Origin of the sequence: Caldimonas mangrovi (assembly GCF_023721835.1) — a bacterium.
In the GTDB taxonomy this organism is placed as follows: domain Bacteria; phylum Pseudomonadota; class Gammaproteobacteria; order Burkholderiales; family Burkholderiaceae_C; genus Caldimonas; species Caldimonas mangrovi.
Genome location: NZ_JAMKFE010000001.1, coordinates 55516 through 277164 on the forward strand (window position 1 = coordinate 55516; position 221649 = coordinate 277164).

Here is a 221649-nt window from a genome sequence, read left to right on the forward strand (position 1 = left end):
GCGCGTCGCACCGCTGGTGCCCTGCACGACCCGCACCCAGAATCGAGCAACGGCTGTACCTGCCGGCAGGGGAACACCCGGGCTGCTGGACATCCGCATGCGTGCACAATGCGAGGCCGTCGAAGATTCGCCTCACCCACACCGCTTGCAATCCATGGACACGATGAACGCCGCCATCGCCGTGCTGGCCGCCTACCTGATCGGCTCGCTGTCGTTCGCCGTGATCGTCAGCCGCCTGATGGGCCTGAACGATCCGCGCACCTATGGTTCGAAGAACCCCGGCGCGACCAACGTGCTGCGCTCGGGCAACAAGAAGGCCGCAGTGCTGACACTGCTGTTCGACGCGCTGAAGGGTTACCTGCCGGTGCTGCTTGCGGTGCTGTATGGCGAGCGCCTGGGGCTCGGCGAGGGCGTTGCGGCGGTCGTCGGGCTGGCGGCCTTCGTGGGCCATCTGTTCCCGGTCTTTTTCCGCTTCCAGGGTGGCAAGGGTGTTGCGACGGCGGCCGGCGTGCTGCTCGGCATCAACCTGTGGCTCGGGATGGCGACGCTCGCGACCTGGCTGATCATTGCCTTCTTCTTTCGCTATTCGTCGCTTGCATCGCTTGCCGCGGCAGTGTTCGCGCCGTTCTACCAGCTGCTGATCTGGGGCGCGGGCCCGGTGCTCGGGGCGATCCTCGCGATGAGCCTGCTGCTGATCTGGCGGCATGCGCCCAACATACGCAAACTGATCGAAGGCAAGGAGAGCAAGATCGGCCAGAAGGCCGGATCTGCCGCCCCGCCTTCGAACCCCACCCCCCGAACGAAAGGACATTGACCATGGTCCAACGCTTCCACGTCGGGCCGCGCCTGTCCGAAATGGCGGTGCACAACGGCACCGTCTATCTCGCCGGCCAGGTCCCCGAGGACGGCACCAAGGACATCCGCGGCCAGACGGCCGAGGTGCTCGGCATGATCGACCGGCTGCTGGCGGAGGCCGGCACCGACAAGCGCAAGATCCTGATGGCGCAGATCTTTCTTGCTGACCTGGCGGACTTCCCGGGCATGAACGAAGTGTGGGACGCATGGGTGCCCCAGGGCCACACGCCGCCGCGTGCCACGGTACAGGCGCAACTGGCGCGGCCTCAGTGGCGCATCGAGGTTGTCGTCACGGCTGGCCTTTAGGGCAGGGCCGGATCAAGGTGTCGAGCAGGGGCGCCTGACATGCGCACATCGCTGCGGGGGTTGTCGGGTCTGGTGGTGCTGGCTGCCGGGCTGCTCGGTCTGTCGCAGCTGGCCGGCCTGTGGCACGCGAAGGCGCTGGGCCAGCGCGTGGCGCAGGCCGAGCCGGGCGACATCGTGATGTACACCACCACCGACTGCCCGTACTGCGCGCAGGCGCGTCAGTGGTTCGGCGAGTACGACGTCCTCTACACCGAGTGCAACACGTCGGTGGACGCCGACTGCCGCGCGGCGTTCGACAGACTGGCGGCGCCGGGGGTGCCGACGCTGGTGGTCAAGGGGCAGCGGCAGGTCGGCTTCCAGCCCGACCGTGTGGCGCAGGCGCTGGAACGCTGAAATCCGTGGTCCGGCTCAGGCCAGCCCGAGCGCGTCGAGCGGGCCTCGACCCAGCCGCACCACGCGCGGCTCTTCATCGGTCAGGTCGAGCACGGTGGTTGGCTCCATCGCGCAGGCGCCGGCGTCCACCACGGCCTGGATCTGCTTCTGGAAACGCTCGCGAATTTCTTGCGGGTCGTTCAAGGGCTCGGTTTCATCCGGCGGGATCAAGGTGGTGGCCAGCAGCGGCTGGCCGAATGCGGCCAGCAGCTCCTGCGTCACGACGTGGCGCGGCACCCGCAACCCGACCGTGCGGCGCGATGGATGCGAGACGCGGCGCGGCACCTCCTTGGTGGCCTCCAGCAAGAACGTGTAGGGGCCGGGGGTCGCAAGCTTGAGCAGCCGGTATTGCCGGTTGTCGACGCGTGCATAGCTGGCCAGTTCGGACAGATCGCGGCACAGCAGCGTCAGGTGGTGCCGCTCGTCGACGCCGCGCAGCCGGCGCAGGTTCTCGGCCGCGTTCTTGTCTTCGAGCCGGCACACGAAGGCATAGCTGGAATCGGTCGGGATCGCCGCCACGCCGCCGGCCTGCAGGATCTGCGCGGCCTGCTTGAGCAGCCGCGGCTGGGGGTTCTCGGGGTGGACTTCGAAGTACTGGGCCATCGCCCGATTGTGCGCCGGTGCGACGAAACCGTTCAGTCGCCCACCGTGTCGGCCGCCACCGGCGACACCGGCCGGTGCTGGAGATGCTCACGCATGTTCAGCCAGACCGATGCCGCGCCGCTGGCGCCGATGACCGCCATGCCGGCCATCGCCCAGCCGTCCGGCACATGGCGGAACACCAGCGCGCCGCCCAGCGTTGCGAACACCAGTGCGCTGTAGCTGAAGGGCATCAGGGTGGAGGCGGGTGCCATGCCGAGCGCGAGGATCAGGCACAGGTGCCCGAGCGTGCCCATGGCGCCGACCAGCAGCAGCAGGCCGAGGTCCGGGGCCCGTGCATGCAACAGCGTGCCCCAGCCGTCGAGCGGGCTCACCCACAACGCCGCAGAGGCGGCAACCGCGCCGACCAGGCCGGTGTAGAAGTGCGTCGTGTAGGGATCTTCCACCGACGCGAACCGGCTGGTCAACACCTGGAATGCGGCATAGGCGACCGTGAGACCGAGCGGGAACGCGGCGGCCCAACCGAACAGCCCGCTGCCTGGCCGCACCACCATCAGCGCACCGGCCAGCGCGGTGCCGACCAGCACCCAGCGCAGCCGTGACACCTTCTCGTGCAGCACCGTCGCGGCCAGCAAGGTCACCATCACCGGCGTCAGCATCGCGATCGCGGTGAACTCGGCCACCGGCAGGTATTGCAGTCCGAAGAAGGACAGGCAACTGGTCGACAACAGCAGGGTGCCGCGCAGCAACTGGAAGCCGGGGCGGGCCGCACGAAAGCCGGCCCATCCGCGCCGCCCCTGCCACACCAGCATCACGACGGCCTGGAACAGGTAGCGCGACCACAGGATCACCAGCACCGGCAACGCGGCGCCCAGGTATTTGACGCTGGTGTCCAGCGTGGCGAAGCACGCTGCCATCGTCAGGATCAGCGTGATGCCGAGCGCAGGGTGGCGGCCGCTCACGACGGCCGATGTATGCGTTCGGCCAACGCTTCCCAGACCGGCGACAGGCCGCTTGCCAGCAGGGGCAGGGTGCCGAGATCGGTGTGGCTTTCGTCCGGGGAGTGGAAGTCGGAGCCGCGTGACGCCAGCAGCCCGAACTCGCGCGCGGTATCGGCGTATTTCACGAAATCGTGGCTGCTGTGGCTGCCCGTGACGACCTCGACGCCCCGCCCGCCGTGTTCCTTGAACTCGGAGAACAGCGCGTACTCCTCGTTGGCCGTGAACTTGTAGCGCCCCGGGTGGGCGATCACCGCGATGCCGCCGGCGTCGTGGATCCAGCGCACCGCCTCGCCGAGGGCCGCCCATCGATGGGCGACGTAGCCGGGCTTGCCTTCGGTCAGGTACTTGCGGAACACCTCCTGCGTGTCGCGGCAGGCGCCCACCTCGACGAGGTAGCGCGCGAAGTGCGTGCGCGAGATCAGGTCCGGGTTGCCGACGTACTTCAACGCACCTTCGTAGGCGCCGGCGATACCCACGCGTGCCAGGCCTTCGGCCATCTCGCGTGCGCGCGACTCGCGCCCACCGCGCGTGCGACGCAGCCCTTCGACGAGTGCAGCGTTGTCGGCGTCGAAGCCGAGGCCGACGATATGCACCGTCTCGCCGGCGAAGGTGACAGAGATTTCGGTGCCGGTCAGGTAGGGCAGGCCCAGCGCCAGCGCCGCCTCGCGGGCGCGTTGCTGGCCGCCGAGCTCGTCATGGTCGGTCAAGGCCCACAGCTCGACGCCGTTGGCCTGAGCGCGCGCCGCGAGTTCCTCGGGCGCGAGCGTGCCGTCGGAGACGCGGGAATGGCAGTGCAGGTCGGCATTGAGAATGTTCACAGGTGAGATTGTAGGGAGCCGGCCCCGGCCGCCCCCCGGGCAAGGTCAAAGGCGGGTGCGCCAGGCGTGCAGAATCGCCGCTTGGCGGGCCTCTCACCGTTCCAGCCGCAGCAACTTGCCATCTTCGTTGTCGGTCAGGATGTAGAGCCAGCCGTCCGGGCCCTGGCGCACATCGCGGATGCGCTCGCTCAGGTTCGGCAGCAGGCGCTCCTGCCGCACGATCCTGCGTCCCTCCAGCTGCAGCCGCACCAGCGTCTGCGCGCGCAGCGCGCCGACGAACAGGTTGCCCTTCCAGCCGGGGTAGCGGTCGCTGTTCAGGAACGCCATGCCGCTCGGCGCGATCGAAGGCACCCAGTGGACCAGCGGGGGCTCCATGCCGGCCTGCTCGGGGCCTTCGCCGATCTTGAAGCCGGTGCCGTACTCGCGGCCGTAGGTGGCCACCGGCCAGCCGTAGTTCTTGCCGGCCTCGGCCACGTTGACCTCGTCGCCGCCTTGCGGGCCGTGTTCGTGCGTCCACAGCTCGCCGGTCGACGGGTGCAGCGCGGCGCCTTGCACGTTGCGGTGGCCGTAGCTCCAGATCTCCGCTCGCGCCCCGTCTCGGCCGACGAACGGGTTGTCCGGCGGGACGCTGCCGTCCGGCGCGATGCGGACGATCTTGCCGAGGTGGTTCTGCAGCGACTGTGCGTCGTCGCGCCGGCTGAAGCGGTCGCCCAGCGTGACGAAGAGCTTGCCGCCGCGGTCGAACACCAGCCGGGAGCCGAAGTGGGCGGTGCTGCCGTACTTCGGCTGCTGGCGGAAGATCACCGCCGCGTCGTCGAGCCGGGTGCCTTGCAGTCGCCCGCGTGCCACGGCGGTGCCGTTGCCTGGGCCCCCGGCCTCGGCATAGCTCAGGTAGACCCAGCCGTTGTCGGGGAAGCCCGGGTCCAGCGCCACGTCGAGCAGGCCGCCCTGACCGCGGGCATCGACGGCGGGGACCCCCTGCACTGCCGGGCCGACGGCCCCCTGCGCCGACACGATGCGCAATCGGCCCGGCCGCTCGGTCACCAGCATGCGGCCGTCGGGCAGGAAGGCCAGGCCCCAGGGGTGCTGCAGGCCCTTGGCGACGACAACCGGTTTGAGGGCCTGTGCCCGGGCGGCGCCGGCAAACGGCAGCATCAGCAGCGCGGACGACAACTGGCGACGGTTCAGCATGAAGCCTCCTGAAGCGAAGGCTTGCAGTCTACGGTCCGCGGTGCCGCACGAGCGCTTGCAGGGTCGATGACCGCGCCGCCGTTGTGCGGGATCAGGCTTCGAGCCGGAGGATGCTCGCGGGGGCGCCGTCGGTCAGCAGGTAGATGCGGCCGTCCGGGCCCTGCCGGGCGTCGCGGATGCGGTGCCCCAGTTCCTGGTACAGCGGTTCGCGTCGCGCGACGATCGGCTCGGTCGCCGGGCCGCGCAGTTCGAGCCGCCACAGCGCCAGGCCGGCCAGGCTGCCGAGGAACAGGTCTCCGCGCCAGGCCGGGTAGCGTTCGCCGGTGTAGATGAAGCAGTTGCTGGGCGCGATCGCGTTCGGCACCCAGTGGGTCAGGGGCTGCTCCATGCCGTCCCTTGCGTGGCCCTCGCCGATGCGTGCACAGGAATCGTACTCGCAGCCGTGGCTGATCACCGGCCAACCGTAGTTGCGCCCGGGGCGGGTGATGTTGACTTCGTCGCCGCCGAAGGGGCCGTGCTCGCAGGTCCACACTTCGCCCGACTCGGGGTGCAGGAAGATGCCTTGCGGGTTGCGATGGCCATAGCTCCAGATCTCGGGACGCGCCCCGGGCGTGTTGACGAAGGGGTTGCCGACCGGCACGGTGCCATCGGTGCGGATGCGGATCACCTTGCCGTGATGGGTCGACAGGTCCTGGGCCTTGACGCGCTCGGCGTCTTCACGGCGCTCGCCCAGCGTCAGGAACAGCGTACCGTCCACGGCCTGCGCCATGCGGCCGCCCAGGTTCTCGCCGCTGCGCGCCTTGGGCGTCTGGCGGAAGATCACCTGCACGTCGTCCAGCGCGCGAGCGTCGATGCTCAGGCGCCCGCGCGCGACCGCCATGCCGTTGTGGTCGGCTTCCGCTGCGGTGCCGGCCTCGGTGTAGCTGAGATAGACGTGACGGTTGTGCACGAACTCGCGATCGACGAGCACGTCCATCAATCCCCCGTGCTCGCGGTGATCGACCGCAGGCACGCCGGCGACTGCGGGTTCGACCAGTTGCCCCTGCGGCGAGATCACGCGCAAGCGGCCCGGTCGTTCGGTTGCCAGCAGCCGACCGTCAGGCAGAAAGCCGATGCCCCACGGCAGTTCGAGGCCGGTGGCGAAGTTCACCGGTCGGGGCGGGCCCCCAGGCCTCAGGCTTGCGCAGCCCGTCAGGGCTGGGACGGCCAGTGCGCAGGCGAAGCCTGAAAGGCTGCGCAGCGCGTGTCGGCGCGGCGACGAGAACGGGATGAAAGCAAAGCGGCTGCGATGCATGCGGGGCGGGCGGACAGGGCCGCCTTGGCTGTAGGCAAGCCCCGCAGGCTACCGGCGGATGCACGGGGTGCCCGCTACCGAATGCAAGTGTTGCGGCGATGTTCTTTCACGGCCCGCCTCGATCCGCAGCCGCCCCTTCCACCACCATCTGCACGCGCTGTGCGCCGTTGAACTCGTCGAGCGACAGGCGGTAGGCCAGCACCGTGCGCGCCGGCAGCGGCTCGCTGCGACCGAACCAGATCGCTTCGCGCAGGGTGCCGGAGTGGCGTACCGTGAGTTTCAGGTGCCGCTCGCCGACGATACGTTGCGAGACGATTTCGACCTCGTCGCTGAACACCGGCGCCTCGAAGGACTGGCCCCAGACTTCGCGCTCGATCACCTGCACCACCTCGGGCGCGAACCACTGCGGGTCGAGCGGGCCGTCGGTGGCCAGCGTGCGCGCGAGCAACTCGGGCCCGAGCCATTCGCTCGCCACCTGCTGGAAGCCGCGCTCGAAGGTCTGCAAGTGCTCGTGGGCCAGCGTGCAGCCGGCCGCCATGGCATGGCCGCCGAACTTTTTCAGCACGCCGGGGTGGCGCTTGCTGACCAGGTCGAGCGCGTCGCGCAAGTGAAAGCCGGGGATGGAGCGGCCCGAGCCCTTCAGCAGCCCGTCCTGGCCCCGCGCGAAGACGAACGTCGGCCGGTGCAGCTTGTCCTTCAGGCGCGACGCGACGATGCCGACCACCCCCTCGTGGAACTCGGGGTCGAAGATTGCCAGGGCTGACGGCGCGTCGCCCGCGGGTATCAGCATCTCGAGCATTGCTTCGGCCTGTTCGCGCATGCCGGCCTCGACATCACGCCGCTCGCGATTGATGGTGTCCAGCGTCTGCGCGAGCTCGGCGGCACGTTTCGGGTCGTCGGTGAGCAGGCATTCGATGCCGAGCGTCATGTCGGCCAGGCGGCCGGCGGCGTTGATGCGCGGCCCCAGTGCGAAGCCGAAGTCGAACGCGCTGGCGCGCGACGGCTCGCGGCGTGCGGCGGCGAACAGCGCGGCGACACCCGCGTGCATCTTGCCGCTGCGGATGCGCTTCAGGCCCTGGGCGACCAGGCGGCGGTTGTTCGCGTCGAGCTTGACCACGTCGGCCACGGTGCCGAGCGCGACCAGGTCGAGCAGCGTGTCGAGCCGCGGCTGCTGCAGCGGCGTGAAGACGCCGCGCGCGCGCAGCTCGGCGCGTACCGCCAGCAACACGTAGAACATCACGCCGACGCCCGCCAGGCACTTGCTGCCGAAGCCGCAGCCCGGCTGGCTCGGGTTGACGATCACCGTGGCGTCGGGGAGCACGACACGCTCGTTCACCATGGCGGGCAGGTGGTGGTCGGTGATCACGACGTCGAGGCCGTGGGCGCGTGCTGCGGCCACGCCGTCGAGGCTGGCGATGCCGTTGTCAACGGTCACCAGCACGTCGGGCCGCTGCTGCATCGCCAGCTCGACGACGGCCGGCGACAGGCCGTAACCGTGTACCGCGCGGTCGGGCACCACGTAGTTCAGCGTGCCGGGGCGTGCGCCGAGCAGCGCCAGCCCGCGCAGCGCCACCGCGCAGGCGGTGGCACCGTCGCAGTCGTAGTCGGCGACGATGCACAGCCGCCGGCCTTGCTGGATCGCGTCGGCGAGAAAGCGGGCCGCCTGGTCGGCGCCGAGCAGCTGCTCTGGCGGCAGCAGGCGGGCCAGCGAGTCGTCGAGCTCGTCGGTGCTCGCGATGCCGCGGGCTGCGTACAGGCGCGCCAGCAGCGGGTGAACGCCGGCCTGTTCCAGCGTCCAGGCGGCGCGTGGCGGGCAGTCGCGCAAGACGATCTTCATCGGAGGGGTCCGTTCAAAGGGCCAGCAGCCAACCGGCCGTATCCGCCGGCTGGAAGCGCTGCCTGAAGCGCTGCAGCCAGCCCTGCGGCACCGGCTCGAAACGCTGTGCACTGCGCTCGCCGCACAGGGTCAGCCGCGCCGGTTCGCCGCGTCGGTGCGCTGCGAGCAGCTCGCGCAAGGGGCCGGCATCGAGCGCCTGCCAGGCGTCGGCCCAGGCCGCCCAGTCTTCGCCGAGCAGCGGGGTGCGCAGTCGTTCGTCGACGATCAGGTCGGGCGGCACCGTGGCGGGCTGGCGCGGCCCGCAGCCGCTGAGCCAGAAGGTATTGACCGGCAGCAGGCCCTGCTCGACGCGGCGATCGGTGCTGGGGTGGGTGTACAGCAGCATCTGCACCTCGTTCTGCAGCCGACGCACCATACGTGCCTGGGTGTGGTCTGGCATCCACAGGTCGACGTTGCGGCCGATGACGCGGTCGGGCGATGCGGTCGGCAACCCGGCGAGGCTCTCGTGCGCACCGTACCAGCGGGTCGGCGCACCGTACGCCAGCGTCCAGCCCTCGGATTCGAACAGCGGACGCACGGCTTCGAGCAGTTCGCGCGACTCGTCCTCGGTCAGCTGCAGGGCCCCCGGGTCGAGCATCGAGACATGGTCGGCGCCGACGTGCCAGTGCATCGGCGTCAGCATCCCCCAGCAGAGGTCGCCGGTGTCGATGCCGTCCTGCGCGGCGTCGTGCGCAGCCCACGGCAGCGCGCCGTCGAGCCCGGCAAAGCCGATCGCCCGCGCCAGCGCCCGCTCATGCGGCGGCGACAGGCTGTATTCGTCGGCTTCATCGCGGTGGATGGGGCTCAGGCGGGTCAGCAACTGCGTCAGGTGGGGCAGCTGCAGGTCCTGCAGCGTGTGGGAGCAGGCTTCGGACAGCGCCGAGGCATGAGGGATCAGCAGGTGCATGGCCCGCCATTATCGGCGGGCGGCGCTTGCGGCTCGGGTAGCATCGAACGCTTTGCTGCTGCGGTGCTCCAACGATCCATGAACTGGCCCTACGAATTGCAGATCGGCTGGCGCTATACGCGCGCCGGCCGCGCCACGCGGCGCAACGGTTTCATCTCCTTCATCTCGGGCGTGTCGATGCTCGGCATCGCGCTCGGCGTCGCGGCGTTGATCATCGTGTTGTCGGTGATGAACGGCTTCCAGAAGGAAGTGCGGGACCGCATGCTGTCGGTGATCTCGCATGTGGACGTGTTCGCACCCGGAGGGCAGGCGGTCGACGACTGGCAGCGCATCGCCCGAGACGCGTCGCAGCACCCGCAGGTGGTCGGCGCTGCGCCGTATGTCGCAGCGCAGGCGCTGATCGCGCGCGGCGACGAGATGAAGGGGGCGATGATCCGCGGCATCTCGCCGGCCGAAGAGCCCAAGGTCACGCCGCTTGCTGCGGCGCTGAAGGACGGGCCGCTGGCGCGGCTGGTGCCCGGTGAATGGGGCATCGTGCTGGGCGGAGAACTCGCCCGTATGCTCGGTGTGCACGAAGGCGACAAGGTCACGGTGGTGTCGCCGAGCGGCCAGATGACACCGGCCGGCATCGTGCCGCGGCTGAAGCAGATGACGGTGGTGGGCGTGTTCAATGCGGGTCACTACGAGTACGACAGCGCCTTGGCGCTGATGCACATCGACGACGCAGCCAAGCTGTTCCGCGTCACAGGGCCCACCGGCGTGCAGCTGCGCCTGCAGGACGTCCACCAGGCGCGGCAGGTGGCCTCCGAGTTGAGCCGCAGCCTGACCGGCGAGCTCTACATCAGCGACTGGACCCATACCAACGCGAACTGGTATGCGGCCGTGCAGCTCGAAAAACGCATGATGTTCATCATCCTCACGCTGATCGTCGCCGTCGCCGCGTTCAACCTCGTGTCGATGCTGGTGATGACGGTGACCGACAAGCATGCCGACATCGCGATCCTGCGCACACTCGGCGCCAGCCCCGGCTCGATCATGGGGGTCTTCATGGTGCAAGGCGCACTGGCCGGGCTGATCGGCACACTCAGCGGGCTGGCGCTCGGGCTGCTCGTCGCCCTCAACATCGACGTGATCGTGCCGGCGCTCGAGCAGCTGTTCAACACCAGCTTCCTGCCCGGCAGCATCTATGTGATCAGCCGCATGCCGAGCGACCCGCAGGCGGCCGACATCGTGCCGATCGCCGTGATCTCGCTGGTGCTCGCATTTCTCGCGACCCTGTATCCGAGCTGGCGTGCCAGCCGTGTCAAGCCTGCGGAGGCGCTGCGCTATGAGTGAAGCTGTATTGCAGGCAACCGGGCTGCACAAGCGGTTCCACGAGGGGCCGCTGGACGTACACGTGCTGCGCGGCGTCGATATCTCCGTGCATGCTGGCGAGACGCTGGCCATCGTCGGCGCGTCGGGCTCTGGCAAGAGTACCTTGCTGCACTTGCTCGGTGGTCTCGATGCGCCGACATCGGGCCGTGTCCTGCTGCGAGATCGCAGCTTCACCGAAATGAGTGCGGCGCAGCAGGGCGGTTGGCGCAACGCCCATCTGGGTTTCGTGTACCAGTTCCATCACCTGCTGCCCGAGTTCACGGCACAGGACAATGTGGCCATGCCACTGCGCATCCGGCGCGTGGCAGAGGGCGACGCACGTGACCAGGCATTGGCGATGCTGAAGCAGGTCGGACTGGGAGAGCGGGCACTGCACCGACCGGCTGAACTCTCCGGTGGGGAGCGACAGCGTGTTGCGATCGCACGGGCTTTGGTCGCCCATCCGGCGTGCGTGCTGGCCGACGAGCCGACGGGCAATCTCGATCGCGCCACGGCCGACGGCGTGTTTCGCCTGATGCTGTCGCTTGCTCGCGAGCGGAGTACGGCGTTCGTCGTCGTCACGCACGACGAAGCCATTGCGCAACGCTGCGACCGGGTGCTGCACCTGGTGTCGGGCATGCTCGCCTGAATCGCTGGGGATCGCCCCGTGGCGCTTCCGGTGCCGACAGCCCCAGGGAGCGCCCAGGGGCGGGGCCTGCTCAGCCGCTTTGTACGCTGATCTTTTCCGTCGTTGCCGATTCAGCCATTCGGTTGAGCACCACGGCCAGATCCTCATCGTCGTCGGCGTAACGCTCCGCGATGGCGCGGAAGTCGTCCTCCTGCCGCGTGAAAGCGGCGACGACGTCCGGATCGAAGTGACTTCCGCTGCTCGCCAGAATGAGTGCGACCGCTTCGTCGTGTGACATCGGCGGTTTATAGACACGACGGCTGATCAGTGCGTCATAGACGTCTGCGAGCGCCATCAGCCGCGCCGACAGGGGGATCTCGTCGCCCTTGAGGCCTTGCGGGTAACCCGAACCGTCCCACTTCTCGTGGTGGCCGTAGGCGATCTCCTTGGCGAAATGCAGGAATTCCACCTCGACGCCGAGTTGCTCCTCGGCGCGTTGCAGCGCGTCCCGCCCGATCACGGGATGACGCTTCATGATGTCGAACTCTTCGGCCGTCAGCTTGCCTGGCTTGAGCAGAATGTGGTCGGGCACGCCGACCTTCCCGATGTCGTGCAACGGCGCGGACTTGAACAGCGCCTCGATGGTCTTGTCCGTCAGCGCGCGCTCGAACTTGGCGTGTGTGCGCAGCGCCTGGCAGAGCGAGCGCACGTAGAACTGGGTGCGGCGGACGTGGTTGCCGGTCTCGTTGTCGCGGGTTTCGGCCAGCGACGCGAGCGCCACCACGGTGACGTCCTGGATCGCTTGCAGTTCCCTGGTACGGCGGCCCACCTCGGCTTCGAGGAAGGCGTTCTTGTCGCGCAGGAAGTCAGCGACCGTCTTGAGATGAAGGTGCGTCGCGACGCGAGCCAGCACCAGCGGCGGGCTGATCGGCTTGGTGATGTAGTCCACCGCGCCCAGGTTCAATCCTTTCTCTTCATCCTCTTCCTGCGACATGGCGGTGAGGAAGATCACCGGTATCGTTTGTGTGCGAGGGTCGCCCTTGAGGTGTGATAGCACCTCATAGCCGTCCATTCCCGGCATCATGATGTCCAGCAGGATGAGATCCGGCGGCGTTTCGCCGAGCGCGATGCGCAGGCCGCGCTCGCCGCTGTTGGCAACCAGCACACGGTAGCTCTCCTTGAGCAACCTGCTCATGAGGGACAGATTTTCCGGCGTATCGTCGACCACGAGCACGGTCGGCTTGGTGATCGTCAATTGATCGGCTTGCGCGGCCATCGCACGTCCTTTTTCTCCGCCTGGGATGCGGATCACCGCGGCATTGCAGCGCTTTCACGAGCGGCATGCAATATGGTCAAGGCTTGATCGAAGTCAAAATCCCGGACGGCCTGCTCGATTCGTGAGAAATGTCCGGGCATCGCGGCGCGCAGCAGAGGAGCCTCGCCTTCGAGCAAGTCCGCTGCATCGGCGTCCGATGCGCTCAGAAGCTTCTCGAGCCGGGCGCACACAAGCTGCAGGCGGTCCGGATCCACCGCCGCGGCCACCTCCGACGAGGCATGTTCAGGCGGCAGCGCGCGTTGCAGCGCCGACACCAGCGCGGACAGTTGCGGCTCCAGCGCCGCGAGCGCGGAATCGACGGCCGCCGCGTCGCCTTGCGCATGCAGGGCTGCCTCGAGGGTTTGCGCGCGTTGCTGCAGCCCGGTGGCGCCGACGTTGCCGGCAAGCCCCTTGAGCGTGTGCGCGGCACGTTGGGCGGCATCGAGGTCGCCTGCGGCCCACAGGCGGCGTATCTGCTGCGGCAGGTCTGCCTGGCCGGCGGCAAAGCGGCGCAGCATCTGCAGGTAGAGCGGTACGCGACCCATCACGCGGCGCAGGCCGACCATTGCGTCCAATCCGTCGATGTGCCGGAGGTCCGCCGGCAACGAGGGTGCCGGCGCTGCATCGCTCGCTTCGTGCCTGGCTTCGGCCCCCCCGTTTCCCAGGCGCGGCGGCACCCAGCGCTCGAGTACGCGCCACAGTTCGTCGGGCTCGATCGGCTTGGCGACATGGTCGTCCATTCCTGACTCCAGGCAGCGGTCGCGGTCGCTCGACATCGCATTGGCCGTCATGGCAATGACGGGCAGCGGCTGCCCGGTAGCGCTTTGCACGCCGATGCGGCGGATCTCGCGCGTTGCGCGCAGTCCGTCCATCACCGGCATCTGCATGTCCATCAACACCGCGTCGTAGGCGCGGTGCTTCAGCTTCTCCAGAGCCTGGACACCGTTGTCCGCGATGTCCACCTCGAACCCTGCGTCGCCAAGCAGTTCCTGCGCGACCTCCTGGTTGAGGTCGTTGTCCTCCACGAGCAGCAAATGGGCTCCACGAAGGCCCGCGACGGAGTCGGGGATGGCACTGGCCCGCGTCTCGGGCGCTCGCCGCATATGCTCGCCCTCGGCCCCCGGTTCCCTTGCAAGCACTCGAATGATTTCGTCAAACAGCACGGAGGCGTTCACCGGCTTGATCAGGATGCCCTGAAGCCCCATCTGCCCGGCTCCGTGCAACACCTCCTCGCGTCCGTGCGCGGTCACCATCACCAGCGCTGGGTGATGTGCCAACACTGCGGCCCGAAGTCGTCGGGCTGTCTCAAGACCGTCGATTCCCGGCATCTGCCAATCGAGAAGCACGATGTCGTAGGGGGCGCCTGCGTCGGCGGCCGCCACCTTGCGCAGTGCCGCGTGTCCCGATTCGGCCTCATCCACCTGCAGCCCCATCGCTTCGAGCAGGCCTCGCAGGACGTGTCGTGCACTCGCGTTGTCGTCCACCACCAGCGTCCGCCGGCACTGCATGTCGTGTCCCAGTACCGGTCTGCGTTGCGGGCCGGCGGTCTTGCCGCAGCGGGCAGTGAACCAGAAGGTCGAACCCTGGTGGGGCTGGCTTTGCACGCCGACCTCTCCGCCCATCAACTCGGCCAGGCTTTTCGAGATTGCCAGGCCGAGGCCGGTGCCGCCGTACTGCCGGGTGGTGGAACTGTCCGCCTGCTCGAAACTGCGGAACAGCCGCTCCTGCTGTTCTTCGCTCAGTCCGATGCCGGTATCGCGGACTTCGAAGCGCAGCAGCACGTCGGTCGCGCTCTCGTCGAGCTTGCGCACCACGATATCGATCTCGCCCTGCTCCGTGAACTTGACGGCGTTGTTCGCATAGTTGATCAGCACCTGGCCGAGGCGCAGCGGGTCGCCCAGAAGGCCCCGCGGTACATCGACGTCGATGTCGAACACCAGTTCAAGACCCTTGGCCGCGGCCTTTTCGCCGATGAGATCGGCCAGCGTCTCGAGCACCTTCTCGAGCTCGAATTCGACATGCTCGATGGCGAGCTTGCCGGCCTCGATCTTGGAGAAATCGAGGATGTCGTTGATGACGCCGAGAAGGTGCTGGCCCGAGCGCTGGATCTTCAGAAGATAGTCCTGCTGGCGCGGCGTGAGCTCGGTCTTCAAGGCCAGATGGGACATGCCGATGATGGCATTCATCGGGGTGCGGATCTCGTGGCTCATGTTGGCGAGGAAGTCCGACTTGCTGCGCGTGGCGTCCTCTGCCAACTCCTTGGCCTGACGCAATTGTTCTTCTGCCGCATGGCGCTCGGAGATGTCGTGCACCCAGGCGCAGTAGCGCGGACGGCCGGTCGCCTCCAGCGGCAGCACGGACAGCAATACCCATCGCTCGTCGCCCGAAGGCATCAGCAGGCGCAGCTCCCGGTCCACCACCGTCCGTCCCGCTCGCAATTCGGCCGCCACCTGCCGTGCTTCTTCCCGGTTCGCGTGCAACGTTTCGAGCCGGACGCCTTCGATGGTGTCTTCGGTCAGTCCGAACAATGCGCGAAAGCGCGGGTTGGCGAACCTCACCGTGCCGGACTCGTCGGCAATGAAAACCGCGATCGGGCTGGAGGCAAGCAGCGAACGCAACTCGTGCTCGCGCTCTGCGATCTCTCGCGTCCGCAGTGCCACCTTGTCCTCGAGGTTGCGCGTGGCAGACAGCAGCATGGCCCGCATGTGCTCCTGCGCGTTCACTAACTGCGCCAATTCGCGCGCCGGTGCCTGCGCGCTGACGGGGCGATCGAGTTCGAGGCGCGCGATGCGGTTGCTTTCGTCCACCAGTCGAGCGAGGCTGCCGCTGATGCTGCCGGCGACCACCCTTCCGACGAGCGCGCCGATGCCGAGTACTGTCAACAACACCAGAGCCGCGGCCACGACGATGGGAGGGTGCACGAGTGCGAACTCTTCCAGCGGCGCCGCGGCCACCACGAGCAGGTCCTGTGCTCCCAGGCCCAACGGCAGCACAGTGCCCGTCCATTGCTGGCCGTACGCCTCGAAGCTGCCATGGACCGTCGCCCCGAGGCGCGGCGTTCGCGTCCATTCCTGGAATGCCGACGCCAGCGCTTGCATGCCCAGCTCCTGCGGTGGCTTCAGCATCAGGCTGTCGACGTCGGTGCCGGCGGTCTGCGCAATCGGGTGCTGAGCCGGGAGATAGGGGGCGCTGACGAGCCGCCCCTGTGTATCCACGATGCCGACGCGACCGGAGTCCCGGATCCGGATGCCCTGCGTGATCTCCGACAGGTCCGCCAACGCAATATCGAAGGCCAGGACATAGCGGGGTCCGCCTCCCTCGCGGGTCCACCGCGTGGCGGCCGTGATCCCGACCTTGCGGGTGGTGAAGAAGACGTATGGCTGTGTCCAGAAGACGCCGAGCTCGCCCGGCATGGCCAGTGCACCCCTGTGCCACGGCCGCGTGCGCGGGTCGTAGTCGCTGGGCCGGAACTCTTGGCCGAGCAGCTCGCCGGCGGGGCTCCACCTGGACCATTGATGCCGCTGACGGCCTGCCTCCACGCTGGTCACGCGGGTATGCCACAGCCCGTCGGGCAAGGGCAACAGCATGATCTCGCGTCCCGTGTCGTCCGCGAAGATGACGCCCGCCACCTGCTTTCTGGCCTTCAGAAGGGGCATGAACACCCGGGTGAAGCGACGCACGTCATCCAGGTCGTAGAGTCCACCGCGACCCCACTCGGCGCCTGTCAGCAGTTGCTGCTCGGTCACCGAGACGATGTCCGACAAGGAGTTGCCCGCTTCTTGGGCCTTGAGTGCGACCTCGGCCCTGGCAAGATCCTGCCGCAGAGGTTGCAGGACGCTCCAATAGCACAGCAGGCCGAAGACCAGAAAGCACAGCACGACGATGGCCACGATGCGCGTGACGAGCATGCGGTCGAGCCCCGGACGAACACACGCGGCCTCGGTCATGGCAGATTCCGGAAGGTGGGAGAGAACCCCTTGCGGTCCTCGCGTGCGAAGCGGGCGCCGGAGGGGACAGGGCGGTTGCGGCACTCGCGATGTCCGCGCAGAGCGTCAGCCCGGCCGGGCTGGATGCCGCAAGGGGGAAGCGAGTCGAGGGCGGTGCCCGGGCAAGTGAAGAGACGCACAGTTGCAGCAGGACTCGTCGACGAATTCAAGAACCCTCCGGTGGCAAGGCGCGTCGGTATCCTAGTCGAGCTGCCCGACACCAGGACCGGCCGTGCGCGCTGCTCGCACGGCGTCCGGTACATTGCCACTGAGTGCCCGACAATCTCCGCTGGACAGCATGCGCGGTTGCGCGTTCGATACTGGCGAAAGACCCGCAACTGCGTGCCGGCCATACTGTGACGAGCGATATGTGGATCGACACCCATGCCCACCTCGATGCGGGCGAGTTTTCAGCAGACCTTGACGATGTGGTGCTCCGTTCGCGCGCAGCGGGCGTCGAGCACGTTGTCGTGCCCGCCGTCGGCGTCGAAAACCTCGAAAGGGTACGTGCCCTGGCTCACGCCCACGAGCTGGCCTATTCGCTGGGGGTGCATCCGCTGTTTGCAGGTACGCAACCGGTCGACGCCGTCGACAGATTGCAGCAGTCCATCGAACGCAATCTGGAGGACTGCCGGCTGGTCGCCCTCGGCGAAATCGGCCTCGACCTGTTCACGCCCGATCTTGATCGCCAACGCCAGGAGTACCTCTATGCAGAACAACTCAAGCTGGCTCGTCGCTATGCGTTGCCGGTTCTCCTGCACAGCCGCCGCGCGGTCGATGCCGTGCTGAAGCAACTGCGCCGCATCGAGGTTCCCGGTGGCATCGCTCACGCCTTCAACGGCAGCGAGCAACAAGCGCGATTTTTCATCGAGCGCGGCTTCAAGCTCGGCTTCGGCGGCGCTCTGACCTTCGAGCGTGCACTGCATATCCGACGGCTCGCGCAGCGCCTGCCGCTCGACAGCCTCGTGATGGAAACCGACGCGCCCGACATTCCCCCGCACTGGCTCTACAAGACCGCCGAGCAGCGGGCGGCCGGGGAGACCCGTCGCAATGAGCCGGCTGAGCTGCCGCGCATCGCACAGGAACTTGCCACGCTGCGCGGCATGCCGCTGGAGGAACTGGCACGACACACGAGCGAGAACGCGCGCGCTGTATTGCCGCGATTGCGCGCCCTGCACTGAACTGCATGAGCCGACCGAACGACCGACTCCTGGGCCTCGCACCGGTGATCGCCCCGAACACCCGGCTGATGGTGCTCGGCAGCTTTCCGGGCGTGGCGTCGCTGCAGGCGCAGCAGTACTACGCGCACCCGCGCAACCACTTCTGGCCGATCCTTTCTGCGATCTGGGACATCGACCTGCGTCCGCTGCCCTACGAGCAGCGCCTGGACGTCGTGAGGAAGCGCGGCCTCGGCATCTGGGACGTGTACGGCGGCTGCCGGCGTGAAGGCAGCCTGGACAGCGCGATCGAGGACGCCGAACCCAACGACCTTGCCGGATTGAAGGCGTCGCTGCCGCAACTGCAAGCCTTCGCGCACAACGGCGGCGAGTCTGCGCGATCGATGCGCATCACCCGGGCGTTGGGGCTGGCGGTCTACCGGCTGCCGTCGACCAGCCCTGCCAATGCCTCGTGGAGCTTCGAACGCAAGCTCGCCGCGTGGCGCGAGGTGTTCGAAAGGCACGGCCTCGCATGAGCCGGCGCAGCATGCCCGAAATGGCGCCGGTGACGGTCTCCGAGGCCGATGGCGTGCGTTACCTGCACCTGGGCACGCCCTGGGTGCAGGGCGCGATGCGCATCCGCAAGCCGTACGAGATCGAACTCGAATACGTGCAGCGCATGATGGCCTGGATGCTGCTGCGGCCCGACGACGAAGTGGCAGAAGGACATGCCGTACAGCTGGGGCTCGGCGCCGCTGCGATCACCAAGTTCTGCCACAGGAAGCTGAAGATGCGCACGACCGCGGTGGAGCTGAACCCGGAAGTCATTGCGGTGTGCCGCGGCTGGTTCCGCCTGCCGGAGGACGACGAGCGGCTCGCCGTGGTGCGCCAGGATGCGGCGCTCTACGCTGCCGACCCCGCGCATGAAGGCAGCGCCGACGCACTGTGCGTGGACCTGTACGACCACGATGCCGCGAGCCCGGTGCTCGACGACGCCAATTTCTACGCCGCCTGTCACCGGATGCTGGCGCCGGGCGGCGTGATGAGCGTCAACCTGTTCGGGCGCGATGCCAGCTTCGAGCGCAGCGTCAAGCGCATCGCCCGATCCTTCGGGGCCGATGCACTGTGGGCGCTGAAGCCCACCAAGGAGGGCAATACCGTGGTGCTTGGCACGAAAGGCGTCGCACCGGTCGTCCGGGCGGCCCTTGCCGCCCGTGCCGAAAACATCGAAACTCGCTTCGGCCTGCCCGCCCGCAAATGGCTGCGCATGATCAAGCGCCTGGCGGATTGAAACGAAAGCACACACCCACTACGCGACCCGCCGATGAACGCCAAGACGGCCACTGCGCACGCCAAGCCCGCGCCCAACGCCCCCTTCAAAGGCCGCCTGGAATGGCGTGCGCTGGTGGACTGGCTGCGCGAAGACGGTGTCATGACGCCCGGCGATGCACAGCGCACCAGCCAGCGGCTGGCGGCAGGCGACAGCGCGCAGCACCCGCTGGTGCGGCTGGCCAACGTCGGCATCCATCACGCGGCGACCGGCAAGCCGCTCGACGTCGAGGCCCTGACGGAGTGGCTGGCGCGCCGCGCCGGCAAGGAATACCTGCGCATCGACCCGTTGAAGGTCAACGTCGGCCGGGTGGCCGACATCATGTCGATCAGCTATGCCGAGCGCCGGCGCGCGCTGCCAGTGCAGATCGGCACCCATGAAGTGACGGTGGCGACGTGCGAGCCCTTCGATACCGACTGGGTGGCCGAGATCGAAAGCCACACCCGCAAGACGCTGAAGATCGTCGTCGTCAGTCCGAACGAGTTGCAGCGCTACACGACCGAGTTCTACACGCTGGCGAAGTCGGTGCGCGCAGCGCAGAAGAGCGGCGAGATGGCCGGGCCGGCCAACTTCGAGCAACTTGTGGAGCTGGGCAAGAGCAAGCAGCTCGACGCCAACGATGCGGGCGTCGTGCAGGTGGTCGACTGGCTGTGGCAGTACGCGTTCGACCAGCGGGCCTCGGACATCCACCTCGAGCCGCGTCGCGAGATGGGCGCGATCCGCTTCCGCATCGACGGCGTCATGCATACCGTCTACCAGCTGCCGTTGTCGGTGATGGCCGCGATGGTCAGCCGCGTCAAGCTGCTCGGCCGCATGGACGTGGTCGAGAAGCGTCGCCCGCTCGACGGCCGCATCAAGACGCGCAACCCGACCGGCGAGGAGGTCGAGATGCGCCTGTCGACGCTGCCGACCGCTTTCGGCGAGAAGCTGGTGATGCGCATCTTCGACCCCGAGTCGACCGTCAAGTCGCTCGACGCGCTCGGCTTCGGTGCACATGACGCGCAACGCTGGGAGCAACTGGTGACGCAGCCGCACGGCGTGATCCTCGTCACCGGCCCCACCGGCTCGGGCAAGACGACCACGCTGTACTCGACGCTGAAGCGCCTGGCCACTGACGAGGTCAACGTCTGCACCATCGAAGACCCGATCGAGATGATCGAGCCGGCCTTCAACCAGACGCAGGTGCAGCCGCAGCTCGAGCTCGGCTTCGCCAACGGCCTGCGCGCGCTGATGCGGCAGGACCCGGACATCATCATGGTCGGGGAGGTGCGCGACCTTGAAACCGCCGAAATGGCCATCCAGGCCGCGCTGACCGGCCACCTCGTGTTCACGACGCTGCACACCAACGACGCCACGTCGGCGATCACGCGGCTGCAGGACCTGGGGGTGCCGTCCTACCTGATCAACGCCACCGTGCTGGGGGTGCTGGCGCAACGGTTGGTGCGCACGCTGTGCCCGCACTGCAAGCAACCCGACGAGCACTTCCCCCGCGAGACGGTGGCCGAGGCCATCCGGCCCTGGCGCATGACCGGTGGCTTCCGGCCCTATCGGCCGGTCGGCTGCATCGAATGCCGCATGACGGGCTTCCGCGGGCGCGCCGGCCTGTACGAACTGCTGACCGTCACCGAGGCGCAAAAGGCGCTGATCACGCAGGCGCCCAACCTGTCGCAGATGCGACACCAGGCCACGCAGGACGGCATGCGACCCTTGCGCCTGGCCGGCGCGATGAAGGTGGCCGAAGGGCTGACGACGCTGGACGAAATACTGCGCGCGACGCCCGCCTGGGAGGCGTGAGCGGGCGAGAACGACCCGCCTGGCGGGACGCCGGGCCGCCGCTACGTGAAATCCACAGCCGGCGGCATCGGGTCTCGTCCCTAGAATCCCCCGGGAACCTGAGGAGACTCTCATGAAGATCAAAAGTCAACGCGACTTCGTCGCCGGACTGGCGTTTGTCGTCGTCGGGCTTGCCTTCGCGTGGGGCGCGACCAGCTACACCTTCGGCTCGTCGGCCCGCCCCGGTCCGGGCTACTTCCCGTTCGGCCTGGGCATCATCCTGGCGATACTCGGCGCGATCATCCTGTTCGAAGCGCTCACCATCGAGACCGAAGACGGCGAGCCGATCGGCAAGATCGCCTGGCGTCCGCTGCTGGTGATCCTGGGCGCAGTGGGCGTGTACGGTTTTGCGCTGCCCCGCCTGGGCATCGTGCTCACCATCCCTGTGCTCATCGGGATCTCGAACTTCGCGGCCGGCAAGTTCCATGCGCTGGAGGTCGCCATTCTGAGCGTCGTGCTGGCGCTCGGCTCCTACCTGGTGTTCATCACCGGCCTGGGCCTCGTGATCCCCGTGTGGCCCAGCTTCGTCGGCTGAAGCTCCGTCAAGAACCAACATATCGAGCAGTCAGATGGAACTCCTGCAGAACCTCGCGCTGGGCTTCGACACCACGCTCACGCTTTCCAACCTTGCGTACGCCTTCTTCGGCTGTGTGCTCGGCACCTTGATCGGCGTGCTGCCCGGCCTGGGCCCGACGGCGACGATCGCAATGCTGCTGCCGTCGATCTACGCGCTGGACGCGACGCCGGCGCTGATCATGCTGGCCGGCATCTACTACGGCTCGCAATACGGCGGCTCCACCACGGCGATCCTGATCAACGTGCCTGGCGAGGCCGCGTCGGTCGTCACGGCGCTCGACGGCTACCAGATGGCGCGCCAGGGTCGCGCGGGCCCGGCGCTCGCGGTAGCCGGCCTCGGTTCCTTCTTCGCCGGCTCGGTCGCCACGCTGGTGCTGGCCGCCTTCGCGCCGCCGCTGACCGAAATGGCCTTCCTGTTCGGCCCGGCTGAATATTTCTCGCTGATGGTGCTGGGCCTGATCGGTGCCGTGGTGTTGGCCTCCGGTTCGCTGCTGAAGGCCGTGGCGATGATCATCCTGGGCCTGCTGCTCGGGCAGATCAATACCGACGTCATCTCCGGCGTGCCGCGTTTCTCCTTCGACATCCCCGAGCTGAGCGATGGCATCAACTTCGTCGTGCTGGCGATGGGCCTGTTCGGCTTCGGCGAGATCATCGCCAACCTGGGCCAGCCCGCCGAGCACCGCGAGGTCTTCACCAAGGACGTGAAGGGCCTGTGGCCGACCAAGGACGACTTCCGCCAGGCCGCTCCCGCGGTGCTGCGCGGCACGCTGCTCGGCTCCGTGCTGGGCGTGCTGCCCGGCGGCGGCTCGCTGCTGTCGTCCTTCGCCGCCTACACGCTGGAGAAGAAGCTGTCCGACACGCCCGAGAAGTTCGGCAAGGGGGCCATCCAGGGCGTCGCAGGCCCCGAATCGGCCAACAACGCCGGTGCCCAGACGTCGTTCATCCCGATGCTGACGCTGGGCATTCCGCCCAATTCGGTGATGGCGCTGATGGTCGGTGCGATGACGATCAAGGGCATCCAGCCCGGCCCGCAGGTGATGTCGAGCAACCCTGAGCTGTTCTGGGGCCTGATCACCTCGATGTGGATCGGCAACCTGATGCTGGTGATCCTGAACCTGCCGCTGATCGGCATCTGGATCCGCCTGCTGACCGTGCCCTACCGCTTCCTGTTCCCGGCCATCCTGACCTTCTGCTGCATTGGCCTGTACACGCTGAACAACAACAACTTCGACGTCTACATGTCGGTGCTGTTCGGCCTGCTCGGCTACGTGTTCTACAAGCTCAAGTGCGAACCGGCACCGCTGCTGCTGGGTTTCATCCTGGGCCCGATGATGGAAGAGAACCTGCGCCGGGCGCTGCTGCTGTCGCGTGGCGAGTGGGGCGCTTTCGTGACCCGGCCGCTGTCGGCCGGTCTGCTGGCCGCCGCGGTGCTGCTGCTGTTGATCATGACCATGCCCAACCTGCGCCGCAAGCGTCAAGAGGCCTTCCAGGAAGGCGACTGAGCGCCCCAGTCCCGCGCAGCGCGAAGGGCCGCCATGTGCGGCCCTTTTTCATGTTGTGAACTGGCGCGCGCGGCACGTGCCGCGCGCGAGCCGTCCGATCGCCTGCGCGCCCTGGCGTGGCGCGGAATCTGCGTGTGCGATCTGCAGCCCATAATCGCCGCCAGGAGGAAACCCATGTCGATGCTCAAACCGCATCCCCTGCGCGAATCGCTGCACAACGAAGTCCACGCACGGCCTTACGAACGCATGTCCGCCCCACTGGCGCTGTCGCATCTGGCGCTGCTGACCCCCCCGGGCGAGACCGCGAGCCGGGTGCACCTGCACGCGCTGCTGAAGTCGCGCCACCTGCCGCTGCCGTCGGAGGAGGCCGGCCACCTGAGCATCGACCTGGGCGGTGTGCGCCTGCGTTGGGAGCAACACACCGAATTCCAGACCTACACCTTCTGGCGCCAGCTTCCGGACAATCCCTCGTCGTTCGAGCCGACGGCCGTCGCGTCCGTCCCGCAGGACTGGCTGCGCGACGTGCCGGGGCAATGGCTGGTGGGCTTGCACGTGCTTGTCACGTCGACGCGCGAGGACGGCCACGACGCGCTGGTGCGCGGCTCGCTCGACGAGGAAAGCCTGATCGGCTCGACCGTGATGGACGGGCAGGCCGAGGTCTATACCGACTTCCGCTTGCACGGCGACGGCTTTGGCCGCGTCGTGCTGGTCGCGGCGAGCATGCACCCGCGGCGCTTGGGCCGCACGGTCCAACGGCTGCTCGAGGTCGAGACCTACCGCATGACGGCGTTGATGGGACTGCCGGCAGCACGCGAGGTGTCGGCGACGCTGGCCGACGCGGAACGCGACTTGGCGCAGATCGCCGGGCAGATCCGCAGTGCCGAGCAGGACCGCGAGCCCGAGCTGCTGCGTCAGCTGACGCAGCTGGCCGGGCGTGTCGAGAGCCTGTACGCGAGCACCCATGCGCGGTTTTCGGCCAGTGCCGCCTACTTCGAGCTGGTGCAGCGTCGCATCGATGAACTGCACGAGCACCGCCTGGCCGGTTTGCAGACCATCGGGGAATTCATGGACCGCCGGCTCGGCCCGGCGATGCAGACTTGTGCATGGGCCGCGCGGCGGCAGCAGCAGCTGTCCGAACGCATCTCGCGTACCAGCAATCTGTTGCGCACCCGTGTCGAGATCGAGCAGCAGCAAAGCAGCAAGGAGCTGCTCGACGCGATGAACAAGCGCCAGGAAGTGCAACTGCGTCTGCAGAGCGCCGTCGAAGGGCTGTCGGTGGCGGCCATCACCTACTACGGCGCCGGGCTGGTCGGCTATCTGGCCAAGGGCGGCAAGGAGGCGGGGCTGCTGCCGCTGTCGCCCGAGGTGCTGGTGGCCGGCTCGATTCCCCTCATCGCCCTCATGGTCTGGTCAGGATTGCGCAGACTGCACCAGATGGCGCACCGTGTCGCCGGGCGCGAAGTGCTGAATCCACACTGAACACCTGCACGCCCGCGGGCATGACCGGATAATCTTTCGCTCCTCCTACCCCGCGGCGGTTTTCGCCGCGGGCGCCCCGCGAAAGGCCGGTCATGAAGCCCTTCCTGTACGACTTTCCCTATGCGTCCAAGCGCCTGCCGCTGTTCGCACGCAACGTGGTGTCGACTTCGCACCCCGCGGCCGCCACTGCCGGCCTGCGCATGCTGCTCAAGGGCGGCAATGCGGTCGATGCGGCGATCGCTGCGGCAGCGGCGATGACGATCTACGAACCTGTCAGCAACGGCCTCGGCAGCGACGCCTTCTGCATCCTGTGGGATGGCCGGCAACTGCACGGGTTGAACGCTTCCGGCCGGGCGCCGCAGGCATGGACGCTCGACCACTTCCGGCGCAAGTACGGCGACGATGCGAAAACTCCGCCGAAGCGGGGCTGGGACGCGGTCACGGTGCCCGGCGCCGTCGGCGGCTGGGTCGCCTTGAGCGAGCGTTTCGGCAAGCTGCCTTTCGCCGATCTGATCGAGCCGGCGATCGAGGCAGCCGAACGCGGCTACGCGGTGCCATCGGTGGTGGCGCAGAAGTGGGCCGCGCCGGTCGATGAACTGCGCGACCTGCCCGGGTTTGCGCAGGCCTTCCTGCCTCACGGGCGTGCGCCGGAAGTCGGTGAGCTGTGGCAGTTCAAGGAGGCCGCGCGGACGTTGAAGCTGATTGCGCAGACGCGCGGCGAGGCGTATTACCGCGGAGAAGTCGCGGCCGCCGCCGAGCGATTTGCCAAGGAGCACGGCGGTGCGATGACAGCAGCCGACTTCGCGGCCTACACGCCCGAGTGGGTCGAGCCGATCGGCAAGACGTATCGCGGCTACACGCTGCACGAGATCCCGCCGAACGGGCAGGGCATCGCCGCACTGATCGCCCTGGGCATCCTCGACCAGTTCGACGTCTCGTCCATGCCGGTCGACAGTGCCGATTCGCAGCATCTGCAGATCGAGGCGATGAAGCTCGCCTTCGCCGATGCGTACCGCTACGTCGCCGATCCGGACGCGATGGATGTGACGCCCGGGCAGATGCTCGACGACGCGTATCTCGCCCGCCGAGCCCGGTTGATCGATCCGAAGCGCGCGCAGGACTTCCAGGCCGGCAACCCCGTCAAGGGCGGCACCATCTATCTCACCGCTGCCGACGAGAACGGCATGATGGTCAGTTTCATCCAGAGCAACTACACCGGCTTCGGTTCCGGCGTGGTCGTGCCGAGCTACGGCCTGTCGCTGCAGAACCGCGGCCACGCCTTCTCGCTGGATGCGAGCAGCCCCAACGTCGTCGCGCCGGGCAAGCGGCCGTTCCACACCATCATCCCGGCCTTCCTGACGAAAGACGGCCAACCGGTGATGAGCTTCGGCGTGATGGGCGCCAACATGCAGCCGCAAGGTCATGTGCAGACGCTGGTGCGCATGCTCGACTACGGGCAGAACCCGCAGACCGCCTGCGATGCACCGCGCTGGCGCTACAACTCGGGGCTGGAACTCAACGTCGAGGCCCACATGGACGAGGCCGTCGTGCGCGAGCTCGCCGAACGCGGCCACCGCCTGGAGGTGATCCAGGATTCGTACCAGGATTTCGGTGCGGGCCAGTTCATCTGGCGCCTCGGCGACCCGGCCGTGGAGGGCTACGTGGCCGCCAGCGATCCGCGGCGCGACGGCCAGGCGGTCGGCTTTTGAGCGCCGTTGCCACGCCCACGGTCGGCGACGGCGGCAAACCGCTCGCCAGCGGGCTGATGCTTGCACTGCTCGGCTCGATCGCGTTCTCGGGCAAGGCGATCATCGTCAAGCTCGCCTATCGCTACGGCGTCGACGCGGTCACGCTGATCATGTACCGCATGCTGTTCGCGCTGCCGATGTTCGCGCTCATCGCGTGGTGGGCCGGGCGCGGCAAGGCCCGCATGAGCGGGCGCGACTGGCTGGGCATCGTCGGCCTCGGCGTCAGTGGCTACTACCTCGCGAGCTTTCTCGACTTCATGGGGCTGCAGTACATCAGCGCCAGCCTCGAGCGGCTGATCCTGTATCTCAACCCGACGCTCGTGCTGGGCCTGAGCCTGCTGATGTTCAAGAAGAAGGTCGGCTGGCGGCAACTGGTCGCGATCGGCGTCAGCTACAGCGGCGTGCTGCTGGTGTTCGGCCAGGAGGTCGATTTCCAGGGCGCCAATGTGCTGCTGGGGGGCGTCCTGGTGTTCGCCAGCGCCGCGTCGTATGCGGTCTACCTGGTCTACAGCGGCGAACTGGTGCAGCGGCTCGGCTCGCTGCGCCTGGTCGGCTGGGCCAGCCTGGTGGCCTGCGCGCTGTGCATCGCCCAGTTCGCGTTGCTGCGCCCGCTGTCCGCGGCTGCCGTGGCGCCTGAAGTGATCTGGCTGTCGGTGTTGAACGCGACCGTGTGTACGGTGGCGCCGGTGTTGATGGTGATGCTCGCGATCGAGCGCATCGGCGCGACGATGGCTGCGCAGACCGGCATGGTCGGCCCGCTGTCGACGCTGATCATGGGCGTGCTCATCCTCGGCGAACCTTTCACGCCGTGGATCGCGGCCGGAACGCTGCTGGTGCTTGTCGGCATCTGGCTGCTGGCGAAATGGAAGCAATAGGAGACATCGAATGGACCTCGGGATCAAGGGCAAGTGGGCGCTGGTGTGTGCGTCGAGCAAGGGCCTCGGCAAGGGGTGTGCGCAGGCGCTGGTGCAAGAGGGCGTCAACGTGGTGATGACCGCACGCGGCACCGAGGCGCTGGAGGCCGCGGCCGCCGAACTGCGCGCGCTGGGGTTGGCAGAGGTGCGCAGCGTCGCCGGTGACATCACCACCGAAGCCGGCCGTGCTGCCGCGCTCGCCGCATGCCCGCAAGTCGACATCCTCATCAACAACGCCGGCGGCCCGCCGCCGGGCGACTTCCATCAGTGGACCCGCGAGGACTGGATCAAGGCGGTGGACGCCAACATGCTGACACCGATCGAGCTGATCAAGGCGACCGTCGACGGCATGATCGCGCGGCGCTTCGGCCGTATCGTCAACATCACGTCGAGTTCGGTGAAGGCCCCGATCGACGTGCTGGGTCTGTCCAACGGAGCGCGTTCGGGCTTGACCGGGTTCGTGGCCGGGGTGGCGCGCAAGACCGTCGTGCACAACGTGACGATCAACAACCTGCTGCCCGGGGCGTTCGACACCGATCGCATCCGCAAGACGCTCGAAGCCTCTGCGAAAGATCGCGGCGTGTCGATCGATGCGGCGCTGGAGGCGCGGGTGAAGGCGATTCCCGCCGGGCGGTTGGGGACGCCGGACGAGTTCGGGGCGGCGTGTGCGTTCCTGTGCAGCGCGCGGGCGAGCTATATCACGGGGCAGAACTGGTTGTTGGACGGGGGGGCGTATCCAGGGACGTTCTGAGCAGTACTTGCTTGCTGCTTGCTGCTTGAGGCGCCTTGTTCAATGGCGCTGCCGAGCCGGGAGTCCGCCCCGGCGGGCGGGTAACTTTGGTGCCCACTAACTTTGCTGCGCAAAGTAAGTGGACCCCCCTTCGGAACATCTGCTGGCTCAGAAGAAAGTCACCCAAGAAGAGAGCCTGAATGCAACACCATGCACTCTCACCGTTGAGCTTCTTCCCGTCGGCCCAGCGGGCGGTCGATCCTTGCCGAATGAGCTAGAACCACCTGCTCGTCCAACGCTACGGCTCCGCTGCGCGTGACCCTCGAGAATGTCAGGAACAGCCAGGGCGATGCGTAGCGAGCCCGAGCACGCTGGCGCCGTTCGTCTTGTCTTCGGTCCCGGTATTCGGTCCGCTTCGGACCGAAACAACAGGTGTGCGGCTCATCGAGCCGGCACAGCATTCACAGGCCGCCCGCCGGACCGCCTTCAAGAAGCTCAACGGTCAGAGTGCATGGTGTTCTTCTTCAGGCGCTTTGCTTTGGTGACTTTCATTTGGGCCAGCCAAATGAAAGTTACCCGCCTGCCGGGGCGGACTCCCGGCGCGGCAGCGCAATGTGCGACATCTTGACAAGAAGCAAGACAGGCAACCGCCCGCCGGGTGGCGGACTCGCGGCGCGGCAGCGCAATGCCCCGCGCCGGATCAGGCGCGCCCGCCCCAAGCTACCGCCTCGAAGAGACCACAATCCCCGCCACGATCAACCCGAACGCCACCGCATGAAACCAGGCCGGCGCTTCACCCAGCAGCGCCGCCGACAGCACCGCCGCGAACACCGGCGTCAGGTTGCTGAAGAACGCAGCGATCGCCGGCCCGACCGAGGCGACTCCGATGCCCCAGCACCGGTAAGCCACGAGCGACGCGCCGATCGCGATGTACACCAAGGCCCCCAGGACTGGCCAGCTCAGCGGCACAGCCACTTCCCGCACCGACGATTCCGCCCCGGCGGCGAGACTGGACCACAGGAGCCCGAAGGTGATCTGCGCCAGCAGGAACTCCGCCCAGTGCCATTCCCGGGCCGACGCGTCGCCCGGCCTCGCCAGCATCCAGCTGTACCCGGCCCACAGCAACACCGCGACCAGCATGTACAGGTCACCGGTCACCAGACGCACCTGCATCAAGGTGTCCCAGCTGCCGCGCGAGATGACGAACAGCACGCCGACCAGCGACAGTGCCGCGCCGAGGATCTGCGATGCACGGGGCCGCTCGCCGTACACGAACGCGCCCACGCCCAGCATCCACACGGGCATGCTGGCGGCGATCAAGGTCACGTTGATCGGCGTGGACGTCTGCAGCGCCAGATACTGCAGCGAGTTGTAGCTGCCCACGCCCAGCAGTCCCAACAAGGCGAAGCGCCGCCAGCGCTGCCACAACGGGCTGCCACGGCGCAGCACGCGCCAGCCGAGCGGCAGCAGGATCAAGGCAGCCAGCAGCCAGCGCAGCAAGTTCAGTGTCAGTGGCGCAACGGTGCCCACCATCAGGCGGCCGACGACCGCATTGCCGGCCCAGAGCAGCGGCGGCAGGGTCAGGAGCAGGGCGGTCTTGGGAGTGATGCGGGTCATGCACGGGGACGTCAGGGGCCCGGCATGTTAGCTCCGCAATTCCAGCATTGCTCGAACGGCCCCTCTATCAGCTCCTTGCAAGCTTGGCAGACCCAGCGCCGCTCGAGCGGGTGCTGCAATTCGTGCAGCATGCGCCGCGCGTCGTGCAGCCTGTGCTCGTCCGTGATCCATACCTCGGGCAGGCTCTGGTCGGGAGGGATTTCACCGGCGATGCCGCTCGCGTACATGCGCTGCACGCAGGCTTCGATGCCGACGCTGGTGAGCCAGTCGGCCCACAATGTCGCGATCGCGATATTGGGCGCTTGCGTCAGTTTCAGCATGGAGCGATGCTACTGCGGCGGCGCTATCGCGGCACGATACGCGTGCCAGGACGCATGCCGCAGCACCGGCCCGATCACCCGCAAACCGAGGCAGCCCGGCAGCAGCGCGAGCCCCGCGAGCAACGTACTCAGTGCGCCCCAGCACAGCATCACCAGCGGTTGCATCAGCACCAGCCGCAGGCTGGCGAGTGCAGCGGTGATGGCGTCGACCTGCCGGTCGAGGATCATCGGGGAGGCACGGCCCCACAGCATCTCGACGATGAGCAACACGCAGCCCAAGACGGCCATCGTGCCCAAACTTTTCTCCCACGCCAACAGCGAGCTGTCCAGGTCGGGGCCGTCGGCGGCAGCGTCTGCAGCGGAAGGCCGAGCAGGGAGACGGATGGCGTTTCCCGGCCTCGGTCGGTGGGCGGATGCTCTGCGTCCAGGGTGAGCCAGCCTGGGAGAAAACCGCGCCGCAGCGAAGACCGGAGAACACCCACCGCTTCCTTGCCCCATATCAAGTCGCCTTGCCCAGCAGGCTTTCCCAGGGCGGCGTATGGTATTGCCTGTTTTCATCCTCGTGAGGAGCCGTTCGATGTCCATTGCCATCCAGATCCGCCGCACCGGCGGACCCGAAGTGATCGAGGTGGCCGAGGTCCGGGTCGGTGACCCGGGCGCCGGCGAGATTCGCATCCGCCACCAGGCCTGCGGCATCAATTTCATCGACGTCTACCATCGCAATGGCCTGTACGCGCTGCCCCTGCCCCTGACTTTGGGCATGGAAGGCGCGGGCGTCGTCGAGGCCGTGGGCGAGGGCGTCACGCACCTGAAGCCAGGCGACCGCGCCGCGTATGCCAGCCAGCCGCCCGGTGCGTACAGCGAGGTGCGCGTGATGCCGGCCAAATGTGTCGTGAAGCTGCCCGATGCGATCAGCTTCGAGGAAGGCGCCGCGATGATGCTCAAGGGCCTGACCGTGCAATATTTGCTGCGCAAGACCCAGCCACAAGGGGGGCTGCAGCCCGGCGACTTCATCCTTTTCCATGCGGCCGCCGGCGGCGTGGGCCTGATCGCCTGCCAGTGGGCCCGCGCGATGGGCGTGCAGTTGATCGGCACCGCAGGTTCGGACGAGAAATGCGCGCTGGCGTTGGAGCATGGGGCATCCCATGTCATCAACTACCAGCGCGAGAACTTCGTCGAGCGGGTCAAGCAGATCACCGGCGGGCGTGGCGTGAAGGCGGTGTACGACGCGGTCGGCAAGGACACCTGGGACGGGTCGCTCGACTGCCTGCAGCCGTTCGGCTTGATGGCGAGCTACGGCAACGCGTCGGGGCCGGTGGCGCCCGTTGCGCTGGCGACCCTGGGAGCGAAGGGATCCCTGTACGTGACGCGGCCGACCATCTTCACGCACATTGCCACTAGGGAGGCGACCCAGGCCATGGCGGACGACCTGTTCGGGATGGTGACCAGCGGAAAGGTGAAGATACGCGTGGACCAGCGGTACGCCCTGAAGGATGCGGCCCAGGCGCATGTCGACCTGGAGAGTCGGCGCACCACCGGATCGAGCGTGCTGGTGCCCTGAGCGGCGCGGCCTCGGTTTGCTTCTCGCAGACGCAAGCCTTCCGCGGCGGTGAGAAGCCCTCACCTTTCTTCGCCGAGTACCCCCGCCAATGCCTGCGCCAGCGTCTCCACCTGCACCGGCTTCGCCACATAGCCGTCCATGCCCGCTGCCAGGCACCGCTCGCGATCCCCCTCCATCGCATAGGCGGTCATCGCCACGATGGGGGTGCGGGGCAACGCGCTCTCGCGCTCGTGGCGACGAATCTCTCCCGTCGCCTCGAATCCCCCCATGATGGGCATCTGCACATCCATCAACACTGCATCGAAGCGCTCGGCCCGCAGCCGCTCGACCGCATCGGCCCCATGGGCAACCACTTCGCAGTGCATCCCCAGCGTGCCGAGCATCGCCACCGCCAGCGTCTGGTTGATCGGGTTGTCTTCGGCCAGCAGCACGCGCCTGCCCTGCAACCGAGGCCAGATGCGCGGCCGCGCTGCGGGCGACCCGGGCGTGCCTTCAGACGCCGCCACGACCTGGCAGCGCACGGTGCAGCGGAAGGTGGTGCCATAGCCGGGAGCGCTGTGCACCGACACCTCCCCGCCCATCAGGTCGACGAGACGCCGCACGATCGCCAGACCCAGCCCCGTGCCGCCATGGCGTCGCGTCAGACTGTTGTCGGCTTGCATGAAGGGCTCGAAGACTGTGGCCTGTTCCTGAGGCGTCATGCCGATGCCGGTATCGCTGATCACGAACTCCAGCATCACGTCGCCGTCGGGCAAGGGGCGCGCGCCGGTGGCGACGCGCACTTCGCCGACGGTCGTGAACTTCAGGCCGTTGCTGAGCAGGTTGGTCAGCACCTGCCGGATACGACCCGGGTCGCCCACGGCAGCGGTCGGCACGTCGGCCCCGAACTCGGCACACAGCGACAGGTTCTTCTGGCGTGCCTGCGCCTGGAAGAAATGCAGCACCTCGTCGACCAGCGCACGCACGCGGAAAGGAGTGCGCTCGAGCACCAGCTTGTCCGCCTCGATCTTCGAGAAGTCGAGCACGTCGTTGATGATCGCGAGCAGCGAGCGCGCCGAGCTGTGCGCCAGCTCGAGGAACTCTCGCTGGCGACCCGTCAGCGGTGTGTTGAGCACCAGCTCGGTCATGCCCAGCACACCATTCATCGGCGTGCGGATCTCGTGGCTCATGTTGGCCAGGAAGCTGCTTTTCGCCCGGTTCGCGGCCTCGGCGGCATTGCGGGCCTGTTCCAATGCACGCTGCACGTCCTTCAGGTCGGAGATGTCGCGGGCGTTGACCTGTACCGCGCGCTCGCCGCTGACCGGGTCCCAGACCGGCCGAACGTCGAAGCCGTGCCAGCGGCGGCCCTGCCGCGTCTGCAGCTCTGCTTCGCCGGCGTACGCCTGTCCTGATCGCACGTGACGCAGCACCTCGTCGGCCACCCCAGGATCTGCGAACAGGGCGCGCAACTCATCGTGCGGGCTGCTGCCGCTCAGGGGGCCGAACGATTGCAGCGCCGCGGGGTTGCGCATCAGCACTTCGCCGTCCGGAAGCCGGTGCAACGCCACCTTGACGGCCATGTGTTTCATGGCCTCGACGCCGCGCAGCACGACCGGGTCGACGTCGGTGTGCACATGAACCGCGGCGAAAAGGATGGCTGGCCGGCCGTCGTCCAGCGCGATGCCGCGGCTTTGCAAGTCCACCGTCACCGGTTGACCCTTCGGATACAGCGTCCACTGCTCGTGCGTCGTGCGGCCCTCTTGGTGCGCCTGCGTCACGAGGTGCAGACGCATGGCGGTGGACTCGCTCATGTCGGAGAAGTCCCGGGCGCTCAGTTCAACGCTGGAAGGGGCCTGCCAGAAAGCGACGCCCGCCGGGTTGGCCCAGGGGACGCGGCAGTGCTCGAGGTCGAAGACCCACAGCGGCACCTCCAGCCACGCGAGGTGGTCGAGTGCCGAAAAAGGCAGCAGCGCGGTCATGAGTTCCTCTGGGCGCTGTGCGCCTGTCCCTCCAGGAGGGACGTCGCGCCTTCGGGCGGCCGGGCGGCGCAGATGGGAACACCCTGGGCGCTGCGCGCCTGTCCCTCCAGGAGGGACGTCGCGCCTTCGGGCGGCCGGGCGGCGCTCATGCCGGCACCGACCGATCGCACCTGCATCTCTGCGCCGCTTGCCGGGGCGCCCGTCGAAGCGCAAAGCGCTCCCGTCTGCTGTCTCGCACGATGCTCCCCTCTCTGTGGGTCGGCGCATTGTCGTTGCATTGCGCCGAGGCGGTCAACGCCGGGGAACAATGCCCATGTCAGCGCCCGCGCCGCACCCTGAGCAGCTCGTCGAGGATCATCAGTGCGGCGCCTGCGGTAATGGCGCTGTCGGCGATGTTGAAGGCCGGGAAGTGCCGGCCGCTGAGATGGAAATCCAGGAAGTCCACCACATAGCCGTGCAGCGCCCGGTCGATCACGTTGCCGAGTGCGCCGCCGAGGATCAGCGACAGCGCCCAGGCGAACAGCCGCTGCCCGCCATGGCGCTTGAGCATGACGACGATGAAGATCGCCGCCGCCAGGCCCAGGCCAATGAAGAACCAGCGCTGCCAGCCCGACGCCCCAGCCAGGAAGGAGAACGCGGCGCCGGTGTTGTGGACCCGCACGATATTGAAGAAAGGCGTGACCGGCGTGCCCTGCCCCAGCTGGTAATAGCCGAGGATCAGCGTCTTCGTGAACTGGTCGAGCAGGATCACCGCCAGCGCGATGCCGAGCCAGGGCCACAGGCTGGCCGAGCCTTTTGCGTCTGCCATCAGGCCGCCTTCCGGTTTTCACCGGTGCCGTACAGGTTGCTGGTGCAGCGGCTGCAGATGGTCGGGTGCGCAGCGTCATGGCCGACGTCGTCGCGGTAGTGCCAGCAGCGCTCGCACTTCGGCGCGGTGGCCGGCGTCACGGTGACCTTCAATTCGTCACCGGGCACCACCTCGACGGCGGACGTGATGAACACGAATTTCAGGTCTTCGCCCAGGCTTTGCATCACCCGCCGGTCGTCTTCGTTCGCGGCAATCGTCACGTTGGCCTGCAGCGATGCACCCACCTTGCCTTCGGCCCGCAGGGCCTCGATCTCCTTGTTCACGACGGCCCGGATGTCCAGCAGCCGCGACCACTTCAATTGCACTGCCTCGTCGTTGCCGGCGAAGCTCCAGTAGGTCTCGACGAAGATCGACGGAGACTGCCCCGGGGCGAACACCTTCCACGCTTCCTCGGCGGTGAAGCTGAGGAACGGAGCCATCCAGCGCAGCATCGCGTGCGTCAGCTGCCACAGCGCGGTTTGCGCCGAGCGGCGCGCGAGCGACTTCGGCGCGGTGGTGTACAGGCGGTCCTTCAGCACGTCGAGGTAGAACGCACCCAGGTCCTCCGAGCAATACACCTGCAGCTTGGCGACCACCGGGTGAAACTCGTAGACCTCGTAGTGCGCCAGGATCTCGGTTTGCAGTGCCGAGGCACGGGCCAGCGCGTAGCGGTCGATCTCCAGCAATTGGTCGAACGGCACCATGTCGGCGGCCGGGTCGAAGTCGCTGGTGTTCGCCAGCAGGAAGCGCAGCGTGTTGCGGATGCGGCGGTACGCGTCCACCACGCGGGCCAGGATCTTGTCGTCGATGCCCAGGTCGCCCGAGTAATCGGTGCTGGCCACCCACAGGCGGATGATCTCGGCGCCCAGCTTGTCGCTCACCTCTTGCGGCACGACGGTGTTGCCGAGCGACTTGCTCTGTTTGCGGCCCTGGCCGTCGACCGTGAAGCCGTGCGTCAGCAGGCCCTTGTAGGGCGCCCGGTCGTACATCGCGCAGGCCGTCAGCAGTGACGAGTGGAACCAGCCGCGGTGCTGGTCATGCCCTTCGAGGTACAGGTCGGCCGGCCATGCGGACTGCTCGGCATGGCTGCGCTTCAACACGTGGAAATGCGTCGTGCCCGAGTCGAACCAGACGTCGAGGATGTCAGTGCTCTTGGCGTAGTGCTCGGCCTCGTCGCCTAGCCACTCGCGCGGATCGAGCTTGGACCAGGCCTCGACACCGCCTTGCTCGACGAGCTGCGCGGCCCGCTCGATCAGGTTCATCGTGTCCGGGTGCAGCTCGCCGGTGGCCTTGTGCAGGAAGAAGGGCAACGGTACGCCCCAGTTGCGCTGGCGCGAGATGCACCAGTCGGGCCGGCCGGCGATCATGTCGCGCAGGCGGGCCTTGCCGTTCTCCGGGTAGAAGCTGGTCTGCTCGATCGCGTCCAGCGCGAGCTGGCGCAGCGTCTTCGAGGCCTTGTCGGCGGTGAACACGCCGTCGCCCTCGTCCATGCGCACGAACCACTGCGCGGCGGCGCGGTAGACCACCGGCGTCTTGTGGCGCCAGCAGTGGGGGTAGCTGTGCACCAGGTTGGAGGTGGCGAACAGCCGGCCGGCCTCGCGCATCGTCTCGATGATCTGCGGCCCGGCCTTCCAGATGTTCAGCCCACCGAACAGCGGCAGGCTGTCGACGTAGGCGCCGTGGCCCTGCACCGGGTTCAGGATGTCGTCGTACTTCAGCCCGTGCGCGACGCAGGAGTTGAAGTCGTCGACGCCGTAGGCCGGCGCCGAGTGCACGATACCGGTGCCGTCTTCCGCCGTGGCGTAGTCGGCCAGGTAGACCGGTGCCAGGCGGTCGTAGCCTGGGTGCACGTGCGCCAGCGGGTGGTGGAAATGGATGCGGTCGAGCGAGGCCCCCTTTGTCGTCGCGACGACCCGCCCTTGCAGGCCGTAGCGCTCCAGGCACTTTTCGACCAGCGCCGAGGCCAGCAGCAGCAGGCCGCGCTCGGTGTCGACCAGTGCGTATTCCAGCTCGGGGTTCAGGTTGAGCGCCTGGTTGGCGGGCAGCGTCCACGGGGTGGTGGTCCAGATGACGACGAAGGCGTCCTTGCCCAGCTTGGGCAAATCGAAGGCGGCGGCCAGCTTGCCCGGTTCGGCGCACAGGAAGCCGACGTCCAGCGTCTGCGACTTCTTGTCGGCGTACTCGATCTCGAACTCGGCCAACGAAGAACCGCAGTCGAAGCACCAGTACACCGGCTTCAGACCGCGATAGACGAAGCCACGCTCGATGATGCGTTTCAGCGCGCGGATCTCGTCGGCCTCGTTGCCGAAGTCCATCGTGCGGTAGGGCCGGTCCCAGTCGCCCAGCACGCCCAGGCGCTTGAAATCGGCGCGCTGCTGGTCGATCTGCTCGGTGGCGTAGGCACGGCTCTTGGCCTGCACCTCGTCGCGGCTCAATTTGCGGCCGTAGGTCTTCTCGATCTGATTCTCGATCGGCAGGCCGTGGCAGTCCCAGCCGGGCACGTAGACCGCGTCGAAGCCGGCCAGCTGCCGCGCCTTGACGATCATGTCCTTCAGCACCTTGTTGACGGCGTGGCCGATGTGGATCTTGCCGTTGGCATACGGCGGGCCGTCGTGCAGCACGAACTTCGGTGCGCCGCAACGGGCGTCGCGCAACTGCTTGTAGACACCTTGCTCGTCCCATTCCTTGACCCAGCCCGGTTCGCGCTTGGGCAGGTCGCCGCGCATCGGAAAGGGCGTGTCGGGCAGATTCAGCGTCGATCGGTAGTCGGGGGTGTCGCTCATGGTCTTGGGGCACGCAGCGCGTGCCATGTCGGGTGGGAACGGGCCATGAAGGGGGGTGTGCGCAGGCCCGGGCTCGCAGCAGAGGGGCGAGCTTTAAATTCGGTCGCGGGTGGTCTGGCGGCGCGTTTGCTGGTGCAGCGACGCGAAGTAGCTGCGCGCGTCGGCCGCGTCCTGGCGGATCGCGTCCGTCAGAGCATCGAGCCCGTCGTAGCGGGCTTCGTCGCGCAGTTTATGAAGCAGTTCCACGCGGGCGATTTTACCGTAGCCCCCCTCGAGGCCCAGTCCGGCCGGCCAATCGAGGCAGTTGACCTCCAGCAGCACGCGCCCGGTGTCTTCCACCGTGGGGCGCAGGCCCAGGCTGGCGACGCCCTGCAGCGGCTCGGTCGTCAGCCCGTGCACCTGCACCACGAAGATGCCCATCGCGGCCGCGCGGCGGTGATGGAAACGCAGGTTCAGCGTGCGAAAACCCAGCTCGCGGCCCAGCTTGCGACCATGGATCACGTGCCCGCTGATGCTGTAGGGCCGCCCGAGCAGGCCGGCGGCGCGCTCCATGTCGCCCAAGGCCAGCGCTTCGCGCACGGCCGAGCTGGACACGCGCAGCCCGTGCACCTCGTAGCTGTTCATGCGGGCGACATCGAAGCCGAGCCGGTCGCCGGCCGCGTCGAGCATCGAATAGTCGCCGGCGCGACGGGCTCCGAAGCGGAAGTCGTCCCCGACCAGCACGTACTTCGCGCCGAGGCCGTCGACCAGCACCTGCTGGATGAATTCGTCCGGCGACAGCCGCGACAGCCGCTGGTCGAAACGCAGCACCACCACCTGGTCGATGCCGCAGCGCTCCAGCTCGGTCAGCTTGTCGCGCAAGGTGGCGATGCGCGCCGGAGCGAGGTCCGGCTTGCCGGCCTGCAGCGCGAAGAAGTCGCGCGGGTGCGGCTCGAAGGTCAGCACGCAGCTCGGCAGGCCGCGGTGCTCGGACTCGCTCTTGAGCAGCGCCAGCATCGCCTGGTGACCACGGTGGACGCCGTCGAAATTGCCGATGGTCAGGGCGCAGGCGGGCGCAAGCGCCGCATGGTGGAAGCCGCGGAAGACGTGCATGGCGGGATTATCCCGGCGTTGCCCCGAGGATGTCTTGCGGCCCCTGCAGCCAGCGCCACTGGCCCGGGCCCATGTTGGCGGGCAGCTCCAGCGCGCCGAAGCGGCTGCGGTGCAGGCGTTCGACCTGGTTGCCGACCGCGGCCACCATGCGCTTGACCTGGTGGTACTTGCCTTCGGTCAGGGTCAGGTGCAGTGCACGTTCGCCGGCCGCTTCGCACGCAGCGGCGCGCACCGGCTTGGGGTCGTCGCGCAGCGTCACGCCGGCCAGCAGCGCATCGATCTGTTTCGGCGTCACCGGCTCGGCCGTGGTCACCTCGTAGACTTTGGGCACGTGCTTCTTCGGCGAGGTGAGCCGGTGGATCAATGCGCCGTCGTCGGTCAGGATCAGCAGGCCGGTGGTGTCCTGATCGAGCCGGCCGACGGCCTGCACGTCGCGCCGGCGCAGCGGCGGCGGCAGCAGCGTGTAGATGCTCGGCCAGGCCGAGGGCTTCTGCGAGCATTCGTAGCCGGCCGGCTTGTGCAGCAGCAGGTAGACGCGCTCATGGTACGGCCACTCGCGACCCTCGACGGTGTAGACCAGGCCGTGCGGGTCGATCTCGGCATCGGGGTCGTCGATCACCCGGCCGGCGATGGCGACGAACCCGGCGAGGATCAGCCCCTCGCACTCGCGGCGGGTACCGAAACCTTGGGAGAACAGCAGTTGGGCGAGGCGCATCGGGTGGGGCGGAAAAACACGAAAGCCGCCCTCGGGCGGCTCGGGGTGGGGCGAGTCTACTGCGGCCCGGTCAGGCAAACACGCCGGCCGTGTCCTGCATGCGCGCCGACACCTCCGCCAGGTGGTGCATCGTGTCGCCGAAGCTCATTTCCAGGCAGCTCAGGCGCTTGAAGTAGTGCCCGGCAATGTACTCGTCGGTCACGCCGATGCCGCCGTGCAGCTGGATGGACTGCTGGCCGACGAAGCGCATCGACTGGCCCAATTGCACTTTGGCCTGCGACAGGGCACGGCGGCGCTGCGCGGGGTCGTCGCGCAGCTTCAGCGTCGCGAAGTAGCTCATCGAGCGCGCCAGCTCCAACTGCATCTTCATGTCGGCGACGCGGTGGCGCAGCGCCTGGAAGGTGCCGATCGGCACGCCGAACTGCTTGCGGGTGTTGAGGTAGTCGACGGTGACGGCGAACAGCGCGTCCATCGCGCCGACGGCTTCGGCGCAGCCGGCGGCGATGGCGATGTCGGCAGCTTCCTCGAGCACGAAGTGGCCGTCCTCGGGGCCGACGAGCAGGGTGGCGGGCGCGTTGTCGAAGTCGACCTCGGCCGCTCGCGCGCCGTCCTGCGTCGGGTAGCCGCGGGTCGACACGCCGCTGGCCGAGCGTTCGACCAGCAGCAGCGCGATGCCGCGGGTGTCGTCGACCTTGCCGGATACGCGTGCCGGCACGATGTAGGCGTCGGCCCGGTCCCCGACCGGCACCACGCTCTTCGAGCCGCTGACGCGCCACTGCCCGCCTTGTTCCTTGGCGCTGGCGGTCACGTGGCGCAGCACGTAGCGTGCGTCGCGTTCCTGGTGGGCCAGCACGACCAGCGCTTCGCCGGCAGCCAGCTTCGGCAGCCACGCCTGCTGCACGGCCTGCGGCGCGTGCTGCGACAGCACGCCGGCGGCCACGAGCGCCACCGCCGCATACGGCTCGACGACGATGCCGCGGCCCAGCTCCTCCATCACCACCATCGCCTCGACAGGGCCGAAGCCCATGCCGCCCTGCGCTTCCGGCACGGCCAGGCCCATCAGCCCCAGCTCCGCCATCTCGGCCCAGGCCTCGCGCGAGTACCCGCCGGACTTCACGGTGCGGCGACGGCGCTCGAAGTCGTAGCCCTTGGCGACCCACTTCCTGACGGCGTCGCGCAGTTGTTCCTGTTCGTCGGTGAAATCGAAATCCATGCTCAGACTCCCAGCGTCATCTGCGCGACGATGTTGCGCTGCACTTCGTTGCTGCCGCCGTAGATGGTGGTCTTGCGGACGTTGAAATACGTGCCGGCCAGCGGCGCACAGTGCATCGCCCCGACGTAGTCGCCCTGCCAGCCGGCTTCCATCGCTTCATGGATGAAGGGCAGCGAGTAGGGACCGCAGGCCAGCATCATCAGCTCGGTGTAGCGCTGCTGGATCTCCGAGCCGCGGATCTTCAGCAAAGCGGCGACATCCAGCGCCTGCTTGCCGCCGCGCTCGGCGCTCAGCACGCGCAGCACCATCATCTCGAGCGCCACGATGTCGACTTCCAGCTGCGCGATCTGGTCGCGAAAGCGCACGTCGTCCATCAAGGAGCGCCCGCCCGACTTCTCGGCCTTGGTGATGCGCTTGAGGCGCTCCAGTTCGCGCTTCGCACGGTTCACGTCGGCGATGTTGGTGCGCTCGTGCGCAAGCAGGTACTTGGCGTAGGTCCAGCCCTTGTTCTCTTCACCGACCAGGTTCTCGGCCGGCACCTCGACGTTGTCGAAGAACACCTCGTTGACCTCGTGTTCGCCGTCCAGTGTGATGATGGGCCGCACTGTGATGCCGGGCGATTTCATGTCGATCAGGAGGAAGGAGATGCCGGTCTGGGGCTTGCCTTCGTTCGAGGTGCGCACCAGGCAGAAAATCCAGTCGCCGTACTGGCCCAGCGTGGTCCAGGTCTTCTGGCCGTTGACGACGTATTTGTCGCCGCGGCGTTCGGCGCGGGTCTTGACCGAAGCGAGGTCCGAGCCCGAGCCGGGTTCGCTGTAACCCTGGCTCCACCAGACGTCGCCGCTCATGATCCCGGGCAGGAAGCGCTTTTGCTGCTCGGGCGAGCCGAAGGCCATGATCACCGGCGCCACCATCACCGGGCCGAAGGGTATGACCCGTGGCGCGCCGGCGAGGGCGCATTCTTCCTCGAACAGGTGCCGCTGCACGGCGTTCCAGCCGGGCCCACCGAATTCCTTCGGCCAGGCCCAACCGTGCCAGCCCTGTCTGCCGAGTGTCCGGGCCCAGCGCTGCATGTCCTCTTTGCTCAGACGCAGCGCGTTGTGCACCTTGTGACTGATGTCCTGCGGCAGGTTCGCGCGTACCCAGGCCCGGATCTCGGCCCGGAACGCCTGTTCCTCGGGCGTGAAATTCAAATCCATCAACGGTCTCCTTGCGCGATGCGGGCTGCAGCCGCACCACCATGTGAGACCAGTTTACGCACGATCGTTCGAAAACGAGTGTCTCAGCGGCGACATCAGGGTTGTCACCGGGAGCCTTGGACGCGCGTTTTTTGAAGGAAGCCAGTGGGCGCAGCCCGGCCGGGGGCCGCTCAGAACCGCTTGTCGAGCGTGAGCTGGTCGTTCTCGCGCTTCATCTGGAAGCGGTTGAGAAAGCTGTTGCCGAGCAGGATGAAGGGCATCTCGCGTGCGGCGACGACACCCTGGACGTTGTAGATTTCGACGTTGCCGACCCGCACCGAATTCAGCATCACCGCATAGCCCTGGACCACGCCGTTGGCGGTGTTCAGCTGCACCGGGCGGCCAGCCTTGTAATTCAGGCCGATGCGTTCGGCGTCGGCCACGGCCATAGAGACCGAGGTGGCGCCGGTGTCGACCAGGAAGCGCACCGTGCGGCCGTTGATCTGCCCATCGGTGACGAAGTGGCCGCCCGAGCCGGCCGAGAGCACGATCTGCGAGCCGGCGGAACTGCCGCCAGAGCCGCCGACGCGCACCTGCGAGCCGCCGAGCACCAGCGTCTGGCGCTGCCCGCCCACTTCGACGACCGCTTGACCACCCGACATGCTGACCAGCCGCACCCCCTCGACGGTGGCACCGACGCCGACCGTGCGTGGCGTGCCGTTGATCATCAGCAAAGCCTTGTTGCCCAGGCTGCCGGTGAAGGAGACGTCGCCGGCCATCGCAGACACGCCGGCAAGGGCCATCAGGACGACGATCGCCGTTCGCAACGCTTTCATGACATCCCCCTCCGGCCCGCGCGGGCGCTGGTCAGCGTCAATCGCGGAAATTGTTGAACGACAGCGGCACGTCCGTCACGTCCTTGCGCAACAGTGCGATCGCGGCCTGCAGGTCGTCCCGCTTGGCGCCGCTGATGCGTACCGCGTCGCCCTGTATGGCGGCCTGGACCTTCATCTTGCTGTCCTTGATGAGCTTCTGGATCTTCTTGGCCAGCTCGGTCTCGATGCCGGCCTTGACCGTGACGACCTGCTTGACCTTGTCGCCGCCGATCTTTTCGATCTTGGCGGTCAGGTCGAGAAAACGCACGTCGACCTGACGCTTGGTCATCTTGGCGGTCAGGATATCGCGCACCTGGCCGAGCTGGAAATCGCTGTCGGCGTAAAGCGTGAGTTCCTTGTCCTTTTGCTCGATGCGTGAGCCCGAGCCCTTGAAGTCGAAGCGCGTGCCGATTTCCTTGTTGCTCTGGTCGACGGCGTTGCGGACCTCGACGAGGTTGGGTTCGAGTACGGTATCGAAGCTGGGCATAAGGCGGGGGAAGGTTCGTCCAAGGGGAATCGGCGAAAATTCTGCCATGCAAATCGAGACGGGCGTGAGCCTGAAACCCTACAACACCTTCGGCCTGCCAGCGATGGCGCAGACGCTGGTGCGTATCACCAGCGATGCCGACGTGCGCCGGGTGCTCGACCACCCCGAACTCGGCCGCACGCCGAAGTTCGTGCTGGGGGGCGGCAGCAACATCGTGCTGACGCGCGACGTGGCGCAGGTGGTGCTGAAGGTTGAGGTGCAGGGGCGGCGGCTGGTCGAGGCGCGTGACGACGCGTGGATCGTCGAGGCGGGCGCTGGCGAGACCTGGCCCGACTTCGTCGCCTGGACCATCGAGCAGGGGCTGCCGGGGCTGGAAAATCTGGCGCTGATCCCCGGAACGGTGGGCGCCGCGCCGGTGCAGAACATCGGCGCTTATGGCGTCGAGCTGAAGGACCGCTGTCATGCCGTCGACGTGGTCGACCTGGTCACCGGCCGCAGCGTGACGCTGGACGCGTCGCTGTGCCGCTTCGGCTACCGCGACAGCATCTTCAAGCAGGGGCTGGCCGGCAAGAGCCTGATCACCCGCGTGCGTTTTCGGCTGCCCAAGCCGTGGCAGCCCGTGCTCGGCTACCTCGACCTCGAGCGGAAGATTGCCGAGACCGGCATCGCCGCGCCGACCGCGGCCCAAGTCCACGACTGGGTCTGCTCGATCCGCCGCGCGAAGCTGCCCGACCCGTTGGTGATCGGCAACGCCGGCAGCTTCTTCAAGAACCCGGTGGTCACCGAAGACCAGTGCCGCGACATCATCGGCCGCGACCCCGAGATCGTGCACTACCCGATGCCGGACGGCAGTTTCAAGCTGGCGGCCGGCTGGCTGATCGACGCCTGCGGCTGGAAGGGCAAGAGCATCGGCCGCGCAGGGGTCTACGAGAAGCAGGCATTGGTGCTGGTCAATCGAGGCGGTGCGATCGGCGCCGAGGTCGTCACGCTGGCGCGCGCGATCCAGGAGAGCGTCTACGGGCGCTTCGGCATCCGGCTGGAACCCGAACCGGTCGTCGTCTGAACAGGCCCTAGTTCAAACTAGGGAACGTACCCTGTTCTAGGGACAGTCAACAGGCCGCTGCGCCTCTACGATGCGCCCCCTAAGGAGTACCGGTCATCCCGGCAGCATGGTCGGCCCGCGAACGGCAGGCCGCCGGGGACGCCGATCAGCAGGAGCGTGGAATGAAAGCAGCATCGACCTTGATGGCGCCCGTGGCGGCGCTGGCCCTCGCCGGGTGCATGGCGACCAACCCGACGATGGGGCACAGCGGCGCCAAGACGGCGGCGACCGGCGCAACAGCCGGCTCGACGGCCGAGAACGCCAACCCGGCCATGGAGCGATGCACCGAAAGCCTCGGCACCGTCGCGCTGGTCGAGGACCAGGGCTCGTCCTGGTACCAGGAGGCGCGCACCCACCGCCTGCAATCGACCATCCCGGTGCTGCGCATGCTGGTGCAGCAGTCGAACTGCTTTGTCGTCGTCGAGCGCGGCACGGCGATGCGCAACATGCGCCAGGAGCGCAACCTGCAGGACAGCGGCGAGCTGCGCCAGGGCAGCAATTTCGGCAAGGGCCAGATGGTCGGCGCCGACTACACGATGAGCCCCAGCATCACCTTCAGCCAGAAGGACACCGGCGGGCTGGGCGCACTGATCGGCGGCAAGGTCGGCAGCGTGACGGCCGCGCTCGGCGGGCAGATGAAGTTCAACGATGCGTCGACCGTGCTGACGCTGATCGACAACCGCTCGGGCGTGCAGCTCGCCGCTGCCGAGGGCAGCGCGCGCAACACCGACTTCGGCTTGCTGGCCGGCGTGCTGAACGGTGGTGCAGGGGGTGTCGGCGGTTACGGCAACACGCCGCAGGGCAAGGTCGTGATCGCGGCGTTCGCGGATTCGTACAACCAGATGGTGCGGGCCGTGCGCAACTACCGCGCCCAGGAAGTCAAGGGCGGTCTGGGCACCGGCGGGCGCCTGGGCGTGCAGGGTGCGACGCACGGGCGCTGAGGAGCCTCCCGGACGTCAAGCCAAGGGCCGCGCATCGCGGCCCTTTTTTGTGTCCCCCCTACCGGCTTCGCCGGCCCCCCGAGGGGGCGGTGCCAGCGGCCCGGCGGAGCCGGTTCCGCGGCACCACTCGATCAGGTCCGCTACTCCCACCCGCTTTCGCGCCTGTGTGGCGCTCGAATGACAGCGGTGCACTGAAGCCGCTCGCGGCAGCCACTGTTCGCGCACGGCTCGTGCCGGCCCAGCGAACACCGCGGATCCGGCTCCGCCGGTCCGCTGGTGTTGCCCCCTCGAAGGGGGCGGCCGCAGGCCGTAGGGGGTGGTCACCCAAAATGACAGATGTAGTGGTAGGGCGCGCCTTCGACCTTGATCTCGAAGCTGGAATTGCCGGGCACGTCGAACGACTGGCCGGTGCCGTAGCGTGTCCACTCGCTGTGGCCTGAGAGCTTGATCTGGCACTCGCCGGCGACGGTCTCCATCACTTCCGGGGTGCCAGTGTTGAAGGTCAGCGTGGCGGGCAGGATCACGCCCACGCTCTTGCGGCTGCCGTCCGGCAGCGTGACGGTGTGCGAGACACACTTGCCGTCGAAGTAGACGTTGGCCTGGGGGTGGACGGTAACGTTCGCGAGTTCGGTGGTCATGCGGTTTGGATCAATGGGTCATGCAGGCCGCGATGGTACCCGTGCGTGACCGCTCACCCGCGCCCCCCCCGAGTTCGGGGGCTGGTTCCCCTCCCCCGGGGGATACCCGCAGGCGTCTCATGCTGAAACACTCTCGCTTGCGCTGTCATCGCGGCCGAGGCACACCGGGTACCGGGGCCCGGCCGCCACACCGGGCAGCACGCCGACGTTCGGGGGCACCCGAGCCGGCGCCCCGGTTCCCCGGAAGCGGTCGAAGTTAGGGGCAGGTCCTGCTTGCAGGGCCTGCCAGGGAGGCGACCGTCTTCCGGGGGCCCCGCCATTGCAGGGCCCGAGCCATCCGGCCGGCGCGGCGGCGAAGAAACCGCCGCGCCGGCGCCTTCAGGCCGGCAGTGGACCCGTTCGGGGCAAAATACACGGTTTCGCGAACCGCCCGCCGGGTGCCTCGCTTCCCTTTCCGACCGTTCCCTCCCAGACATGGCAACCATCCTGCAGAACCTCCCCGTCGGCCAGAAGGTCGGCATTGCGTTTTCCGGCGGCCTGGACACCAGCGCCGCGCTCCACTGGATGCGCAAGAAGGGTGCGATTCCCTACGCCTACACGGCCAACCTGGGCCAGCCGGACGAACCCGACTACGAAGACATCCCGCGTCGGGCACTGCAGTACGGCGCCGAGCAGGCGCGGCTGATCGACTGCCGCGCGCAGCTCGCGGCGGAAGGCATTGCCGCCCTGCAGTGCGGCGCCTTCCACATCTCGACCGCCGGCGTCACCTACTTCAACACCACGCCGCTGGGCCGCGCCGTCACCGGCACGATGCTGGTGGCCGCAATGAAGGAAGACGACGTCAGCATCTGGGGCGACGGCAGCACCTTCAAGGGCAACGACATCGAGCGCTTCTACCGCTACGGCCTGCTGACCAACCCGTCGCTGCGCATCTACAAGCCCTGGCTCGACCAGCTGTTCATCGACGAACTGGGTGGCCGCGCCGAGATGTCCGCCTTCATGCAGGCCGCGGGCTTCGCCTACAAGATGTCGGCCGAGAAGGCGTATTCGACCGACTCCAACATGCTGGGTGCCACGCACGAGGCGAAAGACCTGGAGCACCTGGACAGCGGCATCAAGATCGTGCAGCCCATCATGGGTGTGGCCTTCTGGCGCGACGACGTGCACGTGCAGCCCGAGGAAGTGACGGTGCGCTTCGAAGAAGGCGTGCCGGTGGCGTTGAACGGCGTCGAGTACCGCAACCCGGTCGACCTGCTGCTCGAAGCCAACCGCATCGGCGGTCGTCATGGCCTGGGCATGAGCGACCAGATCGAGAACCGCATCATCGAAGCCAAGAGCCGCGGCATCTACGAAGCGCCCGGCATGGCGCTGCTGTTCATCGCGTACGAGCGCCTCGTCACCGGCATCCACAACGAAGACACCATCGAGCAGTACCGCATCAACGGCCTGCGACTCGGCCGCCTGCTGTACCAGGGCCGCTGGTTCGACCCCCAGGCCATCATGCTGCGCGAGACCGCCCAGCGCTGGGTGGCCCGGGCGGTCACCGGCGAGGTGCGTGTCGAACTGCGCCGTGGCAACGACTATTCCATCCTCGACACCGTGTCGACGAACCTGACCTACAAGCCCGAACGGCTGACGATGGAGAAGGGCGAGCTGAGCTTCACGCCGGCCGACCGCATCGGACAGTTGACGATGCGCAACCTCGACATCGAAGACACGCGCGGCAAGCTGCAGGTCTACACCCAGGTCGGCCTGCTGACACCGGGCGAAGGCAGCAACCTGCCGCAGCTGAAGAACGACGACGGGCAGTGAGCCCCGGCCGTGCGGTGCGCCGTCTCGACGGCGGTGTGCCGCGGCCTCAGAGATCGGTGCGCAGCTTCCAGATCTCCGGGAACAGCACCACGTCGAGCATCTTGCGAAGGTAGCCCACGCCCGAGGTGCCGCCGGTGCCGCGCTTGAAACCGATCACGCGCTCGACCGTCGTGACGTGCCGGAAGCGCCACAAACGAAACGCGTCTTCCAGGTCGGTCAGTTCTTCGCCGAGCTGATAGAGGTCCCAGTGGTGCTCGGGGTCGCGATACACCTGCAGCCAGGCCTGTTCGACCTCGGCGCTTTCTGCGTAGGGTTGCGTCCAGTCGCGATCGACGTAGGTCGGCGGCACCGGCAGGCCGCGCCGCGCCAGCAATCGCAGCGACTCGTCGTACAGCGACGGCGCTCGGTGAGCCTGCTCCACTTCGGCCAGGCGCTCCGGCCGGTGCGTGTGCGGCTTCAGCATCGCGGCGTTCTTGTTGCCGAGCGAGAACTCGATGCAGCGGTACTGCCAGCTCTGGAAACCGCTCGAATTCGACAGGTACGGACGGATCGCCGAGTATTCCGGTGGCGTCATCGTCGCCAGCACGTCCCAGGCGTGCACCAGCTGCTCCATGATCTTGCTGACGCGTGCCAGCATCTTGAACGCCGGCGCCAGCTCGTCGCGCGCGACGCTGCCGATGGCCGCGCGCAGCTCGTGCAGCATCAGCTTCATCCACAGCTCGCTGGTCTGGTGCTGCACGATGAACAGCATCTCGTTGTGCTCGGGCGAGCGCGGGTGCTGCGCGCTCAGCACCTGGTCGAGGTGCAGGTAGTCGCCATAGCTCATGTCCTTCGAGAAGTCGAGCTGCGCCTTCTCGCTGTGGACGATGTCTTCTGGAGTGGGGTTGCTCATCTCGGGCCTGCTCAGGTCACCGCGCGGCGGCGGTTGAATTCGGGGCGCTGCCATTCGTCGCTGACCATCACCTCGCGCAAGTGTTCGACGGCATCCCACACGTCGACGTAGCGGGTGTACAGCGGCGTGAAGCCGAAGCGCAGGATGTCGGGCGTGCGCTCGTCGCCGGCACGAAAATCGCCGATCACGCCGCGGGCGATCAACGCCTGCACGATGGCGTAGCCTCCTTCGGTGCGCGTCAGGCAGACCTGGCTGCCGCGTTGCGACGCGTCGCCCGGCGAGACGACCGCCAACCCGTGGCCGGCGCAGCGTTGCTCGACCAACTGCGCGAACAGCTCGGTCAACTCGATCGATTTCGCACGCAACGCTGCCATGCCGCCGTAAGGCTCGGCGGCCAGCACGGTGTCGACGCCGCATTCCAGCGCCGCCATGGCGAGGATCGGCGGCGTGCCGCACAGGTAGCGTGCGACGCCTTCAGCGGGGCGGTAGTGCGGGCTGAACTCGAACGGCGCGATGTGTCCCATCCAGCCCGACAGCGGCTGCGAGAACTCGCCGGCATGGCGCGGGTGCACCCAGACGAAGGCCGGCGCACCCGGGCCGCCATTGAGGTACTTGTAGCCGCAGCCGATCGCGAAGTCGGCGTCCGAGCCGGTCAGGTCGACCGGGACGGCGCCGGCCGAATGCGCCAGGTCCCACACGGTCAACACGCCCGCGCCATGTGCGGTGGCCGTCATTGCGGCCATGTCGAACATGCGGCCGGTGCGGTAGTTCACCTGTGTGAGCATCAGCACCGCGACCTCGGGCCCCAGGTTGGCTTCGATCTCTTCGGCCTCCAGCAGGCGCAGCGTCCAGCCGAGTTCCTCGCACAGGCCTTCGGCGATGTAGAGGTCGGTGGGGAAGTTGCTGCGTTCAGAGACGATCACCCGGCGCTGCGGCGAGCGGGCGCGTTGGATCCTGGCGGCGGCGGTGAGCACCTTGTACAGGTTCACCGAGGTGGAGTCGGCGACGACCAGGTCGTTGTCGCGGGCCCCGACGAGACGGGCGATCTTGTTGCCGATGCGGTGGGGCAGATGGATCCAGCCGGCGGTGTTCCAGCTCTGGATCAGGTCGTGGCCCCATTCCTGTTCCAGCAGGTGCTGCAGCCGCTCGCTGGTGGCTTTCGGGCGGGCGCCGAGGGAGTTGCCGTCGAGGTAGATCGTTGCCTCGGGAAGGGCGAATTGATCGCGCAGGGGCGCGAGGGGGTCGGCTTGGTCGCGGAATTCGCAGTCGCTGCGGGTGGTCATGGTTGGTACTTCCTTCGGGTGCTTTGCAGGTGCGGCTGTTTCGTGCCTGAAGAGGTGCCGGGGCTCGAACTTACAGCTCGCGCAGAACGGCGCGAACCGGACTCGCATCCGCTTGCACCAGCCTCAGCGGCAAGGCAATCAGCTCGTAGTCGCCTTCGGGCACCTCGTCCAGCACCAGGTTCTCCAGCACCCGCAGGTCATGCTTCAACAGCACCTGGTGTGCATCGAGCGTCTTGCTCGCTGCCGGGTCGACAGAGGCCGTATCGATGCCCACGAGCCGGACGCCGCGCTGCGCGAGCCACGCCAGCGTCTGCGGCGCAAACGCAGAGAAGTCGTCGACCCATCGATCGACAACGGAGCGTTGATTGGTGCGCACCAGCACGCGTGCCGGCAGCCCGCTCTCGACCCGGGCGAGGTGTTCCGGCTGCACCAGCGGCCCGACGCCGATGCAATGCACCACCCGGCACGGCCCAAGAAACGCATCGAGCGGCACGTCTCCTATGGTCGCGGCGCCGTCCGCGTAATGGAGCGGTGCATCGGCATGCGCGCCGGCATGCGGCGACAGGGTGATTTCGCTGACGTTGACCGGGCAGCCCGGGCCTATGCTCGCCGCCCAGCGTTGCCGGTAGGGCGTGTCACCGGGGAAGACCGGGCTGCCGTTGAAAAGGGGCGGGGAGATGTCCCACAGGCGTTTCATGCTGTTCAGTGTGAACGTCAAGGAGCGCCGTTTCTAGCATCGCAAAAAAAGCCATGGTGTCGGTTATTTCCAACGGACCGTGCTTTCCCCGATGTCGCGGCCACCTCAGCGGCTGATGGCGACCGGCGCAGCGTCGCTGGCTTGGTGAGCCCGCCGGGCGGCGCGTCGTGCCAGCTCGATGAACTCGTGCCGCTCGCCGTCGGGTCTCGGCCCCAGGCTGTCGGCTGCGAGCTGCAGCGTCTCGTCCCATCCGAAATCGCGCAGGTGCGGTGAGCCTTGCAGCAATTGTCCATAGGCCGCCACGGCCATCGCAAAGCGAAAGTCCGGACTGGCCTCCGGCAGCGGCGTCACGGTGCCCGTCAACGCCTGCTCGATCAGCCGGCTGTGCTTCTCCTCCGGGGTCTTGTAGCGGATCTTCAGATAGCCGAGTTCGTCACCGTGCCCCTTCGCTGTGTCGACTCGCGGGCGGTTCGCCGGGTAGCGCTCGTCGTCGTGCAGGCCGCGCTGACCGTGCAGCGTCAGTTCGTACAACGCCGTCACGCGATGGCCGGCGCCGACGTCGCCGGCATCGACCTGGTCGTTGTTGAAGTCTTCCCGCGCCAACTGACGGTTGTCGTAGCCGATCAGCCGGTACTCCTTCACCACCGCCGGGTTGAACTCGACCTGCAGCTTGACGTCGCGCGCCACGGTAGCGAGGGTCGACGTGAATTCGTCGACCAGCACCTTGCGGCCCTCGGCGGCGGAATCGAGGAAGGAATACTTGCCGTCGCCGACATCGGCGATCTGCTCCATCAGCGCATCGTTGTAGCTGGCGTGGCCGACACCGAGTGTCGACAAGCCGACGCCCGCCTTGCGCTCGGCGGCAACGATCTCCTTCAGTTGGTCGATGTCGGTCACGCCGACGTTGAAGTCGCCGTCGGTGGCCAGCAGGATGCGGTTGATGCCGCCGGCGACGAAGCCACGGCGCGCCTGTTCGTACGCCAACCGGAGGCCGGAGGCCCCGGCAGTGCTGCCGCCGGCTTGCAGCGACGAGATTGCCCGACGGATCAAGTCCTTGCGATCGCCGGGCACCGATGCCAGCAGCACCTGCGTGGCCCCCGAGTACGTGACGACGGAGACGCGGTCGGATTCGCGCAGCAGGTCGACGAAGCCCAGCAACGCCTCCTTGACCAGCGGCAGGCTCTGCGCAATGCCCATCGAGCCCGAGACGTCGACGAGGAACACCAGGTTGGCCGGCGGCAGCGTGTCCTTGGCCGGGTCGGCCGCCTGGATGCCGATCTTCAGCACGTGGTTCGACCGGTTCCAGGGGCTGACCGACAGTTCGGTGTGCACGGCGAACGGCAGGCCGCGGACGGCGTCGGGCCGTGGGTAGTCATAGCCGAAGTAGTTCAGCATCTCCTCGACCCGCACCGCGTCATGCGGCACCGCCTGGTCACGGCGCAGCAGCCCGCGCACGCTGCTGTAGGAGCCGGTGTCGACGTCGATAGAGAAGGTCGAGACCGGCTCGGCGGCCACCCGCTTGACCGGGTGCGGCGTGGTGCTGCGGGTCGTGATGCCGGTGTAGGCCGCGTCCTGCGGTAGATAGCCCTGCAGCGGCGCGGGCTCGGGCGCAGCCTGCACGGCAGGGGCGGCGCCAGCGAGGGAAGCGCGCTTGGAGGGCGCCTCCCGAAGCGATTCCGCCGGCTCGCTGCGCCGCACCATCGATGCGTCTGCAGCGCGCGCTTCGACGCGCGGTGCAGGCGCAGAGTCGGAGGAGTCAGGCTCGGGACGGGGGGCCGAGCAGGCGGTCAGTGCCGCAGCGAGCGCGGCGCACAGCCACCGGGTGTGCGGGGGCAGGGCAGTGGGAGCGGGCTGAAGATCCATGGGAGCAACCTCTTGCGTTGTCGAAGGCGGCTCCGCACAGGCAAACGACGGAAGCCGTTGTGCCCTTGAACGCGGCTGGTACTCAAACGGGGTTGAGCGGCGGCAGACCGTGCCGCGCCCTGGCGCGTTTGCAGGCGTCGTCGCCCACGCCCACCGCAGCCCAGGTGCCGAACTCGCGGCATGGCGAGGGGCGCCACTCGTAGATGCCGCAGTGCGCGAGCACGCCGACAGTGCCGACCAGCGCCGCGCAGCGCGGGCGGGTGTGGTCGGTGCCGCGCATGCGGCAGGTGTGCTCGGTCACGTCGACCGTCAGGCCGGCGGGCACCCGGCCGCCCGCCTCGTCCAGTTCGTCGCGTGAGAAATCGACGCGCAGGCTCGCGCAGCATGCGCCGCAGGCGAGGCAAGGGTTGGCGCCGGGGCTCATCCCTGCTGGCTCTGCAGCGAGGCCAGGGCCAGCTCGAGGTTGGCGCGTGCCGGCGCTTCCAGCCGCTCGTGGAACCAGTCGGTGGCATACAGCCGGGGACGCTCCAGGAAGCTGCGCAGCACCTTGCCGCGCCCGGCCACGTAGGCGGCCTGCGGCACCCAGCGGTACTCGCGGCGCACACCCTGCTCGAACGCGTCGTAGACGTCGGGCGGCTGGCCCAGGATCGCCAGGTCGATGTCGACCACCCAGCGCTCGTCGCCGTGCAGTTCGCCGTCGTGGTGCTGCGTGGCCATGACGTATCGGTCAACCCGGGCGGCGAGGTCCTGTGCGCGTTCTGGCGGCAGGCCGCTGCCCAGGATGAAGCGGCGGGCCCAGTCGGCGCTGCGCCTTTCGTTGGTCTTGGACCAGGGCCAGTAAACGGCATCATGAAACCACAGCGCCAGTGCAACGGCGTGAGGATCGCCGCACTGCGCAACGATGCCACGCCAGTGCCGGATGCAGGCGAGCAGGTGGGTCGCATCGTGATAGCGGCGCGGCCAGCGGCTCCAGGCATGGATCAGCGCGTCTCCGACACCGGTGGCCGCGGTGCCGGCCAGGCCGAGTTGCGCGCACAGTGCGTGCCATTCGGCGGTCAGTTCCTGGTGCTGTTCGGTGGTCAGGGGCATGGTGCGAGGCTACCGCAAGCAGGTAGGCTTGCGGGCATGGTCTATCGCGTCCTTGCCGATGTCCTGGTGCTCGCGCACGCCGGCTTCGTGCTGTTCGTCGTGCTCGGCGGCTTGCTGGTGTTGCGCTGGCCCCGATGGGCCTGGGTACATCTACCAGCCGCGGCGTGGGGCGTGTGGATCGAATGGAGCGCCGGCATCTGCCCGCTGACGCCGCTGGAGAACCGCTTGCGTGCTGCCGGCGGCGAAGTCGGCTATGCCGGCTCCTTCGTCGAGCAGTACGTGATGCCGGTGTTGTACCCGGTCGGCCTCACGCCAGCCGTGCAGGCGTGGCTCGCGGCGATCCTCCTCGCGGTGAACCTTGCACTCTATGGCACGGCATGGTGGCGGTGGAGCAAACTCAACCGATCCGGCCCAGCAGCAAGAACTCCATGAGTGCCTTCTGCACGTGCATCCGGTTCTCGGCCTCGTCCCAGACGACCGACTGCGGGCCGTCGATCACGTCGGCCGCGACTTCCTCGCCCCGGTGGGCCGGCAGGCAGTGCATGAACAGTGCATCGGCCTTGGCTGCCGCCATCATGTCGGTGTCAACGCACCAGTCGGCGAAGGCCCGGCGGCGGGCCTCGTTCTCGGCCTCGAAGCCCATGCTGGTCCACACGTCGGTGGTGACCAGATCGGCGCCCTGACAGGCGTCCATCGGGTTCTTGAAGGTCTTGTAGCAGCTGGTGTCGCGGATGCCGGCCAGTCGCGGGTCGACCTCGTAACCGGTCGGCGTGCTGACATGCACCTTGAAACCCAGGATCTCCGCGGCTTGCAGCCACGTGTTGGCCATGTTGTTGCCGTCGCCGACCCAGGCCACCGTCTTGCCCTGGATGGAGCCTCGGTGCTCGATGTAGGTGAAGATGTCGGCCAGGATCTGGCAGGGATGGAACTCATTCGTCAGGCCGTTGATGATCGGCACGCGCGAATGCGCGGCGAATGCCTCCAGCTTGGTCTGCTCGTAGGTGCGGATCATCACGATGTCCACCATGCGTGAGATCACCCGGGCACTGTCTTCGACCGGCTCGGCACGGCCGAGCTGGCTGTCGCCGGTGGTCAGATGCACCACCGAGCCGCCCATCTGGTACATGCCCGCCTCGAAGCTGACGCGCGTGCGGGTCGAGGCCTTCTCGAAAATCATGGCCAGCGTGCGGTCGACCAGCGGCGTGTACTTCTCGTAGTTCTTGAAGCGCTTCTTGATGATGGCAGCGCGTTCGAAGAGGTAGGTGTATTCCTCGGCGCGCAGGTCCTTGAACTGCAGGTAGTGCTTGATCAGCGTATGTCCGGGTTTCATCGGGTCGACCCTCATGCGGCGGGTTCCGACAGGAACTGCTGGATCAGCGGGCAGAGGATGGAGACGATCTGTGTTGCCTCGTCTTCCGTCAGGATCAGCGGCGGCACCAGGCGAATCACCTTGTCGGCCGTCACGCTGAGCAGCAGGCCGGCCTCCATCGCACGGTTCAGCAGCACGCCGCAGGGGCGGTCGAGTTCGATGCCGATCATCAAGCCCTGGCCACGGATGTCGGTCACGCCACGGACGCCGGCCAACTCGCGCGCCAAGCCGTTTTTCAAGGCTTCGCCGACGCGGGCGGCGTTTTCCAGCAGCGCTTCTTCTTCCATGATGCGCAAGGTCTCGACGCCGGCGCGCATGGCCAGCGGGTTGCCGCCGAAGGTGGTGCCATGGTTGCCGGGCTGCAGCACGTTGGCGGCCTTCGGGCCGGCGACCACCGCGCCGATCGGCACGCCGGAGCCGAGGCCCTTCGCCAGCGGCATCACGTCCGGCTTGATGCCGGCCCACTGGTGCGCGAACCACTTGCCGGTGCGGCCGATGCCGCACTGCACCTCGTCGATCATCAGCAGCCAGCCGCGTTCGTCGCAGATGCGACGCACGGCCTGCAGGTACTCGCTGCGAGTGGGGTTGATGCCGCCTTCGCCCTGGATCGTCTCGAGGAATACCGCGACGACGTTCGGCCGCGTACGAGCCACCGCTTCGATCGCCGCGACGTCGTTGAGCGGCACGCGCACGAAGCCGGGCACCAGCGGTTCAAAGCCCTTTTGCACCTTGGGGTTGCCGGTGGCGGACAGCGTCGCGATCGAGCGGCCATGGAAGGCCTTCTCGTAGACGACGATCTCGGGCAGGTCGATGCCCTTGTCGTGGCCGTACTTACGGGCGATCTTCAGCGCGGCCTCGTTGGCCTCGAGGCCCGAGTTGCAGAAGAAGGCGTTGGCCAGGCCCGACAGCTGTACCAGCTTCGCGGCCAGCTGCTCCTGCAGCGGCACCTGATAATAGTTGGAGCTGTGGATCATCTTGGCCACCTGGTCCTGCAGCGCAGGCACCAGTTTCGGATGGGCATGGCCGAGCGTGTTGACGGCAATGCCACCCAGGCCGTCGAGGTATTTTCGGCCCTCGGTGTCCCAGACCCAGCTGGCTCGGCCATGCGACAACGCGATCGGCAGGCGGCCGTAGGTGTTCATCACGTGGGGCATGGGCACGGGCGCTTTCTCCGGGGCGTTCATGACGGGCTGGCTCCAAAAAACAAAATCGCGCAGGAAGCCTGGCTGCCGGCAGCCGGGCCCAACTCCGCGCGTTGGGGCTCCATTCTATCGGCCGTGCGCCGAAAGCCAGATGACAGCGGGAGCTGTCATGATGCGCCGGCGCAGCGTACCGGGCATGAGCGCTGCTCCCTCGGAGCAGGGGGAAAGCGCAGGTTTTTCCCACCCGCAGGACGGAACTCAAGTCTTATATAAGATATCATTTCGAAGACCAATGTTGCGCTGCAGCGAACTACACTGCGCGTCGCGCTTGCCGCCACCAGCGGCTGCACTATCGGTCACCACCGCATGACGACAGCCAAACCCCGCGAGATCTTCATACAGGGGATCACCAGAGACGGCCGCACCTTTCGCCCCAGCGACTGGGCAGAACGGCTGGCCGGGGTCATGTCGTGTTTCCGCCCGGGCGGGCAACTGGCACGCGACGGTCACATCGGCTATTCGCCCTACTGCGTGCCGACCGTGATCAACGGCGTCAAGTGCGTCGTCGTCAATGAGGCCGTTCGCGACGTCGAGCCGATGGCGTGGGACTTCGTGATGAACTTTGCGCGTGACAACGACTTGCAGGTGGCCGAAGCCTGTCTGATCCCCGACGCGCGGGCGAAAGGCTGAGCGCCGTTTTCGGACCCGCAATGAAAAAGGGCTCGCATTGCGAGCCCTCTACGCACCAACCCGGTGGTGTTCTTCAGGCAGACAGCGACTTGACCGCGGCGGACAGGCGGCTCTTGTGGCGAGCGGCCTTGTTCTTGTGGAACAGACCCTTGTCGGCCACGGAGTCGATGACCTGCTGGGCGTTCTTGAACAGTTCGGCGGCCTTGGCCTTGTCGCCGGTCACGACGGCCTTTTGCACGTTCTTGATGACCGTGCGGAATTTGGAGCGCAGGGCGGTGTTCGCTGCGTTGAGCTTGACGTCCTGGCGGGCGCGCTTGCGGCCCGAGGCGATGCGAACGGTCTTCTTGGCTTTGGAAGAGGTGGCCATGGGTGAGGGTGTTTCCGGGTTGGGAAAAGCTGGCAAGTATAGCATTCCTGCGCTACCCACGCCAAGCACCGGCCGGAGGGTGAGCAGGTGCTTCCTATAATCGCGCGTCTTTTCCGAACCGCCGGCCTGCACATTCTTCGGGCGGCCGCCCGCCCATGAACCTGCTACGCGCCGCCTCGATCGTCTCGCTGTTCACGCTTGCTTCGCGCATCACCGGGCTGGTGCGCGAGCAGCTGGTGGCCGCCAGCTTCGGCTCCAGCGCCTGGACCGACGCGTTCAACGTCGCCTTTCGCATCCCCAACCTGCTGCGCCGGCTGTTCGCGGAAGGGGCGTTTTCTCAGGCCTTCGTGCCTGTGCTGGCCGCCAGCCGGGCACGCCACGGCGACGAGTCGACCCGGGCGCTGGTCGACGCGGTTGCCACCGTGCTGTTCTGGGCCCTGCTGGCGACGTGCATGCTCGGCGTCGTCGGCGCCCCGGTGCTGGTCTACGCGATGGCTGCGGGCCTGCGGGAGACCCCGGGCAGCTTCGATGCGGCGGTCGTGATGACGCGCTACATGTTTCCCTACATCGGCTTCATGTCGCTGGTGGCGCTGTCGGCCGGGGTGCTGAACACGTGGAAGCGCTTCGCGGTGCCGGCCGCGACCCCCGTGCTGCTCAACGTCGCGATGATTGCCGCGGCATGGTGGCTGGCGCCGCAGTTCGAGCGCTGGGGCTTGCCGCCGATCTACGCGATGGCCGGTGGCGTGCTGCTCGGCGGAGCGCTGCAGTTTGCGCTCCAGGTTCCCGCATTGGCGCGCATCGGCATGCTGCCGCGGTTGCGGTCGATCCGGGCGGCGCTGGCGCACGACGGTGTCGGGCGGATCTTGAAGCTGATGGCGCCGGCGCTGCTGGGCGTGTCGGTGGCGCAGTTGTCGCTGCTGATCAACACCCAGATCGCCTCTCACCTGGGGCCCGGCAGCGTCTCATGGCTGACGTACGCCGACCGGCTGATGGAATTCCCCACCGGCCTCCTGGGGGTCGCTCTCGGCGTGGTGCTGCTGCCGCAGTTGTCGGCCGCGCAGGCGCAGGACGACGGCAAGCGCTACTCGGAACTGCTCGACTGGGGGCTGCGGCTGGTCGTGTTGCTGGCGCTGCCGTCGGCGGTGGCGCTGCTGCTGTTCGCACGTCCGCTGGTGGCCGGGGTGTTCCACTACGGCGCCTTCAACGACCGCGACGTGCAGCAGACCATGGTGGCGCTGATGGGCTACGGCGTCGGCTTGCTGGGCCTGATCGCGATCAAGGTGCTGGCCCCCGGCTTCTACGCCAAGCAGGACGTGCGCACGCCGGTACGCATCGCGATCACCGTGCTATGCCTGACGCAGCTGATGAACCTCGTCTTCGTGCCGCTGCTCGGCCATGCCGGTCTGGCGCTGTCGATCGGCGTCGGCGCGCTCGTCAACGCCAGCTGGTTGCTGTGGGGCTTGCGTCGGCGCGGCTCGTACCAACCGGGGGCCGGGTGGACCGGTTTTCTGTGGCGCGTCACCGTCGCTGCGGTGGTGCTGGGCGCCGGGCTGGCCTATGTCAGCCACGTCCTGGACTGGACGGCTTTGCGCGCAACCCCATGGATGCGTGCAGGATGGCTGGCGCTGGCCATCGCGGGCGGCGCCGGCGTGTATTTCGCCGTCCTGCTCGTGCTGGGGGTGCGGCCTCGGCAGTTCGTCAAGCGCGGCTGAGCGAACTACACTGGCTTCATGCAGTTCGAGGCTCCCTCCGCGCTGGAGTACTTTTCCTCGCTCGTGGCCGACGACGACAGTTTTCCGCTGACGGAAGTGGCGGTGTCGCTCGCGCAGGACGAATTCCCCGACCTGGACCTGCAGGCGGTACTGGCCGAAATCGACGCGCTGAGCGACCGGCTCAAGCGGCGCCTCGCAGCCGACGCATCGCCGATGCAGCGGCTGCGCCTGCTGAACCGCTACTTCTTCCAGGAACTCGGCTTCGGCGGCAACGTCAACGATTACTACGACCCGCACAACAGCTGCCTGAATGCCGTGTTGCGGACACGCCGCGGCATCCCGATCTCGCTGGCGGTGCTGTACATGGAACTGGCCCACCAGGTGGGGCTGACGGCGCGCGGCGTGTCCTTCCCGGGACACTTCCTGGTCAAGCTGCGCTTGTCGCAGGGTGAAGTGGTGATGGACCCGTTCTCCGGCCAGTCGCTGTCGCGCGAGGAACTCGACGAACGGCTCGACCCGTACAAGCGCCAACAGGGCCTGGTCGGCGACTTCGATGTGCCGCTCGGGCTGTTCCTGCAATCGGCGACGCCGCGCGAGGTGATCGCGCGCATGCTGCGCAACCTGAAGGAGATCTACCGGGCGCGCGGCGACTGGGTTTTGCTGCTGGCGGTCTCCGAGCGGCTCGTGATCCTGCTGCCGAAGGCCATGGAGGAGCGGCGCGACCGCGGCCTCGTGGAAGCCGAGCTGGGCCACTACGACGAGGCGATTGCCGACCTGGCCGCGTACGTGCACCAGGCCGAGGGCGCCGACGATCGCCTCGCGATTGCCGAGCGCCTGGAGGAACTGCGCCGCAGCGAGCCGCCGCGGCTGCATTGAAGCCGGGCCTGTCGGCCCTCAGCGGACCTGGGTCTGGTGCTCGTCGCCCTGGCGGGCCTCGATGCGGCCGATGCGGTGCACCGTCTGGCCCTGCGCTTGCAGCACTTCGGCGGCGCGCTGAGCGTCGGCCTCGGCGACGATCAGCACGAAGCCGATGCCGCAGTTGAAGGTGCGGTGCATCTCCGATTCGGCCACGCCGCCTTCGCTTTGCAGCCAGCTGAAGATCTCCGGGCGCGGCCAGGCGGCGTTGTCGAGCACTGCCTTCGTGGTGTCTGGCAGGCAGCGTGGAATGTTCTCGACCAGGCCGCCGCCGGTGATATGGGCCATGCCCTTGACGTCCACCTGCTGCATGGCGGCCAGCACGGGCTTCACGTACAGGCGCGTCGGCGCCATCACGCGGGCGCGGAATGCCTGGCCGTCGAGCGTGGCGGGCAAGCGTTCGCCGGCGCGTTCGACGATCTTGCGCACCAGCGAGTAACCGTTGGAATGCACGCCGCTGGACGTCAGCCCCAGCACCACGTCGCCCGGCGCGATGCGGCGGCCGTCGACGATGCCGCTCTTCTCGACCGCTCCGACGCAAAAGCCCGCCAGGTCGTATTCGCCGGCCGGGTACATCCCGGGCATCTCGGCGGTTTCGCCGCCGATCAGCGCGCAGCCCGATTCCTCGCAGCCGCGCGCAATGCCGCCGACGACACGGGCCGCGGTGTCGACGTCGAGCTTGCCGCAGGCGAAGTAGTCGAGGAAGAACAGCGGCTCGGCACCCTGCACCAGCACGTCGTTGACGCTCATCGCGACCAGGTCCACGCCCACGGTGTCGTGCATGCCCCACTCGAAAGCCAGCTTCAGCTTGGTGCCGACACCGTCGGTGCCGCTGACCAGGACGGGCTCCTTGTAGCGCTTGGGCACCTCGAACAAGGCACCGAAACCGCCGATGCCGCCGAGCACGCCATCGCGCAGCGTGCGCTTGGCCAGCGGTTTGATGCGGTCGACGAGAGCGTCGCCGGCGTCGATGTCGACGCCGGCATCACGGTAGGACAAAGGGGTGTTGGACATGATGAGGCTGCCGGGCCGGCAGTGCCGGCCTATAGAATTTGCGCGATTTTACCGACCGGCTCGCCCGGCCCCGCCTCCGGCGCCTTTCCTCCCGCCTTTCATGACACTCAACACTGCGCAAAGACAAGCCCTCGCCTGGCTCGGCATCGGGGCGGCCGCGCTCGCGCTGTTGTGGCTGCTGGCGCCGGTGCTGGTGCCATTTCTGCTTGCAGCGGTGCTGGCCTATGCGTTGCATCCGGCGGTCGAGAAGCTGGTGGCGCGCAAGGTGCCGCGGCTGCTGGCGGTGCTGCTGATCGAGACCATGGTGATCCTGCTGCTGCTCGGTCTGCTGCTGCTGATGGTGCCGATCCTGTCGAAAGAGCTGCCGCTGCTGCGCGAGCAGATTCCGGTGCTGGCGGCCAGGTTGAACGAGCACGTCGTGCCCTGGCTGGCGCAGCACGGCGTTCATCTGTCGCTGGACATCGAGAGCATCAAGGCCTTCGTCGTCAAGTACCTCAATGCCAACTTCGAGGACTGGCTGTCGGCGGCTCTCAGCTCGGCGCGCATCGGCGGCAGCTTCGTGCTGGCGATCGCGGGCAACGCGGTGCTGGTGCCGGTGGTGCTGTTTTACCTGCTGATGGACTGGCCGCGGGTCGTGGAGCGCACGCAGCAGTTCGTGCCACCGCGCTTCCGACCGGCGGTGCTCGGTTTTCTGGCCGAATGCGACGAAGTGCTCGGGCAGTACCTGCGCGGGCAACTGCTGGTGATGGTGATCCTGGCGGCCTTCTACAGCATCGGGCTGGCGCTGTTCGGCTTCGACCTTGCGGTGCCGGTCGGTGTCTTCACCGGGCTGGCGATCTTCATTCCCTACCTCGGCTTCGGCCTGGGCCTCGTGCTGGCGCTGCTGGCGGGCGTGCTGGAGTTCGCCAGCTGGTACGGCGTGGTAGCCGTGGCGGTGGTCTATGGCATCGGCCAGGTGGTCGAAAGCCTGTACCTCACACCGAGGCTGGTCGGCGAGCGCATCGGCATGCACCCGATCACGGTCATCTTCGCATTGCTGGCCTTCGGCCACCTGCTCGGCTTCGTCGGCGTGCTGGTGGCGCTGCCGGTGAGTGCGTTGCTGGTGGTCGCGGTACGTCGCGTGCGGCTGGCCTATCTCGGGAGCCGGTTGTACCTGGGGTGACCCTTTTGAGCATGAGACAGCTTCCGCTGGGCCTCGGGCCGGACGAACCGCCGGGGTTCGACAACTTCTTCGCCGGCCCCAACGCGGCCGTCATCGACCACTTGCGCGGACTGGAACGCCAGGCGCGGCCGGCGCCCGTCTACCTGTGGGGCGAGCGCGGTGCCGGCAAGACGCACCTGCTGCGCGCGCTGGTTCACGAAATGCAGGCGCCCGGCGGCCGCGTGGGCTGGTTCGACGCTGCCGCCCCACGCAACCTGGAATTCGACGACACTTGGCGTCTGCTGGTGCTGGACGACTGCCAAGGCTACGACGCCGACCAGCAGCAACGCGCCTTTGCGCTGTTCGTGCAAGCGACGACGCAAGGGCTGCCGATCGCGGCTGCCGGCAACGCGCCGCCGGTGGACCTGCCGCTGCGCGACGACTTGCGCACCCGGCTCGGCTGGGGCCATGTCTTCCATCTGCTGCCGCTGTCGGAAAGCGACTGCCGCGCCGTGCTGCGGCGCGAAGCCGACCGGCGTGGCATCTTTCTTTCGGACGAGGTGATGAGTTATCTCCTGACGCGCTTCTCGCGCGATCTCGGCAGCCTGATGGGCCTGTTGAACCGGCTCGACCGTTTCGCACTCGCGACGCACCGGGCCGTGACGGTGCCGCTGCTCAAGCAGATGCTGGCGGAGGAGGGCACATGAGGGGTTCCGCCACACGCAACCTGTGCCTGTTCGACCTCGACCACACGCTGCTGCCGATTGACTCCGATCACGCTTTCGGCGAGTTTCTGGTGCGCATCGGCTGGGCCGATGCACAGGAGTTCCGGCGCGGCAACGACCACTACTACGCGCAGTACCAGGCCGGCCGGCTGGATCTCGACGAGTACATCGACTTCTCGACCCGCCCGTGGCGCGGCCGTCCGGCCGAGGAGCGGGCCTGGGTGCAGCAGCGGTTCGTCGCCGAGGTGGTGCGGCCGAACCTGAAGGCTGCCGCGCTCGATCTCGTGCGTACACACCAGGCACGGGGCGATCTGGTCGCGATCGTCACCGCCACCAACGAATTCGTCACGACACCGATCGCCGAGGTGTTCGGCGTCGAGCACCTGCTGGCCGTGCAACTGGAGCATGACGAGGCCGGTACCATCACGGGGCGGATCCGCGGCGTGCCGTCCTACCAGGCGGGCAAGGTGACCCGGGTGGACCAGTGGCTGGCTTCCCTCGGCGCGCGCTGGGAAGACTTCGGGCGCACCAGCTTCTACAGCGATTCCCCCAACGACCTGCCGCTGCTGGAGCGCGCCAGCGAACCGGTCGCCACCAACCCGTCGCCTGCACTGCAAGAAACGGCCGAGGCGCGCGGCTGGCGCATCCTGAAACTGTTCCATGATCAAGAAATTCATCCATAAGCTGCTGGGCAAATCGACGTCGTCCGAGGGCAAGCTGGCGTCCAGGCCGAGCCAGATGGGCAAGCGCGCCGAAGTGCCTCAGAGCGAACACGGCATCGACCGCTCGCTCGTCGACGACCGGGCGCTCAAGGTCGTGCAGACACTGGCGGACGCCGGCTACGAGGCCTACATCGTCGGCGGTGCGGTGCGCGACCTGATCCTCGGCCTGCGGCCGAAGGACTTCGACGTCGCCACCAACGCGACGCCCGAGCAGGTCAAGGCGCTGTTCAAGCGGGCCTTCATCATCGGCCGGCGCTTTCGCATCGTGCATGTCGTGTTCGGCCGTGGCCGAGAGCACGAGGTGATCGAGGTGTCGACCTTCCGCGCCAATCTCGACGTGGCAGACGCCGAGCAGGTGGCCGGCAACGAGAAGACTTCAAAATCCGACCTCGCCGGCAAGTCGCATGTCGTCGACGCCAGCGGCCGCGTGCTGCGCGACAACGTCTGGGGCCCGCAGATCGAGGACGCCGCTCGGCGCGACTTCACGATCAACGCGATGTACTACGACCCGCAGCGTGAGATCGTCGTCGACTACCACCACGGCATTCGCGACGCGAAGAAGCGCCTGCTGCGCATGATCGGCGACCCTGACGCACGCTACCGCGAAGACCCGGTGCGCATCATCCGGGTCGTGCGCTTTGCGGCCAAGCTGGGCTTCGAGATCGAGCCGAAGACGCGCGAGCCGATCCGCCGTATGGCGGAGCTGCTCGACAACGTGCCGGCCTCGCGCATGTTCGACGAGATGATCAAGCTGCTGCAGACCGGCCATGCGCTCGCGTCGCTGGAGCAGCTGCGCAAGGAAGGCCTGCATCGCGGCGTGTTCCCCATCCTCGACGTGGTGCTCGACGAGAGCCAGCGCCACGACGGGCGCGAGAAGTTCGTGCGGCTCGCACTGGCGGACACCGATCGGCGCGTCTCCGAGAGCAAGCCGGTCGCCCCCAGCTTCATGCTGGCGTCGATGTTGTGGCACGACGTGCTGGACCGCTGGGAGCGCCGGCGCCAGCAGGGCGAGCACCCGTTCCCGTCGCTGCAGGCTGCGATCGACGAGGTGTTCGACGCCCGTATCGGCGACATCTCGGGGCGTGGCAAGCTGGCGGCCGACATGCGCGAGATCTGGATGATGCAGCCGCGCTTCGAGAAGCGCGCCGGCAATGGTCCGATCGTGCTCGTCGAGCAGCCACGCTTTCGCGCCGGCTTCGACTTCCTGCGTCTGCGCGCCGAGGCCGGCGAGGTGGACGCGGAACTGGCCCGCTGGTGGGAGGACTTCTCCCTGGCCGACGCACCGCGTCAGCGCGAGCTGCTCGATCTGGCGCGTGAGCAGGAGCAGGCGCGCCGCGCCGGCGGCAAGGGGCCGGCGGCCGACGCCGCCCCGGCCAAGAAGCGCCGCCGCCGCCGTCGCAAGCCGACCGAGGACGGCGCAGCACCGGCCGCAGGGGCCGACGCCGAAGGACCGGGCGACGACTGACGCACCGGGAGCGGGACGGCAAACGTGGTACCGGCATATGTGGGCCTTGGCGCCAATCTCGGCGACGCCCTGGCGACGCTTCGGGCCGCTGTTGCCGCACTGCAATCGCTGCCGGGGGTTGCGGCTGCCCGTGCATCGGCGGTGTACCGGACCGCCCCGTTCGACGCGGCGGGCCCCGACTTCCTGAACGCCGTCGTGCGGCTGGAATGTCGCCATACCGCTCATGAACTGTTCGAACAGCTGCGCGCGATCGAGCATGCGCATGGCCGGCAACGCCCGTATCGCCATGCGCCCCGCACCCTCGACCTCGACCTGCTGCTGTGGGGCGATGCGCAGATTTCGACCGCCGATCTCATCGTGCCGCACCCGCGCATGCATCAGCGGGCCTTCGTGCTGGTGCCGCTGGCCGAACTCGCCCCCTGCGTGAAGATCCCCGGCCAGGGCGAACTGGCGCCCCTGCTGGCCACCGCGGCCGGGCAGCCGATCGAGCGCACCGGCGAGCGCCTGTACTGAAACACTCGAGAGCTGCGTCCATGAGCGTTGTTTCCGTTCCGCTGCAGACCGTCGGTCTGCTGATCGCATCGAACGTCTTCATGACCTTCGCCTGGTATGGGCACCTGAAAGGCCTGGCTGCGCAACCCTGGTACGTCGCTGCGCTGGTCAGCTGGGGCATCGCGCTGTTCGAATACCTGCTGCAGGTGCCGGCCAACCGTATCGGCTATTCGAGCGGCATGTTCTCGCTCGCACAGCTGAAGATCCTGCAGGAAGTCATCACGTTGGCGGTGTTCGTGCCGTTCGCGGTCTACTACATGAAGGTGCCGTTCAAGCTCGACTTCCTCTGGGCCGGCTTGTGCCTGGTCGGTGCCGTGTATTTCATCTTCCGCACCCCATGAGCGCGTTCTCGTTCAGCGCGTGCCGACATATCGTGATCGAGGGGCCGATCGGCGTCGGCAAGAGCTCGCTCGCACGACGGCTGGCGGCTCACCTGAAGGGCGAGCTGATGATGGAGAAACCGCAGGAGAACCCCTTTCTGGCGCGTTTCTATGCCGACGGGTCGCGCTATGCGTTCCAGACGCAGATGTTCTTCCTGTTCCAGCGGGTCGAGCAGTACCGCGAACTGGTGCAGCCCGGCATGTTCTCCGGCCCGGTGATCAGCGATTTCCTGTTCGCCAAGGACGCGCTGTTCGCGCGGCTGACACTCAGCGACGACGAGTACACGCTGTACACGCAGATGTACCAGCACCTTGCGCCGCAGATCCCCGAGCCGGACCTTGTCATCTGGCTGCAGGCCGAACCGCCGACCTTGCTGCAGCGCATTGCACGGCGCGGCATCGAGATGGAACGCAGCATCGACACCGCTTACCTGCAACGGCTGTGCGACGCATATGCCGAGCATTTCCAGCACCACGAAGGCGCACCGGTGCTTTCGGTCGACACCACGCACTTCAATCCGGTCGACCGGCCGGCCGACTTCGACCTTCTGCTCGGCGAGCTGGCCCGGTTTGCCGGCCCGCGCGGCCTGCTCACCCCGCCCGCCCATCGGGTGGCGTGAGCGCGCGCTCTCGCGTCTGACGGCCACCGGGCGGGCATGGCGGCTGCTGTCACAATAGCGCCACTTTTTGGCCGGCCCCGGGCACGCGGCGCCGGCCCCCGAGACAACCTCGAACGTCCAAGGCGCTTCCCATGATCTTCGGCAAACTGCTGCCTCGCGAGGGCAATTTCTTCGAGCTTTTCAACCAGCACGGCGCGAAGATCGTCGAAGGTTCCCGGGCCTTCATGGCCATGGTCGAGAACTATGCCGATGTCGAGGAGCGCCAGCGGCATGCGGCCGAGGTGGACCGGGCCGAGCGGCAGGCCGACAAGATCACCGCCGAGGTCAACCGGTTGCTGCACAAGACCTTCATCACCCCCATCGATCGCGAGCAGATTCACTCGCTCATCAACGCGATGGACGACATCCTCGACCTGCTGCAGGACTCCAGCGAGACGATGTCGCTGTACGACGTGCGTGCGATGACCGACGAGGTCGTGCGCCTGGCCGACCTCAGCGTCCGGTGCTGCGAACGCGTGGCGCATGCCGTCACGCTGCTGCCGCGACTCAGCAAGCACGATGCCGCCGAAGCGGCGATCAAGGCCTGCGAGGAGATCGACCAACTCGAGTCCGATGCCGACCGCGTGATGCGCGCTGCCATGTCCAAGCTGTTCCGCGAGCAGGCTGACGTGCGCGAGTTGATCAAGCTGAAGGCGATCTACGAGCAGCTCGAATCCATCTCCGATCGCTGCGAAGACGTCGCCAATCTGATCGAGGGCATCGTCCTCGAGAACTCCTGAAGCCCCCGCTTCCTTTTGAAAGAGCTTTTCCATGGAAGCCGTGCAAGCAGGGTTCTGGATCGTCGTGCTGCTGGTCGTGCTGGCCGTGCTGTTCGACTTCATGAACGGGTTCCACGACGCCGCCAACTCGATCGCTACCGTCGTGTCCACCGGTGTGCTCAAGCCGCACCATGCAGTGGCGTTCGCGGCGTGCTTCAATTTCGTTGCAATCTTCGTGTTCCACCTCAGCGTGGCCGCGACGGTCGGCAAGGGCATCGTGCTGCCGGGCGTGGTCGACCATCACGTGGTATTCGGGGCGCTGATCGGTGCGATCTCGTGGAATGTGATCACGTGGTACTACGGCATTCCCTCGAGCTCGTCGCATGCGCTGATCGGGGGCATTGTCGGCTCGACGATCGCGAAGGCGGGTGCCGGCGCATTGATCGCCCAGGGCATCTGGAAGACGGTGGTCTTCATCCTCGTGTCGCCGATGCTGGGTTTCCTGTTCGGCTCGCTGCTGATGGTGGTCGTGGCCTGGGTGTGTCGCGGCGCCTCGCCCATCCGTATCGACAACTGGTTCCGGCGCCTGCAACTGGTGTCGGCAGGGTTGTACTCGCTGGGCCATGGCGGCAACGACGCGCAGAAGACGATCGGCATCATCTGGATGCTGCTGATCGGCTCCGGCTATGCCGCTGCCACCGACGCCCTGCCGCCGGCGTGGACGATCTGGGCCTGCTATATCGCGATCGCACTGGGCACGATGTTCGGCGGCTGGCGCATCGTCAAGACGATGGGACAGAAGATCACCAAGCTCAAGCCGGTGGGCGGCTTTTGCGCCGAGACCGGTGGCGCGATGACGCTGTTCCTGGCGACGACATTGGGGATTCCGGTGTCGACGACACACACCATCACCGGCGCGATCGTCGGCGTGGGGTCCGTGCAGAGGGCGTCGGCGGTGCGTTGGGGGGTGGCGGGGAATATCGTCTGGGCGTGGGTGTTCACGATTCCGGCGTCGGCGTTTATCGGGGCGGTGTTCTATTTGATCGGGCGGGCGGTGTTGTAGCCTCGCTGGCTTGCTGCTCGTGGCCCCTTCTTGGGCCTTCCTGGCCGCGTTGTACCGCTTTTGATGCGGTCTGCTCCATTGTGTTACCGCGCCGGCAGTCCCGGGGGGCGGGTAGCGGGTTGCCCATCCTGCTTTCTGACGCGGTGTCGCCCCTTGCACCGCCGAGCCGGGAGTCCGCCCCGGCGGGCGGCCTGTGGGCGCTGTGCTGGCTAGAGAAGCCGCACACCTGTTGTTTCGGTCCGAAGCGGACCGAATACCGGGACCGAAGACAAGACTGAAGCAAGACAAGAGGAACGGCGCAGCGTGCTCGGGCTCGCTACGCATCGCCATGGCCTCTTCTGATTTTCTCCCGGGTCTCGCGCAGCGGACCCGTAGTGTTGGACGAGCAGGTGGTTTGAGCCCTCTTGGCAGGGATCGACCGCCCGCTGGGCCGAGGGGAAGAAGCACAACGGTCAGAGTGCATGGTGTTGCATTCAGGCCCTTTGCTTTGGTGACTTTCATTTGGGCCAACAAATGAAAGTTACCCGCCCGCCGGGGCGGACTCCCGGCGCGGCAGCGCAATGGAACACGCGGCCCCAGGCAGCAAGCCAAGCAGCCAAGCGGCCAAGCGCTCAGCCCTACTGACTGATCTTCCTCGCCTCTTCGATCTGCACCTCGAAATACCGCTGCATCCCGAATGCGATGGTCGCCATCAGCACCCCGGCGCCAACCATCAGCGCGGCAATCACACCGATCACCGCCGCCCACCCCGTCCGGTGCTGCCTCCCCGAAGACGCGTTGAACCGGGCATTCCACTGCTCGTCGGGCGTGAGCCCGTAAAGAATGGCGAACAGCATGGCCTGCGCGAGCATCAGCCCGAGCAAAGGGACCAGCACCCATGACAGGCGGTCGTCCTGGCCATACGCCAGCATGCGCAGCACGCCATGCAGGCCGAGTAGCGTCGGCCAAGGGTGCAACCAGCCGAGCAGGTCCTTGAAGCCGTGAAGATAGAACCGGTGGAGCCCCAGGCTGCCCGTCAGCAGGGCGATCCAGGTGGCAAGGGTCTTGGACTTGTAGCCGGAGGAGGGGGGCGTCATGGGGTGGCTACTGTAGCGGTTTCCGCCACCCCGCCAAGCCAAGCTATAATTTCGGGTTCTCAACGCCGGCCGGTCGGGTGATCGGCGTATCTACGGTGTTGGTACCTACCCCCGGATGCTTTGCGCCTGAGTGTCTCCTGGTGCGGCGACCCAAGAAGCAATTCAAAGGAAACATCATGGTCGTGATTCGACTCGCACGCGGCGGCTCCAAGAAGCGCCCGTTCTACAACATCGTTGCCGCCGACTCGCGCAACCGTCGCGACGGGCGCTTCCTCGAGCGCGTGGGCTTTTACAACCCGGTGGCTGCCGGTGCCGCCGAAGGTCTGCGTGTGGCGCACGACCGCATCGAACATTGGGTCAGCCATGGCGCCCAGATGTCGCCGACCGTCGCTCGCCTGGTCCAGCAAGCCAAGAAGGCCACTGCCTAAGAGGCGGTGCCTGCCGGCCATACACCGTGAACATGCCCGCCTCGTCCACTGACGACGTGGTGTGGCCTGAAGACGCGGTCGAGGTCGGGCGTATCCTCGACGCCTGGGGCATCAAGGGCTGGATCAAGGTCCAGCCTTATTCTTCCGACCCCCAGGCGCTCTTTTCCTCTCGGCGCTGGTTCCTCCAGCCGCCCGAAGCTCCCCGCGCCGTCAAGCCCGGCACCGTGTTGCCGCGGCTGCTGAAGATCACCGACGCCAAGGACCATGGCGACGTGGTGGTGGCCACGGCCCAGGACGTACCGGACCGCGCAGCCGCTGAGGCGTTGAAGGGCGCTCGCGTGTTCGTTTCGCGCGCCAGTTTCCCGAGCGCCGAAGCTGACGAGTTCTACTGGGTCGACCTGATCGGGCTCGAGGTGGTCAACCGGCAGGGCGAGCGGCTGGGGACGGTGGCCGACCTGATGGACACCGGGGCTCACTCGGTACTGCGGGTGCTCGACGACAGCGGCAGCAGCGAGCCGGTCGAGCGGCTGATTCCTTTCGTCGGCGCCTACGTCGACCAGGTCGACCAGAGCGCCAGGCGCATCACGGTCGATTGGGGTCTGGACTACTGAGGCCATGCGCTTCGACGTCGTCACGTTGTTTCCCGACCTGTTCCAGCCGTTCCTGACGCAAGGTGTGACGCGCCGGGCGTTCGAAAGCGGGCAGGTCGATGTGCGGCTGTGGCAGTTGCGCGACTTTGCCGACGACAACTACCGCCGTGTCGACGACCGCCCGTACGGCGGTGGGCCCGGCATGGTGATGCTGGTCGAGCCGCTGGAGCGGGCGCTGGCAGCCGTGCGGCAGCAGCGCCAGGAGGATGGTCCCGTGGTGCTGTTCACGCCGACCGGGCGCCGCATCGACCAGGCGCTGCTGCAGGAATGGGCGGCGGGGCCGGGCGCGACCCTGGTGTGCGGCCGCTACGAAGGCATCGATCAGCGTTTCGTCGACAGCCACGTCGACCTGGAGCTGAGCCTGGGCGATTTCGTGCTGTCCGGTGGGGAGTTGCCGGCGTTGGCGCTGCTGGACGGCGTCGCCCGCCTGCAGCCCGGTGTACTCAACGATGCGCAGTCACATGCACAGGACAGCTTCAGCGATGGCCTGCTCGACTGCCCGCACTACAGCCGCCCGGAAGTGCTGCAGACCGAGCAGGGGCCGCGGGCTGTGCCGCCCGTGCTGCTGTCGGGCCATCATGCCGACATCGCACGCTGGCGCCGGGAGCAATCGTTGCGACTGACGGCCGGGCGCCGGCCCGACCTGATCGCCGCTGCTCGGGCAGCCGGAAGCCTGTCGCCGGATGACGAGAAGTTCCTGGCCGCACTTCAGCTATAATCATCGGCTTTTCGATCCTCTGCCAAGCAGGCGGCGCCGTTGCGTTCGCCACTTTCGCAAGCGTTGGCACGATCATTTGGAGAAATCATGGATCTGATCCAGCAACTCGAGCAGGAAGAAATTGCTCGCCTGAACAAGACCGTGCCGGCCTTTGCACCCGGCGACACGGTCATCGTCAACGTGAACGTCGTCGAAGGTACCCGCAAGCGCGTGCAGGCCTACGAAGGCGTCGTGATTGCCAAGCGCAATCGCGGGCTGAACTCCAGCTTCATCGTGCGCAAGATTTCCAGCGGCGAAGGCGTCGAGCGGACCTTCCAGCTCTACAGCCCGCTGATCGCGTCGATCGAAGTCAAGCGTCGCGGCGACGTCCGCCGCGCGAAGCTGTACTACCTGCGCCAGCGCAGCGGCAAGTCGGCACGCATCAAAGAGAAGCTGGCGTAAAAGAAGCCCGCGCAAGCAGGCTTCCTGCCTTGCGCAAGCCGGTCGTTCTGCACATTTGCAGACAGCCGGCACGAGCCGCCTGGCGCATGATGCGCGGGCGGCTTTTTCGTTTCCGCCTGTCTCCATGTCGTTGATCCTGAATCCCGAGGAACTGCCGGTTGTCGGCGTCGATGCGCACCTGCCCCCGGTGGCTGCGGAGCGGTTGCAGCCTGCGGCGCTGCGCGAGCGCTTTCTGGCGCCACCGCCATGGGAGCCCGAGGTCGCGGCCGAACGCCGCATCGGGGCGCGCGAGCCGGCCCATGCCTCGGTGCTGATTCCGCTGGTGGTGCGCAACGAACTGTCGGTGCTGCTGACCCGGCGTACCGAGCATTTGCGCGACCACGCCGGGCAGATCAGTTTTCCCGGTGGGCGTGCCGAGCCTCACGATGCCGATGCGGCCGCCACGGCTCTGCGCGAGGCGGAAGAAGAGGTCGGCCTGCCGCACGAGCATGTCGAGGTGATCGGCTCGCTGCCGATCTACAAGACCGTCACGGCGTTCATGGTGACACCCGTCGTTGCACTGGTGCGGCCCGGGTTCGAACTGCGGCCCGACCCGTTCGAGGTGGCCGACGTGTTCGAGGTGCCGCTGAGCTTTCTGATGCAGCCGGCGAACCATCAGCGCCACGTCTTCGAATTTGCCGGCGAGCGCCGCGAATTCTTCTCCATGCCGTGGCAACACGCCGAGCAGCGATACTTCATCTGGGGCGCTACGGCGGCCATGCTGCGCAACCTGTACCGCTTTCTCTCGGCTTGACCGGCCCACCCGGCGGCTATCATGCCGACTCATGAGTTTCTTCTCGGTTCTCTTCGCACTGCTGATCGAGCAACTCAAGCCCTTGCGCGGTGGCAACGTGATCCACGAGTCGCTGATGGCGTGGGTGCGCTGGACGGGGCGCAACTTCGACGCTGGCAAGGACGTGCATGCCTGGGTGGTGTGGGGCATCACGGTGATCGTGCCCGCGCTGTTGACCTGGGGCGTGTTCTACGTGATCGCCCAGTTCAGCCTGCTGGCGGCGTTGGCGTGGAATATCGCAGTGCTGTACATGACGCTCGGGTTCCGGCAGTTCAGCCACTACTTCACGGACATTCGTGATGCGCTCGAGCGTGGCGACGAGAACACCGCCCGTCGCCTGCTGGCCGAGTGGCGCCACCTCGACGCGAGCGAGCTGCCGCGCAGGGAGTTGCTGCGCCACGTGATCGAGCATTCCCTGCTGGCGGCGCATCGCCACGTCTTCGGCGTGTTTTTCTGGTTCGTGCTCCTGGCCACCGTGGGACTCGGGCCGGCGGGCGCGGTGCTGTACCGCATGGCCGAGTTTTCGAGCCGCTACTGGGCGTACAAGAGCCGCACCATCGGCGTACCGAGCAACCAGCGGCTGATGGAGCTGGCGCAACAGCTCTTCGGCATGCTCGACCACGTGCCGGCGCGGCTCACGGCCTTCGGCTTCGCGGTGGTCGGCAACTTCGAGGAAGCGATCGACAGTTGGCGCCGACACAGCGAGCTGTGGCGGTATGCGAATGACGGCATCATTCTCGCCGCTGCAGCTGGCGCTGTCGGTGTGCGTCTGGGCGGCAGCAGTGCGCCGAGCGTGACCCCCGACCGCTCGAAGACCTTCGAGATCGGCGCGGCCACCGAAGCGGGCGAGGCTGAAGGCTCGACCCATGGTCTTCCGCCCGAACTCGGCCATCTGCGCAGTATCGTCGGACTGGTGTGGCGCTCGGTGGTGCTGTGGATGCTGCTGCTGGCGCTGCTGTCGCTGGCCAACCTCGTCGGCTGAGCCGCCAGGACCGTGCCGGGCAAACGCGCCGTCCCACGGTCGCCGGAGCCGCGGGCGGGGCTCAGTACACCTGCCGCCCCAACTCTTCGAGGATCTCCCCGTAGATGCGGTAGCGCGCCGGGCTGATCTCGCCGCGCTCGACTGCAGCGCGTACGCCGCAGCCCGGCTCCTGCCGATGCGTGCAGTTGTAGAAGCGGCACTGGCCGGCATGCTCGCGCAGGTCTGGCATGTAGGCTGGCAACTGCTGCGCCTCGACCTGCCGCAAACCGAACTCCTGGAAGCCCGGCGAATCGATCAGACCGGTGCTGCGCTCGGCATCGAGCCAGTACCACTGAGTGCTGGTGGTCGTGTGCCGGCCGGAGTTGAGCGCCTGCGAGATCTCGCCTACCTGTGCCTGGGCCTCCGGCACCATCAGGTTGATCAGCGTGCTCTTGCCGGTGCCCGAGGGGCCCAGCACCAGCGTGCTGCGGCCCTGCAGCCGCGGCGCCAGAATCTCCCGCGATTCGTCGCGCCGGGCCTTCAGCGCGACCTCGACCAGCTCGTAGCCCATCGCCCGGTAGGGCGCGAGGCGTTCACGCGCCGCCGCGGCCTGGGGCAGGTCGACCTTGTTGAGCAGGATGCACACGGGGATGCCGGCGTACTCGGCCGCGATCAGCGAGCGACTCAACTGCGACTCGCTGAACACCGGCTCGGCGGCCACCATCACGAGCAGCAGGTCGAGGTTGGCGGCGAAGGACTTGGTGCGCCATTCGTCCTGCCGGAACAGCAGATTGCGGCGCGGCTCGATCTGCTCGATCACGCCTTCGTCGCCGACGTTGGAGACGGTCGGCTGCCAGCGAACACGATCGCCGACGACACAGTCGCTCTTCTTGCCGCGCGGGTGGCAGATCAGTCGCTGACCCTCAGGCGTTTCCACGATGTAGTGACGGCCGTACCCGGCCACGACCAGCCCGATGTCCAGTTCGACGGTCTTCACCAAGGCGCGTCAGCCCAGCAAGGCGTCCGCTTTGGCGGCGCAGATGAAGTCGTTGATCGAGATGCCGCCGACCGAATGGGTGTTGAAGCGCACCTGGCAGCTGCCGTACTTGACGAGCAGGTCGGGGTGGTGGTCTTCGGCATGGGCAATCCACGCCAGCGCGTTCACGAAGGCCAGGGTCCGGTGGTAGTTGTCGAAGGTGTACGTCTTCTCGATCGCGCCTTCTTTCAGCGCCCAGCCGCTGAGCTGGCGCAAGCCGGTTTCGATCGCGTCGGCAGACATCGGCGAGCCGCCCTCGAGCGGGCGGCACTTCTGGTTCAAAAGAGTGTTCATGGCATCGCACTCGTGTGGGCTTGCATGGCCGCCAGGCGCTGCGACGCCGGCGGGTGGGAATAGTAGAAGCGCACGTAGACCGGGTCGGGTGTCAGCGTCGAGGCGTTGTCTTCGTAAAGCTTGAGCAGCGCGGCGGCGAGATCGCGTCCGTCGGCCTGCTCGCAGGCATACGCATCGGCTTCGAACTCGTGCCGCCTCGACAGGCTCGCGGCCCACGGCGAGACGAAGAACATGAACACCGGCCCCGCGAGCAGGAACAGCAGCAGCGCCACGGCGTCGTTCGGCGCGGCCAGGTTGGGCGACACCCCCAGCCCGGCATAGAACCACGTCTGGTTCGACAGCCAGCCCAGCAGTGCAAAGCCGAGCAGGCTGATGCCGAAGATCGCGAACATGCGCTTGAGCACATGGCGACGTCTGAAGTGACCGAGCTCGTGCGCAAGCACCGCCTCGACCTCGCCGGGCGAGAGTTTGTTGATCAGCGTGTCGAAGAACACCACGCGCTTGGCCGCACCGAACCCGGTGAAGTAGGCATTGGCGTGGGCCGAGCGCCTGGAGCCGTCCATCACGAACAGCCCCTTGGCCCGGAAGCCGCAGCGCGCCATCAGCGCCTGCACGCGCTCGCGCAGCGTGTCGTCGGCCAGCGGCTCGAACTTGTTGAACAGCGGCGCGATCACGGTCGGGACGATCACCAGCATCAGCAGGCTGAACGCGACCCAGGCGCCCCAGGCCCACAGCCACCATGTGTCGCCCGCGGCGCCCATCAGCCACAGGATCAGCGCGGCGATCGGCAGGCCCAGCAAAGCGCCGACGATCAGGCTCTTGACGAGGTCGCCGAGGTAAAGCCTCCATGTCATGCGATTGAAGCCGAAACGCTGCTCGATGCGGAAGGTGCTCCAGAGCTCGAACGGCAGGTCGAGTACCCCACCGATGACACTGAAGGCGACCAGCAGCGCCAGCTGGTAGGCCATGTCGCCCCATGCCGGCTGCACCGCGTCGCGCACCGCGGCATTCAGCGCGTCGAGCCCGCCCAGCAGCGTCCAGCCGAGCAGCACGGCCGCGCCGAAGGTGGTCGTCAGCAGCCCGAAACGCAGCTTCGCGACGGTGTAGTCGGCGGCGCGCTGGTGCGCTTCGAGCGAGACCCGGCCGGCGAAGGCGACCGGGACGGCGCCGCGGTGTTGCGCAACGTGCCGGATTTGCCGGCTCGCGAGCCAGAACTTGGTCCCCAGGGTGGCCAGCAGCGCGGCCGCAAAGGCCAGGGTCAGAACGGAGGCAGCTTGCATAGGCTGCAAGTGTAGGCGCCGGCAGGGTCGGGGCCCGGATGGCGGAAAATGCCCCGATCACAGGAGAGCGCATGACCGAAGACACCACCGCCATCCCACCCGCTTTGGCCTTCAACGACCAGAACCTGATCTGGATCGACATGGAGATGACCGGCCTGTACCCCGAGCGCGACCGCGTCATCGAGATTGCCGTGGTCGTGACCGACCCGCAACTGACCGTGCGCGTCGAGGGCCCCGTGTTCGCGGTGCACCAGGCCGACGAGGTGCTCAACGCGATGGACGCCTGGAACAAGGGCACGCATGGGCGCTCGGGCCTGATCGACCGCGTCAAGGCGTCGACCATCACCGAAGTCCAGGCCGAGGAACAGACGATCGAGTTCCTGAAGCGTTTCGTCTCGAAGAGCGCGTCGCCGATGTGCGGCAACTCGATCTGCCAGGACCGCCGGTTCCTTGCCAACTACATGCCGCGGCTCGAAGGTTTCTTCCACTACCGCAACCTCGACGTCAGCACACTGAAGGAGTTGGCGCGGCGCTGGAAGCCCGACCTGCTCAACGGCTTCAAGAAGGCGCAGAAGCACACCGCGCTGGCGGACATCCACGAGTCGATCGACGAACTGGCCTATTACCGTCAGCACTTCCTGCAGGCCTGATGCTCACGGCGGCGGGGGCGCGTTCATCTCGCGCATCAACCGCCGTGCCAGCCAGGCAAGCAAGCCGACCGCGACGGCCAGTACCGCCCACAGGGCCCAGCGCCGGCGTTCGGCCGGCGTGCTGCGGGAAAGGCGCTCGGTGAGCGACAGCGAGGGGGGCGTGACGGCCTGGACCTCGCCGAGCGTCGCTGCGGGGAGCGTGAATTCCTCGCCTGTCCGGTAGCCGGGAATCAACTGCGCCAGGCTCACGTCCTGAGGCCCCGCATGCGCCTTGCCGACCTGCAGAGAGAAGGGCGGCTCGCCACGCGCGGCGAATACCAGCTGTGGCGCTTGCCAATGCACCGTGGACGGTAGCGCCTGCGCTCCGACGTCGGGACTGCGCGCCGAAAGGCGCAGTCGCCAATATCGAGAGGGCGGGACCGACAGATCGACACCCGGCGCACGCAACTCGCGGCCATCGCGCAACAACCAATAACTGGTGAAGCTGGCGACCGGCTGCCAGGAGTCGCGTGTCTCGGCGCGCCGGTCGAGCTGGAAGCTCGCTACCGTGTTGCGCTGCGGCAGTTCGAGCTGCAGTCGACGCAGCGCGACGCTGCCTTGCAGGTCGAGCACCCATTCACGCACCGCCCCCCCCTCGGCTGGGACCGGTTCGAAGCGGACCTGGGCGCTGTCCAGGGCGGCGCTGTCGCTTCGGCCTTGCAACTCGGCATCCACCCGCTGCAGCGGCACGGCCGGGTCCAGACGCAGTCGCAGGTACTTGGGGACGGACGTGTCCGACGGCATGAGGATGCGGCGCACCGACAGTCGCTCGCCGGCAGCACCGCCGACGCCGGGGGCGTCGAGCAGCAAGGCATCCCCGGCAGGCCGCCATTGCTGCAGATCGTCGCTCGCTTCCAGCACGGCGTGGACGGTCGAGCCCTCGGCGGGCGTCTGCCAGTCGACACGCAAGGCGAGCAGGCGTTCGCCGGCGCCGAGCTCGCGGCGAACCCGGTTCAGGTCCAGCAGCCATTGCGCGGCAACGGTGGGCGGGGCCGGCGCGACGGAGGATGCAGTTTCGACCTGCACCACGGCGCCCTGCGCATCGACCCGCACTTTCACCGGCGCGTGGCGACCGGCCGTCGCTGCCACCGCGGGCCAGGCAAAGCGGGGGACGGCCACCAGGCGCGTCGAGGTCTGCGTGGGCGGTGGTTCGGCCCAGGCCATCGGCACCGGCGCGCCGTTGGCGCTGAGCACACGCACGTCGGCCAGGTCCTGGCGCTGCGAGCGTTGCAACACGGCGAGCGGTAGCACCAGCCGGTGCAAGCCGTCATCGGAATGAAGCTGGACGGAGGCCTGCGCCGCGAACTCCGGCACAGCGGGCGCTGCAACGGCGGTGACGCACAAGACCAGCACGGCCCCACCGGCCAAGGACGCAAGACGTTTCATGCACGCGACTCCGATGTGGGCGCCGCCGGCGGAAGCGGCGAGACATAGCCGATCACCAGCATCAGCAGGCCGACACCGAGGAAGGACACGATGCGCTGCAGCGTGCCCAGGTGGGACAGGTCGACGAAAAAGAGCTTCAGCACTACGGCGCCGAGCAGCACCGCACCGGCGAGCCAGACGGTGCGAGCACTGGCCCGCCCCGCTCGGCGGGTGGCCCACAGCATCGTCAGCAGGGCGGTGACCGTCCACAGGATCGTCAGGCTCATCTGCACGAGGTCGCTGTCGAGTGCGCCCGCGTCCCACATCGGTGTGCCGGCCCAATGGTGCAGGATGCGCACCAATGCCGAATTGAGCCACCAGAAGGCTGCAGCGAGTGTCAGCACCGCCAGCGGCCGGCCCCAGCGCGCGGAGCTGCCGCCCAGCACCCGCCACAGCCGGATGCCGAACAGCAGGCCCAATGCGTGGCCCAGATCGATGGGGTTGATCAGCGGCAAGTAGGGCAGGGGTGCCATCCCGGCGTCGCTGTAACCGTTGACGAATGCGCTCCACGTCAACAGCAGCAGCGCCCAGGGCAGCAGCACGGCATGCCGGTAAGCGCCCGGGTGGGGTGCCGCCGGCCACGCTCCGCGCGCCGCCGCCGCCAGCAGCCACCACGCGACCGCCGTCGGCAACAACACCGGCGCCAGTGCGGTCCATGCTTCGTGCCGCCCGATCGCGGTGCCGGCCACGGCATACAGCAGCACCGCACCGTGCGCCATCGCATACCAGGCGAGCGCCGCGTGCTCGAAACCGGTGGCGTGGTGCAGCCAGCCGGCGGCCTGCAGGCGTCGCAGCAACCACACGCCGACGGCCAGCACGGCGACCAGTTCCAGCCAGCCGTAGCCGTCGAAGTAGCGTTCCCATGGCTGCGATGGGTTGAACAGCGTGCCGAGCATGCCGGTGATCGATGCGGCGGCCGCAAGCAGCCACAGCACACGCGCCGGCAAACGCAGTTCGGGCCACATGACACGGCGGTGCAAGGCCTCCAGCATCAGGCCCGCCACCGCGAACAGCATCGCCGTGCGCCAGGAGGTATCGAGCGAGGGCCAGGCAACCGCGTCCAGTTCCTCGCCGACGCCGCCCAGCACCTGCAACAAGCCGAGGCCCAGCATGAACCAGTGTGCCGCAGCCCACGCCTGCGACGGCAGCCGGTTCCACAGTGGCTGCACCGCGCCTGCCGGCAGGGCAGGATGCGCTTGCAGCAACTTGGCCGAGACCAGTGCGGAGCCGCCGAGCAGCAATGCCGACAGCAAGGCCGCGTTGACGATCAGCGCTTGCTCGGCAAGCCGCGCAGGATGGTCCCAGAACATCGCGGCCGCGACGCATTGCAGCAGCAGGCCCATGCCGGTAGCCCACAGCCGGCCCTGGCGCAGGCCGATCCAGACGATGCCTGCTCCTTGCACGGCCCATGCGGCACCGGTCCAGCGCGCGTCGAGCGCGAGCGGCGTGACCAGCACGAGAAAGATCACGCCCAGCGCCAGCAAGCCCTCGATCAGCAGGCGCAGCTGCTGCCCGCTGTGCCGCCACAGCCAGCGCCCGAGCACCAGGTAGACGCCCGACAGCACCGCGCTGGAAAGCGCGAGCGCATAGGGCATCTCCTTCACCAGCGCCGCCTGCAGGCCGAACGCCACGATGGGCAGTCCGAACAGCAGCCCGCCGTCGACGTAGGGCAAGCCCTGGGGGGTTCGTTCACCGACCAGTTGGCGGCTGTACTGCACCGAGATGAACAGGTACAGCACGAAGTGCGCGATCAGGAAGGGCTCGGTGGTCGCGAAGTACTCGGGCTGCCACGAGCGTGCGCCCCACAAGCTCGCGATCGTGAAGGTGAAGAAGAAGCCGACCAGGTTCAGCAGCTTCCAGGTCTGCCGCGATGCGATCCAGGCGATCGCGAGGTTCAGCACCAGGTAGTAGCTGAACAGCGCGACGTGGCTGCCCTGGCCGGTGGACGCGAACACCGGCGCGAGAAAATCGCCCGAGAAGCCCAGCACCGCCAGCGGCAGCGCGTTCTGCACCACGGCCAGCACGGCCGCTGCGGCCGACAGCGCGGCCAGCAGTGCAAAGGCCAGCCCGGCGGGCACCAGCCCGTAGAGCCGGAAGGCAGCGAAGATCGTCAGGTAGAGGACGCCGACACCGGCGCCCTGCAGCGTGAGGCCGTAGCCGCGCCGCTTGTCGCGCAGGCGCCACCCGATCACCGCGAGAACGCCCCCCCCGAGCGCGACGCCCGCCAGCCGCAGCTCGATGGGCAGCAAGGCATGCTCGGCGGCATAGCGCAGCAGGAAGGCGACGCCGAGGAACAGGATCAGCACGCCGATGCGCACGATGGTGTTGCCGCCGCGGAACCAGGCGAGTGCGCTGCGGCCGAGCGAGGTGGTGACCGCGGGGGAGTACTCGTCCGGTTCGAGCGCCGGCGTGACGGTTCGCGGCGGCGGTGCAGCGACCGGCGCAGGCAGCGGGGTTGCAGCCGGTTCATTCCAGTCTTCGAACCCGGGCTCGGCCGGCGCCTGCGGCGGCTCGACGGCGACCGGCGCCCCGGGCGATGCCGGGAGCGCGGCAGCGGGTGCGTCTGGAGCGGCCGCGGGTGCCCCCACCTGCTCAGGTGCACGCTTCAGTTGTGCCAGCTCCGCTTCGAGGATGCCGACCCGGTGGAACAGCCGTGCGATCAGCACGCCCATCAGGCCGCCGAGGGCGACCAGCCCGCCACCGGCGCCAAACCAGTCAGCCAGGACCCAGGCAAGCGCCAGGCCGACGATCAATCCGATCCAAGACATCGAGGCCCTCCCTCTGTGAGGTTGTTCTACGCGGTGTGCGGCGGATTGTAGGCAGCCGCAGCGCCGGGCAAACGCGGGCAAGCGCGGGGTATCGCCTGACGATGCCGGCCGGATCAGGCGTCAGGGTAGCGATCAGGCCACAGGCTGGCGGCCTGCGCCAGCGCCTCGCCCAGCGTGGGCGCATCGACGGTGAGCCCGAGCGCACGAGCGGCTTCACGGACCGCGTGGACCGGGCGGCTCACATCGAGCGCCGGTGCGCCGTTCTGTTTCGACAGCTTTTCGCCGTTGGGCCCGAGCACCAGCGGCGTGTGCAGGTAACGCGGTGTCGGCAGGCCGAGCAGACGCTGCAAGTGGATCTGGCGCGCCGTGTTGTCGGCCAGGTCTTCGCCGCGCACGATGTCGGTGACACCCTGGGCGCCGTCGTCGACCACCACCGCCAACTGGTAGGCCCATGGCCCGTCGGCGCGCTTGAGGACGAAGTCACCGACCGCTTCCGCCAGGTTCTGCGCCTGGGCGCCGAAGCGCCGGTCGGTCCAGGAGACGCTTACCGGTTGCCACGTGCCGTCGGCCACGCGCTGCGCCGTCAGCACCCGCATCGCGCGCGCGGCCTTGCCGTGCAGGCCGCTGCGGCAGGTGCCGGGGTAGACCAGTTCGCCGTGGCGCGGCTTCGCGCGGTGCGCGGCCGCCAGCGCGTCGGCGATGTCCTTGCGAGAGCAGGCGCAAGGATAGGCATGACCCTCGGCGACCAGCCGCTGCAAGGCCTGCTCGTACAGCGCCGAGCGGTGCGATTGCCAGGTCGGTGGCTCGTGCGGATGCAGGCCGCAAGCCGACAGTTGCTGCAGGATCATCTGGTCTGCGCCTGGCACGCAGCGCGGGCTGTCGACGTCCTCGATGCGCACCAGCCAGCGGCCACCATGGGCGCGCGCATCGAGCCAGCTCGCAAGGGCCGCCACCAGCGAACCGGCATGCAGCGGCCCGGTGGGCGAAGGCGCGAAGCGGCCGATGTAGCCCGGCATGACCCGGTCAGCCGAGCAGGCCGGGTTGCCAACCGCTGTGGCGCTGCAGCAGTGCAGCGCGGGTGGCGGGCCGCTCCAGTTGTTCCAGCCACCATTGCAGCGCCAGGCCCAGCCGCGCGCGCGAGCGTCCGGCGCTGCCGTCGGGACTGGCGCGCCAGGCGTAGTACAGCCGTCCGGCCTGGTTCATGCGCAGCACCTCCTTGCGCACCAACCGGCCCACCTGCACGTGCTCGCGCACCAGGCTTTCGGGCAGGAAACCGCCGCCGAGCCCCCGAAGCACGGCTTCGAGCTTGGAGCCCACGCTCGGCACCGTCAGCACGTCCTGGCCGGGCAGCAGGTTGACGGTGATCGGCGTCAGGCGCTGTGCCGAGTCGGCCACCGCCACGGCGCGGTGATGCACGAGGGCCGCATCGGTCAGCGGCTCCGGTGCGGAAGCCAGCGGGTGGTGCGGGGCGACGACATAGACCATGTGCAGTTCACCGAGCAGCTCCATCTTGATGCCGGCCGGCGGCGTGTGCTCGCCCGAGACGCCGAGTGCGAGGTCGGCAACGCCGCTGACCAAGGTTTCCCAGGTACCGGCCAGCACTTCGGAGCGCAGCCGCAGCCGGGTGCCCGGTCCGTGCGGCGGGTTCAGCGCGTAGAAGGCTTCGCACAGCTCGAAGACCGTCAGGCTCGACAAGATGCTGTCGACCGCGATGCTGATCTGCGTCTCCCAGCCCGAGGCCACCCGCTTGACGCGGTTGGCAACGGCGTCCATCTCCTGCAGCAGCCGGCGACCCTCGTGCAGCAGCTCCTCGCCGGCAGCGGTGAGCCGGGCCTGGCGCGAGCGCCGGTCGAACAGCAGCACGTCGAGGGCGTCCTCGAGCTGGCGCACGCTGTACGTCAGCGCCGACGGCACCTTGCCGAGCTCGCGAGCCGCGGCAGCGAAGCTGCCCGTACGCGCGATGGCATCCATCATCGCGAGAGCTTCGGGGGTGAGGACGTTGCGGCGCTCGGACATGTTCAAAGGCTTTGAATGATGCCATCAAGGCCCGAGGGTCGTCGGGCGCCGCTCCGGACCCTAGATTGGAGGCAGGACACCACGGAAGGACACCACCCATGATCACCCCACGCCGATCGCTCGAACGCGGCCACGCCGACCACGGCTGGCTCGACAGCTATCACAGCTTCTCGTTCGCCGACTACCACGACCCGGCCCACATGGGTTGGGGCAACCTGCGTGTCGTCAATGAAGACCGCATCGCCCCGGGCACCGGCTTCGGCACGCATGGACACCGCGACATGGAGATCATCTCGTACGTGCTGGAAGGCGAACTCGCCCACAAGGATTCGATCGGCAACGGCGCTGCGATCCGGCCAGGCGAGGTGCAGCGCATGAGCGCCGGTCGCGGCATCCTGCACAGTGAATACAACCCTGCGCCGCAGCAGAGCACGCACTTCCTGCAGATCTGGATCCTGCCGAACGTGCAAGGCGTGGCGCCGGGCTACGAGCAAAAGGACTTCTCCGCCGAGGAGAAACGCGGCCGCTTGCGCCTGGTGGCGTCGCCCGACGGCCGTGACGGCTCGGTGATGCTGCATGCCGACGCGGCGATGTACGTCGGCTTGTTCGACGGTAGCGAAACGGCCGAGCTGGCGCTCGACCCGCAGCGCAAGGCTTATGTGCACGTCGCGCGCGGCGAAGTGTCGGTCAACGGCCTGACGCTGTCGGCCGGTGACGGCGCCAAGTTGCAGGGCGAGTCGTCGCTGAAGATCGACGGCGGGCGGCAGGCGGAGGTGATCGTCTTCGATCTCGAGCCTTGAACGGCCACCCGGAGCAGCGAACCGGCCGTCCCTTGCTACAGTGCCGGCCATGGACGCCAACGAACTCCGCATCCTGAGCCTGCTGCCGTGGACCGACTGGCTGGCGCTCGCCTGGTTTTTCGTCGCCTGGGTGGGCTACGCGCTGTTCGCACGCAAACGCTCGGCGTCGTCGATGTCGCTGCTGGCGGTGACCAATCAGTACCGGCGTCTGTGGATGCTGCAGACGACCGGTCGCGACGTGCGGGTCGTCGACGGCATCGTGATCCAGAACCTGTCGACCAGCCCGTCGTTCTTCGCGTCCACCACCATCCTGATCATCGGCGGCCTGCTCGCGTTGCTGGGCACCACCGACAAGGCGACCGAGCTGGTCCGGGAGATTCCGTTCGCCGCGCGCACCTCGGCGTTGGTGTTCGACCTGAAACTGCTGCTGCTGCTCGGCGTCTTCGTCTATGCCTTCTTCCGCTTCACCTGGTCGCTGCGGCAATACACCTTCGGCGCATTGATGGTGGCGTCGGCACCGGACTATCGCGTGTTCGACCGCGGGGAAGCGTCACGCGACGAGTTCGCCGACCGCGCAGGGCGCATCGTCGGCATGGCGGCAGAAACCTTCAACGACGGATTGCGAGGCTACTACATGGCCTTCGCGGTGATCGCGTGGTTCTTCTCGCCGCTGTGGTTCGCAGTGGGCACTGCCGGCGTGGTCTACGTGCTCTACCAGCGCGAGTTCCACTCCGAGGTGCTGGCCATCCTGAAATCTTGAATCCCGGGGCCGCTCCTTGCAAGGGGCGATGCGGGCGGGCCGACAAGGACGGATTCGAGGCGTCCCCCGGTTTTGGCTGTACATCGCGCGTGCAAGGAAGCTATCGGGGCAGTGCCGGGCTGCCTTCGCTCGCTTGCAGGCCCGCATCGAGAGCCTCGCGTTCATCGAACACGAAGCAGGTGCCACGGTAGTGCGGCCCGCCGGTTTCCTCGAAGTACTTGAGGATGCCGCCTTCGAGCTGATAGACATGCTCGAGCCCCGCTTCCCGCATGAAGATCGCCGCCTTCTCGCAGCGGATGCCGCCGGTGCAGAAGCTGACCACTGTCTTGTCCTTCAGTTCCTGTCGATGCCGCAGCACGGCGTCGGGAAACTCGCTGAACTTCGAGAGCCGCCAGTCGATCGCGCCCTCGAAACTGCCATAGTCGACCTCGAAGGCGTTGCGCGTGTCGAGCGTGACGACCGGGCGGCCGTCGTCGTCGTGTCCTTGATCCAGCCAGCGGGCCAGCGTGGCTGCGTCCACCGCCGGCGCTCGCCCCATCTGCGGGCGTATGGCGGGGTGGTTCATGCGGATGATCTCGCGCTTGACCTTCACGAGCAGCTTGCGAAAAGGCACCTCGTCGGACCAGCTCTCCTTGGGGGCCAGGTCCGCAAAACGCGTGTCGGCGCGCAGCCATGCCACGAAGCTTTGCACCGCGTCGGCGGCGCCGGCAAGAAACAGGTTGATGCCTTCCTCGGCGAGCAGGACGGTGCCCTTCAAGGCACCCCCGGCGGCTTGTGAGTGAATGCTCTCGCGCAGCGCTGCGCAATCGGTCAGCGAGACGAACTTGTAGGCGGAAATGTTGAGAACCGTGTGCACCGCGGGATTTTAGGCCGGCGCCCCTGCCTACAATTCCGGCCATGCCCTTCGTACACCTGCGCACCCACACCGAGTTTTCCGTCGTCGATGGCACCTTGCGCATCGATGAGCTGGTCGCCGCGGCGGCCGAAGACGGCCAGGTCGCGCTCGCGATCACCGACCTGAGCAACCTGTTCGGTGCCATCAAGTTCTACAAGGAAGCGCGCGGCTCCGGCGTCAAGCCGCTGGTCGGCGCCGACGTCTGGCTGGAGCCCGAGGACCCGTCCGGCGACCGCCAGCCGAGCCGCCTGCTGCTGCTGATCCAGAACCAGGAGGGCTACCTCAACCTCTGCGAACTGCTTGCGCGCGGCTGGACCCAGAACGTCAACCGCGCACAGGCCTGGCTGAAGTGGGAGTGGCTGGAAGCGCTGAACGAAGGGCTGATTGCGCTGTCGGGCGCCGAGCAGGGTATCGTCGGCCAGGCGTTGATGAACCGTGACGGCAAGCGCGCCGAAGCGGTGGCGCAACGGCTCGCCGGCATCTTCGCGGGGCGCTTCTATCTCGAGGTGCAGCGCGCCGGCCTGCCGAGCAACGAGGCGCACGTGCGCGCCGTCGTGCCGCTGGCCGCGAAGCTGCAATTGCCGGTGGTGGCCACACACCCGGTGCAGTTCCAGACGCCGGACGACTTCGAGGCGCACGAAGCGCGTGTGTGCATCGCCGAGGGCGAGACGCTGACCAACCCGCGGCGCATCAAGCGCTTCACGCGCGAGCAGTACTTCAAGTCGCAGGCTGACATGGAAGCGCTGTTCACCGACATTCCTTCCGCGGTGGCCAACACCGTCGAGGTGGCCCGGCGCTGCAGCTTGACGCTGGTGCTCGGCAAACCGCAGCTGCCTGACTTCCCGACGCCCAACGGCATGCCGATGGAAGAGTATTTCCGCTTCGCATCGCACGAGGGGCTGGAGGAGCGGCTGGCGCACCTGTATCCCGACGCGGCCGAGCGCGACCGGCAACGGGCACGCTACGTCGAACGGCTCGATTTCGAGATCGGCACCATTCTGAAGATGGGCTTCCCGGGCTACTTCCTGATCGTGGCCGACTTCATCAACTGGGCCAAGGACAACGGCTGCCCGGTGGGGCCGGGCCGCGGCTCGGGTGCCGGCTCGCTGGTGGCCTACGCGCTGAAGATCACCGACCTCGACCCGCTGCGCTACAACCTGCTGTTCGAGCGCTTCCTGAATCCCGAACGCGTGTCGATGCCTGACTTCGACATCGACTTCTGCCAGGCCAACCGCGACCGCGTGATCGACTATGTCAAGGAGAAGTACGGCCGCGAGGCCGTCTCGCAGATCGCGACCTTCGGCACCATGGCGGCGAAGGCCGCGCTGCGCGACGTCGGCCGCGTGCTGGGCATGGGCTACGGCCATGTCGACGGCATCGCGAAGCTGATCCCCGCACCGCCGGGCAAGACCGTGACCCTCAAGCGCCCCGGTGACAAACCCGACAGCGGCGTGATCTATGCGCGCAAGGAAGCGCCCGAGATCGAAGAGCGCGAGAAGAACGAGGAAGAAGTCGCCGAGCTGCTGGCGCTGGCCGAACGCGTGGAAGGCATGGTGCGCAACATCGGCATGCACGCCGGCGGCGTGCTGATCGCGCCGGGCAAGATCACCGACTTCTGCCCGTTGTACATGCAACCCGGCAGCGATTCGGCGGTGTCGCAGTACGACAAGGACGACGTCGAGGCGATCGGTCTCGTGAAGTTCGACTTCCTGGGCCTGGCCACCCTGACCATCCTGGAGATGGCCAAGGATTTCATCGTCCAGCGGCATCCGCAACAAAAGGATTTCGACTTCGCGAAGATCCCGCTCGACGACCGGGCGTCGTACCAGCTGCTCTCCGAAGGCAAGACGGTCGCCGTATTCCAGCTGGAAAGCCGCGGCATGCAGGGCATGCTGCGCGATGCCAAGCCCAGCGTCTTCGAGGACATCATCGCGCTGGTGGCCTTGTACCGCCCTGGCCCGATGGACCTGATTCCCAGCTTCTGCGCACGCAAGCACGGGCGCGAAGAGGTCGAGTACCCGCACCCGCTGATGAAGGAGGTGCTGGAGGAGACCTACGGCATCATGGTCTACCAGGAGCAGGTGATGCAGGTGGCGCAGCGCCTGGGCGGCTACTCGCTCGGCGGCGCCGACCTGCTGCGCCGCGCGATGGGCAAGAAGAAGGCCGAAGAGATGGCCAAGCATCGCGTGCTGTTCGCCGAAGGCGCGGCCAAGAACGGCATCGATGCGAACCTCGCCAACGAGATCTTCGACTTGATGGAAAAGTTCGCCGGCTACGGCTTCAACAAGTCGCACGCCGCGGCCTACGCGTTGCTGGCCTATCACACGGCCTGGCTGAAGGTGCACTACCTGGCCGAATTCACCGCGGCCAACATGAGCGTCGCGCTCGACGACACCGACAAGCTCAAGATCTTCTACGACGATGCGGTGCAGCTCGGCATCCGCTTCGAGCCCCCGAACGTCAACACCGGCACCTACCGGTTCGAGCCGGTGGCCGACAAGGTGGTGCGCTATGGGCTGGGCGCCATCAAGGGCACGGGGCAGAGCGCGATCGAGGCCATCGTGCAGGCACGCGAGGAGAGCGGGCCGTTCAAGAGTCTGTTCGACTTCTGCGCGCGTGTCGACCGCAGCCGCATCAACAAGCGCACTGTCGAGGCCTTGATCAAGGCCGGCGCATTCGATGCGCTGGAGCCGAACCGTGCGACGCTGATCGCCAGCATTTCGCTGGCCTTCGACTACGCCGACACGCAGGCCGCCAACGTCGATCAGGGCGGGCTGTTCGACTTCGGGTCGGACGACGGGGAGGCGCATGGCTCGTCGACGCAAGAACCCGAGCTCGTCGTGACGCCGGAATGGAGCATCAAGGAGCGGCTCGGTTTCGAGAAGCTGGCGATCGGCTTCTATCTCTCGGGCCACCTGTTCGACGAGTCGCAGGCCGAGGTGCGCCAGTTCGCCAAGCGCAAGATCGCCGACCTGATCGACAGCCGCGAGCCGCAACTGCTGGCCGGCATCGTCAGCGACCTGCGTGTCGTCAACGGCCAGCGCGGCCGCGTTGCGATCTTCCGGCTCGACGACAAGAGCGACGTGATCGAAGCCGTGGCGAATGAAGAACTGCTCGATGCGCACCGTGAACTGTTCAAGGACGACGAACTGCTGATCGTGCAGGGCAAGGTGCAGCCGGACCGCTTTTCCGGCGGGCTGCGATTGAACGTGCAGCAGGTCTGGGACCTGGCCAGCGCGCGGTGCCGCTTCGGCAAATACCTGCGGGTCGCGGTCAACGGTTCGGCGCCGCCGGTGAGCGAGCTGGTCCAGCAGTTCCCGCCCAAGCGCATCACCACCGAACACGGTGCTCTGCTGCAGGGCCTGGTGGTGCGCCTGCAACTGCACCGTGCAGCAGCCTACGGCGAACTGGACCTGGGGGAGGCTGCCCGCTTCTACCCCACCGATGAAGCGCTGCTGCGCTGGAAGCGTGACGCCCACAGCGGGCAGGCGCAGGTGGTGTACGAGTAGTCACAATTTCGGGCGTGACGGAGTTGGGTTTTCACGCCGCCATGCGACAGACTATGGGCGTATTTCCCTTGTTTGATCCGCCGCGACGGCTACGATACGAGCCTCGCCGTTGTGGCGCCCTGGATCTCCGTATGCACCCGAAAGCCCTTTTCTCTCTGATCGCGCTGACGATCGCTGCAGCTTCGGCTCATGCGACCGACGTCGGCGTCTCGGTGTCCGTCAGCCAGCCCGGCGTGTACGGGCGCATCGACATCGGCCATGCCCCGCCGCCGGCCCTGATCTACCCGCAACCGGTGATCATCGTGCAACCGGTGCATGTGGCGCCCCGGCCCGTGTACATGCGCGTGCCCCCCGGCCATGCGAAGAACTGGCGCAAGCACTGCCACAAGTACGACGCCTGCGGCACGCCGGTCTACTTCGTGAAGGACGATGACGGACACCGCGGTGGCCGCCACGAGCACAAAGGCCGCGGTCGCGGGCACAAGCACGACTGAGGCCGTCAGCGGATCACGTTGAGCGCCTCGTAGCAGGCGCCCATCGTGTGATAGTCGGTCTTGCCGGCCGGGCTCTTCTCATTGCTGTACTTGCGGTTGCGGCGGTCGAGGATGCGGTACCACGCACCGTGCTGGTGGTCGATCATGTGCTGCCAGGAATAGGCCCAGAGGCGTTCGTACCAGCCCCAGTACGCCGCGTCGCCGCTGGCGTCGGCCAACAGCGCAGCGGCCGCGAAGCTCTCTGCCTGCACCCAGAAGTACTTGTCGTCGTCGCAGACCCGGCCTTCCGGATCGAAGCCATAGCACAGTCCTCCGTGCTCAGCGTCCCAGGCACGCGCCATGGCCGTTTCGAACAGATGACGCGCCGTCGGCAGCATCCAGGCCTCGTCGCGGTGTCGCCGCAGAATCAGCAGCAGCTTGGCCCATTCGGTCTGGTGCCCCGGCTGGAAGCCCCATGGCCGAAACAGGTGCTTCGGGTCCTGCCGGTTGTAGTTCCAGTCGGGCCGCCAATGGGTGTCGTAGTGCTCCCAGACCAGCCCGCCGGTGCCCGGTGCGAGTTGCTGGGTCAGCCGGGAGGCGAGCGTGCGCGCGCGGTCCAGGTAGCGGTCGTCGCCGGTCGCCTCGAAGGCGGCGATCAATGCTTCGCAGCTGTGCATGTTGGCGTTCTGCCCGCGATAGGCCGACAAGCTGCCGTCGGGCAGGATTTCGTCGGCATAGAGCAGGTCGCCCGGCAGCCAGAAGTGCTGCTCCATCCATGAGAAACAGGCCTCCAGGCCTGCTCGCGCCTCGGCAATGCCGGCCTGCAGCGCGACAGCGTGCGCCAGCAGCACGAAAGCGTGGCCGTAACAATGCAGCGTGCTGTCGAGCACCTCGGGCCGGCCCTGGGCGTCGAGCCGCAACAACCAGGTGTAGCCGCCGTCGAAGCGGCGGTGCACGTTGTGCAGGAAGCGCAGCCCATGCCGTGCGCGCTCTCGACAGGCTTCATCGCCGAAGAAGCGGGCGGCCATCGCGTGATTGAAAACGAACCGACAACTGCTGACCAGGTGCCGGGTGTCTTGGTTATAGACGGTGCCGTCGTCCAGAAAGAAGTGGAAGAAGCCGCCGCGACGGTCATCGACGCAGACCGGGTCGTAGAACGCGAGCGTGCGACGGATGTGGTCGATCAGGAAGGCACGCGAGCGGAAATCGGGAGTCATCTCGGACGGGTCGGTTGGTTCGGACGTCGATCATAAGCGCGCATCCGGGCGTTGTCGCCAAATGCGAGAACAAGGCGGCAGTCCGGGCTCATCCGCAGTGTTTGGCCCTGCAATGGGTGACTACACTCAGCGCATGAGGCAGGGTATCCAGACAGGGTTGGTGTTGATGGGAGGCGGGGCACGCGCGGCCTACCAGGTCGGCGTGCTGCAGGCGATCGCCGACATCTACGAGCAGGCGGGCGGCCCAGGCGGCAATCCATTCCCGATCGTGGCAGGCACCTCGGCGGGCGCCATCAACGGTGCCGCGCTGGCGTGCGGGGCCGACGACTTCGTGGGCGCGGTGCGCATGCTTGCGGGCGTGTGGACCAACCTGCATGCGGAAGACATCTACCGCGCCGACTCGCTCGGCGTGATGCGGACCGGCGCCCGCTGGCTGTCGATGCTGTCGATCGGCTGGGTGATCGCCAGGTGGCGGCGTGCACGCCCGAAGTCGCTGCTCGACAACCAACCGCTGGCGGAGTTGCTGTCGCACCTGCTCGACACGCGGCGCATCGACTACATGATGCGGCAGGGGCATCTGAGAGCGCTCGCCGTCACCGCTTCGAGCTACTCGTCGGGGCATCACGTCACCTTCTATCAAAGCCGGGAAAATATCCTGCCGTGGACGCGCTCGCAGCGGCAGGCCGTGCGAGCGCGCATTGCACGAGAACATCTGCTCGCGTCGGCAGCGATCCCGTTCGTGTTCCCGGCGGTGCCGCTGAAGCTGAGCGGCGAAGTGGAGTATTTCGGCGACGGCTCGATGCGGCAGGCTGCGCCGATCTCGCCGGCGGTGCACCTCGGCGCCGAGCGCATCCTGATCGTCGGCGCCGGCCGCATGCAGGAGCCACCCGGGCGCCGGCTGGTGTCCCAGGAGTACCCCACGCTCGCGCAGATCGCCGGGCACGCGCTGTCGAATATCTTTCTCGACGCGATGGCCGTCGATGTCGAGCGGTTGCAGCGGATCAACAACACCTTGTCGCTGATGAGCCCGGAAGTGCGCGAGAAGACCAAGCTGCGGCCCATCGATCTGCTTGTCATCGCGCCGAGCCAGCGTCTCGATGACATTGCCGGCAAGCATGTCGGTGCGCTGCCCGTGCCGGTGCGGGCGATGCTGCGAGCGCTCGGGGTCACCAGCGATCCGAACGACGCCCGGGGTGCCGCCTTGGCGAGCTACTTGCTGTTCGAGCCCGACTACACGCGTGAGCTGATGGCACTCGGCCGCGACGACACGATGGCGCGGCGCGACGAAGTCTGCCGCTTCTTCGGCTGGGGGACCGAGGAGACGGCAGGTGCTGCGTTGAGCGTCGCTGCTGCCTGAAGGCCGGCTACTGCCTGAGCCGCGCGGCCGGCGCCGGTGGCCGAGTGTCCCGGGGCACCCCGGGTGTCACGACCGCCTCGGAGTAGGCCCGGCCGTTCACCGTGAGCCCGGCCTGCGACAGCCGTTCGGCAGCGGCCGGACCGACGCCCCGCACGCGGTCGATCAAGTCTTCCCAGTCGGCAAAGCGTTCCTTGCCCCGCTCCGCCAGGATGCGGGCCGACAGCTTCGGGCCGACGCCGCGCACGGCTTCGAGTTGCGCCTGGGTGGCCGTGTTGACCTCGATGGCCGCGAAGACTCCCGTGCTGAACAGCGCGAGAATCGTGAACACCAGTTTTCCGAGCATGCTTCCTCCCTGAGTGATTCGTGCAGACGCTGCCCCCGCCCGTCGAGGGCACCGGCGGCTGCCGGTCCAGTCTAGGAACATCGGCGCCGCAGGGCTTCCCTCATGCGAGGGGAGGGTCGGACCCAGTGTGCGAGGAGATGTGTCAGGGGCTCGGGGTGAGGCGCTCAGTAGTCCTCGACGCGCCGTGGCGGGTAGCTGTCCCAACTGTGGCAGCCGGGGCACTGCCAGAAGTAGTGCGAGGCCTCGAAGCCACAGGCAGCGCAGCGATAGCGTTGCAGCGGCTTCGCCGATTGCGCCAGCACTTGCTGCAGGCGCTGCGTTTCCTGCGTCGTCAGGCTCTGACCCTGCGCAGTGGTCTCGTCGAGGAGGTCGAGCGCTGCCGAGATCGACGGCTGTTTGGCGAGGTGCTGCGCGACCCATTCGCGGCGCACTGCCGGCTCGGCTTCCAGTCGTCGCAACGCAGCCAGCAGGTCGACCGACGGGGCGCGCTCATACAGCGCCCGCAGCTTCTCGACGGCGGCCCCCTGACGCGATGCAGCGGCCGCGCTGGACGCGTATTCGAGCGCCACCAGCGCGAAGGCGGCGGGGTTGGCTGTCATCAGCTCGTTCCACAGCTCGAGCGCCGCCTCGTGGCGTTCCTGTCGCGCCATGCGCTGCCCTGCGATCACCAGCGGGCGCGCCGCCTGCGGCATCGCCTCGCGGGCCTTGTGCAGCGCCTCGTCGGCGGCTGCCGTGTCGCCGCGCGCATCCGCGTCCAGTGCGATCTCGCACCAGCAGTGTGCAATGCGGTTCGCGAACGAGCCGGCGCCGGCCGCTTCCAGCTTGCGGGCGACGTCGATCGCCTTGCCCCAGTCCCGGGAGCGCTCGTACAGCGTCAACAGCGCGAGCCACGCATCGGTGCGGAAGCTGGTGCCCTCGAGCGCCTGATAGGCCGCCTCGGCACGATCGAACAGCCCGGCTTTCAGGAAGTCCTGGGCCAGCGCGAACTGGGCGCGCTCGCGCTCGGCACGCGGCAGGTCGCCGCGGCTGAGCAGATGTTCGTGGACACGCACCGCGCGTTCGTATTCGCCACGGCGCCGGAACAGGTTGCCGAGCGCGAAATGCAGATCCGAGGTGTCCGGATCGTGCTGGACCGCCTCGATGAAGGCGTCGATGGCTTTGTCCTGCTGTTCGTTGAGCAGCAGATTCAATCCCTTGAAATACGCCTTCGGCGATTCGCGCTGCGCCGAGCGCCATTGCCGCAGATCGATGCGCGAGCCGAGCCAGCCCAGCGCGAAGGCCACCGGCAGGCCCAGCAGCAACCACTGGAAATCAAAGTCCATCGCGCGGCGGATGCATCAGGGGCGGCAGTTCGTCGCTCGAACTGGCCGGTGGAGCCGGTGCAGCCGGGGTGGGAGCGGGCACCGTGGCCTGCCTGCGTGCGGCGCGCCGATGCCGCCACCAGCTGGGCACCATCGCCAGCACGCCGAAGGCGCAGCCGAGCGCAAAGGCGGCCAGCACGATGAACACCATGGGCGCCAGTGTCTGGTAGCCGAAAAACCAGTGCAGCGTTGCCTCGTGCTGGTTGTTCAGCGCGAACGCAAACAGAAGGAAGAAGATGGCGGCCCGGAAGAGCCAGATCAGACCTTGCATCGCGGCGATTCTAGCCTCGCGTCCGCGCGCCTTTGCCGGCTTCGCAGCAGGGCCTCGACAGCGGCGCAGGAAAGAAAAAAGCCGCTGCTTCAGGCAGCGGCTTTGTCGGCGGGTGCCGCGGCCTTGTCGGCCGCGTCGGGCTCAGGCGCCGTGCGGGCATCAACGGCCTCGCGCAGCGCCTTGCCGGGCTTGAAGTGCGGCACCAGCTTCTCAGGGATGATCACCTGCTCGCCGGACCGGGGGTTACGCCCCACCCGTGGCGGACGACGGTTGATCGAGAAGCTGCCGAAGCCCCGGATCTCAATGCGGTGCCCGCGCGCGAGGGCGTCGGACATCGCGTCCAGGATGGTCTTGACCGCGAACTCGGTGTCGCGGTGCGTCAACTGGCCGAAGCGCTCGGCCAGCTGGTTCACGAGATCGGAACGGGTCATTGAATCCTGGACGTCGATGCGGAGCGTCGATCAGCTCGGAACGCGGACTGAGCGATCAGCCGTTGTTCTGCTGGTCGTTCAGCTTGGCCTTGAGCAGCGCGCCGAGGCTGGTGGTGCCGGCGTTCTCGCGGTTCTCGGCCGACAGGCGCTGCAGCGCTTCTTGCTGTTCGGCGTTGTCCTTCGCCTTGATCGACAACTGCAGGCCGCGGGTCTTGCGGTCGATGTTGATGATCAGTGCGGTGACTTCATCGCCTTCCTTCAGCACGTTGCGGGCGTCCTCGACGCGCTCGCGAGAGATCTCGGAAGCACGCAGGTAGCCCACCACGTCGTCGGCCAGCAGGATCTCGGCGCCACGGGCGTCGACGGTCTTCACCGTGCCGGTCACCGTGGTGCCACGGTCGTTGACGGCGGTGAAGTTGCTGAACGGGTCGGCGTCGAGCTGCTTGATGCCCAGGGAGATGCGCTCACGCTCCACGTCGATGGCCAGCACGATGGCTTCGACTTCCTGGCCCTTCTTGTAGTTGCGCACGGCGGCTTCGCCCGGCTCGTTCCAGGACAGGTCCGACAGGTGCACCAGGCCGTCGATGCCCGCTGCCAGGCCGACGAACACGCCGAAGTCGGTGATCGACTTGACGGGGCCCTTGACGCGGTCGCCGCGCTTGAAGTTCTGCGCGAACTCGTCCCACGGGTTCGGCTTGCACTGCTTCATGCCCAGGCTGATGCGGCGCTTGTCTTCGTCGATCTCGAGGACCATGACTTCGACTTCGTCGCCCAGCGTGACGATCTTGGACGGGGCCACGTTCTTGTTGGTCCAGTCCATCTCGGAGACGTGCACCAGGCCTTCGATGCCCGGCTCGATCTCGACGAACGCACCGTAGTCGGCGATGTTCGTGACCTTGCCGAACAGGCGCGTGCCCTGCGGGTAGCGGCGCGACACGCCGACCCACGGGTCGTCGCCCATCTGCTTCAGGCCCAGCGAGACGCGGTTCTTCTCGGCGTCGAACTTCAGGACCTTGGCGGTCAGCTCCTGGCCGACCTGCACCACTTCGCTCGGGTGGCGCACGCGACGCCACGCCATGTCGGTGATGTGCAGCAGGCCGTCGATACCGCCCAGGTCGACGAACGCACCGTATTCGGTGATGTTCTTGACCACGCCGTGCACCACGGCGCCTTCGGTCAGCGTCTCGAGCAGCTTCGCGCGCTCTTCGCCCATCGACGCTTCCACCACCGCACGGCGGCTCAGCACGACGTTGTTGCGCTTGCGGTCAAGCTTGATAACCTTGAATTCGAGGGTCTTGCCTTCGTACGGGCTCATGTCCTTGATCGGACGGGTGTCGATCAGCGAGCCGGGCAGGAAGGCGCGGATGCCGTTGACCAGCACGGTGAGGCCGCCCTTGACCTTGCCCGAGACGGTGCCGGTGACGAAGTCGCCGGACTCGAGCGCGCGTTCCAGCGACAGCCACGATGCCAGACGCTTGGCCTTGTCGCGCGACAGGATGGTGTCGCCGTAGCCGTTTTCCAGCGAGTCGATCGCCACCGAGACGAAGTCGCCGACCTGGACTTCGAGTTCGCCCTGGTCGTTGCGGAATTCGTCGATGGGGATGTACGCCTCGGACTTGAGGCCGGCGTTCACGACGACGAAGTTGTAGTCCACGCGGACGACTTCGGCGGTGATCACCTCGCCGGAGCGCATTTCGGAGCGCTTCAGCGACTCTTCGAACAGGGCGGCAAAAGTGTCCGACCCTTGGGCTGCGGCGGATTGGGTGGTTTGAGACATTGACAGTTCCTGGGAACCAGCCGAGGGCTGGCTGTTGGCTGCAGCGAAAGCTGCGGGTTAGGTTGTCGAACCGGCCTTTCGACGTGCCTTGCGGCACAGGAGGGGAAAGGCCGGACCTGGAAAACGCCCCCACTTGCGCGAAGGCGGCTGGCTGCTTGGGCTCGGTGGCTACCAGGTAGCCAGGGAATCAAAACGGCCTGCGCTGCTGCCACCACTCCAGCACCCGTTGCACCGATTCATCGATGCTGAGCGCCGAGTTGTCGAGCGACACCGCGTCTTCGGCAGGTTTCAATGGCGCCGCACTGCGGGAACGGTCCCGGGCGTCGCGCGCTTCAAGGTCCTGCAAAAGGTCGTCAATATTAGACGAAAAGCCTTTAGAAATCAATTGCTTATGCCGGCGATCCGCGCGCGTGGCGGCACTGGCCGTCAGAAAGACCTTCAAGGCCGCGTCGGGGAAGATGACCGTACCCATGTCACGGCCATCGGCCACCAGACCCGGCAGGCGACGGAAGGCGAGCTGCAGGTCGCGCAACGCGGCGCGCACGCCGGGGAGGGCGGAAATCCGCGAAGCGAGTGCGCCCACTTCCTCGCGGCGCAGCTGGCGGCTGACGTTGTCGTCGCCCAGCCAGATGGCCTCGCCATCGAATCGCAGCGGCAGCTTCGCGGCCAGGGCCGACAGCGCGGCCTCGTCATCGGCCGGGACACCCGCCTGCAGTGCGGCCAGGGCCGTGGCGCGGTACAACGCGCCGGAGTCGAGCAGGTGGTAGCCCAGCCCTCGCGCCACTTCGCTCGCCAGCGTGCCTTTGCCCGAAGCGGTGGGGCCGTCGATGGTGATGACCGGCACGTCGGCCGACTCGGCGCGAACGGCCCCGAACAGCGTTTCGAAGTAGTCCGGGAAGGTTTTCGCGACGCATTTCGGGTCGAGGATGCGCACCGGCACCGCGGGTTGCGCGCCGGCCAGCCCGTTGAAGGCCGCCAGCGAAAAGCACATCGCGACCCGGTGGTCGTCGTAGGTATGGATGGCGGCCGCGCGCCATCGCGTGAGCGGCTGCACCTCGATGAAATCAGGGCCTTCGGTGACGGTCGCGCCCAGCTTGCGCAGCTCGGCCGCCATCGCCGCGATGCGATCGGTTTCCTTCACCCGCCAGCTGGCAACGTTGCGCAGCCGGGTCGGGCCGCTGGCGTACAAGGCCATCACGGCCAGCGTCATGGCCGCGTCCGGGATATGGTTGCAGTCGAGATCCAACGGGCGCAGCGGCCAGGTGCCGCGGCTGACCTCGAGCCAGTTGGGGCCTTGCTGCACGCGCGCGCCCATCGCCTGGGCGGCCTCGACGAAGCGGATGTCGCCCTGGATCGACTCGGCACCGACGCCTTCGATGCGCAGCGGCGCCGACGCATCGGCCGCCAGGGCCCCGAGCGCGATGAAGTAGGACGCCGACGAGGCGTCGCCCTCGACGTGGATATTGCCGGGCGAACGGTAGCGGCTGTTCGCGCGGATCGTGAAGCGGCTCCAGCCGTCGCTCAGGACCGCGATCCCGAAGCGGCTCAGCAGGTTCAGCGTGATCTCGATATACGGCTTCGAGATCAATTCGCCTTCCACTTCGACGACGACGTCGCCCTGGTACGACAGCAGCGGCAGCGCCAGCAGCAACGCCGTCAGGAACTGGCTCGACACGTCGCCGCGTACCCGGATCGGCGCACTGGCTCGCGGCTCGCCGCCGGCCAGCCGCAGCGGCGGGTAGCCTTCTGCGCCCAGGTAGTCGATGCGGCAACCGATGCTGCGCAGCGCAGTCACCAGGTCGCCGATGGGGCGCTCATGCATGCGCGGCACACCGCCCAGCTCGAAACTGCCGCCCTGCAGCCCGCTCAGCAGTGCGAGCGCCGCCGCAAGCGGGCGCATCGCCGTGCCGGCATTGCCGAGGAAGAGCTTGGCCTGCAGGGTGCTCAAACGGCCGCCCAGGCCTGTCACACGCAGCGCCGCGCCTTCCGGCTCCACGATGCAGCCCAGTTGCTGCAGCGCAGCGATCATCACCCGCGTGTCGTCGGAGTCGAGCAGGTCGTGGATCAGCGTGCTGCCCTCGCTCAGGCCGGCCAGCAACAGCACCCGGTTGGAAATGCTCTTCGAGCCGGGCAGGCGAACGGTGCCGGCGGCCGAGCGCAGCGGCGGGAGATCGAGAAACTCGGTGGCGTACATGCGGGTCGGTCGGCCCTAGCGGCCTGAGCCGGGTTTCGGGGTGGACATTTGCCAGGTGGCGCGGGCGTCGGCGGCGCTGCGGATCAAGTCTTCCAGCGCCTCGGCGTTGCCGCTTTTCATGACGTGCTCGAGCGCGTCGAGCGTGTGCCGGAAGCGCAAGGACTGCTTCAGCACCTCTTCCTTGTTGGCGAGCAGGATGTCGCGCCAGATCGCGGGGTCGCTGGCGGCGATGCGGGTGAAGTCGCGAAAGCCCGGGCCCGCGAGCGACAGGAAGTCGCGGCCCGCCGGCTGCTTGTGCACCGAGCTGAAATACGCGAAGGCCAGCAGATGCGGCAGGTGGCTGACGGCGGCGAAGGCCGCGTCATGGTTCTCCGGCGTCATCTTCAGCACCTGGCAGCCGATGGCCGACCACACGTCGGTGGCCTTCTGCACCAGCTTGGCATCGGTCTGCGGCAGCGGGGTCAGGATGACCTGGCGGCCGGAGTACAGCAGCGGGTCGGCGTTGTCGACGCCGGCCACTTCCTTGCCGGCGATCGGGTGGGCCGGCACGAAGGATTCGACGCGTTCCTTCAGCACCCGGCGCCCGGCGTCGACCACGTCGCGCTTGGTCGAGCCGACGTCCATCAGCAGCAGGCCCGGTTCGACCAGATGACGGATCGCCTTGAAAGTGGCTTCCGAGGCGGCCACCGGCACCGCCAGCAGCACGATGTCGGACCCCGAGACGGCCAGCAGCGCCGACTCGGCCGCGATGTCGATCACGCCGAGCCGCTTGGCCTTGTCGGTGGTGGAAGGCGACTTGCTGTAGCCGATGACCCGCTTGACCAACCCGGCGCGCTTGAGGGCCAGTGCAAACGAGCCCCCCATCAGGCCGCAGCCGATCACGCCCAGTTGATTGAACATCTGCAAGGCTCCGCGGCTCAGTGGACGTCGATCGGGTAGGTCCCGAGCAGCTTGAAATAGGCACAGACTCCGCGCAGCTCCTTCAGTGCGGCGGCGACCTTCGGCTCGTCGGGGTGGCCCTGCAGATCGATGTAGAAGTAGTACTCCCACTGACCCGAGCGCGCCGGGCGCGACTCGAAGCGGCTCATCGAGACGCCGTGCTGCTTCAGCGGCACCAGCATGTCGTGCACGGCGCCCGGGCGGTTGACGACCGACACCACCAGGCTGGTGCAGTCGTGCCCCGAAGCCTGAGGTTGCGGATGGCGCTCGGGGTGCGTGACGATGGCGAAGCGCGTGCGGTTGTGCGGGTCGTCCTGGATGGCCGGGGCAATCACGTGCAGGCCGTATTCGCTGGCCGCGCGCTCACTGGCGATACCGGCGAGCTTCGGGTTCTCGCTCGCCAGCCGCGCGCCTTCGGCATTGCTCGATACCGGCCGGCGCTCGACGTTGGGCAGGTGGTTGCTCAGCCACATGTGACACTGCGCCAGCGCCTGCGGGTGTGCGCAGACCGCCTCGATGTCGTCCAGCGTGTTCTCGCGGCGCAGCAGGTTGTGGCGCACGAACAGGCTGGTCTCGCCGATGATGAACAGCGGTGTCGTCAGGAACAGGTCGAGCGAGCGGGCGACGACGCCCTCGGTCGAGTTCTCGACCGGCACCACGCCGAAGTCCGCGGCGCCCGCGCTGGTCGTGCGGAACACCTCGTCGATGCTCGCGCACGGCACCTTGACGATCGAAGAACCGAAGAAGCCCAGTGCGGCGAGCTCGCTGAAGGTGCCGGCCGGGCCCAGGTAGGCGACGCGAGTCGGCGTCTCGAGCGCGCGGCAGGCTGACATGATCTCGCGCCAGATCGGCGCGACGTTCTCGTTTTTCAGCGGGCCCAGGTTGACCGATTTCAGGCCGTCGATCACCTGCGCTTCACGCTCGGGGCGGAACACCACCGAGCCTTCCTTCTTCTTCAGCTCGCCGACGGCCTGCGCGAGTGCCGCTCGGTGGTTCAGCAGCGACAGCAGGTCACGGTCGACCGAGTCGATCCGAGCGCGCAGCGTCTGCAGATCGGGGTGGGTGGGGTGTTCGTCAGCCATGGCGAGCTGCAAATTCTCGCATGTAGCCCACCAGTGCCTGCACCCCGGCGAGCGGCATCGCGTTGTAGATGCTGGCACGCATGCCGCCGACGCTCTTGTGCCCCTTCAGTTGCAGCAGGCCGCGGTCGCGCGCGCCGGCGAGGAAACTGTCGTTCAATGCGTCGTCGGGCAGGAAGAACGGCACGTTCATGCGTGAGCGGCAGCGCTTGTCGACCTTGTTGACGTAGTAGCCGGACGTGTCGATGTAGTCGTACAGCAGGCCGGCCTTCTCGATGCTGCGCGCTTCCATGCCCGCCACGCCACCCTGGCGCTTGAGCCATTGGAACACCAGTCCCGCCATGTAGATGGCGTAAGTCGGCGGCGTGTTGTACATCGAATGGTTCTCGGCGACGGTTTTGTAGTCGAAGGCCGACGGGCAGACGCCCAGCGCATGACCGACCAGGTCCTCGCGCACGAACACCAGCGTCAAGCCTGCAGGGCCGATGTTCTTCTGCGCGCCGGCGAAGGCGAGCCCGACGCGCGACCAATCGATCGGTCGCGAAGCGATGTGCGAGGAGCAATCAATCACCAGCGGTGCGTCGCTGCCGAGCGCTTTGAGGTCCGGCAGTTCCTGGAACTCGACCCCGTGGATGGTCTCGTTGGTACACACGTGCACATAGGCCGCGTTGCCGTTCAATTGCCAGCGGTCCGGCATGCCGGTGTGACCGTCTGCCTCGTTGCTGGCCGCCAGGTGTGCGTTGCAATAGCGGCGCGCCTCCTTGAACGACTTGGCGGACCAGCTGCCGGTGACGACGAAGTCGACATTCCCGCCGCGCGAGAGATTCAGCGGCACGATGGCGTTCTCGGCGAGCCCACCGCCTTGCATGAACAGCACGTGAAAATGCGACGGCACCGCCAGCAGCTCGCGCAGGTCGGTTTCCGCCTGGTCGCGGATCGACATGAATTCGCGGCCGCGGTGGCTCATCTCCATCACGCTCATGCCGCTGCCGTGCCAGTCGAGCATCTCGGCGGCGGCTTGTTCCAGCACCTCCTGCGGCAGGGCCGCCGGGCCGGCGGAGAAGTTGTAGGGACGGGTCATCGGGCGGTTACTTCTTGGGCAGCGAAACGGGGGCGGAGCCTGCCGGGGCGGCAGGAAGCGGCGGCAGGCCCAGACGCTTGCGGATGGTCTGCTGCAACTGCTTCAGCTTCGGCTCGACCGAGGAGCGGGTGTCGTCCACCAAGGCCTGCGCCAGCGTGCTTTCGAGTTCGGGCACCACCTGCTGGTACTTCTTGCTGACCGGCGATTCCAGCCAGGCGATCACCTGCTTCAACTCGTCCTCGGTGAACTTCTCTTCCAGCACCGGCCCGAGCTTGACCGGTGCAAGCGCCACCGCGCGTTTCTGCACGGTCGGCACAACGTCGTCAGCGTACTTCTTCAGGTCGCCTTCGATGGTTTTCGCGACTTCCTGGCGCTTGTCGGCCGGCACCTGCGTCTGCAGCACCTGGGCGGCGTCCTGCATCAGCGCGATGGCGGGGCGCTGCGCCACGGTGCGCGCGATCGATTCGATGCCCGGCTGCTGCAGTTGCAGCAGCTTCTGCACCAGCTCCTTCTTCGACTGGGCCGTGGCGGACAGCGAGACGGACAGCGCGGCCAGGGCCAGCAGTGGTGCAGCGAGGAGACGGAGGCTAGGCATGAGGGCTTTCGGTCATTGCGGCAGCCGAAGCCGCCGAAAAGGGCTGTGCCGATGGACGCAGCCCCCGGGTTGGGATGGCGCGGCGAGCCGCGCGCTCACTCTTCGGCCGGCGTGTCGCTGGCGGCTTCGCCACCCTCGTCGGCCTCGACCGCGGCGGCGTCGTTCTCGACGATGCGCTGCAGGCCGCTCAGCTTGGAGCCGCCGTCCAGCGAAATCAAGGTCACGCCCTGCGTCGCGCGGCCGAGTTCGCGGATCTCCGAGACCCGGGTGCGCACCAGCACGCCCTTGTCGGTGATCAGCATGATCTCGTCCTCGGGACGCACCAGCGTGGCCGCAACCACCTTGCCGTTGCGCTCCGACTGCTGGATCGCGATCATGCCCTTGGTCCCACGGCCGTGGCGGGTGTACTCAATGATGCTGGTGCGCTTGCCGTAGCCGTTCTCGGTGGCGGTCAGCACGCTTTGCGTTTCGTCCTCGGCCACCAGCATGGCGATCACGCTCTGGCCGTCCTCGAGCGTCATGCCCTTCACGCCGCGAGCGTTGCGACCCATCGGACGCACGTCGTTCTCGTCGAAACGCACCGCCTTGCCGCCGTCAGAGAACAGCATCACGTCGTGCTTGCCGTCGGTCAGCGCGGCACCGATCAGGTAGTCACCCGCGTCGAGGTCGACTGCGATGATGCCGGCCTTGCGAGGGTTGCTGAACTCGTCCAGTGCGGTCTTCTTCACCGTGCCCTGCGCGGTGCACATGAACACGTAGTGGTCCTCGGGGAAGCTGCGGAATTCGCCGGTCAGCGGCAGCACGACGTTGATTTTCTCGCCTTGCTGCAGCGGGAACATGTTGACGATCGGCTTGCCGCGCGAGTTGCGCGAGCCCTGCGGCACTTCCCAGACCTTCAGCCAGTACACGCGGCCGCGGTTGCTGAAGCACAGGATGTAGTCGTGCGTGTTGGCGATGAAGAGTTCGTCGATCCAGTCGTCTTCCTTCGTCGCGGTCGCCTGCTTGCCGCGCCCGCCGCGGCGCTGTGCGCGATATTCGGTCAGCGGCTGGCTCTTGATGTAGCCGGTGTGGCTCAGCGTGACGACCATGTCGGTCGGTGCGATCAGGTCTTCGGTGTCGAGTTCCTGTGCGTTGTGCTCGATCACGCTGCGGCGTGCGCCGACCTTGGTCTGGCCGAACTCCTGCTTCACTGCGGTCAGCTCTTCGCTGATGATGAAGGTCACGCGCTCGGGCTTGGCCAGGATGTCGAGCAGGTCGGCGATCTGCGCCATCACGTCCTTGTACTCGCCGATGATCTTGTCCTGCTCCAGACCGGTCAGGCGCTGCAGGCGCATCTGCAGGATCTCGCTGGCCTGATCGTCCGACAGGCGGTACAGCCCGTCGGATTGCAGGCCGTAGTTCGCCGGCAGTCCTTCAGGTCGGTAAGCCGCCCGGCCGCCCGGCGTGTCGCCCTCGGCGCGCGCGAGCATTTCTCGCACCAGCGACGAATCCCACGACTTGTTCATCAGCTCCTGCTTCGCTACCGGCGGGGTCGGCGAATTCTTGATGATCTGAATGAACTCATCGATATTGGCCAGCGCCACAGCCAGGCCTTCCAGCACGTGGCCGCGCTCGCGCGCACGGCGCAGCTCGTACACCGTGCGGCGGGTGACGACCTCGCGCCGGTGCTCGAGAAAGATCTCCAGCAGGTCCTTCAGGTTGCACAGCTTGGGCTGGCCGTCGATCAGCGCGACCATGTTGATGCCGAAGGTGTCCTGCAGCTGCGTCTGCTTGTACAGATTGTTGAGCACCACCTCGGGCACTTCGCCGCGCTTAAGCTCGATCACCACCCGCATGCCCGACTTGTCGGACTCGTCCTGGATGTGGCTGATGCCCTCGATCTTCTTCTCGTTGACGAGCTCGGCGATCCGCTCCAGCAGGTTCTTCTTGTTCACCTGGTAGGGAATCTCGTCGACGATGATGGCCTGGCGCTGGCCGCGATCGATGTCCTCGAAGTGACATTTCGCGCGCATCACGACGCGGCCGCGTCCGGTGCGGTAGCCGTCGCGCACGCCCGACAGGCCATAGATGATGCCGGCGGTCGGGAAGTCGGGCGCCGGGATGATCTCCATCAGCTCCTCGATCGAGGCTTGGCCGTTCTTCAGCAGGTGCAGGCACGCATCGACCACCTCGTTGAGGTTGTGCGGCGGAATGTTGGTGGCCATGCCCACCGCGATGCCGGCCGAGCCGTTGACCAGCAGGTTCGGCAGCCGCGTCGGCAGCACCAGCGGCTCTTTTTCGGAGCCGTCGTAGTTGGGGCCGAAATCGACGGTTTCCTTGTCGATGTCGGCGAGCATCTCGTGTGCGATCTTCGCCAGACGGATCTCGGTGTAGCGCATCGCTGCGGCGTTGTCGCCGTCGACCGAACCGAAGTTGCCCTGGCCATCGACCAGCATGTGTCGCAGCGAGAAGTCCTGCGCCATGCGAACGATCGTGTCGTAGACCGCCGAGTCGCCGTGCGGGTGGTATTTACCGATCACGTCACCGACGATACGGGCCGACTTCTTGTAGGGCCGGTTCCAGTCGTTGTTCAGCTCATGCATCGCGAACAGCACGCGCCGGTGCACCGGCTTCAGCCCGTCGCGGGCATCGGGAAGGGCGCGGCCCACGATCACGCTCATCGCGTAATCGAGATACGAACGCCGCATCTCTTCTTCTAGGCTGATGGGAAGGGTTTCTTTGGCGAACTGAGTCATGCGGTCCCTGGAAACGGCGGCGCAGGCAAGTGACGGGCGCGCTGAGCGCGCGGGAGTCGGCGCAGCGCGCCGAGAAAACGAGATTCTAAAGGGCGGTGGTTGTCGCAGCAGCGCAACATGCGTCGAGCCGGTGCGCCCCCCTATAGACAAAAACTTGTCCATGTGACGCGCTATGGCAGAATCGTTCGGTCGGTAGCGGAACGCGCGCGTAACCGCGTGTTTCCTTGTTCCGTCCTTTTTTTTTGGACGTCTTACGCAGTCGTTCTGCGGCTTTTCTTGAGAGGAGAAACATGAACAAACTCAACAAGGTGGCGATGCTGTTTGCCTCGGCCGCGTTGGCTTCTGGCGCGATGGCTCAGTCCGTCGACAACTGGCGCAACGTCGATGGCAACGTGTGGAAGAACGGCACCAACGAGCTGTGCTGGCGCGATGCCACCTGGACGCCGGCTTCGGCTGACCAGCGCTGCGACGGCGCGCTGAAGCCCGCGGCTGCTCCGGCCCCGGCTGCCCCGGCGCCTGCTCCGGCCCCGGCTGCTGCGCCGACCCCGGCTCCCGTGCCTGCTCCGGCACCCGCTCCTGCTGCTCCGACCAGCGAGAAGGTGACCTTCGCCGCCGACGCGTTCTTCGACTTCGACAAGGCCGTGCTCAAGCCCGAAGGCCGCGCGAAGCTCGACGATCTCGCCAGCAAGATGGACGGCATCAACCTTGAAGTCGTGATCGCCGTGGGCCACACCGACGCCGTCGGCGCCGATGCCTACAACCAGAAGCTGTCGGTGCGCCGCTCGGAAGCCGTCAAGGCCTATCTGGTCAGCAAGGGCATCGAGAAGAACCGCGTCTACACCGAAGGCAAGGGCGAGAAGCAGCCTGTTGCCGATAACTCGACCCGCGAAGGTCGCGCGAAGAACCGTCGCGTCGAGATCGAAGTGGTGGGCACCCGCACCCGCCGCTGAAGCCTCTCCCGACTCAAGAAGAACCCCGCCTCGGCGGGGTTTTTTTTGACCACTTCCTACGGCCTTTGGCCGCCTCCTCGAGGGGCAACACCAGCGGACCGGCAAAACCGGATCCGCGGTGTTCGCTGGGCCGGCACAAGCCGTGCGCGAGCGCTGCTATTTAGTCGAATGAACTGAAGCGCTCGACAAGGAGGGGGGCTCGACAGGTCTCTCGGCAGATCGGCGAGCGGTCCTCGCGCGTGTGACGGGCTGCCGCGAGAGGGGGTTGCGTGCACAATGCAAGCCCATGACAGAAACCCTCAACGCCGATCCGCAGGAGTTGGCGAAATTCAGCCAGCTGGCCCACCGGTGGTGGGATCCCGAGAGCGAGTTCAAGCCGCTGCATCAGATCAACCCGCTGCGGCTGGAGTGGATCGACCGTCACGCACGCTTGCAGGGCAAGCGCGTGGTCGACATCGGTTGCGGCGGCGGCATCCTGGCCGACTCGATGGCGCGCAAGGGTGCCCAGGTGCTCGGCATCGACCTGGCGGGCAAGGCGCTGAAGGTGGCGCAGCTGCATGCCATGGAGGCCCAGACGCCTGGCGTCGAATACCGCGAGGTTGCTGTCGAGGCGCTGAGCACCGAACAGCCCGCGGGCTTCGATGTCGTGACCTGCATGGAGATGCTCGAGCACGTGCCCGATCCGTCGTCGGTCGTGCGTGCGGCAGCCACCCTCGCGAAGCCGGGTGGCTGGATCTTCTTCTCGACGCTGAACCGCAACCCGAAGTCCTTCCTGTTCGCGATTGTCGGCGCCGAGTACCTGCTGCAACTGCTGCCCAAAGGCACGCATGAGTACGCCAAGTTCATCCGCCCCAGCGAGCTGGCGCGCTGGTGTCGCGAGGCGCAGCTTGACCTGGTCGAGACCCGCGGCATGGAATACAACCCGCTGACACAGCGCTACTGGCTGTCCGGCGACACGAGCGTGAACTATCTGCTGGCCTGCCGCAAACCATGAGTGCGATCCTGAAGACTGCTGCTCCATGGGTGGTGCGCGCCGTGCTGTTCGACCTCGACGGCACCTTGGCCGACACCGCGCCGGATCTCGCCGGCGCCGTCAATTGCATGCGGCTGCGCCGGGGGTTGCCCGTGCTGCCGGTGGAACAGTTGCGCCCCGTCGCATCGGCGGGTGCGCGCGGCATGCTGGCCGTCGGGCTCGGCGTATCGGCGGCCGACCCGCAGTACGAACGCCTGCGTGAGGAGTTTCTCTCCGAGTACGAGGCGGCGCTGGACGCCGAGTCACGCCTGTTCGACGGCGCACCGGAACTGCTCGACGCACTCGCGGCGGCCGGCGTGCCGTGGGGGGTCGTGACCAACAAGGCGATGCGGTTCACGCGCCCGGTGCTCGATGCGCTCGGCGTGGCGTCGCGTGCCGCGGTAGTGATTGCCGGCGACACCACGCCGCATGCCAAACCACATCCCGAGCCGCTGTTCGAGGCGTGCCGGCAGTTGAACCTGGAACCGCAGCAAGCGGTCTATGTCGGCGACGACTTGCGTGATGTGCAGGCGGCCCGCGCGGCCGGCATGCCGGTGGTGGCTGCGGCCTATGGTTATCTCGGCGAGACACCCGACCTGGCCTCCTGGGGCGCCGACGCGGTGATCGATACGCTGCCGCAGCTGCTCGACCTGCTTCGGCTTGATCCTGGGGCGGCAAACCCCTCTTGAAAAGCGGTCAGGCTCGCCGAACTACAATCCCGTTCTCTGGGGCCGACCTGGTTTCGACGTGGGTGCGGAATCAGAGCGGTGCATGCCGAGCACCAGTACGCTCGTAAATCCACTGGATCAAAGTAACTGCGAACGACGAACGTTTCGCCCTCGCCGCTTAACACCGGTGAGCCTCTCAACGGTTGGCCGATAGGCCGGGCCCGCAAGGGCTGAGAGGTCATACATATCGGCTGGTGGTGCGCCGGGTCACTCGGTGCATCACGAGATCAAGTGACTGGCGTCGTTGGTAGCGTGCTCCTGCGCGACCGCGGCGTGAGACTCAAATCAGTGAGCTAAGCATGTAGATCTGCCTGAGGATGGCTTGCGGACGCGGGTTCAATTCCCGCCGGCTCCACCATCACACCGTAAGCCCTGGGGCTCCCGCTCCAGGGCTTTTTCTTTTGGTTGCGCCCTTCGGGGGCACCCTATGTATTTCCATCTTGCCGGACGCCGGACGCAGGCGTATAAGTCCAGCGTGACTGGCCCCGGTTTCACACCGCGTGATGAAAGGAGGGTGCCGTGAGCAGACGCATCTACTGGCTCGTGCCGGATCTGGCGAGCGCCAGGCAGGTCACCAACGACCTGCTGCTCGCACGTGTGACCGAACGGCAGATTCACTTCGTCGGTCGCGAGGGCATGGATCTGTCCGGACTCCATGTCGCCAACGTCCTGCAAACCTCCGACGTCGTCCGCGCCGCCCAGGTGGGGCTGCTGATCGGCGGTATCACCGGCGCCGCTGCCGGGGTGGCGGCGGCGGTCTGGTTTCCCATCGTCGGCGAGACCCCGCAGTGGGGTATCGCGGCCGTGCTGGCGGTGCTGGGCGGCGGCTTCGGCGCCTGGGCGTCCAGCATGATCGGCATCTCCACCCCCAGCGGGCGGCTGAGGCGTTTCGAGGGCGCCATCGAGCAGGGACAGATCCTGATGATGGTCGACGTTCCCCAGGCTCGCGCGAAGGAGATCGAGGCGCTGCTCAAGGCCTCGCATCCCGAGGCTCGTTTCGAGGGCGAGGAGCCCAACATCCCGGCGTTCCCCTGAAGCGACGCCCGGCGGTCATCAACGTGGCGGCCAGGCCGCCCGACTTGGGGAGTAGGCCATGGAACTGCACGCACATTCCCACTCGCATCATTGGGTCCGGCGCACGCCGGACTGGCGCGCTGCGGCGGTCGCGGGTTTTGCGGCCGGCGCGATCCTGATGGTGCTCGAACTGTTCTGGTCGGCCTGGGGCACGGGGGGCAGCCCCTGGGAAATCTCGCACATGATCGCGGCGATCGTGGCCGGGCCCGGCAGCCTCGGTTCCCCAGGCTTCGATCTGGGTGTCGTGGCGTTGGCTTTGGTCACGCACTATGTGCTTGGTATCGCGTTCGGGCTGGTGCTCGCAGCGGTGATGGCGCCGTTCCGCCTCGACTCGAGTGCCGGCATGGCGCTGACCATTGGCGGTGCGTTCGGCGTGCTGCTGTACCTGGTGAACTTCTTCGTGCTGGCAGCCTGGTTCCCCTGGTTCGCCGAGATCCGTGGTGCCGCGACCTTGATCGCGCATCTGATCTTCGGCATGAGCGCCGCCTTCCTGTACTGGAAGCTGGAGAGGGACGACACGGCTCTCTGACGTCACACACGGGGCTCCGCGCGCGCACGCGACGGGGCAAACGGATCTGTCGCCGGTACCACCTGGCGGGCTGGAAGGCCCGTGAGGCGCCGGGAGGAGGCAAGGCATGCTCATCGCCGCAGTCCTCGTCGCGATCGTCGTCGGATCCGTGCTGTTCCATTTCGTGAGCCCGTGGTGGACGACGCCCCTGGCCTCGAACTGGCAGGCGATGGACGACACGCTCACGATCACGCTCGTGATCACCGGCGTGTTCTTCGTCGTCATCAACCTCTTCCTGGCCTACACGCTGCTGCGTTACCGCCACCGTCACGGTCATCGCGCGGCCTACGAGCCCGAGAACCGGCGGCTGGAACGCTGGCTGATCGGTGTGACGACGGTGGGCATCGTCGGGCTGCTCGCCCCGGGGCTGGTCGTCTACGCCAGCTACGTGAAGCCGCCGGAGGACGCGCTGGTGCTGGAGGTGCTGGGCCGGCAATGGCAATGGCACTACCGCTTTGCCGGAGCCGCAGGCCGCCTGGGACCCTCCGACGCGCGCTTCGTCGACGCCGGCAACCCGTTCGGTCTGGACCCCGGGCATCCAGACGGACAGCAGAACATCCTGATCGCGGCCGGCGAGGTGAGGCTGCCGGTCGGACGTCCGGTCAAGGTGCTGCTGCGCTCGCACGACGTGCTGCACGACTTCTACGTGCCGCAGTTCCGCGCGCGCATGAACATGGTGCCGGGCATGGTCACCACCTTCTGGTTCACGCCGACGCGCACCGGCCGCTTTGAGGTGTTGTGCGCGCAGCTGTGCGGCGTCGGCCACGCCAACATGCGAGGCGTCGTGCAGGTGGTTGAGGAGGCCGAGTTCCAGGCCTGGCTGCAGGAGCAGCCGACCTTCGCGATGACCACGCAACCGGCCCGGCCGGCCCCGGCGGCCACTGGGCAGGTGGACCCCCTGGTGGCGCAGGGCCAACAGCTGGCGCAGGCAAAAGGCTGCATTGCCTGTCACACCGTTGACGGCGGGGCTGGCGTGGGCCCGACCTGGAAGGGGTTGTTCGGCAAGACCGAGACGCTGAGGGACGGCACCACTGCGCTGGTGGATGAGGCCTACGTGCGCAGCTTCATCCTCGAGCCGCAGGCTCGCGGCGTGAAGGGCTTTGCGCCGGTGATGCCGAAGATCCCGCTCACCGATGCGGAGCTTTCCGCACTGGTCGCCTACATCAAGTCGCACGGCGGTACGGCGCAGCCGTCCGCCACGCGCTGACGCCGAGGGAAAGGGACGCGCTCATGGCTTACGCCGATGCTCACCACGGGCCGCAGAGCTTCTGGACCCGGTATGTCTGGAGCCAGGATCACAAGGTGATCGCGGTGCAGTACACGATAGTCGCGATCGCAGTCGGGCTGATCGGGCTGCTGCTGTCGAACCTGATGCGGCTGCAGCTCGGCTTTCCCGGCAGGTTCGACTTCATCGATGCCGAGCGCTACTACCAGTACATGACGATGCACGGGATGATCATGGTGATCTACCTGCTGACGGCGCTGTTCCTCGGCGGTTTTGGCAACTACCTGATCCCGTTGATGGTGGGCGCGCGCGACATGGTGTTCCCGTTTCTCAACATGCTCAGCTTCTGGGTCTACCTGTTGTCGGTGGTCGTGCTGCTCGCGAGCTTTTTTGTTTCGGGCGGGCCTACAGGTGCAGGCTGGACGCTGTATCCGCCGCAGGCCATCCTGCCCGGCACGCCGGGGCACGATGGCGGCATCGTGTTGATGCTGGTGTCGCTGGTGATCTTTATCGTCGCGGCGACGATGGGCGGCCTGAATTACGTCACCACGGTGCTGCAAGCCCGTGCCCCGGGCATGACGCTGCTGCGCATGCCGCTGACGGTGTGGGGCATCTTCGTCGCGACCATCCTGGCGCTGCTGGCCTTCCCGGCGCTGTTCGTCAGCGGCGTGATGATGCTGCTCGACGAGACACTGGGCACCAGCTTCTTCATGCCCGAACTGGTGTCGATGGGGCAGGCGACCGAATACCGGGGAGGCAGCCCGCTGCTGTTCCAGCACCTGTTCTGGTTCTTCGGCCATCCCGAGGTCTACATCGTCGCGCTGCCTGCCTTCGGCATCGTCTCCGACCTCATCAGCGTGCACGCGCGCAAGGCCATCTTCGGTTATCGCATGATGGTGTGGGCCATCGTCGTCATCGGCGGCCTGAGTTTCGTCGTGTGGGCGCACCACATGTTCGTCAGCGGCATGAACCCGTACTTCGGCTTCTTCTTCGCCGCGAGCACGCTGGTGATCGCGATCCCGACCGCGATCAAGGTCTACAACTGGCTGCTGACGCTGTGGCGCGGCGACATCCACCTGTCGGTGCCGATGCTGTTCGCGCTGGCCTTCATCAGCACCTTCCTGATCGGCGGCCTGACAGGCTTGTTCCTGGGCAACGTCAGCGTCGACATTCCGCTGTCGGGCACCTACTTCGTCGTTGCGCACTTCCACATGGTGATGGGCGTCGCGCCCATCCTGGTGGTGTTCGGCGGCATCTACCACTGGTACCCGAAGGTCACCGGCCGCATGCTCGACGACCGGCTCGGGCGGTTGCACTTCTGGGTCACCTTCCTCGGCACCTATGCCATTTTCTTCCCGATGCACTACCTGGGGGTGCTCGGCATGCCGCGGCGCTATCACAGCTTCGAGCAGTACGAGTTCATTCCGGCGTCGGCGCATGCGCTGAACGCCTTCATCACCGTGGTCGCCATCTTCGTCGGCGTGCTGCAGCTGGTGTTCGTGTTCAACCTCGCATGGAGCGCTCGCTACGGCCGGCGTGCCGACGCCAACCCCTGGCGAGCGGCCTCGCTCGAATGGCAGACGCCGCAGACGCCGCCTGTACACGGCAACTGGGGCGAACAGCTGCCGGTGGCCCACCGCTGGGCCTACGCCTACAGCGTGCCCGGAGCCAAGGAGGACTTCATTGCGCAGAACGCGCCGCCCGAAGAGGGCGGCGAGGAGTCGTCGCCGTATGGCGTGAAGGAGGCCCCCGCATGAGCCACGCGAGCGTGATCGCAGCCCCTGCCGAGCGCCGCCTGCCGGCGCCGGCGGACATCGGGCTGTGGGTCTTCATCGGCATGGCGACGTCGCTGTTCACGCTGTTCGTTGCGGCCTACGTGATGCGCATGGAGGGTAGCGACTGGTCGGCCATCGGCATGCCGTGGCAGCTGTGGCTGGGCACCGCCTGCCTGGCCGGTGGCAGCCTGTCGATGCAGCGCGCGGCTGTCACCGCGCGCCGGGCGCAGACGGGGGCGCGAGGCTTGCTCGTCGGCGGCGGCTGCGCGCTGGCCTTCGTCGCCGTGCAGCTGTGGGGCTGGCAGGAACTGCAGGCGCGCATGGTGGCGGCCACCGGCAACCCGGCCGCCAGCTTCTTCTACCTGCTGACCGCAGTGCACGCGCTGCATGTGCTGGGCGGGCTGGCGGCGTGGGGCTACACGGTGCGACGCCTGCAGGTCCGGCGCGATCCCGGCGGAGACGCGATGCGCATCTCGTTGTGCGCGCGCTACTGGCACTTCCTGCTGGCAGCCTGGCTGCTGGTGTTTTCGACGCTCAGCGGCCTGACGCCGAGCGTCGTGCGCTTCATCTGCGGGATCCCTGCGGGGGCATAGGGCGAGGAGAGGCAAGCATGGCAGCCGTACACGATGTCCCGCTCGCCGGTTCGGTCGTCGCCGCGCCGGACGCCCCCGCAAGCCATGGCGGCTTGCGAGGCCTGATCGCCGATTGGTCGTCCGACCGCGAGGCCTTCAAGGTTTCGTGGGGCAAGGCCATGATGTGGATCTTCCTGCTCAGCGACACCTTCGTGTTCGGCAGTTTCCTGACTGGCTACATGACGGTGCGGATGTCGACCACCGAGACGTGGCCGAATGCGAGCGAGGTCTTCGCACTGAACATCGGCGGCGCGTCGGTGCCGATGGTGCTGATCGCGATCATGACCTTCGTGCTGATCAGCAGCAGTGGCACGATGGCGATGGCCGTGAACCAGGCGTACCGCCGCAACCGCAAGCCGGCTGCACTGCTGATGCTGGCCACGGCGGCGTTCGGCGCGTGCTTCGTCGGCATGCAGGCCTTCGAATGGAGCAAGCTGATCTCCGAGGGCGTGCGTCCGTGGGGCAACCCGATGGGCGCAGCGCAGTTCGGCTCGACCTTCTTCATGATCACCGGGTTCCACGGCTTGCATGTCTCTGCCGGCGTGGTGTACCTGCTCGTCGTGGCGCTGCGGGTGCTGCGCGGGCGCTACGAGCACACGGGCAACTACCAGATCGTCGAGATCGCGGGGCTCTACTGGCACTTCGTCGACCTGGTGTGGGTGTTCATCTTCGCGCTGTTCTACCTCTGGTGAGCAGCACGCCAGTCACGGAGGATCCGATCATGTCATCCGCCACCGGCCAGCAGCACCCGATCGGCCTGTACCTGAAGATCTGGGGACTGCTGTTCCTGCTCAGCCTGCTGTCCTACCTGGTGGACTACTTCCACTTCCAGGGCTACCTGCGCTGGAGCCTGATCTTCGTCTTCATGGCACTGAAGGCGGGCCTTATCGTGGCGGTTTTCATGCACATGGCGTGGGAGCGGCTGGCGCTGGTCTATGCCATCGTGGTACCACCGTTGGCGCTGCTGGTGCTGGTGGCATTGATGGCGCTCGAGGCCGAGCACACCTTCCTGACGCGGCTCGCGTTCTTCCGGTGAAGCTGCCCGACGTCCCCCCTGCCAACGGCGCGCTCGGCCGACCCGCCGCCATGCCCGCCGAGCGCGCCGCATGGCGCGACTACGCCGAGCTGACCAAGCCCCGTGTCGTTGCGTTGATGTGCTTCACCGTGCTGGCCGGCATGCTGCTTGCGCGCCCCGCACCGGTGCCCTGGACGGTCGTCGTGTTCGGCGTGGCCGGCATCGGGCTCGTGGCCGGGGCTGCGGCGGCACTCAACCATCTGATCGATCGGCACGTCGACGCCGTGATGGCGAGAACCCGGGCCCGGCCATTGCCGCGCGGTGCGTTGAGCGGGCGCGATGTCGCGCTGTTCGCAACCGCAACTTGCGTGCTCGGCATGAGTCTGTTGCTGGTTTTCACCAACCCGTTGTGCAGTTGGCTGAGCTTTGCGTCGCTGGTGGGGTATGCGGGGGTCTACAGCCTTTACCTGAAGCGTGCGACGCCGCAGAACATCGTGATCGGGGGCGCCGCGGGCGCCATGCCGCCGCTGCTGGGCTGGATCGCCGTGACCGGGCAGGTGGAGCCGGGAGCGCTGCTGCTGTTCCTGATCATCTTCGTCTGGACCCCGCCCCATTTCTGGGCCCTGGCCATCCACCGGCGGGAAGAGTACGCACGCGTCGGCATCCCGATGCTGCCGGTCACGCATGGCGTTGCGTTCACCGCGAGGCGGGTGCTTGGCTATACGCTGCTGCTGTGGGGCGTGACGCTGCTGCCTGCGTGGATCGGCATGAGCGGTGCGTTGTATTTCGCCGCAGCGCTGTTGCTCGGACTGCGCTTCGTCGTGTTTGCCATCGCCTTGTGCCGCGACACGTCCGCCGCGATGCCGACCTTCCGCTACTCGATTGCCTACCTCGCGGCGTTGTTCGCGGCGATGCTGATCGAGCGGTTCGTTCCAGGCGGCGAAACCCTGCTTTCCTGGTAGGTGCGTCCAGCGGCGAGTTGGCGAGTTCAATCTTCGCGTCTTGCTCGGTGCACAAGGTGCCTCGACTCCCCGGCACAACAAAAAGGCAGGCCGGTGCCTGGCTTGCAGGACGAAGGAGCGCGGCCTAGGCGAGAAAGCGATCGAGCAGTCGGCGGCTGGTGCGGTCGAGCGCGTGCAGGTCGGGCACCAGGAAGTGCACGCCCTGGGCGTCGGCGATGAGCAGCTTGCCGTGTGGCAGCCGGCGGATGTCTTCTTCGCCTTTCAGCACCAGCTGGGTCGGGCCCCGGTCGGTGTCGACGTCCCAGGTGCTCGGCGTCGAGAAGCTCGACACGCTGCGCAGCCTGACGATCTGCGGGACGAATTCGCGCGTCTGCAGTGCTTCACGCAGCAGCGCCTGCTGCTGCGCGGGCAGGTCCTCAAGCCGGTCGATCCATGCCAGCTCGTGGCCGTCGGTACCCACCAGGGCAACGCCTTCGTCCGGTGCAGCGATCGGGAACGCGCGGACCGGCGTGACGCCGTTATGGCGCTCACCATCGCCAGTGACGAGGACAAGCTTGCCGTAGGCATTGCGTTCGACGATGAAGGGAAGGGTCGGCAGGCTCATGCGGCGTTGCGCTCCGTGTTGTCGCTCCAGTCCTCGCTCGCTTCGGCGTTGCGCGCCTGCGCTTCGTAGAGTCGCCAGTACGCGCCTTCGCGTGCCATCAGCGCGTCGTGCGGGCCGACCTCGACGATCTGGCCGCGGTCCATGACGACCAGGCGGTCGGCCTGGCGCAATGTGCTCAGGCGGTGCGCGATCGCGATCGTCGTGCGGCCGCGCACGAGGTTGTCGAGCGCTCTCTGAATTTCCTTCTCGGTCTCGGTGTCGACCGACGAGGTGGCCTCGTCGAGGATCAGGATGCATGGGTCGATCAACAACGCGCGCGCGATCGAGATGCGCTGACGCTCGCCACCGGACAGGCCTTGTCCGCGTTCGCCCACCAGCGAGTCGTAGCCATGCGGCAGGCGCAGGATGAATTCGTGCGCATGCGCGGCACGTGCTGCCGCGGCGATCTCTGCGCGTGTCGCGTCCGGCTTGCCGTAAGCGATGTTCTCGGCGATGGTGCCGAAGAACAGGAAGGGCTCCTGCAGCACCAGGCCGATGTGGCGACGGTATTCGGCCACCGGCAGCGAGCGGATGTCGACGCCGTCGATGCGGATGGAGCCTTCGCTGACGTCGTAGAAGCGGCAGATCAGGTTGACCAGCGTGCTCTTGCCCGAGCCGCTGTGACCGACCAGGCCGATCATCTCGCCTGGCGCGATGTTGAGGTCCAGCCCGCGAATCACCGAGCGGTTGCCGTAGCGGAAGCCGACGTCGCGGATCTCGATGCGACCCTGTACCTTGCCCAGGTGTATCGGCTGGGTGGGCTCCGGCACGCTGGAGACATGGTCGAGGATGTCGAAGATGCGCTTGGCGCCGGCGGCCGCCTTCTGGGTGACCGACACGATACGGCTCATCGAATCGAGCCGGGTGTAGAAGCGGCTGATGTAGGCGAGGAACGCGGTCAGCACACCGACCGTGATGTCGCCACGCGAGACCTGCCAGATGCCGAACGCCCACACCACCAGCAGGCCGATCTCGGTCAGCAGCGAGACGGTGGGCGAGAACAGCGACCACACCTTGTTGAGCTTGTCGTTGACGGCCAGGTTGTGGCGGTTCGCCTCGTGGAACCGGTTCGCTTCGCGCTTTTCCTGGGCAAAGGCCTTGACGACGCGAATGCCCGGGATGGTGTCGGCCAGCACGTTGGTGACTTCCGACCACACCCGGTCGATCTTCTCGAACCCGGTGCGCAGCCGGTCGCGCACGACGTGGATCAGCCAGGCGATGAAAGGCAGCGGCAGCAGCGTGACCAGCGCGAGCCATGGGTTGATCGAAAACAGGATGGCCGCGGTCATCACGATCATCAGCACATCGGTCGCGAAGTCGAGCAGGTGCAGCGACAGGAATACGCAGATGCGGTCGGTTTCGCTGCCGATGCGTGCCATCAAATCGCCGGTGCGCTTGCCGCCGAAGTATTCGAGCGAGAGTTTCAGCAAGTGCTCGTAGGTCGTGGTGCGCAGGTCGGCGCCGATGCGCTCGCTCACCAGCGCCAGGATGTAAGTGCGCGCCCAGCCCAGGCTCCAGGCGACGAGGGCCGCTGCCAGCAGGCCCCCCAGGTACAGCAGCACCTGCGCAGGGTCGATCGGCGTGCCGTTCTGATAGGGAATCAGCACGTCGTCCATCAGCGGCATCGTCAGATAGGGCGGCACCAGCGTGGCGGCGGTGGAGCCGAGCGTCAGCCCGAAGCCGGCGAGCAGCCGGCCGCGATACGGCTTCGCGAAACGCCACAGGCGCAGCAGCGTCCAGGTGGACACTGGCGCTTCGGGCTCGCCGTCGCAGACTGTGCAGTCTTCCTGGTCGGGCTCTACGGGCGCTTGGCAGCGCTCGCACGGCCGTGGCGCGGGCGGCAGGACCGGCTGGCCGAGTCGCAGGGCCTCGAGCACCTCGTCGAACCGGTCGATCAGTCGCTGTGCGGCCGCATGGCGCTGCAGCTTGTAGCGCCAACAGGCCAGCAGGGCGTCCTCGTCGGCGAGTTCCAGCGTGCCGATGCCGGCATGGTCGTGGTGGGCCAGTTTCAGGCCGAGCCGCAGTGGCCATGCACGCCAGGAAGCGTCGCCGATCAGCGACAGCATCCGGCGATCGGTGAGCACCACGACACCAGAGGTGAAACGAAGTTGTTCGTCGAGGTCAACCTCCAGCCATGCCCGAACGTTCTCCCCTTCGGCCAGGGCGCTTTCCAGTCGGGAACGCCAGGGCCCGGCCAGCGCAAGCGAGCCGGGCGGCACGCCGCGGAGGGCGGCGTCGGGGGCGCGAGTGGCGCCGAGATCAGAAGCCGGAGGCTGGATTGTCATTCTCTAGAGATGTGGTGCGCGGCGGCGCGGAGAGGCCGCAACCTGACTCTGACGCGCGAGGCAGCATTGCGGTTGACACCGCCGGTGCCGGCAAGACGTTCGGCGGCGGTCGAACGTGAGTTTTTCGCGTCTCTTCCCCCAATTTCGATGAATTTCCCGCTGCGGGTCGCTGGAATGCGGCCCGCGAAATCACACGCACACGGCTCTACATGAAAGACATTCGTCTGTTACGCGTCGCCTATCTCGACGGCCCGAGCCTCTGGACCTACCGCCCCGTCATCGAGGCCTGGGTCGACATCGGCGAGCTGGAGGACTGCCCGTCCAACACGATGCCCGGGTTTGCCCAGCGGCTGGAAGCCTGGCTGCCGTCTCTGATCGAGCACCGCTGCGGCATCGGTGAGCGCGGTGGCTTCCTGCAACGGCTGCGCGAAGGCACCTGGCCGGCGCACATTCTCGAACATGTCGCGATCGAGCTGCAGAACCTGGCCGGCTCGCAGGCCGGCTTCGGCAAGGCGCGGCAGACCCCGGTGCGCGGCATCTACAAGGTGGCGTTCAGGTCACGCAACGAGCAGGTCGGCCGCGCCTGCCTCGAAGCGGCGCGCGAGCTCGTGCTGGCGGCCATGGAAGATCGCCCGTACGACGTGCCGGCCACCGTGGCAAGGTTGCGTGCGATGGTCGACGCGCTGTGCCTCGGGCCCAGCACCGCGTGCATCGTCGACGCGGCTGGCGAGCGCGGCATACCCGCCATCCGGCTGACCGACGGCAACCTCGTGCAACTCGGCCACGGCGCACGCCAGCGCCGCATCTGGACGGCCGAGACCGACCGCACCAGCGCGATCGCCGAGAGCGTCTCCAGCGACAAGGACCTGACCAAGAGCCTGCTGCAGTCGTGCGGCGTACCGGTGCCGGAAGGGCGCGTGGTCACCAGCGCCGAAGACGCCTGGGAGGCGGCGCAGGACATCGGTCTGCCGGTGGTGGTGAAGCCCTCGGATGCCAACCACGGGCGCGGCGTGTCCATCGAACTCTCGAGCCGCGACGACGTCGAGGCCGCCTACCACCTGGCCGACCAGGAAGGCAGCGAAGTGATCGTCGAGCGCTTCGTGCGCGGCAACGAGCACCGCCTGCTGGTGGTCGGCGGGCGCGTCGTCGCAGCTGCGCGAGGCGAGACCGCGTCGGTCGTCGGCGATGGCCGCTCGACGGTGGCGGAGTTGATCGACAGCCAGCTCAACACCGACCCGCGCCGCGGTTTGACCGAAGACTTCCCGCTCAACAAGATCCTGCTGTCGGAAGACCCGGCCGTCGGTCTCGAACTCGCCCGCCAGCAGCTGGCTCCCCAGTCGGTGCCGGCCGAAGGCCGGCGCGTGCTGATCCAGCGCAACGGCAACGTGGCGTTCGACGAAACCGACGAGGTGCACCCGGACGTGGCCGCCGCCGTGTCGCTGGCAGCGCGCGTGGTCGGGCTTGACATCGCCGGCGTCGACGTGGTGGCCGAGGACATCTCCCGGCCGCTGGCCGAGCAGCAAGGGGCGGTGGTGGAGGTCAATGCCGGCCCGGGCCTGCTGATGCATCTGAAGCCGGCCAACGGCCGCGGTCGCCCGGTCGGCCGGGCCATCGCCGACCATCTGTTCGGCGAACACGAGACGGGACGCATCCCGCTGGTGGGCGTGACGGGCAGTGCCGGCACCAGCCTCATTGCACGGCTGGTGGCGTGGATCCAGCAGTTGCAGGGGCGGCGCGTCGGGTTGGCGTGCACCGACGGGCTGTTCCTCGGCAAGCGGCGTGTCGATGGCGCTGCCTGCGCGACCTGGCATGCCGGCCGCCTGCTGCTGATGAACCGGACCGTCGAGGCCGCGGTGATCGAAAACGGCGCCGAACAGATCCTGCGTCACGGCCTGGCGTACGACCGCTGCCAGGTCGGCGTGGTGACCGGTGTGGGCGGGGTGGAGGGCCTGCGCGAGTTCTACATCGACGAACCGCGGCAGGTCTACAACGTGTTGCGCACGCAGGTCGACGTCGTGCTGCCCGATGGCGCTGCCGTGCTGAACGCGGCCGATCCCCTGGTGGTCGAGATGGCGTCGCTGTGCGACGGCGAGGTGCTGTTCTACGGCATCGACCCGCAGTTGCCGGCCATCGTCGAGCACCGCCAGCAAGGCGGCCGTGCCGTGTTCATGCGTGATGGCCTGCTGGTGCTGGCGACCGGGTCGGGCGAGCAGCCGCTGGCCGCGTCGGCCGAGGTACCCCTGCTGCGCAGTGCGCAGACGACCATCGAGCCCGAAAGCGTGCTGGCGGCCGCGGCTGCCGGCTGCGCGCTCGGCCTGCCGCCCGAGTTGGTCCGCATCGGACTGCAGACCTTCGAGCCCCGGCAGGCGCTCGCGGGCGACCCCGGCGCATACGGCCGTCAGGCCCAGACGCTGTGACATCTTCCCCATCGAAAGAACGATCCATGAAAGTCTCTCGCGTGCGCGCGCTGCGCGGCCCCAATCTGTGGAGCCGCCGCACCGCGATCGAAGCGGTGGTCCATTGCAGCGAGACCGAGCGCTCGCTCGACCGGCTGCCCGGTTTCGAGTTGCGCCTGCGTTCCCGCCTGCCGCAAATCGGCGCGCTGCATACCGCGGGACAGGCCGGGCCGACGTCGATGGCTCACGCACTGGAGCGCGCGACGCTGGCTCTGCAGGCGCAGGCAGGCTGCCCGGTCAGCTTCAGCCGCACCACCGAAACCGTCGAGTGCGGGACCTACCAGGTGGTGATCGAGTACACCGAAGAGGCGGTCGGCCGCCTGGCGTTCGAGATGGCCGAGCTGTTGTGCCAGGCAGCGCTGGACGACCTGCCGTTCGACCTGGCGGCGGCCTCGGCGCGCCTGAGCGAACTGGACGAGGACGAGCGCCTCGGCCCGAGCACCGGCGCCATCGTGCAGGCCGCGGTCGCGCGCGGGATCCCGTATCGGCGCCTCACCCAGGGCAGCCTGGTGCAGTTCGGCTGGGGCAGCCGCCAGCGCCGCATCCAGGCGGCCGAGATGGACCGCACCAGCGCCATCGCCGAGTCGATTGCGCAGGACAAGGAATTGACCAAGAAGCTGCTGCATGCCGCCGGCGTGCCGGTACCGCTGGGCCGCCCGGTGAGCGACCTCGATGACGCCTGGGCTGCAGCTTGCGAGATCGGCCTGCCGGTGGTCGTGAAGCCACGTGACGGCAACCAGGGCAAGGGCGTGACGGTGAACATCGAGACGCGAGATCACCTGGCGATCGCCTATGCCGCGGCGTACGAGATCAGTTCCGACGTGATGGTCGAGCGCTACATTCCGGGGCACGACTTCCGCCTGCTGGTGGTCGGCGACCGGCTGGTCGCCGCAGCGCGACGCGACCCGCCGCATGTCGTCGGTGACGGCCAGCACACCATCCGCGAACTGGTCGACCGGGTCAATGCCGACCCGCGGCGCGGCGATGGCCATGGAACCGCCTTGACGAAGATGCGCTTCGACGAGATCGCCCTGGCACGGCTCGCGGTACAGGGCTACGGCGCCGACTCGGTGCCGCCGCAAGGTCAGCGTGTGGTGCTGCGCAACAACGCGAACCTCAGCACCGGCGGCACGGCCACCGACGTCACCGACGACGTGCACCCCGAGGTCGCGGAGCGCGCCGTCGAGGCTGCCCGCACGATCGGGCTGGACATCTGCGGCGTCGACATCGTCTGTGAAACGGTGCTGCGCCCGCTCGAAGAGCAGGGCGGCGGCATCGTCGAGGTCAACGCGGCACCCGGCTTGCGCATGCACCTGTCGCCGTCCTATGGCAGGGGGCGCGCGGTCGGCGAGGCGATCGTCGACGACATGTTCGCGTCCGGCGAGGACGGTCGCATCCCCGTGGTGGCGGTCACTGGCACCAACGGCAAGACAACCACCGTGCGGCTGATCTCCCACATCCTCGCAGTGCGGGGCCTGCGCGTGGGCATGACCAACACCGACGGCGTCTATGTCGCCGGGCGGCGCATCGACACCGGTGATTGCAGCGGCCCCCGCAGCGCGCGCAACGTGCTGATGCATCCCGACGTCGATGCCGCCGTGTTCGAGACCGCGCGCGGCGGCATCCTGCGCGAGGGTCTGGCCTTCGACCGCTGCCAGGTGGCAGTGGTGACCAACATCGGCGCAGGCGATCATCTCGGGCTCAACTACATCACCACGGCCGAAGACCTGGGGGTGCTCAAGCGCGTGATCGTGCAGAACGTGGCCGCGACAGGCACAGCGGTGCTGAACGCAGCCGACCCGATCGTCGCGGCGATGGCTCGTGAATGCCCGGGTTCAGTGACCTTCTTCGCGGCCGATCGCCATCTGCCGGTAATGGCCGCGCACCGCGCGAAGGGCGGACGCGTGGTGTACGTGGACCGGGGGGCCATCGTCGCCGAGTCGGGCAACGTGCAGCATCGTGTCTCGCTGTCGCAGGTGGGCCTTACGAGGGGCGGCACCATCGGCTTCCAGGTCGACAACGCGATGGCGGCCACCGCGGCAGCCTGGGCGCTCGGCGTCGAGTGGTCGGTGATCTGCACGGCGCTCGCCGGCTTCTCGAACGACGCCGACAATGTGCCGGGGCGTTTCAACGTGTTCGACCATCGAGGCGCGACCGTCATTGCCGACTATGGCCATAACCCGGATGCGATCCAGGCGTTGGTGCAGGCGGTGGAGGCGATGCCGGCGCGGCGGCGTTCGGTCGTGATCAGCGGGGCTGGCGACCGGCGCGACGAGGACCTGCGCCGGCAGACCGCGATCCTCGGTCAGGCCTTCGACGACGTGATCCTGTATCAGGACCAGTGCCAGCGAGGCCGCGCCGACGGCGAGGTGCTGGCGCTGCTGAGAGCGGGCCTCGAAGGGGCCCGGCGCACCAGCCGCATCGACGAGATCCACGGCGAGTTCCTGGCGATCGACACGGCGCTGGAGCGGCTGATGCCGGGCGACTTGTGCCTGGTGCTGATCGACCAGGTCGAGGAAGCGCTGGCGCATATCGCACAGCGCTGCGCCGACGCGCCCGTACCCGTCGAACTGCTGCTGGCCGAACCCGCCTGACGGGGCCTGTCCGCCGTTTGGCGTATGCACGGGCGGGTGGCGCTTGTGTGAGGATGACGTCTTCGAACATCCATCAAGGAGTCTTCTGTGCAGCATCAAGTGCGCTCCGCGCGGCCTGCGGACTGGCCGGCCATCGAGGCCTTGTTGAAAGACTGTGCGCTCCCGGGGCAGGGCGCGCGCGAACACCTGCAGCATTTCATCGTCGCCGAAGCCGGCGGTATCCTCGGTTGTGCCGGGCTCGAGCCTTACGGTGATGACTTGTTGCTGCGCTCGGTCGGCGTGAAGCCGGCCTATCGCGGGCAGGGCCTGGGCGAAGCGCTGACCCGGCATCTGTTGGCGCAGGCCATCGCGCAGGACGGTCGGACGATGTGGCTGCGCACCGTCGATGCGGCGGGTTTCTATGCGCTGCTCGGCTTCCGCCCCAGTGCGCTCGAAGCCGTGCCGCAGGCGATGCGGGCGTCGGCCGAATTCCAGGGGGCCTGTCCGGACAGCAGCACGACGATGCGGCTCGACCTGCACGCCGGCGTGACGGTCCGTCCGGCGCGCGAAACCGACATGCCGGCGGTGCTCGACATCTACAACCACGAGGTGCGCACCAGCACCGCCACCTACCAGTACGCCGAACGCCGGCTCGAGGAACAGGTGGAGCAGTGGGCGCTCAAGCAGCGCGACGGGCACGGGTTTTTCGTCGGTGTCTCGAAACAGGGCCGTGTGATCGGCTATTCGAGCTACGGGCTGTTCCGGCCGCGTGAAGGCTGGCGCTTCGCTTGCGAGCATTCGGTCTACCTGCACGCCGACTGGCGTGGCCGCGGCGTCGGCAAGCTGCTGATGCCGCCGGTGATGGCGCATGCCCGAAAACGCGGCTTCCACACGATGGTGGGGGTGGTCGACGCGGCCAACGCCGCGTCGGTCCGCCTGCACGAGGCGATGGGCTTCAAGGTGGCAGGTGTCGTGCGCGAAGGCGGCTACAAGTTCGATCGCTGGCTCGACGTGGCGTTCGTGCAGGCGATGCTGTAGCTCCGTTCGGCTACCATCGCGGCCGTCAATTTCTCAGGTCGAAAGGAAGCAAAGCTATGGCCATGGACGTGGTGGACTACGACATTCGCGGCAGCGAAATGCAGTTCGTCGAGATCGAGCTCGATCCCGGTGAGGCGGCCGTCGGCGAAGCAGGCAGCATGATGTTCATGGATGCCGGCATCGGCATGGACACGGTGTTCGGCGACGGCTCCGCTCAGCAAGGAGGCATTTTCGGCAAGCTGCTGGGCGCCGGCAAGCGTCTGATCACCGGCGAATCGCTGTTCACGACGGTCTACACCAACAACGGTTCGAGCAAGCAGCGCGTGGCGTTTGCCGCCCCCTACCCGGGCAAGGTCTTGCCGATGGACCTGAAGCAGCTCGGCGGCACGCTGATCTGCCAGAAGGACGCCTTCCTGTGCGCCGCGCGCGGCGTGTCGCTCGGCATCGCCCTGCAGAAGAAGTTGTCGACCGGCTTCTTCGGCGGTGAAGGCTTCATCATGCAGAAGCTCGAGGGCAACGGGCTGGCTTTCGTGCATGCCGGCGGGACGGTGGTCCGACGCGAACTCCAGGCGGGGCAGACGCTGTTCGTGGATACCGGTTGTGTGGTGGCCTACACGCCTTCCGTCAACTTCGAGATCCAGTATGTCGGCAAGATCAAGACGGCGCTGTTCGGCGGCGAAGGGCTGTTCTTCGCGAAGATGACCGGCCCCGGCACCGTGTGGCTGCAGTCGCTGCCGTTCTCGCGGCTGGCCTCGCGGGTGTTCGCGGCGGCACCCCAGACCGGTGGCGGCGGGCGCGGTGAGGGCTCGGTGCTCGGCGGCTTCGGCGCCGGCGGCCTGCTCGGGGGCGTGCTCGGCGGCGACGACGAGTGACAACGGCGGCAAGGCGGCGATCAGCCCCCTGACAGTTCTATCAGGGTGTGGGGCGATCGCGTCGCCTGGGCGGGGCTGCCGCTTGCTTCGCGGCGGCTTCCGCCGCACAGTGCGAGCGGCATAGCCATGAAATGTGTCGCACTTCGGTGATCGAGGGCGCGCAAGCCCGTTGTAACGACGGTTAAGCTGGTTGCGCGTCGGCCCTGCTGTGCGGCGTTGTCTTCCGCGAGCCCCGCCCCTCATGCACCAGATCGAAGCCGACTTCATCTTGCCCGAGCTGACGCCAGAAGGCGAGCGGTGGGTGGCGACCCGGGGCGGCTACCGTCTGACGAGCCACTTCCAGCCGATCTTCAGTCTTTCGCACCGCCGTGCCGTGGGGCATGAAGCCCTGTTGCGCGCCACCAATGCCGGGGGGCAGGCGGTGCCGCCTGTCGAGGTGCTCAGCAGCCACCAGAATTTCGACGAACTGGTGCAGGTCGATCGCCTGTGCCGCTGGCTGCACGCCAGCAACTTCTTCCGTCAGCAACGGCGGCTGGATCACTGGTTGTTTCTCAACATCCACCCGGCCGTGTTCGCGCAGGGGCCCGGTCGCGGCACGCGCGCGTTCATGCAGCAATTGATGGAGCGGCTGCAGACATCGCCCAGCCAACTGGTGCTGGAAGTCACCGAAGACGTGATCAGCGAAGACGAGAGCTTCGAGTCTGCGGTCGCCATGGCGCGCGAGATGGGCTGCCTGCTCGCACTTGACGACTTCGGCGCAGGGCATTCCAATTTCGACCGCGTCTGGCGCATCCGCCCCGAGATCGTCAAGCTCGACCGCAGCGTGGTGCAGCGCGCTGCCTCCGAGCCGAGCATCGCGCGTGTGGTGGCGCAGATGGTGTCCTTGTTGCACGAGTGCGGAGCACTGGTGCTGACCGAAGGCATCGAAACGCTCGACGAGGCCTATCTCGCGCTCGAATCCGACGTCGACTTCGTCCAGGGCTATCTGTTCGGTCGACCGGCCCCCGAGTTGCACGGCATCGACCACTACCCGTCGACCATCGACGCAGTCTGGCAGCGTTTCGACGAACAGCACGAAGCCGGCGAGCGCCGCTACCAGGAACGCATCGCGCCCTACATGCATGCGATCGGCTACGCCGCGACGCTGCTCAAGGCGGGCCGCTCGATGGACGAGGCCTGCGCCGGGTTCCTGTCGCTGGAATGGTCGGAGCTGTGCTACCTGCTCGACGAGCAGGGCCTGCAGGTGGGGCACAACCACACGTCGCCGCGCTATCACAGTGACGTCTCGGCGCGCTTTGCACCGCTGGCCGATGCGAGCCATGCACGCTGGGCCAAGCGGCCGTACTTTCGCCGCGCGCTCGAATCTTTCGGGCAGGTGCAGGTGACACGGCCGTACCTGACCGTGCACGGCGCAAGGCTGTGCGTCACCGTCTCGGTGGCGTTCCGGTGCCAGGACCGCACGCTGGTGCTCGGCGGCGACATCGCCTGGGAACGCGACTAGTCCACTGCAGTGGACCAGGGCCTGTTCGCACGACGGAGGGCGGATGCGTTGCGGCAGACAACCCGACGTTTTCGCCTTGCTCACAGCCTTGGGCCGACGGCATAGAAATGGGGCCCGTGCCCCGGCAGCTTGCGCCACCGGCACCCAGGCCCCGAAGGAGGTCGCGAGACCTCTTGTCCAACCTTTGAGACAGCCCCGGTTGCAGCGGGGCATGCACAGATTACGCCAATCCCCGCGGCTGCGCACGCGCATCGTCGGCACGGCGCTCGGCTGCGCTAAGCTGCCGGCTGCACGCACTGGCTTCCGATGCGCCGTCGCAGTTTCGGAACGCGCGTTTTTGCGTGTTCTGCCTGTGCTGCGCCTCGCACCATGACCCAAGAACACTCGCCGCGCCATCCTTTCCCTCTCGACCTGCAGGTGGCCGACATGCTCGAGCGCGACATGCAGCGCGGCATGTTCTGGTTGGCCGCGGCCGTGTCGCTGGCCGGCGGCTTGGGTTTTGCCGCCTTTTTCCTCGCGAAAGGGCCGCGTGTCGTGGCCTGGGCGGATGTCGCGCTGGTCGCGCTGACGCTCGTGCTGGCCGTCTATGTGCGGACCGGCGGGCGGGCCGAACGCGGTCTCACGCTGCTGGCCGCCGGCCTGACGGCAGTCCTCACCGCCAAGATGTGGCTGCAGGGCGGGCTGTACGCTCCCACGCTGTGGTGGCTGCTGGTGCTGCCGTGGCTGGTGATGCTGGCGGGGCCGGTACGCGCAGGTGCCTGGCTGGGGGCGGTGGTGCTGGGCATCCTGGCCCTGACCTATGCCTTGCAAAGGGCCGACGCATTGCCGGCGGCGGCGCTCAGCAGTGCGCCGCGCCTGCACCAGATGCTGTCGATGGGCGGTGCCCTGATGCTGTACGGCGGCTTCGTCGGCTTCTCGCTGAAGCTGCGCGACGACCTACAGCGCGAGCTGCGCTACGCGATGCTGGAGCTGCAGTGTTCGCGCGACGAGGCGTGGCGAGCATCGCAGGTCAAGGCGCATTTCCTGTCCAACATGAGCCACGAGCTGCGCACGCCCATCAACGGCATCCTCGGCGCGACCGAACTGTTGCGCGCGACGCCGCTGGACATGCGGCAGCAGCAGATCGTGTCGATGCAGCGGCAAAGCCTCGACAGCCTGATGGCGCTGGTCAACGACGTGCTCGACTATTCGCGCCTGGACGCCGGTGGGGTGCAACTCGAACGCGTGCCCCTGGCGCTGCGCACCGCGGTATTCGACGCGCTCGAGTTGTACGCCGGCGCGGCGCACGAGAAGGGGCTGGAGCTGACGTGCAGCCAGGACCCCGAGGTGCCTGAAACGGTGCTCGGCGACCCGACCCGCCTGCGCCAGGTCCTGTCGCACCTGGTGTCCAACGCCGTGAAGTTCACGCACCAGGGCGGGGTGCACGTGCATGTCGGCATGGTCGCCGGTGACCCGGTCGCGAACCGCGTGAGGCTGCGCATCGAGGTGCACGACACCGGCATCGGTGTCGATGTCGCGCAACTGCCGCAGCTGTTCGGCGTGTTCTCGCAGGGCGACAGCTCGCGTGCCCGGCGTGCCGGCGGGGCCGGCATCGGGCTTGCGCTGTGCCGCGAGCTGGCCGAGTTGATGGGGGGCAAGGTGGAGGCGACCGGGGCACCGGGGCAGGGCTCGTGTTTCACCGTCGAGATCAACTGCGAACGCACCACCGAGCTGGCCGAGCCGGCACCGCCACCCTTGCCCGAGCAGCACGTTTTTGTCGTGGCCGGTCACCACCGGCTGGTACTGCATTTCGACGCCATCCTGCGCGGCACCGGCGTCAGCTATGAAATCCGGGCGGTCGCTCCGTCACGAGCCGACCTGCGGGCCGCTCACGAGCGCCAGGTGGCGGCCGTGCTGATCGACGAACGACTGCTCGGGGCGCGTGCCGGCGAGCGACTCGAGCAGATCGTGCGCGAGGCCGGACTGCCGGTGCTGCTGATGCGCGCGCTGACCCGCGACTCGTCTCAGATCGCGCTCGATGGCGTGTTCGTGCTCAGCAAACCCGTGCGCCCGCGTGCCTTGCACGAGGGCTTGCAGTGGGCAGCACATGTACGGCAAGCGCAAGGTGCGGCACAGACCGCCACCCCTGTGTCGCGGCCCTCGGCTGCCGTGTTGATGGCAGGGCGGGTGCTGCTGGTGGAAGACAACCCGGTGAACCAGGTGATGACGCAGGCCATGCTGGAGCGGCTCGGGCTGCAGGTCGTGGTGGCCGGCGACGGACACGAGGCGCTGCAGCGCTACGGCGAGCAGAGCTTCGACATGGTGCTGATGGATGTGCAGATGCCGGGCATGGACGGCCTGACGGCCACCGAGCGGCTGCGCGAACTGGAGCAACTCAACGTGCGCGGGCGCACGCCGGTGGTGGCGGTCACCGGCAACCCGGAACCCGAGATCCGCGACCGTGGACGCGCCGCCGGCATGGACGACTTCCTCGGCAAGCCCTTCACACTCGAACAGCTCGAGATGACGCTGCTGCGCTGGTGCCGGCAACAGGGTGCGGCGCAGCAGGCCGACTGATCACGCTTGCTTACGTGGCGGTGTGCCGCGATGTCGCGGACGCGACAGGATGCTCGCGTTTTGTCCGATGTACTGCGGGCCGCGGTGACCGTATGGTGGCCGCAACCCAGTCAGTGCATCAGGAGACCGTCTTGCCCGCCCCCGCCGATCGCCCCCACCACAAGTTCTGGCCCAAGCGACTGCCCCGCACGCTGACGCTGCCCGAGACCTCGCTGTGGTTCAACCTCGAGGTGACGTCGACGCGCTATCCCGCCAAGGACGCCATCATCTTCTTCGGCCGCCGCTTCAGCTTCTCGCAGGTGCGCCGCGAAGCCGAGGCGCTGGCCGGCTGGCTGCAGCGGGAGGCCGGCGTGCAGCGTGGCGACCGGGTACTGCTATACATGCAGAACTGCCCGCAGTACATGATCGCGTTCTACGGGATCCTGCGCGCCGACGCGGTCGTGGTGCCGGTCAATCCGATGAACCGTGCCGAGGAGTTCAAGCACTACATCAGCGACCCCGAGGCCAAGGTCGCAATCTGCAGTGCGGATCTGGCTGCCCACGCCGCTGCAGCGAATGCCGAACTGCCCGAGCCGCAGCGCCTGAGGCATCTGCTGGTCACGCGGTATGCCGAGGCGATGCAGCCGAACGGGGAAGACCCGGCCGATGCGCCGCCGCCGGCCATGGCGGAGTGGCTGCGCGCCGATCCACCGCTGCCGGCCGGCGCGGTACGCTGGCTGGACGCTATTGCATGCGGCCACCCTCCCGGACCGCACACGGCGCAGCCTGACGACCTGGCCGTGCTGCCGTACACGTCGGGCACCACCGGCCTGCCCAAGGGCTGCCTGCACACGCACCGCACGGTGATGCACAACACCATCGGTGGCGGCTTGTGGGGCCATGCCTGCGCCGACTCCGTGACGCTGGGCGTGGTGCCGATGTTCCATATCACCGGCATGCAGTACTGCCTGCATTCGCCGATCTGGGGCGGCGCGACGATGGTGCTGATGCCGCGCTGGGACCGCGAGCTCGCAGGCCGCCTGATCTCGCGCTACAAGGTCACGCACTGGACCTGCATCCCGACGATGATCATCGACCTGCTCGGCAGTCCGAACATGGACAAGTTCGACCTGTCCAGCCTGGCCTATCTGAGCGGAGGCGGCGCCGCGATGCCGCAGGCTGTCGCCGAACGGCTGCACCAGCAGTACGGGCTGTTGTTTGCCGAGGGCTACGGGCTGACCGAGACCGCGGCGCCGTCGCACGCCAATCCGCCCGAGCGCCCGAAGCTGCAGTGCCTCGGCATCCCGATCTTCGGCGTCGACTCGCGCATCGTCGATCCCGTGACGCTGCACGAACTGCCGCCCGGTGAGATCGGCGAGATCCTGATCCACGGCCCGCAAGTCTTCAAGGGCTACTGGCGCAACCCGGAGGCGACAAAAGCGGCTTTCGTCGAGATCGACGGCAAAAGCTTTTTTCGTTCCGGCGATTTGGGCCGCATGGACGAGGAAGGCTATTTCTTCATCACCGACCGGCTCAAGCGGATGATCAACGCCAGCGGCTTCAAGGTGTGGCCGGCCGAGGTCGAGGCACTGCTCTACAAGCACCCGGACGTGCAGGAAGCGTGCATCATCTCGACGCGCGACGCCTACCGCGGCGAGTCGGTCAAGGCCATCGTCGTGCTGAAAGAGGCGGCCCGCGGCCGCGTTACCGAGGAGCAGATCATCGAGTGGGCCCGGCAGCACATGGCGGCCTACAAGTACCCGCGGGTCGTCGAGTTCGCCGATGCGTTGCCGAAGTCCGGCTCCGGCAAGGTGATGTGGCGGCAGTTGCAGGACCGCGAGAACGAGCGCGTGTCCCCGACCTGAGAACGCGCGCCGGGTCGCCGGCTCAGAAGCCCGCGCCCGGCTGGCGCAAGTAATCGCGTTCAGAGGCGGTGCTGTCGCGCCCGAGGATGGCGTTGCGATGCGGGAAGCGGCCGAAGCGGCGGATCACGTCGCGGTGGCGCAGTGCATAGTCCAGCGCGCTCTCGAACCCGCTCGCGGCGTGCGACAACTCGGTGAACAGGCGCACGCTCTCGTCCTGCGCCGCCGGGTCTTCGGCGTGCTCGAACGGCATGTAGACGAACCATCGCTGCATCGGCACGAGCTGTCGATCGAGGCTGGCGGCCACCACCGCGCGGGCCGTCGCGAGTGCCTGGGCGTCGCCTGCGAAGGCGCGCGGGGTGTCCCGAAAGGCGTTGCGGGTGAATTGGTCGAGCAGCAGGATGCGCGCGAGCGCCCCCTCCGGGCGGGCCTCCCATTCGCGCAGTCCGCCGGCAAGCGCGGCTTCGGTTGCCGCACCGAAGCGCTCCCGGATCTCGTCGTCGAAGGCCGGGTCCTTGCGGAACCAGACGTCTCGGGCCTGCAAGGGCGCGGTACCGTCGCGAGGACCGAACCAGAAGTCGAGAACACCATCGGCAGAAGGCAGCATCGTCACGTCGCCATCGAAAGTTTCACGGGCCTGTCACCGGCCTGCTCGAAGATGGGCCAGGCTGTCATCCCGGCCAGGCACCGCCCGGCAAGCCCATAAAAAGCGCCACCCTCGAGGTGGCGCTCCTGTTGTCACCGTGCCAACAGCTCATGCGTTTCAGGTCGGCGTTCCATGTAGCTGCGCACATAAGGACACTGTGGATCGATCTTCAGGCCATGCGCCTTTGCATGGGCCAGCGCCTGCTTCACCAGCATCCCGGCGATGCCCCGCCCTTGCAGCGCCGCCGGCACCTCGGTGTGTGTCATCTGCATCACACTGTCGGACAGCCTGTATTCGGCCAGGCCGAGGTGCCCGTCCACACGGGCCTCGAAGCGGTGTGCACCCGGGTTGTGTATCACGTCGACGGACTCTTCCATGAGCGATGTAGCGGTAGGAGCAATGCCTCGACTGTAGCGGCGTCCCGACACACCTGCTGGCTGCAGGGGCGCCGCGACCCACTCCCCGCCGGCGCCGTGGCCCTTGCGGGATGCCGCCCCTGCGGGGCAGTGTTCGGCGTACGCTTGTGAGCGGGTTCACCCGCTGCAGAAGGCGGCGGCTGCGACTTCGTCGCGCGGTGCGCTGCAGCAAAGCCGCAGGCGCGCCGTTTGCACTTCGACGGGTGACCGACATGCCAGGAGGTGTTCCATGAGCGAGCTTGTCGCCGGTAGCCGAGACCTTCGTCACCCGTTGCGGTTTCGCACACTGCTGTACCGCTACTGGTTCTTCGCGTGGCTGTTCCGCGACGTCGGGCGCGGCTCGCTGTTCGAGCGCGCGGCGGCATGGCGCCATAACCAGGCGCAGGCCCGCTGGCTGCCGACCTACATGCGGCGCTGGGGCATCGCCGGCGTGGCAGCCTTCGTGCTGGGCGCCGCCGTCGAGCAACTGGGTGGCGCCGCCTTGCTGGCGGCGCTTTTTTTCGTGCCGTCGGCCATCACGGTGCCGGTCAATGCCGTGATCGGCGCGGCCTGGCTCGGCCTGAAGCTGCTGCCCGCGCCTGTGTGACGTGAACCGCCCCTGCGGCCCACAGGCGCGCCCTGCCGGCCGCGCCAGGCCGGAGGTCAGCCTTTCAAGAGGCGGCGCTGCTGGACCGGCAGAGCCTCACGCCTCGGCATCACTCGCACGGCAGGCCGTGCATGGCCGCATGGAGAGCGCCCGCGGTGAACTTCTACGTGTCGAGAGCGCCGAGAAACTGACGCAGTTCCGGCGTGCGCGGGTGGCCGAACAGCTCATCGGGCGCGCCGGCCTCGTGAATGCGGCCGGCGTGCATGAACAGCACGCGGTCGGCCACCTTGCGCGCGAAGTTCATCTCGTGCGTCACCATCAGCAGCGTCATGCCTTCGTCGGCCAGTGACTCCACCACGCGCAGCACGTCTCCCACCAGCTCGGGGTCGAGTGCCGATGTGATCTCGTCGCACAGCAGCACGGCGGGCTCCATCGCCAGCGCGCGCGCGATCGCGACGCGCTGCTGCTGGCCGCCGGAGAGCTGGTCGGGGTAGGCGTCGAACTTTTCGCCCAGGCCGACGCGGGCGAGCAGCCGGCGCGCCTGGTCCTGCGCGGCGTGGGCATCGCGCTGCTTGACCAGCGACGGCGCCAGCATCACGTTGCGGCCGACCGTGAGGTGCGGGAACAGGTTGAAGCTCTGGAAGATCATGCCGACACGCTGTCGCAGGCCGCGCATCGCGCGCGCGTCGCCGTGCAGCAGCGGCTGGCCATCGACCGTGAGTGCACCTTCGTCGAAGCTTTCCAGTCCGTTGACGCAGCGCAGCAGCGTGCTCTTGCCCGACCCGCTCTTGCCGATGATGGCGATCACCTCGCCGGGCTCGACCGCGAGATCAATGCCCTTGAGCACCTCGTGGGTGCCGAAGCGCTTGCGCAGCGAAGCGATCTCGACCAGCGGCCGCGCCGAGGCGCCAGCGACTCCGTCAACGCCTGACATGCAATCTCCTTTCGAGCGTGCGGCTCCAGGCCGACACCGGGTAGCACAGCGCGAAATACATCAGCGCCACGCAGCTGTAGACGGCGAACGGACGGAAGGTGGCGTTGGTGATCATGGTGCCGGCCTTGGTCAGCTCGACGAAGCCGATCACCGACGCGAGCGCCGTGCCCTTGACCACCTGCACCAGGAAGCCCACCGTCGGCGGTATGGCGACGCGCAGCGCCTGCGGCAGGATCACGTGCCGCAATTGCTCGCCGAAGCTCAAGGCCAGGCTTTGCGCCGCCTCCCACTGGCCCTTGGGCACCGCCAGCACGCAGCCGCGCCAGATCTCGGTCAGGAAGGCGCTCGTGTACAGCGTCAATGCGACGCCGGCGGCCGTCCACGCCGACACGTCGACGCCGAACAGTGCGATGCCGAAGTACGCGAGAAACAGCTGCATCAGCAGCGGCGTGCCCTGGAACAGTTGGACGTAGCCCGCCACCAGCGGCTCGGCTCCGCGCAGCTTCGCCAGTCGCGCAACCAGCAACGCCAGCCCGAGCAGCCCGCCGCCCAGGAAGGCGATCAGCGACAGCGCCACCGTCCAGCGTGCGGCCAGCAGCAAGTTGCGCAGGATGTCCCACAGCGTGAACTCGACCATCGCGATTACCGGTGAAAGATGAAGCGGGGGCCGGCCCAGTTGAGCGCACGCCGTAGCGCGATCGCGAGCACCAGATAAAGGCCGGTCGCGACGATGAAGGACTCGAAGCCGCGGAAGCTTCGGCTCTGGATCAGGTTGGCCGCGTACGACAGCTCTTCGGTCGCGATCTGGCCGCACACCGCGGAGCCGAGCATCACGATGACGATCTGGCTGACCAGCGCAGGCCACACCTTCTTGAGTGCGGGCGGCAGCACGACACGCGTGTAGACCTGCCAGCGGTCGAGCGCGAGGCTCATTGCCGCTTCAATCTGTCCGCGCGGCGTGGCCTGCACGCCGGCGCGTACGATCTCGGTGGCATAGGCCCCGAGGTTGATCACCATGGCCAGCACCGAGGCGACCTCGGGCGAGAGTCTGACTCCCAGCGCCGGCAGCCCGAAAAAGATGAAGAAGAGCTGCACGATGAACGGTGTGTTGCGGACCAGCTCGACGTAAGCGCCGACGGCCAGGCGCAGCGGCATTGCGCCGTCGGACCGCGCCCACGCGCATGCGACGCCGAGCAGGGCGCCGAGCGCGGCCGATACTGCGGTCAGCGCCGCCGTGACCGCGACGCCTTGGGCCAGCAGCGGCCACTCGGCGAGCACGACACCGAAATCGAGTTCGACCATCTGCGGCCCTGATCCGGCTTACTGGGGCAGTTCACCGGCCGGGCGACCCAGCCATTTGCGTGCCAGCTTGTCCAGCTCGCCGTCCGTCTTGGCCTGCGCGATGATCTCGTTGACCTTGTTGCGCAACTTGTCTTCGCCCTTGGCGACGCCAATGAAGTTGGGCGAGTCCTTCAGCACGAACTTGTACTCGGCCCCGAGTTGCGGGTTCTTCGAAATCATGTTGCCGGCGACCGAGGCGCCGGTCGCGATCAGCTGTACCTGGCCGGAGACGAAAGCCGAGACCGTCGCGTTGTTGTCCTCGAAGCGCTTGATGTCGGTGCCGGCGGGGGCGATCTTGGTCAGTTCCATGTCCTCGATCGCGCCGCGCGTGACCGAGACCGACTTGCCGGTCAGGTCCGCGACGCCCTTGATGGAGAGCGTCTTGGGGCCGAACACCGCCTGGAAGAAGGGCGAGTAGGCGGCCGTGAAGTCGATCACCTTCTCGCGCTCGGCGTTCTTGCCCAGTGTCGAGATCACGAGGTCGGCCTTGCGCGTCTGCAGGTAGGGGATGCGGTTGGTGCTGGACACCGGCACCAGTTCCACCTTCACGCCGAGCCTGGTCGCGACGTGGCGCGCCATGTCGACGTCCAGGCCCTGGGGTTGCAGGTCGGTGCCGACGAAGCCGTAGGGCGGAAAGTCGGTCGGCACCGCGATGCGGATCTGGCGCGACTTCATCACGTCGTCGAGCGCGGTCTGGGCAATGGCGCCGGCGGCCGCAGCGAGCGCGACGGCACCCAGTGCGAGGGATCGAACGAACTTCATAGCACCTCTCCAAGATAGGTTGAATCGGACGGGTCGTCCGTGCGGGGGCGAGTCTTGCCGCCACCACGGGCAGCAGGGGCGGTGGTGGCATCGCCGGTGCCCTTGGCGACCGGCTGCAGTGCATCGCGCAGCCGGGCCAGAGGGTCTTGCGAGGTGTCGGCGCGCAGGCCGGCTTGCACGTTGTCCAGGTGTGCGGCCATCAGCTGCTCGGCCAGCGCCGCGTCGCCGCGTTCGAGCGCTTCGACGATACGCACGTGCTCCTCGCAGGACTGCTCGGCCTGATGCGACGACTGGTAGAGCATCGCGATCAGCGTGGTGCGTGCAGTGAAGTCGCGCAGCGTCTCTGCCAGCAGGCCGTTGCCGATGCATTCAGCCAGGCAGACGTGGAAATCACCGAGCAGGAAACTGCGCGAGCCGACGTCGTGACCCTTCAGCGCGGCTTTTTCGCGGTTCACGTGGCTCTTCAGCTGCTTCAGTGCCGCGGGGGCGATGCGCGGCAGGTGCCGGATCATGCCGAGTTCCAGCACCCGTCTCGCCTCGAAGGCTTCGCGTGCTTCGTCGAGCGATGGCTCGATGACGTACCAGCCGCGGCGTGCGCTCACCGTGACGATGCCGCGCGCGGCGAGCCGTGTCAGCGCTTCGCGGACCAGCGTGCGGCTGCAGTCGAACAGCATCGCCAGTTGCTGCTCGCCCAGTCGCGTTCCGGGCGCGAGCCGCTGCGCCAGGATGGCTTCGACGATGCGGTTGGCGATGGTGGCGGAGGTGGTCATGGTGCGTTCCCGGACGAGCCGGTACGCAAGGGCCATGCCATCTTGCATACAAGATGGGTGCACCACGCACGTGCGAAACATGGCTGTCGTGCACACGCAATGGGCGTGCATGCTGCGCCGCGCACGGCTTTGTGGCAGGCGCCGGCCGGGCGGGCTTGCAGCCTGCCGTCGTGGTGTATCGGTGCGGAATCCGGTTCACACGGCTTGTATGCAAGCCGTGCGGCTGCTACGGGCGGCTCTTGCCGCGCGGGCGATCGGACGGACGCGGGCCGCGGTCGCGCCTGGGCGGCGGGGGGCTGGCCTCGCGCAGCAGCCGGTCGAGCTGCACCGGATGCATCTTGCGTTGCTCGGCGAACGCCGCGACGCTGAGGCCGCTGGCACGGAAGCTCGACAGCAGTTCGGCGAGGAACTGCTGGCGCTCTTCGCGCTCACGGCGCGCGGTGTCGAGTTGCTCGTCGAGCTGCTGCGGGTCCACGCCCTTGAGCACGCAGAAGTTCTCGCGCGTCAGTGTGGTGCCTTCGAAGTCGCGCAGCAGCCCGGCGCGGAAGTTGCGCTGTGCATGCGCCTGCGCACGCTCGGCCTGCTCCTGCGCGCGACGTTCGTCGTGCCGCTCGCGTCGCTGCGCCAGCGCCTGCAGCGCGATCTGGCGGTGCTCTTCGCTCAGTTCGCCGGCCGGCTGGCCGTCGAGGTCGTAGCGATGGGTTCCGGTGCTGACCGCACGCAGATAGGCATCGCTCATCGTGTAGCGGCGCAGGAAGGCCGACAGCGTCTGCTTCGAAAACGTATCGGGGCTGCGCTCCTGGATATCGGTCTGGATGCGCAGCTTCAAGGGTTTGGGCTTGCCGCCGAACAGCGCCGGAAAGCGCTCCTTCAGCAGCGAGGCGCATTCAGCGACGGTCATGCCGGGGGGCGGGTCGCTCGGGGCGCTGGGGCTCGGTTCGGGATTCATCCGGGATGCGGGATATGAGTGCGGTGCGTATTGTGAGGCCACCCGGGCCGGCGCGCACGGATTCGCTGGAACAGGAGAAGGAGGGCAGGGCAGCGGGAGTCCGCCGCCCTGCCCACCGACGAGGGTGCCTACGCCGCCTTCTTGGCGTCCTTCTTCAGCCACAGCATGGCCGCGAGGGATGCACAGATGACGACACTGCCACCGGCCTGCGCCAGCGCCTCGTGCCACTGCGGCCGTTCGACGAACGAGCCGGCGAGCACGAAGCCGATCGGCGTGGCCAGCACCGCAACGATGCCGTTCACGGCCTGGTTGCCGCTCTGCATGCCGTTGGCGTGCTGCCACGCCCACGAGTAGCCGGCGTAGACCAGCGAACCGAGGACCAGCGCTACCAGCGGCAGCGGTTCGAAGTGGACCTCGATCCGCGCACCGGTGATCGGTCCCGTCGACAGCACCAGCGCGTACAGCGACGTCACGGTCACGCCCAGCCACAGCGTGGCCTTGGTCGTGATCGCGTGGTCAACCGACCGGTCCGCCGGCAGGTCGCGCTTCTCGGCCGCGGTGATCCGTTCCTGCAGGAACGGCACGCATGCCCTCAGCGCCACCACCACCGCCAGCCAGCCGATCCACGGATTCAGCAGGCCGGACGGATCCATCTCGAAGGCGACCAGCACGCCGACGCCGCAGCCGGCGACCGGGAGCAGCAGCAGGAGCTGCTTGCCCACCCGGCGGCGAGGCTTGCTGCGCAGCCGCTTGCCGATCTCGAGCGTGGTCTTGATCGCCGAAGTCACAGCGCCCACCAGCGCCGTCGCCATCGACGCATAGCCGACGGACAGCTTGTCGTTGAGCAAGCCTTCGATCGACACGGCCAGCAGCACGAAAGCTGCCGCGGTCATGCTCGCGCGGGCAACGTACAGAAGTTCGCTGCCTTTGCGCACACGCCAGCCGACGCTGCGCCAGCCGCTGTTGCGCTGGCGCTTGGCCGCGCGGCGCTTCCACGCCAGCACGGAGACGAACACCAGCGCCACCACAGCGAACTGCGGCAGCACCTGCGCCGTCTTCGCGAGCACCGCGGGCCAAAGCCCCGTGCCTGCGAAGATCGACGCACTGATGGCGAGCAGGATGGGTGCCACGGCGCGTGCCACCGTGGCGATGAACGCGAAGAGCGCGCTGGCGAACCAGGTCTCGTCACGCATGGACCATCACCCCTTTCAGAGGGTCTTGTTGTTGGTCGTTGTCGATGGGGACCGTGCGATGGGCCGGACGTGTGGCCGGCACCCTGCTTCTCGACGCTCCTCAAGGGTGAGTCGCGTCTCGAAAGCCGCCTGGGTATAGGCGGCATCGCCCGCTCACAAGGCATGAGACGGGGTTCGAGTGCTCCTTTAGAGGTAGCTGTCGGATGCCACGCTGCTGACACATGCGGGCTTCACCATGCCAGCCGGGGCGACCTGCGCATGCATCGGCCCGCGGTGCTCGCAGGCGGCGGGGCCGCATGCACGCATGCGGCATGCGAAGATCGCTGCTCATGCGCTCGATGCCCCGCCGACCCCATCAAGCCGCTCGCCCACGCAAGGGCGGCATGCGCCGTCGTGCTCAAGCAGGGCATGCCGACCTTGGCGCCGTGGCGGCGTTCGCCCTGCTCTATGCCGTGGCCGTGTTCCAGTGGCAGGTTCCCGGCTGGACGGTGGGGATCTACATCGTGGCCAGTGCGACGGCCCTTTGGCTTTACGCTGCCGACAAGCACGCTGCGATGAGGGGGCGCTGGCGCGTTCCGGAAGCGACCCTGCTGTGGGTCGGCTTGGCGTGTGGTTGGCCCGGCGCCATCATGGCGCAGCGACTGCTGCGCCACAAGACGCGCAAGACATCGTTCCAGGCGGCGTTCGCTGCCACGGTCGCGCTCAATGTCGCGGGGTTCGTGCTGTTGGCCACGCCGGCCGGGCGCAGCGTGCTCGGCTGGTGACGCTGCCCCTCAGAGCGCGCGGGGCTCGGCACGCACCGGCACGAGCCGATTCGCACGGCGCACCGGACGCACGTGGCGCGCCAGTTCGCTCCATGCGGCCAGTGCATCGGCATACAGCGGGTGGTCGTCGAGCAGACGTTGCAGCAGCGCCCTGGCTGCGTGCGGCTCGCCCAACAGCGTGAGCGCACGTGCCAGCCCGAGCCGGGCCCATGGCAGTGCGCGCGACGCCAGCACGGCCTCGTACATCTCGCGCGCAGCGAACGGATCGCCCCGGTCGAGGTGCAACTGTGCGGCCAGCCGCAATGCCTGAACCCAGTAAGGCGCGCGTGTGGCATGACGGCCCCGGCACAAGCGGTCGACCTCGGCGTGGCGGCCCTGCTGCAACGCGGCGATCACGTCAGCCAGCGCATGCTGCCGCTGGCGCGCCTGGGCGAGGCGCTCGCCCAGCGCATGCTCGGTGCACGGAAGCTGCAGGCAGGCGTCGGCCAGTTCCAGCGCCTCGACATGCCGCACGCGCACCGGATCCGGGCAGATCAGCACCACCATTGTGGACGCCGGCAGCAGGCCGGCGGCCCTGAGTGTCGCGAGGTTGCTCGAACGCCCGGCGGACGCTGGTACTTCGGTGCAGACCACGATATCGCGCGGCGCGACTCGCAGCAGCTCCTGCGCTTCTTCGGCCACGGGGCAGGTTTGCACCTGGCCGATGCCCAGGTTGCGCAGCATGGCGGAGACGATGCTGCGCCAGGCGGTATCGCCGTCGATGACCAGGGCTGTTGCATTGCCGATCTCTGCGTCGAGCGCCTGCATGGAAGCTCCTCAACAGTGCCACGGCCCTGGGGCGCCGGGGGAGCACGCACCGCGACGACATGACGCGGCCGGCCCCTGACTTCTGATGCGGGTGCACTACGGGCATGCCGGGCGCACCTGAGCAGGCTCTATGCTCGCCGAGCTTGGTTACAAGCGATACCTGTCGACCTTCGCAGGGCGTCCTGCGGGTGCCTCTCAGGGATGGTCCCAGTTCATGTTTAGTTCATTGTTCGTAATAATTCATTAACCCGCCATACGGCAGGGCGAGAGCGGTAGGAGACCCATGAGATCAAGCGCATGTGCCCGCTGGGTGCAGGGTTCGGTGTTGTCTTTCGCGTTGCTGGCCTCTGTCGCCGCGCCGGCCGGACAGGTGGAGGTGCTGCACTGGTGGACCAGCGGCGGCGAGGCCCGCTCGGTCGCCGAGTTGAAGCGTCTGCTCGCGGCCGATGGCCACACATGGCGGGATTTCGCGGTGGTCGGCGGTGGCGGCGACAGTGCCATCAGCGTGCTGCGCTCGCGCGTGCTGGCCGGCAACCCGCCGGCCGCGGCGCAGATCAAGGGTCCGGCGATCCAGGAGTGGGGCCGCCTGAACGTGCTCGCCAATCTGGACGAGGTGGCCCGGCGGCAACAGTGGGACGCCCAGCTGCCGCGCGTCGTGGCCGAGGTGATGAAGGTCAACGGCCGCTATGCGGCGGTCCCGGTCAATGTGCACCGGGTGAACTGGCTGTGGATCAACCGGCAGGCGTTGCGCAAGGCCGAGGTCCGCGCGCCGACCAACTGGGACGAGTTTTTCGAGGTGGCCGAGAAGATGCGCAAGGCGGGCATCGTGCCGCTCGCGCATGGCGGGCAACCGTGGCAGGAGTTCACCACCTTCGAGGTGGTGGCGCTCGGCGTCGGCGGCGCCGACTTCTATCGCCGCGCCTTCGTGCGGCTCGACCCGCAGGCGCTGCACAGCGACACCATGGCGCAGGTGCTGGCGACCTTTCGGCGCATCAAGGGCTACACCGATGCCGGCGCACCGGGGCGCGACTGGAACGTCGCCACTGCGATGGTGATCCGCGGCGAGGCCGGCATGCAGTTCATGGGCGACTGGGCCAAGGGAGAATTCCTGGCGGCTGGCAAGGCACCGAACAAGGATTTCCTGTGCGTATCGGCACCCGGCACGTCGCGCGCCTTCATCTTCAACGTCGACAGCTTTGCCATGTTCCGGCTCAAGGATGCGCAGGCGACGCAGGCGCAGCATGCGCTGGCCGCGACGATCATGAGCCGCGAGTTCCAGGAGGCGTTCAACCTCAACAAGGGGTCGATCCCGGTGGGCACCGGCGTCGACATGGGTCGCTTCGACCTGTGTGCGCAGGAGTCCAGCGCGTACTTCGTCGCGTCGAACATGGTCAACGCGCTGGTGCCGTCGGTGGCGCACAAGATGGTGCAACCGGATGCGGTGGAAGCCGCGTTGCGCGAGGCGGTCGCCGCATACTGGAACAACGATCGCATGAGCGCCGAGCAGGCCATGCAGCGATTTGCCGCCGTGGCACGGCCCAGATGAAACGGCCGCGCACGACGCGCGGCCGTCGTTCTGGCAAGCGCTATTGCATCGAGACGACCGGCACCAGCCGGCCCTGCTCGAAGTTGTAGACCGTCACCGGCGACGACTTCAGGTCGTGCTTGTCGTCGAACGCATAGGTGGCCGCGACTCCCTGGTAGCTGCCCTTGGCGATCACCGGTGCCACTTTGGCGGGGTCGGCCGAGCCTGCCTGACGGACCGCGTCGGCGATCAGGTGCGTCGCGTCGTAGAACGCCACGGCATAGGTCAGCGGTTCGCGCTTGTAGGCCTTGCGGTACTTCTCGACGAAGGTCTGTCCGCGGGCGTCCTTGCTCAGCAGTGCGCCACCTTGCGTGCAGAAGACGTTCTGCGCCGCACCGGCGGACAGCTTGGCGGTTTCGAGCGAGCAGATGCCGTCGCCGCCGAGGAACGGCGCCTTGATGCCCAGCGAGCGCATCTGCCGCAGCATCGGACCCGCTTGTGCGGAATAGCCGCCGAAGAACAGGGCGTCCGGCGTCTTGGCCTTGATGGACGTCAGTGCCGCGGTGAAGTCGGTGGCCTTGTCCGAGGTGTATTCCTGCGCCACGACGGCAAGGCCGTGGGCCTTGGCTTCTTTCGCGAACTCGTTCGCCACGCCCTGCCCGTAGGCGGTGCGGTCGTCGATGATCGCGACCCGCTTCGCCTTCATCTGCTGCGCTGCATAACGCGCCATCATCGTGCCCAGCTGGGTGTCGCTGGCGCCCACGCGGAACAGGCGCGAATGCCCTTGCGTCGTGACCTTGGGGTTGGACGCCACCGTCGCGACCACCATGCCTGCTTCGTGGTACACGCGGGAGGCCGGCATCGTCACGCCGGAGTTGTAGGGCCCCACGATGAACTTCACGCCGCTGTCGGCAAGCTTCTGGGCCACGAGCACGCCTTGCCGCGGATCAGCGGTGTCGTCCTCGTACACCAGCTCGAACTTCACCGTCTTGCCGTTCAGTGTGACGGGCCGGGCGTTCAACTCCTCGATGGCCAAGCGGGCACCGTCGAGATTGTCCTGGCCATAGGCCGCCTGGGGACCCGACAGTGGGCTGCTCAGTCCGATCCGTACCACGTCCTGGGCCTGTGCGCCCCCGGCAAGCACCGCGGCAGCGGCCGCTGCAAGCACGGCAGGGACCACGCGGGCCCGCCATTTCCTGTCTGACATATCGTTCTCCATCCTTGTTAGAAGCTGCATGCCGCTAAGGGCGCGCGGGCGGGTGGTGCGGCCCGGGGTTCGGTCGCTGCCACGCGGCAATGCGGTCGCGGCGCGCCTGCCGTGAATTCTGTCGAAGGTCGGAAGACGATTTCTCTATTTTCTGGCGCTTTCTGACACTATCTGTCGACTGATATCTCCGCTCGCGGAGGTTGTGCCGGCGACAAGTCGTTGCTGCGAAAGAAAAAGCCGCGCGCTGCGCGGCTTCCTGGTGCCGGGGACGAGGCGCTCTTATTTCTGCGCCAGCTCGCGCAGTGTGACCTGCCGCACCTTGCCGTTCTCGACCACGCCGACATAGGTGTTGGCAAGCGAGCCGCCTTTCTCGTCGACGCCCTCGAGGTCGTTGGGGTTGTACTTGCCAGGCAGCGTCTTGAACGCCTCGTTCATCTTGGCGCGGATCGCGGTGGCGTCGGTCACGTTGCCTGCCAGCTTCATCGCCTGCGCCGCGGCGTGCACGGCGGTGTAGTTCAGCGACACCTCGGAGCTGGGGTCGCGGCCCGGGTTGGCCTTGCGGAAACGCTCGACGAAGGCCTTGGGGTCGGGGCGCGTGTCCTCCACCAGCGGCAGCACCCCGATCGAGCCCTCCAGCGGCGCGTAGCCACCGGTCACCTTCGCGATCTCGTCCATCTTGGCCTGGTCGATGATGACGAATCCGCCCTTGAAGCCGAGTTCACGCGCCTGCTTGACGACCAGGCCGGTCGGCTCGGAGGCACCGCCGATGAACATCACCTCGGGCTTGCTGGCCATCACGCGGCTGACACCGCTGTAGAAGTCGGTCGACTTGTTGTAGGACATCGGGTTTTCGGCCACGACCTTGCCGCCGGCAGCTTCCCATGCCGGCTTGAAGGCGGCCGTCCAGGCCTTCGCGTAATCGTGGTCGGCGTTCGCGATGGCCAGCGACTTGCCGTACTTGGCCATCGCGTGGTTGATGAAGGGTTGCACGTAGCCGGTGAACTCGGGCGGGATGCGGATCGTCATCTTGTTGCCGCGCGCGGTGATCTGCGGCACGCTGGTGTACGACAGCAGCATGAAGTTGGAGCGCTCGTTGAAGGCCTGCAGCGCGAAGCTGCCGCCCGAGTGCGGCACCAGAATCGCCGGCGTCTTGTGCTCCTGCACCAGGCGTTGCGCGTTGATGGCGGATTCGCTCGGGTTGTACTTGTCGTCCAGCGCGACGATCTCGAGCTTGTACTTCTTGCCGCCGACCTCGAAGCCGGCCGCGTTGATCTCGTCCACGGCCATCTGCATGCCGGTCAGCACGTTCTTGCCGTACAGCGCGGCGCCGCCGCTCAAAGGACCGGAATAGCCGATCTTGACGACGTCCTGCGCGAGCGCGCCGGTGGCCGCAAGGCCGAAGGCGAGGGCGGCGGCCAGCGGCCGGAGCGAGAACTTGGATGCCATGGTGACAGTCTCCTTCGTATGGAAAGCGGTAAGGGGCGACATGTGCGCGGTGTTCACGCGCCGATGTAGGCGCGTCGCACGGCGTCGTTGTTGAGTAGCTCGTTGCGGCTGCCTTCCATCACGATGCGGCCGCTCTCGATCACGTAGGCGCGGCTTGCGATCTGCAGCGCCGCATACGCGTTCTGTTCGGCCAGCAGCACGGTGGTGCCGGCCCGGTTGATCTTCTGGATCACCTCGAACACCTGCTTGACGACCAGCGGCGCCAGGCCCAGCGATGGCTCGTCGAGCAGCAGCGCCTTGGGCCGGCCCATCAGCGCACGGCCGATCGCGACCATCTGCTGCTGCCCGCCGCTGAGCGAGCCGGCGGCGTCGTCCTTCTTCTCGTGCAGGATGGGGAAGAGCGAGAACACTTCTTCCAGCGTGCGCGCGATGCCCTTCTTGTCGCGCCGGTGCACGTAGGCTCCGAGCAGCAGGTTCTTCAACACCGACATGCCGGGGAACAGCTTGCGGCCCTCCGGACAGTGCACCACGCCCTGCTCGACGATGCGCGACGGCTTCTGCCCGGTGAGCTCTTTGTCGCCGAAGCGGATGCGGCCGCCGGCAGCCTTGTTCAGCCCGCTCACGGTGAGAAAGATCGAGCTCTTGCCGGCGCCGTTGGCCCCGAGCAGCACCACCAGCTCGCCTTCGTTGGCGTGCAGGCTGACGCTGTTGAGCGCCCGGAAGCTGCCGTAGTTGAGCGAGACGTCCTCAAGCCGCAGCATGCTCGCTCCCCAGGTAGGCCTCGATCACGTGCGGGTTGGCGCGGATCTCGGCCGGCGTGCCTTCGGCGATCTTCTCGCCGTAGTTGAGCACCATGATCTTGTCGGCCAGGTTCATGATCATGTCCATCTTGTGTTCGATCAGGCAGACGGTCAGGCCGTTGCCGACCATCTTGCGGATCAGCGCCGCGAGGCCGACCGTCTCTTCGGGGTTGACGCCGCCGGCCGGCTCGTCGAGCAGCACCACGCTCGGGCCGGTGGTGAGCGCCAATGCGAAGGCGACGCGCTTGCGCTCCTCCTGGGAGATGTCGGCCGCGACGCGGTTCGCCACATGGCTCAGGCCGACAAAGTCGAGGGCCTGCTCGGCCTTCTCGCGGCAGGCGCGTTCCTCTTCGCGCAACCGCTTGGTGCGGGCGAGCACGTCCCACAGGCCGGAACGCGTGCGCAGCCGGTGCCCGACGATCAGGTTGTCGAGCACCGTCGCGCGATCGAACAGGGCGGTCGTCTGGAAGGTGCGCGAGATGCCGAGCTGCGCCATGCGGTCGGCACCGGCTCGCGTGACGTCCTGGCCTTTGAAGGTGATGCGGCCGTCGCTGGGCAGGTGCACGCCGCTGATCAGGTTGAAGAAGGTGGTCTTGCCGGCCCCGTTCGGGCCGATGATCGCGTTGATTTTGCCGGTCTCGATGGTGACCGACACGTCGCGCACGGCCGTCAGGCCGCCGAAGCGCTTGGTGAGTTTTTCGATCTCAAGCATGGCTGCCCTCCTGGGCGGCGACCGGCTTGGGCGGAGGCGGGGTGGCGGCCGGGGTTCGGCGTGCGGCGTGGCGGGCGCGCCATTGCAGCCAGGTGCCGACGATGCCGTGCGGCACGAAGATCACCAGCAGGATCAGGATCGGTCCGAACACCACGAAGCGGTACTCCTGCAGGAACTGCAGGTATTGCGTGAGCCACGGCATGATCAGCGAGCCGAGCAGCGGCCCGAGCAGCGTGCCGATGCCGCCGACCAGCATGTACATCGTCATGTCGAAGGTGTGCTCCACCGCGGCGACCCCGGGGCCCAGGAAGCGCACGAAGCCGGCGTACAGACCCCCCGCCATGCCGGCATAGAACACCGACAACATGAAGGCCAGCACCTTGTTGCGCATCAGGTTGATGCCCAGCGACTCGGCCAGCTCCTCGCTGTTGCGGATGGCCTCGAAAGTGCGGCCCAGCAGCGAGTGCACGATGCGGTGCATGGCCCACATGCCGACCACCAGGAAAAACAGCACCAGGTAGTACAGCGAGCGCGGCGACTCGAACTCCAGCGGGCCGATGGGCGACGGCGCGGGGATGCCGATGATGCCGACCGTGCCGTGCGTCAGGTTTTCCCATTTCTCGATGACGAGGTACATGATGTAGCCGACGCACAGCGTGAAGATCGAGAAGTAGTGGCCCTTGAGCCGCAGCGAGACGATCCCGATGAAGAATCCCAGCACGGCCGCGACGACGCCCGAGAGCGCGAATGCGACCCAGAACGGCACGCTGTGGTCGACCGTCAGGATGCCTACCGTATAGGCCCCCACCGCCATGAAGCCGGCATGTGCCAGGTTGAACTGGCCGGTGTAGCCGGTGATCAGGTTCAACCCCACGGTCGCGAGCGCGAAGATGTAGGCGGTCGACATCACCGTGAGGTGGTAGTCGTTGCCCGCCACGAACGGAAACAGCAGGGCCAGCAGCAGCAACAGGCTCCAGCCGAGCTTGCCTTCGAAGAGCTTCATGCTCAGCGCACTCCCTTGGTGAACAGTCCCTGCGGACGGAATGACAGGATCACCACCAGCATCGCGAAGGCGATGATGTCCTTGTAGTCGGGCGAGAGGTAGAAGGCGCCGAAGCTCTCGGCGAAGCCGATGATCAGCCCGCCGACGATGGCGCCCGGCACGCTGCCCATGCCCCCGAGGATGATGATCACGAAGGCTTTCGTGATCACCAGGTGGCCCATCGCCGGGTAGATCAGATTGATCGGCGCATACAGTGCCGCGGCCACGGCGGCCAGCGCACCCGAGATCGCGAAGGTCAGCATGGCGACCTTGTTCGCGTCGATGCCGACCAGCGCCGCGCCTGCGCGGTCCTGCGCCATGGCAATGATGGTGGCGCCGGTGACCGTCTTTTTCAGGAACAGGTGCAACGCCACCATCAACCCGAAGGCCGCTGCGATGATCAGCAGGCGCTGCATGGGCGCGATGAGGCCGGCGAACTCCACCACGTTGCCGTACGGCGTGTCCATGCGGTGGAAGTCGGCGCCCCACAGGGCCTGCGCGCCCGCCTCCAGGAACAGCAGCAGGCCGATGGCCGCGATCATGTGGTGCAGGCCCGGTGCGTGGCGCAGTGGGTGGAACACCAACCGCTCGGCCAGCACGGCGATCAGGGCGACCACCACCGCCGCGCCGGCCATTGCGGCCCAGTAGTTGAAGCCTTGCGCGCTGATCAGATAGAAGGCTGCATAGGCGCCCGCCATGTAGAACGCGCCATGGGCGAAATTCGGCACGTGCAGGATGCCGTAGACCAAGGTCAGGCCGAGCGCGACCAGACTGTAAATACCCCCCAGCGTGAGGCCGTTCAATACCTGCTGGAAAAACAGCTCCAAAAACATCTCCTTGATTTATTCGCACACAGGCGCAGCAACACCCCGCGCGCAGCCGACGGCGGCACGAAGAAAATCGAATGGCATCGAAGCAAAAGGGTCCGGTCCGGCGACTTTGTCACGCGCTCCGAGGAGCGTCAATCCATCTTTGGTTGGTCAGTTCTGCACAAAGGAACTGGAGGCCTGGGATTTCTACGGATATCGGAATCAGGGCCCTGTGAATTCCACGCTGCAGCTCGATGATGTTCAGCGTGGTCGGGACGAGAAGCGTTTGTCGCAACCTGTTTCGATATTCGATTTGAAACGGACGGCACCCGCAGAAAATGTTTCGAGGTTTATCGAATCATGTATCCACCGTCGGCCACGATCGTTTGCCCGGTCATATAGCGCCCCGCGGCGCCGGCCAGCATCACGGCGATGCCGGCGATGTCTTCCGGCTCGCCGATGCGGCGCAGTGGCAGTTCACGTTCCACCAGCGCGCGCACCCGCGGGTCTTCGTGTATCGCGCGGGCGAAGTCGGTGCGCACGACGCCGGGCGCAATGCAGTTGACGCGGATGTTGTCCGGGCCCCATTCGACGGCCAGGTTGCGCGCCAGCTGCATATCGGCGGCCTTCGAGACGTTGTAGGCGCCGATGGTGGTCGATCCATGCAGACCACCGATCGACGAGATGATCACGATCGCGCCGTCACGGCGGTCGGCCATGTCGGGGCGCACCAGATTGCACAGCCACAGGTTGCTGAGCACGTTGTTGCGCATGATCTTGTCGAACACCTCGTCCGTCAGCCCGCTGCTGGGGCCGTAGTAGGGGTTGGTGGCGGCGTTGCAGACGAGGATGTCGATGGGCCCCCAGTGTCCGCGGGTCTCGGCGACCAGCGCCTCGACCTGCTCCTTGCTGGAGATGTTGGCGGGGATGGCGATCGCCTCGCCGCCTTCGGCGCGGATGGCGGCGGCTGCTGCTTCGCAGGCGTCGGCCTTGCGGCTGGAGATCACCACCCGGGCACCGCAACGGGCCAGGTTCTCGGCAATGGAACGGCCGATGCCGCGGCTGGAGCCGGTGACGATGGCCACCTTGCCGTCGAGGCGGAACAACTGCATGAGTCTTGTCTCCTGAGCATGCGGGCGTGTGCATGCACGCCCGCTGGAGACGCTAAGGTAAGAGCCTTCGGCTCGAAGGTCTGTCTCGGAAGGGACAGACCCGTGTGCACGCCCTGACCCGGCCCCACAATGGGGTCCACCGCGGAGGGCGAGATGGACTACATCAAGGAAATCGAACGGATACAGCGCGAGCAGGAGCAGGCCATCCGCGCAGCGCAGGCAAAGGCCGAGCAGACGGCACGTGCGGCGCTGGCCGGTGGCACGACCGCGGCGGTCGCCGCGCCGGCGCCGGCCCGACCCGCGTCGCGTGCAAAGCCGCCGTCGCGTTCTCCCGGCGAGGTCGAACATGCCGCCACCCGGGCCTTGTCGTCGACGCCGCCGGCGGTGCGTGCCTTTGCCGCCCGCGTGGCTCGCCGCGTGCTGCTGATTCCGGTTTTGGTCGCGCTCGCATTTGTCGTCGAGGGGGCAATGGGTGCGTGGGACGGCTACTACCTGCACCCCGGCGAGCTGGTCGCGGTGGTGGTGCCGTTGCTGATCATCGCCGGCCTGCTGAAACTGCGGGCGCGCCTGGCGGACCCCCAGTCCTGGACCCGGGTGGCCACGGCGCCCGGCATGCAGGCCGCACAGGGCGTGATCGGCCGCTGGGTGGTGATCGTCATCGTGCTGATCATCGCGTCGGCAGTGCTCGAGGACGTCTTTCCCGGTGGCCTGCCGGTCGGCCAGTGGCTCGGGTGGCCGGCACCGCCGTCCTCGCCGGGCGTGTGATGTCCGGTGTTTCGCCGCCGCCCGCGTCGCCTGCCCGGTTGTTCTTCGCGCTGTGGCCCGACGAGGCCGTGCGGCGCGAACTGGTGGCGATCCAGGACGCCTGGCAATGGCCGCGCAGCGCGCGGCGGGTGCCGCCCGGCCGCCTGCACCTGACACTGCACTTCCTGGCACAGGTGCCGGCCTTGCAGGTGGCGGCATTGATGCGGCAGGCAGACGTGCCGCTGGCGCCCTTCGAGCTGACGCTCGACGCCGCGGGCCTGTGGCCGGGCGGCGTGGCGTGGCTGAGGCCAAGCACGGCGCCTGCGGCTTTGCTCGACCTGCAGCGCCGCCTCGGTGCCGCGCTGCAGGCGTTCGGCTGCGAACTCGACACGCGTGCCTACGAGCCGCATGTCACGCTGGCGCGCGACGCACGCGCCGCGATGCCGCCTGCCGGCGTGCAGGTGCGCTGGCAGGTCGATGGCTACGCGCTGGTCGAGTCGCGTTTGGAACCACCCGGCGGGTACACGGTGCTGCGTCGCTACGGTGCGGGTCAGCCGTAGACGGCCACCACCTGGTAGCCGTGCGCCGCGAGCCGCCCCCCGGGCGTCCATAGCCGGGTGGTTTCGTTGACGTAGCCGCCGGCGGCGGCCCGGGTGTCCTTGTCGATGCGCCAGAAGCCGCTGCAGTCGTCGTCGGTCGCGTCCGGCACCGCGAGTTCCAGCGCCCAGGTGACCGAGCTCGCCGGGCCGCGCTGTGCGAGCCGCGTCAGGGCCGGCGTCGGTGCCGCGTCGGCCAGCATCACGGCCAGCAGTTCGTGGGCGGCCGGTTGCGGGTCCTTCAACCGGACGTGGATGCGCGAGTGCCAGAAGTCGCCGCCGGTGAAGGGCGGCTGCCCTTCGGCCCAGCGGAAGTCGAGATGCTGCGTGAAGTTGGGTGTCACGCCGGGCAGGAAGGGAAGGGCCGGCAGATCGGCAGCACGGCGCTCGACCTCGGGCTGGGCAGGCTCCAGGGGCGGTAGCGCCGTGGTGCGTTGCACGCCGAACACCGCGAGCAGCACCGCGGCGGTCTGCCCCTGCTGCGTTGCCGTCGCCTGCAGCTGACGCAGATTGCGGCCCTCACGGAGCACCTGTACCGAGACATCCATCGTGCCCAGGCCGACCGGGCCGACGAAGCTGGTCTGCAGCGCCAGCAGCGCCACATGGCCGTCCCAGGCACTGCCTGCCACGTCGCGCATCGCCTGCACGGCGCACGCGGCGATCAGTCCCCCGAAGGTGGTGCGGCCTTGCAGCCAGTCGTCAGAAATATCGAAGCGGACAACGGCCTGATCGGGTGCAGTGCGCCGTGCGATCAGTTCGGAAAAAGGCGTTGTGGGGTTCATGCGGGACAAGCGAGCGGTCGTGGACCGGCCGATTGTGCCGGGCGCCGCTGTCAGGCGCTGTCACCTGCGTACCGGCTGTTCCTCCTCGCGGTCGTACTGGTAGGGCGACAACTTGGCGCCGCAGTGCCGGCAGTAGTTGGCGTCGGCGGCCTGGTCCTCGGTGAGGCAGGCGTGGCAGGTGCGCGTCGTCACCGGGCGCCGCCGCATCGACGTCATCTCGGCAGTCACGATGCCGGTCGGCACCGCCAGCGTGCCCCAGCCGAGCAGCATCATCAGCGAGGCGATGAAGCGACCGGCGTTCGTCTGTGGCGTGATGTCGCCGAAGCCGACGGTGGTGAGCGTCGTGATGGCCCAGTAGACCGAGGTCGGAATGTTGGCGTAGCCGTGCTCTGGCCCCTCGACCACGTACATCAGCGTGCCGAGCACCAGCACCACCATCAGCACGAAGCTCAGGAAGATTAGGATCTTGCGCCGGCTGTTGGCGAGCGCCCGCGACAGCAGGCGGTACTCGATCGCGTATTCCGTCAGCTTGAACACGCGGAAGATGCGCAGCAGCCGCAGGATACGCACGTCCATCAGCAGGTGCAGCTCGGGCACGAGTGCTGCCAGATAGGCCGGCAGGATCGCGAGCAGATCAATCACGCCGAAGAAGCTGCGCGCGTAGCGCCATGGGCGGCGCACGCAGACGAGCCGGGCTATGTACTCGATCGTGAACAGCAGCGTGAAACACCATTCGAGCACGTCGAACCAGCGGCCGTGGCGCTGGTGCAAAGCCTCGACGCTGTCCAGCATGACCACCGCGACGCTCAGCAGGATGGCGGCGATGAGGACCACGTCGAACAGCTTGCCGGCGCGGGTGTCGGCTTCGAAGATGATGGTGTAGAGCCTGAGCCGCCAGCCTTGGAGCGGCTTGCCGAACTGCTCGGCGTCGGACGGGATGGGAGAGGCCGTATCGGTCGTCATGCGAGGGGCGGCGGGCCGGCGCGTCGACGGCCCGCGTCTGGGATTGGCGTGCGGCTCAGCCGAGATCGTGACGGTCCACCGAGATCGGACCCGGGCCGAAGGCGGCCACGAACAGCAACCCGCCAGTGATCGCCAGATTCTTGTAGAAAGCGATGCTCTGTGCCATCTGCTCGGCCGGTGGCAGGGCCCAGAAGTTGTGGAAGAACATGGCAGCCAGCAACGCGAACACCGCGAGCACCAGCGCTGCCCAGCGCGCTTTCAGGCCCAGCAACAGCGCCAGCCCGGCCACGACCTCCACCGCGATGGTGCCTCCAGCCAGCACCGGCGGCAACGGCAGCCCCTTCGAGGCGATGTAGCCGACGGTGCCGTCGAAGTTGCTGATCTTGCTGAATCCCGACGGCACGAACATCAGTGCCAGCAGCACCCGGCCCATCAGCGGGCCGAATTTTTCGATGAAGCCCATGTCTGGTTCCTCCGGTCGGTGGCGACGCCACGGCGGCGCGCGCTGGGCCTAGCATAGAAGCGTCGTCCCGTGCGCGCAACGTCAATGCGCCAATCTGGGCACCGGCAGTTCGTGGCGTGCGGCATGGCTGTGCAGCCCGGCTTCGATCAGGGCCATCACCTGCATGGCTTGCGCGGCCGGCACCGGGTTGGGCGTGCCGTGCAGGATCGCGTCTCGCACCGCGGCGTAGTAGGCAAGGTAGTTGCCTGGCAGCGTGGGGCGTTGCTGCGCCGCCTCGACGGTCGACTCCGGGAGGGTCAGCAATCCGTCAAGGGGGTCGTGGCCCCAGTCGCCCAGGACGTCCAGTTGCGGGCGCGCGCCGGCCTTGAGGCGATCCTCCTGCGGGTCGAGCCCATGCTTGACAAAACTTCCACGCGTGCCGTGCACGGTGAAGCGCGGTCCGACCGCCGGCACCAGCGCGCTCGCGTGCAGGATCACGCGCAGCCCTTCGTGCAGTCCGCCATAGCGCAGCTGTGCGTGGAAGTAGTCGTCCGCCAGCGCGCCGTCGCGTTGCAGTGCGAGGTCGAGCCAGATCGCCTCGGGCAGCCCGAACAGCTGCAGCGCCTGGTCCAGCAGGTGCGGCCCCAGGTCGTACCACAGCCCGCCGCCGCCGGCGGCCCGCTCGCGCCAGCGGGCGCGCACCTGCGGCCGGTAGCGATCGAAGTGCGATTCGAAATGCACGACACGCCCCAGCAGTCCCGAGCCGAGCAGGCCTTGCAGGGTCAGGAAGTCCGCGTCCCAGCGACGGTTGTGAAACACCGACAGCACGCAACCTTTTGTGCGCGCCAGCGCCTCCAGCTCCTGCGCCTCCACCAGCGTCACGGTGAAAGGCTTGTCGACAACCACATGCTTGCCGGCCAGCAACGCGGCCTTCGCCAGCGCATGGTGCGTGTCGTTCGGTGTCGGCACGACCACCAGATCGATGTCATGGCGCGCGACCAGCGCCTGGGCATCGGGTTCGACCGGCAACGCGGGCCAGTCGGCGTGCACCTTGGCGGCGTCGCTGCTCGAGACGGCAACGAGTTGCAGTCCCGGCACGCCGGCGATCAGCGGGGCGTGGAAAGTTTTGCTGGCATAGCCGTAGCCGATCAGGCCGACGCGAAGGACGCTCATGACGTGTGGCGGGCGGTTGGGGCAGCCGAAGCTTAACCCGCAGCCGCCCGATAGCGGTCGAAGCGCGGCCGGGCCAGCGCCACCAGCATCGCGACGCCGGTGTAGAGGCCGACCAGCTGCGTGATTTCGATCAGGGTCGCGTCGTCGAAGTGGCGCCGCGCCTGCTCGAACGCCTCGTCACTGACATCCAGCCGCTGCACCAGCCCGTCGACGAGCGCGGCGACGGCGCGTTCTGCCGGCGACCACAACGTCTCGTTCAGCGCGGTTTGGCGCAGGTCGTCGATCTGTTGTGGAGTCAGTCCCGTGCGCTGCGAGATCGTTTGCTCGTGCAGGCTGAACTCATAGGCGTTGCGGCTGGCGGTGCAAGTGCGCAGGATCACCAGTTCGCGCAGTGCCGGTGCCAGCGCACCGCGGTCGAGCAGCCCGGTGGGGCCGAGCAGACCGCTGTCGACCAGGTGCTCGAACAGGCCTTCGTTGCGTGCGACGGTCAGGAAGATCTGCGGCGCAGGCATGCCTTGGGGCAACAGGCGGCGCAGCCGGTCGGCGATGCCGGCAGGCAGCGGGGCGGACAAGGGGTCGATGCGAGGGGTGGTCATGAGGGGTTCCTGTCGTAAAGCTACTAAATCAGTAGCGTTTGCAGCATAGCAGCGATCGCTACAAAATGCGTAGCAACCGGAGGTCAACCGAATCATGAGCAAACTTCCCCGCGCTCAGGCGCCATTCGCCAAGCAGGCGATCAACGCCGCCATCGACCTGTTCCACCGGCGTTGGGTGCTGCGCATCCTGTGGGAGCTGCGCGGCGAGCCGCTGACCTTTCGTGCGCTGCAGGAGGCCTGCAGCGAAGTCTCGCCGACCGTGCTGAATCAGCGGCTGAAGGAACTGCGCGAGGCTCAACTCGTCGACCACCTGAGCGGGCAGGGTTACGCGCTCAGCGCGCAGGGCCGCATGCTGCTGGTGGCGATGGAGCCGATGATGGCGTGGGCCGTGCAGTGGTGGCGCGAGCGGGTCCAGCGTCCCTCAAGTCCCTTGCGGGAATGAAAGCGATGGCGCGTTTGCCGGGGCCAGGCGCAAACCATGGCGAGACCGGGTGGTATCGCGAGGATTTGCAACGACCCCCGGCGCGCGAAGACGCGCTTTCACGCAGGATTGGGAGGCGCTGTACTCGACTTGATCACTGCAGCGCGTGCAGCACCAGGCGCGCCACTTCGGCCGACGACTGCGGGTTCTGTCCGGTGATCAACTGACCGTCGCGCACCGCGAACGGTTGCCAGTTCGCAGCTTTCTCGAAGTGCGCCCCCAGCTCGCGCAGGCGGCTCTCGAGCGTGAAGGGCACGCTGTCCATCTGCCCGGCGGCGCGTTCCTCGTCGTCGGTGAACGCATTGACGCGCTTGCCGGCCACGAGCGGCTGCCCGTCGGGCCGCCGGGCGCTCACCAGGCCGGCCGGCCCGTGGCAGACCGCCGCGACCACCTTGCCGGCCGCATAGGCGCTTTCGACAGCGCGCGTCACGCCGACGTCGCCCGGCAGGTCCCACATGGTGCCGTGGCCGCCAGGGAAGAACACCGCGTCGAAGCCGCTGGCGTCGAGTTCGCTCACGCGCCGCGTTGCTTTCACCTTGCGTTGCACGGTTTCGTCGGCCAGGAAGCGCTCGACGACGGCGTCGTTCTCGCCGCGTGGCTTGAGGCTGCCCGGATCGATCGGCGCGGCGCCGCCTTTGGGGGACGCGATCTCGACCTCGTGGCCGGCGTCGACGAATGCGAAATACGGTGCGGCCAGTTCCTCGGCCCACAGGCCGGTGGGTCGGGCCGTCTCGCCCATGCGGTCGTTGGACGTGACGATGATCAGGATGCGTCGGGTCATGAAGGGCTCCTTGCTGTGAGATCGAATGTCCGCGGGGGCAAATCCCGTGCGGGCGACCCATGGACTGTAGGAGACCCACGGCATGCCATAAAGTCCTGCCACGGCACTTCATCAATTACACGTTGTTATCAATGACCCGTAGCTTCGACCCGATCCAGCTCGGTAGCATCGAAATCTTCTGCAAGGCGGCCGAGCTCGGCGGTTTCACGCCGGCCGCCGAGGCGCTTGGCCTGACGCCGCCGGCGGTCAGCCGGTCGGTCCAGCGCCTCGAAGCCCGCCTCGGCGTGCGGTTGTTTGCCCGCACCACCCGCCGCGTCAGGCTGACCGACGACGGCAGGCTCTACTACGAGCAATGTCGGCAGGCCCTGGCGCAGATCGAGGAGGCCCAGCGTGCGCTGTCGGGGCAGCGCGGCGAAGTGCGCGGCACGCTGCGCGTCAGCGTGCCGTCCACCTACGGTCACCACCGGCTGCTGCCGCGGCTGCCGCTGTTCCTGCAGCGCCATCCCGAGGTGTCGGTCGACGTGCAGATCGCCAACCGCAACGTCGATTTCATCGAGGAGGGCTATGACGTGGCCATTCGGCGCGGCGAGCCGCAGGACACACGCCTGGTCGCACGGCTGCTGGAGCATGCCACGCTGGGGGTGTTCGCATCGCCCGACTACCTGCGGCGCCACGGCACGCCGGGCACGCTCGACGACCTGGACCGGCACCTGTGCATCCAGTTCGTGCTGCCGAGCACCGGCCGGGCGTTGCCGTGGTACTTCCGCGATGGCGGGCAGGACGTCGAGCGCCGCGTTGCCAGCCGGCTGTGCTGCCTCGAGGATGTGGTCGGCTGCCTGAACCTCGCCCGTTCGGGCGGCGGGCTCGCGCAGGGCTATCACTTCGTTGCGGCCACCGACCTGGCGCGGGGCGCGCTGCTCGAGGTGCTGCAAGGCCACGGCGGGCGCAGCTGGCCCTTCTATGCGCTTTATCCACAGCACCGGCATCTTTCTGCACGGGTGCGGGCTTTTGTCGATTTCCTGCTCGAGGACGTGGCCGCAGCAGGCAGACGCTAGCACGGGCACACTGCAGGCATTGCCACAGCAGGGATATGGACATGCCGACCAGCGCAGCATTCGATCTCGTCGTCATCGGGGGCGGCAGCGGCGGGGTGCGCGCTGCACGGCTGGCAGCGCAGCGCGGCGCCCGGGTGGTGCTGGTCGAAGGCCAGCGGCTGGGCGGGACCTGCGTCAACGTCGGCTGCATCCCGAAGAAGCTCTACAGCTATGCGTCGCATTACGCGCAAGCCTTCGAAGAGGCGCGCGGTTACGGCTGGCAGGTGGACCAACCGATGTTCGACTGGGGCCGGTTGCGCCGTCAGCGTGCCGTGGAGATCGAGCGTCTCAATGGTGTCTACGAGCGCCTGCTGCAGGACGCCGGCGTGCAGGTGCGCCGGGGGTGGGCGCAACTGGTCGACGCACATACCGTGCGCATCGGCACGCACGACGTGTACGCCGAGCGCATCCTCGTCGCCACCGGCGGGGCGCCGCGGCGGCCGCCCTTCGAAGGGGCGGAACTGGCACTGTCGTCCGATCAGCTGTTCGACGTCGAGCCATTTCCGCGGCGTCTTGCCATCGTCGGCGGCGGCTACATCGGCTGCGAGTTCGCTTCGATCTTTCACGGCCTTGGAGCGCAGGTCACGCTGCTGCAGCGCGGCGACCGGCTGTTGCCCGGCTTCGACGACGAGATGGCGCGCTTTGTCGCGAGCGAACTGGGCAAGAAAGGCATTGCTCTGCGGTTCGGGGCTTCGGTGCAGCGGGTGTCGCGGCACGCCGCAGGGCTGGAGATCCACGTCGGCGACGGCGATCCCTTGCAGGCGGATGCCGTGCTGCTGGCCACCGGTCGCGCGCCCCGCACGGAGGGCCTGGGTCTCGAGGCGGCCGGGGTGCAGATGACCGACCAGGGCGCGATCGAGGTCGACGCGCACTTTCGCACCAGCGTGCCGTCCGTGTTCGCCATCGGCGATGTCGTCGACCACCGCGCGCTGACGCCGGTCGCGCTGCTGCAGGCCGGTGCGTTGGTCGACCGCCTTTACGGCTGCGGCAACGAGGCCCCCCGCGAGATGCGCTACGACGATGTGCCGACCGCGGTCTTCTGTGACCCGCCCGCGGCCAGTGTCGGCCTGACCGAAGCGCAGGCGCGCGAGCGACACGGCAAGCTGCGCATCTACCGCTCCGAATTCCGGCCGTTGCGCCATACGCTCACCGGCAGCGACGAGCGCGCCTTCATGAAGCTGGTGGTCGACGATGCGACCGACGTGGTGCTTGGCGTGCATCTCGTTGCACCCGAGGCTGCCGAAGTGATCCAGGGTTTTGCGGTCGCGCTGAAGGCGGGGGCCACCAAGGCGCTGTTCGACAACACCGTGGCCGTGCACCCCACGGTGGCCGAGGAACTGGTGCTGATGCGTGAGCGCCACTGCAGCGGCGGCAGCAGCGTCGCGTAAGCTGTCGGCCATGTCCACCCATCAACCTCGATTGATCGACGTGCATGGCCAGCCGGCCGTGCACCTGCGTGCGCCTGACGGTGCTCAAGCCATCGTGCTGTTGCACGGTGCCCAGGTGGTGTCCTGGGTCCCGGCCGGCGGCGAGGAACGCCTGTACTTGTCCGAGGCGTCCGGTTTTGCCGACGGCCAGGCGGTGCGCGGCGGCGTGCCGGTGATCTTCCCGCAGTTCGAGCAGCGCGGCCCGCTGCCACGGCACGGGTTCGCCCGCACCCGCCGCTGGGAACTGCAGCGCACCGACACTGGCCGCGACGATGCCATCGCGGTGCTGCGGCTGTGCGACGACGAGCGCACCCGGGAGCAATGGCCGCACGCCTTCGGAGCCGAGCTGACCGTGGCGGTCGGCGGCACGCGCCTCGACGTCGAACTGGAGGTCGAACACCGGGGCGAGGCGGACGCCCCGGCCTTCAGCTTCACCGCGGCATTGCATACCTATCTGCGCGTGCGCGAGGTCGAGGAGACGCGTCTCGAAGGGCTGCGCGGGCTGCGTTATCACGACAACGTGCGGGGCAGCGAGAGTGTGCAGGATCTTTACGCGCTGTCGATCGACGACGAAGTCGACCGCATCTACTTCGACGCGACCCGTCCGTTGCAGCTGCAAGAGCCGCATCGCACGTTGACGATCGAATCTCAGCAGTTCCCCGATGTCGTCGTCTGGAACCCCTGGCAGGACAAGACGGCCCGGCTGGCCGACCTGCCGCCGCTGGGATTCCGGCGCATGCTGTGCGTCGAAGCCGCAGCGATCGGCCGGCCCATCGTGCTTGCACCCGGCGAGCAGTGGTGGGGTCGGCAAACCCTTGTCGCCGGCTAGCAACAAACGCCGCCGTGCTGTCAGCGGGCTCCGACATCGGCGACCAGCTGCTGCTGACAGCAGCGCCGCGGGCCTCCCCCTACATTGAGTCCATCGACTGGTTCAGTCGTCCGAAACAGAAGGACTCGTCATGGCCGCTGGATTTCTCGCCGTGATCGGCACCGTGCTCGTCGGGACCGCGACGGCCGGGGTGGTCGCCTTGGAGGTGAAGAACCACCCAGGGGCTGTCGCCACGCAGAGCATCCGGCTGGTGCGATGCGTCGGTGTGCGCGAGGAGTTCTCGCCGCTGTTGGGTCGCACCCAGCCCGTCTGGGTACTGAGTCGCAGCGGTGGCTCACCTGAGGCGGTTTGCCGTGAAGGTGCGGCGTCGCGCGAGGCAGTTCGCTTCGAGCGTACGCCGGGCCACCAGGGACATCCCCGCGTGCTCGTCTGAGAGCGCCTGAACCTGTAGACCTGTTTGGCGCGGCGGTTGTCGGGTGATCCATCCGGCGGCAGGCCGCGACGAAAGCGGCAGCCGTGGGGCGCCCGCAGCAGGAGGCCGACAGCCGCGGCGGGCGGGAGCCCGTCCGGTGACCGGCCGGTGGTCGAGCCAGGGAGGAACCCATGGGCCGGCCTTTTGTGCCAACCCGCCGCTGTTGGCTTCAGCCCGGCGCGGTGACTTCGACTCAACGGAAGGAGAGCAATGATGAAAGCACTGACCTTGATGGGGACCCTTGCCGCCGCCGTGGCGTTGACCGCCTGCAACCGTGCCGGCGAAGACACCACTGCCGCACGTGACGATGATTCGGTCGTTGCCCAGGCCGAACAGCGCAGCGAGGCAATGGGCGACCGTGCCGGCGAAGCGGCGCGCGATGCCGGCAACGCGATGGAGCGTGGCGCCGAACGCGCCGGCAACGCGGTGGAGCGCGGCGTCGAGAACACCGGTGATGCGATCAGCGATGCCGCGATCACCGCGTCGGTCAATGCCGAGCTGGCGCGCGACAACGACTTGAGCGCGCTGGGCATCGACGTCGACACCGAGAACGGCCGGGTGACGCTGTCGGGCACGGCACCCAACGACGCGGCGCGTGAGCGCGCGACGCAACTGGCCTCGTCGGTGCGTGGTGTGACGAGCGTCGACAACGGACTGCGCGTCGAGAGCAATGCCAACGCGCGTCCGGCGCAGTAAGCGAGAGCACTCTGGAGAAGATTCGCCGCCCCTGACGGGGCGGCTTTTTTACGGTGCTTGCCGCTCAGTCCTGAGCCACTTTCAGGACCAGCTTGCCGAAGTTCTCGCCGGTGAACAGCTTCAGCAAGGTCTCTGGAAACGCCTGCACGCCGCCGTCGACGACGTCTTCCTTGGACTTCATGCGGCCGTCCTTCAGGTAGCCTGCAAGTTCAGCGACCGCGAGGGGGTAGCGGTCGGCGTAGTCGAACACCACGATGCCTTCCATGCGCGCCCGGTTCACCAACAGCGACAGGTAGTTCTTGGGGCCCTGCACCGGGGTGGTGTTGTTGTATTGCGAGATCGCGCCGCAGATGATGATGCGCGCCTTGCGATTGATGCGGGTGAGCACCGTGTCGAGGATCTCGCCGCCGACGTTGTCGAAGTAGATGTCGACGCCCTGCGGGCAGTGCTCCTTCAGCCCGTCCTTTACGGCACCTGCCTTGTAGTCGATGCAGGCGTCGAAGCCGAGTTCGCTGACAACCCAGTCGCACTTGGCCCTGCCGCCCGCGATGCCGACCACCCGGCACCCCTTGATCTTTGCCAGCTGCCCGACCGTCTGGCCGACCGCCCCCGCGGCGCCCGATACGACCACGGTCTCACCGGGCCGGGGTTGCCCGACGTCCAGCAGGCCGAAGTAACCGGTCATGCCCGGCATGCCGAGCACGTTGAGCCATTGGGTCTCGCTGCCCGCGCGCAAGTCGATGCGCGCCAATCCGGCGCGCTTGATCTGGTCGGCGGAAAAGCTCGCGACCTCCTGCACGCCGAGGCTGCCCATGACATGGCTGCCGACCGCGAACTGGTCGTTCTTCGACGCGAGCACGCGACCGACGCCGCCGGCACGCATCACCTCGCCGATGCCCACCGGCGGAATGTAGGACTTGCCTTCGTTCATCCAACCGCGCATTGCGGGGTCGAGCGAGAGGTACAGCGTCTTGACGACCACGCCGCCGTCGGCGGGCTCGGCCACGGGCTCGGTGGTGAACTCCCAGTTCTCGCGCGTCGGTTGCCCGGTGGGGCGGGACGCGAGGCGGACCTGGTGGTTGGCGAGGGAGGCGAGGGTGCTCATCGGTGTCCTTCCGGCTGCTGCTGCATGTGACCGAATCACACCATACTCGCTTGCTGCCGGCCGTCACCTAGGCGACGGCTGGCCGGGCTCGGGCGCGAGCAACCGGTCGATGAGTTCCAGTGCCTTCTCGATGTTGTAGGGCTTGCGCAGGAAGGCGTCGTAGCCGGTGAAATGCTCGCGCACTGCTTCCTCCTGCAGGCTGCTGTTCATCAGGATGCGCAGGTCGCGCGTGGCAGCGGTGGCACGCAACGCGCGGCCCATCTCGGCGCCGTTCATCACCGGCATCATGAAATCGAGGATCACCAGGTCGGGCTTCAGTTCGATCACCTTGTCCAGCCCCTGGCGTCCATTGGAAGCGCAGTAGACCCGGTAGCCTTCGTCCTGAAGGATCAGGCTGAGTACCTCCGCGTTGGCCAGCTCGTCATCGACGACAAGGACGGTCTTCAAGTGTGAACCCTGTTGAAGCTCAGGTGGGCAGACCGGGCCGCGAGGGCGATGCGTTCGCATCGACCGGGCTCGCCGAGGGAATGACATCGCCATCGGCCGTGTAGCGGCCCGCGACCGACAGACCTGCGGCCGTGATCACCATCTCGTGCAGTCCGGGGTCGAAATCGCTGTCGCGCATTTTCGTGACCGTCAGCAGGCGCTTGACCTGGCCACAGTGCTCGACGAAGCGCAGGTACAGCAGATTGTCGACAAAGGCGGATACGCCATAAGGCGTGCTGACAACGCTGGAGACGACGTCGCGGGTTTCCAATGTCATCAGTACGCAGGCGCCCAACCGGCGCAGTTCGTTGACCAGGCACGAGAAGAAGCGGCCGGTGCGTTCGGGATGGGTCGAGGCCTCGAAGAAGCCGGACAACCCGTCGATCACGAGCCGGCGCGTGCCTTGTTCCCGTACGGTGGCCAGCAGCCGGTGGGCCAGTTCGTCAAGGACGTACTCGCCTTGCGGCAGCCACGTGAAGCGCAGCGCTCCCTCGGCTTCCGGCGTGCGCAAATCCAGCCCCAGCGCGGTGGCCTTCATTCTCAGACGAGCCGGCGACTCGAAGAAGCCGAACATCAGGCCCGGCGCGTCGGTGCTGCTGCGCGAAAGGTAATGCAGTGCCAGCGAGGTCTTGCCGGTACCGGTGGAGCCGATGACCACCGTGGCGCTCGCACGCGGCAGGCCCCCGGCGCTCAGCAGCGCGTCGAGCGACGGCACCCCGGTGCTGGTCGTGCCGTCCAGCGGCGCGGGCTCGGCCGGCTGGCCATACAGCGCTTCGATGCGGGGAAACACCTCGAGCCCGTCATCGGTGATGCGAAACGCGTGCTTGCCACGCAGGGGGCCGGCGCCGCGGAACTTGCGCACCTGGATGGTTCGCTCGGCGCGGGCGTCGTAGAGGCGGTCTTCCAGCTCGATCAGCCCGTCCACCATGGTGTGTTCGGCGTTGACGCGTTGCATGCTGCCACTGGTCAGCAGGAACACCGTGCAGCCGTGGAAGACCGCGCTGGTCTGCACCTCGTGGATGAATTTCTTCAGCGCGCCGTCGGTCTCGGCCGCTTCGGCGGCGGCCACCAGGCCGTCGAGCACCAGCACGCTGACGTTGCGCGCGCGCATTTCGCGTCGCAGCACGCTCATCAGGCCCTTCAGCCCTTCGGTTTCCAGGTCGTGGAAGGCGCTGATGTACGACAGCCCGTTGGGAATTACCGACTCGTCGAAGAAGCTGAGGCCGCGGATGTGCTGCAGCATGCGCGAATGCGATTCGGCCAGCAGTGTCACGTAGACGGCGCGGCCGCCGTCGGCGGCATGCCGATAGCACAACTGGTTCGCAAGTATCGTCTTGCCGCTGCCGGGGTGGCCCTGAACGATGTAGACGCCCGAGCGGAAGAAGCCGCCGCCGAGCAGCACGTCGAGGCCGGGGATCCGGCTCGGCACGCGCTCGAGCGCGAGGACATTGGACGAGGTGGCGCTCATGAGGAGGGTGCTGGGTTCGAGGAATGATCCATGGCATGGCCCGCATGGCGGCGTGGCAGCCGAAGCGTGAACCGGCAGCCGGCCGCCGGGCGGCTGTCGAGCGAAATGTTAGCGCCCAGCGCTTCGGCGAGCTTGCGTACGATCCACAACCCCAAGCCCGAGCCGCTGCCGTTCGTTCCCGTGCGCCCGACGGTGAACTTGTCAAAGATGCGCCGCTGCTCGGGCTCGGCGATGCCTCGACCGTCATCGGCGACGTGCAGCATGACCCAGTCCCGCTCGGCGGGCTCGAGCGTCAGGGTCGCATGGCGGCAGCCCGAGTGCTTGAACGCGTTGACGAGCAGGTTGCCGATCACCTGTTCGAGTGCGAGCGGGTCCGTCTGCACCAGGCACTGCGGCGGGCCTTCGAACTCCAGGTCGACGCGGTGATAGTCCGCCTCGGAACGCAGTGCGTCGATCAACTGCCGCAGCGTGAGGCCCAGGTCCACTTCGCGCACCGCGAGCGGATAGGCCTTGGCATTCAGGCGGCTCAGGTCGAGCAGCACGCCCAGACGCTCTGCGTAGCGGGACAACAGGTTCTCGGCCTTGTCGAGACGCGCAGCAATCTCGGTCTGCTGTCTTGCCTGCGCCGCAAGGCGGGCCGCGGCGATCTGCAGTGTCAGTACGTGCAAGGGATTGCGCAGTTCGTGCGAAGCGACCGCCAGCAGTTCGTCGCGCTCGCGGATCTCTTCGTGCAGGCGATCGATCTCGGCCAGCGCATCGTGCAACGCAGCTTCCGTCGAGGACCCGGGCGACTCGATCTCCATGGCGTATGGCGGCGCTCGCAGTGGTGGGGCGCCCGAGTCTAGCGCCAACCACGGCGTCGACACCAACGCCCGTGCGAGAAAGCAAACGGCGTTCCCGTGCCCGCTCAGGCCTTCGCGGCGGCCTTGGTGTCCTTCTTCGCGTCTTTCTTCACGTCGGCCGGCGCTGGTGCAACTGGCAGCTGCACCGGGCCGCGCGGCACGCGGCGGTCGGCGCAGTCTTCGTCGCTCAGGCGGTCCAGTGCCGCTTCACGCGCCTCGTTGAGGAAGTCGAGCATGATCGGCGAGCTGTCGGCCAGCGCGCTGCGGTCGTGGTGGAACTCCGGATGCCACTGGACACCGCGCGCGTAGCCATCGCCGGTCCAGCGGATCGCCTCGACGATGCCGTCGACCGTGGAGATCGCCTCCACCTCGATCTGGCGCCCGAGCTTGTGCACGGCCTGGTGATGGATGCTGGTGACGCGGATGCGCGAGCCGGTCGGGTAGAGCTTGGCGAGCTGCGTGTTCTGCAGGAAAGTCACCTCGTGCTCGAACTGGTCGTACAGCTCCGGGTCCACGTGCGCGTGCGCGGCCGAACACTGCGTCTGCACGTCTTGGTAGAGCGTGCCGCCGAAGGCCACATTGAGCAGTTGGCAGCCGCGGCACACGCCGATCACCGGCTTTTGCTGCTGCAGGAAGGCTCGCAGCAATGCAAGTTCGTAGCGGTCGCGCACCGGGTCGCCGCTCCATCGCGCATCGAGCGGCTCCTCGCCGTAGCTCTGCGGCGCAACGTCGGCGCCGCCCTGGAGCACCAAGCCGTCGAGTTCGTTGACGTAGTCGAACACCGAGAGATGGCGCGCCGCGCGCCGACTGTCCTCGGCGACCGCCGGGATCATGAAGGCGACCGCCCCATGCTCCATGATCCAGTGGGCGAGCGATTGCTCGAGGTATTGCAACGTCTTGTTGCGAAAACCCAGCTCCGGCGGGACTTGGTACATCAGTCGTGCCGAGATGCCGATGCGCAAGGGGCGGGTCGGCTCGGGGGGTGGGGTCATGCGTACGGTCTCCATGGCTGCGGCAGGGCCGGGCGGCTTTCATGCCGGAGCAAATCATGGGCCGATCGTACTGCGTGTCGCACCCCCTCGGGGCCGAGGGGGCCCGTGAACGATGTCACGCTTGTCAATACTCGTTTGCACCAGGGTGCGCGCATTCAGCCGACTTTAAGCGGTTCGCCACGGGGCCCGAAAAACGGCTTCCTAGAATCGCCCCCCTCGCAACCCACTCAACCCGGAAAAAACATGCGATTTCGCCTACTCGGCGCGGCTCGCCGCCTGCGCCAATTGTTGCTCGGAGTGACCGCGGCCGCCGCGATGAATGCGCACGCCGACGTGATCGTCGGGCAGGTGGCGCCGTTCAGCGGACCCCAGGCCGTGACCGGGCGCGCCATCCATGCCGGAGCGAAGCTGTATTTCGATGCGGTCAATGCGCGCGGCGGTGTCAAGGGCCAGCGCATCCGCCTTGTCACACGCGATGACGCGCAGAAGGCGGACGAGACGGTGCGGCTGGTCAAGGAACTGATCGCCCAGGAGGCTCCGGTGGCGATGATCGGTACGGTCGGCACCACCAACCTCGAGGTGCTGGCGCGCGACGGCGTGCTCGACAAGAGCCGCGTGTCCATGGTCGGCGCAGTATCGGGCGCGGCCAGCGTGGCCTCGGCGCGCGGTCTGCACGTCGTGAAGGCGAGCTACCACGACGAGATCGCAAGGCTGTTCAGCCAGCTGTCGCAGCTGGGCCTGAAGCGCGTCGGCGTGGTCTACCAGGACGACGGCCTGGGACAGGACGTGCTGACCGGCGCCGAGAAGGCCGCGCGGCAGCACGGCATCACGCTGGTCGGGCGTGCGGCCTACCCGCGCAACACCACCGACGTCGGCGGGGCGGTGACCGGCATGCTGAAGGCGGGTCCGCAGGTGATCTTTCTGGGCGCCACGACGGCGGCGGGCATCGAATTCGTGCGCCAGTACGGCGAGGCGGGTGGCCCGGCAACGATGTACGGCATGTCGATCATCGACACCGAGGCGCTGCTGAAGAAACTGGGCCCCGAACGGGCGCGCGGATACGCGTTCTCGGTGGTGCTGCCGCTGGCGACGAAGACCGACCGTGAGGTCGTGCGCGAGTACCTGCGGCTGCGCGGCGCTTCGCAGGACGCCAACCTCTCGGCACGATCGATCGAGGGTTTCATCGCCGCGAAGGCGCTCGTGAAGGCCTTGGACAAGGCACAGCGCTTCACGCCCGAGGCCGTGACCGCGGCGCTGGAGTCGACCGCCGAACTCGACGTCGGCGGCTACCGGCTCGACTTCACGCAGCGCGAACGCACCGCATCACGCTACGTCGACTTCGCGATGATCGGCGACGGCGGCAAGATCGTTCAGTGAGCACGCGTGTGGCGGCACAATCGCAGCCATGCTTCTCATCGATTTCGAATTGCGCGGCGAGTACATCACGCTCGACCGCCTGCTGAAGGCCACCGGCCTCGCCGACAGCGGCGGCGAGGCCAAGGCCATGGTGGCCGCCGGCAAGGTCCAGGTCAACGGCCAGGAAGAGTTGCGCAAGACGTGCAAGTTGCGCCCCGGCCAGGTGGTGCAAGTGCATGGCGCGCGGGTGCGCGTCATAGCAGGCGCGTGAGATCGGGCTGCAGGCGCTGCAGCGCGTCTCGGGCGTCGGCCTGCTCACGCATGAAGGCGAAGTCGGCGAACTCGAAGCCGGGCCCCACGGTCGCCGCGGTGTAGCAGAACTCGCCGCAAGGCTCGGCTGCCTGCCACCAGCCGCGCTCCACGACGTGGCGTGGGACGGTCACCACGCTGGCCGTATCGAGATCGACCGCGGTGACGCGGTCCAGCGACGGCGGCATCAGCCACAGCCTCAGGCGAGAGCCTTCGAGCAGATGCCACACCTCGTCGGAATCCACACGGTGCCAGGCGCTGAACTGGCCGGCGGCAAGCAGGAAATCGATGGTCGTCAGGGCGCGCCGCACCGGGCGGGCGTCGTCGGGCGCCACCGTCGCCGTCGAGCGGAACACCTCGCGGAAGTAGCCGCCTTCGGGATGAGGCTGCAGCCCGAGCAACTGTACCAATTCACCGGCGCGGCCGGCAGGGCGATCGAAAGACGGAATGTTCGGCATGGCGGGTGCAGATTGTGCGCTGCGCGCAGCGCTGACCGGGAGTTGTTACAGTGCGGGACATCGTTTTTGCAACGCGAGAGCGCCATGACCCTGCCGCCGCCCTACACCGAGCTGTCGCTCCTCGAGTCGGATCTGCGCAATGAAGGTTATGCGGTGCTCGGTGCGGCGGCCTTGTGCGAGTGGTTGTCGACCGACTTGGCGACGCTGGAACCGCTGCACGCGTCGTGGAGCCGCTTGCCGCCCGACACCTACCTGCGCGACGGTGGCCGCTACCGTCGGCGCCGGCACTCGTGCTTCATTGCCTGCGGCCCGGAACTGACGGAAGTGCCGCATCGTGCCCACTGGCAGCCGGTGGAATACAACGCCCTGCATGGCGGTCTGGAGCGCTGGTTCGAACCGATCGAGCCGGCAGTGATCGAGCAGCCGGTCTGGTCGGCACTGCTGCAGCGCCTGGCCGCCAGCTGCACGGTGCTGAAGCCCCAGGTGGACCGCTGGTACGTCGAGGCGCACCAGTTCCGCATCGACACCACCGACGGCATCGGCCGGCCGACGCCCGAGGGTGCGCACCGCGACGGAGTGGATTTCGTCGCGGTGATGCTCGTCGGCCGCCACGGCGTGAAGGGCGGCGAGACGCGCGTGTTCGAAGCGCGCGGCCCGAACGGCCTGCGCTTCACGATGAGCCAGCCCTGGACGCTGTTGCTGCTGGATGACGAGCGTGTGGTCCACGAGACCACGCCCATCCAGCCGGTCGCCGAGGGCGGCTGCCGCGACACGCTGGTGCTGACGTTCCGGCAAGGCGGTTTCCAGGGCCCCGCCGCGCGCACGTGAATCACGGTGTCGTGTGACTCGCCAGGTATTCGCGCACCGCGAGCGCCTGGTGCCCCACCGCTTCGACCGCGCGTCGTACGTCGTCGGCAGTGACGCCGAGTTCGGTCACCCAATACTCCAACTCGCTTTCCTCATCGATGTCCACGGCGACCCGTTCGTGGCCGGCGCGCTCGTAGATTTCGGCTGCAATCATGGCGTTCTCCTGATGCGTCAGGCGGTCGTGCAGGCAGCGGGCGTGCCTGCCTGACGCGCGGCCCGTCACCGATACGAGCGGCGCCGGCGGTACGAGTTCCCGCGTCGACTGCGCGAAGCTGCCCCTTCGGCGCTGAGGCGGCAAGCCTCATGCCGCGCCGAGATCGCGCGGGACCAGCGCTTGCTGGTGGCTGCGGTCAACCGACGGAGACCGCCGTGGCCATCGACGCCCTGCTGCTGTCGCGCATCCAGTTCGCCTGGGTGGTGGCGTGGCACATCCTGCTGCCTGCCTTCACGGTCGGGCTGTCGTGCTATATCGCGACGCTCGAGGTGCTGTGGTGGATCAGGAAGGACCCTGTCTATCAGCGGCTTTCGGCCTTCTGGATCAAGATCTTCGCGGTCTCGTTCGGCATGGGCGTGGTGTCGGGCATCGTCATGCCCTTCCAGTTCGGCACCAACTGGAGCCGCTTCTCGGCGCAGGTGATGGACGTGGTCGGCGCGCTGATGGCCTACGAGGTGCTGACGGCCTTCTTCCTCGAGGCGGCCTTCCTCGGCATCTTGCTGTTCGGGCGCAAGCTGGTGCCGCAATGGGCACACGTGTTCGCGGCAGTCATGGTGGCACTCGGCACGCTGCTGTCGTCGTTCTGGATCCTGGCCGTCAACAGCTGGATGCAGACGCCGCGCGGCCATGAAATCGTCGACGGCCGCTTCATCCCGATTGACATGCTCTCGGTCATGTTTACGCCCTCGTTCCCGTACCGGCTGTCGCACACGGTGGTGGCCTTCCTGGTGACCACGGCCTTCGTGATTCTCGCCGTCGCGGCGGGCTACCTGCGCCGGCGCCGTCACCTGGCCGAGAGTCGTGTGATGCTGAAGATGTCGCTCGGCTTCCTCAGCGTGACGGTGCCGTTGCAGATCCTGATCGGCGACCTGCATGGACTGAACACGCTGGAGCACCAGCCGGCCAAGGTGGCGGCCATGGAAGGTCTGTGGGAGACGGGGCGGCGCGTGCCGGCCTCGCTGTTCGCCGTTCCGGACGAACAGGCCGAGGTCAACCGCTTCGAGATCGCAATTCCCGCGCTCGGCAGCTTGTACCTCACGCACGAGTGGGACGGCGAGGTGAAGGGCCTGAAGGAGTGGCCGCGCGAGGACCGGCCGCCGGTCGCGATCGTGTACTTCGCGTTCCGGGTGATGGTGGGCATGGGCTTGCTGATGCTCTTGATCGTCGTGCTCGGCTGGGTCCTGCATTTCCGTGGCCGGCTGTATGACGCGCCCGGCTACCTGCTGCTCGCACACCGGGCGATGCCGATCGGTTTCGTTGCGGTGCTCGCAGGCTGGACCGTCACCGAGGTCGGCCGCCAGCCGTGGACCGTCTATGGCCTGCTGCGTACGGCCGACTCGGTGACGCCGACGCTGACCGTCACGGACGTGTCGTTGTCACTGGCCACCTACGTCGTGGCGTATTTTCTGATCTTCGGCGGCGGCTTCGTGCTGCTGCGCCGCATGGTACGTGCCGGGCCAAAGACCGCCGAGCAAGACGAGAGCCGCGAGCCCGAGGCGCGGCCGGCGCGCCCCCTGTCGGCCGTCACCCATTCAGCCACACCGGCGCCACGGCAGGAGGCCGACGATGCAACTTGATCTGGTGCCGCTGTGGGCCGCGATCCTCGCGCTTGCGGTGTTCATGTACGTGCTGCTCGACGGCTTCGACCTTGGCGTCGGCATGCTGTTCGCGCTGCGGCGCGACGCGACCGACCGTGACCTGATGGTCGCCTCGGTGGCCCCGATCTGGGACTTCAACGAGACCTGGCTGGTCCTCGGCGTGGGCGGCCTGCTGGCGGTGTTCCCGCTCGCATTCGCAGTGGTGATGCCGGCGCTGTACTTTCCCGTCCTCGTGATGCTGCTGGGCCTGCTGTTTCGCGGCGTGGCCTTCGAGTTCCGCGAGGTGGAGGGCGCACGCCGCGGCATCTGGGACCGCGGCTTCTTCTGGGGGTCGCTGCTCGCGACCTATGCGCAGGGGGTCGTGCTCGGCAATTTCGTCACCGGCTTTCCGGTGCAGGGGCGGCAGTTCTCGGGTACCAGCTGGGACTGGGTCTCCGCCTTTCCGCTGCTCGCGGGTGTGGGGCTGATCTTCGGCTACGCCCTGCAGGGCGCGACCTGGCTGGTGATGAAGACCGAAGGCGAGCTGCAGGCCTGGGCGCGCAAGATGGCGCGCCGCTGTCTGTGGGGTGTGCTGGCCTTCATCGCGCTGATCAGCTTGTGGACGCCGTTGGCCGAGCCTCGCATCGCCGAGCGTTGGTTCAGCTGGCCCAACCTGGCGTATCTCTCGCCGGTGCCGGCGCTCACGGTGGTGCTCGCTTGGCTGCTGCTGCGGGCCTTGAGGCGCGGTGCCGAGGTGCTGCCCTTCGTTTGCTCCATGGGGCTGTTCTTCCTGGCCTTCACCGGGCTGGTCATCAGCCTGTGGCCCTACGTCGCGCCGCCGTCGATCACGCTGTGGGACGCCGCGGCCGCCCCCAAGTCTCAGGCGTTCATGATGATCGGTACGATGTTCCTCCTGCCGGTGATCCTGATGTACGTGTTCTGGTCGTATTGGGTGTTTCGTGGCAAGGTCAGGGCCCACGGCTATCACTCGATGTAATTTCTACAGTGCCGTGCGGCGTGAGGAATTGCCGCCGCGGCGGAAGTACCCGACCTTTTTGCTGCTGTTGCTGCTCTTGCGGGGAACCGAATGAGGTCTCATATGGTCCTTCTCCTCCGAGACCCCCATGAAGTCCTTCAAGACCTGGCCCCGTTGGGCGCAATACCTCGCCGGCACCTCTGCCGGCATTCTTGTGCTGGCCGCCGCCGTGGCCATGGACTACCACACGCAGGCTCCGGCATCGGCGCAGAAGACCGAGCTGGCGCAGCGGTTCGAGCGTGACGCACGAGCCTGGCTGGACCACCCGCGCGATGTGTCGGAGTTCGAGCGGGCGCTGCAGCAAGGCGGCGTGAAGGCTGTCGGCGTCGACGGGCGCCGCGTCCTGGTGACGACAGCGGCCGGCGAGCGTTACAGCACCGAACTGCTGTCGCAGCAGGACGGCCTGGGATCGCGTCTGGAGGCCTTGAGCCGCGAACATGGCTTCGCGTTGACGCCGATCCGGGTCGACGAGCGCGGTACCGCCGCGAAGATCGTCGACAGCGCCGGCAATGTGATGCAGCGCCTCGCCGGGCTGCTGACCGTGGCGGTGATGGGCCTGATCGCGGTCTACCTGGTGCGCCAGACGCAGGGTGGGGGCGGCAAGGCACAGCTTGCCGAGAAACCGGACACCTGCTTCGACGACGTGATCGGCTCGTCCGAGGCGAAGGCTGCGTTGCAGCAGGTGACCGCCTTCATGCGCAGCCCCGACAAGTACCTCGCGCTCGGCGCCAAGCCGCCGCGCGGCGTGCTGCTCGAAGGGCCTCCCGGCACCGGCAAGACGCTGCTGGCGCGCGCGTTGGCCGGCGAGTGCGGCGCCAACTTCATCGCCGTCGACGGTTCCTATTTCTCCAGCATGTTCTACGGCGCCGGCATCACCAAGGTGCGCGAGCTGTTTGCGACCGCACGCAAGCATGCGCCGTGCATCGTCTTCATCGACGAGTTCGACGGTATCGGCAAGCGCTCGACCGGCGCCAAGGTGGCCGGCGGCGGGCAGTCGGAAGAAAACCGCATCATCAACAAGCTGCTGGTCGAGATGGACGGCTTCGCGGCGGCCGAGAACGTTGTGGTGATCGGGGCGACCAACCACGTCGGCAACGTCGACGAGGCGTTGAAGCGGCCGGGGCGTTTCGACCTGGTCGCCCGTGTCGCGCTGCCCAATGTCAACGACCGGCGCGAGCTGTTCAAGCTCTGTCTGGCACGCGTGAAGGCGGCGCCCGGCATCGAGGTCGAGACGCTCGCGCGCTCCAGCACCGGCCTGTCGCACGCCGACATCACCAATGTCGTCAACCGCGCCACCGTGCTGGCGGCCGAGATCGGCAGCGACCATGTCCTGCAGGAGCACCTGCACCGCGCGCTCGAAACCCACCAACTGGGCGGCGAGGTCTCCAGCGTCAAGGCGATGTTCACGCCCGAAGCACGCCATCGCATCGCGATCCACGAGAGCGGCCATGCCGTCGTCGCGCACGTGCTGAAGGCGGGCACCGTCGAACGCGTGACCATCGAGCCGCGCGGTCACGCACTGGGGGTGACCTTCGTAACGCGGCCGAACGAAGTGCCGCTGTACGGCGAGCAGGAGCTGCATGCGCGGCTGGGCATGATGCTGGCGGGTCGGGAAGCCGAACTGATGACCTTCGGCAACACCACCTCCGGTGCATCGGACGACCTCAAGCGGGCCTCCGAGCTTGCGATCGAGATGGTCAGCTCGATGGGCTTCAGCACCGAGTTCGGTCTGCTGAGCCTGCAGGGCGTGCCCGAAAAGCTGGTCGGGCCGCACATTCAGGAAAAAGTGCTGGCCGAAGCCAGGGTGCTGCTCGACCGTGCGCAGGCGTTGTGTCGCGAGGCGCTGCACCAGCATCGGGAGTCGCTGCAGGCGCTGACCGATGCGCTGCTGCGCGACGAGACGGTCTCCGGCCTGTCGCTGCAGGTGCTGCTGCCGCAGGGAGGCGAGGAGCCGGTGCCGCACGCACCGGCACTGCGTGTCGCGATGGACGGTGCCAGCCATCCGCTCTGACTGCCGAGGCGCGTGCCTCGCCGTCCCTTGGCGACGGCTCAAGGCGCCCGGGACGGGCCGGGAACCCTTCAACGGCGGGCGCTTCAGCCGCCCGCCTTGTCCATCGGCTTGGGCGCCCAGTCGTTGCCGACCTCACCGCGCACCGTCTCGACCAGTTCGCTCACCACCTGAGCCGGCACCAGCCGGTCGAAACGGTCGTGCAACAACCGGTCGGCGTGGTAGGGGCCTCCGTTGGTGTACAGGAAGCCGCCGTCCTTGTCATGCGGCGTGGCAAGGTTCGGGTCTTCGTAGCGGGTGGCGAACCAGCGCCACATCGCGGCCTTCTGCAACACCGGCTGCGCCGAACGCAGCCAGGCTTCGTTGACGTCGAACACGGGCGAGTCGACGGTACCCGCCTCAGCCGGCAAGCTGACGACGCCGTGATCGGCAATCCGGTCTGCAACTGCCATTGTCTGGCTCCTTGTTGTTTCCATCGACCTTCATCGAGCAAGCCGCGCACCCGGCTTCATAATCGATGTCTCCTGTTCCCGTGGAACCCGATGACCTCTGGAACGCTCATAGAGAGATGCAAACGATGCCGACCTTCTTCCGCCGCTTCTCCCTGTCCGTTCTGAGCGTGCTGGCCGTGCTGGCCGGTGCCCTGTTCGCCGTGAGCCTTTTCGCGGCCGGGCTGCTCGCTATGCTGGGCATCACGGCGTGGAGCCTGTTGCGGGGTCGCAGGCCGGCAAGCGTGCGCTGGCGCACCGCCGGAACGATGCGGGCCCGGGCTGCGCCAGGCGATGCGGACGTGGTCGACGTCGTCGTGCGCGAGGTACAGGGCCCGGAGCGCCGGCTGATGCGCGACTGACGCAGGAACACCCTTTGCTTCATCGGGCCTGATGGTCCGTCCCTTGCTTTTCACTCCCACGTCACCGGCAGCGGGTGGCAGCGCTGGCCCGGCAAGTGGCCCCGCCGAGCAGCACGCCGCACCGAGCCGCGGGCCGTTGATCGTCGTGATGAACACGCACTCGGGCTCGGGCGACCGGCACCGCACGCTGGCGACGCTGGCGGGGGTGTTCGGTGAAGCCGGCGTGCGGCACGAGGTGATGCAGGTCACACGGCCCAAGCAATTGAGGACGGTGGCGGCGAACGCGGTCGCTCTGGCTGCCCGGGAGGGTGGTACGGTGGTCGCTGCGGGCGGCGACGGGACGATCAATACGGTGGCGCACGCAGTGCTCGATACCGAGCTGCCCTTCGGCGTGCTGCCGCACGGTACGTTCAACTATTTCAGCCGCACGCACGGCATTCCGACCGACGTCGAAGGCGCTGCGCGCACGCTGGTGACCGGCACGCCGCGGCCGGTGCAGGTCGGCCGGCTGAACGAGCGGCTTTTCCTCGTCAATGCGAGCCTGGGCCTCTACCCGCGACTGCTCGAAGAACGCGAAGCCTACAAGCGACGTTACGGCCGTACGCGCTGGGTCGCGCTGTGCTCGGGCTTGCTGACGCTGCTGCGCGAGCATTGGCAGGTGCTGCTGCGCGTCGAACACGAAGGCGAACCGAGATTGCTCAAGACGTCGACGTTGTTCGTCGGCAACAACGCATTGCAACTGGCACAGATCGGAATCGATGACGCGCCGGTGGTGGCGCAGGGGCAACTGGTCGCACTGAGCGTCAAGACTGGTGGCCGCTGGGCCATGCTGGGCCTGCTGCTGCGTGGCGCCGTGGGCCGGCTGGGCAGCGCCGACCAGGTTGCCAGCTTTGCGTTCAGGCATCTGGAGGTCGAGCCGGTGCTACGTCGCGCTCGCCCGGTGAAGATGAAGGTGTCGGTCGACGGCGAAACCCAATGGATGTCGACGCCGCTGGTGTTCGGCGTCGAGCCCAAGCCGCTGTGGCTGATCGTGCCACCGGCTGCATGACGACACTGCTGCACCTGTCCGACACGCACTTCGGCACCGAGCGCGCCGACGTGATGGAGGCGCTGGTGCGCTTCACTCACGAGCAGCGGCCGAACGTCGTGGTGCTGTCCGGCGACATCACCCAACGGGCCCGACGTGCCCAGTTCGCTGCTGCGCGGCACTTCCTGGACCGGCTGGCAGCCCCGGCCACGCTGGTCATTCCCGGCAACCACGACATCCCGCTGTTCAACCTGCCGGCTAGGCTGCTGCGGCCCTACGGCAACTACCAGCGCGCGTTCGGCACCGAGCTGGAACCCAGCCACGAGACGCACGACCTGCTGGTGATATGCGTGAACACCACGCGTGCGCGGCGGCACAAGGACGGCGAGCTCAGCGAACAGCAGGTGGCGCGGGTGGCGCAGCGCCTGCGCGCGGCCCGCAGCGAGCAGTTGCGTGTGGTGGTGACCCATCAGCCGGTGCACGTGACGCGTCTGGAGGACGAGGAGAATCTGCTGCACGGTCACCGCGAAGCGGTGCTTGCCTGGGCCGAAGCCGGGGCCGACCTGATGCTCGGCGGGCACATCCATCTGCCCTATGTGCGGCCGCTGGCGGACAGCGTCGCAGGTCTCGCGCGACCGCTATGGTGTCTGCAGGCCGGCACAGCCGTGTCGCACCGCGTGCGCGGCGGCATTCCGAATTCCGTCAACCTCGTGCGCTACGCACCGACGGTGCGGTCCGGCGCCTGCATCGTCGAGCGCTGGGACCATGCCGCCTCGACGCGGCGCTTCGAGCGGGAAAGTCGCCTGGAGATCCCGCTGTCGCGTGGCGACACGCCGGCAGGTCGTCCGTGAGCATCGAGCGGAATCGGCGGGCGACCGCAAAGAAAAACGCCGGGAGCGTGTCCCGGCGTTTTCTCTTTCAGGTGTGAGGCCTCACGCGTATTGCTGTATTCCAGCAATGGCCCACTCCCGACTGCCGTCATTCGGCTTCACGAGGTGCCAGACCTCGTCAAACGGCTCGGCGACGCCGCCTTGTTCCTCGCGGATCAGGCCGTGGTAGCGCACGCTGACGATGTCGCGGCCGTCCTCCTGCGCGAAATCGACGATCTGTGCATCCAACTGCACGACGTCGGTCTGCTGTGCCGCTTCCTGGCGGTCCTGCAGATCAAGTCGGGCGGTGGCGAACATTTCCGGCGTCGTGAAGCGGCGCAGGTCATCGAGGTCGCCGGCGTCGTTGGCGGCTTGCAGACGGATGAAGATCATCTTGGCGATGCGCTCGAAAGCCGCGACGTCGAAGCCGGTCGGCACCTGCAGGGTGGGTGCGGTGACGGCAGCCGGGGCGCCGCCGCCGGCCAGAGGCGGCATCTGCCGCTCGGATGCGCCGAACGCGCCGCTGGGCTGCTGGCCTGCTGCGGCGTACTGCATGCGCGGGCCGGCGGGCTGGCGCTGCGCCCCGGAAAAGCTGCGCATCAGCCAGCGCACGACGAAGATCCCGCCCAGCACCAGCAGCGCGAGCATCAGGAAGTTCGCGAACTCGGCGCCCAGGCCGAGATGGCTCATCAGTGCAGCGAGGCCGAGGCCGGCCGCCAAGCCGGCGATCGGCCCCATCCATGAGCGTCGGCCCGCAGCCTGCGCGCCGGCAGCGGCTGCACCGGGGGCGGCGGACGGGCTGGCCTGGTTGTTGTCAGGGGTGGACTGCTTCGGCGGCGTGCTCGGCGCCTGCCGCGGCGGCAGTTGCCGACTCATGCCTCCGCCGCCCAGACGTTTGGCGTCCACCTCGGGCGTGCCCAGCGCGAGGCCAAGCCCCATGACGACGGCGAGCAAGCCGGCGAACAAAGTTTTCATCTTCGGTACTCCTGTGGGTGAGGCCGGGTGGCGTTCCAGCGGTATCGCTGATGGTAGGGAGAATGCACATCGGGCGGCCCGATGGACATGGGGGCGGTAAGGGCAAATGCAAGGGCAGCGTTCAGGAACGACGCATCCAGTTTTCGAACTCGACGGCCGGCAGCGGGGCGCTGATCAGATCGCCTTGCAGTTCCTCGCAGCCCTGGGTCGCCAGGAAATCGAGCTGCCGAGTTGTTTCGACCCCTTCGGCGATCACGCTCTGGCCCAGGCTGTGCGCCATCTGAATGATGGCACGGACGATGGCCGCCGCATCCTGGGCGTGAGGCAGATCCTGTACGAAGGAGCGGTCGATCTTGACCTTGTCGATGGGCAGTTCCTTGAGGTGGCGCAGCGAGAAGTATCCGGTGCCGAAGTCGTCGACTGCGATGCGAATGCCCAGCGCCTTCAGGCGGGTGAGCTTGTGCATGACATCGGGCAGGTCGTCCATCAGCATGCGTTCACTCAATTCGAGTTCCAGTGCTTCGCCGGGCACGCCCTCTTCCTGCAGCACGCGCTCGACCGCCTCGACGAAGCCGGCCGACTGGAACTGCACGGTCGACAGGTTCACCCCGATCGGCGCACCTGTCAGCCCCGCCGCCCGCCAGCCCCGCGCACAGCGCACCGCTTCGCGCAGCACCCATTGGCCGAGCGGCAGCATCAGCCGCTGCTGCTCGGCCACCGGAATGAAGCGGTCCGGGTAGAGCAGGCCCTGCTGAGGATGATTCCAGCGGATCAGCGCTTCCGCGCCGACCAGGGCCTGGTCGCGTGTGCGCACCTGGGGCTGAAAGTGCAGCACGAATTCGTCGCGCTCAAGCGCCTGCACGAGCTGGCTTTCCATCACCAGCGCGTCGTAGGCCGTCTGCACCATGGCCGGGTCGAAGAACTGGTAGTTCGCACGGCCGCGTGACTTGGCCAGGTACATCGCGCTGTCGGCATGCTTGATCAGTTCCGCCGGCGATTGCGCGTCGCCGGGAAACATAGCGACGCCGATCGACGGTGTCACCGAGATCAGCCGCCCGTCGGCATCGACAGGAACCTCGATCGCCGCAAGCAGCTTGCGCGCGACGTCCTCGACATCGTGCCGGTGCCGCGCGTGGGGCAGCAGCACCATGAACTCATCGCCTCCGAAGCGCGCGACACGGTCGGTGGCGCGCAGCGTGTCGGTCACGCGCACGGCGATCGTCTGCAGCAACTTGTCGCCGGCCAGATGACCGAGCGAATCGTTGACGCGCTTGAAGTCGTCGAGGTCGATGAACAGCAGTGCCATCTGCTCGTTGGTCGTCCGGGCGAGCGCCATGCGACGGTCGAGGTGCTCCATGAACGACATGCGGTTCGGCAGCCCGGTCAATGCGTCATGGTGCGCGAGGTGGTGGATGCGCGCCTGTGCTGCGTGGCGGTCGCGGATATCGCGCACGATGGACATGCGCAGCCGCTCACCGTTGCGCTCCATCGTGCGGCCGATGAACTCGACCGGCACGCGCTCGCCGTCACGGGTGACGATCTCGCTTTCGTAGGTGGCGTCTTCGCCGGAATCCCACACAGCGATCACGCGGGCGTGGTACTCCACCGGAACGAACTCGAGCGTGTGGCGCCCGAGCAGCTCCTCGAAGGCGTAGCCGGTGAGACGGCACACGGGCGGGTTGACGTCGGTGATGATGCCGTCCTGGTGGAACACCACGCCTTCGGCGCTGGCCTGCATGAACTTGGCGAGCCGCTCCTCGGATTCGCGCACCGCCTGCTCGGCGAGCCGGTGCTTGGTGATGTCGACGATCAGTACGAACGCGGCCATCGGTCGGCCGCCGGCGTCGAGGTGAGGCAGCAGGCTGACCTCGATCCACTGCGGGCTGCCGTCGGGCATGGCACGCCGCCGTTCGTACGACACCGGCTGCCGATGTCGCAGCATGTGGTCGACGTAAGGCTGGATGTGGCACGTTGCCTCTTCGCCGATGACTTCGGAGAAGGTGTGGCCGATGATGGAGCGTTCGTCCCAGCCGAAGCTGTGTGCGTACTGCTTGTTGGCAAACACGCAGCGGAAATGCTCGGCTTCGTAGTACGCGATCAACGCCGGGACATTGTCGGCCGTCAGCCGCAGCAGGTCGGACTGTGCGCGTGTGGCGAGCTCCGCCTGCCGGCCCGCAGAGCCGTCGTCGAACAGGCACACGTGCAACCCCAGGTGCGGCACCCAGTGGCCCGCGCCGTGAAGACGGCAAAGCCGGTCGTCGACCTGCAAGCTCAGTGGCAGCGAGAAGTCGACCGGCTGCGCGAGCGCGCGCTGCAATGTCGCGCGTGAGGCGGGCTCCCAGCGGTCCAGCCAGTCATCGAGCTGGTCCAGGCCGGCGTAGCGGACGAGAGCCGGGCTGAGATGGAGCGGCGCGCCGGTCGAACGTGCGACCGCGATCATCCTGGGCAAAGGCGCCCAGTCGAGGGGGGCAGCATGATCCGGTGCAGGGGTGACTGCAGCCACAGGGGAATCCTTTCGTCCGCTCTCGGCAGGGAAGAGACCGGGTCATCATAGCGGTCACCCTTGAGCAAAGGCTCCGCCCGGACCCCCTCGACAAGGGGTCCGGGCGGAGCAGGCCAGGGCAGCAGGCCCTGCGTGCGGCTCAGCGGTCCTTGCGACCGGTCTGGTTGCCGATCACGCCGCCCACCGCTGCACCGCCGATGGTGCCCGCCGTGCTGCCACCCGTCAGCACCGAGCCGGCCACACCGCCGACGCCGGCGCCGATCGCGGTATTGCGGTCGCGCTCGCTCATGCTCGAGCAACCTGCCAGCGCCAGCCCCAGGGCAAGAGCGGAAGTCGTCTTGGCGAGGATCTGCATGCTTTTCATGGCATCTCTCCTGTACAACTCGGTATCGAAGCCAGAAACACTCGTGGCTCGAACATCAGCGTAGGTGTCGGGTGCCGCTGGCGCCGTCGGCCGGGGCCAGATTCGGATGTCGGCCTGGGCCTACAGGGTCTGTCGCTAGCCGAGGCAGATGCCCAGCCCCCGGGCGGCCTGCAGCAGCGGATGATCCGGCGGCACGGTGCGGTTGCGCCCCGCCACGTCGCCCAGCGGCACCTCGGTGCAGCAGCTGCCCTCGAGCGCGACCATGTGGCCGAAGCGACCCTGGGCCACCAGCTGGGCTGCGTGGTAGCCGAAGCGCGTTGCGAGCACGCGGTCGAAGGCCGTCGGTGAACCGCCGCGCTGCAGGTGGCCGAGCTGGGTCGAGCGAACCTCGCTGCCGAGTCGCTGTTGCAACTGCTCGCGCAGCAGGTGGCCGACGCCGCCCAGCCGCAACGGGTCCGGGCTGTCTGCCAGCCGCGCCTGCACGGTCATGCCTGCACCGCGGGCGTGCGTGCCTTCGGCCACGCAGACGATCGTGTAGCCCTGCACCGCCTCGCGCTCGCGGCAGCGCTGCACGACGGCATCGAGGTCGTAAGGGCGCTCCGGCAGCAGGATCACGTCGGCGGCGCCGGCCATGCCGGCTTCCAGCGCGATCCAGCCCGAGTAACGGCCCATCGTCTCGACGATCATGACGCGCCCATGGCTTTGCGCGGTGGTCTCGAGCCGCTCGATGGCATCGGTGACGACGGCGACCGCACTGTCGAAGCCGAAGCTGCGCTCGGTGTGCATCAGGTCGTTGTCGATGGTTTTCGGGACGCCGACGATCGGCAGCCCGAGCTGACCGAAGCGGTGCGCGATGCTCATGCTGCCGTCGCCACCGATGACGACCACCGCGTCGAGGCCGAGTTCACGCACGTAGTCCATCACCTGCGCCGAGCGGTCCACTCCGCCGGCGCCGACATAGCGAAACGGGTCGGCCCGGTTGTGCGTGCCGAGGATGGTGCCGCCCAGGTGCAGAATGCCGCTGACCTCGCGCAGCCCCAGCGGTCTCACGCGGCGCTCGACCAGGCCGAGGAAGCCGCGCTCGATGCCGGTGACTTGCGCGCCGCATTCGTTGACGAGCGCCTTCGTGACCGCGCGGATCACGGCGTTGAGGCCGGGACAGTCGCCGCCGCCGGTCAGGACGCCGATGTGCATGTCGGTTTCCCGTTGTTCACAGGCGTTTGGCCTCGAAGGCCTCGCCGATCGCGAAGAACGCGCCGCCGGCCACGTAGTGCAGCGTGCGCAGCGAAGGATCGGTGGTGTCGTCGTAGTGCCAGCGCCCCTGCGAGAACACACGCTCGTCGGCTTGCGCCGCGACCACCTCGCCGATGAACAAGTCGTAGCTGTGTTCGTTGTGGGGCTCCGGGATCACGCGGCATTCGAGCCAGCCGACGCAGCCCTCGAGCAGCGGCGCATCGATGCGGCCGGCCGAGAAGGTCTGCAAGCCGTAGCGCGCGAACTTGTCGTCGCCAGCGCCTTGCATCAGCTCGCGGCCGGATGCGCTGCCGACGGCGAGTGTCGCGTCTGCCAGTGCGCGGCATGGGACGTTGAGCGCGAAATGCCCCGAGGCTTCGACCAGCTCGCGCGTCCAGGTCGACTTGTCGATGATGACGATCACCTTCGGCGGGTCGAAGTCCAGTGGCATCGACCAGGCCGCTGCCATCACGTTGCGGCGTCCGGCGTGTGCGCTCGTGACGAGCACCGTGGGGCCATGGTTGAGCAGTCGGTAGGCTTTGGGCAGTTCGACGGGCAGGCGCATGCGGGCCAGTCTAGCGGCGACGCCGAGGTGCCGTCAGAACCAGTTCACAAAGCCGGACTGGCTGGCGTTCTGAGGATTCGATCCGGCGTCGCGCACCCGCTGCAGCGCCTGCTCGGCCGTCAGGCCGAGCCGCTTCAGCACACACGCGGCAGCCGAGCCGGTGCGGCCCATGCCGGCGGCGCAATGCAGCATCGCCGAGTGACCGGCCTGCAGCTGGACAGCCAGTCGTTCGATGCCGGTGCGAAAGCCGACCGGGTCGTCCGGCAGCCCGAAATTGCGCATCGGCAGGTGCATCCATTCGAAAGGAAGAGAGCCCTGCATCAGTGCGAGTTCATAGTCCGGTGACAGCGAAGCGAGTTCGTCGCGCGGGGTCAGGCAGACGACCAGGCCGAGGCGGGCTTGCGCGGCCTGAGCAAGGAAATGCGTCCACGGCTCGAAGCGACCGGGCATCGCCGACAGCCAAAGCCGGCCGCGAGCGGACGCAGGCAGGGCCACTGCGCGCAGGCTCACGGCACGGGTCTCCATCGGCCCAGGTCGTCGAGCACCGGCAAGGCGGCCGTCAGCACGAGCAGCAGCGCGCGAGGCGGCGCAGGAAGTGAAGCGGCATGGCAGGGAAGGCGTTTCGTTGCAGAGGGATCGCCGATAGTGTGCACTGCCCGAAGGGCCATCGGCACAGGCCGTTTGACGGCCGTGGTCGCACCTTCTTACACTGCCGCCATGTCAGAACGCCTCCGCGCTTCCGTTTGGGCCACCGCCGCTGCCGGCGCGGCGGGCTGTTGTCGTTGCTGTCGATGCGCGCCGCGGGGGCTCGTCTCCTAGCGAACGCCCCGCCGGCGTTCCCCAAGGCCGCAGCGCACATGCCCTGCGGCCTTTTTGTTTCTCTACAGCATACGGAGCGGTCGATGACTTCACTTTCGCTGGCACTGCCGGCCCATGCGGTGGTGCAGCCGGCCCGGTCGGACGACGGGATGCCCGGCGTCTGGCAGCGGGTGCACGAGGAGGCCCATGAACTCATGGCGACCGAGCCGTTGCTGCGCCGCCGCCTGCAACGCCTGCTCGATGCCGGCTCTGCCAACCGGATGCTCGCGCTGGTGCTGTCGCGCCGGCTCGCCGATGACGATCTGCCGGAAGCCGGCCTGCACGCCCTGATGCTCGACGTGCTGGCCGACGATGCGGGCCTGGTCGAGATGGCTGCGCACGATCTGGCTGCGGTGACGAGCCGCGACCCGGCGTGCCCCGGCGCGCTGCACGTGCTGCTGAACCTGAAGGGTTTCCACGCGCTGCAGGCGCACCGCGTGGCTCACCGGCTGTGGCTGCATGAGCGCCGCGACCTGGCGCATGCGCTGTCAGGCGCGGTCGCCGCGAGGCTGTCCATTGACATCCACCCGGCCGCGCGCATCGGCAGTGCGGTGATGCTCGATCATGCCAGCGGCATCGTGATCGGCGAGACCGCGGTGGTCGACGACGAGGTCTCGATCCTGCAGGGCGTCACGCTAGGAGGCACCGGCAAGGAGCATGGCGACCGGCATCCGAAGGTGCGCCGCGGCGTGATGATCGGGGCTGGCGCGAAGGTACTCGGGAACATCGAGATCGGTGCGATGAGCAAGGTGGCTGCCGGTAGCGTGGTGCTGGAGGCGGTGCCGCCACACTGCACGGTCGCCGGGGTGCCGGCCCGCGTGGTGCGTCGCCACGGCGAGGGCCATGTGCCGGCCTGTGAAATGGATCAAGGGTTCTGAGCGGCCAGCGCTCGCGGTCCGGCGATCGCTCAGACGGGCGCCAGCGCCCGGTGAGGCGCAGCGGGCAACTCGACGCCGATGGCGTCTCCGGGCACGACCGTACCGCTCTTCAGCACGACACCCATCACGCCCGCCTTGCGCACCAGGCGGCCGTGCTCATCGCGGCCCAGCACGGCCCCCAGGAGCCCGGCACGGAAGCGGTCGATCTGCACGCACGGATTGCGCAGGCCGGTGATCTCGACGAGAGCCGAGCTGCCGAGCTGCAGCCGGGTGCCGCTCGGCAGCGCCAGCAGGTCCAGGCCCCGCGTGCAAACGTTCTCGCCCAACTCTCCCGGGCCGACGGCATGGCCCATCGCGTGCAACTCGTCGAAAAGTTCGGCATGCAACAGATGCACCTGGCGCAGGTTGGGCTGGGTCGGGTCCTTTGCGACGCGGGAACGGTGCCGCACCGTCACGCCGAGGTGGGCGTCGCCCTCGACGCCAAGACCGGTCAGCAACTCGATGCGCGGGAGGACGACCTTGCTGAATCGGTGTCGTGCACAGGCGCTGACCGAGAGGACGCTTGCCATGCCGGCCTTTTCAGCTGTCCCGCTCGAGCGACCGGCCGAGCAGGTCGGCCACCAGGTCGTCCAGCTTCGTGCCTTGGGCTTCGGCCTGCTTGCGCAGTTGCGCGACGAGATCGCCAGGCAGCTTGACGGCAAAAGGCACCAGCCCCATGGCCTGCTCCCGGCGTCGCCGCTCACGCCGATCGGGCACCGCCGTCGACGCCGCGCCGAAGCGGCTCGGAACCCCCGCCTGCTTCATCTGGCCGGCGATTTTCAGGGCCTTGTTCTTTTCGAGGTCGGTTTTTTTCATCGGGATCTGCCTTGGTCAGGAGGCGACATGATCGCCCAAGTGTGCCCAGCCGCGTCACGGGCAGGCCGATTGCTGCATGATGGTGTGTCTGCCTCGCCGCCCTTTTCCCAGCGCCTGCTGCTCACGCTCGTTGTCGTGGCAGGCGTGCTGCTCGCATGGAATCTGCGCGAAGTGATCGTGCTGGTGTTCGCCGGCTCGGTGGTGGCTGTCACGCTCACCGCCTTCGGCCGGCCGCTGCGGCGGTACTTCGGGCTGTCGCGCCGGGTGGCTTTGGCGGCGGTGCTGGCCGCGCTGGTGGCCGTCCTGGGCCTGGGCATCTGGCTGATCGGCCCGGCACTTTCGGAGCAGTTCGAGCGCCTGCGCGAAGAGCTGCCACGGGCGGTCGATGCGGTGGGGGGCTGGCTCGACAGCAACGCACTCGGTGCGGCGCTGCGCGACGCCTGGAACGGGCTCAAGGCCGACGGGGTGCCATGGAGCCGGGTCGCCAGCCTCGCCAGCGTCACACTCGGGTCGCTGGCGACCTTCGGCCTGGTGATCGTGCTCGGCATCTACCTTGCGGCCGACCCCACCACCTACCGGCGTGGCGTGGTCCGCCTGCTGCCGCCCGAACGCCGGGGCCTGGTCGATGGTGCGCTCGGCAGCGCCGGCGAGAGCCTGCACCGCTGGCTGGTCGGGCAGGGCGTGTCGATGCTGGCGGTCGGCATGCTGACCACGCTGGCGTTGTGGGCCATCGGCATGCCGCTCGCCCTGGCGCTCGGCGTGATCGCGGCGGTGCTCGACTTCGTGCCGTTTTTCGGCCCCATCGTCGCGGGCGCGCTGTCGGTGCTGCTGGCGTTCATCGAGGGACCGCAGACGGCGCTGCAGGTGGCGATCGCCGTCATCGCGATCCAGCAAGTCGAGGGCAACGTGCTGATGCCGCTGGTGCAGCGCTGGGCCGTGGCGCTGCCGCCGGTGCTGGCGCTGCTGTCGGTGGTGATCTTCGGTGTGCTGTTCGGGCTGCCCGGCGTGCTGCTCGCGACGCCCATGATGGTGGTCGCCATGTCGCTGGTCGACTCGCTCTACCTTCAGACTTTCATCGAGACGCCTTCGTCCCGGGGGCCGGACTGACGCGCCAGATGACGTTGCCGACGTCGTCGGCGACCAGCAACGCACCGCGGCCATCGACCGCCAGCCCCACGGGTCTGCCGAGCGCGTTGCCTTCCGCGTCGAGGAAGCCGGTCAGCACGTCGACGGGCCGGCCGGCAGGCTTGCCGTCGCGAAACGGCACGAAGATCACCTTGTACCCGCTCGGTGGACGCCGGTTCCATGAGCCGTGCTGGCCCACGAACATGCCTTCGGTGAACGGAGCCGGCAGCCTGGCGCCGCCGGACCATGCCAGGCCGAGCGACGCGGTGTGCGCACCGAGCGCGTAGTCAGGCACGATGGCTCGCTGCACCAGGTCGGGCCGCTGCGGTTGCACGCGCTCATCGACATGGCCGCCGTAATAGCTGTAGGGCCAGCCGTAGAAGCCGCCGTCACGCACCGAGGTCATGTAGTCGGGCACGAGGTCGCTGCCGATCTCGTCGCGCTCGTTGACCGAAGTCCACAGTGTTGCGGTACGCGGCTCCCAGGCGAGGCCGACGGGGTTGCGCAGCCCCGAGGCGTACACCCGTGCGTTGCCGGTGGCGCGGTCGATTTCCCAGATCGCGGCGCGGCCCTCTTCCTGCTCGAGTCCGTTCTCGGCCACGTTGCTGTTGGAGCCGACACCGGCGTACAGCTTGCCGCCGTCGGGGCTGGCGATCAGGCTTTTCGTCCAATGGTGGTTGAGCGGCCCGCCGGGCAGCGGCGCGAGCAGGGTGCCTGGTGCCGTGATGCGGGTTTGTCCCGGCGCGTAGGGAAAGCGCAACACGGCGTCGGCATTGGCGACGTAGAGGTCCTGCCCGACCAGCGCCATCCCGAACGGCGAGTTGAGCCCCTCGAGGAAGACCGAACGATGATCGGCGGTGCCGTCGCCGTCGGTGTCGCGCAGCAGCGTGATGCGGTTGGCACTCGGTACGCCAGCGCCGGCGCGCTTCATCACCTGTTTCATGACCCAGGCGCGCAGGCCCTTGTTCTCGGGCTTGGGCGGCGCATTGGTTTCGGCGACCAGCACGTCTGCGTTGGGCAGCACAAGCAGCCAGCGCGGGTGGTCCAGGCCTTGCGCGAAGGCCTGCACCTGCGTGCCGGGCGCGCTGACAGGGGCGGTCCCCTCGGGCCAGCCCCTGGCCGGGGCGATGTCGACGGTCGGGATGAGGCTCTTGGCGGGCGGCGGCAGCGTCGGTTGCGGGCCGATGCCGGCATCGACCGGCAGCTTCGCGTTTTCACAGGCGCACAGCGCCAGCACGAGCACTCCGAGGGCCCAGGGCAGGGGATGGAAAAGCGACACGGCGATCTCCGGTAGGCACGAGGTGCGAGCAGCACGTGCCATTCCCGCGGGGCAAACCCGGGTGGCGCGCTCGGCTGGGCAGCCTATAACTGAGGGGGTCGCCGCGGGTGCGGCGCGGCGGACCTTTTTTGTTCGACCCCACAGGACGCGAGCCATGAGACAGTTCATCCGGCATCCCGTGAGCGTGCCCATCGAGGTCAAGACCGACCGCCATGAGCCGCAACGGGCCGTGCACACACATGACATCAGTCTCGGCGGGTTGGCTTTCGTGGCCGACGAGCCGCAGGCACCGGGCGCCGAACTCGGTCTGCGCATCGGCTGCGTGCAGCCGCCGTTCGAGGCGCGTGCCCGCGTCGTCTGGTGCCGCCCGCATGCGGCCAATGGCAGCGCCGAAGCCTATGAACTGGGCGTCGCCTTCCTCGATCCGCAGGACGTGTTCCTGGCCCGCATGGTCGAGCAGATCTGCTATATCGAGGACTACCGGCGCGAAGTGCTGCGCTGCGAGGGGCGCGAACTGACGTCCGAGGAAGCCGCCTTCGAGTGGATCGATCGCTATGCCGCCGACTTCCCGGTACAGCGGCACATGCCGATGCACTGAGCGGCGGCGGGTCAGCGGGCCTCGGCGACGATGCGGCCCAGGCGTCTCAGCGCCTGCCCCAGTTCGGGCGTGGGCGGCAGGCCGCAGTTGATGCGCAGACAGTGGTCGAAACGCCTCGAGTTCGAGAACATCAGGCCGGGCGCAACGCGTATGCCTTCGTGCAGTGCCGCGTCGAATACCGATTCGGACGGCGTACCGGGCGGCAGCTCCAGCCACAGGTGCACGCCGCCGCGGGGCTGGCTGAGGCGGGTTCCCTGCGGAAAACCGGCCGCGATGGCCGCGGCCATCCAGTCGCGATGCCGACGCAGGCGAGCGCGCAGCCGCTGCAAATGTCGCTCGAAGCTGCCGCTGCCGATGAAATCGGCCGCCGCCAGCTGGGACAGCACCTCGTTGCCGCGCGACTGGGTGAACTTGAGCATCTCGATGCGCGATCGCCACCGGCCCGGCAGCACCCAGCCGAGCCGCATGCCGGGTGCCAGCACCTTGTGCAGCGAGGCGCAATGGATCACGTTGCCTGTCGTGTCGAAGGACTTCGCGGCGGGCAACGGTGTGTCGGCGTCGTACAGCGGGCCGAAGGTGTCGTCTTCGATCAAGACGATGTCGTGCGCTTCGCACCACTGCACCAACTGCCGGCGGCGCTCGGCGGGCATGGTGGCGCCGAGCGGATTCTGCAGGTGCGGCACGAACACGACGGCGCGTATGCCCTCATAGGACGCGGCGGCGAGGTCCAGGGCCTCGAGCGACAGGCCGGTGTGGCCGCTGGTGGGGATTTCCAGCGCGCGCAGGCCCAGGCTTTCCAGCAACTGCAACAAGCCGTAGTAGGCCGGTGACTCGATCGCGACCACGTCGCCCGGCCGCCCCACCGCTCGCAGCGCGAGCGCCAGCGCCTCGGTGCCGCCATGGGTCACGATCACCTCGCGTGGCGCCGTGACAATGCCGGACGACAGCAGGTGCTTCGCCACCGCGGCGCAGAAGGCCGGATGGCCGGTATGAGGCACCGACTGGCCCCACAGCGCAGGCTCCCGGCGCAGCGCCCGCACGCTGGCGGCGCGCAACGCTTCACACGGATAGAGCGGTGCCGAGGCTGCCGCGCCGCCCAGGTTGAAGCGCACCGGCGCCAGCCGTCCCCGCACGACGACAGACGACACCCGCTCATGGATGCCGACATACTGCGCCGGGTTAGGCAGGACCGCTCGCGGCTCCGGGACCGGTTCAAGGCGGGGCCGCACCGAGGACTGCACGAAATATCCGGAACGCGGCCGCGCTTCAAGCCAGCCCAGCGATTCGAGGTGCCGGCAGGTCTGCAGCGCGGTCGACAGGCTGACGCCATGGCGTTCGCTCAGCACACGCAGCGCCGGCATGCGGTCGCCGGGGCGCAGCGTGCCGGCCTCCATGGCCTGTCGGTAGTGGCCGGCGAGTTGGAGGTAGAGCGGCTGGCTGGGCATCGTGGAGGCAATCCGACTGTGGCGCCCGGCATCGTAGCGGACATGGGTGCGGGCGCTGCTGTTCCGGTGCGATCCGGGCGCGCCTGTGCCTGTCGCCATGCAGCGTCTGGCCTTAGGCTGTGATCTGTCCGGTACAACGCGGAAGCCTCCGATGAACGAACTCCCGATTTCCTTCGATGACGTGGCACGTGCCCATGAACGGCTGCATGGGGTGGTGCACCGCACGCCGGTGTGGACCTCCGCGACTGCGGACGCACTGACCGGTGCGCGCCTGTTCTTCAAGTGCGAGCACCTTCAGCGCATGGGCGCGTTCAAGATTCGCGGCGCCTACAACGCGATCGCGCAGTTCACGCCGCAGCAGCGCAACGCAGGTGTCGTGACCTTCTCGTCGGGCAACCACGCGCAGGCTATCGCGCTCGCGGCGCGCCTGCTCGGCGTGCGAGCCGTGGTGGCGATGCCGGCGGACGCGCCGCAGGCCAAGCGCGACGCGACACGCGGCTACGGTGCCGAAGTGCGCAGCTACGACCGCTATGCGGAAGACGGCCAGGCGGTGGCGTCCCAGTTGGCGCGCGAGGACGGGTTGACGCTGATCCCGCCGTTCGACCACCTGCACGTGATGGCAGGGCAGGGGACGGCGGCGAAGGAATTGATCGAGGATGTGGGCGAGCTCGACCTCCTGCTGACGCCGGTCGGTGGCGGCGGCCTGTTGTCGGGCTGTGCCGTGACGGCGCGGGCGATGAGCCCGGCCTGCCGCATCGTGGGCGTCGAGCCGGAAGCCGGCAACGACGGACAGCGCAGCCTCGCGGCCGGCGCCATCGTGCGCATCGAGACGCCTCGCACCGTTGCCGATGCGGCGCAAAGCCGCTATCTGGGCGAACACCCGTTTCAGGTGCTGCGGCAACTGGTGCAGGGCATCTTGACAGTCACCGATGGCGAGATCGTCGAGGCGATGCGCTTCGTCGCCGGGCGGATGAAGGCGGTGGTCGAACCGACGGGCTGCCTCGCGGTGGCCGCGGTGCTGGCGAACAAGATCGATGTGCGTGGACAGCGTGTCGGCATCGTGCTGTCGGGCGGGAACGTCGACATGGCGCGGTACGCGGCGCTGCTGGCCGGTGGCGCTCAGCCGGCCTGAGCCTCGGTGCAGTTGGTGCACAGGCCCTTGATCTCGACCGAGCCGACGTGGAAGCCGGCGACGCTCTTGCGCAGCCGCTTGCCGAGCGCCGCGAAGGCTTCCTCGTCGTGCCACTCGGTGACCTGGCCGCACTGCGCGCACACCAGCATCATCGCGTGGTGGTGGACATGCTCTCCATTGCAGACGACGAACGCATTGATGGCATCGACGCGATGGACGAGTTCCTGCTCGATCAGAAATTCGAGTGCCCGGTAGACGGTGGTAGGCGCCACGCGGCCATGGCGCGCACGCATGTCGTCCTGCAGGTCGTAAGCCTTCGCCGAGCCTTCGCGCAGCAGCAGCAGTTCCAGCACTTCGCGGCGCAAAGCCGTGAGCTGTGCCCCGCGGGCCCGGCAATGGGCGTCGGCGGCGGCAAGCTCGCGCGCCAGCGCATCGGAAGAACGCTGGGAAGCGGTGTTCGGGGCAGAAGCGGCAGTCACGCAAGCGAGTTTAATGGCGACCTGCGGAAAGTTCGCGCGGCGGCTGCGCGCCGCGCATCCGTGCCGCGGCGACCACGCAGCCCGCCAGCATCAGGGCGAGCACGATGCACGGTCCGCTGGGCAGATCCCACCCCAGCGAGGCGAGCAGCCCGGCACCGTAGGCCAGGCTGCCGAGGCCGACCGCTGCCAGACCCGACGAACGGGTGCCGCCACCGAAGGCGAGCGCCGGCACGATGAGCGTCGCGAACACGAGGTACAGGCCGAGCAGCGGCACCGACAGGCTGACGAGCACCGCGAAGCACGGGTAGAACAGCCACCCCTGAGCCCAGAGCCGCGGACGCACGAAGTGCAGCACCAGGAAGGGCAACGTCGCCACCGCCAGGGGGGCGAGCCGCGTCCAGTCGGCCCACAGCACGTCGCCGGACAGCATCGCCGACAGCTTCTGCCCGCCGCGCGGGTCGGCGCTGACCCACAGCAGCGCAATCACCGCGCCGGCCACATAGACGAGGCCGATCAAGGCCTCGCGCCGTGCCGGCCAGCGCTCGCCCAGCCAGGCGACGAGTGCTGCTCCGCCCAGCGCGGCACCCGTGCCGGCCAGCCACCCGGTGATGCCGTCGTCGGCCAGCGAAGACGCCACCAGCACGCCGAGCGCGGCCACCTGCGCAATGGCCAGGTCGATGAAAACGATGCCTCGCTTGAGCACCTGCTCGCCGAGCGGCACGTGCGTCAGCAGCGTCAGCACGCCCGCGACGAGCGGCAGCACCAGGATGGACAGGTCGTTGTTCATGGCTTCGGCTTGGCAGCGGCGCGCAGCAGCTCGTCGATCAGCGTGTCGTACAGGCCCTCCAGTGTCCGTGCCGGCCCGTCGGGCGTGACGGTGGCCGGCAACACCAGCAAGGGCGTGCCGATCTGGCCGACCAGCCATTGCCCCGCCTGGGGGTCCTGGTACAGCGCCTGCACGACGGCCGCCGGTGGCGTGTCGCGCACACGCTGCAAGACCTGGCGCAGATGCGACGGTGTCGGCGGCAGACCGGGTTTGGGTTCGAGATCGGCGACCTGTTCGATGCCGAGCCATTCCCACAGGTAGGAGAAGGCGGTGTGCTGCGCGACGACCGCTGTGCCAGCCAAGGGGCCGGCCTTGTCTTCCCAGGCCTCGATGCGACGATCCCAGTCGGTGGCCCAGGCGCGGTGGCGGTCACGATAGATGGCGGCGTTCGCCGGATCGACGCGAGCCAGCCGGTCGGCCAGCGCCGAGGCCACCTGTTTCAGACGCCGGGGATCGAGGTGGAGGTGCGGGTTGCCCTCGGCATGCACGTCGCCCATGCTGCGGTCGACGTGCTCGTGAGCATGCGCCAGATGCACCACGCTCGCGGCATAGAACATCCCGGCACGCCCCTCCTGCACGCTGGCGTTGCCGGCGCGTTGCTGAAGCACCGGCAGCCAGCCCGCTTCGAGCGACGCGCCGGTGCACACGGCCAGCTGGGCGCGGCGCAACGCACTGATCAGCGCGGGCCTGGCCTCGATGTGATGCGGGTCTTGACGCGCGTGGGTTGCAGACGTGACGCGTGCATCGGGTGCCAGCGCCTTGACCAGCGCTGCCCATTCGGGCTCGCAGGTGAAGACATCGAGCGCCTGCGCGCTCGACAGCGGTACGAGCCACATCAGTGTGGCCGCCATCCAGATCCTAGAACGAGTGCGCACCGTGGGCTCCCAGGCTCATCACGTACTGCAGCTGCAGCGAGTTCGCGGCGTCGTCGAAATCGCCACGGTCGCGCTGCCGCGTCCATTGCACGCGCAGCGTCGAGAAATGCGAGCGTTTCCATGCCAGAGACAGGGCGGTTTCCTGCAGGTGGCCGGCATGGAAATGGTCGTCGTGAGGCTCGCGCACCTTCAGGTCGTCGAAGCGCACGCCGGCTTCCCACTGAGGCAGGAAGCGGTAGACGGCAGACACGTACCAGGCCCGGTGCACATCGCCCGCACCGGCATGCTCGTTGATATCGGTGACGCGTGCGTACTCGGCCGAAAGCCGCAATTGCCGCTCGCGGTTGTTGCCGTCGGGCGCCCATTTCCACACGCCGTCGGCGATCACCATCTTGCCGCCGGTGTAGCGGGCGCCGTGCGCGTGCTCGTGAGCGTGCTCGTCTTCGTCCTCTTCCTCCTCATGGTGAGGCTCCAACCGATTGCGCAGGTAGGCCAGGCCGACCTGCCAGCTGTGACTGCTGCCCAGGTCGCCGCCGACCTTGGTCGACAGTGTCCATGCGCCGACGCGCAGGTCGCGCTCGGGCTCGGACACCAACTGCTTGCCGGCAAGAATCTCGAACCCGGTGCGCCAGTACAGCTCGGTGGGCGCGGTCCAGTTCACGCGCAGGCCGGTGTCGAACCAGTGGCTGCCGAGGAAGGCGCGGTACAGCAGCGGCCGCTCGACGAAATCATCGCCGTGGCTGTGCAGTTCATTCAGGTACCCCACCTGGGACAGGAACCGTCCGCCGCGCACCTGCAGGCCGGCCGGCAGCCGCGTCGTCTCGACAAAGGCTTCCTCGAGTTCCAGTTCGGTCTCGCTGTCATGCGTGTGCACCGCGAGCGTGGCGCGCCCTGTGAACACGTCGTCGATGCTGGCGCCGGCCGTCAATTCGGTGTGGCCCAGCGCGAAGCCCTTGTCGCGGCTGCCGAGCGCCAATTCGCGTGAGCTGTAGGCCCCGTCGAGCACCAGGCCCAGCTGTATCGGTGAGACAGGTGATGGGTTCGTGGCAGCGGGCTGCGCCAACGAGAGCGGCGCCGCGAGCGACAGCGCCGCACCGACAAGCTGCGGCAACTTCAGGGGAAGCGGGAAAAAGCGCGACGCTGGCTGTACGCCTGGGCAGAAACGGGTCGTCAAGAAGTCCTCCATTGCGGGTGGTGCGTAGAGTCGGCAATGTTATAACATTACATCATTTTCCGCGGCCGCTCCTGCGTGTCTGCCACGTGCCGCCCCCCTCGGCCACAATGGCCGGTCCCGGCCCGGACGCGATGTCTTGTCGCATCTGGCGGGCCGGGACGACGAAGGTGGTGCATGCGCAATGTTTCGCTTCGCCGGCGGCTGCTTGTGCTGGCTGCGGCCGGCATCCTCCCGCTCGCGCTGATGTCCGGGCTCGGCTTGCTGGCGCTCGCCCAGCAGCAGCGCGAGCAGGCGGGCCGCGCCGGATTGAGCCTGACCCGGGCGATGGCGACGGCGGTCGACGCCGAGCTGCGCCGCTCGGCCTCGGTGCTCGCCTCGCTGGCGACTTCGCAGCCGCTGGACGTCGCCGATACGGCCGGCTTTCTCGAACTCGCGCGACGTGTTCAACAAACCCAGCCGGAATGGCTGTCGGTGATCCTGGCGAATCGCTCCGGGCAAGCGCTGGCCAACACCGGCTTTGCGCCCGGTGCGCCGCTGCCTCCGCTCACGGAGCCGGCCAGCTTCAACGAGGTGCTGCGCACCGGCAACTGGGTGGTCGGGCCGATGGCCGCCGGTCCCCGGGGCAGCTTTGGCGTGGCGGTGCGTGTGCCGGTGGCACGCGATGGCGAGCTGCGCTACGTGCTGACCGGTGTGGTGCGACCACAAGCCATCCTCAAGGTCATCCAGCGGCAGCGCATTCCCGACGACTGGGTGGTCACCGTGCTCGATGCGCGCGGCGTCTGCGTCGCACGCTCACGCGGGCAGGAGCGCTACGTCGGCAAGCCGGCATCGCCGTCGCTGCTGCAGTTGATGGCCTCGGCGGGAGCCGAAGGCGCGGGAGTCACGCGCACGCTCGAAGGCGAGGCGGTCTACACCGGCTTCACCCGGCTGGCCGATACCGGCTGGGTGGTGGCGATCGGCATCCCGGCCTCTGCCGTCGAGGCCGCTGGCGATCGCTCGCTTGCAGCCTACGGCGGCGGCCTGCTGCTGTCGCTCGTTCTCGGCGGGCTGGCGGTGATGCTGGTGGCGCGCAGCATCAACCGTCCGATCGTCGCACTGCGCAGGGCCGCGCAGGCGCTCGGACGCGGCGAAGCGCAGACGATACCGTCGACAAGCGACATACGCGAACTCCAGGAACTCGGGCATGTGCTCGAAGCCTCGGCCCGGCAACGTGCGCAGGCACAAGCCCAGCGCGACGAACTGCTGGCCGCCGAGCGCCATGCCCGCGACGCCGCCGAACAGGCCCGCCGTCGACTCGAACTGCTGGCGGCCGCAGGCACGCGCCTGTCGCACGCGCTGGAGCAAAGCACCGCACTGGAGGCGATTGCAGCGATCATCGTCCCGGGCGTGGCCGACTGGTGCCGCGTCGACCTGCTCGACGAGAACGGCGAGCTGCGGCGCGCGTTGACCCACCACAGCGACCCCGAGAAAGCGCGCCGTGGCGCCGAACTGGCCGAGGTCCTGCGCGCAGCGCCGACGCAGATGGCGTCAATGGCCTGGGTCGTGCAGACAGGCCGCTCGCACGTCGGCTGTTGCGCCTCGCCCGGCGAACTGCAGGGCGCAACCGATCCGGATCTGCAGGCGTTTGCCCGGGCCATCGGGCTGCGCGCCTACTTCGTGGCGCCCCTGATCGCGCGCGGGCGCACGCTGGGCGCGATTGCGGCACTGCAGGCCGAGTCGGGGCGCGACTTCAGCCAAGACGACTGCGCCCTGGTGTCCGAGCTCGCTCACAGAGCCGCGCTGGCGCTCGACAACGCCCGCTTGTATGCCGAGGCCGAGGCGGCGCTGCGCGAGGCGCAGCGGGCGCACCGGGCGAAGGACGAGTTCCTCGCGATGCTCGGGCACGAGCTGCGCAATCCGCTGGCGCCCATCGTCACGGCACTGCACCTGATGAAGTTGCGCGACCCGGGTGAGGCCGGCGGCGTCGAACGCCGCATCATCGAGCGGCAGGTCTCCCACCTGTCGCGCCTGGTGGACGACCTGCTCGATGTCTCTCGCATCACGCAAGGCAAGGTGCAGATCGAGCGCGAGCATGTCGACATGAAGGACGTCGTCGCGCGGGCGATCGAATTGACGCAGCCGGTGCTGCAAACCCGGTCCAAGCCGCTCGAGCTGCACCTGCCCGAAGGCGCCGCTGCGGTCTGGGGCGACCCGGTACGGCTCGCGCAGGTGTTGTGCAACCTGCTGATCAACGCCGCGAAGTTCACGCCTGCAGATCGCGCCATCCGCCTGATGCTCCAGATGGAGGGGGCCGAGGTGGTCACCCGTGTCGAGGACGAGGGCAGCGGCATTGCGCCGGAGCTTCTGCCGCGCGTGTTCGATCTCTTCGTGCAGGGCGAGCAGCCGCTGTCGCGTCATGTCGGTGGCCTGGGGCTCGGGCTGGCGATCGTGCGCACGCTGGTGCAGATGCACGGCGGCAGTGTCGACGCGCACAGTGACGGGCCGGGGCGGGGCAGCTGCTTCGTCGTGCGGCTGCCCGCTGCGCCGCAGCAGGCACCGAGCGTCATTGCACCGACGGTCACCGCGCAGCCGGCCGGCGGGGCCTCGGTGCTGGTGGTGGATGACAACGCCGATGCCGCCGAATCCCTCGCCTTGCTGCTGGACGCCCTCGGCTACCAGACGCGCGCGGCTTTCGACGGTGCGTCGGCGCTGGCCGTGCTCGAAACTTTCGTGCCGCGAGTGGCGCTGCTCGACATTGGCCTGCCGGGCATGGACGGCTACCAGCTGGCGCGCCGCCTGAAGGGTGACGCTCGGCTGGCGGCGTTGAAGCTGGTGGCGCTGACAGGCTACGGCACCGACGCCGACCGCCGGAGGGCACGCTCCGAGGGCTTTGACGCGCACCTGGTGAAACCAGTGCAGGTCGAGCAGCTGCTGGCGGTGCTCAACGAGCTGATCGGCACGGCGCCGGCGGCCGTGGCGGGCCGCGCGCCGCCGTGATGCAGCATTGCGATCGGTCTTCACCGGTAGCTGGTTGCGCTGCACGGCCTTGGCCGATGCGCGCTGGGCGGCGTCAGCCTTCGTTGCGCTCGGCCGCCGGTGCGGCCAGTACGATGTCGGCCACCGGATAGGCCACACAGGGCAGCACCCAGCCTTCGAGCTTCTCCTCGCGACTCAGCCCGGGCCATTCCATGCGATAGCGGATCTCTCCTTGCAACAGCTGGCAGATGCAGGCGCGGCACGTGCCGTTGCGGCAGGAACTCGGCAGGCGGATGCCGGCCGCGCGCGCCGATTGCAGCAAGGTGACGTCGGGAGACGCCACGAAACACCAACCCGACGGCAGGACGAGCGCCGAGGGTGGCGGTGCTTCAGGCCTTGGCAAAGCGCAGCAGGGAGTGGCAGTAACCAATGTCGTCGCGTGCGCTCACGAGCCTCAGCCCTGCCTCTTCGCACAGACGGATGTAGTCGGTGCTTTCGTAGACTTTGCTGTTGCCGCTGGCCATTGCCGTGAAGTACGGCGAGGTGTTGATCAAGCAGTACGCGGCGATGTCGTAACGCTGGCGGTCCCAGAACGTGTCCATGATGAGCACCTGTCCGTCGTGCGCGAGGGCCTTGGCGGCTCGCTGCAGGATCGACGCGATCACCGGCTCGCTGAAGCAACTCAGGAACTGACTCATCCAGACGACGTCCATCCCGGCGGGGAAGGGGGCCGCCGGATCGAGCATGTCAACGGGGTGCAAGTGTGCGCGTTCGCGCACTCCGGCCTCCCGCAGGGTGATGTCGGCCACTGCCAACTGCTGCGGTAGGTCGACGAGATGCAGCTGGACCTGCGCGTCATGGGCCAGCGCCGCACGGCTGAACTTGCCGGTGTTGGCGCCGATATCCATCAGCTGTCTCGCACCCGAGGAGAAGACGTCGCGCAATATCGCCGGAAATGAGGTGTCGGAGTAGAAGTGGTCGAACGCGAACCAGCTGGTCTTTGCAGGCTCCGGTAGCGACGACAACCCCTCGTAGAGCGTGGGCCATGGTCCCAGGGCTTGCAACCCCAACGGCTTCCCGGCGTCGAGCGAGCGGTCGAGGTCGTGCATGCCGACATAGCAGACGTCATGGACGAAATCGAGGTTGATTTGGGTGATCGTGTCGCTCAGAACGCAGTACCCGGTCTTGTCAAGCTGGTAGCGTCCAGCGCGCAACTGCACCACGCCGGCCGACAGGCAGGTTTCGAGCACGACCTTCAGCACATAGGGCGTCCAGCGACCAGTCGCCGCCAGTTCATCGACGCTGAGCCCGGTGTCGCCGGCCTCGGCGAGTGCCTGCAGCATGCCGCGCTTCCAGGCATAGCGCACACACTGAAACACGATGGGTCCGAAGGCAATCTTCTGGGCTTCGAAGCGGGCGTCAAACGCGCTCTGGCGTTCCGGCGAAAAGCTTTTGTCTTGCATGAAGTCTCGGCGGCGGGTTCGGACGGCGACCGCGCATTCTCGCAGCCCTTCGGGGCACGACGGCAGCCCGGGCCCTCTACTTTGTATCCATGTCAGCATTTTTTCTACATCGGGCGCAGTTCCGGCCTGACACCCCCCACCGGCATGCACCCAATGAAGCGCGGCATTTGCTTGCCTAGAGTAGAGACATCGTAGAGACCGAGTCGTGCCGAAGGAGTCACCGTCATGGAAAGTGGTTTGATGGCCCTGAGAGAACCGTGCTGCTTCGAGCTGCGCTTCCAATCGCTGTTCCACCAGGGACGCGCACTGGCCTTCCCCTGTGATGCGGAAGGTCATGTGCACCTGGACTCGCTGAGCGACCGGGCGCGCGACAACTATTTCTATGCTCGCGCCGTGGTCGGGCGCGAGTATTCCGTGCCGGCGGTCGTCAGGCGCGACACGCACTGAGGCGCGCTGAGCCCTTGGTGCGGTACCCCTACGCCTGCGGTGGCAGATGCCGCCGGAAGAAGGCGGCGAAGTCCTCGGCCGACACGGGCTTGCTGAAGTAGTAGCCCTGCATCTCGTCGCAGGCCCTGTCGCGCAGGAAGGTCTGCTGCTCCTGCGTCTCGACGCCTTCGGCGACCACGGTCAGGCTCAGTGTCTTGCCCATCGCGATGATCGCCTCGGTGATCGCCCGGTCGGCGGAATCGGTCGCCAGATCGCGAATGAAGGAGCGGTCCACCTTCAACGCGTCGATCGGGAAACGCTTGATCTGCGCCAGCGACGAATAGCCGGTGCCGAAATCGTCGATCGCAATGCGTACCCCCATCTTCTTGATGTCGCTCAGCAGCCGCACGGCGCGTTCGGTGTTGTGCATGACCATGCCTTCGGTCAGCTCGAGTTCGAGCAACGACGGGTCCATGCCGGTGTCGCGCAGGGCGCCCGCGACGTCCTCGAGCAGGTCCTCGTGCGAGAACTGCCGCGCCGAGATATTGACCGCCACGCACACCGGCGGCAGTCCCTGGCGCTGCCATTCCACGCTTTGCGCACAGGCAGTGCGCAGCACCCACTTGCCGATGGGCACGATCAGGCCGGTCTGCTCGGCAATCGGGATGAACTGGGTCGGCGAGACCGGTCCGAGTTCCGCACTGTTCCAGCGCAGCAGCGCCTCGACGCCGGTGATGGTCTCCTTGTGCAGGTCGAGCTTGGCCTGGTAGTGCAAAGAAAACTCGCCGCGCTGCAGCGCGGTGCGCAGGCTGCTTTCCAACGCCAGCCGTTCCAGCGACAGTGTCTTGATCTCCTTCGAGTAGAACTGGTAGTTGTTCTTGCCCTCTTCCTTCGCCTGGTACATCGCGATGTCGGCGTTTTTCATCAGGGTCTGCTCGTCCGGACCGTCTGTCGGATACAGGCAGATGCCGACGCTGGCCGTCACCCGGCACGGCTGGCCCATGACGACGATCGGCTCGATCACCTCGGCGAGTATCTTGCGTGCCACCGCGGCTGCCTGCTCAGGCTCGTCGACTTCCTGCACCATCACGACGAACTCATCGCCGCCCAGGCGTGCCACGACGTCACTGGCGCGCAGGCAATGCGCCAGCCGCTTCGCCACCTCGCGCAGCAGGGTGTCACCGGCTTCGTGGCCCAGCGTGTCGTTGATGATCTTGAAGCGGTCTAGATCGATGAACAGCACTGCGAGTTTGCGGTCGTAGCGCCGGGCCGTGTGCAGCGCCAGGTTCAGCAGCTCGCTGAACCATGCACGGTTGGGCAGAGCAGTCAGGCTGTCGTGCGTCGCCAGGTACTGGATGCGTTCCTCGGCCTGCTTCTGCTGCGTGATGTCGCGACCGATGCCTCGATAGCCGACGAACCGACCGGCGCTGTCGACGATCGGCTCGCCGCTGACCCGCACGTGGCGCACGTCGCCGCTGTCCAGCGTGCGGCGCATCACCGCCTCGCGGAAAGTCTCGCGCCGTGCGAGGATCTCGCGCAGCGCGTCCCAGCCGCCTTCGACGTCGAATCCGAGGTCCCACCAGGTCCGGCCCAGCTCGGCTTGCAGCGCGCTGTCGTCGCCGCTCATGTGGCGACCTTCCAGCCGCGTGAAGCGCAGTTCGCTGTCTTGCTCCCAGAACCAGTCCGACGACAGCTCGGTCAGGCTGCGAAAGCGTGCCTCGCTTTCGCGCAGTGCGCGTTCGGCGCGCACGCGCTCCGTCATGTCGGTGTAGACGGTCACGAAGCCGCCGTTCGGCACCGGCGCGCCGCGCACCTCGATGATCGTGCCGTCCGGCCGTTCGCGTTCGAACACGTGGGGCTCGAAGAGCCTGGCCTGTTCGGTACGGGTGCGCACCTGTTCCTCCACGTCGCCCGACCCGTAGTCACCGCGCTGCGCGTTGTAGCGAATGAAAGCCTCGAACGGCGTCCCCGGCACGCACAGCTCGGCCGGGAAATCGAGCAGCTCGCTGAAGCGGCGGTTCATGCCCAGCAGCCGCAGTTGCCGGTCGGCAATGCTGATGCCCTGGTCCATGTAGTTGAACGTGTTCTCGAGCACCAGCTTGCTCTCTCGCAGTGCCCGCTCGGCGCGGGCGCGCTCGGTGATGTCGGTGTATGCCGTCACGAAGCCGCCGCGGTTCGGCAGCGGCCGGCCGCGGATCTCCAGCACCGAGCCGTCGGGCCGTTCCCGATTGAAATGATGCGGCTCGAACAACCGCGCCTGCTCGACCCGCTCGCGGATCTGCGTCTCGATATCGCCCGGGCCGTAGTCGCCGCGTTCGGCGTTGTGCCTCACGAAAGCCTCGAAGGGAGTGCCGGGCTCGTGCAGGGCATCGGGGAAACCGAGCAGTTCGCGAAAGCGCCGGTTCACTGCGACCAGCCGGAGTTCGGCATCGAACACGCTGACGCCTTCCTCCATCGTTTCGAACATGCTCTCGAGCAGCGTGCTGCTCTGCCGCAGCGCCTGCTCGGTGCGCACTTGATCGGTAATGTCCGCGGCTGTTCCGCGGTAGCCGCTGAAGCGGCCGTCCTCGTCGAAGACCGGTTGTCCGCTGGTGCGGACGTAGCGAACCTCGCCGCTCGAACGCACCCGCATGTAGACGAAGTCCTTGAACGGCTGCCGAGATGCGAGCGTGGCCTGGTGTGGTTCCCAGCTGCCGTTGTCGCTGACCGCGGTGGCGCCGAACTCCCAGCGCGTCTTGCCGCGCAGTTCGCCGAGGTCGAAGCCGAGCGCATGATGGCTCGGCGAGTTGACCATCGTGAAGCGACAGTGCTCGTCCTGCTCCCAATACGTGACGCCCGCCATCTCGATCAGATGGGTCAGGCGGTCGCGGTATTCGTCCCAGGGCCGGCGGTCGCCGCGCGCCGTTTCGATGTCCCGCGTGGCGTTGGTGCCGTTCGGATCAGTGTGCATGGCCTGTTTCGTGTTGGCGCCCCGGTCGGCCCGTGCTGGGCAGTGGATGGCGAGACCTCAGTGTGGGGCCTGTCTGCGACGTTTTCGGTCGGATTTGCAGTGGCTTGAGACCTTGGCTGGCCCGTACAGGACATCTGCCACAATTTCTCGCGCTGGGGCCCGCCGGGTCGGGTTCCGAGCAGCGTCGCCCCACAAACCCTTCCAGAGAGAAACGCGTGCCATGGCCGGAACCAGCTTGCTTGCCCTGATTGACGACATCGCGACCATGCTCGACGACGTCGCCCTGCTGACCAAGGTGGCGGCCAAGAAAACGGCGGGTGTCCTGGGCGACGACCTTGCCCTCAATGCGCAGCAAGTGGCGGGCGTCAGGGCCGAGCGGGAGCTGCCGGTCGTGTGGGCGGTGGCCAAGGGCTCGGTGATGAACAAGGCCATCCTGGTGCCGGCGGCGCTGCTGATCAGTTTTTTCGCCCCGTGGGCGATCACGCCGTTGCTGATGGTCGGCGGTGCCTTCCTGTGTTTCGAGGGCTTCGAGAAGCTCGCGCACAAGTTCATGCATAGCAAAGACGAGGATGAGGCCCACCATGCAGAACTGACGCGGGCGCTGGTGGACCCGAGCGTCGATCTCGTTGCCCTGGAGCAGGAGAAGATCAAGGGCGCCGTGCGTACGGACTTCATCCTTTCGGCCGAGATCATCGCCATCACGCTCGGTACCGTGGCGGCTGCAGCGTTCGCGACACAGGTCTCGGTGGTCGTTGGCGTGGCGGTGTTGATGACCGTGGGCGTCTACGGCCTGGTCGCCGGCATCGTCAAGCTCGACGATGCCGGCTTGTATCTGAGTCGCCGCGCCGGAGCGCGCTTCCTGCAGGCGCTGGGCCGCGGCATCGTCGTCGCCGCGCCTTACCTCATGAAAGGCCTGTCGATCGCCGGGACCGCGGCCATGTTCCTCGTCGGCGGCGGCATCCTGGTGCATGGAGTTCCGGCCGCGCATCATCTGGTCGAGGCCGTCGCGCATGTCGCGGGGAACGTGCCCGTGGTTGGCACCGCACTGAAGGCAATTGCCCCGATGCTGCTCGATGGTGTCGCGGGAATCCTCGCGGGCGGACTGGTGTTGGCGGTCGTCAGCGCGGTGAAGCCGCTCTGGCGCCGCAAAAGCTGAACTCACTTTCCACCCGTCCCGCTATGACCTCACAGGTCATCGACACGATGACCTGCTCGCCCCATCATGAAGCCACGGTGTCGATACGGCACAGAAGCAGCAGGCACCGTAAGCTTCGAAACTGATGGAGTAGCGCAATGACAGGCTCAGACCTTCTTCCCCTCGCGGTGGCCCTGCTGATCGGCCTGGCCGCCTTCGGCTCTTGCATAGGCGTCGCGATGTCCGGCATGAAACTGCTGGAGTCCTGCGCGCGGCAGCCCGAGCTGATGGAGCGGCTGCAGGGCAAGTTCTTCCTGGCGGCCGGGCTGACCGACGGCGCCTTCATCATTGCCACCGGCATCGGCCTGTGGTTCGCCACGGCCAACCCGTTCGCGGGCTGAGGCGGTTCACGGACGGGCGAGGTGTCAGGCGATCAACGGAACGACCTCGGCAGCCCTCGCATGGGCGAGGTCGTGGTCGCCCCCGGCCACCACGTGGAACTGGGCGTGCGGCAGCAGTGACGCAAGATGCCGGCCGACGGCCACCGGGCTGATCGGGTCGGCATCGCCCCACAGCAGCAGTGCCGGCATGCACAAGCGCGTCAGGTCGCTCGTGATGTCGGTGCGGTCGTCGAGGAACCATCGCGGCAGCGCCGGGTTGGCCAGCGCGAAGGCGGGGCGCCAATCCTCGCCGCTCCAGCCGCGCCGCCGACGCCACCGGAGGTCGCTGCCAGCACGAGATGCGTCACCCGATGCGGACGGCGCAGCGCGGCCCGTACCGCCACGATGCCGCCCATTGACTGCGCGATCAGAGCGGCGGGCCCCGAGATCTCCGCCTCCACCCGATCCACCAGGTCATCCAGGCCGCGGACGCCGGCATCTGCAGGCGTCGAACCGAAACCCGGCCAGCCCACGTGTCGCCGCTCGGCACCTTGCGGCAGCAACTCGGCAACCGGACGCCAGAACGCGGTGTTGCCCGAGGCACCGGGCAGGAACAGGAGCTGGTCGGGTGTGGGCATGACCCCGGCATTGTGCGTCGTGCGTGCGCCTCGCGTGCCGGCAGGCGCTGCGGTCGTACGCTGTCACCGCGTGCGGTGGTTCTCGCCGGAAGCGGTCAAGTCCTGCGTGAGCGTGCCGATAACGAGAGACGACGGGGGCCAAAGCGTGCACGGTCCACCGCGCAGGAAACTCCGATGTCCGTATCTGCCAGTCGCCGGCGTGTCCGTGCCTTTCGCCTCGCCGCCTTCGTGGCCGCCGTCGTCGTGGTTGCCGGCGTGCGTGCAGCCGACGAGCCGATTTCCCCGTTGCCGGCCGTGGAACGGCTCGATCCACGCCGGGTCGAGCTGGGGCGCCGTCTGTTTCTCGACAAGCGCCTGTCGAGCGACCGCTCGGTGGCCTGCGCATCCTGCCACCTGCCTCGCCACGGAGGGGCGGACACGCGGGCCTTTTCGATCGGCGCGGGCGGCGTGCGCCATGTGGTCAATACCCCCAGCGTGCTGAACGCGCGCTTCAATTTCCGCCAGCAATGGGCCGGCGGCGCGGCGACGCTCGAGGAACTCGTCGGGCACGTGGTCAAGAGCCCGCGCGTCTTCGCGACCGACTGGCCACCGCTGCTGGAGCGGTTGAGCGAAGACAAGAGATTGGTGCGCGCCTTCGGCGACGCCTATGCCGATGGCTTGAGCGCAAGGACCGTGGTGGACGCGCTGGCGACCTATCAGCGCACCCTGGTCACGCCGTCGCGTTTCGACCGCTATCTGCGCGGCGAAGCGGGGGCGATCAGCGCCGACGAACTGCGCGGCTACCAGCGCTTCAAGGACTACGGCTGCGTCGGCTGCCACCAGGGCGTCAACGTCGGCGGCAACATGTTCCAACGCTTCGGCGTGATGGGCGACTACTTCAAGGCACGCGCTGCGGCCGGCCAGCCGCTGACCGACGCTGATCGTGGCCGCTACAACGTCACAAAAAACGACGAGGACCTGCACGTCTTCAAGGTGCCGAGCCTGCGCAATGTCGCGCGCACTGCGCCGTACTTTCACGACGCCTCGGCGCAGACGCTGGAACAGGCCGTCAGTGTGATGCTCCGCTACCAGGTCGGGCGCGACGCCCCGGCCGCTGACAAGGCACTGATCGTGCGCTTCCTGCAGACGCTCGACGGCGAGGTGAGCCGGTGACGCCAGGGCTGCGCTGGTCGGGGCTGCGGCGCGGCCTTGTCGGCATGACCTTGGTTGCCGTGCTCATCGTCGCGCTTGCGATGGTGCAACAGCGATCCTCCCCCGAGTCGTTTCTCGCCCGCCATGTGCAGTTGCAGGTGAAGCTCGACGCTCTGCGGCGGGCCGACAGCGAATGGACCGTCCAGATCCTGGGTGTTCAAGCCGGCCTGGCAGGCAACTACGACCCGCTGAGCCATGCGGCGGACGCGATGACCGCGGCGCAGTTTGCCGCGGCGGCAGACGCTCTCGCGCTCGGTGTGCCGGCGGGGACGTCGGCGCTCGCGCAATTGCATGCTGCGGTCGAGATCAAGGCCCAAGCGGCCGAACGGATGAAATCCGAGCGTGCGATCCTGGCCAATTCGCAGCGCTTCCTGCCGACGCTCGTCGACCAGATCGCCACCGAGCTGCGGCAGCGCCGGCGGCGTGCCGGACAGAACGACGACGCCCAGGCGGCGCTCGACGCCGTGAACGTCGTCGCGCGCGCGATGCTGCGCTCCGTCAGCCACCCCGAGAACTCGGCACAGTTCCGGCTCGACGAGGCCTTGGTCGACCTGCGGCAAGTGCGGACGCGGCGGGGAGCGTTGCGCGACTTGGCGGACCGCTTCGAACTGCTCGATGTCCACGCCTTCGCGGTGCTGCAACACCGCGAGCGTTTACGGCTTGCATCGCGCACGGCGCTGAACGCGCCGGTGATGGCCGCAGTCGACGCGATCGAAGCCGAGGTCGACGGGATGCTGCGGGATCGGCTGGCCCAGGCGCGGCGTTATCGTGCGCATCTTTTCGTGCTGGCGACATTGCTGTGCGCCGTCTCGGTGTACGCGGTGGCCGGGTGGTGGCGCAGCTACCGGGCGCTCGGCGCCGCCAATGCCGGCCTGGAACGCCAACTCGAAGAAACCCGACGACTGATGCACCATGCCGCGGAGCTGCAGGATGAAGCCGCGCGCGACCCCCTGACCGGGCTGGCGAACCGTCGCGTGGTCGAGGACCGGCTGGAGCACGCGCTGCACCTTGCCGAGCGGCACGCGACTGCACTCGCGGTGCTGTTTGTCGACCTCGATGGCTTCAAGGCCGTCAATGACCGCCATGGACACGCCACCGGCGACCTGCTGCTTGTGGACGTCGCACGCCGTCTGCGTGGCCAGGTACGCGACGCGGACACCGTGGCCCGCCTGGGCGGCGATGAGTTCGTGCTGATCCTCGAATCGACCGACGAAGCCGGCGCGAAGCGCGTCGCAGACGCCATCATTGCCGAGTTGCGCTCGATCGACCACATCGAGTCGCACCCGGTGGCGATCGGTGCGAGCGTCGGCGTGGTGACGTGGCGGCCGCAAGCCGGCGCCGTGCCGGCGGCCACGCTGTTGCGGCGCGCCGACGCGGCGATGTACGAGGCGAAGCGCGCAGGCAAGGCACGCTACGCGCTCGCTGTCCTCGACGACGCGCAGGCCTGAGATTGCCGGGCCGCCGGCCGCGGGCGCTGCGCAAGGGGGCTTTTCACAGCGTGCGGCCGGCCAGCGCGATCGCGAAGGTCAACGTGCCCAGCACCAGGTTGAAGGCCACCAGCCGGCGGATCGAGTCGAGCTGCATGGCCGCCGCCTTCCAGTCCGCGGCGGTGGCGGCCCGCTGTGCACGCGGGTAGGTCGCGAACCGGACGTGCCCGAATACCGCGATCATCAGCAGCCCCATGGCGAGCATTGCGTGGATGCTCCAGTGGACTGCCGCAAAGCCACCGCGGTAGGCAATCATCGACACACCGCTCACCAGGAGCACGCCGATCGATGCCGCCACCCCCGTGAAGAAGCGGCTCAGCACGACCATCATGAACGGTACTCGCTGCGGCGGCTGCAGGGCCGACACCGCTGCCGGCCTCACTGCGAAGTGCATGCAGGCCATGCCGCCCACCCAAGCGGCGGCGGCGAGCACGTGAAGCACGAGCAGCAGGGCGTAGAGCAATGGGTGCACTCAGTCGAAGATGTCACTGAGCCAGGACTTGTGGCGCTTCTTGTGATGGCCGTGGTCCGAATCCACGAAATCGGGCCGTCGTTGAGGCGATTGCGCCGCTGGTGCTGCGGGTTGCACCGTAGCAGCGCGTTCGATCAGCTTGTCGAGCTCGCCTCGGTCCAGCCACACGCCGCGGCACTGGGGACAGTAGTCGATCTCGACGCCTTGGCGATCGGTCATGGCGAGCGTCGTGTCAGGGCAGCTGGGGCATTTCATCGGCAGGTTCTCCTTCAGGAAGAGTCGTGTGTCATGGAGAGGCGGTGCACCGGCCTTGCAGCCGGCTTACTTGCCCCAGGAGTCCTTCAGGCCGGTGATCCTGTTGAAGACCGGCAAGGATGGGGACCCGGTGCCGTTGCCGTCGGCATCGGTCACGAAGTAACCGTGCCGCTCGAACTGGAACCATGCCTGCAGCGAGGACAGCGGAAGCGAAGGCTCGACGTAGGCGCGTGTCAGCCGCTTGCTCTGCGGATTCAACAACTGCTTGTAGTCCTTGCCTCCGGCATCGGGATGCTCGTCGGTGAACAGCCGGTCGTACAAGCGCACTTCGGCTTCGACGCCGTCGGCGACGCCGACCCAGGTGATCACTCCCTTCACCTTGACCGCGTCCGCCCCCGGCGTCCCGCTCTTGGTGTCCGGCACCACCTCGGCGAGCACGGCGGTGACGTTCCCGTCGGCATCCTTCTCGCACCCGGTGCACCGGACCACGTAGCCGTACTTCAACCGCACCGTGTTGCCCGGGTAGAGCCGGTGGTAGCCCTTGGGCGGCTCCTCGGCGAAGTCGTCACGCTCGATCCACAGCTCGTGGCCGAGGCTGAAGCGGCGCTGGCCCAGCTCGGGCAGCTTGGGATGGGCAGGCGCTGCACACGCTTCCAGATGTTCGGCGCTGCCGAACACCTCGGCCCAGTTGGTCAGCTTCAGCTTGACCGGCTCCAGCACCGCCATCGCGCGCGGGGCCTTGCTTTCCAGGTCGTCGCGCACTGCCGCTTCGAGCAGGCTGTAGTCGATCCAGCCGCTGGCCTTGCTGACGCCGATGCGATCGGCAAACAGGCGCAGCGCCTCGGGCGTGTAGCCGCGCCGGCGCATGCCGACGATCGTCGGCATGCGAGGGTCGTCCCAGCCGTCGACGATGCTTTCGTCCACCAGTGCTTTCAGCTTGCGCTTGCTGGTCACCACGTAGGTGAGGTTGAGCCGGGCGAACTCGTACTGGTGCGGCAGGTTGAAGGGCTCGATGCGGTGCGGCTCCAGCGCATGCGACAGCAGCGGGGTGAAGTGGTGCGTCTCGCTCTTCAGCAACTGGAAGAACGCAGCCAGGTCGGTGATCACCGCACCTCGATCATGTTCCCATTTCCTGAACAGTGCGCGCATGCGCTCCTCGGGCTCGCTGTGGTCGAGCTTGTGCGCGTGGTTGTGGCAGTGCAGCGCGAACTCCTTGCCGGCCTCGATGCCTTGCTGTTCGATGTCCTCGATCAGCGCTTTCGCCCGGTGGAACTCGGGCTCGCGCAGGATGGGCACGATGCGCTCGAGCACCCAGTCGTAGAAGGGGCGTTGGTCTTCGAATTCGAGCGTGCAGATCGAGTGCGTGATGTTTTCCAGCGCGTCCTCGATCGGGTGCGCGAAGGTGTACATCGGGTAGATGCACCAGGTGTCGCCGGTGTTGTGGTGCGTCGCGTGCTTGATGCGGTAGATCGCCGGGTCTCGCATGTTGATGTTGGGCGAGGCCATGTCGATCTTGGCACGCACCACCATCGCACCGTCGGGGTGCCGGCCGTCGCGCATCTCGCGCAGGCGGGCCAGGCTTTCCTGCGCCGCGCGGTTGCGATAGGGGCTGTCGGTGCCGGGCGTCGTGAAGTCGCCGCGGTTGGCACGCATCTCGTCGGCCGACTGCTCGTCCACGTAGGCGTGGCCGTGTTCGATCAGGTACTCGGCGGCGCGGTACATGAAGTCGAAATAGTTGCTGGCGTAGTAGAGGTGGCTCGTGGCGTTCGCGTCCCAGCTCCAGCCCAGCCACTGCACCGCGTCGACGATCGCGTCGACGTACTCCTGCTCTTCCTTTTCGGGATTGGTGTCGTCGAAACGCAGATGGCACACGCCGCCATACTCTTGCGCGAGGCCGAAATTCAGGCAGATGCTCTTGGCATGGCCCACGTGCAGGTAGCCGTTGGGCTCGGGCGGGAACCGCAGGCGCACGCGCGCCGGGTCGACCGGGCCTTGTGCGTGGTGGCGGCCGTCGCCGGGCGTGCCACCCCAATGGCGGCCGCTGTAGCGTCCCTGCGCCAGGTCGCGCTCGACGGCAGCGCGCAAGAAGTTGCTGGAGGAAGGCTTGTTCTCTTCTTTGCTGGAGGGGGCCGACATAGGGGCTGTGGACGCTCTGAAAAGGAGGTGGGAAATGGAGCGGTCATTCTACGGGCCGACCCCGGTGCGTTACGGTTGATCACCATGGGCACCCCATTGGGCTCCTAGTGTTGTTCACTGCGGATACGGTTGCCACAGGGGCCGCCGGGCATTCCGCCGCTCAAGGGAGCCTGAAAATGGACAAACTTTGGTCATTTTTGGTGCGACCGGTGTACCGCCGGCTGCGTTCATTGCCGTGGTCGGCCCTGCTGGGGGCGTCGCTCGCCGTAGCGAGCGTCCCGGCGGCAGCGGCGGTGCTCGCAGTGGATTTCGAGTTGAGCCGGACGCAACACACCCGGCTCCACCACGGCATGTACATCGACGTCTGGGTCGAGCCATGGCCCTCCGAGGTGACCGCAACGTTCGACGACATGGTCACCCTGGACTACTCTGCCGGTAGTCAGGCCAGCTACTCGATCGGGAGCCCGGGCTCGGTCGTGTCGATCGACTCTGAGTCCGCATGGGACTACCGCTTTCCGCCGGGGGACGGCGTCTACGAGACCTGGGTCAGGGCGACGCAGGACTGGAGCGGCTCGCAGGTCGTGACGTCGTTCCTGTTCCGGATGGAACACACGCGTGTGCAGGAGTCGACAGGCAATGACTTCGCTTACCGGACCCGCAACTCCTTGTCCCTCGGCATCGACTTCGTTTCCGCAAAGGATGGCGTCCCGGTGCTTACGTCCGAGACCCTGCGGCACTACTTCACCGGGGAACTGGGCGCGCCCCGGTCGATCGGCCGCTTCACCCGCACGTATGCGACGACCCGGCTGGATTCCGGCCCCACCCTGCTCGGCTACGACGAAATCAGCGGCACCGCCGTCCTGCAGCCTGTCCCCGAGCCCGGTACATGGGGGTTGATGGGCGCGGGCTTGACCCTGCTGGCATGGCGCGTCGGCCGCCGCAAGACGGCCAGCCCTCGCACTTGAGCCGCGCGACGGGCGGGCGGCTGTTCGCGCGAGCCTTCTGGTATGTTGCCGGCATCCGCGGTGCCGGCGCGCCAGCGCATGCACGGCCCTTTCAGCGAAGAAAAGACGTCTCCCGGCCTTGGACCTCAGGGTCTGGCGACGGCCCTGCTTCCGTGGCGGGCACACGGCCGCAAGCGGACGGTTTTTCGGGGTGGCGAGATCCAGTCGCAACGCGGCCCCGTATATGCCTGGGTACCCGGCGTGGGTACGACTCACCGGAGACCGCCATGACGTCCCACTCCACCCCGCTGGACCGTGCTTCCCGCTTCGTCCTCGCGTTCGCCGCGTTGGCATTCGGCGCCAGCCTCGCGCTGGGCGCAGCGCCGGTGTTCGCGGCCGACACCTGGGACGTCCCCGTGACGAGCAAATCTGCCGAAGACCGCGACATGGCGGCCGGCCGCAAGGCGCTGGCCGACAAGCAGTGGGCCAAGGCGGCCGGGCATTTCGAGCGCGTGGTGTCGCGCGATGCACGCAATGCCGACGCGCACAACCTGCTCGGCTATTCGTACCGCTGGATGGACCGCATGGATGACTCCTTCCACCACTACGGCCGCGCACTCGAACTGCAACCCGACCACCGTGGCGCCCACGAATACGTGGGCATCGCCCATCTGAAGGTCGGCAACGTAGCGAAGGCCGAGGAACATCTTGCCCGCCTGCGACAGATCTGTGGCGCCGACTGCGAAGAGACCCGTTCGCTCGGTGCCAAGTTGGCCGAGTACCGCTCGGCCCAGCGCTGACAGGAAAGCGACATGGGTGCGCCGCCGTGCCGTGCATCGGTCCGGCCAGCGGGCGACGGGCCGGCGGGGGGGGGGCCGTCAGTGAGCGCTCTCTGTCGCAGGTCTGGAAAAGGCTGTTTACACGGTAAAGCAGGGTAAAGCTCGGTAAACCGTGACCACCGCCCGCCGACGCGGTGCGTTAATTGCGCAAGGCCCCCGTTCAAGGGCCTGCAAAGGAGAACTTCTATGAACCGACGAGCCCTCTTCGCAACTGCAGCGCTGACGCTGGCCGGCCTGGCCGCAGCACCGGCCCATGCAGGCGACGTGTACTGGTCGATCGGCGTGCATGGGTCCGGCGTCTCGACGCACGTCTCGAACGCACGCCCGGTGGTGGTGCATCCGGCACCGGTGGTGGTGTATCCCGCGCCGCACGTCGTCTATGGGCCGCCGCCGGTGGTCTATGCGCCGCGCCCGGTCTACGTACGGCCCGCTCCGGTGGTCGTGGTGCGGGGCCACGGGCATGGTCACCATCACAGGCACTGGGACAGGCATCACCACCGCGGTGATGGCCGTCACGGCTCGCATGGGCGGCATGTGCGTCACGACCACTGGGATCGCTGAGCACGTCGTCCGGGATGGGAGCGCCTCGCACGGCAAGCCGCCGGCGGGGCGTTCACTTTCCTCCCGCGCGGCAGCCCCTCAGGCCTGCTGCCGCCGCAGCCTCTGCGCTTCTTCGTTGACCATGCGCTGCACCCAGCCGTCACCTGCCAGGCTCAGAAAGGTGACCAGGCCATGGATGCCGAGGCCCAGCCCCCAGCCGGCAAGGGGCCAGACCGACCAGCGGTAGCCGCCGTGCAACTCGTTGATCAGCCAGAGGCCGGCGTTGACCAGCAGGAATATCAGCAGGTGGATCAGAAAGCCGATCTTGCGCCAGACGCGGCGGCGGGCGGCATGGACCAGGGCGGTGTCGGTGGGGTAGGTCATCGCGGGCTCTGCATCTTGAAGTGATCGATGCCTGCATGTTCGCGCGTCGCGCCGGCATGTGCCGCCGGTGTGCGACGAAACACCGCGGGGAGCGACAAGACGCCGCGCTGGCGGCGTGAACGGCGGGACTGCCGATGAAAAAAGGCGCCGGGCAAACGGCGCCTTGGATGTCGACGGCGGCTGGCTGCTACCAGTTGTCCGAGCGGGTCAATGCATCCCAAACGCCAGGGCGGGCGGTGTAGATGCTGATGACGCCGTAGTACTGCTCGCCCCGGTCGTTGAAGCGCACCGCATTGGTGATCGGTGCCAGTGCGTCGATGTGCTTCAACTCGGCCGTGAGCTTCTCCGGGTCGACAGTGCGGGCCCGCTCCATGGCTGCCTTGAGCACCCAGACGGCATCGTAGGCATAGTGCGAGCCGTAGACAGGCTCCGTGTTGAAAGCGGTGCGGTACTTCTCCAGGAAGGCCTTGCCCTGCAGGAACTCCCGAGGCTCGATGATCGGCGAGGTCGCGTAGACCTTGATCGGCAGCGGGTTCTTGATCAGCTTGTCGGTCTTGATCGTGTCCCCGCCGAGGATCTGGATCTTGGTCAGGCCGGCCTTGTCGAGCTGCTCGATCAGTGCCAGTACCTGGAAGTCTGCGAGCGTCGTGACGATCACGTCCACGTCGGCTTTCTGCAGTTCGGGCACCAGCTTGGTGAAGTCGGTGGTCTTGTCGTCGAGCGACTGACGCACGGCCACCTTCTTCTTCGCAAGCTGGATCTGCTCGGCAGCGCTGTCGGCCAGGCCCTTGCCATAAGGCGTGCTGTCATCGATCACGGCGAACGCATTGCCGTTCAGCGCACGGGCCGCGTACGACCCCATGGCCTTGGCTTGCAGTGCGTCGTTGGCCACCAGTCGCAAGGTGGTGGGCAGGCCCATCTGCGTGTACTCGGGCTTGGTGGAGATGGCCAGCTGCGGGATGGACTTCTCGGCATAGATGGGCGCAGCGGCGATGCTGACGCCCGAGTTCAAATGACCGATCACCGCCACCACATTGGCGTCGACCAGTTGCCTGGCGACCGTCTTGCCAACCTCCGCGTCGGCCTTGTCGTCGACCGCGATGACCTCGAGCCGGACCGCCTGGCCGTCGATCTTCAACCCTTGCTTGTTGATGTCGTCGACGGCGAGCTTGACGCCGTTGACCATGTCCTTGCCGAGCGATTCCAGCGGGCCGGACGTCGGTTGTGCGACGCCGATCTTGATCGTGTCGGGGATGCGATTGCAGGCGGTCAGGACGACCAGGGCGGACAAGCTGCCCAGGCCCAGCAGGCGACGGAACATCGTGGGACTCCTCGAGAGCGATGCGTGGAAGGAATGTAACAACTGCAGGGATGAACTGTTTGCAGGAATCACACCTGGTACGCAGGACAATATGAGGAATTCTGCTCAAGGAGCTGCGAATCTTGCGGTCTCCCGGAGTCTGATCGAGCGAGTTGCGCCTGTGATTGTTACAAATTCGGTGCGGCTGGGCAGCGTCTACATCGCCTTGAACAAATGGGCGTACATGCGGCTGACGCCCAGTCGCTCCGGCCGTTCCCGCAGCGTCAGGTGCAACTTGCCGGCCTCGTCGCGCACGGCGGTCTCGATGGCGCCAGCACGCACCACCACGCTGCGGTGCACCTGCCAGAACTGCTGTGCATCAAGTTGGGGCAATAGTTCGCGCAAGGAGGTGCGGATCAAATACTCGCGCTGCGCCGTCAGCACACGCACGTACTTGTCGGCCGCTTCGAAGTAGACGACGTCCGCCAGGGGCACCATGTGGATGGCCTGGCCCACGCTGGCCTGGATCACCTGCAGCGGAGCGGCAGCCGGCCGCGCGACGCCGGGCGCCTGAAGCAGCGAGCGCAATTGCTCGACGGCGGCTTCGACCGAGCCACCGGCGCTGCTGCGCCGGACCAGCAGCGACTGCAGCCGCGTGCAGGTCTGCGCCAGCCGCCCGGGTTCGACCGGTTTGAGCACGTAATCGACAGCGGCGGCCTCGAACGCCTGCACGGCGTACTGCTCGTAGGCTGTCACGAACACGATCAGCGGGAAGGGGGCGATGCCCGGCGCTTCGTCGGGCCAATCCTCGGCCAGCGCCTGGGCAGCCTCGACGCCGTTCTTTCCCGGCATGCGGATGTCGAAGAAGCAGACATCGGGCCTCAGGCTCAGCGCCTGGTCGACTGCGGCCTCGCCGTTGCCGGTGGTCGCCAGCACCTGCAACTGCGGCCACAGCCGCTGCAACTCGTTCAGCAAGGCCTGGGCGAGCAGGGGTTCGTCTTCGGCGATCAGGGCAGTGGCGTGCATCTCGAAGGGCAAGGCTCAGGGTTGAATGAAAGCGCCGTGCAGGCGGTGGAGCGTCACGGGTGGCATGGGATGTCGTGCTCGCATCACGCGCGGAACTGCGCCGCTGCGCCGCTGGAAAAAGGGGCGACCGGCAGTGTCACGACAGCATGCATGCCGCCTCGACCATCCGTTGCCGGGGCCATCGAGAGCGAGGCTTGCGCGCCATAAACCGTCGCGATGCGCTTGCGAACCTGATCGAGTCCGAACCCGGCCCCTTGCTGCGAGGCACCGGCTGACGGTGCGCCGACGCCGGTGTCGCGGACCGTGAGCACCAGCTCGTCGCCACGGCGGCGTGCGCTCACCTCGATACGGCCGCCTTCGACGCTGGGTTCCAGCCCATGCTTGATGGCGTTCTCCACCAGCGGCTGTAGCAGCAGCGGCGGCACCGGGAACTGTGTCAGTGCCTCCGGCAGGTCGAGCTGCATGGCGAGCCGGTCTCCCATGCGGATGCGCATCAGCTCCAGGTAGTCGGCCAGGCGCGCGAACTCGAGCTGCAGCGGGTGCATGTCGGTGCGCGAGGCGTTCAACGTGGCGCGCAGGAAGGCGATCATGCGGTCGAGCATCGCCTGCGCGCGCGGCGGATCGACGCCGATCAGCGCACGCAGGTTCGCCAGCGTGTTGAACAGCATGTGCGGTTCGAGCTGGGACTCGAGCAACTTGAGCTGGTTCTCGGCCGCCTGCCGGCGCGCCGCTTCGGCTTCGGCGCGATGGTGCGCGAGTTCACCGCGCGAATAGAAGATGTAGACAATGATGCTGCCGACGATCAGGCTGCCGAGCGTCAACGACAGGAAAGCCACGGGTGCCCGCGTCACCAGCTCCCAGGTGGACCGACCCGAGTATGCGTCGCCCACCGACGTGCCTGCCACGTAGCCGATCAGCACGCCGGACGCGAGGAAGGGCAGCTTCTTCCAGCCGTGCGGGAAGCGATGCGGCGTGGTGCTCGGGCCGACGAAAAACCGGCCGACGTCGATGAGCAGCCAGCTGATGGTGCCGATGGCATGGGAGTAGACCAGTTGCACGTCGAGCTGCGCCGGGCGCATGCGCAGCCACATCATCACCCCGATGAGCGTGTTGATCGCCAGCACGATGGGAGCACGCCGGGCGAAGCCGGGCAGTTCGCGGCGCAGGTCTTGTAGCAGCATGGGGGACGACAGGTCGGCGGGAAGGGCAGGCGACGAGTGTAGGGCTGCTGACCCCGCGTCAGACGATACCCAGCGTGTGGTGCCACACCAGCTGGCCCAGGGTGCGGTGCGGCATCAACGTGAAACCTCCCGCGACGACGCAGGCGCCGAGATAGACCATCCACATCAGTCGCCTGTGGCGCTTGATGTTGCCGCGGGCGACGTTCCACAGCGCATAGCCGATGCCGAGGGCGACCAGCAGCACGAGCATGTGGATCGGCGTGTAGCCGCCGACATTGGTGCGCTCGAAGTTGCGGATGAACAGGCTCGACAGTGCCGTGCCGAACATCAGTGTGACCCAGCCGTAGCCGGCCGCACGGTGCCAGCGGCTGCCCTTGGGCACCGTCAGCGCCACCGGGCCGAGCAGCAGCGCGGCCATGGCGAGAAACAGGTGCACGACGATGGCGGGGTGCAGGGTGTCGAGTGTCATGGTGGCTTCGTCGCAGTGTGTGTCGATGGCGCCACTGTCGCGGCAGGCGGGTGCCTGCGCGAGCCGCGTGCGACGAAGTGTGGTCGGCGCAGCGCGAGATGTCGCCGTGCAGGCGCGAGCGTGGGCCGATCAGCCGCCGAATCGCTCGCGGATCGCTTCGACCCGTTCGCGATTGACACCGAAATCGCGCCGGCCGAGCCGCGAGGCCGAGCGGACATGGACCACTCCTGCCGCCGGATCGAATGCGAACTCCACGTCGTCGACGAACCTCAGCCAGCGCGTCGTGAAGGTGGCATGCAGGTAGCCCGGACGCGAGGTGACGATGCGTGCCCCGCCCATCGTCGCGACGGTCTGGCGCAGCCGCTCCTGCGCGAGGACGGGGTCGCCGGTGTAGCGCAAAGGCTCGACCTGTGCATACACGCGCATCGGGTGGCCGGGGTACCGGTGCGCCTGGCTGCTGGCGCTGTTGGGCGTGTCCGATGGCGGCTTGAGGCGGCCGTCCCGCACGCCGAGGTCGGCGGGAGGCGGGCCCTCGAGGAAGCCGAGTCGAGCGGCCAGGAACACCGCCAGTGCGAGGACGGCCAACACCACCAGCACCCACTTGATGACTCGCATCGCATCCCCTGAAATGAGCCGCCTTGTTGCGGGTGATCCGAAGCGGCGCCTGCGGGGCGTGCCGCGCTACCGCCTGCGGCTGCCGCCGAGAATGCTGCCGAGCACGCCGCGGATGATCTCCCGCCCGACCGTGCTGCCGATGGTGCGCGCGACCGACTTCGCGAGCGTATCGACGACACCCTCGCGCCGTCCGCCGCGTGGCCCGGTGGAGCCGAACAGCACGTCGTTCCAGGCGCCGCCGCTGCCCGCAGGTCCACGTGCCGCGTCGCGCGACACCTGATCGGCCGCCGCGTTCGCCTCGACCGCCCGCGCCTTGAGCTTCTCGTAGGCCGATTCGCGGTCGACCGCCTTCTCGTACACGCCGGCCACCAGCGAGTCCTGCCTCAGCGCCTGCCGTTGCTGCGGCGTGATCGGACCGATCTGGCTGCCGGGCGGCAGCACGTAGACGCGCTCGGTCACCGACGGGCGGCCCTTGTCGTCGAGGAAGCTCACCAGCGCCTCGCCGACGGCCAATTCGGTGATCGCGGTCTCGATGTCGAGGCCTGGATTTGCGCGCATCGTCGACGCCGCCGACTTCACCGCCTTCTGGTCGCGCGGCGTGAACGCGCGCAGTGCGTGCTGCACGCGGTTGCCGAGCTGGGCCAGCACCGTGTCGGGCACGTCGAGCGGGTTCTGCGTCACGAAGTACACGCCGACGCCCTTGGAGCGCACCAACCGTACCACCAGCTCGATGCGCTCGACCAGCGCCTTGGGTGCGTCCTTGAACAGCAGGTGCGCCTCGTCGAAGAAGAACACCAGCTTGGGCTTGTCCAGGTCGCCCACCTCGGGCAGCGTCTCGAACAGTTCCGACAGCATCCACAGCAGGAACGTGGCGTACAACCGCGGCGCGTTGAGCAGCTTGTCGGCCGCCAGGACGTTGACAACCCCGTGGCCACGCTCCGTCTGCAGCAAGTCCCCGATGTTCAGCATCGGCTCGCCGAAGAACCGGTCGCCGCCTTGCTCCTCGATCTGCAGCAGGCCGCGCTGGATGGCACCGACGCTCGCGGCACTGACATTGCCGTACTCGGTCGTGAACTGGCCGGCGTTGTCGCCCACGTGCTGCAGCATGGCCCGCAGGTCTTTCAGGTCCAGCAGCAGCAGGCCGTGGTCGTCGGCGATCTTGAACACCAGCGACAGCACGCCCTGCTGGGTGTCGTTCAGATCGAGCATACGGCCGAGCAGCAGCGGCCCCATGTCGGAGACGGTGGCCCGCACCGGATGGCCCTGCTCGCCGAAGACGTCCCACAGCGTGGTCGGGCAGGCCAGTGGCTGCGGGGCAGGCAGCCCGCGCTCAGCGATGATGTGCGCTACCTTGGGTGGCAGCACGCCGGCTTGCGAGATGCCGGTCAGGTCGCCCTTGACGTCGGCCATGAACACCGGCACGCCGATGCGCGAAAAATTTTCGGCCAGCGTCTGCAGCGTGATGGTCTTGCCGGTGCCGGTGGCGCCGGTGATCAGCCCGTGCCGGTTGGCCAGCCCCGGCAGCAGGTGGCATGCGGTCTCGGCGTGCTGGGCGATCAGGAGCGGGTCGGCCATGGCGGGCACCATCAAAAGGTTGAGGGGGAAGCCCCCGGATAAAATCCGCAGTCTATCCAACAGCCACACTTTGCGCGCGGCTCGTTTTGCCATCACGCCACGCGCTTCAGGAGCCCCTTCATGGCCGGACATTCCAAATGGGCCAACATCCAGCATCGCAAAGGCCGTCAGGACGAAAAGCGCGGCCGCGTCTGGACCCGCGTGATCCGCGAGATCATGGTCGCCGCGCGTCAGGGCGGCGGTGACATCACCACCAACCCGCGGCTGCGCCTGGCCATCGACAAGGCCAAGGCCGCCAACATGCCGGCCGACACCATCAAGCGCAACGTCGACAAGGCCACCGGCAACCTCGAGGGCGTCAGCTACGAGGAGATCCGCTACGAAGGCTACGGCATCGGCGGCGCGGCCGTGATCGTCGACTGCATGACCGACAACCGGGTGCGCACGGTGGCCGAAGTGCGCCACGCGTTCAGCAAGTACGGCGGCAACCTCGGCACCGAAGGCTCGGTGGCCTTCCAGTTCAAGCACTGCGGCCAGTTCGTGTTCGCGCCGGGCACCCATGAAGACAAGGTGATGGAAGTGGCGCTCGAAGCCGGCGCCGAGGACGTCGTCACCGGTGACGACGGCTCCGTCGAGGTGTTGTGCGCGCCGGGCGACTTCGAGACCGTGAAGAACGCGCTCGAAGGCGCCGGTCTCGCGCCCGAGATCGCCGAGGTGACGATGCGCGCCGAGAACACCATTCCCCTGACGGGCGAAGACGCGCAAAGGATGCAGAAGCTGCTCGACGTGCTCGAAGACCTGGACGACGTCCAGGAGGTCTTTCACAACGCCGAGTTGGAAGCATGAACCCCTACGCTCACGTTCGTACGCTGGCCCCTGGTGCCGCCCAGCAGAGGTCTGCATGAAAGTTCTCGTCATCGGCGGCGGTGGCCGCGAACACGCTCTGGCCTGGAAGCTGGCGCAGTCGCCACGCGTGCACAAGGTTTTCGTCGCGCCCGGCAACGGCGGCACCGCACTTGACCCGCACCTGCAGAACGTCGACATCACCCAACCCGATGCGCTGGCCGACTTTGCCCGTGACGAAGGGGTCGGTGTGACGGTGGTCGGCCCCGAAGCGCCGCTGGCGGCCGGCGTGGTCGATGTTTTCCGTGCCCGCGGCCTGCGTATCTTCGGCCCGACCAAAGCTGCTGCCCAACTCGAAAGCTCGAAGGCCTATTCCAAGGACTTCATGCGCCGTCACAATATTCCGACGGCGGCCTACGAGACCTTCAGCGACGCGCAAGCAGCGCATGCCTACGTCGACAAGATCGGTGCGCCCATCGTCGTCAAGGCCGACGGCCTGGCGGCCGGCAAGGGGGTCGTGGTGGCCATGACACTCGCCGAGGCGCACGAGGCGGTCGACTGGATGCTGCTCGACAACAAGCTCGGTGTGCAGCACAACGCCGGCGGCGCGCGTGTCGTCATCGAGGAGTTCCTGCAAGGCGAAGAAGCCAGCTTCATCGTGCTGTGCGATGGCAAGAACGTGCTCGCGCTGGCCACCAGCCAGGACCACAAGCGCCTGCTCGACGGCGATCACGGCCCGAACACCGGCGGCATGGGCGCCTATTCGCCGGCACCGGTCGTCACGCCCAATGTCCACGCGAGGGCCATGCAGGAAATCATCCTGCCGACCATCGCCGGCATGGCGAAGGACGGCATCCCGTACACCGGGTTCCTCTACGCCGGCCTGATGATCGATGCCGGCGGCCAGCCGAAGACGCTCGAATTCAACTGCCGCATGGGCGACCCCGAGACGCAGCCGATCATGATGCGGCTGAAGAGCGATTTGCTCGAAGTGATGCTCGCGGCCACCGACGGCTCGCTCGACAAGATCGAGCTGCAATGGGACCGCCGTGCTGCACTCGGGGTCGTGCTGGCAGCGCCCGGCTACCCGCTGCAACCGCGCAAGGGTGATGTCATCAGCGGCCTGCCGACCCCCCAGCCCGATGCGGTCGTGTTCCACGCCGGCACGGCGCCGCAAGACGGGCGCACCGTCACCTCCGGTGGTCGTGTGCTGTGCGTCACGGCGCTCGGCGACTCGGTGAAGGCTGCGCAGCAGCGCGCTTACCAGGCGATCCAGGGCATCCAGTTCGACGGCATGCAATTCCGCACCGACATCGGCCACCGGGCCATCAAGCGTTGAAGACCGAAGACGTCCGCACCTACCTGCTGAACCTGCAGGACCGCATCATCGCGACGATGCAGGCCGAGGACGGTACGCCCTTCGTGCGCGACGCGTGGGAGCGTCCGTCCGGCGGCCGGCTGGAAGGCGATGGTGTCTCGCGGCTGGTGGAAGAGGGCGGGCTGCTGGAGCGCGGCGGCTGCAACTTCTCGCACGTGAAGGGCACGCAGCTGCCGCCGTCGGCCACGCAGCACCGCCCGGAGCTGGCCGGGGCGCCGTTCGAGGCGCTGGGGGTGTCGCTGGTGTTCCACCCCCGCAATCCCTACGTGCCCACCGTACACATGAACGTGCGCATGCTGGCGGCCCAGCCTGCCGGTGCGCCGATGGTCACGTGGTTCGGCGGCGGCATGGACCTCACGCCCTACTACGGCTTCGAGGAAGACGCGCGCCACTTTCACTCGGTGTGCCGGCACGCGCTCTCGCCCTTTGGCGACGACAAGTACCCGCGCTTCAAGCACTGGTGCGACGACTATTTCTTCCTGAAGCACCGCAACGAGCCGCGCGGCATCGGCGGCATCTTCTACGACGATTTCGCCGAGGGCGGTTTCGACAACGGCTTCGCCATGATGCGCTCGGTCGGCGACGCCTTCCTCGAAGCCTACCTGCCGATTGTGCAGCGTCGCCGGGCGACCGCCTACGGCGAGCGCGAGCGCGATTTCCAGGCCTACCGACGAGGCCGTTACGTCGAGTTCAACCTGGTGTGGGACCGCGGCACGCTGTTCGGCCTGCAGTCGGGGGGGCGCACCGAATCGATCCTGATGTCGATGCCGCCGCTGGTGAAATGGCGCTACGACTGGCACCCCGAGCCGGGCTCGCCCGAGGCCGGGCTCTACACCGACTTCCTCGTCGCGCGCGACTGGGCGTGACGCGGTGAGGCGCATCGGCATCTTCGGCGGGAGCTTCGACCCCGTCCACAACGCTCACCTGGCGCTCGCGCGTCTGGCGCTCGATACGCTGCAGCTCGACGAATTGCGCTGGGTGCCGGCCGGCCTGCAGTGGCAGAAGGCCCGCGCGATGACCGCCGCACGGCACCGCCTCGCGATGGTGCACCTCGCGACGGGCGGCGAGCCGCGTTTTGTCGTCGACACCTGCGAACTCGAGCGCGCCGGGCCCAGCTACACGGTGGACACGGTGCGCGCGATGCAGGCGGCACGGGCGCGGCCGGCCGAGTGGCTGCTGGTGATCGGGCAGGACCAGTACGGACGACTCGACACCTGGCATGAATGGCGCGAATTGCTGCAGCGCGTCACGCTGGCGGTGGCGGGGCGCGCCGGTGCCGAACCGGCGCCGGGCCCGCTGCTTGCCGCCGTACCGCACGAGATCGTGAAACTGCCGCTGCCACGCATGTCGGTGTCGGCCACGGCCATCCGCGCCCGCGCCGCCGCCGGCCAGCCCATCGACACGCTGGTCCCACTGCCGGTCGCACGCTATATTGCGCAGCATCGCCTCTACCAGGCGCAACACCCCCCAACGGAGACGCCCACCTCAATGGATATTCGCAAACTGCAACGCGCCATCGTCGATGGCCTGGAAGACGTCAAGGCCCAGAACATCCAGGTGTTCAACACCGAGCACCTCTCACCGTTGTTCGAGCGCGTGATCGTGGCCTCCGGCACTTCCAACCGCCAGACCAAGGCCCTCGCAGCGAGCGTGCGCGACAGCGTGCGGGGCAAGGGCTTCCCGGTGATGCGCACCGAGGGCGAGGAAAACGGGGAGTGGATCATCGTCGACTGCGGTGCTGCCGTCGCGCACATCATGCAGCCGACGATACGGCAGTACTACCACCTCGAAGAGATCTGGGGCGAGAAGCCGGTCAAGCTGAAGCTGGGCGAAGTCAAGTCCCTGCCGAAGGCGTCGAGCATTGCCGACGAAGACGACGAAAGCGACGACGCACCGCCGCCGGCGAGGAAGGCAGCCAAGAAAACCGCCGCGAAGAAGACCGCGCCCGCGAAAACGGCTCCAACCAAGAAGGCGTCAACCGCAAAGCAGGCGAGCGCACCCAGAAAGCTCGCAGCGAAGCGGCCCGCCAAGAAGACCGCTGCCAAGAGCACCGCCGCGGCCAAGAAGGCTCCCGCCAAGAAGGCGCCGGCCAAGAAGAGCACCGCCCGCAAGGCATGAAGCTCGTCGTCGTGGCGGTCGGCCAGCGCGTGCCGGCGTGGGCCGAGACGGCCTACGACGACTATGCAAAGCGCTTCCCGCCCGAACTGCGGCTGGAGTTGAAGGCCGTCAAGACCGAACCGCGCACCTCGGGCAAGCCGCCGCCGGCCTTGATGGCCGCGGAGCGCGGCCGCATCGAGGCGGCGATCCCGAAGGGCGCACGCGTCGTGGTGCTCGACGAGCGCGGCGAGCGCGTCACCACCGCGCAACTGTCCGGGCGGCTGACCGCCTGGATGAATGACGGCCGGGACGTCGCGCTGCTGATCGGCGGGCCGGACGGCCTCGACCCCGCACTGCGCGATGCTGCCGACGAGCGCCTGCGCCTGTCCGATCTCACCCTGCCGCACGCCTTCGTACGCGTGATGCTGGCCGAGCAGCTCTATCGGGCCTGGTCGGTGATGGTGGGCCACCCGTATCACCGCGAGTGATTCCTACCGCCTCCTACCGCCGTCGACCCACCGCATGAGCCGCCCGCACCACGATTTCGTCTACCTTGCCTCGCAAAGCCCGCGCCGCCGTCAGTTGCTGGAGCAGATCGGGGTGCGCTACGAACTGCTGCTGCCCGACGCGCACGAGGACGCCGAGGCGCTTGAAGCCGTGCGGCCGCGCGAAGCACCGCTGCGCTACGTCGAGCGGGTCACGCTCGCAAAGTTGAGCGCCGCACGTGCCCGGCTGGCACGCAAAGGCGGGGTGGCAGCGCCGATCCTGTGCTCGGATACCACGGTGGCGGTCGGCGCGCGCATCCTCGGCAAGCCCGCGGGCGCTGCCGAGGCCGCAGCGATGCTGCAACGGCTGTCGGGCCGCGAACATCGGGTGATCACCGCAGTCGCCGTCGGCGCGGCGCGCCGCACCGAGTGCGTCGTCAACGTCTCGCGCGTGAGCTTCGCACCCTTGTCCAAGGGGCAAATCGAGCGCTACGTGCAAAGCGGCGAGCCGATGGGCAAGGCCGGCGCCTACGCCATCCAGAGCCAGGCGGCCGCCTGGATCGAGCGCATCACCGGAAGTTACTCCGGTATCATGGGTTTGCCTCTCTACGAGACCGCGCAGCTTCTGCAACGCTTTCGCGTCCGCTACTAAAACCCACCGCGCGCATGCAAGACATCCTCATCAACTGGTCGCCGCAGGAGACGCGCGTGGCGATCGTCGAGAACGGCGCGATCCAGGAACTCCATGTCGAGCGTTCGCTCGAGCGGGGGCTGGTGGGCAACATCTATGCCGGCAAGGTGGCGCGCGTGCTGCCCGGCATGCAGTCGGCCTTCATCGACATCGGGCTCGAGCGCGCGGCTTTCCTGCACGTGGCCGACGTGTGGCAGCGCAGCGCCTTTGCCGAAAACGGCAACACGGCGCAGACGCCGATCGAGAAGCTCGTCTTCGAGGGCCAGAGCCTCACGGTCCAGGTGATCAAGGATCCCATCGGCACCAAGGGCGCCCGGTTGTCGACGCAGATCAGCATCGCCGGCCGCCTGCTGGTCTTCCTGCCGCAGGACGACCACATCGGCATCTCGCAGAAGATCGGCTCGCCTGAACTGCGCGACCAGTTGCGTGCACGCATGGCCGCACTGGTGGGCAACGACGGCGGCGGCTTCATCCTGCGCACCAACGCCGAGGACGCCACCGACGACGAGCTCGGCGCCGATATCGCCTACCTGCGCAAGACCTGGGCGGCCATTCGCCAACTCAGTTTCAAGACACCGCCCGGCACGCTGCTGCACCAGGACCTGAACCTGGCCCAGCGCGTGCTGCGCGACCTCGTGACCGACGACACCCAGTCGGTGCGCATCGATTCGCTGAGCCAGCACGAGGCGCTGCTCGCGTTCGG

215 protein-coding genes, 1 other RNA gene and 1 pseudogene (1 of these 217 only partly in view) are annotated in these 221649 nt (G+C 67.6%); 103 read left to right on the plus strand and 114 right to left on the minus strand.

Annotated features, from left to right (window positions below; translation table 11 throughout):
• The first annotated feature begins 154 nt into the window (after nt 1–154).
• The 3 genes from plsY to M8A51_RS00270 are packed head-to-tail and all read left to right on the plus strand — an operon-like array spanning nt 155 to nt 1554.
• Nucleotides 155–814, plus strand: a complete 660-nt coding sequence (plsY, locus tag M8A51_RS00260) for a glycerol-3-phosphate 1-O-acyltransferase PlsY (RefSeq protein ID WP_251776088.1) — start codon at nt 155–157, stop codon at nt 812–814.
• 2 nt (nt 815–816) lie between these two features.
• Nucleotides 817–1161, plus strand: coding sequence for a RidA family protein (locus M8A51_RS00265; RefSeq protein WP_251776089.1), 345 nt, complete (start codon nt 817–819; stop codon nt 1159–1161).
• A gap of 39 nt (nt 1162–1200) precedes the next feature.
• Nucleotides 1201–1554: a glutaredoxin family protein gene (locus M8A51_RS00270; RefSeq protein ID WP_251776090.1), complete on the plus strand. Its 354-nt coding sequence runs from the start codon at nt 1201–1203 to the stop codon at nt 1552–1554.
• Nucleotides 1555–1569: 15 nt separating this feature from the next.
• Here the strand turns inward: M8A51_RS00270 and M8A51_RS00275 are convergent, their stop codons facing one another.
• The 7 genes from M8A51_RS00275 to M8A51_RS00305 form a co-directional block, all read right to left on the minus strand.
• The gene (locus M8A51_RS00275; RefSeq protein ID WP_251776091.1) at nt 1570–2196 is read right to left on the minus strand and encodes an L-threonylcarbamoyladenylate synthase; all 627 of its coding nucleotides are present in this window, start codon (nt 2194–2196) and stop codon (nt 1570–1572) included.
• A 32-nt stretch (nt 2197–2228) separates the two neighbouring features.
• Nucleotides 2229–3155, minus strand: coding sequence for a DMT family transporter (locus M8A51_RS00280; protein WP_251776092.1), 927 nt, complete (start codon nt 3153–3155; stop codon nt 2229–2231).
• Nucleotides 3152–4021 (minus strand): 3',5'-nucleoside bisphosphate phosphatase, encoded by an 870-nt coding sequence (locus M8A51_RS00285; protein ID WP_251776543.1) that lies wholly within the window; start codon nt 4019–4021, stop codon nt 3152–3154. The genes M8A51_RS00280 and M8A51_RS00285 overlap by 4 nt, the downstream gene beginning before the upstream one ends.
• 84 nt (nt 4022–4105) lie before the next feature.
• On the minus strand, nt 4106–5203 hold the full coding sequence (locus M8A51_RS00290; protein WP_251776093.1) for a PQQ-dependent sugar dehydrogenase: 1098 nt from the start codon (nt 5201–5203) through the stop codon (nt 4106–4108).
• A 91-nt stretch (nt 5204–5294) separates the two neighbouring features.
• Nucleotides 5295–6353, minus strand: a complete 1059-nt coding sequence (locus M8A51_RS00295; protein ID WP_251776094.1) for a PQQ-dependent sugar dehydrogenase — start codon at nt 6351–6353, stop codon at nt 5295–5297.
• A gap of 250 nt (nt 6354–6603) precedes the next feature.
• Nucleotides 6604–8334, minus strand: coding sequence for a single-stranded-DNA-specific exonuclease RecJ (gene recJ, locus M8A51_RS00300; protein ID WP_251776095.1), 1731 nt, complete (start codon nt 8332–8334; stop codon nt 6604–6606).
• Between the two features lie 13 nt (nt 8335–8347).
• On the minus strand, nt 8348–9280 hold the full coding sequence (locus tag M8A51_RS00305) for a hypothetical protein (RefSeq protein WP_251776096.1): 933 nt from the start codon (nt 9278–9280) through the stop codon (nt 8348–8350).
• Nucleotides 9281–9358: 78 nt separating this feature from the next.
• On the opposite strand from M8A51_RS00305, the gene M8A51_RS00310 reads away from it, so the two are divergent.
• Both M8A51_RS00310 and M8A51_RS00315 read left to right on the plus strand, forming a co-directional pair.
• Nucleotides 9359–10615, plus strand: a complete 1257-nt coding sequence (locus M8A51_RS00310) for a lipoprotein-releasing ABC transporter permease subunit (protein ID WP_251776097.1) — start codon at nt 9359–9361, stop codon at nt 10613–10615.
• The gene (locus tag M8A51_RS00315; RefSeq protein ID WP_251776098.1) at nt 10608–11282 is read left to right on the plus strand and encodes an ABC transporter ATP-binding protein; all 675 of its coding nucleotides are present in this window, start codon (nt 10608–10610) and stop codon (nt 11280–11282) included. The genes M8A51_RS00310 and M8A51_RS00315 overlap by 8 nt, the downstream gene beginning before the upstream one ends.
• A 70-nt stretch (nt 11283–11352) precedes the next feature.
• Here the strand turns inward: M8A51_RS00315 and M8A51_RS00320 are convergent, their stop codons facing one another.
• Both M8A51_RS00320 and M8A51_RS00325 read right to left on the minus strand, forming a co-directional pair.
• Nucleotides 11353–12537 (minus strand): response regulator, encoded by a 1185-nt coding sequence (locus M8A51_RS00320; RefSeq protein WP_251776099.1) that lies wholly within the window; start codon nt 12535–12537, stop codon nt 11353–11355.
• Between the two features lie 32 nt (nt 12538–12569).
• Nucleotides 12570–16523 (minus strand): response regulator, encoded by a 3954-nt coding sequence (locus M8A51_RS00325; RefSeq protein WP_251776100.1) that lies wholly within the window; start codon nt 16521–16523, stop codon nt 12570–12572.
• A 407-nt stretch (nt 16524–16930) separates the two neighbouring features.
• On the opposite strand from M8A51_RS00325, the gene M8A51_RS00330 reads away from it, so the two are divergent.
• From M8A51_RS00330 to M8A51_RS00375, 10 genes are all read left to right on the plus strand, one after another.
• Complete coding sequence (locus M8A51_RS00330) at nt 16931–17743, plus strand: TatD family hydrolase (protein ID WP_251776101.1); 813 nt, start codon at nt 16931–16933, stop codon at nt 17741–17743.
• Between the two features lie 5 nt (nt 17744–17748).
• Nucleotides 17749–18255, plus strand: a complete 507-nt coding sequence (locus M8A51_RS00335; protein ID WP_251776102.1) for a DNA-deoxyinosine glycosylase — start codon at nt 17749–17751, stop codon at nt 18253–18255.
• Nucleotides 18252–19010: a methyltransferase domain-containing protein gene (locus M8A51_RS00340; protein WP_251776103.1), complete on the plus strand. Its 759-nt coding sequence runs from the start codon at nt 18252–18254 to the stop codon at nt 19008–19010. The genes M8A51_RS00335 and M8A51_RS00340 overlap by 4 nt, the downstream gene beginning before the upstream one ends.
• A 33-nt stretch (nt 19011–19043) precedes the next feature.
• Entirely contained in the window at nt 19044–20843 is a 1800-nt protein-coding gene (locus tag M8A51_RS00345; RefSeq protein ID WP_251776104.1) for a GspE/PulE family protein, read from the plus strand.
• A 112-nt stretch (nt 20844–20955) separates the two neighbouring features.
• Entirely contained in the window at nt 20956–21417 is a 462-nt protein-coding gene (locus M8A51_RS00350) for a tripartite tricarboxylate transporter TctB family protein (protein WP_251776105.1), read from the plus strand.
• A 34-nt stretch (nt 21418–21451) separates the two neighbouring features.
• Nucleotides 21452–22960 carry a tripartite tricarboxylate transporter permease gene (locus M8A51_RS00355; protein WP_251776106.1) on the plus strand — a complete coding sequence of 503 codons (1509 nt, stop codon included), beginning with the start codon at nt 21452–21454 and terminating at the stop codon, nt 22958–22960.
• A gap of 180 nt (nt 22961–23140) precedes the next feature.
• Nucleotides 23141–24439 (plus strand): DUF3422 family protein, encoded by a 1299-nt coding sequence (locus tag M8A51_RS00360; protein ID WP_251776544.1) that lies wholly within the window; start codon nt 23141–23143, stop codon nt 24437–24439.
• A gap of 92 nt (nt 24440–24531) precedes the next feature.
• Nucleotides 24532–26148 (plus strand): gamma-glutamyltransferase family protein, encoded by a 1617-nt coding sequence (locus M8A51_RS00365; protein ID WP_251776107.1) that lies wholly within the window; start codon nt 24532–24534, stop codon nt 26146–26148.
• Between the two features lie 56 nt (nt 26149–26204).
• Nucleotides 26205–27062, plus strand: a complete 858-nt coding sequence (locus M8A51_RS00370; RefSeq protein WP_251776545.1) for a DMT family transporter — start codon at nt 26205–26207, stop codon at nt 27060–27062.
• Nucleotides 27063–27072: 10 nt separating this feature from the next.
• Nucleotides 27073–27852 (plus strand): SDR family oxidoreductase, encoded by a 780-nt coding sequence (locus M8A51_RS00375; RefSeq protein ID WP_251776108.1) that lies wholly within the window; start codon nt 27073–27075, stop codon nt 27850–27852.
• Nucleotides 27853–28551: 699 nt separating this feature from the next.
• Here the strand turns inward: M8A51_RS00375 and M8A51_RS00380 are convergent.
• The 3 genes from M8A51_RS00380 to M8A51_RS00390 are packed head-to-tail and all read right to left on the minus strand — an operon-like array spanning nt 28552 to nt 30056.
• Nucleotides 28552–29448, minus strand: coding sequence for a DMT family transporter (locus M8A51_RS00380; RefSeq protein WP_251776109.1), 897 nt, complete (start codon nt 29446–29448; stop codon nt 28552–28554).
• Nucleotides 29449–29459: 11 nt separating this feature from the next.
• Nucleotides 29460–29768: a putative signal transducing protein gene (locus tag M8A51_RS00385; RefSeq protein ID WP_251776110.1), complete on the minus strand. Its 309-nt coding sequence runs from the start codon at nt 29766–29768 to the stop codon at nt 29460–29462.
• Between the two features lie 9 nt (nt 29769–29777).
• On the minus strand, nt 29778–30056 hold the full coding sequence (locus M8A51_RS00390; protein ID WP_368408507.1) for a hypothetical protein: 279 nt from the start codon (nt 30054–30056) through the stop codon (nt 29778–29780).
• A 289-nt stretch (nt 30057–30345) separates the two neighbouring features.
• On the opposite strand from M8A51_RS00390, the gene M8A51_RS00395 reads away from it, so the two are divergent.
• On the plus strand, nt 30346–31329 hold the full coding sequence (locus M8A51_RS00395) for a quinone oxidoreductase family protein (protein WP_251776111.1): 984 nt from the start codon (nt 30346–30348) through the stop codon (nt 31327–31329).
• Between the two features lie 59 nt (nt 31330–31388).
• Here M8A51_RS00395 and M8A51_RS00400 read toward each other — a convergent pair whose 3' ends face one another.
• The 9 genes from M8A51_RS00400 to M8A51_RS00440 all read right to left on the minus strand — a co-directional run bounded on the left by M8A51_RS00400 (nt 31389) and on the right by M8A51_RS00440 (nt 42477).
• Nucleotides 31389–33287 (minus strand): hybrid sensor histidine kinase/response regulator, encoded by a 1899-nt coding sequence (locus tag M8A51_RS00400; protein WP_251776112.1) that lies wholly within the window; start codon nt 33285–33287, stop codon nt 31389–31391.
• A gap of 316 nt (nt 33288–33603) precedes the next feature.
• The gene (gene lspA, locus M8A51_RS00405; RefSeq protein WP_251776113.1) at nt 33604–34095 is read right to left on the minus strand and encodes a signal peptidase II; all 492 of its coding nucleotides are present in this window, start codon (nt 34093–34095) and stop codon (nt 33604–33606) included.
• A complete protein-coding gene (gene ileS, locus M8A51_RS00410; protein ID WP_251776114.1) occupies nt 34095–36917 on the minus strand; it encodes an isoleucine--tRNA ligase in 2823 nt (940 codons plus the stop codon). Before ileS ends, lspA begins: the two co-directional genes overlap by 1 nt.
• A gap of 93 nt (nt 36918–37010) precedes the next feature.
• Entirely contained in the window at nt 37011–38009 is a 999-nt protein-coding gene (locus M8A51_RS00415; protein WP_251776115.1) for a bifunctional riboflavin kinase/FAD synthetase, read from the minus strand.
• Nucleotides 38010–38016: 7 nt separating this feature from the next.
• Complete coding sequence (locus M8A51_RS00420; RefSeq protein ID WP_251776116.1) at nt 38017–38724, minus strand: pseudouridine synthase; 708 nt, start codon at nt 38722–38724, stop codon at nt 38017–38019.
• A 70-nt stretch (nt 38725–38794) separates the two neighbouring features.
• The gene (locus tag M8A51_RS00425) at nt 38795–39937 is read right to left on the minus strand and encodes an acyl-CoA dehydrogenase family protein (RefSeq protein WP_251776117.1); all 1143 of its coding nucleotides are present in this window, start codon (nt 39935–39937) and stop codon (nt 38795–38797) included.
• Nucleotides 39938–39939: 2 nt separating this feature from the next.
• Complete coding sequence (locus M8A51_RS00430) at nt 39940–41136, minus strand: acyl-CoA dehydrogenase family protein (RefSeq protein WP_251776118.1); 1197 nt, start codon at nt 41134–41136, stop codon at nt 39940–39942.
• A 170-nt stretch (nt 41137–41306) separates the two neighbouring features.
• Nucleotides 41307–41951, minus strand: a complete 645-nt coding sequence (locus M8A51_RS00435) for a retropepsin-like aspartic protease family protein (RefSeq protein WP_251776119.1) — start codon at nt 41949–41951, stop codon at nt 41307–41309.
• A 37-nt stretch (nt 41952–41988) separates the two neighbouring features.
• Nucleotides 41989–42477 (minus strand): YajQ family cyclic di-GMP-binding protein, encoded by a 489-nt coding sequence (locus M8A51_RS00440; protein ID WP_251776120.1) that lies wholly within the window; start codon nt 42475–42477, stop codon nt 41989–41991.
• 46 nt (nt 42478–42523) lie between these two features.
• Here M8A51_RS00440 and murB point away from each other — a divergent pair, with 46 nt between their 5' ends.
• Both murB and M8A51_RS00450 read left to right on the plus strand, forming a co-directional pair.
• Entirely contained in the window at nt 42524–43540 is a 1017-nt protein-coding gene (murB, locus tag M8A51_RS00445) for a UDP-N-acetylmuramate dehydrogenase (protein ID WP_251776121.1), read from the plus strand.
• Between the two features lie 161 nt (nt 43541–43701).
• Nucleotides 43702–44520 (plus strand): CsgG/HfaB family protein, encoded by an 819-nt coding sequence (locus M8A51_RS00450; protein ID WP_251776122.1) that lies wholly within the window; start codon nt 43702–43704, stop codon nt 44518–44520.
• Between the two features lie 320 nt (nt 44521–44840).
• Here the strand turns inward: M8A51_RS00450 and ppnP are convergent, their stop codons facing one another.
• Nucleotides 44841–45158, minus strand: coding sequence for a pyrimidine/purine nucleoside phosphorylase (gene ppnP, locus M8A51_RS00455; RefSeq protein ID WP_251776123.1), 318 nt, complete (start codon nt 45156–45158; stop codon nt 44841–44843).
• 474 nt (nt 45159–45632) lie between these two features.
• Here ppnP and argG point away from each other — a divergent pair, with 474 nt between their 5' ends.
• A complete protein-coding gene (gene argG / locus M8A51_RS00460) occupies nt 45633–46970 on the plus strand; it encodes an argininosuccinate synthase (protein WP_251776124.1) in 1338 nt (445 codons plus the stop codon).
• A gap of 46 nt (nt 46971–47016) precedes the next feature.
• On the opposite strand, the gene kynA is transcribed toward argG, so the two are convergent.
• The 6 genes from kynA to M8A51_RS00490 all read right to left on the minus strand — a co-directional run bounded on the left by kynA (nt 47017) and on the right by M8A51_RS00490 (nt 52794).
• On the minus strand, nt 47017–47862 hold the full coding sequence (gene kynA / locus M8A51_RS00465) for a tryptophan 2,3-dioxygenase (protein ID WP_251776125.1): 846 nt from the start codon (nt 47860–47862) through the stop codon (nt 47017–47019).
• Nucleotides 47863–47873: 11 nt separating this feature from the next.
• Nucleotides 47874–49145: a kynureninase gene (gene kynU / locus M8A51_RS00470; protein WP_251776126.1), complete on the minus strand. Its 1272-nt coding sequence runs from the start codon at nt 49143–49145 to the stop codon at nt 47874–47876.
• Nucleotides 49146–49215: 70 nt separating this feature from the next.
• Entirely contained in the window at nt 49216–49842 is a 627-nt protein-coding gene (kynB, locus tag M8A51_RS00475) for an arylformamidase (protein ID WP_251776546.1), read from the minus strand.
• Between the two features lie 105 nt (nt 49843–49947).
• Complete coding sequence (locus M8A51_RS00480) at nt 49948–51705, minus strand: vWA domain-containing protein (RefSeq protein ID WP_251776127.1); 1758 nt, start codon at nt 51703–51705, stop codon at nt 49948–49950.
• Between the two features lie 82 nt (nt 51706–51787).
• Nucleotides 51788–52129, minus strand: coding sequence for a YkgJ family cysteine cluster protein (locus M8A51_RS00485; protein ID WP_251776128.1), 342 nt, complete (start codon nt 52127–52129; stop codon nt 51788–51790).
• A complete protein-coding gene (locus M8A51_RS00490) occupies nt 52126–52794 on the minus strand; it encodes an HD domain-containing protein (RefSeq protein WP_251776129.1) in 669 nt (222 codons plus the stop codon). Before M8A51_RS00490 ends, M8A51_RS00485 begins: the two co-directional genes overlap by 4 nt.
• Nucleotides 52795–52830: 36 nt before the next feature.
• Here M8A51_RS00490 and M8A51_RS00495 point away from each other — a divergent pair, with 36 nt between their 5' ends.
• Nucleotides 52831–53226, plus strand: a complete 396-nt coding sequence (locus M8A51_RS00495; RefSeq protein ID WP_251776130.1) for a DUF2784 domain-containing protein — start codon at nt 52831–52833, stop codon at nt 53224–53226.
• On the opposite strand, the gene argF is transcribed toward M8A51_RS00495, so the two are convergent.
• Nucleotides 53192–54124 (minus strand): ornithine carbamoyltransferase, encoded by a 933-nt coding sequence (gene argF, locus M8A51_RS00500; protein ID WP_251776131.1) that lies wholly within the window; start codon nt 54122–54124, stop codon nt 53192–53194. The genes M8A51_RS00495 and argF overlap by 35 nt on opposite strands.
• A gap of 11 nt (nt 54125–54135) precedes the next feature.
• Nucleotides 54136–55317 (minus strand): aspartate aminotransferase family protein, encoded by a 1182-nt coding sequence (locus M8A51_RS00505; protein ID WP_251776547.1) that lies wholly within the window; start codon nt 55315–55317, stop codon nt 54136–54138.
• Between the two features lie 354 nt (nt 55318–55671).
• Here M8A51_RS00505 and M8A51_RS00510 point away from each other — a divergent pair, with 354 nt between their 5' ends.
• Complete coding sequence (locus M8A51_RS00510; protein ID WP_251776132.1) at nt 55672–55995, plus strand: DUF3579 domain-containing protein; 324 nt, start codon at nt 55672–55674, stop codon at nt 55993–55995.
• Nucleotides 55996–56068: 73 nt separating this feature from the next.
• Here M8A51_RS00510 and rpsT read toward each other — a convergent pair whose 3' ends face one another.
• The gene (gene rpsT, locus M8A51_RS00515; protein ID WP_251776133.1) at nt 56069–56362 is read right to left on the minus strand and encodes a 30S ribosomal protein S20; all 294 of its coding nucleotides are present in this window, start codon (nt 56360–56362) and stop codon (nt 56069–56071) included.
• Nucleotides 56363–56517: 155 nt separating this feature from the next.
• Here rpsT and murJ point away from each other — a divergent pair, with 155 nt between their 5' ends.
• Together murJ and M8A51_RS00525 are read left to right on the plus strand one after the other, a co-directional pair.
• Nucleotides 56518–58074, plus strand: a complete 1557-nt coding sequence (gene murJ / locus M8A51_RS00520; RefSeq protein ID WP_251776134.1) for a murein biosynthesis integral membrane protein MurJ — start codon at nt 56518–56520, stop codon at nt 58072–58074.
• Between the two features lie 18 nt (nt 58075–58092).
• Nucleotides 58093–58950: a SirB1 family protein gene (locus tag M8A51_RS00525; RefSeq protein WP_251776135.1), complete on the plus strand. Its 858-nt coding sequence runs from the start codon at nt 58093–58095 to the stop codon at nt 58948–58950.
• Nucleotides 58951–58968: 18 nt separating this feature from the next.
• Here the strand turns inward: M8A51_RS00525 and purM are convergent, their stop codons facing one another.
• Complete coding sequence (gene purM / locus M8A51_RS00530) at nt 58969–60003, minus strand: phosphoribosylformylglycinamidine cyclo-ligase (protein WP_251776136.1); 1035 nt, start codon at nt 60001–60003, stop codon at nt 58969–58971.
• A gap of 100 nt (nt 60004–60103) precedes the next feature.
• Between purM and M8A51_RS00535 the strand changes: the two genes are divergently transcribed.
• The 9 genes from M8A51_RS00535 (at nt 60104) to M8A51_RS00575 (ending at nt 67429) form a co-directional block, all read left to right on the plus strand.
• Nucleotides 60104–61165 (plus strand): AI-2E family transporter, encoded by a 1062-nt coding sequence (locus M8A51_RS00535; RefSeq protein WP_251776137.1) that lies wholly within the window; start codon nt 60104–60106, stop codon nt 61163–61165.
• A gap of 11 nt (nt 61166–61176) precedes the next feature.
• Nucleotides 61177–61851, plus strand: coding sequence for a DnaA regulatory inactivator Hda (gene hda, locus M8A51_RS00540; protein WP_251776138.1), 675 nt, complete (start codon nt 61177–61179; stop codon nt 61849–61851).
• Nucleotides 61848–62552, plus strand: coding sequence for a histidinol-phosphatase (locus M8A51_RS00545; protein WP_251776139.1), 705 nt, complete (start codon nt 61848–61850; stop codon nt 62550–62552). Before hda ends, M8A51_RS00545 begins: the two co-directional genes overlap by 4 nt.
• Nucleotides 62530–64056, plus strand: coding sequence for a polynucleotide adenylyltransferase PcnB (pcnB, locus tag M8A51_RS00550; RefSeq protein WP_251776140.1), 1527 nt, complete (start codon nt 62530–62532; stop codon nt 64054–64056). Before M8A51_RS00545 ends, pcnB begins: the two co-directional genes overlap by 23 nt.
• A gap of 24 nt (nt 64057–64080) precedes the next feature.
• Nucleotides 64081–64569, plus strand: coding sequence for a 2-amino-4-hydroxy-6-hydroxymethyldihydropteridine diphosphokinase (gene folK, locus M8A51_RS00555; protein ID WP_251776141.1), 489 nt, complete (start codon nt 64081–64083; stop codon nt 64567–64569).
• Between the two features lie 20 nt (nt 64570–64589).
• Nucleotides 64590–64949 (plus strand): DMT family protein, encoded by a 360-nt coding sequence (locus M8A51_RS00560; RefSeq protein WP_251776142.1) that lies wholly within the window; start codon nt 64590–64592, stop codon nt 64947–64949.
• Nucleotides 64946–65608 (plus strand): deoxynucleoside kinase, encoded by a 663-nt coding sequence (locus M8A51_RS00565; protein WP_251776143.1) that lies wholly within the window; start codon nt 64946–64948, stop codon nt 65606–65608. Before M8A51_RS00560 ends, M8A51_RS00565 begins: the two co-directional genes overlap by 4 nt.
• Nucleotides 65609–65739: 131 nt before the next feature.
• Nucleotides 65740–66387, plus strand: coding sequence for a DUF47 domain-containing protein (locus M8A51_RS00570; RefSeq protein ID WP_251776144.1), 648 nt, complete (start codon nt 65740–65742; stop codon nt 66385–66387).
• A 31-nt stretch (nt 66388–66418) separates the two neighbouring features.
• Nucleotides 66419–67429: an inorganic phosphate transporter gene (locus M8A51_RS00575; RefSeq protein ID WP_251776145.1), complete on the plus strand. Its 1011-nt coding sequence runs from the start codon at nt 66419–66421 to the stop codon at nt 67427–67429.
• A 617-nt stretch (nt 67430–68046) separates the two neighbouring features.
• Here M8A51_RS00575 and M8A51_RS00580 read toward each other — a convergent pair.
• Nucleotides 68047–68505, minus strand: coding sequence for a TM2 domain-containing protein (locus M8A51_RS00580; protein WP_251776146.1), 459 nt, complete (start codon nt 68503–68505; stop codon nt 68047–68049).
• A gap of 176 nt (nt 68506–68681) precedes the next feature.
• On the opposite strand from M8A51_RS00580, the gene rpsP reads away from it, so the two are divergent.
• From rpsP to M8A51_RS00610, 6 genes are all read left to right on the plus strand, one after another.
• Nucleotides 68682–68933, plus strand: a complete 252-nt coding sequence (gene rpsP, locus M8A51_RS00585; protein WP_251776147.1) for a 30S ribosomal protein S16 — start codon at nt 68682–68684, stop codon at nt 68931–68933.
• A gap of 32 nt (nt 68934–68965) precedes the next feature.
• Nucleotides 68966–69544: a ribosome maturation factor RimM gene (rimM, locus tag M8A51_RS00590; RefSeq protein ID WP_251776148.1), complete on the plus strand. Its 579-nt coding sequence runs from the start codon at nt 68966–68968 to the stop codon at nt 69542–69544.
• 4 nt (nt 69545–69548) lie between these two features.
• On the plus strand, nt 69549–70301 hold the full coding sequence (gene trmD, locus M8A51_RS00595) for a tRNA (guanosine(37)-N1)-methyltransferase TrmD (protein ID WP_251776149.1): 753 nt from the start codon (nt 69549–69551) through the stop codon (nt 70299–70301).
• Nucleotides 70302–70388: 87 nt separating this feature from the next.
• Nucleotides 70389–70742: a 50S ribosomal protein L19 gene (gene rplS / locus M8A51_RS00600; protein ID WP_251776150.1), complete on the plus strand. Its 354-nt coding sequence runs from the start codon at nt 70389–70391 to the stop codon at nt 70740–70742.
• 124 nt (nt 70743–70866) lie between these two features.
• Nucleotides 70867–71535 carry a CoA pyrophosphatase gene (locus tag M8A51_RS00605; RefSeq protein WP_251776151.1) on the plus strand — a complete coding sequence of 223 codons (669 nt, stop codon included), beginning with the start codon at nt 70867–70869 and terminating at the stop codon, nt 71533–71535.
• Nucleotides 71536–71566: 31 nt separating this feature from the next.
• The gene (locus M8A51_RS00610) at nt 71567–72556 is read left to right on the plus strand and encodes a CobD/CbiB family protein (protein WP_251776152.1); all 990 of its coding nucleotides are present in this window, start codon (nt 71567–71569) and stop codon (nt 72554–72556) included.
• A gap of 61 nt (nt 72557–72617) precedes the next feature.
• Here M8A51_RS00610 and rsgA read toward each other — a convergent pair whose 3' ends face one another.
• Genes rsgA through M8A51_RS00625 form a run of 3 tightly spaced genes read right to left on the minus strand, consistent with a single transcriptional unit; the run spans nt 72618 to nt 75145 of the window.
• Complete coding sequence (gene rsgA / locus M8A51_RS00615) at nt 72618–73535, minus strand: ribosome small subunit-dependent GTPase A (RefSeq protein WP_251776153.1); 918 nt, start codon at nt 73533–73535, stop codon at nt 72618–72620.
• 6 nt (nt 73536–73541) lie between these two features.
• Nucleotides 73542–73865, minus strand: coding sequence for a 4a-hydroxytetrahydrobiopterin dehydratase (locus tag M8A51_RS00620; protein WP_407062183.1), 324 nt, complete (start codon nt 73863–73865; stop codon nt 73542–73544).
• Nucleotides 73862–75145 carry a M48 family metallopeptidase gene (locus tag M8A51_RS00625; RefSeq protein ID WP_251776154.1) on the minus strand — a complete coding sequence of 428 codons (1284 nt, stop codon included), beginning with the start codon at nt 75143–75145 and terminating at the stop codon, nt 73862–73864. Before M8A51_RS00625 ends, M8A51_RS00620 begins: the two co-directional genes overlap by 4 nt.
• Nucleotides 75146–75216: 71 nt before the next feature.
• Here M8A51_RS00625 and orn point away from each other — a divergent pair, with 71 nt between their 5' ends.
• Nucleotides 75217–75795, plus strand: a complete 579-nt coding sequence (gene orn / locus M8A51_RS00630; protein ID WP_251776155.1) for an oligoribonuclease — start codon at nt 75217–75219, stop codon at nt 75793–75795.
• Nucleotides 75796–75798: 3 nt separating this feature from the next.
• On the opposite strand, the gene M8A51_RS00635 is transcribed toward orn, so the two are convergent.
• From M8A51_RS00635 to M8A51_RS00650, 4 genes are all read right to left on the minus strand, one after another.
• A complete protein-coding gene (locus M8A51_RS00635; RefSeq protein WP_251776156.1) occupies nt 75799–77220 on the minus strand; it encodes a DUF3999 family protein in 1422 nt (473 codons plus the stop codon).
• Complete coding sequence (locus M8A51_RS00640; protein ID WP_251776157.1) at nt 77217–80027, minus strand: DUF2339 domain-containing protein; 2811 nt, start codon at nt 80025–80027, stop codon at nt 77217–77219. Before M8A51_RS00640 ends, M8A51_RS00635 begins: the two co-directional genes overlap by 4 nt.
• 113 nt (nt 80028–80140) lie before the next feature.
• Nucleotides 80141–81043 (minus strand): tRNA glutamyl-Q(34) synthetase GluQRS, encoded by a 903-nt coding sequence (gluQRS, locus tag M8A51_RS00645; RefSeq protein WP_251776158.1) that lies wholly within the window; start codon nt 81041–81043, stop codon nt 80141–80143.
• 7 nt (nt 81044–81050) lie between these two features.
• Nucleotides 81051–82043, minus strand: a complete 993-nt coding sequence (locus tag M8A51_RS00650; RefSeq protein ID WP_251776159.1) for a LysR substrate-binding domain-containing protein — start codon at nt 82041–82043, stop codon at nt 81051–81053.
• Between the two features lie 98 nt (nt 82044–82141).
• Between M8A51_RS00650 and M8A51_RS00655 the strand changes: the two genes are divergently transcribed.
• On the plus strand, nt 82142–82843 hold the full coding sequence (locus M8A51_RS00655) for a pirin family protein (RefSeq protein ID WP_251776160.1): 702 nt from the start codon (nt 82142–82144) through the stop codon (nt 82841–82843).
• A 49-nt stretch (nt 82844–82892) separates the two neighbouring features.
• A complete protein-coding gene (locus M8A51_RS00660; protein ID WP_251776161.1) occupies nt 82893–83603 on the plus strand; it encodes a DUF599 domain-containing protein in 711 nt (236 codons plus the stop codon).
• A 100-nt stretch (nt 83604–83703) separates the two neighbouring features.
• On the opposite strand, the gene M8A51_RS00665 is transcribed toward M8A51_RS00660, so the two are convergent.
• On the minus strand, nt 83704–84459 hold the full coding sequence (locus tag M8A51_RS00665) for a sulfurtransferase (RefSeq protein ID WP_251776162.1): 756 nt from the start codon (nt 84457–84459) through the stop codon (nt 83704–83706).
• Nucleotides 84460–84500: 41 nt separating this feature from the next.
• Between M8A51_RS00665 and dnaE the strand changes: the two genes are divergently transcribed.
• Nucleotides 84501–88007, plus strand: a complete 3507-nt coding sequence (gene dnaE, locus M8A51_RS00670) for a DNA polymerase III subunit alpha (RefSeq protein ID WP_251776163.1) — start codon at nt 84501–84503, stop codon at nt 88005–88007.
• A gap of 131 nt (nt 88008–88138) precedes the next feature.
• On the plus strand, nt 88139–88501 hold the full coding sequence (locus M8A51_RS00675) for a hypothetical protein (RefSeq protein ID WP_251776164.1): 363 nt from the start codon (nt 88139–88141) through the stop codon (nt 88499–88501).
• Between the two features lie 5 nt (nt 88502–88506).
• Here the strand turns inward: M8A51_RS00675 and M8A51_RS00680 are convergent, their stop codons facing one another.
• Complete coding sequence (locus tag M8A51_RS00680; RefSeq protein ID WP_251776165.1) at nt 88507–89697, minus strand: AGE family epimerase/isomerase; 1191 nt, start codon at nt 89695–89697, stop codon at nt 88507–88509.
• A gap of 112 nt (nt 89698–89809) precedes the next feature.
• Here M8A51_RS00680 and M8A51_RS00685 point away from each other — a divergent pair, with 112 nt between their 5' ends.
• Nucleotides 89810–91054: a patatin-like phospholipase family protein gene (locus tag M8A51_RS00685; RefSeq protein ID WP_251776166.1), complete on the plus strand. Its 1245-nt coding sequence runs from the start codon at nt 89810–89812 to the stop codon at nt 91052–91054.
• A 7-nt stretch (nt 91055–91061) separates the two neighbouring features.
• On the opposite strand, the gene M8A51_RS00690 is transcribed toward M8A51_RS00685, so the two are convergent.
• The 11 genes from M8A51_RS00690 to gyrA form a co-directional block, all read right to left on the minus strand.
• A complete protein-coding gene (locus M8A51_RS00690) occupies nt 91062–91397 on the minus strand; it encodes a ComEA family DNA-binding protein (RefSeq protein WP_251776167.1) in 336 nt (111 codons plus the stop codon).
• Between the two features lie 164 nt (nt 91398–91561).
• Nucleotides 91562–92719 carry a lipopolysaccharide assembly protein LapB gene (lapB, locus tag M8A51_RS00695; RefSeq protein ID WP_251776168.1) on the minus strand — a complete coding sequence of 386 codons (1158 nt, stop codon included), beginning with the start codon at nt 92717–92719 and terminating at the stop codon, nt 91562–91564.
• Nucleotides 92709–93029 carry a LapA family protein gene (locus M8A51_RS00700; protein ID WP_251776169.1) on the minus strand — a complete coding sequence of 107 codons (321 nt, stop codon included), beginning with the start codon at nt 93027–93029 and terminating at the stop codon, nt 92709–92711. The genes lapB and M8A51_RS00700 overlap by 11 nt, the downstream gene beginning before the upstream one ends.
• 89 nt (nt 93030–93118) lie before the next feature.
• Nucleotides 93119–93460: an integration host factor subunit beta gene (locus M8A51_RS00705; protein ID WP_251776170.1), complete on the minus strand. Its 342-nt coding sequence runs from the start codon at nt 93458–93460 to the stop codon at nt 93119–93121.
• Nucleotides 93461–93515: 55 nt separating this feature from the next.
• Complete coding sequence (rpsA, locus tag M8A51_RS00710) at nt 93516–95237, minus strand: 30S ribosomal protein S1 (protein WP_251776171.1); 1722 nt, start codon at nt 95235–95237, stop codon at nt 93516–93518.
• Nucleotides 95238–95424: 187 nt separating this feature from the next.
• Nucleotides 95425–97431 carry a bifunctional 3-phosphoshikimate 1-carboxyvinyltransferase/cytidylate kinase gene (locus M8A51_RS00715; RefSeq protein ID WP_251776172.1) on the minus strand — a complete coding sequence of 669 codons (2007 nt, stop codon included), beginning with the start codon at nt 97429–97431 and terminating at the stop codon, nt 95425–95427.
• Nucleotides 97432–97446: 15 nt separating this feature from the next.
• Nucleotides 97447–98331 carry a prephenate dehydrogenase gene (locus M8A51_RS00720; protein WP_251776173.1) on the minus strand — a complete coding sequence of 295 codons (885 nt, stop codon included), beginning with the start codon at nt 98329–98331 and terminating at the stop codon, nt 97447–97449.
• Nucleotides 98332–98348: 17 nt separating this feature from the next.
• Nucleotides 98349–99452 carry a prephenate dehydratase gene (pheA, locus tag M8A51_RS00725; protein WP_251776174.1) on the minus strand — a complete coding sequence of 368 codons (1104 nt, stop codon included), beginning with the start codon at nt 99450–99452 and terminating at the stop codon, nt 98349–98351.
• Nucleotides 99445–100530, minus strand: a complete 1086-nt coding sequence (gene serC / locus M8A51_RS00730; protein ID WP_251776175.1) for a 3-phosphoserine/phosphohydroxythreonine transaminase — start codon at nt 100528–100530, stop codon at nt 99445–99447. The genes pheA and serC overlap by 8 nt, the downstream gene beginning before the upstream one ends.
• 7 nt (nt 100531–100537) lie before the next feature.
• On the minus strand, nt 100538–101125 hold the full coding sequence (locus M8A51_RS00735; protein WP_251776176.1) for a DUF2059 domain-containing protein: 588 nt from the start codon (nt 101123–101125) through the stop codon (nt 100538–100540).
• Nucleotides 101126–101220: 95 nt separating this feature from the next.
• Nucleotides 101221–103860 carry a DNA gyrase subunit A gene (gene gyrA / locus M8A51_RS00740; RefSeq protein ID WP_251776177.1) on the minus strand — a complete coding sequence of 880 codons (2640 nt, stop codon included), beginning with the start codon at nt 103858–103860 and terminating at the stop codon, nt 101221–101223.
• 290 nt (nt 103861–104150) lie between these two features.
• On the opposite strand from gyrA, the gene ompA reads away from it, so the two are divergent.
• The 12 genes from ompA to cyoE all read left to right on the plus strand — a co-directional run bounded on the left by ompA (nt 104151) and on the right by cyoE (nt 113801).
• Nucleotides 104151–104810: an outer membrane protein OmpA gene (gene ompA / locus M8A51_RS00745; protein WP_280925953.1), complete on the plus strand. Its 660-nt coding sequence runs from the start codon at nt 104151–104153 to the stop codon at nt 104808–104810.
• 286 nt (nt 104811–105096) lie between these two features.
• Complete coding sequence (gene ubiG, locus M8A51_RS00750) at nt 105097–105804, plus strand: bifunctional 2-polyprenyl-6-hydroxyphenol methylase/3-demethylubiquinol 3-O-methyltransferase UbiG (RefSeq protein ID WP_251776178.1); 708 nt, start codon at nt 105097–105099, stop codon at nt 105802–105804.
• Entirely contained in the window at nt 105801–106511 is a 711-nt protein-coding gene (gene gph / locus M8A51_RS00755) for a phosphoglycolate phosphatase (RefSeq protein WP_251776179.1), read from the plus strand. Before ubiG ends, gph begins: the two co-directional genes overlap by 4 nt.
• Before the next feature lie 38 nt (nt 106512–106549).
• Nucleotides 106550–106908: a transfer-messenger RNA gene (ssrA, locus tag M8A51_RS00760) on the plus strand.
• A 161-nt stretch (nt 106909–107069) separates the two neighbouring features.
• Entirely contained in the window at nt 107070–107585 is a 516-nt protein-coding gene (locus M8A51_RS00765) for a DUF1269 domain-containing protein (protein WP_251776180.1), read from the plus strand.
• A 58-nt stretch (nt 107586–107643) separates the two neighbouring features.
• On the plus strand, nt 107644–108153 hold the full coding sequence (locus tag M8A51_RS00770; protein WP_251776181.1) for a hypothetical protein: 510 nt from the start codon (nt 107644–107646) through the stop codon (nt 108151–108153).
• Nucleotides 108154–108259: 106 nt separating this feature from the next.
• Nucleotides 108260–109399 carry a cytochrome c oxidase subunit II gene (locus tag M8A51_RS00775; protein ID WP_251776182.1) on the plus strand — a complete coding sequence of 380 codons (1140 nt, stop codon included), beginning with the start codon at nt 108260–108262 and terminating at the stop codon, nt 109397–109399.
• Between the two features lie 23 nt (nt 109400–109422).
• A complete protein-coding gene (gene ctaD / locus M8A51_RS00780; protein ID WP_251776183.1) occupies nt 109423–111174 on the plus strand; it encodes a cytochrome c oxidase subunit I in 1752 nt (583 codons plus the stop codon).
• Nucleotides 111171–111785, plus strand: coding sequence for a cytochrome c oxidase subunit 3 family protein (locus M8A51_RS00785; protein ID WP_251776184.1), 615 nt, complete (start codon nt 111171–111173; stop codon nt 111783–111785). Before ctaD ends, M8A51_RS00785 begins: the two co-directional genes overlap by 4 nt.
• Before the next feature lie 17 nt (nt 111786–111802).
• Nucleotides 111803–112516, plus strand: a complete 714-nt coding sequence (locus tag M8A51_RS00790; protein ID WP_251776185.1) for a heme-copper oxidase subunit III family protein — start codon at nt 111803–111805, stop codon at nt 112514–112516.
• Nucleotides 112517–112545: 29 nt separating this feature from the next.
• Nucleotides 112546–112860: a cytochrome C oxidase subunit IV family protein gene (locus tag M8A51_RS00795; RefSeq protein WP_251776186.1), complete on the plus strand. Its 315-nt coding sequence runs from the start codon at nt 112546–112548 to the stop codon at nt 112858–112860.
• Nucleotides 112861–112910: 50 nt separating this feature from the next.
• Nucleotides 112911–113801, plus strand: a complete 891-nt coding sequence (gene cyoE, locus M8A51_RS00800; protein WP_251776550.1) for a heme o synthase — start codon at nt 112911–112913, stop codon at nt 113799–113801.
• 124 nt (nt 113802–113925) lie between these two features.
• Here cyoE and M8A51_RS00805 read toward each other — a convergent pair whose 3' ends face one another.
• Nucleotides 113926–114405, minus strand: coding sequence for a cyanophycin metabolism-associated DUF1854 family protein (locus tag M8A51_RS00805; RefSeq protein WP_251776187.1), 480 nt, complete (start codon nt 114403–114405; stop codon nt 113926–113928).
• Nucleotides 114402–116729 (minus strand): cyanophycin metabolism-associated ABC transporter, encoded by a 2328-nt coding sequence (locus tag M8A51_RS00810; protein WP_251776188.1) that lies wholly within the window; start codon nt 116727–116729, stop codon nt 114402–114404. Before M8A51_RS00810 ends, M8A51_RS00805 begins: the two co-directional genes overlap by 4 nt.
• Before the next feature lie 209 nt (nt 116730–116938).
• On the opposite strand from M8A51_RS00810, the gene M8A51_RS00815 reads away from it, so the two are divergent.
• The 7 genes from M8A51_RS00815 (at nt 116939) to M8A51_RS00845 (ending at nt 129569) form a co-directional block, all read left to right on the plus strand.
• Nucleotides 116939–119146, plus strand: coding sequence for a cyanophycin synthetase (locus tag M8A51_RS00815; RefSeq protein ID WP_251776189.1), 2208 nt, complete (start codon nt 116939–116941; stop codon nt 119144–119146).
• A 26-nt stretch (nt 119147–119172) separates the two neighbouring features.
• Complete coding sequence (gene cphA, locus M8A51_RS00820; RefSeq protein WP_251776190.1) at nt 119173–121779, plus strand: cyanophycin synthetase; 2607 nt, start codon at nt 119173–119175, stop codon at nt 121777–121779.
• An 87-nt stretch (nt 121780–121866) separates the two neighbouring features.
• On the plus strand, nt 121867–122796 hold the full coding sequence (gene arsN2 / locus M8A51_RS26420) for an arsenic resistance N-acetyltransferase ArsN2 (RefSeq protein WP_251776191.1): 930 nt from the start codon (nt 121867–121869) through the stop codon (nt 122794–122796).
• Between the two features lie 56 nt (nt 122797–122852).
• Entirely contained in the window at nt 122853–123668 is an 816-nt protein-coding gene (locus tag M8A51_RS00830; protein WP_251776192.1) for a TIGR00266 family protein, read from the plus strand.
• Nucleotides 123669–123909: 241 nt separating this feature from the next.
• On the plus strand, nt 123910–125169 hold the full coding sequence (locus tag M8A51_RS00835; RefSeq protein WP_251776193.1) for a sensor domain-containing phosphodiesterase: 1260 nt from the start codon (nt 123910–123912) through the stop codon (nt 125167–125169).
• A gap of 369 nt (nt 125170–125538) precedes the next feature.
• On the plus strand, nt 125539–127725 hold the full coding sequence (locus M8A51_RS00840; RefSeq protein WP_251776194.1) for a response regulator: 2187 nt from the start codon (nt 125539–125541) through the stop codon (nt 127723–127725).
• Nucleotides 127726–127817: 92 nt separating this feature from the next.
• Entirely contained in the window at nt 127818–129569 is a 1752-nt protein-coding gene (locus M8A51_RS00845) for a long-chain fatty acid--CoA ligase (RefSeq protein ID WP_251776195.1), read from the plus strand.
• A gap of 22 nt (nt 129570–129591) precedes the next feature.
• Here the strand turns inward: M8A51_RS00845 and M8A51_RS00850 are convergent, their stop codons facing one another.
• Together M8A51_RS00850 and M8A51_RS00855 are read right to left on the minus strand one after the other, a co-directional pair.
• The gene (locus tag M8A51_RS00850; RefSeq protein ID WP_251776196.1) at nt 129592–130173 is read right to left on the minus strand and encodes a DUF924 family protein; all 582 of its coding nucleotides are present in this window, start codon (nt 130171–130173) and stop codon (nt 129592–129594) included.
• Between the two features lie 131 nt (nt 130174–130304).
• Nucleotides 130305–130589: a GNAT family N-acetyltransferase gene (locus M8A51_RS00855; protein ID WP_251776197.1), complete on the minus strand. Its 285-nt coding sequence runs from the start codon at nt 130587–130589 to the stop codon at nt 130305–130307.
• 268 nt (nt 130590–130857) lie between these two features.
• Between M8A51_RS00855 and M8A51_RS00860 the strand changes: the two genes are divergently transcribed.
• The gene (locus M8A51_RS00860) at nt 130858–131214 is read left to right on the plus strand and encodes a hypothetical protein (RefSeq protein WP_251776198.1); all 357 of its coding nucleotides are present in this window, start codon (nt 130858–130860) and stop codon (nt 131212–131214) included.
• Between the two features lie 163 nt (nt 131215–131377).
• Here M8A51_RS00860 and M8A51_RS00865 read toward each other — a convergent pair whose 3' ends face one another.
• The 7 genes from M8A51_RS00865 to M8A51_RS00895 form a co-directional block, all read right to left on the minus strand.
• Nucleotides 131378–132148 carry an amino acid ABC transporter ATP-binding protein gene (locus M8A51_RS00865; RefSeq protein ID WP_251776199.1) on the minus strand — a complete coding sequence of 257 codons (771 nt, stop codon included), beginning with the start codon at nt 132146–132148 and terminating at the stop codon, nt 131378–131380.
• Nucleotides 132135–132785: an amino acid ABC transporter permease gene (locus M8A51_RS00870; RefSeq protein ID WP_251776200.1), complete on the minus strand. Its 651-nt coding sequence runs from the start codon at nt 132783–132785 to the stop codon at nt 132135–132137. The genes M8A51_RS00865 and M8A51_RS00870 overlap by 14 nt, the downstream gene beginning before the upstream one ends.
• 5 nt (nt 132786–132790) lie before the next feature.
• Complete coding sequence (locus M8A51_RS00875; protein WP_251776201.1) at nt 132791–133450, minus strand: amino acid ABC transporter permease; 660 nt, start codon at nt 133448–133450, stop codon at nt 132791–132793.
• A gap of 18 nt (nt 133451–133468) precedes the next feature.
• Nucleotides 133469–134251: a transporter substrate-binding domain-containing protein gene (locus M8A51_RS00880; RefSeq protein WP_251776202.1), complete on the minus strand. Its 783-nt coding sequence runs from the start codon at nt 134249–134251 to the stop codon at nt 133469–133471.
• Entirely contained in the window at nt 134248–135021 is a 774-nt protein-coding gene (locus M8A51_RS00885) for a GntR family transcriptional regulator (protein WP_251776203.1), read from the minus strand. Before M8A51_RS00885 ends, M8A51_RS00880 begins: the two co-directional genes overlap by 4 nt.
• A 226-nt stretch (nt 135022–135247) precedes the next feature.
• A complete protein-coding gene (locus M8A51_RS00890; RefSeq protein WP_251776204.1) occupies nt 135248–135970 on the minus strand; it encodes a ProQ/FINO family protein in 723 nt (240 codons plus the stop codon).
• A gap of 128 nt (nt 135971–136098) precedes the next feature.
• The gene (locus M8A51_RS00895) at nt 136099–137163 is read right to left on the minus strand and encodes a hypothetical protein (protein WP_251776205.1); all 1065 of its coding nucleotides are present in this window, start codon (nt 137161–137163) and stop codon (nt 136099–136101) included.
• 383 nt (nt 137164–137546) lie between these two features.
• Here M8A51_RS00895 and M8A51_RS00900 point away from each other — a divergent pair, with 383 nt between their 5' ends.
• Entirely contained in the window at nt 137547–137927 is a 381-nt protein-coding gene (locus M8A51_RS00900) for a DUF1294 domain-containing protein (RefSeq protein WP_251776207.1), read from the plus strand.
• A gap of 9 nt (nt 137928–137936) precedes the next feature.
• Here the strand turns inward: M8A51_RS00900 and M8A51_RS00905 are convergent, their stop codons facing one another.
• The gene (locus tag M8A51_RS00905; RefSeq protein WP_251776208.1) at nt 137937–138734 is read right to left on the minus strand and encodes a tetratricopeptide repeat protein; all 798 of its coding nucleotides are present in this window, start codon (nt 138732–138734) and stop codon (nt 137937–137939) included.
• Nucleotides 138735–139017: 283 nt separating this feature from the next.
• On the opposite strand from M8A51_RS00905, the gene M8A51_RS00910 reads away from it, so the two are divergent.
• Nucleotides 139018–140280, plus strand: coding sequence for an ABC transporter substrate-binding protein (locus M8A51_RS00910; RefSeq protein WP_251776209.1), 1263 nt, complete (start codon nt 139018–139020; stop codon nt 140278–140280).
• Nucleotides 140281–140320: 40 nt separating this feature from the next.
• Here M8A51_RS00910 and M8A51_RS00915 read toward each other — a convergent pair whose 3' ends face one another.
• The 7 genes from M8A51_RS00915 to M8A51_RS00945 form a co-directional block, all read right to left on the minus strand.
• A complete protein-coding gene (locus M8A51_RS00915) occupies nt 140321–141466 on the minus strand; it encodes a branched-chain amino acid ABC transporter substrate-binding protein (RefSeq protein WP_251776210.1) in 1146 nt (381 codons plus the stop codon).
• Nucleotides 141467–141745: 279 nt separating this feature from the next.
• The gene (locus M8A51_RS00920; protein WP_251776211.1) at nt 141746–142912 is read right to left on the minus strand and encodes an ABC transporter substrate-binding protein; all 1167 of its coding nucleotides are present in this window, start codon (nt 142910–142912) and stop codon (nt 141746–141748) included.
• 53 nt (nt 142913–142965) lie between these two features.
• Nucleotides 142966–143673, minus strand: coding sequence for an ABC transporter ATP-binding protein (locus M8A51_RS00925; RefSeq protein WP_251776212.1), 708 nt, complete (start codon nt 143671–143673; stop codon nt 142966–142968).
• Nucleotides 143660–144424, minus strand: a complete 765-nt coding sequence (locus tag M8A51_RS00930) for an ABC transporter ATP-binding protein (RefSeq protein WP_251776214.1) — start codon at nt 144422–144424, stop codon at nt 143660–143662. Before M8A51_RS00930 ends, M8A51_RS00925 begins: the two co-directional genes overlap by 14 nt.
• Nucleotides 144417–145427, minus strand: coding sequence for a branched-chain amino acid ABC transporter permease (locus tag M8A51_RS00935; RefSeq protein WP_251776215.1), 1011 nt, complete (start codon nt 145425–145427; stop codon nt 144417–144419). Before M8A51_RS00935 ends, M8A51_RS00930 begins: the two co-directional genes overlap by 8 nt.
• Before the next feature lie 2 nt (nt 145428–145429).
• Nucleotides 145430–146293 carry a branched-chain amino acid ABC transporter permease gene (locus M8A51_RS00940; protein WP_251776216.1) on the minus strand — a complete coding sequence of 288 codons (864 nt, stop codon included), beginning with the start codon at nt 146291–146293 and terminating at the stop codon, nt 145430–145432.
• A 332-nt stretch (nt 146294–146625) separates the two neighbouring features.
• Entirely contained in the window at nt 146626–147387 is a 762-nt protein-coding gene (locus tag M8A51_RS00945; RefSeq protein WP_251776217.1) for an SDR family NAD(P)-dependent oxidoreductase, read from the minus strand.
• Between the two features lie 153 nt (nt 147388–147540).
• Between M8A51_RS00945 and M8A51_RS00950 the strand changes: the two genes are divergently transcribed.
• Nucleotides 147541–148152, plus strand: coding sequence for a hypothetical protein (locus M8A51_RS00950; protein WP_251776218.1), 612 nt, complete (start codon nt 147541–147543; stop codon nt 148150–148152).
• Complete coding sequence (thpR, locus tag M8A51_RS00955) at nt 148152–148691, plus strand: RNA 2',3'-cyclic phosphodiesterase (RefSeq protein ID WP_251776219.1); 540 nt, start codon at nt 148152–148154, stop codon at nt 148689–148691. The genes M8A51_RS00950 and thpR overlap by 1 nt, the downstream gene beginning before the upstream one ends.
• Here thpR and M8A51_RS00960 read toward each other — a convergent pair.
• The 5 genes from M8A51_RS00960 to M8A51_RS00980 all read right to left on the minus strand — a co-directional run bounded on the left by M8A51_RS00960 (nt 148682) and on the right by M8A51_RS00980 (nt 152683).
• A complete protein-coding gene (locus M8A51_RS00960) occupies nt 148682–149509 on the minus strand; it encodes an acyl-CoA thioesterase (RefSeq protein WP_251776220.1) in 828 nt (275 codons plus the stop codon). The two genes, thpR and M8A51_RS00960, sit on opposite strands and share 10 nt — an antisense overlap.
• Nucleotides 149510–149569: 60 nt before the next feature.
• A complete protein-coding gene (locus M8A51_RS00965) occupies nt 149570–150472 on the minus strand; it encodes an ion transporter (RefSeq protein WP_251776221.1) in 903 nt (300 codons plus the stop codon).
• A gap of 55 nt (nt 150473–150527) precedes the next feature.
• The gene (locus M8A51_RS00970; RefSeq protein ID WP_251776222.1) at nt 150528–150935 is read right to left on the minus strand and encodes a DoxX family protein; all 408 of its coding nucleotides are present in this window, start codon (nt 150933–150935) and stop codon (nt 150528–150530) included.
• 81 nt (nt 150936–151016) lie between these two features.
• Nucleotides 151017–152087, minus strand: a complete 1071-nt coding sequence (locus M8A51_RS00975; RefSeq protein ID WP_251776223.1) for an oxidoreductase — start codon at nt 152085–152087, stop codon at nt 151017–151019.
• Nucleotides 152088–152119: 32 nt separating this feature from the next.
• Complete coding sequence (locus M8A51_RS00980) at nt 152120–152683, minus strand: carboxymuconolactone decarboxylase family protein (RefSeq protein WP_251776224.1); 564 nt, start codon at nt 152681–152683, stop codon at nt 152120–152122.
• 94 nt (nt 152684–152777) lie between these two features.
• Here M8A51_RS00980 and M8A51_RS00985 point away from each other — a divergent pair, with 94 nt between their 5' ends.
• The gene (locus tag M8A51_RS00985) at nt 152778–153125 is read left to right on the plus strand and encodes a winged helix-turn-helix transcriptional regulator (protein ID WP_251776225.1); all 348 of its coding nucleotides are present in this window, start codon (nt 152778–152780) and stop codon (nt 153123–153125) included.
• Nucleotides 153126–153258: 133 nt separating this feature from the next.
• On the opposite strand, the gene M8A51_RS00990 is transcribed toward M8A51_RS00985, so the two are convergent.
• Nucleotides 153259–153945 carry a type 1 glutamine amidotransferase domain-containing protein gene (locus tag M8A51_RS00990; protein ID WP_251776226.1) on the minus strand — a complete coding sequence of 229 codons (687 nt, stop codon included), beginning with the start codon at nt 153943–153945 and terminating at the stop codon, nt 153259–153261.
• A 131-nt stretch (nt 153946–154076) separates the two neighbouring features.
• Between M8A51_RS00990 and M8A51_RS00995 the strand changes: the two genes are divergently transcribed.
• The 5 genes from M8A51_RS00995 to M8A51_RS01015 all read left to right on the plus strand — a co-directional run bounded on the left by M8A51_RS00995 (nt 154077) and on the right by M8A51_RS01015 (nt 158463).
• On the plus strand, nt 154077–155000 hold the full coding sequence (locus M8A51_RS00995) for a LysR family transcriptional regulator (RefSeq protein WP_251776227.1): 924 nt from the start codon (nt 154077–154079) through the stop codon (nt 154998–155000).
• Between the two features lie 41 nt (nt 155001–155041).
• Complete coding sequence (gene gorA / locus M8A51_RS01000) at nt 155042–156427, plus strand: glutathione-disulfide reductase (protein WP_251776228.1); 1386 nt, start codon at nt 155042–155044, stop codon at nt 156425–156427.
• Nucleotides 156428–156437: 10 nt separating this feature from the next.
• The gene (locus M8A51_RS01005) at nt 156438–157295 is read left to right on the plus strand and encodes a D-hexose-6-phosphate mutarotase (protein ID WP_251776229.1); all 858 of its coding nucleotides are present in this window, start codon (nt 156438–156440) and stop codon (nt 157293–157295) included.
• A gap of 130 nt (nt 157296–157425) precedes the next feature.
• Complete coding sequence (locus tag M8A51_RS01010) at nt 157426–157728, plus strand: hypothetical protein (protein ID WP_251776230.1); 303 nt, start codon at nt 157426–157428, stop codon at nt 157726–157728.
• A 252-nt stretch (nt 157729–157980) separates the two neighbouring features.
• Nucleotides 157981–158463, plus strand: coding sequence for a BON domain-containing protein (locus M8A51_RS01015; protein ID WP_251776231.1), 483 nt, complete (start codon nt 157981–157983; stop codon nt 158461–158463).
• 64 nt (nt 158464–158527) lie between these two features.
• Here M8A51_RS01015 and M8A51_RS01020 read toward each other — a convergent pair whose 3' ends face one another.
• From M8A51_RS01020 to M8A51_RS01040, 5 genes are all read right to left on the minus strand, one after another.
• A complete protein-coding gene (locus M8A51_RS01020) occupies nt 158528–159568 on the minus strand; it encodes an NADP-dependent oxidoreductase (RefSeq protein ID WP_251776232.1) in 1041 nt (346 codons plus the stop codon).
• A 63-nt stretch (nt 159569–159631) separates the two neighbouring features.
• Nucleotides 159632–160015 carry a response regulator gene (locus M8A51_RS01025; protein ID WP_251776233.1) on the minus strand — a complete coding sequence of 128 codons (384 nt, stop codon included), beginning with the start codon at nt 160013–160015 and terminating at the stop codon, nt 159632–159634.
• Between the two features lie 19 nt (nt 160016–160034).
• Nucleotides 160035–161522 carry an RAD55 family ATPase gene (locus tag M8A51_RS01030; RefSeq protein WP_251776235.1) on the minus strand — a complete coding sequence of 496 codons (1488 nt, stop codon included), beginning with the start codon at nt 161520–161522 and terminating at the stop codon, nt 160035–160037.
• On the minus strand, nt 161519–162325 hold the full coding sequence (locus tag M8A51_RS01035) for a sensor histidine kinase (RefSeq protein ID WP_251776236.1): 807 nt from the start codon (nt 162323–162325) through the stop codon (nt 161519–161521). Before M8A51_RS01035 ends, M8A51_RS01030 begins: the two co-directional genes overlap by 4 nt.
• 104 nt (nt 162326–162429) lie before the next feature.
• Complete coding sequence (locus tag M8A51_RS01040; protein WP_251776237.1) at nt 162430–163356, minus strand: gamma-glutamyl-gamma-aminobutyrate hydrolase family protein; 927 nt, start codon at nt 163354–163356, stop codon at nt 162430–162432.
• A 243-nt stretch (nt 163357–163599) separates the two neighbouring features.
• On the opposite strand from M8A51_RS01040, the gene M8A51_RS01045 reads away from it, so the two are divergent.
• Together M8A51_RS01045 and M8A51_RS01050 are read left to right on the plus strand one after the other, a co-directional pair.
• Nucleotides 163600–164733, plus strand: coding sequence for an ABC transporter substrate-binding protein (locus M8A51_RS01045; protein ID WP_251776238.1), 1134 nt, complete (start codon nt 163600–163602; stop codon nt 164731–164733).
• Between the two features lie 28 nt (nt 164734–164761).
• On the plus strand, nt 164762–164983 hold the full coding sequence (locus tag M8A51_RS01050) for an RNA-binding S4 domain-containing protein (protein WP_251776240.1): 222 nt from the start codon (nt 164762–164764) through the stop codon (nt 164981–164983).
• Here M8A51_RS01050 and M8A51_RS01055 read toward each other — a convergent pair.
• Nucleotides 164967–165479, minus strand: coding sequence for a cupin domain-containing protein (locus M8A51_RS01055; RefSeq protein ID WP_251776241.1), 513 nt, complete (start codon nt 165477–165479; stop codon nt 164967–164969). The genes M8A51_RS01050 and M8A51_RS01055 overlap by 17 nt on opposite strands.
• Before the next feature lie 84 nt (nt 165480–165563).
• On the opposite strand from M8A51_RS01055, the gene M8A51_RS01060 reads away from it, so the two are divergent.
• Nucleotides 165564–166307, plus strand: a complete 744-nt coding sequence (locus M8A51_RS01060) for a 2OG-Fe dioxygenase family protein (protein WP_251776242.1) — start codon at nt 165564–165566, stop codon at nt 166305–166307.
• A gap of 1 nt (nt 166308) precedes the next feature.
• Here the strand turns inward: M8A51_RS01060 and M8A51_RS01065 are convergent, their stop codons facing one another.
• The gene (locus M8A51_RS01065; protein WP_251776243.1) at nt 166309–166500 is read right to left on the minus strand and encodes a DUF3606 domain-containing protein; all 192 of its coding nucleotides are present in this window, start codon (nt 166498–166500) and stop codon (nt 166309–166311) included.
• Between the two features lie 215 nt (nt 166501–166715).
• On the opposite strand from M8A51_RS01065, the gene M8A51_RS01070 reads away from it, so the two are divergent.
• From M8A51_RS01070 to M8A51_RS01080, 3 genes are all read left to right on the plus strand, one after another.
• Nucleotides 166716–168137 (plus strand): cytochrome ubiquinol oxidase subunit I, encoded by a 1422-nt coding sequence (locus M8A51_RS01070; protein WP_251776244.1) that lies wholly within the window; start codon nt 166716–166718, stop codon nt 168135–168137.
• Nucleotides 168127–169134, plus strand: a complete 1008-nt coding sequence (cydB, locus tag M8A51_RS01075; RefSeq protein WP_251776245.1) for a cytochrome d ubiquinol oxidase subunit II — start codon at nt 168127–168129, stop codon at nt 169132–169134. Before M8A51_RS01070 ends, cydB begins: the two co-directional genes overlap by 11 nt.
• A gap of 127 nt (nt 169135–169261) precedes the next feature.
• Nucleotides 169262–171184 (plus strand): ATP-dependent metallopeptidase FtsH/Yme1/Tma family protein, encoded by a 1923-nt coding sequence (locus tag M8A51_RS01080; RefSeq protein WP_251776246.1) that lies wholly within the window; start codon nt 169262–169264, stop codon nt 171182–171184.
• A gap of 83 nt (nt 171185–171267) precedes the next feature.
• Here M8A51_RS01080 and M8A51_RS01085 read toward each other — a convergent pair whose 3' ends face one another.
• Nucleotides 171268–171633 (minus strand): hypothetical protein, encoded by a 366-nt coding sequence (locus tag M8A51_RS01085; RefSeq protein WP_251776247.1) that lies wholly within the window; start codon nt 171631–171633, stop codon nt 171268–171270.
• Between the two features lie 125 nt (nt 171634–171758).
• On the opposite strand from M8A51_RS01085, the gene M8A51_RS01090 reads away from it, so the two are divergent.
• The 3 genes from M8A51_RS01090 to M8A51_RS01100 all read left to right on the plus strand — a co-directional run bounded on the left by M8A51_RS01090 (nt 171759) and on the right by M8A51_RS01100 (nt 173909).
• Nucleotides 171759–172031, plus strand: coding sequence for a hypothetical protein (locus M8A51_RS01090; protein WP_251776248.1), 273 nt, complete (start codon nt 171759–171761; stop codon nt 172029–172031).
• Nucleotides 172032–172179: 148 nt separating this feature from the next.
• Nucleotides 172180–173079: a diacylglycerol/lipid kinase family protein gene (locus M8A51_RS01095; RefSeq protein WP_251776253.1), complete on the plus strand. Its 900-nt coding sequence runs from the start codon at nt 172180–172182 to the stop codon at nt 173077–173079.
• A complete protein-coding gene (locus M8A51_RS01100) occupies nt 173076–173909 on the plus strand; it encodes a metallophosphoesterase family protein (RefSeq protein ID WP_251776254.1) in 834 nt (277 codons plus the stop codon). Before M8A51_RS01095 ends, M8A51_RS01100 begins: the two co-directional genes overlap by 4 nt.
• An 81-nt stretch (nt 173910–173990) precedes the next feature.
• Here M8A51_RS01100 and M8A51_RS01105 read toward each other — a convergent pair whose 3' ends face one another.
• The 6 genes from M8A51_RS01105 to M8A51_RS01130 all read right to left on the minus strand — a co-directional run bounded on the left by M8A51_RS01105 (nt 173991) and on the right by M8A51_RS01130 (nt 180092).
• Complete coding sequence (locus M8A51_RS01105; protein ID WP_251776256.1) at nt 173991–174902, minus strand: Tim44 domain-containing protein; 912 nt, start codon at nt 174900–174902, stop codon at nt 173991–173993.
• A gap of 121 nt (nt 174903–175023) precedes the next feature.
• Nucleotides 175024–177405 carry a putative bifunctional diguanylate cyclase/phosphodiesterase gene (locus M8A51_RS01110; RefSeq protein WP_251776260.1) on the minus strand — a complete coding sequence of 794 codons (2382 nt, stop codon included), beginning with the start codon at nt 177403–177405 and terminating at the stop codon, nt 175024–175026.
• Between the two features lie 139 nt (nt 177406–177544).
• Nucleotides 177545–177769, minus strand: a complete 225-nt coding sequence (locus M8A51_RS01115) for a glycine zipper 2TM domain-containing protein (protein ID WP_251776262.1) — start codon at nt 177767–177769, stop codon at nt 177545–177547.
• A gap of 135 nt (nt 177770–177904) precedes the next feature.
• Complete coding sequence (locus M8A51_RS01120; RefSeq protein WP_251776267.1) at nt 177905–178963, minus strand: 6-phosphofructokinase; 1059 nt, start codon at nt 178961–178963, stop codon at nt 177905–177907.
• Between the two features lie 16 nt (nt 178964–178979).
• Complete coding sequence (locus tag M8A51_RS01125; protein WP_251776269.1) at nt 178980–179567, minus strand: flavin reductase family protein; 588 nt, start codon at nt 179565–179567, stop codon at nt 178980–178982.
• Between the two features lie 33 nt (nt 179568–179600).
• Nucleotides 179601–180092 (minus strand): protein-tyrosine phosphatase family protein, encoded by a 492-nt coding sequence (locus M8A51_RS01130; RefSeq protein WP_251776273.1) that lies wholly within the window; start codon nt 180090–180092, stop codon nt 179601–179603.
• Nucleotides 180093–180469: 377 nt separating this feature from the next.
• Here M8A51_RS01130 and cysE point away from each other — a divergent pair, with 377 nt between their 5' ends.
• Entirely contained in the window at nt 180470–181303 is an 834-nt protein-coding gene (gene cysE, locus M8A51_RS01135) for a serine O-acetyltransferase (RefSeq protein WP_251776276.1), read from the plus strand.
• 29 nt (nt 181304–181332) lie between these two features.
• Here the strand turns inward: cysE and M8A51_RS01140 are convergent, their stop codons facing one another.
• Nucleotides 181333–181872 (minus strand): MOSC domain-containing protein, encoded by a 540-nt coding sequence (locus M8A51_RS01140; RefSeq protein WP_251776279.1) that lies wholly within the window; start codon nt 181870–181872, stop codon nt 181333–181335.
• Between the two features lie 10 nt (nt 181873–181882).
• On the minus strand, nt 181883–182158 hold the full coding sequence (locus M8A51_RS01145; RefSeq protein ID WP_251776284.1) for a hypothetical protein: 276 nt from the start codon (nt 182156–182158) through the stop codon (nt 181883–181885).
• 84 nt (nt 182159–182242) lie between these two features.
• Between M8A51_RS01145 and M8A51_RS01150 the strand changes: the two genes are divergently transcribed.
• Nucleotides 182243–183265, plus strand: a complete 1023-nt coding sequence (locus tag M8A51_RS01150) for an AI-2E family transporter (RefSeq protein WP_251776285.1) — start codon at nt 182243–182245, stop codon at nt 183263–183265.
• Here the strand turns inward: M8A51_RS01150 and M8A51_RS01155 are convergent.
• Complete coding sequence (locus M8A51_RS01155) at nt 183231–184568, minus strand: PQQ-dependent sugar dehydrogenase (RefSeq protein WP_251776551.1); 1338 nt, start codon at nt 184566–184568, stop codon at nt 183231–183233. The two genes, M8A51_RS01150 and M8A51_RS01155, sit on opposite strands and share 35 nt — an antisense overlap.
• Before the next feature lie 148 nt (nt 184569–184716).
• Between M8A51_RS01155 and M8A51_RS01160 the strand changes: the two genes are divergently transcribed.
• Nucleotides 184717–185160, plus strand: coding sequence for a PilZ domain-containing protein (locus M8A51_RS01160; RefSeq protein WP_251776286.1), 444 nt, complete (start codon nt 184717–184719; stop codon nt 185158–185160).
• Between the two features lie 11 nt (nt 185161–185171).
• Here the strand turns inward: M8A51_RS01160 and M8A51_RS01165 are convergent, their stop codons facing one another.
• The gene (locus M8A51_RS01165; protein ID WP_251776287.1) at nt 185172–186605 is read right to left on the minus strand and encodes an aminotransferase-like domain-containing protein; all 1434 of its coding nucleotides are present in this window, start codon (nt 186603–186605) and stop codon (nt 185172–185174) included.
• Between the two features lie 151 nt (nt 186606–186756).
• Between M8A51_RS01165 and M8A51_RS01170 the strand changes: the two genes are divergently transcribed.
• On the plus strand, nt 186757–187737 hold the full coding sequence (locus tag M8A51_RS01170; protein WP_251776288.1) for a threo-3-hydroxy-L-aspartate ammonia-lyase: 981 nt from the start codon (nt 186757–186759) through the stop codon (nt 187735–187737).
• Here M8A51_RS01170 and M8A51_RS01175 read toward each other — a convergent pair.
• The 4 genes from M8A51_RS01175 to M8A51_RS01190 are packed head-to-tail and all read right to left on the minus strand — an operon-like array spanning nt 187725 to nt 191091.
• Nucleotides 187725–188216 carry a transcriptional repressor gene (locus M8A51_RS01175; protein WP_251776289.1) on the minus strand — a complete coding sequence of 164 codons (492 nt, stop codon included), beginning with the start codon at nt 188214–188216 and terminating at the stop codon, nt 187725–187727. The two genes, M8A51_RS01170 and M8A51_RS01175, sit on opposite strands and share 13 nt — an antisense overlap.
• 10 nt (nt 188217–188226) lie before the next feature.
• Nucleotides 188227–189003 carry a metal ABC transporter permease gene (locus M8A51_RS01180; protein ID WP_251776290.1) on the minus strand — a complete coding sequence of 259 codons (777 nt, stop codon included), beginning with the start codon at nt 189001–189003 and terminating at the stop codon, nt 188227–188229.
• Nucleotides 189000–189893: a metal ABC transporter substrate-binding protein gene (locus M8A51_RS01185; protein WP_251776291.1), complete on the minus strand. Its 894-nt coding sequence runs from the start codon at nt 189891–189893 to the stop codon at nt 189000–189002. The genes M8A51_RS01180 and M8A51_RS01185 overlap by 4 nt, the downstream gene beginning before the upstream one ends.
• Before the next feature lie 7 nt (nt 189894–189900).
• Complete coding sequence (locus M8A51_RS01190) at nt 189901–191091, minus strand: hypothetical protein (RefSeq protein WP_251776292.1); 1191 nt, start codon at nt 191089–191091, stop codon at nt 189901–189903.
• A gap of 174 nt (nt 191092–191265) precedes the next feature.
• Here M8A51_RS01190 and M8A51_RS01195 point away from each other — a divergent pair, with 174 nt between their 5' ends.
• Nucleotides 191266–194067: an ATP-binding protein gene (locus tag M8A51_RS01195; protein ID WP_251776293.1), complete on the plus strand. Its 2802-nt coding sequence runs from the start codon at nt 191266–191268 to the stop codon at nt 194065–194067.
• 73 nt (nt 194068–194140) lie between these two features.
• On the opposite strand, the gene M8A51_RS01200 is transcribed toward M8A51_RS01195, so the two are convergent.
• Together M8A51_RS01200 and M8A51_RS01205 are read right to left on the minus strand one after the other, a co-directional pair.
• Complete coding sequence (locus M8A51_RS01200; RefSeq protein ID WP_407062184.1) at nt 194141–194476, minus strand: 2Fe-2S iron-sulfur cluster-binding protein; 336 nt, start codon at nt 194474–194476, stop codon at nt 194141–194143.
• Entirely contained in the window at nt 194436–195509 is a 1074-nt protein-coding gene (locus tag M8A51_RS01205; protein ID WP_251776294.1) for a class I SAM-dependent methyltransferase, read from the minus strand. The genes M8A51_RS01200 and M8A51_RS01205 overlap by 41 nt, the downstream gene beginning before the upstream one ends.
• Before the next feature lie 240 nt (nt 195510–195749).
• Between M8A51_RS01205 and M8A51_RS01210 the strand changes: the two genes are divergently transcribed.
• Entirely contained in the window at nt 195750–195956 is a 207-nt protein-coding gene (locus M8A51_RS01210) for a hypothetical protein (protein ID WP_251776295.1), read from the plus strand.
• 28 nt (nt 195957–195984) lie between these two features.
• Here the strand turns inward: M8A51_RS01210 and M8A51_RS01215 are convergent, their stop codons facing one another.
• Nucleotides 195985–198885: a PAS-domain containing protein gene (locus M8A51_RS01215; protein WP_251776296.1), complete on the minus strand. Its 2901-nt coding sequence runs from the start codon at nt 198883–198885 to the stop codon at nt 195985–195987.
• Between the two features lie 220 nt (nt 198886–199105).
• Here M8A51_RS01215 and M8A51_RS01220 point away from each other — a divergent pair, with 220 nt between their 5' ends.
• Nucleotides 199106–200041 carry a DUF808 domain-containing protein gene (locus tag M8A51_RS01220; protein WP_251776297.1) on the plus strand — a complete coding sequence of 312 codons (936 nt, stop codon included), beginning with the start codon at nt 199106–199108 and terminating at the stop codon, nt 200039–200041.
• 137 nt (nt 200042–200178) lie between these two features.
• Nucleotides 200179–200421, plus strand: coding sequence for a F0F1 ATP synthase subunit C (gene atpE / locus M8A51_RS01225; RefSeq protein WP_251776298.1), 243 nt, complete (start codon nt 200179–200181; stop codon nt 200419–200421).
• Between the two features lie 24 nt (nt 200422–200445).
• On the opposite strand, the pseudogene M8A51_RS01230 reads toward atpE, so the two are convergent.
• Nucleotides 200446–201038 (minus strand): annotated as a pseudogene (locus M8A51_RS01230) (alpha/beta fold hydrolase).
• A gap of 174 nt (nt 201039–201212) precedes the next feature.
• On the opposite strand from M8A51_RS01230, the gene M8A51_RS01235 reads away from it, so the two are divergent.
• On the plus strand, nt 201213–202190 hold the full coding sequence (locus M8A51_RS01235) for a cytochrome-c peroxidase (protein WP_251776299.1): 978 nt from the start codon (nt 201213–201215) through the stop codon (nt 202188–202190).
• Nucleotides 202187–203677, plus strand: a complete 1491-nt coding sequence (locus tag M8A51_RS01240; protein ID WP_251776300.1) for a diguanylate cyclase domain-containing protein — start codon at nt 202187–202189, stop codon at nt 203675–203677. Before M8A51_RS01235 ends, M8A51_RS01240 begins: the two co-directional genes overlap by 4 nt.
• A 43-nt stretch (nt 203678–203720) precedes the next feature.
• On the opposite strand, the gene M8A51_RS01245 is transcribed toward M8A51_RS01240, so the two are convergent.
• The 3 genes from M8A51_RS01245 to M8A51_RS01255 all read right to left on the minus strand — a co-directional run bounded on the left by M8A51_RS01245 (nt 203721) and on the right by M8A51_RS01255 (nt 206579).
• Complete coding sequence (locus M8A51_RS01245) at nt 203721–204179, minus strand: CopD family protein (RefSeq protein WP_251776301.1); 459 nt, start codon at nt 204177–204179, stop codon at nt 203721–203723.
• 9 nt (nt 204180–204188) lie between these two features.
• Nucleotides 204189–204443 (minus strand): TFIIB-type zinc ribbon-containing protein, encoded by a 255-nt coding sequence (locus tag M8A51_RS01250; RefSeq protein WP_251776302.1) that lies wholly within the window; start codon nt 204441–204443, stop codon nt 204189–204191.
• Nucleotides 204444–204509: 66 nt separating this feature from the next.
• Nucleotides 204510–206579, minus strand: coding sequence for a glutamine--tRNA ligase (locus M8A51_RS01255; RefSeq protein WP_251776303.1), 2070 nt, complete (start codon nt 206577–206579; stop codon nt 204510–204512).
• 176 nt (nt 206580–206755) lie between these two features.
• On the opposite strand from M8A51_RS01255, the gene M8A51_RS01260 reads away from it, so the two are divergent.
• From M8A51_RS01260 to M8A51_RS01270, 3 genes are all read left to right on the plus strand, one after another.
• Entirely contained in the window at nt 206756–207544 is a 789-nt protein-coding gene (locus M8A51_RS01260; protein WP_251776304.1) for a PEP-CTERM sorting domain-containing protein, read from the plus strand.
• Nucleotides 207545–207810: 266 nt separating this feature from the next.
• Entirely contained in the window at nt 207811–208323 is a 513-nt protein-coding gene (locus M8A51_RS01265) for a tetratricopeptide repeat protein (protein ID WP_251776305.1), read from the plus strand.
• Between the two features lie 225 nt (nt 208324–208548).
• On the plus strand, nt 208549–208923 hold the full coding sequence (locus M8A51_RS01270; RefSeq protein ID WP_251776306.1) for a hypothetical protein: 375 nt from the start codon (nt 208549–208551) through the stop codon (nt 208921–208923).
• Between the two features lie 78 nt (nt 208924–209001).
• Here the strand turns inward: M8A51_RS01270 and M8A51_RS01275 are convergent, their stop codons facing one another.
• From M8A51_RS01275 to M8A51_RS01305, 7 genes are all read right to left on the minus strand, one after another.
• Nucleotides 209002–209286, minus strand: a complete 285-nt coding sequence (locus M8A51_RS01275; RefSeq protein ID WP_251776307.1) for a 2TM domain-containing protein — start codon at nt 209284–209286, stop codon at nt 209002–209004.
• A 187-nt stretch (nt 209287–209473) separates the two neighbouring features.
• Nucleotides 209474–210607 carry a branched-chain amino acid ABC transporter substrate-binding protein gene (locus M8A51_RS01280; protein ID WP_251776308.1) on the minus strand — a complete coding sequence of 378 codons (1134 nt, stop codon included), beginning with the start codon at nt 210605–210607 and terminating at the stop codon, nt 209474–209476.
• Between the two features lie 195 nt (nt 210608–210802).
• Nucleotides 210803–211612, minus strand: coding sequence for a LytR/AlgR family response regulator transcription factor (locus M8A51_RS01285; protein ID WP_251776309.1), 810 nt, complete (start codon nt 211610–211612; stop codon nt 210803–210805).
• 83 nt (nt 211613–211695) lie between these two features.
• Nucleotides 211696–212793 carry a sensor histidine kinase gene (locus tag M8A51_RS01290; RefSeq protein ID WP_251776310.1) on the minus strand — a complete coding sequence of 366 codons (1098 nt, stop codon included), beginning with the start codon at nt 212791–212793 and terminating at the stop codon, nt 211696–211698.
• 58 nt (nt 212794–212851) lie between these two features.
• On the minus strand, nt 212852–213262 hold the full coding sequence (locus tag M8A51_RS01295; protein ID WP_251776311.1) for a DUF2306 domain-containing protein: 411 nt from the start codon (nt 213260–213262) through the stop codon (nt 212852–212854).
• A gap of 129 nt (nt 213263–213391) precedes the next feature.
• Complete coding sequence (locus tag M8A51_RS01300) at nt 213392–213877, minus strand: DUF1499 domain-containing protein (RefSeq protein WP_251776312.1); 486 nt, start codon at nt 213875–213877, stop codon at nt 213392–213394.
• 66 nt (nt 213878–213943) lie between these two features.
• Nucleotides 213944–215452, minus strand: coding sequence for a helicase HerA-like domain-containing protein (locus tag M8A51_RS01305; RefSeq protein ID WP_251776313.1), 1509 nt, complete (start codon nt 215450–215452; stop codon nt 213944–213946).
• A gap of 120 nt (nt 215453–215572) precedes the next feature.
• Between M8A51_RS01305 and M8A51_RS01310 the strand changes: the two genes are divergently transcribed.
• The 7 genes in view from M8A51_RS01310 to rng are tightly spaced (at most 55 nt apart) and all read left to right on the plus strand, a layout consistent with a single transcriptional unit that may run on beyond the window.
• Nucleotides 215573–216298, plus strand: coding sequence for a YebC/PmpR family DNA-binding transcriptional regulator (locus tag M8A51_RS01310; protein WP_251776314.1), 726 nt, complete (start codon nt 215573–215575; stop codon nt 216296–216298).
• Between the two features lie 55 nt (nt 216299–216353).
• The gene (purD, locus tag M8A51_RS01315; protein WP_251776315.1) at nt 216354–217634 is read left to right on the plus strand and encodes a phosphoribosylamine--glycine ligase; all 1281 of its coding nucleotides are present in this window, start codon (nt 216354–216356) and stop codon (nt 217632–217634) included.
• Nucleotides 217631–218539: an oxygen-dependent coproporphyrinogen oxidase gene (gene hemF, locus M8A51_RS01320; protein ID WP_259371806.1), complete on the plus strand. Its 909-nt coding sequence runs from the start codon at nt 217631–217633 to the stop codon at nt 218537–218539. Before purD ends, hemF begins: the two co-directional genes overlap by 4 nt.
• 4 nt (nt 218540–218543) lie before the next feature.
• The gene (nadD, locus tag M8A51_RS26680; RefSeq protein WP_407062185.1) at nt 218544–219791 is read left to right on the plus strand and encodes a nicotinate-nucleotide adenylyltransferase; all 1248 of its coding nucleotides are present in this window, start codon (nt 218544–218546) and stop codon (nt 219789–219791) included.
• Nucleotides 219788–220258: a 23S rRNA (pseudouridine(1915)-N(3))-methyltransferase RlmH gene (rlmH, locus tag M8A51_RS01335; protein ID WP_251776316.1), complete on the plus strand. Its 471-nt coding sequence runs from the start codon at nt 219788–219790 to the stop codon at nt 220256–220258. Before nadD ends, rlmH begins: the two co-directional genes overlap by 4 nt.
• Nucleotides 220259–220292: 34 nt before the next feature.
• Nucleotides 220293–220907 carry a Maf family protein gene (locus tag M8A51_RS01340; RefSeq protein WP_251776317.1) on the plus strand — a complete coding sequence of 205 codons (615 nt, stop codon included), beginning with the start codon at nt 220293–220295 and terminating at the stop codon, nt 220905–220907.
• Nucleotides 220908–220921: 14 nt separating this feature from the next.
• A protein-coding gene (rng, locus tag M8A51_RS01345; RefSeq protein ID WP_251776318.1) for a ribonuclease G crosses the window boundary here: on the plus strand, nt 220922–221649 show its 5' portion. Its footprint extends 733 nt past the window's final position; the window shows 728 of its 1461 coding nt (coding positions 1–728); it begins with the start codon at nt 220922–220924; the stop codon falls past the right edge of the window.

Bases quoted from the DNA above. Each gene is read 5' to 3' on its own strand.
- plsY (WP_251776088.1), top strand. From the start codon at position 155: ATGGACACGATGAACGCCGCCATCGCCGTGCTGGCCGCCTACCTGATC.
- M8A51_RS00265 (WP_251776089.1), top strand. From the start codon at position 817: ATGGTCCAACGCTTCCACGTCGGGCCGCGCCTGTCCGAAATGGCGGTG.
- M8A51_RS00270 (WP_251776090.1), top strand. From the start codon at position 1,201: ATGCGCACATCGCTGCGGGGGTTGTCGGGTCTGGTGGTGCTGGCTGCC.
- M8A51_RS00275 (WP_251776091.1), bottom strand. From the start codon at position 2,196: ATGGCCCAGTACTTCGAAGTCCACCCCGAGAACCCCCAGCCGCGGCTG.
- M8A51_RS00290 (WP_251776093.1), bottom strand. From the start codon at position 5,203: ATGCTGAACCGTCGCCAGTTGTCGTCCGCGCTGCTGATGCTGCCGTTT.
- recJ (WP_251776095.1), bottom strand. From the start codon at position 8,334: ATGAAGATCGTCTTGCGCGACTGCCCGCCACGCGCCGCCTGGACGCTG.
- M8A51_RS00305 (WP_251776096.1), bottom strand. From the start codon at position 9,280: ATGCACCTGCTGATCCCTCATGCCTCGGCGCTGTCCGAAGCCTGCTCC.
- M8A51_RS00310 (WP_251776097.1), top strand. From the start codon at position 9,359: ATGAACTGGCCCTACGAATTGCAGATCGGCTGGCGCTATACGCGCGCC.
- M8A51_RS00315 (WP_251776098.1), top strand. From the start codon at position 10,608: ATGAGTGAAGCTGTATTGCAGGCAACCGGGCTGCACAAGCGGTTCCAC.
- M8A51_RS00320 (WP_251776099.1), bottom strand. From the start codon at position 12,537: ATGGCCGCGCAAGCCGATCAATTGACGATCACCAAGCCGACCGTGCTC.
- M8A51_RS00325 (WP_251776100.1), bottom strand. From the start codon at position 16,523: ATGACCGAGGCCGCGTGTGTTCGTCCGGGGCTCGACCGCATGCTCGTC.
- M8A51_RS00330 (WP_251776101.1), top strand. From the start codon at position 16,931: ATGTGGATCGACACCCATGCCCACCTCGATGCGGGCGAGTTTTCAGCA.
- M8A51_RS00335 (WP_251776102.1), top strand. From the start codon at position 17,749: ATGAGCCGACCGAACGACCGACTCCTGGGCCTCGCACCGGTGATCGCC.
- M8A51_RS00340 (WP_251776103.1), top strand. From the start codon at position 18,252: ATGAGCCGGCGCAGCATGCCCGAAATGGCGCCGGTGACGGTCTCCGAG.
- M8A51_RS00345 (WP_251776104.1), top strand. From the start codon at position 19,044: ATGAACGCCAAGACGGCCACTGCGCACGCCAAGCCCGCGCCCAACGCC.
- M8A51_RS00350 (WP_251776105.1), top strand. From the start codon at position 20,956: ATGAAGATCAAAAGTCAACGCGACTTCGTCGCCGGACTGGCGTTTGTC.
- M8A51_RS00355 (WP_251776106.1), top strand. From the start codon at position 21,452: ATGGAACTCCTGCAGAACCTCGCGCTGGGCTTCGACACCACGCTCACG.
- M8A51_RS00360 (WP_251776544.1), top strand. From the start codon at position 23,141: ATGCTCAAACCGCATCCCCTGCGCGAATCGCTGCACAACGAAGTCCAC.
- M8A51_RS00365 (WP_251776107.1), top strand. From the start codon at position 24,532: ATGAAGCCCTTCCTGTACGACTTTCCCTATGCGTCCAAGCGCCTGCCG.
- M8A51_RS00370 (WP_251776545.1), top strand. From the start codon at position 26,205: ATGCTTGCACTGCTCGGCTCGATCGCGTTCTCGGGCAAGGCGATCATC.
- M8A51_RS00375 (WP_251776108.1), top strand. From the start codon at position 27,073: ATGGACCTCGGGATCAAGGGCAAGTGGGCGCTGGTGTGTGCGTCGAGC.
- M8A51_RS00380 (WP_251776109.1), bottom strand. From the start codon at position 29,448: ATGACCCGCATCACTCCCAAGACCGCCCTGCTCCTGACCCTGCCGCCG.
- M8A51_RS00385 (WP_251776110.1), bottom strand. From the start codon at position 29,768: ATGCTGAAACTGACGCAAGCGCCCAATATCGCGATCGCGACATTGTGG.
- M8A51_RS00390 (WP_368408507.1), bottom strand. From the start codon at position 30,056: ATGGCCGTCTTGGGCTGCGTGTTGCTCATCGTCGAGATGCTGTGGGGC.
- M8A51_RS00395 (WP_251776111.1), top strand. From the start codon at position 30,346: ATGTCCATTGCCATCCAGATCCGCCGCACCGGCGGACCCGAAGTGATC.
- M8A51_RS00400 (WP_251776112.1), bottom strand. From the start codon at position 33,287: ATGACCGCGCTGCTGCCTTTTTCGGCACTCGACCACCTCGCGTGGCTG.
- lspA (WP_251776113.1), bottom strand. From the start codon at position 34,095: ATGGCAGACGCAAAAGGCTCGGCCAGCCTGTGGCCCTGGCTCGGCATC.
- ileS (WP_251776114.1), bottom strand. From the start codon at position 36,917: ATGAGCGACACCCCCGACTACCGATCGACGCTGAATCTGCCCGACACG.
- M8A51_RS00415 (WP_251776115.1), bottom strand. From the start codon at position 38,009: ATGCACGTCTTCCGCGGCTTCCACCATGCGGCGCTTGCGCCCGCCTGC.
- M8A51_RS00420 (WP_251776116.1), bottom strand. From the start codon at position 38,724: ATGCGCCTCGCCCAACTGCTGTTCTCCCAAGGTTTCGGTACCCGCCGC.
- M8A51_RS00425 (WP_251776117.1), bottom strand. From the start codon at position 39,937: ATGGATTTCGATTTCACCGACGAACAGGAACAACTGCGCGACGCCGTC.
- M8A51_RS00430 (WP_251776118.1), bottom strand. From the start codon at position 41,136: ATGGATTTGAATTTCACGCCCGAGGAACAGGCGTTCCGGGCCGAGATC.
- M8A51_RS00435 (WP_251776119.1), bottom strand. From the start codon at position 41,951: ATGAAAGCGTTGCGAACGGCGATCGTCGTCCTGATGGCCCTTGCCGGC.
- M8A51_RS00440 (WP_251776120.1), bottom strand. From the start codon at position 42,477: ATGCCCAGCTTCGATACCGTACTCGAACCCAACCTCGTCGAGGTCCGC.
- murB (WP_251776121.1), top strand. From the start codon at position 42,524: ATGCAAATCGAGACGGGCGTGAGCCTGAAACCCTACAACACCTTCGGC.
- M8A51_RS00450 (WP_251776122.1), top strand. From the start codon at position 43,702: ATGAAAGCAGCATCGACCTTGATGGCGCCCGTGGCGGCGCTGGCCCTC.
- ppnP (WP_251776123.1), bottom strand. From the start codon at position 45,158: ATGACCACCGAACTCGCGAACGTTACCGTCCACCCCCAGGCCAACGTC.
- argG (WP_251776124.1), top strand. From the start codon at position 45,633: ATGGCAACCATCCTGCAGAACCTCCCCGTCGGCCAGAAGGTCGGCATT.
- kynA (WP_251776125.1), bottom strand. From the start codon at position 47,862: ATGAGCAACCCCACTCCAGAAGACATCGTCCACAGCGAGAAGGCGCAG.
- kynU (WP_251776126.1), bottom strand. From the start codon at position 49,145: ATGACCACCCGCAGCGACTGCGAATTCCGCGACCAAGCCGACCCCCTC.
- kynB (WP_251776546.1), bottom strand. From the start codon at position 49,842: ATGAAACGCCTGTGGGACATCTCCCCGCCCCTTTTCAACGGCAGCCCG.
- M8A51_RS00480 (WP_251776127.1), bottom strand. From the start codon at position 51,705: ATGGATCTTCAGCCCGCTCCCACTGCCCTGCCCCCGCACACCCGGTGG.
- M8A51_RS00485 (WP_251776128.1), bottom strand. From the start codon at position 52,129: ATGAGCCCCGGCGCCAACCCTTGCCTCGCCTGCGGCGCATGCTGCGCG.
- M8A51_RS00490 (WP_251776129.1), bottom strand. From the start codon at position 52,794: ATGCCCCTGACCACCGAACAGCACCAGGAACTGACCGCCGAATGGCAC.
- M8A51_RS00495 (WP_251776130.1), top strand. From the start codon at position 52,831: ATGGTCTATCGCGTCCTTGCCGATGTCCTGGTGCTCGCGCACGCCGGC.
- argF (WP_251776131.1), bottom strand. From the start codon at position 54,124: ATGAAACCCGGACATACGCTGATCAAGCACTACCTGCAGTTCAAGGAC.
- M8A51_RS00505 (WP_251776547.1), bottom strand. From the start codon at position 55,317: ATGCCCCACGTGATGAACACCTACGGCCGCCTGCCGATCGCGTTGTCG.
- M8A51_RS00510 (WP_251776132.1), top strand. From the start codon at position 55,672: ATGACGACAGCCAAACCCCGCGAGATCTTCATACAGGGGATCACCAGA.
- rpsT (WP_251776133.1), bottom strand. From the start codon at position 56,362: ATGGCCACCTCTTCCAAAGCCAAGAAGACCGTTCGCATCGCCTCGGGC.
- murJ (WP_251776134.1), top strand. From the start codon at position 56,518: ATGAACCTGCTACGCGCCGCCTCGATCGTCTCGCTGTTCACGCTTGCT.
- M8A51_RS00525 (WP_251776135.1), top strand. From the start codon at position 58,093: ATGCAGTTCGAGGCTCCCTCCGCGCTGGAGTACTTTTCCTCGCTCGTG.
- purM (WP_251776136.1), bottom strand. From the start codon at position 60,003: ATGTCCAACACCCCTTTGTCCTACCGTGATGCCGGCGTCGACATCGAC.
- M8A51_RS00535 (WP_251776137.1), top strand. From the start codon at position 60,104: ATGACACTCAACACTGCGCAAAGACAAGCCCTCGCCTGGCTCGGCATC.
- hda (WP_251776138.1), top strand. From the start codon at position 61,177: ATGAGACAGCTTCCGCTGGGCCTCGGGCCGGACGAACCGCCGGGGTTC.
- M8A51_RS00545 (WP_251776139.1), top strand. From the start codon at position 61,848: ATGAGGGGTTCCGCCACACGCAACCTGTGCCTGTTCGACCTCGACCAC.
- pcnB (WP_251776140.1), top strand. From the start codon at position 62,530: ATGATCAAGAAATTCATCCATAAGCTGCTGGGCAAATCGACGTCGTCC.
- M8A51_RS00560 (WP_251776142.1), top strand. From the start codon at position 64,590: ATGAGCGTTGTTTCCGTTCCGCTGCAGACCGTCGGTCTGCTGATCGCA.
- M8A51_RS00565 (WP_251776143.1), top strand. From the start codon at position 64,946: ATGAGCGCGTTCTCGTTCAGCGCGTGCCGACATATCGTGATCGAGGGG.
- M8A51_RS00570 (WP_251776144.1), top strand. From the start codon at position 65,740: ATGATCTTCGGCAAACTGCTGCCTCGCGAGGGCAATTTCTTCGAGCTT.
- M8A51_RS00575 (WP_251776145.1), top strand. From the start codon at position 66,419: ATGGAAGCCGTGCAAGCAGGGTTCTGGATCGTCGTGCTGCTGGTCGTG.
- M8A51_RS00580 (WP_251776146.1), bottom strand. From the start codon at position 68,505: ATGACGCCCCCCTCCTCCGGCTACAAGTCCAAGACCCTTGCCACCTGG.
- rpsP (WP_251776147.1), top strand. From the start codon at position 68,682: ATGGTCGTGATTCGACTCGCACGCGGCGGCTCCAAGAAGCGCCCGTTC.
- rimM (WP_251776148.1), top strand. From the start codon at position 68,966: ATGCCCGCCTCGTCCACTGACGACGTGGTGTGGCCTGAAGACGCGGTC.
- trmD (WP_251776149.1), top strand. From the start codon at position 69,549: ATGCGCTTCGACGTCGTCACGTTGTTTCCCGACCTGTTCCAGCCGTTC.
- rplS (WP_251776150.1), top strand. From the start codon at position 70,389: ATGGATCTGATCCAGCAACTCGAGCAGGAAGAAATTGCTCGCCTGAAC.
- M8A51_RS00605 (WP_251776151.1), top strand. From the start codon at position 70,867: ATGTCGTTGATCCTGAATCCCGAGGAACTGCCGGTTGTCGGCGTCGAT.
- M8A51_RS00610 (WP_251776152.1), top strand. From the start codon at position 71,567: ATGAGTTTCTTCTCGGTTCTCTTCGCACTGCTGATCGAGCAACTCAAG.
- M8A51_RS00620 (WP_407062183.1), bottom strand. From the start codon at position 73,865: ATGAACACTCTTTTGAACCAGAAGTGCCGCCCGCTCGAGGGCGGCTCG.
- M8A51_RS00625 (WP_251776154.1), bottom strand. From the start codon at position 75,145: ATGCAAGCTGCCTCCGTTCTGACCCTGGCCTTTGCGGCCGCGCTGCTG.
- orn (WP_251776155.1), top strand. From the start codon at position 75,217: ATGACCGAAGACACCACCGCCATCCCACCCGCTTTGGCCTTCAACGAC.
- M8A51_RS00635 (WP_251776156.1), bottom strand. From the start codon at position 77,220: ATGAAACGTCTTGCGTCCTTGGCCGGTGGGGCCGTGCTGGTCTTGTGC.
- M8A51_RS00640 (WP_251776157.1), bottom strand. From the start codon at position 80,027: ATGTCTTGGATCGGATTGATCGTCGGCCTGGCGCTTGCCTGGGTCCTG.
- gluQRS (WP_251776158.1), bottom strand. From the start codon at position 81,043: ATGCCGGGCTACATCGGCCGCTTCGCGCCTTCGCCCACCGGGCCGCTG.
- M8A51_RS00650 (WP_251776159.1), bottom strand. From the start codon at position 82,043: ATGTCCGAGCGCCGCAACGTCCTCACCCCCGAAGCTCTCGCGATGATG.
- M8A51_RS00655 (WP_251776160.1), top strand. From the start codon at position 82,142: ATGATCACCCCACGCCGATCGCTCGAACGCGGCCACGCCGACCACGGC.
- M8A51_RS00660 (WP_251776161.1), top strand. From the start codon at position 82,893: ATGGACGCCAACGAACTCCGCATCCTGAGCCTGCTGCCGTGGACCGAC.
- dnaE (WP_251776163.1), top strand. From the start codon at position 84,501: ATGCCCTTCGTACACCTGCGCACCCACACCGAGTTTTCCGTCGTCGAT.
- M8A51_RS00675 (WP_251776164.1), top strand. From the start codon at position 88,139: ATGCACCCGAAAGCCCTTTTCTCTCTGATCGCGCTGACGATCGCTGCA.
- M8A51_RS00680 (WP_251776165.1), bottom strand. From the start codon at position 89,697: ATGACTCCCGATTTCCGCTCGCGTGCCTTCCTGATCGACCACATCCGT.
- M8A51_RS00685 (WP_251776166.1), top strand. From the start codon at position 89,810: ATGGGTGACTACACTCAGCGCATGAGGCAGGGTATCCAGACAGGGTTG.
- M8A51_RS00690 (WP_251776167.1), bottom strand. From the start codon at position 91,397: ATGCTCGGAAAACTGGTGTTCACGATTCTCGCGCTGTTCAGCACGGGA.
- lapB (WP_251776168.1), bottom strand. From the start codon at position 92,719: ATGGACTTTGATTTCCAGTGGTTGCTGCTGGGCCTGCCGGTGGCCTTC.
- M8A51_RS00700 (WP_251776169.1), bottom strand. From the start codon at position 93,029: ATGCAAGGTCTGATCTGGCTCTTCCGGGCCGCCATCTTCTTCCTTCTG.
- M8A51_RS00705 (WP_251776170.1), bottom strand. From the start codon at position 93,460: ATGACCCGTTCCGATCTCGTGAACCAGCTGGCCGAGCGCTTCGGCCAG.
- rpsA (WP_251776171.1), bottom strand. From the start codon at position 95,237: ATGTCTCAAACCACCCAATCCGCCGCAGCCCAAGGGTCGGACACTTTT.
- M8A51_RS00715 (WP_251776172.1), bottom strand. From the start codon at position 97,431: ATGTACGCCACCGAGTTTCTCGATCTCCCGCCGCTGCGCTCGGCCGCC.
- M8A51_RS00720 (WP_251776173.1), bottom strand. From the start codon at position 98,331: ATGTTCAATCAACTGGGCGTGATCGGCTGCGGCCTGATGGGGGGCTCG.
- pheA (WP_251776174.1), bottom strand. From the start codon at position 99,452: ATGGCTGACGAACACCCCACCCACCCCGATCTGCAGACGCTGCGCGCT.
- serC (WP_251776175.1), bottom strand. From the start codon at position 100,530: ATGACCCGTCCCTACAACTTCTCCGCCGGCCCGGCGGCCCTGCCGCAG.
- M8A51_RS00735 (WP_251776176.1), bottom strand. From the start codon at position 101,125: ATGCCTAGCCTCCGTCTCCTCGCTGCACCACTGCTGGCCCTGGCCGCG.
- gyrA (WP_251776177.1), bottom strand. From the start codon at position 103,860: ATGACTCAGTTCGCCAAAGAAACCCTTCCCATCAGCCTAGAAGAAGAG.
- ompA (WP_280925953.1), top strand. From the start codon at position 104,151: ATGAACAAACTCAACAAGGTGGCGATGCTGTTTGCCTCGGCCGCGTTG.
- ubiG (WP_251776178.1), top strand. From the start codon at position 105,097: ATGACAGAAACCCTCAACGCCGATCCGCAGGAGTTGGCGAAATTCAGC.
- gph (WP_251776179.1), top strand. From the start codon at position 105,801: ATGAGTGCGATCCTGAAGACTGCTGCTCCATGGGTGGTGCGCGCCGTG.
- M8A51_RS00770 (WP_251776181.1), top strand. From the start codon at position 107,644: ATGGAACTGCACGCACATTCCCACTCGCATCATTGGGTCCGGCGCACG.
- M8A51_RS00775 (WP_251776182.1), top strand. From the start codon at position 108,260: ATGCTCATCGCCGCAGTCCTCGTCGCGATCGTCGTCGGATCCGTGCTG.
- ctaD (WP_251776183.1), top strand. From the start codon at position 109,423: ATGGCTTACGCCGATGCTCACCACGGGCCGCAGAGCTTCTGGACCCGG.
- M8A51_RS00785 (WP_251776184.1), top strand. From the start codon at position 111,171: ATGAGCCACGCGAGCGTGATCGCAGCCCCTGCCGAGCGCCGCCTGCCG.
- M8A51_RS00790 (WP_251776185.1), top strand. From the start codon at position 111,803: ATGGCAGCCGTACACGATGTCCCGCTCGCCGGTTCGGTCGTCGCCGCG.
- M8A51_RS00795 (WP_251776186.1), top strand. From the start codon at position 112,546: ATGTCATCCGCCACCGGCCAGCAGCACCCGATCGGCCTGTACCTGAAG.
- cyoE (WP_251776550.1), top strand. From the start codon at position 112,911: ATGCCCGCCGAGCGCGCCGCATGGCGCGACTACGCCGAGCTGACCAAG.
- M8A51_RS00805 (WP_251776187.1), bottom strand. From the start codon at position 114,405: ATGAGCCTGCCGACCCTTCCCTTCATCGTCGAACGCAATGCCTACGGC.
- M8A51_RS00810 (WP_251776188.1), bottom strand. From the start codon at position 116,729: ATGACAATCCAGCCTCCGGCTTCTGATCTCGGCGCCACTCGCGCCCCC.
- M8A51_RS00815 (WP_251776189.1), top strand. From the start codon at position 116,939: ATGAAAGACATTCGTCTGTTACGCGTCGCCTATCTCGACGGCCCGAGC.
- cphA (WP_251776190.1), top strand. From the start codon at position 119,173: ATGAAAGTCTCTCGCGTGCGCGCGCTGCGCGGCCCCAATCTGTGGAGC.
- M8A51_RS00830 (WP_251776192.1), top strand. From the start codon at position 122,853: ATGGCCATGGACGTGGTGGACTACGACATTCGCGGCAGCGAAATGCAG.
- M8A51_RS00835 (WP_251776193.1), top strand. From the start codon at position 123,910: ATGCACCAGATCGAAGCCGACTTCATCTTGCCCGAGCTGACGCCAGAA.
- M8A51_RS00840 (WP_251776194.1), top strand. From the start codon at position 125,539: ATGACCCAAGAACACTCGCCGCGCCATCCTTTCCCTCTCGACCTGCAG.
- M8A51_RS00845 (WP_251776195.1), top strand. From the start codon at position 127,818: ATGGTGGCCGCAACCCAGTCAGTGCATCAGGAGACCGTCTTGCCCGCC.
- M8A51_RS00850 (WP_251776196.1), bottom strand. From the start codon at position 130,173: ATGCTGCCTTCTGCCGATGGTGTTCTCGACTTCTGGTTCGGTCCTCGC.
- M8A51_RS00855 (WP_251776197.1), bottom strand. From the start codon at position 130,589: ATGGAAGAGTCCGTCGACGTGATACACAACCCGGGTGCACACCGCTTC.
- M8A51_RS00860 (WP_251776198.1), top strand. From the start codon at position 130,858: ATGAGCGAGCTTGTCGCCGGTAGCCGAGACCTTCGTCACCCGTTGCGG.
- M8A51_RS00865 (WP_251776199.1), bottom strand. From the start codon at position 132,148: ATGTCAGGCGTTGACGGAGTCGCTGGCGCCTCGGCGCGGCCGCTGGTC.
- M8A51_RS00870 (WP_251776200.1), bottom strand. From the start codon at position 132,785: ATGGTCGAGTTCACGCTGTGGGACATCCTGCGCAACTTGCTGCTGGCC.
- M8A51_RS00875 (WP_251776201.1), bottom strand. From the start codon at position 133,450: ATGGTCGAACTCGATTTCGGTGTCGTGCTCGCCGAGTGGCCGCTGCTG.
- M8A51_RS00880 (WP_251776202.1), bottom strand. From the start codon at position 134,251: ATGAAGTTCGTTCGATCCCTCGCACTGGGTGCCGTCGCGCTCGCTGCG.
- M8A51_RS00885 (WP_251776203.1), bottom strand. From the start codon at position 135,021: ATGACCACCTCCGCCACCATCGCCAACCGCATCGTCGAAGCCATCCTG.
- M8A51_RS00890 (WP_251776204.1), bottom strand. From the start codon at position 135,970: ATGAATCCCGAACCGAGCCCCAGCGCCCCGAGCGACCCGCCCCCCGGC.
- M8A51_RS00895 (WP_251776205.1), bottom strand. From the start codon at position 137,163: ATGCGTGACGAGACCTGGTTCGCCAGCGCGCTCTTCGCGTTCATCGCC.
- M8A51_RS00900 (WP_251776207.1), top strand. From the start codon at position 137,547: ATGCGCCGTCGTGCTCAAGCAGGGCATGCCGACCTTGGCGCCGTGGCG.
- M8A51_RS00905 (WP_251776208.1), bottom strand. From the start codon at position 138,734: ATGCAGGCGCTCGACGCAGAGATCGGCAATGCAACAGCCCTGGTCATC.
- M8A51_RS00910 (WP_251776209.1), top strand. From the start codon at position 139,018: ATGAGATCAAGCGCATGTGCCCGCTGGGTGCAGGGTTCGGTGTTGTCT.
- M8A51_RS00915 (WP_251776210.1), bottom strand. From the start codon at position 141,466: ATGTCAGACAGGAAATGGCGGGCCCGCGTGGTCCCTGCCGTGCTTGCA.
- M8A51_RS00920 (WP_251776211.1), bottom strand. From the start codon at position 142,912: ATGGCATCCAAGTTCTCGCTCCGGCCGCTGGCCGCCGCCCTCGCCTTC.
- M8A51_RS00925 (WP_251776212.1), bottom strand. From the start codon at position 143,673: ATGCTGCGGCTTGAGGACGTCTCGCTCAACTACGGCAGCTTCCGGGCG.
- M8A51_RS00930 (WP_251776214.1), bottom strand. From the start codon at position 144,424: ATGCTTGAGATCGAAAAACTCACCAAGCGCTTCGGCGGCCTGACGGCC.
- M8A51_RS00935 (WP_251776215.1), bottom strand. From the start codon at position 145,427: ATGAAGCTCTTCGAAGGCAAGCTCGGCTGGAGCCTGTTGCTGCTGCTG.
- M8A51_RS00945 (WP_251776217.1), bottom strand. From the start codon at position 147,387: ATGCAGTTGTTCCGCCTCGACGGCAAGGTGGCCATCGTCACCGGCTCC.
- M8A51_RS00950 (WP_251776218.1), top strand. From the start codon at position 147,541: ATGGACTACATCAAGGAAATCGAACGGATACAGCGCGAGCAGGAGCAG.
- thpR (WP_251776219.1), top strand. From the start codon at position 148,152: ATGTCCGGTGTTTCGCCGCCGCCCGCGTCGCCTGCCCGGTTGTTCTTC.
- M8A51_RS00960 (WP_251776220.1), bottom strand. From the start codon at position 149,509: ATGAACCCCACAACGCCTTTTTCCGAACTGATCGCACGGCGCACTGCA.
- M8A51_RS00965 (WP_251776221.1), bottom strand. From the start codon at position 150,472: ATGACGACCGATACGGCCTCTCCCATCCCGTCCGACGCCGAGCAGTTC.
- M8A51_RS00970 (WP_251776222.1), bottom strand. From the start codon at position 150,935: ATGGGCTTCATCGAAAAATTCGGCCCGCTGATGGGCCGGGTGCTGCTG.
- M8A51_RS00975 (WP_251776223.1), bottom strand. From the start codon at position 152,087: ATGAGCGTCCTTCGCGTCGGCCTGATCGGCTACGGCTATGCCAGCAAA.
- M8A51_RS00980 (WP_251776224.1), bottom strand. From the start codon at position 152,683: ATGACCACCCCTCGCATCGACCCCTTGTCCGCCCCGCTGCCTGCCGGC.
- M8A51_RS00985 (WP_251776225.1), top strand. From the start codon at position 152,778: ATGAGCAAACTTCCCCGCGCTCAGGCGCCATTCGCCAAGCAGGCGATC.
- M8A51_RS00990 (WP_251776226.1), bottom strand. From the start codon at position 153,945: ATGACCCGACGCATCCTGATCATCGTCACGTCCAACGACCGCATGGGC.
- M8A51_RS00995 (WP_251776227.1), top strand. From the start codon at position 154,077: ATGACCCGTAGCTTCGACCCGATCCAGCTCGGTAGCATCGAAATCTTC.
- gorA (WP_251776228.1), top strand. From the start codon at position 155,042: ATGCCGACCAGCGCAGCATTCGATCTCGTCGTCATCGGGGGCGGCAGC.
- M8A51_RS01005 (WP_251776229.1), top strand. From the start codon at position 156,438: ATGTCCACCCATCAACCTCGATTGATCGACGTGCATGGCCAGCCGGCC.
- M8A51_RS01010 (WP_251776230.1), top strand. From the start codon at position 157,426: ATGGCCGCTGGATTTCTCGCCGTGATCGGCACCGTGCTCGTCGGGACC.
- M8A51_RS01015 (WP_251776231.1), top strand. From the start codon at position 157,981: ATGAAAGCACTGACCTTGATGGGGACCCTTGCCGCCGCCGTGGCGTTG.
- M8A51_RS01020 (WP_251776232.1), bottom strand. From the start codon at position 159,568: ATGAGCACCCTCGCCTCCCTCGCCAACCACCAGGTCCGCCTCGCGTCC.
- M8A51_RS01030 (WP_251776235.1), bottom strand. From the start codon at position 161,522: ATGAGCGCCACCTCGTCCAATGTCCTCGCGCTCGAGCGCGTGCCGAGC.
- M8A51_RS01035 (WP_251776236.1), bottom strand. From the start codon at position 162,325: ATGGAGATCGAGTCGCCCGGGTCCTCGACGGAAGCTGCGTTGCACGAT.
- M8A51_RS01040 (WP_251776237.1), bottom strand. From the start codon at position 163,356: ATGACCCCACCCCCCGAGCCGACCCGCCCCTTGCGCATCGGCATCTCG.
- M8A51_RS01045 (WP_251776238.1), top strand. From the start codon at position 163,600: ATGCGATTTCGCCTACTCGGCGCGGCTCGCCGCCTGCGCCAATTGTTG.
- M8A51_RS01050 (WP_251776240.1), top strand. From the start codon at position 164,762: ATGCTTCTCATCGATTTCGAATTGCGCGGCGAGTACATCACGCTCGAC.
- M8A51_RS01055 (WP_251776241.1), bottom strand. From the start codon at position 165,479: ATGCCGAACATTCCGTCTTTCGATCGCCCTGCCGGCCGCGCCGGTGAA.
- M8A51_RS01060 (WP_251776242.1), top strand. From the start codon at position 165,564: ATGACCCTGCCGCCGCCCTACACCGAGCTGTCGCTCCTCGAGTCGGAT.
- M8A51_RS01065 (WP_251776243.1), bottom strand. From the start codon at position 166,500: ATGATTGCAGCCGAAATCTACGAGCGCGCCGGCCACGAACGGGTCGCC.
- cydB (WP_251776245.1), top strand. From the start codon at position 168,127: ATGCAACTTGATCTGGTGCCGCTGTGGGCCGCGATCCTCGCGCTTGCG.
- M8A51_RS01080 (WP_251776246.1), top strand. From the start codon at position 169,262: ATGAAGTCCTTCAAGACCTGGCCCCGTTGGGCGCAATACCTCGCCGGC.
- M8A51_RS01085 (WP_251776247.1), bottom strand. From the start codon at position 171,633: ATGGCAGTTGCAGACCGGATTGCCGATCACGGCGTCGTCAGCTTGCCG.
- M8A51_RS01090 (WP_251776248.1), top strand. From the start codon at position 171,759: ATGCCGACCTTCTTCCGCCGCTTCTCCCTGTCCGTTCTGAGCGTGCTG.
- M8A51_RS01095 (WP_251776253.1), top strand. From the start codon at position 172,180: ATGAACACGCACTCGGGCTCGGGCGACCGGCACCGCACGCTGGCGACG.
- M8A51_RS01100 (WP_251776254.1), top strand. From the start codon at position 173,076: ATGACGACACTGCTGCACCTGTCCGACACGCACTTCGGCACCGAGCGC.
- M8A51_RS01105 (WP_251776256.1), bottom strand. From the start codon at position 174,902: ATGAAAACTTTGTTCGCCGGCTTGCTCGCCGTCGTCATGGGGCTTGGC.
- M8A51_RS01115 (WP_251776262.1), bottom strand. From the start codon at position 177,769: ATGAAAAGCATGCAGATCCTCGCCAAGACGACTTCCGCTCTTGCCCTG.
- M8A51_RS01120 (WP_251776267.1), bottom strand. From the start codon at position 178,963: ATGCACATCGGCGTCCTGACCGGCGGCGGCGACTGTCCCGGCCTCAAC.
- M8A51_RS01125 (WP_251776269.1), bottom strand. From the start codon at position 179,567: ATGCGCCTGCCCGTCGAACTGCCCAAAGCCTACCGACTGCTCAACCAT.
- M8A51_RS01130 (WP_251776273.1), bottom strand. From the start codon at position 180,092: ATGGAGACCCGTGCCGTGAGCCTGCGCGCAGTGGCCCTGCCTGCGTCC.
- cysE (WP_251776276.1), top strand. From the start codon at position 180,470: ATGACTTCACTTTCGCTGGCACTGCCGGCCCATGCGGTGGTGCAGCCG.
- M8A51_RS01140 (WP_251776279.1), bottom strand. From the start codon at position 181,872: ATGGCAAGCGTCCTCTCGGTCAGCGCCTGTGCACGACACCGATTCAGC.
- M8A51_RS01145 (WP_251776284.1), bottom strand. From the start codon at position 182,158: ATGAAAAAAACCGACCTCGAAAAGAACAAGGCCCTGAAAATCGCCGGC.
- M8A51_RS01160 (WP_251776286.1), top strand. From the start codon at position 184,717: ATGAGACAGTTCATCCGGCATCCCGTGAGCGTGCCCATCGAGGTCAAG.
- M8A51_RS01165 (WP_251776287.1), bottom strand. From the start codon at position 186,605: ATGCCCAGCCAGCCGCTCTACCTCCAACTCGCCGGCCACTACCGACAG.
- M8A51_RS01170 (WP_251776288.1), top strand. From the start codon at position 186,757: ATGAACGAACTCCCGATTTCCTTCGATGACGTGGCACGTGCCCATGAA.
- M8A51_RS01180 (WP_251776290.1), bottom strand. From the start codon at position 189,003: ATGAACAACGACCTGTCCATCCTGGTGCTGCCGCTCGTCGCGGGCGTG.
- M8A51_RS01185 (WP_251776291.1), bottom strand. From the start codon at position 189,893: ATGGCGGCCACACTGATGTGGCTCGTACCGCTGTCGAGCGCGCAGGCG.
- M8A51_RS01195 (WP_251776293.1), top strand. From the start codon at position 191,266: ATGCGCAATGTTTCGCTTCGCCGGCGGCTGCTTGTGCTGGCTGCGGCC.
- M8A51_RS01205 (WP_251776294.1), bottom strand. From the start codon at position 195,509: ATGCAAGACAAAAGCTTTTCGCCGGAACGCCAGAGCGCGTTTGACGCC.
- M8A51_RS01210 (WP_251776295.1), top strand. From the start codon at position 195,750: ATGGCCCTGAGAGAACCGTGCTGCTTCGAGCTGCGCTTCCAATCGCTG.
- M8A51_RS01215 (WP_251776296.1), bottom strand. From the start codon at position 198,885: ATGCACACTGATCCGAACGGCACCAACGCCACGCGGGACATCGAAACG.
- M8A51_RS01220 (WP_251776297.1), top strand. From the start codon at position 199,106: ATGGCCGGAACCAGCTTGCTTGCCCTGATTGACGACATCGCGACCATG.
- atpE (WP_251776298.1), top strand. From the start codon at position 200,179: ATGACAGGCTCAGACCTTCTTCCCCTCGCGGTGGCCCTGCTGATCGGC.
- M8A51_RS01235 (WP_251776299.1), top strand. From the start codon at position 201,213: ATGTCCGTATCTGCCAGTCGCCGGCGTGTCCGTGCCTTTCGCCTCGCC.
- M8A51_RS01250 (WP_251776302.1), bottom strand. From the start codon at position 204,443: ATGAAATGCCCCAGCTGCCCTGACACGACGCTCGCCATGACCGATCGC.
- M8A51_RS01255 (WP_251776303.1), bottom strand. From the start codon at position 206,579: ATGTCGGCCCCCTCCAGCAAAGAAGAGAACAAGCCTTCCTCCAGCAAC.
- M8A51_RS01260 (WP_251776304.1), top strand. From the start codon at position 206,756: ATGGACAAACTTTGGTCATTTTTGGTGCGACCGGTGTACCGCCGGCTG.
- M8A51_RS01265 (WP_251776305.1), top strand. From the start codon at position 207,811: ATGACGTCCCACTCCACCCCGCTGGACCGTGCTTCCCGCTTCGTCCTC.
- M8A51_RS01270 (WP_251776306.1), top strand. From the start codon at position 208,549: ATGAACCGACGAGCCCTCTTCGCAACTGCAGCGCTGACGCTGGCCGGC.
- M8A51_RS01275 (WP_251776307.1), bottom strand. From the start codon at position 209,286: ATGACCTACCCCACCGACACCGCCCTGGTCCATGCCGCCCGCCGCCGC.
- M8A51_RS01280 (WP_251776308.1), bottom strand. From the start codon at position 210,607: ATGTTCCGTCGCCTGCTGGGCCTGGGCAGCTTGTCCGCCCTGGTCGTC.
- M8A51_RS01285 (WP_251776309.1), bottom strand. From the start codon at position 211,612: ATGCACGCCACTGCCCTGATCGCCGAAGACGAACCCCTGCTCGCCCAG.
- M8A51_RS01290 (WP_251776310.1), bottom strand. From the start codon at position 212,793: ATGCTGCTACAAGACCTGCGCCGCGAACTGCCCGGCTTCGCCCGGCGT.
- M8A51_RS01295 (WP_251776311.1), bottom strand. From the start codon at position 213,262: ATGACACTCGACACCCTGCACCCCGCCATCGTCGTGCACCTGTTTCTC.
- M8A51_RS01300 (WP_251776312.1), bottom strand. From the start codon at position 213,877: ATGCGAGTCATCAAGTGGGTGCTGGTGGTGTTGGCCGTCCTCGCACTG.
- M8A51_RS01305 (WP_251776313.1), bottom strand. From the start codon at position 215,452: ATGGCCGACCCGCTCCTGATCGCCCAGCACGCCGAGACCGCATGCCAC.
- M8A51_RS01310 (WP_251776314.1), top strand. From the start codon at position 215,573: ATGGCCGGACATTCCAAATGGGCCAACATCCAGCATCGCAAAGGCCGT.
- purD (WP_251776315.1), top strand. From the start codon at position 216,354: ATGAAAGTTCTCGTCATCGGCGGCGGTGGCCGCGAACACGCTCTGGCC.
- rlmH (WP_251776316.1), top strand. From the start codon at position 219,788: ATGAAGCTCGTCGTCGTGGCGGTCGGCCAGCGCGTGCCGGCGTGGGCC.
- M8A51_RS01340 (WP_251776317.1), top strand. From the start codon at position 220,293: ATGAGCCGCCCGCACCACGATTTCGTCTACCTTGCCTCGCAAAGCCCG.